Raw genomic sequence first — 229467 nt, 5'->3', positions numbered from 1 at the left:
GGCCACAGCCGTCACCGGACGCGAAGTGGAGGCCCTCATCACCGACTCGTGGGACATGCCCCGGGAGGAGCTCAACAGCCGCCTTGAAGCCTTCATCTCCGAGAAAAAAGGCCAGACCGGCGACAAGGACGCCCCGCGCATCATGGTCATCGGCGGCCCGGGCAACGGCTCCCTTATTAAAACCATCGAGGCCACCGGCGGTGTCTCCGTGGTGGAGCACATGTGCACCGGCCTCAGGGCCTTCACCGGCGAGGCGGCCCCGTCGGACGACCCGTACAAAGAGCTGGCCAGCCTCTACCTTTCCGGCACGCCCTGCCCCCGCATGCTCGGGGACAAGTCCCGGGAGGCCATCGAGGAGATCCAGCGCCTCATCACCGAATACCGGGTGGACGGGGTCCTCTACTACTCCATGAAATTCTGCGCCAACATGCAGATGCAGTGGGCCCTTTTGAAAAACGACATCCCCGTGGACGTGCCCATGAAGGTCCTCGAAGGCGACATCAGCTCCGAGATCAACGAACGTGAGGTGCAGTCATTTATCAAGAGACTCAAAAAACGACGAAAGAGAAACCGATGAACCGAGCCAGAAGGGGATGAATACAAGAAGAGAACACGGAGCAGCGAAAAGCCCAGGTACAAAACCTGCTCCGCGTCAACGGCCTGGAGATCGGCCCGGGGGGTGCCCGTTAAAAATGGCCTTTCCCAAGGCCTTTGACACCCTCTCCCCCTCGGCAAAGCGGGGGTACCTCAACACCGAGCAATTTTTCAACGCCTACAACCTCAACACCAACGGGGAGTTTGCCTACCACAACGTGGCCTGGCGAAGCCTCTTTGTGCCCACGGAGATCATGTACGCCATGGGCCTGCTCCCCTTTACCACGGAGATGGTGGCCTCCCAGCTCGCCATGACCGGGGCAGCCCGGGAGCGCATCGAGACCAGGAGGCACGAACTTTCAGGGGACCTGTGCTCCTTCATGAAAACCGTGGCAGGGGGCGTCATCGAAGACATCTTCCCCACCCCGGATGTGCTCATCACCTCCACCCACCTGTGCGACCCCTCGGCCAAGTACGCCGAACTGGCCGCCCACAAATACAAGCGCCCGGAGTTTATCCTGGACATCCCCTACGGCCTCTACGACCTGGCCGCAAGCACGGATGAAAAGGACATCAAGCGGGTGGAAGAGGGCGTGGACTACGTCTACGAGCAGCTTCTGGAGATGGTGGCCTTCGTCACCGAACACACGGGCCTCACCCTGGAAGACGAAGCCCTGCGCCAGGTCATCCGGTGGACCAACGAAGCCCGCACCTGGCTCAACGAAGGCAACGACGTGGTGCTCCAGCAGCGCACAGCGGCCAAGAAAGGGGTGCGGGAGCTGGACTACGCGGCCAACCTCATGCAGACCTGGGGCACAGAACGCATCGTGGACGTCTACAAGTCCCGCTGCAAGGAGTACAAGGGGAGCACGGCACCGGCAGACGACGACAGCCGTCCCCGCATCGCCTGGTTCCACCTGCGTCCCTACTTCAAGACGCCTCTCATGACCTACCTGGACGAGCGCATCGACATCTCCGCCTCCCAGGTCAACTACGCCTTTTGGGAGCCCCTGGACCCGGCGGACCCCATCCGGTCCATCGCCCGGCGCACGGTACTGCACCCGGCCTTCTCCTCGGTGACGGCCCGAACGGGCATCGCCATCGACGAGATCCCCGAGGACACCGAAGGCATCATCGCCTACTACCCGAAGTCGTGCCGGCACTTCCACGGTGGCTCCATCATGGAAAACGAGATGTTCAAAAAAGCGGGCATCCCCATCCTCACCATCGACGGAGACTGCATCGACGACCGCGGGGAGGATTTTCCCATCGTCAAGACCCGCGTGGACCGATTCCTGAAATCCATCAAGAAGCACCCGCGCAGCAAGCGATAGCACGGTTCAAAAACGGCCTCCGGCGACCCTGCCGGAGGCCAGCATTTCGAGTCTTCGCCGTGGTTATTCCAGTTACACTAAAATGACTCCCAAAGCCCCTTCATAGTGTTTCCAGTAAAATGAAATAGGCCTCTGCCGCAAAAACGGTTGCATAATGACGACCTCCATGCATTCGCCATAGGGTTTCAAGGTGCCCCCACCTTGCCGCCGGAGGCCAGCTTTTTCCACCAACGGTCACCATAGAAGGCGCTTTTGGCCTTTTCCCCTGTATCCTGCATCCCTTCCCTTGCTTGACATTTACGGGATCGGTCCCATCTTGTGGTGAAACCGCACGACTGCGGGTTACTTTCACGGATTCATATGGAGACTGTCCCCATGGTGTTACGTCTTTTTCTTTTGTTTACCCTGGTCCCCGTCATCGAGCTGTGGCTCCTCATTAAGATCGGCTCGTTCATGGGGGCTTTTGCCGCCCTTGCCCTGGTCATCGGCACCGGCATTGCCGGGGCATCTCTTGCCAAGATCCAGGGGCTCCAGACCGTCATCAAGATCCGGGAGTGCATGGACCAGGGGATCATGCCCACGGAAGAGCTCATTGACGCCCTGATGATCCTCATTGCAGGGATCGTCCTGGTCACCCCGGGCCTTCTCACCGATTTCGCAGGGATTCTCCTTCTGATCCCCGCCTCCAGGGCCCGTATCAAGGCCTGGGCCAGGGACGCCTTTAACCGCCGCATCGAAAGCGGAAACATCCGCATCCACCGCAACTTCTGACCCGCCGATGCCCACGCGGGCTCCCCCTGTGCCGGGGGCCCGCCACCCACGGGAGTTCAGCCATGAACCGAGCCTTAAGCACCCTGGGCCTTTTTCTGGGAACCCTCCTGTTTGCCGCCGGATGCCTGGGCACCGGCCGCGCCGCCATGGAACCGCCACGATACACCATCATTGCCCCGGACGGCACCCGAATCAGCCAGGACGCCCTTCTCTCCGAAGCCGCCCGGGCCGATGTGGTGCTGGTGGGAGAGACCCACGACAACCCCTCGGCCCATCACCTGGAATATGCCCTGTTCAAAGGACTCCTTGAAAAACGGACCGCCAAAGGGACAACGCCCGGGGCCATCCTGTCCTTTGAGATGCTGGCCCGGGACCTCCAGGGCGTCACCGACGAGTACCTCTCGGGGCTCATCACCGAGATGCACTTCATGGCCGCCTCCCGCCCCTGGGGCAATTACACCCGCGCTTACCGCCAAACCCTCAACCTGGCCAAGGAGAGGGGGGCACCGGTCATCGCCGCCAACGCCCCGAGGCGCTACGTAAACCTGGTGGCCCGCAAGGGCAGAGAGGCCCTTGAGCAACTCAGCCCCGAGGCCAAAACCTGGATCGCCCCCCTGCCCTACGAGGGGGCATCTCCGGCCTACCGCGCCAAGCTGGCGGTCCTTGAGCGACAAATCCTCCACGCCCCCCAAAACGACAATCCCCACGGCACCAAGGCCCCGGGATCACCCCCGTCCACCATTAACACCGACGCCCAGGCCCTCTGGGACGCCACCATGGCCTGGTCCATTGCCGAGGCCAGAAATCAACACCCCGGCGCCCTTGTCATGCACATCTCCGGTATCTTCCACTGCGAAGGCGGCCTGGGCATCCCCGAGCACCTTGCCCTTTACGCCCCTTCAGCATCCATGCTCATCATCACCATCCGGCCCCCGGGCTATGACGAAGCCCTCCCCGACGCCCAACCCGACCGCGCCAATACCCAATACCTTGTCCTCACAGAATAGAAAAAGCCCGCCTTCCGAACGCCTTTCGGACAGCGGGCTTTTTTTCATTTGCCTCCTCCCCTCAACGGGAAGCAGGGCGATCTATTTCCCTTTGCCCTCCCGGCCGTCAAGGTACTCCCTGGACCACGCGTTGAGGTCCTTTAAGATGGGGCTGAGCCTGCAGCCGTATCAGGTGAGGGATACTCCACCACGGGCGGAACCTCCGGGTATATTTTCCTGCTGACGAGCCCGTTTTTCTCCAAGGCCCTCAGCTGCTGGGTCAGCATCTTCTGGGTTGCAGACGGCATGATCTTCCTGAGCTCTCCAAATCGTTTGGTCCCTTCGGTTGCAAGGGTCCAGACAATCAGCGGGACCCACTTTCCCGAGAGGAGCTCAAAGGCCACCTCCACCTCATTGACATAGGAACTGCAACTCACTTTATGGGTCCTGTCTTCCGGCATGATACGCCTCCCGCCTTCCGTTTCTTCGATGTGATCCATCGTACCACATTTTCTTGTCATCATAATCATCGCCCCACCGGGCGGCAAAGGCCCCTACTGCAAAGCCATCTGCCGTGCGCAGCATCCCGTGCCATAACACGAAATTGAACCAAACCGAAAGATAGTTCCCTTTTGGGAACCACGTGTCCAAAAGCATACTGAAACACGGAAAAGTGCCTACTTTACAGGAAATCCTTAAAAAGGTTTAGTGCCTCTCGTCGGGCAAAAGAGTGCCCGTCAAGTAACCAGAGACACCCTTTCAATTAAGGAAAAAATCATGACCACTTTTATTGTCCCCAAAGATATCTTCCACGGCCTGGGTTCCCTTGAAAACCTGAAAACCATCGAAGGCACCAAAGCCGTCATCGTCATCGGAGCGTTTGTCCAGAAAAACGGCATCCTACCAAACGCACCTTTCTCACGGAAGCCGGCATTACCTCTGCCGTATTTTCCGGTGTTGAAGCCGACCCCTCCATTGCAACTGTCCTGAAGGGCGCAGCCTTCTTCACCGAGGAGCAGCCCGACATCATTGTGGGCCTGGGGCGGGTGCTCCGCCATTGATGCGGCCAAGGCCATGTGGAGTCTGTGAACCCGGACTCCAAACTGGAAGAGCTGGCGGCACCCTTCGGTGTCAAAAAAATGCGCAACAAGGCGACATTCGTCGCCATTCCCTCCACAAGCGGCACGGGCACCGAAATCACCGGCCTTTCCGTGATCACAGACACCGAGAAAGGGGTGAAGTACCCCCTCGTGTCCCACGAGCTGACCCCTGATGTGGCCATCATCGATGGTGAACTCTGCGCCAGCATGCCCAAGACCGTCACCGCAAACACCGGTCTCGATGCCCTGAGCCACGGTGTGGAAGCATACGTCTCCAACATTGCGGACCGTTACAACGACGCCCTGGCAAAGGGGTCCATCGACCTGGTGTTCAAGAACCTTCCCAAGGCCGTGGCTGAGCCCGGAGACCTGGAGACCCGCCAGGCCATGCACGACGCCTCCTGCATGGCAGGGATGGCCTTTACCAACGTATGGCTGGGTATTGTCCACGCCATGTCCCACCAGGTGGGCGGCACCTTCGGTGTCGCCCACGGCTGCGGCAATGCGATTCTTATGCCCAACGTCATCCGCTTCAACGCCAAGGTCACCGAGAAGTACGGGGACCTGGCAGCCCTGTTCGGAAAAACCACGGCCGAGGAGTTCGCCCAGGAGATCGCCGGGTTAACCGCATCCGTGGGCGTGGCCGGGTCCTTTAAGGCGTGCGGCATCGATGAGGCGGAGTGGAACGCGAAGCTTGATGCCATGACCGAACATGCCCTCAAGGATCCCTGCACTCTCTTCAACCCGAGAAAGCCCACCTTCGACGAGATCAAGGCCATCTACCAGGCTTGTTACGACGGAACGGCCATCGATTTCTAACCGGGACTGAAGCAGCTTCTGCAAGCATGTATGAAAAGGGGAGGGCTCCAGAGCCCTTCCCTTTTTTATCTTGATTCGTAACTGTTCAGCTCATGCCTCCGGCGGCCCTGCCGGGGGCTAAACGTTTAAAAAGTTGAACAAACAGGTTTTAAAAAATCTTTTTGAGTGAATTTTTACTTTAAAGGCGGATGTGATGTGACCCGAGGAACGAGGGGCAAAACACATCCGCAACCTGCTTTCAAGGTGGCACACCTTGCCGCCGGAGGCTGTTTTTTTTGAGCTGAATAGTTACCTTGATTCATCCCCAAGGCTGTGGGTGCGATACATCTGGAGTGCATTGAACACCCGAAACAAAGCTCATGTGAGAGCCACCCTACAAAGGCAGGCAGGAATAGGCATGATAATTCCTGTAATCTCTATTCCCATGGCCCATTTGTTCCATTATACTGCATCCCCTTAAATGGAAGACTCAGGGCCTACCCCGATGAAACGATACACACAGCCAATGGCAAGGTGAACGCCACCGTGAGGGTTGATTCGCCCGGCATCGTTTTGTTGGGCATGGTTTTTCATCCAGGCCCTTATGCATAAAACCAACACACATGATAAGAACCCATGAATAAAATTCTTTACAAAGAGCAGCTCTCGGAGACCGTTTTCCTGATGCGGGTTGAAGCACCGCTCATCGCTCAGGAGCACAAGGCCGGTCAGTTTATCATTCTTCAGATCGACCATGATTTCGGGGAACGGATTCCCCTCACCATTGCAGGCACGGATACCCGGGAAGGCTCCATCACCCTCATCTTCCAGGCCGTGGGGGAAACGACCTCGCGCATGGCCCGAATGAAAGCAGGCGATGACATTTCCGATCTCGTAGGCCCCCTGGGCACCCCGACCCACATTGAACACTTCGGCAGGGTCGTCTGTGTGGGTGGGGGCATCGGCATTGCCCCCCTCTACCCCATTGCCCTGGCCTTGAAACAGGCGGGAAACCATGTCACCGTCATTCTGGGTGCACGGGACAAGGACCTGCTCATCCTGGAAGAGCCCATGCGTGAGCTTGCAGACGAGGTGATTGTCTGCACCGACGATGGGTCTGCCGGGCGCAAGGCATGGGTCACGGAACCCCTCAAAGAGCTCTGCGAGCAAACGGAAAAACCCGACTTCACCATCGCCATAGGGCCGCCCATGATGATGAAGTCCTGCTGCGCCGTCACAAAGCCCTTCAACATCCGAACGGACGTCTCCCTCAATGCCATCATGATAGACGGCACCGGAATGTGCGGGGGATGCCGTGTCACGGTGGGCGGTGAGACCAAATTCGTGTGCGTGGACGGTCCGGAATTCAACGGTCACCTCGTGGACTTCGACAACCTCACCTCACGACTCGGAACATACAAAACCCAAGAGCACACATGCCGTATCGGCCGCACGGTCGGCCATCAGGATTAAGCCCATGACATATATTTCCCCCGAAACATTGCAGGAACAGGCCCTGGAAGCCCTCAAGGCACTGCCCGAAAACCTCACCCGGAAATCGCGGCTGACCCTTCCCATGCAGGAGATGCCGTCCAGGCCTCATTCTGTCCGCCGCCGCAACATGGCCGAAGTGGCCCTGGGGTACACGCCCGAGCAGGCCAAAATCGAAGCGGAGCGCTGCCTCCAGTGCAAAAACGCCCCGTGCATTCAAGGGTGCCCGGTACACATCAACATCCCCGGTTTCATCAAGTGCATTGCCGACGGGGATTACCAGGGCGCCGTTGCCACCATCAAAGAGAGCAGCCTCCTGCCCGCGGTCTGCGGTCGGGTCTGCCCCCAGGAAACCCAGTGCCAGGCCCCCTGCACCGTGGGCAAGGCCATGAAATCCACGGACAAAGCCGTCAACATCGGCCGCCTCGAACGCTTTGTGGCCGACTGGGAGCGCCAGAACAACCTCATCGAAACGCCCCCTGTAAAGCCTTCCACCGGCAAAAAAGTCGGCATCATCGGCACCGGCCCTGCCGGTCTCACCGTTGCCGCAGACGTTCGCCGCCAGGGCCATGACGTGGTCCTCTTCGAGGCGTTCCACAAACCCGGGGGAGTGATGCTTTACGGCATTCCGGAATTTCGGCTTCCCAAGGAGATCGTGCAAAAAGAGATCGAGACCCTTCTCGAGATGGGGTGCACCCTTGAAACCAACTTTGTCATCGGTCGCACCCGCAAGCTCACCGACCTCCTTGAAAAAGACGGTTTCGATGCCCTCTTCATCGGCACGGGCGCGGGCTTGCCCCGTTTCATGAACATTTCAGGGGAAAACCTCGTCGGGGTCTACTCCGCCAACGAGTACCTCACACGCACCAACCTCATGAAGGCCTACGACCGGCAGCGTGCGTCCACGCCCATTTTTGAGTCCCGCAAAGTCGCCGTACTCGGTGGCGGCAACGTCGCCATGGATGCAGCCCGTACCGCACTGCGCCTGGGAGCCGAAGAGGTTCACCTCATTTATCGCCGCACGGCAGCAGAGATGCCAGCGCGTTCGGAAGAGGTCCTCCATGCAGAGGAGGAAGGGGTCACCTTCCACTATCTCCAGAACGCCTCCCGCATCCTGCCCGACGACAACGGATGGGTCAGGGGCCTCGAGTGCCAGCGCTATGAACTGGGTGAAGCCGATGCATCAGGCCGCAGAAGCCCTGTGGTCATCCAAGGCAGCGAATTCACCATGGACATCGACACGGTCATCATCGCCGTGGGCAATGCGTCCAACCCCCTGATCCGCCAGACCACACCGGGCCTTGCCACCGATAAAAAGGGTCAGATTCTCGTTGATGACCAGGGCAAAACCTCCATCGACCGGGTTTTTGCAGGCGGAGATATTGTTCTGGGTGCCGCCACCGTCATCCTCGCCATGGGTGAGGGCAGACAGGCCGCCGCGGGGATCAATGAGATGCTCTCCACCGAGGCATAACGCGGATATTTCACGGGTTGAGTGTGTTCATCGACAAGGAGCCAAAACAACCACCAGGCGTTGAGTTTGCCGGTTTGCGTCCGCAAGGTTATATTTTTGGTATAAATGACATAAATTCGCCTTGACATTTATTGCAGTGGGTATACCTTTGGCTAACGCCCGGATGATACCCAACAACCATCAACCCGGTTGAAACGGCTGCAAAACGGCCATCCGGGCTCGATGCATTCGCCCTTCCGCAGCACGCTGCGGAGTTTGACTCCGGGAGACCCCGCAGGGCCCCCCTTGAGAGCTTGCCGCCTTTTTCGGCGCCACAACATGTGGAGATCCATCCGTTGACAACCCCGATTATTCAATCATTGCTGGACACCGACCTGTACAAACTCACCATGATGCAGGGCGTTCTTCATCAGTTTCCCTGGGCGGAGGTGGAGTATGAGTTCCGCTGCCGCAACCTGGGCATCGACTTTGCCCCCGTCATCGACGGAATAGACCGAGAGCTGGACCACCTTTGCTGTCTGCGATTTGAAAAGGACGAGCTGGACTTCCTCCAGAGCCTGCGCTTTATCAAGCGTGATTTCATCGAGTTTCTGCGCCTGTTCCAGCTCAACCGCGAATTCATCACATCGGAAATGGAAGGGGATGATTATGTGCTGAGGATCAAGGGCCCCTGGCTCCACACCATCTTATACGAGGTGCCGGTCCTTGCCATCATCAACGAGCTCTACTTCCGCCACAACCACCCCGACGCCGACCTCTCCGAGGGTCTCTCCAGACTGGAAGAAAAGATCGACCTCGTCCAGTCGGAAAACAGCAAGGGCCTGCCCCTGAAGTTCTCCGATTTCGGCACGCGTCGCCGCTACTCCCGGGACTGGCATGAAACCATCATCAAAACCCTGAAAGACGCCCTCCCGGACAACTTCATGGGCACCAGCAACGTCTATTTCGCCTGGAAGTATGACCTCACCCCCGTGGGCACCATGGCCCACGAATGGCTCATGGCCTGCCAGGCTCTGGGGCCCCGGCTTGTGGACAGCCAGAAATTTGCCCTGGAGCACTGGGCCCAGGAGTATCGCGGAGACCTGGGCATCGCCCTCTCCGACGTGGCCGGGTTCAAGGCCTTTCTCAAAGATTTCGACATGTACTTTGCCAAGCTCTTCGACGGGTGCCGCCACGACAGCGGGGACCCCATCGCCTGGGGCGAAGACCTCATCACCCACTACAAGAGCCTGCGCATCGACGCGTCCTCCAAGGTGGGTGTCTTCAGCGACGGCCTCACCTTTCCCCGGGCCATCCAGATCGCCCGCCACTTCAAGGACCGCCTCATCACCTACTTCGGCATCGGCACCAACCTCACCAACGACGTGGTGGGGGAACCCCTTCAAATCGTCATCAAGATGACCCGATGCCAGGACACCCCCGTGGCTAAGCTCTCCGACTCTCCGGGCAAACAGATGTGCGACGACAAGGGCTACCTGGCCTACATGAAGCGGGTGTTCGGCAAGAGGACGCGAGCACCAGCGGTGGGCCCTTTTAAACAAACGGCATGAGGAGAAGAGACATGAAACGTATCCTGTTGATCATCGATCCCCAGAACTCGTTTTGCGACCCCACCGGGGAGCTGTTCGTGGAAGGTGCGAGCCGGGACATGGAGCGCCTTACCGATTTTATCGAAATGAACGGCGACGCCTTCTCCCGCGTGGTGGTCACCCTGGATTCCCACAACCGCATGCACATCGCCCACCCCGCATGGTCCACGGGCCCGCTCCGGCAACCCGCCGGCCCCCTTCACCGTCATCACCGCAGACGCGGTGAAAAGCGGTGACTGGAAGGCGGCACACGATGAAGATCAGGCGTGGAGCCAAACCTACATGGAGGCCTGCGACACCCATGTGATCTGGCCTCCCCACTGCCTGTTGGGAACCTGGGGCCATGGGGTGTACCACCCACTGGACACCATCTTGAGCAGATGGGCCAACCGACACACCGACCTGGTGATGCTCCCCAAGGGCGCCTCACGATACACGGAGCACTTCTCCATCTTCCGGCCCAAGGTCGAGCGAAAAGGCGACCCTGCCTCCGTGTTCCACCGGTCGCTTTTAGATGACCTGGCCGGGTTTGATGAGATCTATGTGGCAGGGGAAGCCTCTTCCCACTGCGTGGCCGACAGCGTCCGGGACCTGGTCTCCGCCCGGCCCGACCTTGCGCCCAGAGTAGTCCTTCTCACCGACGCCATGAGCCCGGTTGCGGGCTTTGAACACCTGAGCGACACTTTTTTCACCGATATGGCTGCGGCCGGGGTTCGTACCGCCGCCACCAGCGAGGATATTGAATAAACGCATGAACCATAAGGACGATATCATCAGGCTGGGCATCGATGTCCACGGGGTGGCCGACACCTTCCCCGATTTTTTCTCCAGGCTGAGCCGGGAGCTGGTGGCCCACGGGCATGAAGTCCATATCATCACGGGAACCGAGCACACCCGGTCCCTGGAGCACTACCTGAAGGATCAGCTGGGGCTCGCCTGGACCCACCTCTTTTCCGTGACCACCCACCACAAGCAGGGGGGCACTGAGGTGACCTACATCGACGGCAACCCCTACATGGACAACCGCATCTGGAACCGGTCCAAGGCCGAATACTGCCGACGAAACGGAATCCAGCTGCACATCGACGATTCCGACGTCTACGGCAAATACTTCACCACCCCCTTTGCCCGCATGGTGGACAGCCTCTCCCACGAAGAGGACCTTGTCCCCCTTCCCGAAGGGGGCGAATGGCACGCCACCAAAGCCGGAAGCGAGCCGAGTGTCTACAGCGCCAAGACCACCTGCCCCCTGCCCACGGTCTCCGTGGAGATGGTCATTGCCGCCTTTGCCGACGGGGAGATTCAGGTCCTCCTGCCCCCCAAGCCGGGGCGCCCTGACCTCCGGGCCCTCCCCTTTCTCCCCTTTACCCCGTCGGAAGGCGGGGATTTGGAGGTGTGCGCCACGCGCATCCTCTCCACCATGACCGGCCTGAGCCAAACATGGATGGAACAGCTCAAGACCTACGACGAATCCCGTCACCTGGTCACCAGCTATTTTGCCCTGGTGCCGGAAAAGGCCGTGGCCTCCCGACACGGCGACTGGTTTCCCCTGGGAGAGGTCATCGCCCAAAGCGCGCCCCACCTGTCCCCGTTTCACCGGCAGGTCCTCTCCGATTTTCACGAGCGCCTCAAGGGCAAGATCTCTTACACTCCCATCGCCTTTGCCCTTCTGGACGAACGGTTCACCTGGACTGAGCTGCGGTGCATCTACGAAGCGATTCTGGAAAAATCCATTGACCCGGCCAACTTCCGGAAAATGATCCGCACCCACTACACCATCCGGAGCCTCAAGGAGAAAAAGGTCAAGGCCACGGCCGGAAGACCCCCGGAACTCCTCACCTACGGGGGCACCCGGGACGTTTACTGACCCTTGTGAGCGCCAAGCGCCACCCGCCTTACGCCCGGCAGCCATCCCCATGGCCTGCCGGGCGCCCTGCCTGTTCCACTTACAACCCTGCCCCCCAGGCATCCTTCACCTCGCCCAGCGGCCCTGTGCCCACACCAAAGCCAAAACGCGAAAAAACAGATGCAGGGGTATGACCTGATTGTACCTGATGGGTTCGTTATTGTTTAAAATGGATAATACGGAAGGGGATCGCCGCTAAGGGCAAGGGAGGATGACCCAATCGGCCAACAGGCAATGGTGGGACGAGGGCAGAGACGCAGACCATGGGCCCGGTGCCGCCCCGAACTCGCAAAGGTCGGAGAGTCAGCACACAACGTCATGACATATTTATCTATATAAAGTAAGACACAAGAAACAAATTTGATCAAAAAATTTCTTAGCCAAAAGTTTATTAGCATTCCCACGGGACCCACACAAGGATTGGAGATCCCATGGGATGCGACGTTTTTCATGCCTTCAACTGACCAGAATATTAATTCACTGTCTCATATTCGTAGCTGGCCTTGATTTTTTTCAGGTTTCGAAAATACTCTTTCGATCCCATCCGGAGCTTATCGCTGCTCCTGGCCCTGTACTCAGTATTGGCCTTGATGAAGCATTTCTTGCATGCCGCACGGAGTCCGTCTTTCCCACCTTTCTGCCGATAATACTCTGTAATCGGCTTCTCCTCACCACACTTTGAACACAATTTTGTTGTCACCATTTCCAACCTCTTTCCTTCTACTTTCATTCAAACAACCCTAACCAAAAACGAGATATTACTAAAACACGTCATGGCTGTACAGACTTTTTTAACTTCCGGTAAAAAAAATCGACGTAAAAATGGTCAGTATAAAGAAACACTTCAAAGAGACGAGATAGCATTCCCCCTTTCGTCAACCGTATAACTACCCAACAAAAGCCGCCACAACCCCCTGTCCTTCAAGGCTTTCCATTGTCCTGTCCCATTGCGATCCACCAGTGAACACTTGGAGCATGTCACCCTGTTCAGGCAACAAAAAACCCCCTCCACATTTCCGTGGAGAGGGTCCGTTGCATCCCGAGTGAGAGATTTAATTTTATGAAATATTTTCTATAAGAAAGAGCGGAGAAGTAATAATTCATCGCTCCATATATCGCTGTCCGGGGTCTCCAGAACCATGGGGATCTCCTCGAACCGGTGGTCGTTCATGATGTAGCGAAACACCTCAAGGCCCAGCATGCCCTTGCCCAGGGACGCATGGCGATCCACCCTCTTGCCAAGCTCGGGCTTGGAGTCGTTCAGGTGCATGCCCATGAGATGCGAAAAGCCCACAACCTCCTCAAAAAGGGCAAAGGTGTCGTCACACGCCTCGACCGTCCGGAGGTCGTACCCGGAGGTGAAGGCGTGGCAGGTGTCCAGACACACGCCCACACGGGATTTGTCCTCCACCTTGTCGATGATGTCCCGCAGGTGCTCAAAGCGATACCCCAGGTTGGTGCCCTGGCCTGCCGTGTTCTCAATGACCGCGCACACCCCGGGCACCTCTTTGTGGGCCAGGTTGATGGATTCTGCAATGCGCGCAAGGCAGTCCGCCTCGTCCATCTTCTTCAGATGGCTACCGGGATGAAAATTGAGGCGGTCCAGGCCCAGCTGATGGACCCGGGCCATCTCATCCACAAAGGCGTCCCGGGACTTGGCCAGGGCCTCGGCCTCGGGGTGCCCCAGGTTGATGAGGTAGCTGTCATGGGGCAGGATATGTTCCGGCAGGTACCCGTTGGCCTCGCAATTGGCCTTGAAGGCGGCAATGCTTTTTTCCGTAAGGGGCTTGGCCTTCCACTGCCGCTGGTTCTTGGTAAAAACGGCAAAGGCCGTGGCCCCGATGGCCACCGCATTCAACGGGGCGTTCTCCACGCCCCCCGCCGCACTCACATGGGCTCCGATTCGTTTCATAGTGTCTGCCTTTTATATGGTCTAACCTTGAAAACGGGTTCTCGCTGTGTTGTCCCCTCATTCTTCGTGGGAAACACAGCGGCGTTCAGTCATAGGGTAACCAGAGTTCCTTTTCAATAAAAATATCCGGGCTAAGCAAGCCCCTTTCATCGTGTTTCCAAAAAAATGAAATAAGCCTCTCCTGCAAAAACGGCTGCCACATGTCACCCCCCATGCGAATGCCCCGATAACGCGGGCAGAATGGCTACCACCATGCATTCGCCATAGGGTTTCCAGGTGCCCCCACCTGGCCGCCGGAGGCTTGCTTTTGCTCTCGATCTTAACCTATGGAAGGCCCGGCTTTTTTCCCCAGCTGCCCGCACCCCGCCACAAGATCACGGCCTTTTGAGGCGCGGATGCGCACGTAGGCGCCTTCGTGCACGAGAAGGTCACGGAAGCGTTCCACGGCCTCCTGGCAGGTGGAGGGAAAGGGGGCTCCGGGGCCTGCGTTGAACCCGATCAGATTGTAGCGCACGGCAAGGGGGGCAAGGAGCACTTACCCCGGGCCTTGGCGTCTTCTTCGCTGTCGTTGACCCCTTCGATGACGATGTACTCGGCAAAAAGCGCCCCTTTTCGGGCAAAGGGATACCTGGCAAGGGTCTCCACCAGGGTTTTTAAAGGGGTTTTCCGATTTACGGGCATGAGGCGGGAGCGAATCTCGTCGGTTGCCCCGTTCACGGACACGGCCAGGTTCACCGATGAAACAGGTGAGCCTGCCAGCTTTTCGATGCCTTCGGCGCTGCCCACGGTGGAGACGGTGATGCGTTTTAAGGGGATGTCAAAGCCCCGCTGATCGCTCATGACGCCGATGGCTTCGGCCACGGCATCCAGGTTGTCCAGGGGCTCTCCCATGCCCATGAAGACGATATTTTGAATGGAATAGGAGAGCACATGGCGGGCAACATAAAGCTGGTCCAAAATCTCCGTGGGCGTCAGGTCCCGCACGAACCCCATCTTGGCCGTGGTGCAGAAAAGACAGCCCCGCTTGCACCCCACCTGGGACGAGACGCACAGGGTGTAATGGTTCAGCATGGGGAGCACCACGGACTCCACCTCGTGGCCGTCGTGGAGACGGATGGTGAACTTCACCACGCCGTCTGCCTCTTTAACGGTCACCAGTTCAGGGGCGGGGAAGACCAGGGCACCATGCACGGCTTCTGCCAGGCCTTCCCGCCGAGGGAGACGCGTCAGGGCCGAGGTATCCACGGCACCCGACCGGACGGCCATGGTGTAAAGTTCGGCCGAGGCGTACCGGTCCAGCCCCAGGCGCTCAACCATGGCGTGACGAAAGGCGTCATAGGTTAACGAAAAAGGGTTCACCGGGCCCAGGCCCTTGAAGGCGTGAGGTTCCATCATAATCCTTCCAAGCCCTCCCCCCGTTTAACCAGGGCCTTCAAATCATCCACGGCGTGTTCCAGGTGCCCGCAGATGTTGGCCAGACGCTCCACAAAGGGATCGGCCTCGCCCAGTGCCTGAACCGACTCCGACAGGGAGCCGTGGAACAGGGCCTTTCTCTCCTCCACCCGTTTTAAAAGGGCCTTTCGCACGGCATGGCGCTGACGCTCGCCTTCGATGAGCTCGCCAAGCCGCTGGATGGAAAACTCCACCAGGGCATCCCGTGGAGCGCCGAACCGGCGTGAGGCCATCTCCAGGGCATCCAGGGTCCTGCGGCTGATCACAAAGGTTTTCTGTACCCGGGGCACCTCTTTCATGGCGTCGGCGGACAAGCTGTCGGCAATGGCGTTCAGGGCCTCTGCGTCTTCCACAAGGTGATCGAAGAGGGATTTCTGCTTGATGCCGAAGTGTTCTGCCACCACAGCCATGGACTCGATGGCCCGTGACGAGATGCGGAAGGTGGCCCGCACGGACTGTTTGCCCATGAGGTCCCGCAGGGACGCCCCGCCGGGATGTGCCATCCTGTTCAATGGATCGTTCTTTTTATTCATATGACCTCCTCTTCTTTCTATACCAAAGATCACGGCATTCGTCATTCTCATTACCTTTAATCTAATTACGTTTTTGGTAATGACAAAAAAATATCATATTCTTTTGTTGACACAAATCAGATCATGACTATTTTTGTTTCAAACGAAAGAAACACCAAGCAACAAAAAAGCATGACACGTACAACACACAACAATGGAGGACACATCATGGAACTTGTCAGATTCAACCCCTTTGCCACCGCACCTTCCGTCAACAGCCGCCTCAACCGTATGTTCGACGATTTTTTTAACGACTCCGGGCGCCTTCTCTCCAACACGGCCAAAAACTGGAGCCCCGAGGTGGACATCTTTGAAGAGGACGGAACCGTGGTCATCAAGGCCGACCTTCCGGGCATCGAGAAAAAGGACATCACCATCAACGTGGAAGACGGCGTCCTGACCCTGAAAGGTGAGCGCAAGACCGAAGAGGAAAGCGACGACAAAACCGTCTACCGCCGGGAACGATTCTACGGAAGCTTTGAGCGCGCGTTCCGCCTCTCCCCCAAAACCGACCCGGAGACCATTGAGGCAGAATTTAAAAACGGGGTGCTGCACATCACCATCCCCAAGGCGGTTCAGCCCGCCGGAAAACAGATCTCCATCCAGTAAACCAGGGGCTGCGGCCCACAGGTTCCTCCTCCCCGGCGAGTGCCCGAAAGGGCACTCGCCCTCCCGGCGGAACCCGAGCCTCCCCACAGGTAAAAAAATCACACGGCGCCATCCCCCACAATCCGGCGCCTCACAACACGTTCCATCGCAGAACGCAGAAAACCGGGCCTCCCACAGGGAGCACCCGGTTTTTGTTTTAAAAGCCTGCCTCCGGCGGCCAGGGGATAAATCCCCTGGACCCCAGGCTCGCAAATGCTCAGGGGCTTCGCCCCTTCACATTTGCTGACGGGCTTCGCCCGTGAGTAACAGCTTTTGTCCCACTTCGTCGGATAACCCGAATGCATAGACAGGCATTGTCACAAAGCCTCGGCCCACTCACTATTCACCACTCACCACTCACCACTCACTATCTCTTACCCAATCACCTCAAACCCCTCAAACTCCCCCCCAAAGGACGAGGTGGTCACCTTCACCCCATCGACTTTTGCCATGGGTGGCCCGATGCGACACCAGCCCATGAAAGTATCCACTGCGGCGGCTTCGCCTTCGGCCAGTGCCATCACCGTACCGTCAGAAACATTTCGGACCCAGCCGGTAACGCCCAAGCGTCTGGCCTCGGCCACGGCGTGGTAGCGAAAGGCCACGCCCTGAACCACGCCGCTGATTTTCAATGTCACGCGTTTCATTCGTACCATGGGGGCTCCATAGAAACAGGGGAAGGGGTTAATAAAGGCTAAGGGCTAAGGGCTAAGGGCTAAGGGCTAAGGGAACATAGCCTTGGACCTGGGTCTGTCAATACGCAAGGATAGCCGCAGTCATGCGAATGGCCGAGATCAGGGTATCCTCGCCGTCGGTGACACGCACGTCCCAGACGTGGTTGCGGCGCCCCAAATGAAAGGGCTTGCAGGTGCCGTACACCCAGCCATCTTTGGCGCTGCGGATATGGCTGGCGCTGATTTCGGTGCCCACCACCCCGTGGGTGTTTAAGTCGACGCACAGGGCAGAGGCAATACTGGCAAGGGATTCGCCCAGCACACAAGTGGCGCCCCCGTGGAGGAGCCCGGCGGGCTGACGTGTCCGATCATCCACGGGCATGCGGCCCTTGAGCCAGTCATCGCCCATGGCCACCAGCTCAATTCCAAGGTGGCGGAGCATGGCCACCTCCACAACGGGTTTTACCTCCTCAAGAGTCACTGCCTGATGCCAGATATGCATGGTCTCCCCCGATTTCAAATGGTAAGTGCGGCCCAAATCCTCCTTGACACCCGCCTTGCGATTGGTAATAAAGGTCTGTTGCGGTTTTCCATCATGAATCGGTTTTCCTTTTTTTTCAACTATTAATGATGGATCCTCCCCGTATCCTGCAGGCCGGTTTCCGCTCTATTTATTTCGTTTTCCGGAAATCCGGTGCACCAAGGACATCACGAGACCATGAGTCAGAGCATATGAGTCAGGACACGATTTACTCCAAAAAGCTGCCCTCCGTGCCACCCTTCGAGTTCAACGAAAACGTGGCCGGGGTCTTCAACGACATGATCCACCGGTCGGTGCCCCTTTACCGGGAGACGGTGAAACGACAGGCCCAGCTCGCCGCCCGGTTCTATAAGGAGAACACGTCGATCATCGACCTGGGTTGCTCCAACGGCAACTTCGGCATGCGCCTGCTCCACGAGATGGGCAAGCGCCCCCTGCGCATGGTGGCCGTGGATAACTCCTCCCCCATGCTGGAGATCTATCAGGAACGCCTGGACAACCATCCGGCTGGGGACCAGATCGAGCTCATCCGGGCCAACATCCAGGACCTGGATCTGGAGCCCGCTTCGGTGGTGGTGCTGAATCTCACCCTGCAGTTCCTTCCTGTTACCGAGCGGGACGCCCTCATCGCACGGATCTACGACGCCCTGACCCCCGGCGGGATTCTGCTCATCACCGAAAAGGTGATCCATGAAGAGCAGGTGCTCACGGACCTGCAACAGGAGTTCTACTACCGGTTCAAAGGGGAGAACGGCTACTCCAACCTGGAGATCAGCCAGAAGCGGGATGCCCTGGAGAATGTCCTGATCCCCGAAACCGTGGAGACCCATACGGCGCGGTTCAACGCCGCAGGATTCACCAAGGTGGACATCTGGCAGAAGTGGTTCCACTTCACCAGCTTTATCTGTATGAAAGACGAGAAAGAGACGTAAAGATGGACGCGTTGCTGCACGACCTGACACGACTGGGCCTGGAACCGGCCCGGGAGGGCCTTTCCGCCCTCATCGAAGAAAAAATGGCCCTGGTGGGCCGAGACTTCGGCAATGAGAAGAAATTCCGCGCCATTGTGGAATCCCTGCCCGACATGTTCGGAGAAGGCATCGACATCACGGGCAGACGGGTCAGCGTGATCCCCAGGGACGACCACGCCCCGGAGGAGATGGACGCCCTGCTTACCGGGCTCCGGGACTTAAGGCCCTGGCGCAAGGGTCCCTACGGCCTCTTCGGCATCGACATCGACACCGAATGGAACTCAGACGTCAAATGGGACCGGCTGGCGGATCACATCGCCCCCCTTGAAGGGCGGCGCGTGCTGGACATCGGAGCCAGCTCCGGGTACTACATGTTCCGCATGGCCGCAGGCCAGCCCGAGATGGTCCTGGGCATCGACCCCCAGATCCTCTTCTACTTCCAGTACCTGGCCCTCCAGAAATACCTCCAGATCCCGGACCTCTATTTCATCCCCGCAAAGATGGAAGAGCTGCCCCCCATGGGCCGCTACTTCGACACCATCTTCTGCATGGGGGTCATCTACCACCGCAAATCCCCGGTGGATACCCTGCGGGAGATCCGCAGCTGCCTGCGCCCCGGCGGCGAGCTGGTCATGGAGACCCTGATCATCGAGGGCGACTCAGAGACCGCCCTCTTCCCCGAGGATCGCTACGCAAAGATGCGCAACGTCTTTTTCATCCCCACGGTCCCGTGTCTGGCCAACTGGCTGAAACGTGCCGGGTTCACCAACATCCGCTGCGTCGACGTCTCCCCCACCACCCTTGCCGAGCAGCGCAAGACCGACTGGGTAACCACCGAATCGCTGGAAATGTTCCTCGATCCCGAGGACCCCACCAAAACCGTGGAAGGCTACCCCGCGCCCATCCGGGCCGTGGTCCTTGCCGACGCCGAATAAAGGAGCCCCATGTCCACAGCAGAAAAACGGGACGAAACCCTTCAAACCATGAGCGAAAACCTGGCGGCCTTTGCCGTGGAGCGGGAGGACCTCAAGCAGCTCCTGGCCACCCTGCCCGAAGACGACACCATCAAAAAGGTAACCGTGGAGTATGAACTGCAGCTCCTGAAAATCATCAGCGCGGGGTGGGCCGTCAGCGTCTACATGGACGGCAAAAAAGAGAAGGATGCCCTGGCCGAGCGGTTCTGGCTCATCATCCGCGAGTTCTCCAAGACCCTCAGCGAGACCCTGCACCTCACCACCGGGGCGGACGTGGACTACTTCGAGACCCTGAAGCAACGGTTCGACACCTACCTGGCCGCCATCAAAAAAGCAGGCAAAGGAGAGCCCACCCAGGCCGTAGGCCCCGAGTTCGCCAGCCTCTGCGACTGCCCGGACAATCCCTTTGTCACCTTGAACGGAGCCCGCATCTTCCACCTCACCGTCACCGCGGTGCAGGAGTACGTGGCCACCGTGACCATTGTCCCCGAGTCGCCCTGATCCCCCCAACCTTTAGCCTTTAGCCTTTAGCCCTTAGCCTTTGGCCCTTTAGCCCTGTTTACCCTTGACCTTTAGCCTTCAGCCCCAAACTATAGAGGTATTATGTACGCACGCGACCACGACCACCTCCTCGACCTGATGCGCGAACACCCGGACGCCACCCCTTCCACCTTCCTGGCGGACAGCTCTTACGCATCCTGGCTATACGACCACAGCGATCTCCGACGCTTGAAATCCGCCATGCAGGGGGACCCGGACCCCGAAGCCATGGACCGCTGGGACCTCTCCCCCGGTCTCTGGCGGGAACAGGTGGCCATGGCCCTGCTGGCCCTGACCCGCAAACCCTGACCCAACCACGGCGAACACATGATCCTTTTTGCCTTCGACGAGCCAGTCAGGCAGCGACACGCTTTTTTTACAGAGACGAAAGAGAGACATAATGTCGGCAGTCAGCCAAAAAATCGGTGCCTACTTCGTGGCCATGGCAGCCATGATGTGGGGATTTGACGCGGTGGTGCTCACACCCCGCATGTACAACCTGGACGTGGCCTACGTGGTCTTTATGCTCCACGCCCTTCCCTTTGCCGTGATGCAGCCCATCCTCTTCCGGGAGTATACCTGGCTGCGCAAAATGCGCCCCAGCGACCTGACCTTTCTCTTTCTCGTCTCCCTTTTCGGTGGTGCCATCGGGACCCTGGCCATTGTCAAGGCCCTGTTCCTGGTGGAATTCAAGCACCTCACCGTGGTGGCCCTGCTCCAAAAACTCCAACCGATCTTTGCCATTCTCCTGGCCCGGCTCGTGCTGAAGGAACGCTTCAGCAGGCACTTTCTTCTCTGGAGCGTCGTAGCCATCATCGGCGGGTACTTTCTCACCTTTGAGTTCCACGTTCCCAGCCTGGCCCACAACGGCAAGATGCTTCCCGCATCCCTCTTTGCGCTTTTGGCAGCCTTCTCCTTCGGCAGCGCCACGGTCTTCGGCAAGCGGATCTTAGGACTCCTCCCCTTTCAGACCGCCCTGTTTTTCCGCTACGGCCTGACCACCCTCATCATGCTGGTGATGGTCCTGTCAACGGGGGCCCTGTCCCAGCTTGCCGTCACCACCCAGACCAACTGGATCTTCTTCTGCATCATCGGCCTGACCACGGGAAGCGGGGCCATTTTGCTCTACTACTACGGCCTGCGGCACATCACCGCCGGTGTGGCTACCATCTGCGAGCTGCTCTTTCCCATCTCCAGCATCCTTTTCGACTACGTCTTCAACGGCAACGTCCTCTCCCCCGTCCAGTGGGTGAGCGCCTCGGCCATGCTCTTTGCCATCTACCGCATCGGCACAGCGCCCCCGGTCAAGGCATCACACACCGCGTCGACCTGATCCCGCGACACACGCCCGGACCACCTCTTTTTCCCGCATCAGATGATGATGACAGGCGCGGCAATAACCCGCCGCGACCTGTTCTGGTTGGACGACGGCGTCGCCCGCTGCCAAGCCCCTTCCCATCCCCGCCCCACGGCCCCGACCGGCGCCCCTGCCTTCGATGGTCAAAGTCAGCTCAAAAAGCGTATCTCGGACGCTCAGCGGCCACGCGAACGAAATCATCGCGCCCCCGCGATTTCATTTAAACTGAATATCACGCTAAAACCACAACACAGCTTACTAGCTTTCCTTACACCCGCACAAAAATCTACCGCCCGTTTCAATTTCATATTCAGCAATCCACATGCCTCGCCGATATACACCCCAATGTCTTGAAGCGCCCTGTGCCCTTGCGTTAAAAACACCTTTAAATAAGCGGATTATCGGTTGACAGATCTGTTGTTTTTTCCAAAAAAACGTGCCGTAGCCCAATGCAAGCTTCGACAGAAACTAGAACAACTCGCAAGAAAGTGCTTCGGCATATCATGTAAAGGAGAAAGGCATTCATGCTGAAAAACATCAAGCTTGGCCCCAAACTCGTTTCCGTCTTCCTGTTGGTGGGCGTCATCCCCCTTCTGCTCGTGACGTTTCTGCTTGCAGATAGAGCTGATACCGCCCTCTCCCGCCAGGCCTTTGATCAGCTCACCAGCCTGCGGTCCGTGAAAAAAAAGCAGGTGGAGGCCTACTGGACGGAAAAGCAGAATCACATGCAAACCCTCCTGGAGGTGGTGGATGCCAATTACCAGGCAGCCTTTGACAAGCTCGACAGCATCCAGGAGTTAAAGCGCTCCTGGGTCGAATCGTTTTTCAATGGCGTCCGCCAGGACATCACCGTCTTGTCCGGCGGCAGTGACGTGAATCGGGCCCTTTTCGGCTTTTTATCCTATGGCCTCAACCAGGGTGTGGAGGTAGACGGATCCTTTCCCGCGGAGACGCCTGCCTACCAGGCCATCCGAAACCGCGTATCCGGTCCCCTCACCGAGTTTGCACGTACGAGAGGGTACAGTGACCTCCTTCTCATGGACGCCCGAAGCGGCCACGTCGTGTTCTCCGTGGCAATGGAGCCGGATCTCGGAACCAACCTCCTCACGGGCCCCCATCGGGATCAGGGGCTCTCGGAGCTTTTTCGCCGGGTCGTTGCAAGCGGAAAAACCGCGGTCAGCGACTTCTCCCCATACGCCCCCAGCGGTGGGGCCCAGGCCGCCTTCATCGGTGCTCCGATCCACAACGCAGACGGTGACATAGCTGGGGTGGTGGCCCTTCAGATTCCCCACGGCCAGGTCAACGCCATCGTGCAGAAAAAAAGCGGAATGGGAAGCTCCGGTGAAACCTACCTCGTGGGTCGCAGCGGTGGCCAGACAGCTTTTCGCAGCGACATGCTCACCATGGGGGACGGTGCGTATGTAATCGGTGCCCCCATCGACACACCGTACATCCACATGGTGATGGAAGGAGAAAGCGAGCGTGGCGTCTACACCGACTCCAGGGGGAAGCTGGTCATGGTGGCGGCCGACCCCTTAAGCATCCCCGGCCTTTCCTGGGGGTGCATCACCAAGGTCGATCTGGAGGAGGCCATCACCCCGGGAGACACCGAGGGCCAGGGTGACTTTTACGCCCGATTCACCCGGGAATACGGTTACTACGACCTCTTTCTCATCCACCCCGAAGGCAGCATCTTCTACTCCGTCACCCATGAAGCCGACTTCGGCACCAACATCCTCACCGGCCCCTATGCGGACAGCGGCCTGGGCCGCCTGACCCGGAAGGCCATGGACACCAACCGGTTCGCCATGGAGGATTTTTATCCCTATGCCCCCAGCAACGGAGAACCCGCCGCCTTCATCGCCCAGCCCGTGGTGCACGGGGGAAACGTGGAGCTGGTGGTGGCCCTTCAGCTCTCCATTCACCGCATCAACACGATCATGCAGCAGAGAGAAGGCCTGGGCCAAAGCGGAGAGACCTACCTGGTGGGCTCTGACCGCCTGATGCGATCCGACTCCCGGCTGGCGCCGGAGACCCACTCGGTGAAGGCCTCCTTTGCCGACCCGGCCAGCGGCAGCGTCAACACCGAAGCCGTAAACCAAGCACTTTCCGGCAACTCGGACACCCACATCATCCACGACTACAACGGAAACCCCGTGCTCTCGGCCTGGGCCCCGGTCTCCCTGGGGGACATCACCTGGGCCATCATCGCCGAGGTGGATGAATCCGAGGCTCTGGCCGCGGTTTCCACCATGAAGCGCCTCGCCCTTCTCATGGCTGCGGTGGCAACCGGCCTGGTCATCCTGGCCGGAACCCTCTTGGCCCGTTCCATTGCAAAACCCGTTGCAGGGGCGGCCACCTATGCCGAAACCCTGTCCAAGGGTGACTTCAGCACCACCCTCGACATTCACAGAAACGACGAGGTGGGCCAGCTTATCCGGGGGCTGACATCGGTACGGCCATTCTTCGCACCATGGTGGGCCGGGTGATCAATGGGGTGGGTGTCCTTGAGAGTACGGCCACGGACCTTGCGGGGATCTCCGATGCAACCACCCGGGACGCAGCCGACACCAACGACCGCTCCTCCACAGTGGCCGGAGCAGCCGAAGAGCTCAGCACCGGGCTCTCCGGCGTGGCCGCCGCCATGGAGCAGTCCACCACCAACATCGGATCGGTTGCCACGGCCACGGAACAGCTCAACAGCACCATCACCGAAGTGGCCCGCCGGTCGGAAGAGGCCCGGTCCACCTCGGACAGCGCCTTGGAAAAGGCCAGGACCTCCTCAGCGCGCATCGGAGACCTGGCCAATGCCGCAGACAACATCGGTCAGGTCACCGACGTCATCGCCGAGATCTCCCAGCAGATCAACCTGCTGGCCCTCAACGCCACCATCGAGGCGGCCCGGGCCGGAGAGTCGGGCAAAGGCTTTGCCGTGGTGGCCAATGAGATCAAGGACCTCGCCGCCCAGACCGCAGATGCCACCCAGCAGATCAAGGAACGCATCGACGAGGTTCAGGACTCCTCGGCCTCCACCATTCAGGAGATGGAAGGAGTGACCCGGGTCATCGAGACCATCCACGACACCGTGGGCTCCATTGCCACGGCCATCGAAGAGCAGTCCATCGCCACCGGGGAGATCGCCGAAAACATCAGTCAGGCATCCCAGGGGATCGACGAGGTCAACGAAGGGATTGCAGGCTCTCCTTGCCGCAGGGGAGATTACCCGGGACATCGCAGGGGTCCATGCAGCCGCCGGAAGCATCGACGCGGCCAGCCGAAGGACGCGGGAACGTGTCTCCGAGCTGGAATCCCTCACCGCCGAGTTGACCCAGATGAGCCAGGCGTTTAAAATCAACTAATCGCCATAAAACAACACGTCAGTTGCCTCCGGCGGCGAGGGTGGTGAAACCACTATAGCGAAAACACCTCGAAAGCATATAGCCCTTGCGCTCCGCTCTCGTTCCTCGGGCCAAAGCGCAAGGGCCTTCGGCTCGGGCTTCGCCCGACACAAACGCCGATGGTTTACGCGTGTTGGTTCACAAGCTTCGAGGTAACAGGATACGTTGCTGCTACTTGTCCATTGTAGATCTACCCGCACGGCCTCCGACGGGTCGCTTTTTGAAAAAAACTCCGCAAAACGTTCCGGAAACCAAAGCGTCTATCTTCAGTCGCGGCAAGACTGAAGATAAACGTATAGCGGTGGCCGCCCCGTTGCCTCTGACCCTGCCCCGTGGTATGACACAGACACAACCACCCACCCATGCCCAAAGGGGAAAAAACATGCCCTGTGACCCGCTCAAAGACGCCGTCTTCCAGGCCGATCCGACGCCTAACAAGAGACCCTCATCGCCCTGGGGGAAACCCTTTTTACGCCCAACCGGAACTGGGATACCGGGAGCATGTTGCCACCCGTGAGGTGGCAGGCCTTTTTAAACGCCACGGCTTTGAGGTGGAAGAGAACATCGCTGTCACCGGGATGCTGGCCAAACCGAAGGTCTCCCGGCCCGGCCCGGTGATCTCGGTCCTCGGCGAGCTTGATGCCATTGTCTGTGCCGAGCATCCCCATGCCGACCCGGTTACCGGGGCTGTCCACGCCTGCGGACACCACATCCAGGTGGCCATCATGGCCGGCGTGGCCCTGGGCCTCAAGGCCGCCGGGGCCTTTGACCTCTTGGACGGATCCGTCAACTTCATGGCCGTTCCCGCCGAAGAGTTTGTGGAGATGGCCTTTCGTGCCCGCCTGAAACAGGAAGGGAAAATAACCTGGTACGGTGGCAAGCAGGAGCTGATCCACAAGGGGTATTTCGACACCACGGACATCGCCATGATGACCCACGCCCTGGACCTGGGCCCTGGTCCCTCCGCCGTCATCGGGGCCACGGGCAACGGGTTCATCGGCAAAGAGATCCGTTTATGGTAGGGTGTCCACGCGGGTGCAGCGCCCCACGATGGGGTCAACGCCCTCAACGCCGCCATGCTGGCCATGATGAACATCCACGCCCAGCGGGAAACCTTCCGGGACGAAGACCACATTCGCGTGCACCCCATCCTCACCAAGGGAGGAGATGCGGTCAATGTCGTTCCGGCGGACGTGTGCATGGAAAGCTTTGTCAGGGGCCGCACCATTCCCGGCATGCAGGATGCCTCCCGAAAAGTGGACCGCGCCATCCAGGCCGGGGCCATGGCCGTGGGCGCCGCCTCCACCATCCACAGCATGCCCGGCTACCTGCCCCTCCTCACCGTGCCCGGGCTGGACGCCCTGTTCAAGGAAAACGCCCTGCCCTTCTGCGGTTCCCGCATCATCGACGGGGCGGAATTTGCAGGTTCCTTTGACATGGGGGACCTTCAACCTATTGCCTGCACCCGTTCACCGGCGGGGTTTCCGGCAACATCCACACCCGGGAATTCCAGGTCACGGACATGGCCTCGGCTGTCCTCTTTCCAGCCAAGGCCCTTGCAGGGACCCTCATCGACCTGCTCCGGGACGGCGCAAAAAAGGGAAAAGCCATCATCGACGGCTTTTCCCCGAGACTCACCAAAACCCAATACCTCAACTACCTGAACACAACCCTTGAAACACGCCGAATGGACGGGCCCGCAAACAAAGAAAAGTAACTATTCATGGGATCTCAATACTTGAATCGCAAGCCTGTTCCCACCCCCCAGTTATAGGGCTTGTCGCCCCCGACCCCCACAAGGCCATCCAGGTACAGGGCAATCCTTTCATTGATGTGCTTGCCGAACTGCAATTCCGCATTTGCCGGGATGGCTTCATCATTTTCCCAGTCCACAGGGACCTTGGCATCCAGCTTGACCCATACCTGTTTGGGCAATGGCCTCAACACGATCACACGGAAGGCCGTGGTGTTCACGTCTTCCCCACTGTAGCTGAGATAGTGCTGGACCAGGGGAATCAACATGGTGCCGCTCTGGAAGCCCAAAGCGATGCCGGCAAAGGGACCGATCTGATCGGCCCCTGTGCCGATGCCTTTGTCCAGATCTCCCAGGTCCACGATCCAGTCAAAGCCAAAGGCAATGCGATACTTCAAATCCCCCCAGATCCCTTCCGACGGAAAAAAGATTCCCTTCACCAGGGCGGACTCGAAATCCTTCTCGCTGCTTCCGGTCACGTTGGTCTCCCAGTAGTGGAGTTCGTACTTGATCTTCACCTTCTCGTGGGCCATGAACGCGCCGTCAATGGAGAAATCATTCACGTGACCGCTGTCCAGGTCCAGGTACTGCCACCTCAGATCGGTGTTCTTGACCTTTGCAAGGGGGTTACTGGCGTTTTCCCGTTTCGCCTGCTCGGCAACCGCAACCAAGGCACTCGACAAAAGCAGCGCACACACAGAGAAAGAGACCACAAGGCATCGAACCATGCGTCTTTTCATAGGTATTCTCCCGGTCAAACGGATGTGATGGCGACATTGACCAACGTCACGCAGATGCCGCTCTGTTGTGGACCAGGGCGTTCAACGCCCCCAGCCCGGTGCCCCTTCCCATGTGCGGCAAAGGGTATGCCGAACACCGGAAGGGACGATGCAAAGGGCGATTACAGGCCGCCTTCACCCTGGTTTCCCCGCGCCTCAATTCAGGCAAGGTCAAAGCGATCCAAGTTCATGACCTTGTCCCATGCAGCCACAAAGTCGTTCAGGAACCTCTCCTGGGAGTCCACGCACCCGTACACCTCGGAGATGGCCCGAAGCTGGGAGTTGGACCCGAAGACGAGATCAACCCGGGTGCCCGTCCATTTCCGCTCTCCGGTTTCCCGGTCCACGCCGTCGAACACATCGGCGTCGTCGGAGGTGGGCTTCCACTCGGTGCCCATGTCCAGCAGGTTCACGAAGAAATCGTTGGTGAGGGCCCCAGGCCGATGGGTAAAGACGCCGTGGGAGGATTGGCCCGTGTTGGCCCCCAGAACCCTGAGACCGCCCACGAGCACCGTCATCTCCGGGGCGGTGAGGGTAAGCAGTTGGGCCCGGTCCACCAGCAGCTCTTCGGCCCGCACGGAAAATTTACCTTTAAGATAATTGCGGAACCCGTCGGCAACCGGCTCCAGCACCGAAAACGATGCCACGTCGGTCTGCTCCGGGGAAGCGTCCGTGCGTCCGGGAGAAAAGGGAACGACAATCTCATAACCGGTTTTCCTGACTGCCTGCTCGATACCGGCGCAGCCCCCCAGCACGATCACATCGGCAAGAGACACCTTTTTACCGCCGGACTGGATAAACGCCTGCCGGACCTCCTCCAGGGTGTCCAACACCCCCTTCAGCGCAATGGGCTCATTGACCGCCCAGTCCTTCTGGGGCGCAAGGCGAATCCGAGCACCGTTGGCCCCGCCGCGCTTGTCCGAGCCCCGGAACGTGGACGCAGAGGCCCAGGCCGTTGTCACAAGCTGGGAAATCGACAAACCCGAGGCCAGGATCTTGCCCTTGAGGGCCTCGATATCCCGATCGTCGATGAGCTCATGGTCTACGTCAGGCACCGGGTCCTGCCAGATAAGGGCCTCTTCCGGGACCTCAGGACCCAGATAGCGGGAGCGGGGCCCCATGTCCCGGTGGGTCAGCTTGAACCAGGCCCTGGCAAAGGCGTCGGCAAAGGCCTCCGGGTCTTTGTGGAACCGCCGGGCAATGGGCTCGTAGATAGGGTCCATGCGAAGGGAAAGGTCGGCGGTTGTCATGATGGTCGTCACCTGCTTTGACGCATCATGGGCTGACGGGGCCAAGTCCTTTTCATCGGGGTTGACCGGTACCCACTGCCAGGCACCGGCAGGGCTTTTAGTTTTTCCAGGTTCCAGTCATAGCCGAAGAGCATGTCAAAATACCCCATGTCCCACTGAGTGGGTTTCGGGGTCCACGCCCCTTCGATGCCGCTGCTGATGGTGTCGTCCCCGTGCCCGCTCTTGAACCCGCTCTTCCAGCCGAGACCCTGTTCTTGAATACCCGCGCCTTCGGGTTCCGGCCCCACATGGGTGGGGCTGCCCGCGCCGTGGCACTTGCCAAAGGTGTGGCCGCCCGCCACCAGGGCGACGGTCTCTTCATCGTTCATGGCCATGCGCGCAAAGGTCTCGCGCACATCGTGGCCGGAAGCCACGGCATTGGGCTCGCCGTTGGGCCCTTCGGGGTTGACGTAGATCAGGCCCATCTGGACGGCGGCAAGGGGGTTTTCCAGATTCCGCTCACCGCTGTAGCGGGTATCGCCGAGCCACTCGGTCTCGGTGCCCCAGTAAATATCTTCTTCCGGTTCCCACACATCCTCGCGCCCGCCGCCAAAACCAAAGGTCTTAAACCCCATGGACTCTAAGGCGCAGTTGCCTGCCAGAATCATGAGGTCCGCCCAGGAGAGCTTCCTGCCGTACTTCTGCTTGACGGGCCAGAGCAGACGACGAGCCTTGTCCAGGTTCACGTTGTCCGGCCAGCTGTTGATGGGTGCCAGGCGCTGGTTCCCGGTACCTGCCCCGCCGCGGCCGTCTCCGGTGCGGTAGGTCCCTGCGCTGTGCCAGGCCATGCGGATGAAAAGACCGCCGTAATGGCCGTAATCCGCAGGCCACCACCCCTTGGAGTCGGTCATCAACGCGTAGAGGTCTTGTTTCACTGCCGCAAGGTCCAGTGCCTTGAACTCTTCGGCGTAGTTAAACGCCTCGCCCATGGGATTGACCAGATGAGAATTCTGATGAAGCATCTTCAGATTCAGCTGATTCGGCCACCAATCCTTGTTGGATGTTCCTCTGCCCGCAGCCGGGCTGCCGGTTTTGCCCGTCACCGGGCACTTGCTGGCGTCGCTCATGATCCGTCTCCTTTAAGGCTGTTGGTTGGACACGCATGGTTATTGTTCCATGATTTGTGCATCATCATCCGTCGAAAGAAGCAAAAAAAGCGGTGGAAGGTCCCAGCAGAGAAGCCTGGGTTTATGTAGCGCGAATCCCATATGGGCAGATCAGAGGATTAAATGGACGGGAGGCCTTGCCTCCCTGAGAGGAGCTTTAGAAGCGGGAAACGTTTTTTGTATGAAACCGGTAAGAACCCGGGTGGTCGGGGTCGGTCACAGGGCGTCCCCGGACACGGCATGGCAGTGAAGAAAAGCTGACGGCCCCGGAGCCCTCCGAACGGGTTGCATATGACCTGTTACCGGACGGAAGCCGTGCAGCACTGAAGGCATAGTATCACATTGATATAGTGGGTTAAAACAGTTTAGCCCACAAAAACGCCCAAAGCACATTCGCTGACCTCACAAAAAACACGTGCCCCTCGGAACACCGAACGGCACGTGTTGGTCAGTTTTCAGAACCCATGGGGGATTTGCTGCCGGTTATTTGGCTTTTACCCGCTCCTTCTTGGGATCGTAGACGGGGAAGGCCACCACCGTACCGGTGCAGGCACCCTTTTCTCCAACGATCTCCACCCTGGTGCCAACGGCCGAACATTCGGGTTTCAGGCAGCAGAAGGCCAGGGATTTGTTCAGGTTCACGGAGTAAGCCGGCTTGCCGTTGACGCTTCCCGCCTCCTGGCCGTCCACCAGCAACGTTTCGCCGCCTTCAAGGGCTTCATCGATATCCGCTTCAATGCCACACAGAAGGAAGCGCTCTTTTCCCTTGGCTGCCAGCACGGCCTCTTTGCCACGGTAGTCGGCCTCTTTTTCAGGATGGATCACCCAGCCCAGCCCCACTTCCCAGGGGGTCTTCTCCATGAGGTCAAACCTTCGCCAGACAAGGCCCGCTTCGATGCGGAGGGTAAAAATACTGGAGAGGGAGCAGGGAATGATCCCCAGGTCCTGTCCCTTTTCGTAGAGGTTGTCCCAGATGGTGCAGATGGTGTCGGGGCGGGCAAAAATCTCATACCCGCGCTCGCCGGAGAAGCCCGTGCGGGAGATGACGCAGGGGCAGCCGAAGAGCTCGGTCTCCTGATGGTTGAAGTATTTCAGGGCGGGAAGGTCCATGGGGGTGTATTCGTTGAGAAACTCATGGGCCATGGGGCCCTGGACCGAAACCAGGTGAACGGCATCATCCACATCCACCTCGGCGTCCAAGCCCTCACAGGAGGCCTCCACCATCTTGCGGGCGCACCCGTCACCGTGCCAGACCAGATACTCATCGTTGCCCATGTTAAAGGCGATGCCGTCGTCACAAATGGTCCCGTCATCCCGGAGGAAGGGGCCGTATTTGGAGGTGCCGGGCTTCAGCCTGGTCATGTCGTGGGTCATGGCATGGTTCAGTGCTTTGACGGCGTCTTTTCCCCTGACGTAAAACTTAAGGAACGCGGTCAGATCGTACATGCCCGCCTTGGTGCGCACCGCGTTGTGCTCATCTTGGGGATCGGTGCTGTAAGACATGGGAACGGCCATGCGGATATATTCCTGGAGGCTGCCTCCCAGGTCGATATGGCGGCAGGTCAGTGCGGAAGTTCTCATGATTTTGGTCATCTTTTACTCCTTGTCTGATGGTGCGCGTTACAGGCGTCACACCGGGGTGACGCCGGTCGTTCCTTTGATTGGTAAGGTGCGGCACAACGGGCAGATGCCGGGATGCCGCAATGCCGGGTGAATCCCCGGCGGCCAGGGGAGCTCGCCGGGGATTCGTGTTCATCGGCTGCCGCTAAAGGATAGTCGGGGAAGGCTGCCGTCTGTGGTGCCCCGGGACGCCGGCCGCTTTTTGTGATGCCGGAGCCATACGGAACGTGGATTGAACGTAGGTGGCACCCCCATGGTGCCGAGTACACCGGAGATGGTCCGCGGGCAAAGAAAAGCCGCCACGCCTTAGTCGATAATGGCAGCAGCCCGTGGTCCCGGTGCGTGATACCTCAAGGTAATATGCACGGGACGTGCCACGGACCTTACCCATCATATATCGTCAAAATATCAACCCCTTACAACACCAGCCCCAACCAAGATCAAAACCACCGATGCATTTGTGCAAGCCTTGGCCCTCACTGCCTGCGTGTGCTGTGGGCACCAGACAGCTGAAAGCCCTTTCAATTTGGCAGGTTGGAGTTCACATCACCACAGCCGATCAGGCGCAGGGAACAAAAGACAGCATGCAAAAACGCATCAAACTTTCACAACCAAACGCCCTTTGAGCCAAGGGTGTTGACGATGCAAAAACCCATCGCCCCTGCAAGCCGACTGTGCCCGCCCCCCCCTTCCCTTTACCGACCAACCCAAAAAGCCTTCGCCGTCACGGGCTGCGTTCTTTATGCAGCACCCGTGCGGGCGAAGGCTTTGTATACACTTTTCTGGCTCGACGATTCGGATCAGGCCTTGATCTTGCCCGAGCGGGTCCCTTTGAGATAGTTCATGCAGAAGGTGTCGTTGCCCCTGAGCATCTCGCAGGTGGCCAGCACCGCCATGAGCTCGGTATCCAGGGGGTCCATGATGGCCGAGTCAAACCCGCGGGCCATCATCATGGCCAGAAAGTTCCGGTTGACCATGCGGCGCTGGGGCAGGCCGAAGGAGATGTTGGAGAGGCCCCCTGTGGTGTGTACCCCCTCAAGGTCGGTCATGATGGTCGCCACGGCGTCCAAGGCCATGGTGCCGTTGTTCACATCGACGCTCATGGGCTGAATCAGGGGATCGATAAAAATATCGTCCCTTGCCATACCGATGGCCTCCAGCTCGGACACGAGGGTTGTGGCCCGATCCACAATGTCGGCTACGGTGCGGGGCATGCCCGAGTCATCCATGCACAAAGCGATGATGCTGCACTCCTTGCCTCTAAGAAACGAGATCATGGGGTCGAACCGGTCCTTCTCCAGGCTGATGGAATTGATCATGGGCTTTTTCTCGGCCAGGCCGTAGGCCATCTCCAAAACCGCGGGGTCCGGGCTGTCCAGACACAGGGGAAGAGAGGTGGCCTGCTGCACCACGTCCATGAGCCAGCGCATGTCCTCCTCTTCGTGGCCGATGCGGGCCCCGGCGTTGACATCGATGCAGGTGGCCCCACAGGCCTCCTGCTGCCTCACGTCCTCTATGATGTAATCGGCGTCCCGGTCGGCAACGGCGGCCTTTACGTTTTTCAGGGTGGTGTTGATTCTCTCTCCGATGACGGTAAACATGTGAGGGCCTCCTGGTGGTATGCCATATCAAGGGTGGATGGATTTATTGAGTGGGAAACAGCCTCCGGCTGGGTCTCTTTTTGAAATAAAACGCCGTAAAAACGTTCCGGTTGCAAGGCATGTTCACGGGCAGAGCCCCGGAGCATGTGCATACCCGGGGCCCGGGAAATCACCCGGCGGCCATGACGGATTTGGCCAGCTTTGTGGCGGAGCCTGCATCCGGGGCGTACCCGTCGGCGCCGATTTCATCGGCAAACTCCTGGTTTACCGGGGCACCACCCACCAGGATCTTGACCTTATCCCGGAAGCCGGACTCTTCGAAGGTCTGAACGGTCTGGCGCATCATGGGCACTGGCGGTGACGTAGCAAAGCGGAGAGGGCCACGATGTCTGCGTTGTGTTCCTTGGCCGCTTCGACAAAGGATTCCGGGGCCACATCCACACCCATTTCAATAATATTGAACCCGGCGCTTTCCAGCATCATGTGCACCAGGTTTTTGCCGATATCGTGGAGGTCGCCCTTGACCGTGCCCAGGACAATGGTCCCGGCGGCCGTAGTGTCCTCCTCGGAGAGCAGGGGCTTCAGGATCTCCACCGCGCAGCCCATGGCCTGGGCGCTCATGATCACTTCGGGGATGAACATCTCCCCGGTCTCCATCTTGCCCCCGATCACGTCCATGCCGGCGATGAGCCCCTTGTTGAGAACCTCGTGTGCCGGCATCCCGCCATCAAGCATCTCTTTGACCAGGGCCACGAGTTTGTCCCCGTCCCCTGAGAGCATCATGTCCAGAACCGGTGTGTAATCAGTCATTGCGTACTCCTTCTCAGTGGTTGTGGTATGCCGCCTCCCGGCAGGGGCGGAAGGGCTCCACGGAGCCCTTCCGCTCGCTCCATGGGACCATGGGTTGGTTCGGTGGTGCCGGGCACCTGCCGAATCATGCGTTATCGGTTTCAAGCGCCTTGGCTTCCTTAAGAGCCGGAAGTTCGTTCTGGATCAGGTCTTTCACCAGGGCCACGATGCTCAGGACCATGATCATGAAGTAAGGCACGGAGCCAACGATGGTAGCGGTCTGCAGCCCCTTGAGGCCGCCGGAGTAGTTGAAGACCACGGTGTAGAAGCTTGAGGATCACCCCGAAGGTGACGGTGAGCCAGTACCCGGCCTTGGGATCTTCCACGTCCACGCCGCTGGTGGCAAAACGCGCGGCAACGTAGGTGGCTGAATCGCAGGAGGTGATGAGAAAGGAAAAAATCAGGATCAGGGCGACGCCGGTCATGATGTGAAAAAGCGGCAGGTGTCTCAGGGTCTCGAAAAGGGCCATGGCCAGGTCCTGGTTGATCACCTCGCTGACGTTGATGTCCTGAACAAACTGCAGGTGCAGGGTGGTGCCCCCGAGGGCCGCGGAAAAGATAAAGGAGAACAGCGGGGGCAGGATGACCACGCCCAGGATGAACTCCTTGATGGTGCGGCCGCGGGAGATCCGGGCGATGAAGGCCCCCACAAAGGGCGCCCAGGCGATCCAGAAGGCCCAGAAGAAAACGGTCCAGCCGCGGGTCCAGCCGTCGTTTCCGAAAAGGGTGGTGGCAAAGGAGAGCTTGGGCAGGTCGGTCATGTAATCGGAAAAGCCCATCCACAGGGCTTTAAAAATGTAGGCGGTGGGGCCGAAGACCACAAAAAAGGCGATGAGGACAAACATCAACACCACGTTGAGGTTGGACAGGTGCTTGATGCCCTTGGAGACCCCGGTGATGGCCGAGACCACGAAGGCAAGTGTCACCAGAAGAATGAGAACGGTGGTGGTGTTGGTTCCGCCGGGAATGCCGGTGAGGGAGCTGATGCCGCTGGCCATCTGCATGCCCCCCATGCCAAGGCCGGTGACCACCCCGAAGATGGTGGCCCAGGCGGCAAAGGCATCCACCACGCGCCCTGCCATGCCGTTGGCGTGCTTTTCACCGATCAGAGGAATCAGGGACCGGGAGATCATGGCGCCGTGGCCCCTTCGGTACTGAAAATAGGCAATGGCAAGGGCCACGATGGCGTAGATGGCCCAGGCGTGGATCCCCAGCGAAGAAAGCAGCAGCATCGAAGGCCGAGGCGGGCTGCGGCAAAGGTGTTGGCCTCGCCCGTGGGGGGTGCCGCCATGTGGACCAGGGGCTCGGAGACGGACCAGAAGATCAGGCCGATGCCCATGCCTGCGGAAAATAGCATGGAGAACCAGCTGAAGGTGGAGAACTCCGGCTTTTCATCGTCCCGGCCCAGCCGGACCTTGCCGAAAGGAGAAAAGGCGATGGCAATGCAGAAGAGGAGGATACCGGTGACACCGAGCAGGTAGGTGGATTGAAACGCTTTGAAGACGAAGCCGACGGCGGTATTGCTCACCGTGGCCAGGGCCTGGGGCCAGAAGGCCCCGAGCACCACAAAGGGCACGGTCAGGGCGATGATGATATAGAAAATTGCCGGATCGAGCTCTTTTCCGAAGTACCGTCTCAAAAATCCATCGTTTGGGTGGGGACCTACTTGATTCATGGTATCTCCTCATTGTGTGGTTGATGACACCGGATCTTTGTGCCTGGAAAAGAGACCGGCATGGAGGCAGAGCCCCGCGTGTACGGCGGCCCCGGCCATGCCTGATCGGGCAGGGTTTCTTTTCGAAGGACAAAGGTCCGTATGGATCTGGGACATCTTTGGCCCATATTTCATGAATCTTCCGTAACGCCGATGCTTGCCTTGTTCACGGCACAAGCCAGCACCGGTTCGAAAGTTGTTAAGTTATGCGGCAAACTCTCCTTTGTGTATGTACTGTCTCAAGTCATTTTCAATGGTCGGGTCGATGTCGGGCTTGACGTAGGCTTCGAGCCGTTTCTGGACCTGGTTGGAGGCATTTTCAAAAAAGGCGTCCCTGTCTCCGGCAGCCCACTTTTCATAGGAGGTGCGAACGGCGACGTCGGGAATAAAAAATTCGGTGCGGCAACGCTTGGCCGTCATGGGATCCATGATGTAGGTGCCGCCGGAGCCGATGCGGTGGATGGCGTCCAGGGCCAGGGCTTCATCGCTCAGGTCCAGAGGCGCCATGGCCCGTTTGAGCATCCCGCCGATCTCTTCGTCCATGATAAATTTCTCGTAACTCAAGGCCGTGTAGGCGTTTAAAATACCGCAGGCCTGGTGCATGTAATGGACCCCGGAGAGCAGCCCGGCCATGATGGTCATGGCAGACTCAATCCCCGCCTGGGTGTCCGGGAAATGGGCATCGCTGAGGCCGCCCCCGTACCGGCAGGGCAACCCGTAGTAGGCGGCCATCTGGGTGGCGATGCCCAGGAGTTTCAAGAGCTCGGGGCTGCCGATGCTGGCGCTGCAGAACCTGAGGTCTGCGGCGCAGGAGGTCCCACCGCAGACGCACGGGGTCCCCGGCCTCACCAGCTGCGCCAGGACAATGCCCGCAAGACTCTCGGCCATCTCCATCACCGCGGTCCCTGCAAGGGTGATGGGCCCGCTGACCCCTGCCATGACCATGCTGGAAATAAGCAGGGCCTGCCCTCCCCGCGCATAGGTGATAAGGCCGTCGGCTGCGTCGGGATCGTAGGTCAGGGGCGAGGTGGGGTTCACCGAGATAATGGTAAAGGGGGCTTCACTTGCCGCCTCCCGGCTTCCCCACACAATGGCTCCCATGTCCATGGCGATGAGGGCGTTGGCCTTGCAGCAGGGGTTGCCGGTCATGGGCATATCCGTCAGGGTAAAGGCGGCGGCGAGCTGCTCGGCAGAGGCTGTTTCCGGGGGAAGGTCCTTGGCAGGGACAATGGAACTGGCCGTCATGTCCAGAAAAGGCGAGGTTTGAACCAGCTTGGTGAGATCTGTGGAATCCTTCCAGGTGGCGTTGCGACGGGTGCCGGAGGCATCCATGATAAAGGGAGCGCCCCATCCCGGACTGAGAACGAAGTGGTCGCCGCCGATGCGAACGGACTTCTCCGGGTTCCTGGCCCGGATGGTAAACTCCGACGGAGCAGTCTCCAGGGCTTTCATGACCTGGGCCTCCGTAAAGAACACCTTGCTTCCCTCCACCTGAAAACCATGGGCCGTAAAGATCTCGAGGGCCTCCTCGGAGTTGAAGACGATGCCGGTGCGTCCCAGCACGTCCAAGGTGGCGTGGTGAAGGCGCTCGATTTCCTGATCGGTAAGGGACTGAAGTCTGTTCTGCATGGCTGAGTACACTCCTTTGCATGGTGCCACACACCGTGGCTGTTACTGATCCGGACATTGGGATGTCATTGTGAAAGAGCAACTTGTGTGCCATCAGGGGGACTTCGACGAGGAATGGAGCTATATCAAGGGCGTTGGAAGCCGTTCTCACGGGGGGGCCGCGGGCAAAGCGATGCGAAAACCCATCGTCTTTTCCCGCAGAGGTTGAAAAAACAAGTAGTTATGCAAGGCGGCATTGGCGATGGGTTTTTGCATCGGCACCGAACATGTGAAAAAACACCGTTTTGCAGAATTTTCGCGGTTTCGAAAATGTAAAAACGCATCGAAAGAAAGGCAGCCCCTCTGGAAAGACGCCCGGCCGTGGAGGCAACTCTCCACAGGTCCGCCGGAAGGAGGTCATGAGTGACCACTGTTTGTTTATGGGACCCGGGTTATTGACTTTGGGGGCTCCGGCACGCTATGTATTTGGCATCACAGTCAGGATTTCAGCTTATGGTTTGCTTTATTTTCTTCTCTATTACTCGTTTATAGGCATCGAATCCTGATGGGGAGGGCATTGGTGATGGGAAGCATTTTAAATTCCGCACCCCACGGGATCTGGGTGTGGGATGGGTTTGGCCGGGTGATCGCCGTAAACAAGACGGCGGAGAAATACGGCAGGGTTGACGAGAAGTCTCTCATTGGAAAGTGTTATCTGGAGCTGATTCGAGACGGGCTTTACGACCGATCCGTGGCCCATGACATTTTTCGGACAAAAACCCGTGCGTCTGTCAATTCACGTTCCATGCGCACCGGGCTCCTGACGCGCAACACCGGCATTCCGCACGTGGATGAGCGGGGTGAAGTCTATCGCATTGTGGTTACGGAGACCCCTGTCAACGGAGCCGGTGAGGTTCGGCCCCTGTCGGACTCCGAAGCCATTGACGCGCTGTTGAACGAATCCTTTCACGACCCCACCATGGTTCGGGTGGGAAGCTGCGAGGTCGTGGCCCGAAGTGAGGCCTACCGCAGCACCCTGAAAAAGAGTTTCAACCTCGCAGACAAAGGGGTATCCCGGATCCTGATCCTCGGGGAATCGGGTTCAGGCAAGGGGCTCCTGGCACGCGTTATCCATGAGAGAAGCGCACGAAAATCACACCCCTTTGTCCAGATCAACTGCGCTGCTGTTCCGGAAAACCTCCTTGAAGCCGAACTCTTCGGGTACGAAGGCGGTGCCTTCACCGGAGCCAGGGCCCAGGGCAAGGCAGGCCTCCTGGAGAAGGCCAACGGCGGTACCATTTTCCTTGATGAAATCGGAGAGATGCCCCTGTCACTCCAGGCAAAGCTGCTGAAGTACTTAGACGACTTCCAGGTGATGCGCCTGGGCGGGACCCAGGAGACCAAAGTGGACTGCACCCTGATCGCGGCCACCAACTGCGACCTGGCCACCCATGTGAAGAAGGGACGGTTCCGTGAAGACCTTTATTACCGAATCAACGCCTTCAGCGTCCCCATCCCGCCCCTGCGGGAACGCCCGGAAGACATTCCCGTCCTCTTCGAGCATTACCTTGCGGCCTACAATGAGCGGTACGGCTCCAAATGCAAGCTCTCCCCCCTGCTGGTGGAGAGCCTCCGGAGCTACCCCTTCCCCGGCAATGTCCGGGAACTGAAAAACATCGTCAAACGGGTGGTCGTGCTTGGGGAAACCGAGGCCCTGGATGGGCAGGTGGCCGCCTTTATCAGGCAACGGCCCTCTTCCGACACCTCACAACCCCTGAAAGCCCAGGTCGAGGCCTTTGAACGTGAGCTTTTAAAAAAAGCCATGGTCCTTCACCCCACAACCCGGGCCCTGGCCCAGCACCTGGGCATCGACCAGTCCAGCGTGGTGAGAAAACTCAAGAAGCACGGGCTCAATGCCGGGCGCCAGGGGTAGCTGCACGGTGAGCCGCCTTGAAAGCTGGCCTCAGCGAAGCTGGCTGTCCTTGCTGCCCCGCCGGTTGATGGCTGAGGCACGTGTCCGGCGTCGCTCTTCCTCCTGCTGGCACGCAACGCACAGGGTAACGCCGGGTATGGCCTTGCGCCGGGCTTCCGGGATCTCTTCCTCACACAACGCGCAATGGGTGAGACCGGGCCCCGTGGGCATCATCTCGCGGACCCGCTTTACCTCATCGCCGATACTGGCATCGATCTGATCGTTTACGGCCCCGTCACGGGCCCATCCTACAGCCATCATCCCTCCTTGCATCACACCATGGTTTCCAAGCCTTTTCCTTAAGCAATATCCCCAACAAAAACAAGCCTTGGGCCAATAAAAAAACCCCGAACCGCAAAGGGCCTCGGGGTTTTTCGTTGTCACGCTCCGGTTGCCTTCGGCAAGCCGGGGCTTACTTCATGGCGGCGTTGATCTCTGCTTCGAGGGTCTCGCTGGTGGGGATCAGGGAGACGTGCTTGATCTCACCGTTCACCAGCATGGCCGGTGCGTTGGCAAGGCCCACCCGGTTCATGAAGGCGACGTTTTCGGGGTACATGATGGAGCGCTCCACCACCTTGACCTTGTCGCCGAAGGGAGCGGCGGCGTCGTTGGCGGAGGCGGGGACCATCCCTCGCAGGCCGCGCAGGTCTTGGAGTCGATGGTGACCACTTCGATGAGGACGTGGTCGAGGCTGGCGTAGTCAGGCAGCTCGATCTCCGGAAGCTCGTCTTTTTTCACATAGGCCTCAAGGGCCTTGCGGGTGGCCTCCTTGTTGTGGACGGCCATGCCGATCCCCACGATGTTTTCCGGGGGAACGTTGAAGGGCACGTCGCATCCGGGGGCCAGGATGAAGTCCTTGGTGCCCAGGGCGTCCATAAGCTCGATGGCGGCCTTCTGGTTGTCCTGCTGGGTGCCGAAGAGCATGGTGATGGTGAGCTGGAGGTTGCCGGAGATGAGGATACCGTGCTCGTCGGTGACCTTCTTGGCTTCCAGGATGTCCACGTTTTCATCGATGGCGATGGCATCGGGCCGGGTCTCGCACATGGCGGAGATGCTCTTTGTGGCGTCGCCGCACACAAAAAAGGTGGAGGGCACGCCCTGGGTCCTGAGTTTGTCGTAAAAGGCCGTATAGGGTTCGGTCAGGAACTGCTTGAAAGAGACCGGGGAGATCTGTGAAACCAGGGGATCCACGGCACAAATTTTAGCCTCGCATCCTGCTTCAATCAGGAACCCGGCATACTCGCTGACCACCTCTTCGCAGTAGTTGATGAGCTCTTTGACCTTGTCGGCGTCGCCGTACATGTCCATGAAAATGTTGGTACCGCGCAAATGGGACGCCAGGGTCAGGGGGCCGCAAGCGGCCGTAGAGGGCGATGTCGGGCCGGGCTTCCTTGAGACGTCGGGTGGCCTCCATGATGATGGGAATGCGGCCGTCTTCTTTGGTCAGGCGCCTGGTGGGGATGGTAAAATCGTTGGCAAGGGGGTGGCTGCACACCGTGGGCGGGGTGTTGGGGTACCACTTCAGGTCGCATCCGAGGATCTCGGCCTCCACCTGCAGGTCGAACATCACGGGCAATCCGTCCGGTGCATACTGCGCCACCGCTTCCAGCAGGCACTCGACGAGCTTGTCTGCGTCCTTGAAGATTTCATCTGCGGCATAGCCTTTGAGGTTCGCGATCTGGGCACCGGTGTAGGGGACCCAGGGGGTGCGGGGGACATCGTTGTGGTTAAGGGCGTTCAGAATCAAGGACTTGCCGTCCATGGGGTACCTCCGATCAGAAAAAAACATGTATGTACGGGCCAGAAACACAATCCGGCGATGTTGCTTAAAAATACAGGGGGCCTGCCGCATCCACGCCTGTCCCAAAGGGATGGGGAGAGAGCGTGGACGCAACAGGAAAAACGTCACTATTCAGCTTATGCCTCCGGCGGGTCGCTTTTTTGAAAAAAAGCTCCGCAAAAAACTTTCCTGATACAAAATCAGGCAAAACTATTTCGGCAGGTCCGCCGGAGGCGTTTTGGCGCTGAACAGCTTCATGCGCCATTGCCTTGGAGCATTCGGATTAGTGAAGAACCAGCTGACGGGCGACTTTTCCGGCGTCTCCGGCATCGGCGGCAAAGGCGTCCGCCCCGATGCTTTCGGCGTACTCCTGGCTCAAGGGGGCGCCGCCCACGAGGACTTTCACGGAGTCACGGATACCGGCCTCTTTGACCGCTTCGATGGTTTCTTCAACGTTGCACATGGTGGTGGTCAAAAGGGTGGAAAGGCCGATGATGTCTGCGTTGTGCTCTTTGGCCGCCTCCACGAAGGCCTCCTTGGTGATATCCACGCCCAGGTCCACCACATTGAAGCCCGCGCCTTCCAGCATGATGCACACCAGGTTTTTCCCGATGTCATGCAGGTCCCCGTGGACCGAGCCGATGACAATGGTGCCGATTTTTGTGTCGGCCTCACCGGTGAGATGGGGCTTCAGGACCTCCACACCGGTTTTCATGGCCTGGGCGGACATGAGCATCTCCGGCACAAAAGTCTCCCCGGCGGAAAAGCGCTCACCGACTTCATCCATGGCCTTGATGAGTCCCTCTTGGAGGATGGTGTTTGCGTTGGTCCCTGCCTCGAGTTCTCCGTTGACTTCGCTGACGACTTTGCCGGCATCAAGGCCGATGACGGCCTGGAATATATCTTGGATAGCCATTTTTTTATTCGTACTCCTTGCAATAAAAAACAAAAAACACCGGGGCGTGTGGTTGGATGGCCCCGGTGCGTGGTGCTTGGTTATTCGCTGTGGGAGGGGGCCAGCGCGCCGCCTCTTCCTCTGCTCGTTGTTGAATCAGGTCTTTGACCAGGGTGACGATGCCCAGGATCATGACGATGAAAAAGGGCACGGACCCCAGGATGGTGGCTGTCTGGAGGCCTTTGAGGCCGCCGGAGTAGTTGAACACAACGGTCAGGAGCCCCAGGATAAGCCCGAAGGTGATGGTCAGGCGGTTGTTTGCCTTGGGATCGGAGACGTCCACGCCGCTGGTGACGAATCGGGCGGCCACGTAGGTGGCCGAGTTGCACGAGGTGATGAGGAAGAAGAAAATCAGCACCAGGGAAAGCCCTGTCATGAAATGAAAGCAAGGCAGGTGCTTCAGGGTTACGAACAGCGCCATGGCAAGGTCCTTGTTGATGGGATCACTGACGTTGAGGTGCCTGACAAACTCCAGGTGCATGGTGGTCCCGCCCAGGGCCGCCGAGAAGATAAAGGAGAAAACAGGCGGCAGGATAATCACCCCGAGGATAAACTCCTTGATGGTTCGCCCCTTGGAAATACGGGCGATGAAGGCACCCACAAAGGGGGCCCAGGCAATCCAGAAGGCCCAGAAAAAGACGGTCCAGTTGCGGGTCCAGGTGTCGTTGTCGAACAAGGTAGTGGCAAAAGAGAGCTTGGGAAGATCAAGCATGTAGTCGGAAAAGCCCATCCACAGGGTTTTGAAGATGTAACCGGTGGGTCCGAACACAGCAAAGAAGAACATCAGAACGATCATGAACACGACACAGAGGTTGGCCACGAACTTGATCCCCTTGGCCACGCCCGTTACCGCCGTGGCGATATAGGCAAAGGTCACCACAAGAATCAGGGCCGTGGTGAGGTTGGGCCCTCCGGGGATGCCGAACAGGCTGCTGATGCCGCTGGCCATCTGCATGCCGCCCATGCCCAGGCCCGTAACCACACCAAAAATGGTGGCCCAGGACGCAAACGTGTCCACGAGGCGACCCACCAGGCCGTTGGCGTGCTTCCTGCCGATGAGGGGAATCAGGCAGCTGGAAAACAGGGCGCCCTCCCCTTTTCTGAACTGAAAATAGGCCAGGGTCAGGGCCACGACGGCGTAGACCGCCCATGCGTGAAAGCCCCAGTGAAAAAAGTAAAGCTCAAGGCCCAGGCGGGCCGCTTCAAAGGTGTTGGCCTCACCCGTGGGGGGAGCGGCCATGTGCACCAGGGGCTCGGCAACGGACCAGAAGATCAGGCCAATGCCCATGCCGGCGGAAAAGAGCATGGAAAACCAGCTGAAGGTAGAAAATTCAGGTTTTTCGTCGTCCTTGCCGAGGCGCACCTTTCCATAGGGTGAAAAGGCAAGGGCCAGGCAGAAGACAAGAATCCCTGTGACTCCCAGGAGGTAGGTGGACTGAAAGACCTTAAACACATAGCCCACGGCGGTGCCGCAGACCTTGCTCAGGAGGTCCGGCCAGCCGGCGCCTAAAACAACAAAGGGCACGGTGAGGGTAATAATAAAATAAAAAATGGTGATGTCTAACTCGGCACCGAAGTACCGCTTCAGCACGCTTTGGTTTTCCTTACATCCGTCCTGTAACATACAATGTCCTGTCATAGTGGTTGGAATGCGCGGCCGCCTCTCGCTCCATACAAGAGGTGCGGCCGCAGTATGATTGGATGACCCGTAGCCCGGATATGTCATGTGCCGCCTGATTCCACGGTCACTGGCATCAATTCATCGGCGTTGCGTTTTCCCATGGGATATCCGGGTGAGCCCTCGTCTTTCACGGGTCGAGCCACCCTTATGTCTCATGAAATACCCGGGTCAGGCTGCGGTGGTGGCTGAACCAGGATTCGATATAGGCCATCAGGTCCTTTTCAATGGCAGGATCCATGTCCGGCCTGGTGTAGGCGGCCAGGCGCTCCTGAACGTGCTTCGCTGCGGTATCAAGCATCTGGGGGCTGCCCTCCTGAACCCATTTGGTGTGGTTGTTGCGATAGGCCAGGGTGGGAAGGAAAAATTCCGTGCGGCAGCGCATGGCTGTCATGGGCTCCATCAGGAAGCTGCCGCCGGCCCCTATGCGGGTAATGGCATCCAGGTTCAAGGTCTCATCGGTGAATTCCACGGGTTCAAGGGCCCTTCGAACCATTCCAGCCAACTCTTCGTCCATGACGAATTTCTCGAGGCTCATGGCGGTGTAAGCCCCCAGGATGCCGCAGGCCTGGTGCATGTAGTGGGTCCCGGCAGCAAGGCTCAGGGCGGTGGCGGGGAAGCCAGAGATCGCCGCCTGCATGTCTGAGCAGTGGGCGTCGGTGAGCCCGCCGCCGTAACGACAGGGAAGACCGTAGTACCGGGCCATCTGGTTGGAGATGTTCATCAGCTTCAGGAGCTCGGGGCTGCCGATGGTGGCGGCGCAGAGACGAAGATCGGCCCCGCAGGAGGTTCCCCCGCAGACGCAAGGGGTACCGGGGCGGGCAAGAAGCTGGGCAAGGACGATGCCTGCAAGGCTTTCGGCCATCTCAATCACGGCGGTTCCGGCCAGGGTAATGGGGCCGCTGAGGCCCGCCATCACCATGCTGGAGATGAGAAGGGCCTGGCCGCCGCGGGCAAGCTCGATGACGCTGCCGGCTGCCTCGGGGCCATAAATAAGGGGAGAGGTGGGGTTGATGGAGGTAATGGACACCGGGCTTTTGATGACCTCCTCGCGGCTTCCCCACACAATGGACGCCATCTCCAGAAGCTCCACGGAGTTCTGCCGACCGGAGGGGTTGCCGGTGAGGGGCTTGTCCGAATAGATGAAGGTGGAGGCCAAAAGTTCGGCTGAGGCGGACTTGGGATCAAGGTCCGGAGGGGCCACCATGCCGCTGGCGGTCATGTCGATATACTGCGATCCCTGCACCAGCTTGAGGAAGTTCTCCACATCGTCCATGGTGGCCGAACGACGGGTGCCGTCGGCATCCATCACAAAAGGAGCCCCCCAGCCTGGGCTCAGGGCAAAGTGATCCCCACCGATACGAACGGATTTTTCAGGGTCCCTTGCGCGGATGATGAACTCCGACGGAGTGGTCTCCAGGGCTTTTTTCACCTGCTCTTCCCGGAAGAAGACCTTGTTCCCCTCCACCTTGAAGTCGTTTGCCTTGAAGATCTCGAGGGCCTCATCGTCTTCAAAGATGACCCCCGTGGATCCCAGCACTTCCATGCAGGCGGCGTGAAGTTTCTCTTTTCCGGCGTTATCCAGTGTTTGGAACCTGTTCAGCATGTCACCACACTCCTTGTATCTATTCTGTCGACCTTGCGGTTGATTGAAATCAGAAGAATAATTTATCGAAAACTGGATAACAGCAAGACACATGCCAAATTGAAATAAAAAAATTTGATAATGATAATCAGCGGGTTTGGCGGCGGGCTATGTTACGGCAGAAGGAGCGTTGATGCAAACATGCATTTTATTTCCAGCAACCAGCCAGATTCTGGCATTTTATCTGCTTTAATATGCCGAATGCATTTTTGCATAATCTCTCAACAGGGCGTGTTTCAAAGGATTTTTCCATGGAAGGGTGGCGTGCCAATGCAGTTTTGCATTAAATATACCCCATCAGAGACCGCGGCCACGGCCTGCCGACCCAATCAAAGCCCCCTGCCCTGATACCGCGAAAACGGATCCTCCCCCTCAGAAATAAGGACCATCATCGATAATTTCGTATCCATGCATAGCCCGGATATTTCACGAGTCGAGTGCACCCATATTCAAGGCATCAGAGCTGCAGAAGTCGTGGTTTTATAAAAGCTCTGATAACGCAGAAGATGGGTGCACTCGGCTCGCCCGAAGGGTGAGTATATCCTCTACTTTGAAAGGCTCTGACCCAAACAGATACGGACCCACCGCACCCAGAGTCCACACATCAACGATACAATAAAAAACCCCGCTGCATGTAAATGCAGCGGGGTTTTTGCTGGTGCCGAGTCTTTTGCATATGAATGGGCTAAACCGAAAGCCCGCCTCAGAACCGGCAGTATCAGCGTACCCTTTCATTCACTCTAAAAAGACATTTCGTATTGACTATTTCAATTGCTCATATTAACGTCCTTGGAGCCAAAAATAAATTTCGACACCCCAAACAAATCATCCCCCCGCCACAGTGACACTGCGTAAATGCTGGGGAGTTGCCCCACACCAGGCCTTTTCCATGGGGAGGGGAGGTGGGAGTACCGTTTCCTCTGTTGCATCACCACATGCCGCCCAGCCATACCGAAAAAAGGAATTCAGACACATGCGCACCACCATTCTCCCAGCAACTGCTCTCTGTTGCCTTTTGATTTTCGGCAACGCCTTCGCCCACGACGACAACACACCCGAACCCCGGGCATTGAAAGAAGTGGTGATCACCGCCCAGAAACAAAATGAAGATCCCCAGGCTATCCCCATCAGCCTCACCCTTCTCGACGCCACTGACGTGGAGGACCGGGAAATAGGCGTCCTCCGGGACGTCAGCAATTACACCCCGTCTCTCATGATGTTTGACCTGGGCTTCTCCACCACCTCCCCCCCTTCCATCCGGGGCCTTTTTGCCGACGCCATTACCCTGGAGAGCACCATGGGTGTCTACGTGGACAGCGTCCCCATGACCATGGGCATCGGCATCAACGACCCGATCCTGGACATTGAGCGCATCGAAGTCCTCAAAGGCCCCCAGGGGACACTCTACGGCAAGAACACCGAGGCCGGTGTTCTCAACATCATCACAACGGAACTGGACAACGACCCCACCCGGAAGGCGAGCGTGCGGGGCGGCAGCGACAACCTGCGCGAGGCCTCTGCCTCCATCGGGGGGCCCCTCATTCAAGACAAACTATTCCTGGGCGTCTCACTGCGCCACTATGAAAAAGACGGGTATGTTAAAAACGTTCTCACAGGGGATGAGGTGGATGACCGGGAACACAACTATGGAAAGGTAAACCTGCGTCTTGCCCCCACCGACACCCTGGACATCACCCTGATCAAGAGCATCGTGAGCTTCGACGATGGCGCAGGAAGCCTGGGGAACGCGTTCCAGCCGGACCGGGAGGTATCATCCGACCTGGAGGGAGAGAACACCTCCAGCAACGACCTCACCAGCCTGAAGGTCCATGGGGACCTCACCCCGGATGTGGCCATCGATTCGGTGACCACCCATCGAAGGTTTCACGGCGAACAGGTCCAGGACAACGACTTCACCTCCAACCCCATGCTGGAGCGCCACCTTTTTCTGGACAACGTCTACACAAAAAGCTCCCAGGAGCTTCGCCTCAGCGGCACCTCAGGTGCCCTCAGCTGGCTCATGGGGCTGTATGGAGACATTTTTGAAAACGACATCGATGAAACCTGGACAGGCACCATGCCCATGACCGTTCTCCAGACCATTGACGGGGACTCCCTGGGCATCTTCGGCCACATCAACTACGGGCTCACGCCCCGCCTCAACATCATCGCCGGCCTCCGCTACGACGATGAAAAAAAGGAGCTCGACGACAAGACCAAAGGCCTGACCGAGAAGAACACCTATGACGAGGTCTCCCCCAAAGTGGCTGTGAACTACCATGTCACGCCGGACATCATGGGATATGTCACCATCGCAAAGGGGTACCGCTCCGGCGGATTCAACCCATACGCCGTTGCCGGCTACCCCACAACCTATGACGAAGAGACCCTCTACTCCTACGACATCGGGTTCAAATCCCGGCTCCTCCAAAAGCGGCTGACCCTTAACGCCAACCTCTACTACATGGATATATCGGATATGCAGGTCACGGCCCACATCTCCAAATCGAGCCCGACCCATACCTACACATCCAACGCGGCTGAAGCTACCTCCCAGGGCGCAGAGATCGAATTCACGGCACTTCTGGGAACAAGCTTCACCCTCTTTGGCGGCCTCGGGCTCAATGAAACCACCTTTGACTCCTTTGAAGACGCCCTGGGTAACTACAGCGGCAACGAAAACCGGTTCTCCCCCAGATACAGCTTCAATTGCGGCCTGGCCTACCGCGACGCCCGGGGCCTCTTTGCCCAGGTCGATGCCACCGGCTACGGCGACATGTACCTGGACAAAACCAACACCACAAAGCGGGATGCCTATGAACTGGTCAACGTCAAGTTGGGTTACGAAGCCCAGTCCTTCGATGTCTATCTCTACGGCCGCAATGTGTTTGACACCACATACGACACCTTAGGCTTTGCAGGGATCTACAACATCTACTCTCCCCCGGCCGAGTGGGGGGCCCGTGTAACCGTCCGATTTTAGCCCACGCCGGATTGAACAGAAAAACGGCACCTGTTTCAGCACCTGTTGCCTCCGGTAATGCTGCCGGAGGCCAAGCTGTTGAAACATTCCGGCACACTCAATAGATTCGATAATCGGGACCACAAGCGCAGACAACAAGCCAGCCCCAGCTACCATGCGCGAAAGTAGTAGAATACGTCGTGCACACCGAATTCCCGCCAATCCCACCACACATTTCTTTACCTGCCTGCGAACAAAATGCAGATTTCCTCCACAGGCAAAAAACGACCCATTCCTATTCAGATCTCAGATGACCTCATCAGGCTGAATGATGAAATAAAAAACCCCGCTACCTTTGGAGGCAGCGGGGTTTTTGCTGGTACAACATCTGTTACGATATACAAAAAAAATGGATCAGCCCTATAAATACGAAGAGTGCAAGGTCCGACCAACCACCTTTTTTCTTTTAACCTTTAGTAGAAGCCAAGACGTTTTTATTTATCAATGAAACGGCTTCATTTACCTTATCGATATCAACGGTGACGTTTTCGATAACACTGCGTTTAAAGGACAATCCCCATAAGGTGTCGCCACCGTTCTGGACATTCAGCGCCATCTCTTGCTTCAGCATATATATTGCGGTCAATACCCCGGCAATAACCAATGAGGCAATGGCCGCGGCCGCGCCAGCTTCCACAGATAAAGACACCCCACCAAACAAAACGGCAATGATAGCAAAGAACAATGCCTTAGGTTTTTGAAAGCCACCAATAACTCCGGTCATAGCAACCAATGGAATGTTGATGGTTTGCCTTCCAAAAAAGCTGGATTGAGTGACTTCAACCCTTTCGTCATTGCATTTAATTTCAGTTGTAGGGTCTATCTTCATCAAAGACAGCAAGAAGGCGACAAGACCTCCCTGCCGACCGATAACATGCAAACAGTCTTCACCGTTTTTAGCCTCTTTGTTCAGATGAAATTTCTTCAACACCAGTGCGGCCATCTTTTCCTCCTTTTAAAACAACTCATATCATCCACAACAGTAGCAACACAGGGCGCGGAACCGATTGCGTTCCGTGAGAATTCACATTCCTCACCCTGTCAAACCATACTCAACAGCGCACCATATACATAATTTTAACTTTGCATCAACAAGAATTAGGCAAAAAAACAAGCCCCACAACACTACTTATCGGGGCTCTTGCATTCTCATGAAATCTTTACTTATTTGATAGGCACCTTGCTCAAACCAAACGCCGAAATTACAATTAACGACATCTTTCCTTGATCTTGGTCAGCCCCCCAGCTTCTGGCCGGCGCATCTGGAAAAGGTCCTTATCATGCGGTTTCCTGGGTTATTCCATTGGAATTCCGGCGTTCGTCGATCTTGCAGGTCTCACCAAAGGCATTTCAGGGCGTACCTTGGCAGCAAGTACTGAACGTCCACACCAGTAAGTCCAAACGAAGATAACACACTCTTACGGCAACGCTAAAGCCTCAACGGGATCCACATCCGCCGCACCCATTAGAGGCCAAGAAACAAAACGCCATCCATAAAGTCATGAAGTCCATTAAGAAACTGAGCAGCTTACGCAACATCTACTCTACTTGCCCAGCGGTCGCAAGGCTCACTTCAAACGCAAAAAGGTTCCCTGCCACAACAACAAACCTTTTTTAAGACACTGAAACCGTACATTCAATTATGATACCCTGATCAAAAATCGAACTCGTACAGCCTTGCGACTGAGGGGTTTCAAGTTTCTAAGAAATGACACTATTAAATAGCGCACTTACGCCAAACTATAACGAAAAAAGCCTGCTAATCTCCACCCAAATGATATTTCAGTGGGCACTGAATTTACTTTTTTGGGGAGAGAACATGCCACTTCATCGATTACCAGGGAAGCAAAACAGGTTTAGGGTTCCAGGCATTACCGTCACCGAGTTGCCCATGGGTGTTCAACCCCCACGCATGGAGTGTTCCATCGGATTTAATAGCCACGGTATGATTAGGTCCGGCTGATACAGAAGACCAGTTGTTGTCGTCTTCAATTTGAGTTGGCATTCTCAAGATTTTAATAATATCATCTTGAATATAATGGCCCCAGAAGTAAAGCCCACCATTATCACTGATAGCTACATATTGGTCATCGCTTGATGAGATAGTAGCCCAGTTACTATGGATACCTACAGCGTGGGGGGTATCCCCACCAGCTCCGCCAGAAGAGAGCATATAAGACCGTCCACATTCATAAATTCTGCCATTGCTTTTAAGCGCAATAGTTGAATTAGGGCTGGCAGAAACAGCGACCCAGTCATAATCGTCGCCTACTTGCATGGGTTCAGTTCGGTCAGCTAATGTTCCATCGCCAAGTTGTCCACATTGATTGTTGCCCCATGTATAAAGAGAGCCATCAGTTTTAATGGCCACAGTGTGGTCGTCACCAGCAGAAACTGAAGCCCAGTCATTATCGTTTCCTATTTGAACGAATTTATACTTATCTACAGTTGTCCCATCTCCGAGTTGACCATACGAATTATATCCCCACGAATGGAGCGTTCCGTCCGTTTTAATCGCTACTGTATGGTTCTTTCGACAAGAGACAGAGGCCCAGTTATTATCCTCTCCTATCGGAAATGGACAGGTTGACATTGCCAGTAAACTATCACCTATCAGATAGTTTATAGCTCCCCATCCATATAGGGTTCCATCGGATTTAATAGCTATAGTTTTATATTGCCCACAAGACACAGCAACCCAATCGTTTTCACAGCCAATACGAGTGGGAACTTGCTTGTCTAAACCCAATCCGCTACCAACTCCTGAGCCCCAAGCATAAAGGGAGCCATCCGTCTTAATTGCAGCTGTGTGAGTTTCACCTGCAGCAGCAACAGCCCAATCGCTTTTTGTTCCTATTTGGACAGGCTTAGGCTTTTTAAGCGTAATTTTATCATAGAGCCATATATTTGGTTTTCTTTTTCTTCCCCAAGAGTAAAGCGTACCATCCTCTTTTAACGCGACCGTTTGGTTGGAACCGGCTGCGACTGCTGTCCAATGATTATCCTTACCAACCTTTACAGGAAATTTTTGCGCTGAATATGTTCCATTACCATGTTCGCCGTGTTCATTATCTCCCCACGCATAGAGTGTCCCATCTTTTTTCATTGCCATCGTATGGGACCATCCTGCAGAGACTGAGGCCCAGTCCTTATCATTTCCAAGGGGTGATGGGTTTTCCAACACCCTATCCTCGGGGTCACCAAATTGTCTACCCCAAGAAAAAAGTGACCCGTTTTTTTTTATTGCCACCGTGTGGATACTGCCCGTAGATATGAAATACCAATCTTTTTCGTTTCCAATTTGAACTGGCGTAAGTCTGTCTTCAAGGTCTCCTGTCCCGAGTTGACCTGTCCAATTTCTTCCCCACGCATAAAGAGAACCGTTTGTTTTGATAGCGATTGTATATTCATCGCCAGCTGAGACAATGGCCCAATCATTGTCGCTGCCAATTTGCATAGGATTTGTTTTATCATCTGTTGATCCATCGCCCAACTGTCCATAATAATTCCACCCCCAGGCATATAGTGTACCATCGGTTTTGATCGCCATAGTATGGGATCTTCCAGCTGAGACTGAAGCCCAGTTGCAATCATTTCCAATTTGAATAGGAGTGTGTTTCTCTATTGTTGTTCCATCACCAATTTGCCCAGAGGAATTAAATCCCCAAGCCCATAAGGTTCCATCATTTTTGATTGCTACCATATGATGGCCTCCGGCTGATACAGAAAACCAATCACTATCCATGCCGGTTTTTATAGGGGTGTCTTGTGGAATTGTTGTATCGTCCCCTAATTGTCCAAAGTAATTGTTTCCATGTATAAAGCGTGCCATCGGTTTTTATAGCAGTGGCACAATTATCTCCTACAGAAAGAATCGATTGTTCACTGCTAACAGCATTCTCATGGTTTATCGTATCTCCACCGTCACTTTCACATCCGGCAAATACTACCATGAAAAGAATCAAGATCTTTTTCATCATGTTCCCCATGAGTTGAGTTCGACTATTTAGCATCTTTCCAGATAGATAAACATTGTAACTACACCAAAACATCAGTACCACACAAGAAGTAACAAGTGCAAAGAAACTTCTGTACTCACGGCCATTATAGTGACCCTGCACCCCACTTCATTTCTGCAAAAAAATGCTCCACACCTGTCAAAGATGAGGTGTGGAGGAATGAAATTCTTAAGAGGTGGCGGGGCGTTGGGGGTGTGGTGGAAGGAGAGAGTGGCGGCTGGATCGCCATAGATTTGTGTTTTAGCCCAGGATGGAGTCGATGTCAGATTTTACAACGGCCACGATGATGGCCTTGGCAGCCAGCGTGCCGGCCGCTGAAGACTCGCCGGCCCCATAGATCTTCCTCTCGGCCACCCGGGCCCAGGCCGAGATATCCGACGGTACATCGTGGGCATCGCCCGGCAGCACTTCGACATCGAGCTGTCCGGCAACCCCATCATACTCAACACGGAAAAAGGCCCGGCGGAGCTGCGCTTCCTCTCCAACCAAGCCAAATCCGTCCAGAGCCATACGGGCAACGTGTACATTGACGAGTTCTTCTGGATCCAGAAGTTCAACGAGCTCTACAAAGTCGGCCTGGGCATACGCATCCCAGAAGCGATGGAGAAAAACCGTCCTTCTCAGCCCCGTTCCGCCGTCACCCATGAGGCTTACGACCTCTGGACCGGGTACCGCTCCAACAAACGGTTAGAAAAAGCGGGTGGAGTTCCCCGGCTTCAAGGAGATGCAGTCCGGCATCCTCTGTCCGGACAACGCCTGGCGCAAGCTCATCACCCTGAACGATGCCGAGGCAGGGGGCTGCGATCTGTTCGACCGCAAAGACCTGGAGCTGAATATTCCCCTCAGAGTTGGCGGAGACCTCTTCGGGGTCCGGCATCGACGACACCTTCGGGGTGTTCCGCTTTGCCGACCTGGAGGCGTGCCCCACCGATATCTCCCAATGGAAAGACCTCGACCCGACCGCCCTTAGCCCCTTCGGCAACTGCCCGGTCTGGGGCGGCTACGATCCCTCGCGCCATCGGGACGATGCCAGCTTTGTCATCGTGGCCCCGCCCTTGAAACCCGGCGGCACGTTCCGGGTGATCAAGCGGTTCAAGTAGGTCAACAAGATCCTTACCAGGCCTGTAAGTGGCAACATCAAATGGGCCGACATTGAGCGCTACCGAGGGGCTGGGGGCAAAGGTTAGCAGACCGCGAAGGCTCCACCATCGGTGTGGTGCTTTTCGGAGAGATCAGGTATTTCACAGACCGCACCCCATCGCCGAACACAAACAAAGGTGCGGTTGCTTCTCTTCGAAAATGGCTTGAACGTAACGGGATAAAACCATGAAGAACGTGATGACCATAAACGGCTATAACGCCGTGATTAAATATGACCCAGAGATCGATAGCTTCTGTGGGGAGTTTGTCGGCCTTAACGGTGGTTCCGATTTTTACGGAGCCACTACAAATGAGCTTCGCAAAGAAGGGGAAATTTCCCTTAGGGCTTTCCTTGAGATGTGTGAAGAGGAGGGGATCAACCCACGCAAGGAGTATTTCTGGAAAGTTCAACCTGAGGGCCCCACCTGAATTACATGCCGAAATCGCAACCAGAGCGGCGGCTGAAGGCCTAAGCCTGAACCAGTATTTGACAAATCTGCTCAGAGACCGGATGTAACGCCTTAGAACGTGGTGAAACGTCTGATTGCCATGAGGAAATGCGTATGAAAGATTTTAACCCGACCCACCCCGGCGAAATCCTTCTCGAAGAATTCTTAAACCCATTGGGGATAAGCCAAAGATGCCTGGCAAAGGACTTGGGCGTTCCGGCCATGCTCGTGAACAAAATCGTCCATGGAAAAAAGGGCCTCAGCGCCGACACCGCCCTGCGCCTGTCCCGGTACTTTTGTACGTCCGTAAAATTTGGTCAAACACCCAATCCCATTATGATGTTGAGATGGCAAAAATCACCCTGGGCGACACGCTGACCGAGGTAAAAATTTACGCTGAAATACCATATAAAAAAGTCCCCGCTCGATAGAGCGGGGACAGAAAAGAACCATAGTCATCCATCTGAATAGAAGAAATGGCTATGAATTATTCAGGGCTGGCAAATCTGGCAAGCCCTGTAGCCCGCTGAAACAGCTTCTTCCCTTGTTTCAAAAACAACCGTACAGTTTTTACACTTGTAATATCGGCAAGAGGACTGATGGAACACATGGGACCTTTTATTTCCGTGGTAGGGCCCCAAAGAAGCAGCCGAGAGACCGATTGTCAAAAGCATCAGGGACCCAACCAAAAAAAGTAGCCAACTCTTTTTCTTCAAAGCCGCAAATGCACCTTTCATATGACCACCAGCCTAACTTTTTATCCAACCCATCATCACCATGCCAATAACTGCCATTTCGCTAACTTTCTGGTTAGCATACATTACTTCTTCATTTTCAACACATAGGATTCTTTTCCGTTGCCTTATCCATAAATACGACCAACTCTTTTGCGTACGGCTTCATGTCATCCATAGATCGAATTTGATTCTGAATCGCCGGAATGAAGGCCTCTTCGTTCCATAAAGCCGCGAACATACCGCCTGCCGTGGCTAATTTATTCGCATAATCAGCATCTTGCCAGCCAAGAGCACTTCCAGAATTCAAGTTACCACCGGTGTACCATTCTTTTTGGAGTGCTGGGTTTGTTGCTGCCGTATTCGTGGACGTATTCGTGGACGTGGACGTGGACGTATTATCCGTAGCAGCAATCAAAACAATTAACGCCACAGCACACGTTAAAAAAACCTTCGCCTTCTTATCGAATTGCTCGCTCTTCCAAAGTCCGTAAAGCCCCACAGGAAAAAAAACAATCAAAAACAAAATCACTTTTCCCTTCTGCTCATACCATCAAAGTGCCACCCCACTGGGGCACAGACGCATTAGCCTGATCATCATTTTTTTTTCCAAATTCATCCATGTCTTCTCCTTCATACCAAGTTCAATCAAAACAACAAAGCCGGGCCGCACTCACAGCCCGGCCCCATGAAACTCATTACATAAAAATTTTTTGATTTATAAAGGCATTGACCTTCGTAACATCCACACCTTTTGTAAATTGGAGTTCGCAAATACCAAACCCTGAACCGCAGATCTTCAATTCGGCATCCAAATCTAAGGTTCCCGAGTTCTCCAGAGAAAAGGCGGAAATAGACTTCCAGGGAATGAGAAAATCCAGACTTTCTTCCCGCGTAGTCCCTGAGGGTCAACAACGATCAACCTTAAATCAGTAAAAATAAGTGCGTCTCTGATTCCTTTGAACTCCATCTGGACTGTCTCGTTCTCCATAAGGAAGTTATCATACTTGCTTTTTGACGTTCCAATTTCGACGGGGTTACCGATAAACTTTTTTTCAATAAAAGCACTTGGACCTTTAATCAAAACTTCACTCCTTAGATATAAACTCCCAAAACAAAATCACCGGACCACTCGCGCAGGACCCGGCAACACATCCCACTAGCTATTTATAACGCTCCTTTCTCGTGAACATTGTTCCCTTTCGGGGTAAAAAAAATGCACCTCCGCCTTAGAGCGATTGTGCATGGGAATCACACGGCCGTTTTTTTTTCAGGCTTTGACGGCTTATCTTTGGTCTCCGCCTCCCGCTTAGCTGTTTCCAACTCGCGATTTCGTTCTCTAAGGTAACCGATCTCTTCACGCAATGCGCTAAGCTCAGCCGTGTTCGACTCCAGCATCACCTTATAGTGCTGAAGAAGCTCTTTCAGTGCTTCAACTTCCATCTTCTTGCCAACCTTCACTTCTTTGGTGGGTACGTCTTTTGTCAGGTTGGTGTCACTGTTTTTTTTGGGGTTGCCTGAGGCTTTTTCGGCCAGCAGCTTACGTCCCAGGACGAGGAACTCATCGTATTGGTAACCGCATGCCTTGGCTATTGCCGTTTGAGCTTTAAAACCGGCGGTCTTCTTGCCATTAATAATTTCACTTAAGAAGCCTCCTGAAATATTTGCCTTATCGGCCAACGCGGTTCGTTGACGATTCCACTTTTCAGCAGCTTCCCACTTAAGTGCTGCCAAAAAATGAGTGTACTCGTCTCCAGCCAAAGAAGCCCTCCTTAGATCAAAAATAAAAATATGTTCGCAATGAGCTAAGAAAAAAGCAACATCTTTAAGTTAGACTATTGCGAATAATGCTCGACATAAATATTCGCCAAAGCCTAAGTCATGAGATATAAAACGTGGAACGCAAATAAAGATAGCCAGAAAGGCGAATTTAAGTACAGGCTTTATGAGCGAAATATTCGCTAAAAAAAGCGGCCATCATGGAAAAAAGCCAAAGAATTGGCTAATGCCACCAGCATCAACCCTATTGTTTGGATTGAAGGGACACCCGAAGAGATCCAGGCAGCCATAAAAAAAGCAGCGACTCAGCCTGACCCACTGCCTTGATGTTGCTTGATGGATTTTTTCAGAAAATAGACCACCTGCCCGGAGAGGGTGCGCTCCTGCTCTTCAGCGATCTTCGTGAGCTGCTCCTTCAGGTCCCGGGTACACCGGATGTGAATGTGTGTGGTCTTATCCATCTTATCCATGGTTCTCCCTTAACAAGGAACACACAACGGCGCAATGCAATAGGCTGGAATCAAAAAAGAAAAAAAAAAAAAAAAAAAAAACGTGGGCCACACGGAACACAAACACAACACCCTGTAGCACACGGGGTTTCCCACGGGCCACCACAGGGACCAATCCGCCCCTCACTGGCAGGTCCCGCGCCACGCTTTAATAGCGGTATCAACGTAATCCAGGGGGAAAGAACCCTCTACATAAAAAAAGGAGCAGGAATCATGGAAAACGAATCAGGAGATGTAATGAAATAACAGGCGATGGCGCTACTCGAAAGTCATAGCACCACAATTCCCAAGCGCATCGTTCCTCTTTCAGCGGTGGCCCTCACATGTGGGATCACCATGTGGAAGGACCGCTTTTGCTTTGTTGTCAGGGCCTGGGGCAAGGAGTCACCAGCTGGCTGATTGAGTATGATTTCATCTCTAACTGGGTCGAGCTGGAGGAGCTTATTTTCAATACCCGGTACCCAATCCAGAATGCATACCCTGAAACGATGGGCATCTTTCGAGCAACCTTTGACCTGGGCTGTATGTGTGGTGACGACGAGGACGGCCAGCACCGCATCGATACGGCATACGAATGGCTGAGGGAAAAGGGGCAGGGTGTGGTGTTCGGCGTCAAGGGCTCATCCAGGTCCCAGTTCCAAAAAACACAGGTCAAAGTGGTTGAGGCTCTTCACAGGAACGGCGCATTCAGACCTCAGGAAATCCGCACCGTGGACATGGACCAGCTCAAGGACCTTTTTCACTACCGCCTCACCCGCAAGGATAGCGACTTTCAAAGGCTCTACCTGAACGCAGATACCGAACCGGCATATGCCAGGATGCTCCTGGCCGAAGAAAAACGCAGACCCGACTCCAAAAAGATCCGATGGCCCCTGATCAAAGGTGGAAAACTCTTACTTCCGGGATTGCGGAAATGTTTGCGGCAGCCTGTGCAGACTCTTCGTGGGTGCCCAACCTCCGTTCTCTTGCAAAGCTGGAAGAACAGGGCATCACGAAAGACAATGAGTTGGGCCCTAGCGAAAGCCAGCGCCCTCAGGCCGATTTGAGTCAAGCCCAGAAGATAAAGTTGCTGGAGCTGGCTTGTTCATTACCTGTGCCCCTCAACGGCGACGGCTGGAAAGTCTATTAATGAGATGGTCGAGCTGGTAACCGGCGCGAGCATCCAGCCCAATGATACGAGATTACCTCGGCTTGAAAAGATACCACTGAGCGACACCTCGTTGTCCCAGGTCATGGAAATGAAAGAACGTGAACGGTCTCTCATGACATCACTTGGCCCGCTACCTCAGGCCTGATCTGATTTCTCACGACTCCAAGCCATTCGGTCGGCTCCCCTGAAGTTACCAACTCTAATAGAAGAGGGAGAAGGCCAAACCGAAAGATAAGAAGTCGAAACTCCCCTTTCCCGGGGAGTCTGCATAGGACTGGCCGCCCGGCACTGATGAGACAGGCTGAACAAGTGAGCTGATGGATGGCTGCTGTGTGAGACTCCGGCCACAACATCCAACGACAAAAAGACTGACAAAAAGGGCGTTTCCCGTCACGGGTGAAGTGCGCCCAAAATCAGGAGAGCCATGAAGCGTGAGAAATCGGGTCTTACGGCCTCGGAAAAACGAAAAACATCGGCAACCCTACTCGGTAAGCCCCACCCCATATTTAAGAAAAACGACCCTGTCCGATACCACCCCGTCATCGGCGGCCCCGACGATGGCAAGACCTACACCATCCGGGGAATCGGATGCCTGCCCGGCAATCGACATGTGGCGTGGCTGATTGGAAAGGTCGGATACGTGCAAGTGAAGGCGTTAAGCCTTGTGGAGAAAGGAAAGCTGAAAAGATGAACATCACCTGCATCGCAAACCAAAAAGGGGGCGTGGGCAAAACCACCACCGCCATCAACCTGGCCGCCGGGCTCGCCCTGGAGGGAAAACGGGTTCTCCTTGTGGACCTGGACCCCCAGGCGAACCTCACCAGCGCCGCCGGAGTGTTTGCTTCGGGCTGTGCCTACACAACAAGCCATGTGCTCCACCAGGAGGCGGGGATCCCCGAAGCGGTGGTGAAGGATGTCCTGGGCCTCACCGCGGGATCTGCTCCCGGCGGACGAGACGTTGAAGCGTGCCGAGGATCTGTTGATCCCGGAGCTGTTCTCCGAGTCCCGGCTGGCCAAGGCCCTCCAGGGACTGGACTATGACCACGTGCTCCTGGACTGCTCCCCTTCCCTGGGCCTGCTGACCGTCAACGCCCTGGTGGCGGCCACCCATGTGTTGATCCCCTGCGACTACGGGAGTTTTTCCATCGGCGGAATCGCCAACATCCATAACAAGATCGCCGAAATCGGCCTTGCCGGAAAGACCGTGCGCCTGTTTGTCACCATGTACCGCAGCACCACCACCCGCACCAATGAATGGGCGGAGGTGAATTGTCCCAATACCGGGAGATCATGCTCCGGACAAAGATCCGTAAGACGGAGCCCCTGCTCAAAATTGTCAAGGCTGGCGGGAATCGACCCCAGCGCCTTAACATGCCATTGTATACTTAATATCAAAACCATATATGACCATTGGCCTTTCATCTGTATCATGCTGCAGAAATCATCTTCCCCAAATATGAAGAAGCGCTCCACCTTACATTATTGCCTTTATCTTATTCATTCAGAAACCCTGCAGATCCCAAAACTAAACTTTTGACATTTTTTATTAAACGCAACGGCATCTGCCACTTTTTTCAAAGCACACTTTTCATTGAGCCTAATCGCTTGTAAATTTTTAAACAAAATGATAATCACAACAGGTTTTCTAAATCGCTACGATTAACCTAATTATACGATTAACCTAATTAATGGAAAAACGTAATATTCAACATGAGTATATCCCAGATAAACAACAAATTTTTTGTAATACTCAGAAAATACTTTGAGCTTCGTGCAAAATGGAATATTCGCAAAAGGCCTGAACTTTGGGGATGCTATCCGAATATCTGAATAACACAAAATCTACAGGTTGCAGTTATAGTGACTACTGGGAACTATATAAATATACCCGGAAAATAAAGCCGAATGAAGTTCTTGAATGCGGCACCTGGGTTTCAACCATTGTTATTGCGGCAGCATTGAAAAAAATAGATTGGAGGCACTTTCTCCGGGTAGAATTACTTCAATGGAAGAAATAGATGAATATTATCAACTTTCATTAAAGCTACTACCCCAATCGATCAATCCCTTTGTTGAAATCATCTGCAGCCCTCGTCAAGAATTTGCTTATTCCATATATAGAGGTATGGGTTATAGAGATTTACCCAATAGAGATTACGATTTTATCTTTATTGACGGCCCAAATTATGCTTCTCCCAAAGATGGAATGCTCACATTTGATTTTGACTTTATAAATGTCGTGTTGACGTCTAATCGTCCAGTTTATGGATTTATCGATAAGCGAGTTAGCACTTGTTACGTACTACAAAAAATACTTGGATGTAAAAAAGTCAAGTATAATGCGATCAAACATATTGGCTACATAGGGCCTTGTACTAAAAACGATTTAAAACAAATCGATCTTGAACTCCGTCCCTTTCATTCGCTAAAAGTTTCAAACTATTTGGCAACTCAGAATTAAAATTAACCCTTTAAAACACACCCCTATAAAAACTTTTTTTTTTTGGGGGGGGGGGGGATACGTCTAAAAGACACAAAGCATAAAAATCAATTTTAGTGTGCATTTTATATTACATCTCAACATAGATTGAAATAACAGGCACAAATCATCACGGCTGAAGAACCACGGGCCAAGGAATTGAGTCGGCAACTGCGATTAAAGTTTCCGGTAGATCCCTAAGCTGTGATCTGTAGATTTTCCATTCTTTTCTTTTATCTACGTCGATCGGATAATCAAGTATCATTATATAGTCGCATTCGCTTAACTTTGCGTCCCGCTGCGGCCTAACCACATTATCCAACCAGAGGACAGATCCGTTTCCCAAAAATTCATTACCTTTCCATCTCGAATTTGGTAGAGGATCTTTATCCGTCCAGGCAGAATCAGGAGTAATTCTTATCTCCGAGATGCTATGTGCTTCATTAGAAACTGTATCAAAAAAACTGACCACGGTAATCTGACTTAACAACCCATTTGTGATATTCTAAGACAGCAACCTCATTGTTGCTGATTTCAGGTGGAGACTGCAATGATTATGTTTTAGGATTATAAAGCCACCGTTCTTCCAAAGAATGTGTTTCGTTAGACCACATTAGATTTTGACGTGGGATAGAGTCTCTTTCCACAAGGTATTCGCCGGTCTCTGGATGTGCATTATAAAGAGATGCAATTAGTAAAAAATCCCCCCCATTTATATCTGTTTATAGGCCTGGATTCAGCACCTCCCGACTTAGAAGTGATGGCTGCTGAACTGTTTGTTGTTGAGCCATAGGCTGCTCCAGGCCCAGGAGAATTTGTCGCAAAAGTGTTTAATGCATGAGAATGTTCCTTAATTATCAGACAATTGTTTTGTACTAACATTATCCCCTGTTATGCCATCCCCTCTATTTGTTCGGGATCAAGCGTCAGGATCAATCTCAGCCCCGTGGTCCCAATACTTAGGAAAAAGGCCTCGGTCATCGGGCAGACTAAAATGCAATTCGTCAACTCCCCCATACATGGTTCCAATTTTGGTAAAAAGATCCGGGTATCTTAACCGCAAGATGCTCGACCCATCCCGTTCAAGCATACGCCGCCGGATTATGTCAGCATCCGTGGGAACATAGGATAAGTTGATGTCATCACCAGGTTCGTAAAATGAAACTCTCTTGCCTTTGATGCTCACATCACCCGAAATTGACACATTCCCATGCTCATCCTTCCTTACCATCTCCGGATAAGCCTTCAACTGATCCGCCACATGCGCCCTCGTCGCCAACACAACCGCCGGAGCCACCTTCAGCTACACTGCAGCAGTGTCCGTCACCTCCAGGATCATCTTCACGTAGAGATCCTTGAAGCACCCTGGGTAATCTTGGGCTTGTAGGTATGGGGATACTTACCGATGGCGATGAGGTTACCATCGGGATCTAAGATACCCACCTCCCGGGTGTCGAAGTCCCCCACACCCGATGGGTTTAACGCCTCCACCACCAGCCAGTTCGTTGGGTTCATGCACAGAAATATGGTTGATGCTGCCGCGCCACGCTTCGTTGATGAGGGTCGTTCGCTGCAGCATGGCCGCCAGATCCAGGCCCGAGTAGGATCCGTTGCCGTCTCCCACGGCCAGAGTTGAAAACGAGACCGACTTGCCCAGGACCGGGGATAGAGTCGGTGAACATCGCTTTGCCGGTGTTGGTTAAGGTTGTGAAATAAGATTCTGCCATTGGTGTTTCCTTTTTTAGGGATAGATGCAGGTGGTTTCGATCATCTGAGTTCCCAGGCCAAAGTAGACGGGCCCGGACTCTTCCAGGTTTTCGGGTTGCCAGGGGAAGACGGAGACGGTTTCGGCGTATTGTCCGGCCATGGCCATGTGGATTGTGCCCTGCCCTCTCAGGTATGTAATCACGGCATCAAGCTTGGAACGGACGTTCTTGTAGGCTTCGATGAGCTGGTCGGCCCAGGCGTAGGCCTGATCGGTGACGCCCTGGTCGGTGACTTCCACGCGTACCCGGAAGTGGTAGGGCTGGCCGTCGTAGGTCCACCACTCTTCCACGGTTCCGCCGCCGAGCACGTCGGCGATGGCGCCCTCGATGGCGGACGGGGTTCCTTTTTGTCGATGACGGGCCACGGAGTTCCTGACAAGGGCCCTCTTCTTTTCAAGGGTCAGGCTGTCGTCCCAGAAGTCCACCTTGAACTGCCAGGCCAGGTGGGTGAGAGAGGAGGGGCTCCTCTATCTCGTCTCGCCGGCTGTACATATATAAGGTGTCGATGGCCCGGTTGATCTGCTTCAGGTCGTCATCGATGGCGTGGGCGGCTGCCCGGATGCTTTCGTCTCAGGAGATAGACGCGCGGGAGGATGTCTGAAAAGGAGATGTCGGGCAAGGCCTTACTCATCTTCCCCCCCCCGCATAGTTCAGGGTTTGGGTGTCTGCCTGGGCCACCTGGGTGGTGGCCAGCTTTTGAAATGAGGGGGACCGCAGCACCACGCGTTTTGCGCCGGCACTCTTTAAGCGGAAAACCAGTTCATCGGGGTTGATGTCACGGCCCAGCTTTTCGCATTGCCAGGCTGTATAGTCGGCAATGGCCTTGCTCACCTCTGGAGACATCCGACATACGGAGGCTTTTTCGCGGAATGGGAAGAGGCCAAGCCTGCTACGTCCAAAAGCAAGAGCAAAGGCAACACAAGGACCCGGCGGAAGGCTCTCTGCCTTCCCGGGAACAGCCGGGCCACAAAAGACCCGAAGCTTGCAAAGAAGCTTCTCATGGAACAGAAATGCAAGGATTCCCTAATGGAAGTTGCCTGGGGAAATTACAAAGAGGAACTCCTTGATTACATCGAGGCGACCCGGGCCGATGGGACGTTCAAGCTGTATCAACAGGCCCTGAACAAGGCCAGCGAATGCTGGGGGTACTGTCATGATTGAGATCAACGGGCGCCATATCGACCGGCTTACCAGCAGCCTTCTTCAGGACGGGTTGTCCTCGGCCTACGTGGCCAAGGTGTATCGGCACGTCAAGGCGGCCTTAAAAAAAGCCACGGAATGGGGCTACGCCAAGCCATTGATCTTTCCAAAGGCACCGGCGGTACCCAAGACGGTGCGCGACATCCCAATCCCCCGGCTCACAGAGATCATGGAGAAGATCGAAGACCCGGAATTTTACGATTTCTGCACCCTCACGGCCTACCTGGGGCTGCGTTCCGGTGAGGCACTCCGGCTTACGCCCCAGGACATCGACAACCCCAAGGGCTTCCTGCGGATCTCAGCCAAACAATAATGCTCAAGAGTCCCGGGGTTCCAATCACAGCATGCCGTATAGGTCGGAGTGCTGCATCACCCGGATGGAAAAAGCCCCCGTACGCAAAACCCTCTGGAGATGGACGACCGTCACGTATATCGGGCAGATGTTCAAACGAGCGGCACGGGCCGCCGGATACGAAAAGTACCACTTCCACGACCTTCGCCAGTGTCATGGCCATGCAGGGCGAACCCCTCAAGGCCATCCAGGAGCTGATGCGGCACAAGTCCATCACCTCCACCATGGTTTATGCCCATCTTTCCCCGCAGCACCTGGTCGAAGCGTCGGAAAGGTTCACATTGGGGCCAATCCAGCCGCCCAAAAGCCCCGACGATGAATAGCCCACTTTACTTTAAAATATTTAAAAATATTGATGACAAATTTTTACCATGTAGCATATAATAAAATAATTTTTTAACGTATTTTTATACGTTCAGCGCAAAACATTGCAGTACTTCACAAACGACTAAATACTACAAAATCTTAGCCGCACATTTCCCGTCAGTTCCCAGCCCCCCGAAACTATACGGGAACTGTACGGAAATAGCGTAATGACAAGCATTTTGGGACCTATTCCAGAACATTTGACAAAAAAAAAGGGCCTCTCGATTTAATCGAGAGGCCCTTTATAATCCCCTGAAATTCAATGATTTTTATGGTACCCGGAACGAGAATCGAACTCGTACAGCCTTGCGGCCGAGGGATTTTAAGTCTCTAAGAGAGCACTATAAAATAGGACACTTACGCCGAACTGTACGAACTGTAACGGAAAACAGCCAATTCATGCATGTAAAGAAGGCACACTATTGATTAGTAATGAGCCTTCTTTTTGGAAATACAAGCAGGGTTGGGGTATCGAGTTGCCGATGCATCTGCCTAACGCTGAATGGATAATATTATCCTTTCACAAATCAAGCCATACATTATCAAACCCTTAAATCATACGAACCTTTTATTCTTCGCTACAAGAATATATCGCCCCGTCTTTTCCCCTTGGAGAATTTCGAAATCATTATTTTTCAAGATCTCTATGCATTCATCGATCGTTGATTCTCCTCTTCGCTCTTTCCCACAGTCAAAGGTAACATATTCCGCAATTTTGAGAGCGTTAGCAGCACCTTCTAAAACTTCAGGTTCAGCACCCTCAGCATCACACTTGATTAACTTAATTTTATTGATTCCTTTTTGCTGTATCAACCAGTCAAGTGTAACGGCTTCTTTGGTAATGGATACAGCACCTCCTAATGGCTGAATCAATGAACTATCGGCGGTGTCAATTTCGGAGAAAAATTCAATTTGCTCATTTTTATTCCATATCGCGTAGTTGTTCGTATCAATATTTTTTTGAGCAGCATTAGCTGTTAATGTTTTGAAGACATTATCATCTGCTTCAACTGAATAAACCGTTGCTCCAAGTTTACTGCAAAACATTGAGAACTCACCAATATTGGCGCCAATATCAACTACAACATCAGACTCAGAGATGCTGTAATAGTCTCCATAGCCATATGTTTTTGATAGCTTATTGACCCTTGCGCTAACACCGTTTTTATAAATGTACCACCTGTCTGGAGACACAATAAATAAATCCTCACCCATCACACTTAAGCGATAAGTCCCATTAGCACGACACAATTTCATGCGATCGGTATAATGATTACCGCTGAGAATATTACTTAAATTGTGCTCAGCGACCCGAAATCGAGCTCGCCAATATGCCGGTACTGAATCAATGACATTTTTAGGAATTATTTTGAAGCGTAACATCGTTAGTCTTTAACCTGTCCTTTCTGGCTGCGAACAGTACTGCAGCATATCATGCTATAACGGCCTTATACTTGAAACAATGAGCTTTCCGTCATGTTTATAGGGCATCTGGCTTCATCCGAATCGATTATCCTCGGAAAGCGAGGTCTGGGACAAAAAGGCAAGGAGTTCGCTACTCAAAACCGCTACATCTCTTAAGCCATTTCGACCGATTTTCGTTTACAGGCTTCGTCCTTAACCTTTGTAGAGGGATCGGCCTCCATTACAAGAATGACGGAGAACCAAACAATTTGTATATATTAAACAGAACAGCCTCGTTTATATGCCATATAATTATTAGGTAACACAACCCTTCCATAGAAAAATTGAAGTTACCCCAACATGAATCCCCATATAATACACTTGTTAGAAGTGTCACATCTATACCCATTTAGATTTATAGAAAAGCTCTATTATAGTTCACTATGATTTCGATTACCTGCGAAGCAATGCAAACTCTGCAATTCGAGAAAATCGACGAAGACCCAGTAACAACGGGCTCCCATCCCCCTGTTGCACCACCCCCTTAGTTGCAAAAAAACGCTCCAAGCCTATCGAAGGTGAGGTGTGGAGGAGTGAAATTTTTCCGGGTCTGGGATTTTTCACGGATAGCGGGGCTTTGGGTGGTTCCCGTCGGTGCTAAAAAAACGGCACAGGGATTTTGCCTGTGCCGTGGGCTGAGAAGCCCGTTGTTATTGGAGGATCACGGATTCGAGGTGTGGTGGAAGGAGTGGTACCGGCGGCTGGATCGGCCGGAGCCAGTTGCATTTGCCTGGATGGAGTCGATGTCGGATTTTGCAACGGCCACGGCGGTGGCCTTGGCTGCCACTGTGCCGGCTGCAGAAGACTGGCCCACCCCGGGGTGGGTATGGCTGGCCAGAGCGGACAGGGCATCCTTGATTGCGCCCAGGGCGCTGGTTAGGGTGGGCAGAAGGGAGACGCCACCCGGGGCCCCGATGGTGATGGCCGGGGCGGCCAGGGTCACGGCGGCGGCGTTGATGGCCTTGGGGCCGGTGACGGTTTCGGTGGAGGATCCGCCCACGGTCTCGGCATGGTTGCCGGAGACGGTGACCGTCTTTTCTCCGGACGACTCGGAGCGGGTCCCGCTTGCGGTATCGTCCACGGTCTGGGCCTGGGAGCTTTCGCAGGGCCGTGGCCACCTCCTCGATGTTCCGGGCGGCGTCCAGGATGTCCTGGTCTGTTGTCCACTCCAGTTGCCTGCGGCATCGTGGAGCTGGTGAACACCCGGGCGCTGTTGCCAGAGTCCGGAGCCATCCGGCACCCCTGGCATGGAGAGCCCCATGGGGTAGACGTGCTGGATCGCTACCGGGTGATCGGGGCGGCCCTCCACCCACCGCACGGTGACGATGGTTCCGGGCCGGGGCCAAAGAAAAAGCCCGGCATCGGGCCCTGCTGCCCGGTACGGGCAGGGGCACGGCTTCGAACCGGGGGAAATCCGGGGCGGGCTCGCCCTCGGGGGTCAGGATCTCGATGTCCGCCGCCCAGTAGGGCCGGAACCGGTCACAGGTTGCACCGGCCACGGGCGGGTCGGAGATCTTCACCAGCCCGGGCGTACCGGTCCAGGTGATAGCCTCCGGAGAGCTCCCGGGAACATCCGGAGCACTATGCGTCTAATCGCTTCGCGCATGTCACCACCATAAAGTGTTCTTTGAGTTGCAGGCTTGTGATGTACTGCCCGTTCATCTGCACACCGGGCCGCAGCCCGGGAATAGCTTGCAGGGTCTTGGTGCCGTCCAGCTGCACGTCCTGGAAGAAGGTCTCCGGCACGGTGAAGGGCTTACCCGCCCACCGGCTGTCCTCCCAGGCCCCCACGAAGACCTGGCCATCGCCCTGCTGCTGCCAGATGTAATTGGGGATGGAAAACACGGCACCCATGGAATCCAGGCCGTGGATGCCGTTGGCGATGGTCTGGAAAGCCGGGCATGGGGTGTCCGCATAGGACGCCTCCGGTACAAAGGAGAGCCCGGTTTTCCGGGTGTAGACGCCCAGCACGTCCCGCAAGGAGGCGTTCCGGATCGACACGGGCAAGGAGCCCCACAGCACCGCCGAAACTTCGCGGCAAAAAAGGCGCTGCTGCCTGGCGTCCACCGTGTGAGCTTTCGAACCACAAACCCGGTGAAAAACGCCACCGGATCCTTCCGGGCATCGCCCATGGCCATCTCCACAATACCTGAAAGGGGCTATCGCCATTACGGCGCAGTCGGCCCGGCGTGGAGATATCCAGGCTCACGTGCTCCCGGACCAGGGGCACCGGTTGCCCGGCCACCATCACTATCTTTTCCAGCTTCACGTCAAGGCCTCCGCGTTTTCCAGAACATCATCAGAATCCGCCCCGCGCCCGTTCCGCCACGATGCCTGAAGCTTCACCGGCTGGCGCACCTCCACCCGTTCCGGGTTGCTCTTGCATTCCTCCTCGAAGGGTAAGCGAGACCTTCCAATTGCAAGCTCCCTGCCTCCTCCCAGTTCACATGCTCGGAACTGCACTGGGCGCATCGCCACCATCGGCCGTGGGGTGCGTGATGGTCCAGATCTTCCGGTCTCCTTCGTTGAGGTCTCGGCGGTCGGATCAGGCCCCCCAGGTCCGTTGCCATAGTGAAAGGGATCAAGGAACACCCGAGGAATTTCTGGGCTTGGTCCCCTTCTCCACGGCATCGGTCCCCGATGTCTCCCCGGTCATATCCTCCGTCCGGAACTCCAGGTTGCCTTTTAGCGATGAGAAGTTTTCGCCTGGGACCTTAAAATCATCCAGTTGCATCATGGGGCTGTGTACCTCGTGGGTTTGGGGGGCTGTTCGGGCCATGGGACGTCCCCTTCAGGCCAGGGCCAGCCGGGCTGGTCGGGAAGATCGCACAGGGCATCGGCCCATGCGTGCCAGGCGGCGCGTTGGGTTTTGTAGTGGGCCTGGGCGTTGGGGTTGTCTTCGGAGGAATCGATCCAGCGGGTGAGCTGTTCGATGGCGGGACTGTATGAGGCTAAAAGCTTTCCGTCCCGTTCCTGGCGCTTGGCAGTGGAGGAGCATTAATACATCGACAATCCATACAGACCCATCGTGAGTCCGATGATAGGATGACGACGGTTCGGTTGTGAGACACCCTGCAGGCACATCAACAGCCAAATCCGTGATGAGATGTTTTGCTCCGTTCTTGGGTCCAGTAAGTGGTATCACGCTTCGTCGATGACCACCTCCCCATTCCCTCGAAACCACCCTTCATCGGTCAAGGCGGCGCGGACTGCGTAACCAGAATGGATATTTTGGGGGCCTGGGGATAGCTGTTTCACATCGCCCGATGGGGTTACAGTGGCTATCAGGTTTTTCAACAGATGGTAAGGCTTCTCTGCTTCGCTCATCCCATGGATATATCATTGTTCATTTCCATAGTTCCCGTGTAGCAGTACGAGCATAGCCATGTTTGTGCGGCCGGGTTCTTCGGTGCTTCTCGTGGTTGATGTATTAACTCCGGAGGAGTTATCCGTAGGGCCATAACAGGCGCCACCACCGGGGCTACTTTTGCTATAGGTATTGAATTTATGATTGTGAGCCTTGACTTATTGGTCTCAATTGCTTCCACTTTTGCCCCAGATCAACACCACGCCCGTGATCCCAACCACGCACAAACTCCCCCCGGAGATCTGGCAACAAAGTCCGCCCATTCCCCCCACCCCATGCCGTCCTGCAAGCAGTGCGTTAAGTACTGCGGAGGCCTCCGGGCACTCCCCCCCATTCGCCTCCAACCACCCAGTTGGCGGCACCTCACAATCAAAGAAATCGATTTTCCCCACCTCCTTATTAAAGGGTCTTCACTTTATTCTTCCGTGCATGCCCCCGTTTGCTCCGCAGTCACCCCGTGTGGGGGTTGGCCTTATTGCCAGCATGCTGCGCAAAGGCATCCCGAATGCCTCCATGCGCCCCCCGCATCCCCATCATGCTCCTCAGCTTCCTCGCTGGCGATCACGTGGTGTAATCAAACTGCCAGTGCTTCCGCCTACACACTCACCCCCGTCAGCGCCTGGCATCCTGGAACCGCATCATCACGTTCCGGGTGATGTTGTTCCCTGTGGTATTCGTGCCCAGGTTCGTTCGGCGTCTCCGGCGTGGTGGTCACCGTGATCACATTGCCTGTCACCGCCTCCACGGTTCCGATCCAGTTAAAGGACATACCGCCGACATCGGAGCCCAGGATCAGAACAAGAACACCCACCCGCTCCGGGTTCACGTAGCCCTTGTGGGCATCATCGATGGTGTGGAGGATGATGTGGGCCGGGTCCGGCATTTGCTGGTTCGTGGTCGACGGGTTGGGATGGGTCCAGGCCGGGGACCAGGGCAAGCACCAGCGCGTTCGATGACGAGGGTGTTTTCCTCGCCCCGTAGCTGGTTGATGCGGGTCTGGCCCAGGGCGGTGATTGCACTGCTCATGGTTCCTCCAATATGGCTGTTTCGGTCAGGTGATCATTGGAAACGTCCACCACCTGGATCTCCATGGGAATGGTGGTGATGATCTTCCATTGTAGCGGCGGCAGGTCCGCCCGTAGTGTTGAATCAATTCGGACAAAAGGCTTTCATTTTGGGCCAGCTGGTTGTCGGATAGGCGGATGGCCACCACGTCCCAATCGCGGCCCGGCATGCGTTCTTCCAGCTCCACGTAGCCCACGCCCAGGCGCTCGAAAATCTGTTCGAAGCCCTCCACGCTTCCGGCGTCCCGGGCGTTGGCGTAGGCGTGACGGACTCGCAGGCGGAAGAGGTTCAGGGGCTCGCCCTTGAACTGGGTGATGTCGCGTTGCCAGGCGATGAGCTCCAGCACGGCTTCCCGGCAGGTCATGGGGTCCAGTTGCTTCAGGGGCCAGAGGGCCCATTCGCCCAGGCGGGTGAACCAGCGGTGGGCGGCGGCTGCCAGCTTGGCCACCTGGCCCTTGTTCATCCAGACGGGCAGATCAAAGGCGGGTAGTTCCGTCATCAGGCCACCTCCGTGTTGACGGTGAGGAAGGAGAGCGTGGGGATCTCCATGGTGCTGACGATGTCCCCCAGGCTGAGCAAAACGGACTTTAAGTCCGGAAGCTGCTGGTGGAGCTCATAGGCCAGTGTGGAAAAGAAGAACCTTGAAAAGGGCATGGTCCGGGTAATTTTCGAAAAATCCTGGTTCTCGCGAAAGGCGAATCGCACCCGGTCCGACACGGCCTGATTCAGGGCGGCGATTCTCTCTCCGGAGAGAACCCCGTCGTGGTACACGGTCACCACCAGTTCCCCGGGTTTCTCCGGCATGGGGAAGCACAGCATATCGTCCCCATGGCCGCGGACCTGCCGGTCCCGGATGTAGGTGTTGATGCCGTCTACAAAGGACTGGGACGGCTTGACCCGGAGTCGATCATCACGAAGGCGTTGGCGTCTTCGGCCTCGGGGCGTCGGTGTTCGAACCAGACGGAGTTCGGCCTGGATACCTGCAAACAGGGAGATATCCGCCCGGTACGCGGGTGTCGTGGGTCACTGGCCCACGGCGGAGAACTGGTTGCGGCATCGCAGCCGGAGGGAGTCGTCGGACTCCGCATCCGCCCCGGCGATGGTGATCCACTCCGCCTCGTTGGTGACGGCGGCAATTCCGGACACTGGCTCCGGCAGCACGGTGATCTGGCCCGAGGTTGTGGGCCGTGCCGGGCACTTCGCCTCCACCGGCACCTGGGCGGAGATCACGCCGTCCGGGATGATCACCTCCTGGGTGGTGCGCACCCGGTAGATCTTCGTGTTGATGGGCAGCGTGGCAACCAGGATCCCGGCCTCCACCGTTACCTCCCCTTCGGCGGCCTCCCGGGTAAGCACGAGAACCCCCCGGGTGGTCGCGGCTTTTTTCCTCTCTAAGTCCACGGCCCAGGCCAGCAGCTCCAGCCAGGCCCCGGTGGCGTCCTTCAGGAAGAAGTCGGGAAGCACCTGGGTTGCCAGGAGCTGCACCAGCCACATGGCCGGTTTGGTGGCGATGGCCGTGATCAGCCGCCAGAAGGGGGCCCACTCCGAGTCGTTGGCGATGCCCACCTCCTCCTCGGCGTTGATGGCCCGCCACTCGGTTTCCATGGCATCCTGGGAGACGGGGATCCCCGCGTCCACCAGCATCTGCTCGTATACGTCCGTCATCACACCTCCAGCGAAAAGCCGATGGGGCCAAAGTCCATGGTCTCGGCCCTCAGATAGAATTCCCCGGGTTTCACCTCGTCGATGGCGGCGGAGCCCGGCACGATGCGCACATCGTTATCCACGGCCAGGGTGATCATCATCTTGGTGCGGTCCACCAGCCCCCGGTTCCGGTTGCCCACCAGGGGCGGAAGCCCTCCTCCCGGATCATATGAACCAGGTCCTGGGCGATGACGTCCCGATCCGTGATGGTGTCGCATGTCGTCCAGGACCAGGTCGTCGTCTTCAATCAACAGGTCAAGATACATTGCCATTTACGATGCCATCACCAGCTGCTTGGTGACCTCCTGTGCGTTGATGGGCCGGGATGTAACGATCTTCCCCACATGCACGGTTTGAGAAGAGCTTGTGCTGGTGTTGGAGACAGCCGTGGCTATGGATTGAGACACGCCCCCCGCAGGCACCGCCGCCTGCCTGGGCGCCTCCAGGGAAGGCGACGTCTTCGGCGCCTCGGCCACGGGATCGTCCCCCACCCCGGGTATCCAGGAGAATTTTCCCTTCACCCAGCTCCAGGCGTCCCCCAGCTTGGCAAAGCCCCCCATCACCCAATCGATGCCCCCACGATGGCCTTGCCCCAGGAGGAGTCCATGAAGGCGGCCTTCAGGTCGTCCCAGTAGTAAATGGCGGCGGCAATGGCCCCGGTGAGAAGCACCACGCCTCCGGCAATGAGCAGCACCGGGTTGGCCCACATGGCTGTGTTCATGAGCCACATGGCGATCTGCCCGGCGATCATCACGCCCCGAAACACGGCCATGATGCCCGACACCGCACTCACCGCCACGCCCCAGCCCATGGTGGCCATACTGGCCACGCCACCTGCCATGGCAAAGGCAGCCAACCCTGTGGCCAGGCCCGCCACCCCGATCACCGCGTATCCGATGTATTTGGTCAGGGTGGGATTGGCCGCAACCGGCATGGTCCCCGCCCCTTCGGCCATGGTCTCCACCACAGGGATTAGTGTGGGCAAGCGCCTGCCCCAGGCCGATGCGCAGGGCCTTGGTCCCCTGGTTCAACCGTTGAAAGGGGTCCACCATGGCATCGGCCATGGTCATGGCTTTTTCCATGCCCTTCACCTTGCCCAGGGCGTTCATGTCGCCTTCCAGCTTGCCCACCTTGGGCAACAGCAAATCGATCATGGCCACGGCTTCGTCGGAGCCGAAGGCCTCTTTCAGTGCGTCGGACTCGGCCACGTCCAGCGTCCCGAACTTGCCCCGGATCTTCTGCAGGATGTCCACCATCCCCAGCATGCGCCCGTTGGCGTCGGTAAAGGAGAGCCCCAGCTTCTCCTGGGCCCCGCCGATCCCGCCAAGGAAGGCTTTGTACTTGGTCCCGGCCTCGGAGCCGGACATGGTGGCCTGGAGCGATCCCAGCACCGCCATCTGCTCGGCCTGGTCGATGCCCGCCGAAGTGGCCTTGGCCCCCAGGGCGGAAAAAGATGCGGCCATCTCGGAGCCGGTGGTCTTGAACATCTGCACCGCCGTGGCCGTCTGCCCGGTGAGCTGTTCCACCCAGTCCGCCTTGCCCATGGCGTTGGCGGAGTCGGCGAAGATCCCGTACATGGTGCCCATGTAATCGGTGATGGTTGCGGCGTCGGATTTCGTCCCCTTGGCAAAGGATGTTGGAAGCGTTGGTGAAGGAGGAAAGCTCCTCTCCGGAGAGCCCGGCAATGGCCGACTGGATGTCGTAGGACGACGACACAAAGTCCTTGGCCGATTCCCCATACTTCACGGAAAAAGCGATGGCCTTGTCCGCCAGCATGTCCAGGGAGTTCTGGGCAACGTCCAGGCTTCGCACCTCGCCGATGGCCATGTTGAACTCCTGGGCCGGGGCGGTCAGGGCCGACACCGCGTAACCGGCGGCAGCCACCCCGGCAGCCCCGCCCGCCACCTTGCTGAAGGTGTCCGTCACGCCTTCCAGGGAGTTTTTGATTTTCCCCGCCGGGCCGGTCACCTTGTCCATCAGGTCGATGGTGAACATCAGTTTTTGAAGCTGGTTTGCCATGCATCACCTTCCGTTCTATCATGGCCACGCCTGCGGCAGTGGCCATGCGCTGTTTTTCCCAATAGTCCTTTTCCAGGAAAAGCGCTTCCCCCATGGCCCTGGGCGTCACCTCACGCCCCGGTACGACTTGTGGGAGAAGGCCGTCATCTGGGATAGAGCGGAGTTCTCTCATCCCGGCGGCAATCCGTTCTACTCCCCCACCGCCACCTCGATGGCGGGCACCACCTTGTTGATCAGATGGGTGCCGATGGCCATCACGTGGGTGGGGTTCTCCAGGAAGGGCTTCAGGGCCTCTTTGCTCTCCGGGGCCACACAGCGCACCAGGAAGTTATGGGTGGGCTGAACCTTGTCGGTGGGCTGCATCTCGTTGATCAGGCGCTCATGGTGGGCGGGGGTAACGTCGAAATCAATGGCGGTGCCGTCGATGGTCAGGGTGATTTTTGTGCTCATGGGTCTTTCTCCTTATTTTTTGATGAGCTGTTCGAACATGGAAAAGCGTTCGTCCAGGCGTTTGTCGAAATCGGGTTTCAAAGTAAGAACGCGCGCTGAAGTCCGCAAACGTGTGAATCTCAGCCTTGGGAATATGCCGGGCTATCTTCAGCTCCAGCTGAGACATCTTAAGCTGAGTTTTAAAAATCTCTTCTTTGGCCTCCAAGGTCTGGGTGTAGCTAAAAACGCACCAGCACACGGATGAGGGCCAGACCTGTAGCGTGCACCCAGGTCGACCAGGTCACAAAAGCAGAGGTTCATTTGTCGGGTGTGTCACAGCTCTTTCCCCTCAAAGTGGCTTGTGAGGGTTATTTAGCCAGGGCCTTTTCAGCCTCGGGCAGGTCTCGGGTGGTCAATTCCTCGGCCACGAAGGCCACCAGCTCATCATCCACGGTGTTGGTGGTCCGTTTAGCCAGCTTCTTCAGCCCCAGGATCACCGGCGGGTGAGGATCTTTTCACTGGCAACGGCCAGGGCCATGCGGCCAAGGATGTGGGAAGCGGAACTTGCAATGGCTGTCAAAAACATGGGCGTCTCCTTTTTTTAGGTGGTGGCCATGCGGATCCCCGTGGCGATCTGGTGCATCGCTGTAGGGCATCTGGCCGTTTTCGTGTTTGATGATCACCGGAATGAGCCGGGGCGGGCGCCGATCACCACCAGGGGCTCGTCCGGATCCACACCCAGCACCTGGGCCACATGGTCCACGTCAGCGGCGGTGTCGTTCTCCTTGGGAGGCGCCCACCGGGTTGATGATGCCCCGCACGGTCTTGATGCCGTGGCGGCGCTGGTAGTTGGTCAACACCCTTGCCATGGCCCGGATGCCGTACTGAGGGCGTTGAACAGGCAGAAGGCGGGGTCCGGCTGCACCTTGGCCAGGCCGTGCCCAGTTGTCGCCGTGGCGGATGTTGCCGGGGTTGTTGTTGCGAATGCCTCGTGTTGCTTCCATCACATGGTCTCCAGTTCTTCCTGACAGTCCCGACACAGGGTGCAGCCGGGCATTGCCTTCTGCGCCCTTCGGGGATCGGTTCTTCGCAGTGCGCGCAGATCGCAAGGCCCGGCCCCGTGGGAAGGGCGGCCCGGGCGCTGGCCACGGCGGCGTTGCGCTCGCGGGCTTCAAGGATCTGTGCGCGGTCGATATCAGTCGGTGAGCCCTTCCACCCTGCGCCGGATCGAGGTAGGGTATCCGGCTTCACAAAGTTGGGGCTTGTCACCTCAAAGCCGGTTGGCATTCTTGTCGCTGGTGGGGTCGTAGTCCATGATGTCCTTGAGGTTCAGAAGGCACCGAAGGCCTCCACGTTCTCCTCCTCCTTGGTCCCCTTGGCGTAGAACTGAAGGTCCACGGGCTCGATGCCCTGCCAGGAGCCCTTGGCCAGCCGCTGCTGCCGCGGATGGCCATGGCCATCAGGCGGGCGTCCAGCTCGATGTCTCCCGGAGGCGCTGCCGCCCGCCCCGGGCACCCACACCGTTGGGCACGCCCCCGTCCTGAACGGACTTCCGCCCGTCTTTCAATGGAGAGGGAGGAGGCCTCTCCGCCCCGCAGCAAATCCCCCAGGCTAAATGAAAAGCTGCTGTTGCTGATTCGCTTCATGGGTCACTCCTATGCGTTGGTGCTGAGATCCAGCATCAGGTTCACGGTGATGTCTTTGGGGCAGTTGTAGGGCCACGCCTTCGTGTCGATGCGCACGGAGTCCTTATCCACCCACTGGATGGTGATGGCGTCCCGGGCCGGGGGATGGATTTCCCCAGGGGAAGATCTCCTTGCCGATGCGCGACCCGATGGACGTTGCTCAGGGGCCACGTGAATAAGCTGGCGTTCTGGGCGATGGACTCCGGCGTGGAGTTCAGGCGGCGGTCGCCGATGCGCGCCACGGTCAGGGGATACACCTGGCGCATGGCCTTCTGAATGACGCGTAGGTTCTCCACCACCTGGAAGTCGCCCCCGGGCACGTCCAGCATGTTGCAGTCGCCCCAGTACACCCCGGGGTAATGCGGTACCGCTTCGGGGAGCGAGAACCGGTTCGCGTCCAGGGCCTTCAGGTGAGCCATGGAGAGCGTCGCCCCGTCCTTGTCCGTGGGCCTCTCGCCGAAGGTGCCGATGAGGGGACCGGTGGCCACCCGCATGGGCGTGTCCGCCACCGTGACAGCCCGGTTGCAAAGGCGCCCGGCCAAGGTGCCCTGGTCCGGTCCCCACAGGGCAGGCACCACGCACACCTGGTCGGCGGCCACGCCGTCGGTGATGGGCTTGATGGCCGCGATGTAATCGGCCCAGGCCTCTTCCACTCCGCAGCCCCGTACGCTGGCCATGAAGAAAACGGGCCGCATGTCGGTGGCCAGGATCGACTTGGCCTTGGTGAACATGGCCTCGATGTCGGTCTTTTGGGTCACGGGGTCGGTGATGACGATGGCCTCGCAGCTCGTCACCTCCATGGCGTAGTCCACGGCATCGGCCCAGGACCCGTGGGCGGCGAGGACAGCGCTGGCCCCCAATTCTGCCCGGCGTTGACCATGGCGGCCTCCACCTGGGTCTTGAGGTTGGAGGCATCCGCCCCCAGGGCTTCGTCCAGGTCCGTGGCGTTGCTCACGGAAAGCACCTTGCCCTGGTTGACGGTGCCCTCCCGATCAACAGGAAGTGACGCTCGATCTCGGGCAGGGGTCCCTGCATGAGGTTGAGCCGGTTAATCTAAATAGTTCCAAGTGACATTTTTTTTCCTAAGCTCCTTCGCTCTATGCGCGTCGCACGCATAGGCGTCTTCGGTCATTTGGGTGAGAAAGGCGTCGGCATTCTCCGGGGTGGCCTCCAGGATGGGCCGGGGTGCGGGTTTGGTGTCCCAGCTCTGCCTTTGCGGGTTTTGTCGCCGCATCAGGCGAAGGATCAGCCCGGGCCTGGCCCAGGGTCATGTTGTCCATGATCCACTTGGCAGGCACCCGCTTGAGACCCGCCCCTCCCCCCGCTTCCTGGCCACCCGGCAGCAGAGAACCCTTCCCGGTTCAGGGCCCTTGCCTGGGCCGCGGTGGCGGGCTTTTTGTAGTCGGGCGCGCCAACTGGTAGCTTGCCTTTTCCTGGGCGTCCGGACTCGGCCACGCCCCGGTGATGCCGGTCCGCCACCTTGGCCTGGCCCACGTTCTTCCAGCCCACGGTGGCCTTGCTCTTGCTCACCACCTTGGTCTGCATGCCCTTAGCCATCTTGCGCATCATCACTGGTCCGGCCATCGGCCCGGGGTGCCATCCTTTCTCCGGACACGGTCTTCTGGCCCCGCACGTTGTCCGGGATTTCTCCCGGGTCTGCCTGCCGATATCGGCCAGGAGCCTGCGGGACTGCGCCGTGCTCATGGAGAGCACGTCCAACTGATCCAGAAGCCGCAGGGTTTTCCGTTGGTCTTGCTTGACTGCCAGGTTCATCAAACCGCCTCCAGCCCGGCCAGATTCTCGGCCACGTTCACCCCGGCATCTCCACCCGCCACTGCTCGCCTTCAAAGGCAAGGGGCCCTTGCAGCGGAACGATCGCCCAGGGGCTCGTCAAACTCCACGCCGATCTCCACGTCCACGGTCTGCTCGTCGGAGAGGGACACATCCACGTCCGGGTCGGCCAGGTCGAGTTCAAAGCGCTCAACGTCGTATTTGGCCAGCCAAAGCACGATGCAGGAAAGAAGCAACTCGGCAACGGAGCCCGGGCACCTCTCGATGGAGATCACCGCGTCGTACCGGTACGGACCACCTCCAGGCCGTGGCCCAGGTCCTTGCCGATGAGGGAAAGTTTCCCCTGGTCGGCAAAGGCTTCCATCTGGTCCCGGTGATGCCGGAAGGGTCAACAGGTGGGCAGCAAGGCCGGATAACTTCTTCATCCTTAGAGGGCCTCCACATGGATGGTCATGGTGCCCTGCATATCTGCCAGGGCAGAAAGGGCTTCCCGGAACCATCGGTCCGCGGTCTCCGGCGCTTCCTTGGCGTCGGGATGGGCGTCGTTCTTCCGCAGCATGGTGGCGTAGTCCGAAAGCAGAAGCCCCTTGGCGTGGCAGCACACGGCCCGGACGTACTGCAAAACAAGGGGATGAAGGTCCCCCAGCATCTCGCCGTCGTCCACGGGCACCTCGGACAGGCTCGTCCTGCCCGCCTCGGCATGTCGCGCCCGGAACCCGGCCAGCTCCTTGTTGGCCCAGAGAATGCCTAGCCTCATCCGATCGGCCAGCAAGGCTTCCCGGTACTCACCCGGCAAGCGGTAGGCCTCCTGGAACTCGGCCAGGTCGATGTCCGGCCAGAACGCGTTGTTCTGGACCATCGTCCCCTTGGGCAATTCGTCTGCAAACCCGGTAAAACTCATGGTGTCTCCTTGGTTGAACGGACCGGCCCCCGCCTGGGTCCGAAGCGTTTCACATAACGTGGACGCACGGCCCGGCGGGATCGGCCGGTGGTGTGGGAGCTTTATTCGGTGCCTTCGGCTTCCGCCCCGGAGGCCTCAGCCGGTTCGGCGGGCTTCTCCTCGGCGGGCTTGGCGCTCTCCAGCTTCTTCCGTGCTTTGCCCAGCACGGTTTTCACTGAAGCGCCATACTCCGTGGCACGTTCAAAATGGGTTACGGCTTCGGCCCAGGACTCCAGGTCCATGGCCACCAGGCCCTTGGCTTGAACATCTTGGCGCTCACCTCGTCGGGGATGTCCCAGTCTTCGGCCAGCTCGCACACCTGGCCGAAGTAGGGCTCCACCATCTCTGCCCGGCCTCGTGCTCGCCGTCGGCCCAGGCCAGGATGGTGTCGCAGAGGAAGGTGGCAGGTCCCGGCGGAACCGCTCGGGCATGGGCACGCCGTGCTCGATGCAGTAGAGGGCCAGGGCCATGCCTGCGTGGATGTCGGCGATGTCAAAGAGCCACACCAGGATCTGCCCAAGCAGGGGGTGGTCGGAGCCGGACGCCTTCAAGGTCTCCACCACGGGCATGTACGGGCACCAGGTGCTGGGCCTTCTCCGTCTCTTTCTGCTTCTTGCTGCGGATCAGCTTGAGCTTGGCCAGGTCGTCCTCCAGCTCCTTTTCGTAGCCGGTCAACGTCTGCTGCCTGGCGATGGGCGAGGTGGCGCATGGTTCCCAGAACAGCGAAGGACTCCCCCTTCCCCGTAGCCGGATCTTCTTTTTTCTTTTCCTGAAATCGTTTCATCAACGACATGGGTTTTCTCCTTCAATGAAGTGGGGGCCAGGGCCAGGAGGAAAGCCCCGGCCCCCGGTCATACCCGGGACACGCCCGGCGGTCATGCCCAGGTGGTCCCGTCGGGCTGAAGGAGCTTCACCTTGTCGAACTCCACGGCCACGACTTTCTGGGTCTCCACCACGTAGCCCTCGTTCCGGCTGTTGAAATCTTCCACGCGGTCCTTCTCGGGCTTGTCCTTGATGTGGCGCCTCCAGGAGCCGGACTGCACATAGATGGAGAGGTTGTCATGGCTGGTGATCACAATGCCCCTGCCGGGGAAGTTGCTGGGGGTCTCCCAGGGCAGCCCGCCGAAGGTGGCCAGGGCCGCAGGGGTGAGGGTCTTTTCGGAGGCGGTCTCACCCATGGCGATGGCAAGGGCCGCCTTTTCTTTGCCGACCAGCTCCAACCCGATAAGGGCCACCAGGCCCTGGCGGAGATACGGGGGATCCCCCTCCACCAGCTCCAGCACGGCGTGGTCCAGGTTGATGAAGTCGCCATCGGGGCCGATGCGGATTTCATTCTGCGCCTTCTCTCCGGTGGTGAGGATGTTGGCGCTCATCTTCTCCCGCATGTACTGGAGCCACCCCTTGTTCACGTCTTCCATCATGGGGTTGGCGTCCAGGTCGGTGTCCGGGGCCGCGCTGGTGCCGTGCCAGCCGATGATCTCCCGGTCCGTGGCCATGCGCTGCTGCACGTAGCGCTGGTAGCGCTCGGGAAGGTCCTGGAACTTGGCCCAGGAGTCCATGGTGGCGTAGCGGATGTAGGTGTCCGTGTTGGTCTGGTAGAGCCGGTAACCGAACGCGCTCCAGGCTCAGCAGGTCTTTGGGCTTGCGCTCGTTACCGTCCACGCTGGTGTCGGTGCGACCGGAAGCCGGACCGGCAGCGCCGCCCAGGATGTTCTGGCCTTCCAGGTCGTCAACAGTAATGACGTTGATGTTGGAGGAAGGTGGACTGCTCCACGATCTTGTCCTGAAGCTTCTGCTCCAGGGTGGGTTCCACGGTGAAGGTCTCATGGACGTTTTCAACGCCGTAGGTCTTCGCCAGCCGGGCTTCCATCTGGTGGAATGCGAGGCGAGATGTTTTGTTCATGGTCGGTGCTCCTTAATACGTATGAAGTGAAGGGAAGACGATCTCAGGCCATCACAGAAGCTCGTCGTGCTCCCCTGAAGGGTTGGGGTTCTCCCGGAACTGTGTGCCGGGCACGCGCTGTTCCATGCGCTCGGTCATGGTGTTGAAGGCCTTCGCCCATGGTATCCATGCTCGCCTTCAGCTCGGTGTACTGGGCCTCGCCTGCGGGTGCCGGGCTCTCCTCTTTTTCCCGCCTTCGCCGCCCTCGCCTTTTCCGCCATCTGCCGGGGGCGTCTTCAATGTCTCCATAAAGGTCTGCATGTGGCCGGCAAGGCCTTCCACGGCCTGCTGGGTTGCCTCAAGGGTGTCCTTGACGGCTTCGAATTGCTCTTTGTTCATGGGGTCGTCTCCCGTCTCTTCGTCGTGGTTTTCGTCTGTAAAAAAGTGGGCAAGCTTTCTGAAAAAGGTGGTCATGAAGCGGTCCTCATCGCCCATGAACTCTTTGCTCAAATCCGGCACCTCCTCCCCGGCGTACCGGGCGGTGAACTCCCGGCCCTTCATCTTGTTAAACCGCATCTCATCGGTACCCAGGGACGCGGGGGAATCGGTCATGGCCAGGCCCGTCAGGTAGGTTTTGCCCGTGGCCGCAAAGTCCTCAGTCACCTCAATGGAAAAGTGGAGGTACTCCTCCCACACCTGGTTCATCTAAAGCAGGAGCGGTTCGGGGAGATCTTGGCGTAAAGCTTCAGCACGCCGTCCACCTCTTCGGTCTTCAGCTCTCGCACGAATCCGTCAGGAACCGCCGCGCATGTGGTCGATCCAGATCTTGGCGGTGTAGGTGGCGGGGCTGTAGGTCTCGGCCATGTCGATAAACCACTGGGGCTGAAGCACCCGACCGTCCACGGTGGGGCCGGAGGTGGCGACACATTTCCAATCAGTCACAAGGGAGGAAGGCATGTTTTTTCCTTCGTAGGGGCGGTTCTCATGGGTTTCAAGTCATCAACACCCCCAACATAGGTGGCGGGAAAAGGACTGTACACGAAACCAATTCCGATTTTGGCGTTATCGGAATGGAAGTAAATCGGGCTTTGGGTTCGGGCTGGTATGCTCACGGCATGAGCCTTTACACACAGGAAATAAAAGACGCGGCCAAGCGCCTCTCCTGCGCCACCACACCCCCAAGGAGATCGCCGCCATCGTCAACGTGCCCCTGCGCACGGTGTACGACTGGCGCACCAAGGGGCAGTGGGACGACCTCCTCTCCACCGAAAGCGTAGAGGAGGCCATGGGCAGGCGCCTGGCCCTCCTCTCCGAGCGGGACAAAAACCAAGCTGGAACTCACCGAAATGAACAGCCTGGTGGAAAGCCTGGTGAAGCTTCGGCACAGCCGCATGCTCATGGAAGGAAAGGGACACCCCGGGGAAGGGTCGGAAGGGAATAAAAGAAAGGGCGCCTCCGGAGGGAAGCGCAAGCGGGGCAAAAAGAAAAACGACGTCACGGGCATCAAGGAAGACGACTTCAAAGTCAAGATGCACAAGCACTACTTCAGGTATCAGATGGAGCTTCGGGAAGCCCGGCACCACCGGTTCCGCATGCTCTTAAAGTCCCGGCAGATCGGGGCCACCTGGTACTTCGCCCAGGAGGCCTTTGAAGACGCCGTGCTCACGGGCCGGAACCAGATCTTCCTGTCAGCCACCCAGGACCAGGCCGAGGTGTTCCGGCGGTACATCGTGGGCATCGCCCGCCAGCACTTCGACATCGACCTGTCCGGCAACCCCATTATCCTCAACACGGAAAAAGGCCCGGCGGAGCTGCACTTCCTCTCCAACAACTCCAAGTCCGCCCAGAGCCATACCGGCAACGTGTACATTGACGAGTTCTTCTCGATCCAGAAGTTCAACGAGCTCTACAAGGTGGCCTCGGGCATGGCCTCCCAGAAGCGATGGAGAAAAACCGTCTTCTCCACCCCGTCCGCCGTCACCCATGAGGCCTACGACCTCTGGACCGGGGACCGGTACAACAAGCGCTTCAAGAGAAAGCGGGTGGAGTTCCCCGGCTTCAAGGAGATGCAGTCCGGCATCCTCTGCCCGGACAACGCCTGGCGCAAGATCATCACCCTGGACGATGCCGAGGCAGGGGGCTGCGACCTGTTCGACCGCAAAGACCTGGAGCTGGAGTACTCCCCCTCAGAGTTCGCCAACCTCTTCGGGTGCCAGTTCATGGACGACACCTTCAGGGGGTGCTCCGCTTTGCCGACCTGGAGGCGTGCCCCACCGATATCTCCCAATGGAAAGACCTTGATCCCACCACCCTCGCCCCTTCGGCAACTGCCCGGTCTGGGGCGGCTACGATCCCTCGCGCCACCGGGACGATGCCAGCTTTGTCATCGTGGCCCCGCCCTTGAAACCCGGCGGCACATTCCGTGTGATCAAGCGGTTCGAGTGGGTCAACAAGTCGTTCACCTGGCAGGCCGCCGAGATCAAGAAGCTCTGCGCCATGTACAATTTTACCTATATGGGCATCGATGTCACCGGCCCGGGCATGGGCGTGTTCGACACGGTGAAGACCTTCTACCCCCAGGCCACGCCATCCACTACTCCGTGGGCAGCAAGACCCGCATGGTCCTGAAGGCCCAGGAGATCATCACCTCAAACCGTCTTGAATGGGACGCCCAGGAGACCACCATCGCCCACGCCTTCCTCACCATCCGGCAGACGTACACCCCAACGGCCAGGTGACCTACTCCGCCAACCGAACGGACACCACCGGCCATGCCGACGTGGCCTGGTCCATCATGCACGCCCTTGTCAACGAACCCATCAGCCACGACCAGGCGCAAGGCGCTTGCGTGGAAGTTTTATAATCCGGAGGCAACACCCATGGGAAAAAAAAGAAAACAGAAAAAGGACCACATGAACGACCAGGGCGGCACCGCCGAGGCCTTCAACTTCGGAGAACCGACCCCCATCCTGGCAAGCCAGCTCCAAGACTACGTGGGCGTCTGGCTCCTGGACAACAGCAGCTACTACAGCCCCCCCCGTCTCCCTGGCAGGCCTGGCCCGGCTTCGCGGGGCCAACGCCTACCACGGCCCCCTGCTGGAGTTCAAAACCAACATGATCATACGGGCCTTCAAGGGATCGGCCGCGGTGCCCATGCTGCAGATGCTCCCCTTTGTCACGGACTACGTCACCTTTTTGAACGCCTACTTCCAGAAGATCACCAACTGGATGGGAGAGGTCATCGCCCTGGTGCACCTGCCCGCCATCAACATGCGCAGGATGAAGGAGCCAGGCCAGTACTGCATGCTCAACGTGGACGGCAGCCGCACGGACTTCCAGCCCGGGGAGGTGATCCACGTGAAGAACTACGACGTGGCCCAGACCATCCACGGGCTGCCCTCCTACCTGGGGCCATCCAGTCCATGCTCTTGAACGAAGACGCCACCCTCTTCCGGCGGCGCTACTATCTCAACGGGGCCCACGCCGGGTACATCTTCTATTCATCCGCCGCCACCCAGGGGGACAAGGAGCAGAACGCCATCCGGGACGCCGTGAAGTCCACCAAGAAGCTGGGCAACTTCCGCAACCTCTACCTCCACGTGCCCAACGGCAGGGAGAAGGATTTTCAGATCATCCCCGTGGGCGATTTTTCCACCAAGGACGACCTGGAAAAGATCAAAAACATCTCCCGGGACGACATCATCGCCACCCACCGCATCCCCCCGGCCCTGGCCAGCATCGTCCCCGCAGAAGCCCGGGGGGCGGACATCGCGAAGGCCGATATCGTCTATGAAAAAAACGAGATCGTCCCCATCCGCAACATCATCCTCCAAATCAACGACCATTTGACCGGCAACCGGCGGATAGCCTTTGACGAACCTGAATATGCACCTAAATTAAGGCTGAAAGGAATGAAGCCATGCGAATCAAATGCAATCGATGCGGCCAGGCCGCCACCATTCAGTCCAGCACCCAGATCTCCGACGAGTTCAAGCAGCTCTACTGCTCCTGCACCAACACCCTGTGCGGACATACCTTCGTCATGGACCTGGCGTTTTCACATACGTTGTCACCCAGTGCGGTGGATATCCCACCGGAGGCGTTGGCAAAGATCCGTAAAGGGGCGTCGAGGTGTGAGCAGAGGGAGATGTTTCAGGTGTTGCAGGCGGGGTGATGGGGATTGAAAATGGTGTGGAGATGGAGGGGGCTGTACCAGGTGTCAAGGGGAGGTCCCTTTTCCATTCGATTTTTTATCGTCAGTGCCAATAATCGTTTTAGGAAAAAGATTTTTCATAACAGCCATAAATGCGGCCAATACGTTTACGGTAACCCCAGTTATGAATGAAATAAGAACCTTATTATCCAAAGCTGGATAAAACTTCATGCTATCATTGCCAATGAATCTCATATTATGAAAAACAACTATACAAATCACAATTGTTAGTACAACAAAGCTACCTACTGCAAACATAAATGATTTACCAGCATATTCGTTTCTTAACTCTATATGCTGTTTTAATTTATCAATTTCTAACTTATCAAGTTGATTTCGATAGTGTTCATCTAGAAGCTTTAAGCTGGCTTAAGGGGCTTTCTGTATCAAATTTTTCTGGATTTTCATAAGCCGCTAATTCATCTAAGTATGCTGAAATACCTTGTGAATCTTCTTCAACTTCAATTGCTTTGATTTTGTCTAAGTCAATAGTATCGCCCATGGCATAAAACAATCCAATATATCAGCTATTTAATCTTGCCTCAAAATACTCTTTAATTATTTCATTTGGGATTTCTACATAATCTTCACCTCGGAATTTCTTTACAACTTTATCCCAGGGTGAATCAGGCAGATGCGTTATTTCAGACAACTGTATTCCAGACAGATGTCCATAAACTTCCCATATCTTTTTCCATTAAACTCTTGGGATATTGGTCATTTATAAGAGGCTCTTGTAATTCACCATAGACAAGTCCTAGCAAGTCGATTTATTCTTAAATTTTTAAAATGCTTAAACTCATGATAAATAGATGGTAATACTGGTCCAAATTTCCATGCCTGAAATTTTTCTTTTAACCAAAGGTTTTTCAGCCAAAGCTAACGACCACCCATGTCCAAAATAAATTAATTTTTGGAGTTTTAGTGGTGTTATCGTAGCATGCGTACATTCTGGCAATATCTAAAACTATTAAATTTACAGGCTTAAGCTATACTGTAGAATATACCTCCTTACTACGGTGTATATCTGACAATACAGAACTTGCAATTTCATCCATAATAAAATTTATACTCGAAAAGTAATATTTAAAAATCACAAAGTAATTTTGTGATTTGTCTTTAATGAATCATAGAATACAAAACTGAAAAAAACAATTAACAGATCATAAATCATATTTCAATGAATAAGTACATTTCCCATGCAGTGCATTATATGTCAATAATTCAACTCGAAAAACAACAAACCTTTGACATATAGGAAAATTTTACTCAACACACCAACCTAAAATTTCAACAACGTATAACTCTATTCGCTGTGCGGCCCCCACGACGAATAGGCACAGAAGAACAAAAAGAAGTGACAAAAAAGATCTGTTTGTCGGATGTGTAGGCCTAACATGGTGCTCCGCATTTGGAAACATGTCTTTGTGAAAAGAGCTGTTCCATATGCCAAGACGAACCCCTTCACACTGGACTAAGCCAATCATTCTATAGCATTAAGTAAAGCCTTAACCAATTGTTCACCAGTTGTGGCTGCATCGATCATACAAATGTCCATTTTCATTAACCTGGAGGCGAGTTGTTCATCTATTTCTATACGATCCAAAAAAAACATACGAGAGTTACTATTAAGTATCTTTTTTCTGCTTTGTAACCCAACTCAACTTATCTGTTGTAAAGAGCGTAGTATTTGACAAATAAATTCTTGAAAAGACAGAGGGCGAAAAATTCTTTTTTGTCAAAAGAGACGAATGGGTCTCCAATAGAAAGCTTTTTGACCGTCTTTTCACCATAGTTCATCAAATCCTGGACAATCTCATAAATATTTGTGGGTAAAAAAACAGTAGTATCCACTCCTTTCTCAGAACATTCTTGGGCTATTTTCTTCTCGAATGCACTGCCACCCAATAAAATACTCAGACTGTGAGATTGACATATCTTTATTATTTCCTGAATTTTATTTATCTCATATTCACTTGGTTTTGTGCTGCATACAACGGTGATATCAAACTTGAAACGTTTAGTATCTACTCCATAAGAATAAAGGGTCTTTTCCGTCAACATTTTAAGCTTTTGTGGGTATTCATATGATGAAAACTCGACACTATTTATACCAAACTCAGTTAACAGGTTTAGATCCAAAACATTAGTTTTCTTTATATTCTTTGAACTTTTTGGCTCGAAAACAAGAATATGAGCCGGAGAATCATGCAAATATTTCTTAATTAGTGACTTTACGTTCTCCCATTTTAACCCACCATGCCCACAACCAAGTGCAGGAAGGGTAACGACTTTTTCAGGTTGATCTTTTAAATATGATGCAAGCCAAACAAGGCCATCTTCAACATATTTGTATTCAGAAGGATTTCTCCAATTGTCTTAGTCGGATAGTTTATAATCGTAACCCCTTTTGAAAAGAGATCTCCCTCATGCCAAACATCTGGAATCCCGGGTTTAATTTTACCAGCCTTACATTTTTTAACATAATCCTTGAACATATCAGGGTATTTTCTCTTAAATGCCAATGCAACACCAGCACCCATAACGCCGACACAATTAACCGTGTTGACCCTAATATCTGCATCGTAATCGAAAAAGTCACCTGATATAAATTCAACCATTGTCATTACCTAAATTTTCTATTACTTTTGTTCTAAGCTCATTTATAGCAGGCCTATAAATATCCGCCCAAACACTCTGAATCGATTGCATATCTGAAACACCAAGTGCTATGAGCATATTCAGTGTATCTATATTATCTACTATATCAAATAACTGTTTCTTATCTCTATCTTTTGCAACAATATCGCCCACAAGGTCATGATACGCAACAAGCTTTATGATTCTTTCAATATCATACAAATCCAATCCACCAATTTCATGAGTCAAGATTCGCTCCAACAGTGGCAAAGCTCTTGGATGGTTACTATCAACTTTCTGGCGCCCATCTTTTTTGGACTTTTTAACTTGCCTATGTCATGGAAATAAGCTGCTATTTTAACGATTTTTTTGTTATGCGAATCTAATTGCTCATATTCAGATATTGAAACAAGTATTCGAACGACAGAGCGCGTGTGACTACCTACATTTTCAGGATGTACATCATTATCAGTTTCCAACGAATCTATTTCTGCCAGCTCATCGATACAACCAAAATTGGCATCTATAGACTGAAGCGCAATTTGAAGATTTTGATATTCAGGAGTGCAACCCGATCTTTTATCAGCGATATTATCAATTGTTCTTTTTACAGCTAAACTTAAGTCAATTGGACCAGCGACAATAGATGCTCCTTTATCACGTTTAAAATCTGTAAAATAATGATAATCATCAAATTTCACAGGTGGCGGTGTAACTCCTTTATTGGCAAACTCGCGCAATACACATGATCTTACTGAACCATCCAAACATCTATATGGCTGATATCAGACAGACTGACACTTTGAGGAATTAATAGCTCAGCCATCTTTCTATGGCGTTGGTCATCATCTGTATACCCCCATGAGTTAGATTCTATGGTATTCCAATCAATTAGTGTATCTAACATACAGGCACAATCATGCTTGTAAAAATTTGGGGGATCCTCGGTATTCGCAGAAGCATCTGAAAAAAAACCTGTCCTTCTTTCAAGTATATCTAAAGAAACCGCAAAATAAATTAGCAGACATTGATCAATGTTTTTTTTGTTAATAATGGACAATTGCATTGAAGTCAGCCTTGCAAAATAAAAAGGGACAAAATCATGAACACACTTACCGCCTGATCCGGGAACAATCATTTCACTCCGTCTTCTTTGTATCCCATTTTCTGCAACATCAGTATGGTTTATCCCCCTATTTTTTTTTCATTTGTACATAAAAGGCCACTCTCAAGAATAGACGACAGGTTATCTAACACAGTAAAATGATAGGCATATTTTCCTCTTAAACTTTTCGGAATACTCATTATATCACCTCTTTGTTATAAACAAAAATCCATCCATGACAGTAGACACAATCACACTCTGAATTCAAAGAAGCATACACCTATACTCAACAATTTAGCAACAGTATTAATTTCAAAAAAGGCTCGACTATTGCCGAGCCCTAACTTTATTATATCTATTTTTCAGCATATTAACATCGGATAAACAGAGGTTTCATCACAGGCCAAAACAGTCGGCCTCATTTTTTTCGTGTTGTCACCGCAGACTATTTTGCGATCACACTTGAAGTATCGATCACTTCAATCTTTCTTTTAAAAATATCAGAGTGTTCAAAATACAAATTTGCTGCAATGTAAGAAAGGCCAAAAATAAGAATTATCCACAGCCACCATTTAGAATACTTTGAAACCTGCCTTTCAAGATAAATACGATTCTCAACAATAACCGGATCAATGCATTCATCAATTTCTGAAGCCATTAATACTTTTTGATAGTTCAATTTTAATATTTTTTTGATAGTATTTGCAGCGTTCTCAAATTGATGTAATATTCAAATCTCATCATTGCACGCCAAACAAGAGACACAATGCAAAGTATTACTACAATCCCTAAATAAATATCTGAGAACACACTTTTAGACCCGGTATCTTTTAAGCCATTAACAACAACAACTGTCAGTATAAATGTTATGAAAATAAAAACACTACTTTTAAACGAACTGAGAAGTTCATCGGCCATAGCATAAGTCTTGGAAGATGATTCGATAACAAACTCTCCAATCTTATTTTTCACATCTAAATAACTTTTAACATTATCCTTCAGATATATTTGATAGTTAACTTGACAGCTTCCCAAACTTCTTTATCAAATTTTATTTTACCTTCTGAGTCAAGATGAATAGAAAGCACATTTCTAACCAATCCAATTTTATAGAATCTTCCCCTCATAAGCCCATGCGTATATTTTATATAATAATTTATAGTTATGGTCTTCAATATTGGAAGCAGAAACATAGAGAAATCGATTTATACCCCGAAATTTTATAGTTCAGCAATAAGTATCAGTAAAAGAGGATGAATTGGAAATCAAAAATAAGAAAGAGAGTACAGATGAAATATTTTTAAAGATGGTATTTAAATCCGTATTCTCAGATTCTTTAAAACGAATCAAAAATCATTTGGCAAGAGTTTGAGTGTAAAATTTGAAGTTGTTGCATTATCAGAAAACAGTAAAGAAAAAATATTACCTCGGTTGTAGACAGCATTGTTTGCGACAATTGGGTCACATGATGTATTTGCCTGCAACAAAACGAATCGTACTGCTTCCAAAACCATCAAATTTTGAAAACACTTCAAATTTAAGCTCATAGGAAAAGATATTAGAAACATTGTTTATTGTATCAATTTGAGACTATACTATTTTAAGTACTTTGGAGAGAAAAATCAACAAAGTATATGGAAACACATTTGTTGCTAACATTTTTGTTAATTTTAAGTTCAATCTCATAATCTGAATCTTCAGGAAAAATCATCTATATGAGACTTAATTTTTCCATGACTCAAAGTTGTTCAATCAGAATTTTTCTCATCAGTACCCTCTATTTCAAGAAACATTAACATTTTTAAAAGGCTGTTTATCAGGCAGAGTTTTTAACTCGTCAAAAAATTTCGGAACAAAATAAAACAGGAATCGTAGGTTTTATGACAAGCCTTGAAGAGTCAAAAGTTTCTTCAATTGTAGCAGCATCAAATGTTTTGTTGTATTTTAAGTATTCTATCAACATAAAATTAAGTTCTCTTTTTAGCCTTGAACATCATTCATCCGGCGAGTCTACAACAACTAATTTTTTTCCATCCCTTGCTATTTAGACCAAACTTTATCTTCCAAATTTTCAATACCATCATCAATGGAGATAGTTATTTCTCGACTAAGCTTAAATTTGACTCCTCGGAAACTATGATGGGACTAAGTTAAAAGAGGAATCAAATTTTTTTTTCTCTGGTAACTGACGAAGCTTATCAAGATCTTTTTGTAATTTTTCTTTTAACGCAGATTCTGGTTCCGTCATTCCTAAAAGTATTTGTTATAAAATCATCGAACCTCAACTACTCCCCTGTTGCTTAAATGCAGAAATTGTCGCATTTCGGAGTACTGTATAGTCTGTTGGGAGAATCTTCCTTAATTATATTAAGATATTTTATCACCTCTTTTGAAGCAGTTTTTGTATTCAAAGAGTCGCTCTTATTTTGTTTAAATCCAAAAAACCTTTCCACCAATAGACTGATAGTATATTGTTCTATCATAAATATAGACATCCAGATCCATTCCAAAGGTAGTCTTGCAAGCTTTTTGTATATTTTCTTTGAAATTGCCAGTCCTATTTTTCTCTTGAAATATTTTGCTTTCGTCCAAGAAAGCTGATGCTCTGTCTTCACACCCTAGGATCTGAAATATCAGTTCCTTTATCTCTGAATAAAAACTGAAGGAAACTTCCTTTTTTTACATGCCCGTCACCTGATGACGATAAGTGGCAGAGACGATTGTTGTGGATTATAAATTTCTTCCTCTAACAACTTCTGAGCTAAACATTTTGAGGCTTTCTCACGGACAAATCCTGTTGTCATTAATTGAAATTAATGCTTGATCAACTTTTGATTGTTTTTCTCGTGTAAATTCATAGCTCGCTTTTGTTTATCGCCGCTAATCTTTTTAAGCAAATCTGACGGAATTGATTTTCTAAATCATTTTTTATCATCTGTTATATTTTTGTCTTCTAAGATGACCTTATCAACATCTCTTTGATAGAAGGACACTACTTATTATTCGGCCTTTGATCCACCTCGTCCAATTGTTTTACGGCTTCCATTTATGGTTCCTTTTTAGCTGTCAAATTAAGGAAAAAGCTTAATAGAATAAATAATCATCAATATTTGTCCCGAACAAAAACACGCAAAAGAATCTATTCATTTTACCTTATCAACATAAACCCTATTCAATTTATATATTATATTGTCATAATTCTTGAGACTCTACGATCATTTCATCAGATTTTATGGTTAATACTTAAGCATAAACTCAACAATCCATCAACAGTATTTAAGTCAAACAAAAAAAGCCCCGACCTCACCAGGGGCTTTTCATTTGGTTTCTTTGTATTTTTTTTCTTCGGGCAGATTTTTGAGAATAGTTGGTCGGTAGTCCCAGCAATTTTTCTGGTAACCTTTTGGCCTGCCATGAATCTCATATAATGTATTGTTTCAAGGGGTTGAAAAAAATCAATTTTGCTTGTTGGTGCAGTTGACAATGGCCTGGGTACTCACGTCTTAGGGTGCTGAGCCCTTTGGTTTGCCGCCTGTTCCACCCTCGGTCGAAAAAGAACATGTGGACGTTGGCTTCGTAGATTTGGCGAGCGCGTGTCTGGCTGGCGTTTGAAAAGCCGACCGGCTTCCGCAAAGCTTTTGCCTTCAGAGCACGGCGCGGGTGAGTTTGATGTTTCGGGTTTTCTGTTCTGGTTGGCCTATGGGGTCCTCCGTGGTCTGCGGTTCAGCCGTGCATGGCCGTGGGGGTGTTTGTGCCGATGGTTTTCACCATGCCCTGGATGAGGCCGCCCACGGCGGTGGGGCCGGAGATGGCCTTGACCTCGTCGCATTTGCGGTGGGCTTTGTAGGCGGCGGCCATGTTGCGGAGGAACCAGCTTCGGTCGCTGTCGGGGTGGCGCAGATGGACTTCCAGCCGAGCTGGGAGACGACCCGGTTTGTGACGGGGTCCTCGAAGACTGGGCAGGCGTAGACGCCGTGGCCGGTGGATGGCATCCCACACGAGGAGGGCCTGGACCGATGCCTTGTCGTCGGCGCTGCCCTCGATGGCCTCCACGAAGTCGGCGATGGTGGGCATGGTGGTGTACTTGCGGGTCCGCACGATCTGGAGGGCGGCGGCTTCGATCTGGCCATGGTGCAGTTGCCCAGGGCCTTAGTAGTCGAACTTCAAGAAAATGGGGCTCAAGCTGGACGCCGTAGTTCTGGCCGATGCCGATCCGTGGTTGTGGCAAAGTGTTTCCCTTCTCCGACGGGTTCAGCATGGCACCCAGGAACTCGGCAGCAACGCGGGTGTTGTGGGCCAGAAGCTCAGATCCCTGGAGCCTGCCGGTTGGGCGCATGGATTGCTTGGGCGGAGGGCATGGGTGTACTTCGTCTTCCCAGCGCTGCCCGTTGATCCAGGTGACGGCATCGGGCGGGAGACTCGCAGTATGTGTCCCGGAGCCGGATGATGTCGGCGATGATCTGATCCGGGTTGTTGCGTTTGCGGCGTTGGCTTCCACCAGGCATCGAAGGCTTTTCGCTTGTTGCCCTTCCTGCCCCTGCGGGCCGGGTACTCTGCCCAGAACGTTTCGAACGCGGGGTGGTAAGCTTTTGTGGGACGACCTGAAAACTCGGGCTTGGGTTTGGCTTGCTGGCTCGGCTCCTCTCCCGCCTCCGGCAGGAGCAAAGGTTTTTGTTTTGTGTTTGGAATGTGAAGGGAAGGGAAAGGAAAGGGGCCGGGGACTGGCTGGCCTTCGCTGGCGACCGGCTGGCGATTCGCCGGGGCCTCGCCGGAAAGCCGCTCGGGCTGGCTCAGGGCATCGTACTCTTCCCGGGAGATGGCCTTCACGCCCTGGGCTTTCAATTCGTCGTACTTGGCTCGGTTGACCTGGGCGAGCCTGGAAAAGCGGGATGCGTCTGCCCTGTCTTTCACCTTGTGGGCCCAGGGCTGATGGCGCCGGTCTGAATGATGGCGTCATCCCCTTCCGGATCTTTGGTGAGCCAGTGGGTTTCCACCAGGGCATCCACCAACACCTTGGGGTCTTCCATCCAGTTGCAGGCATCGGCAATGTCTTCCTGGTCCCATCCCTCCAGGTAGCCGGAGGGGCGATCCACCCCCGCGGCGATCGCACCCGCCAGGTCTATGGTACACCTCGGCCCCGACGCCCGAGGCAGAGAACGTTTTCTTTTCTGTGATTACTAAAGGCAATGGACAATCGAATATATTGATCCCGTCTTATCACTCCGCTCAGCGTCCAGCTTTGATTTCAAGCTCTCCACGTTCCCCTGCTTCGATCATGGCAAGATCTTGCCGCATCTCTTGAAGCAGCATCCCGGCCTCCTCTTCGATGAGTTCACCCAGACCTTTGGCCCGGCGATCTGGGTCCAGCCGCCGCAAGGTGTGATCCTGACATCCTTCATCACCTCACTTGCCAGGGGTCGGCAGCAATTTTGTGGCCCCAGCCTCAATCCGTTCTACCTGATCTATGTGTTGCCGAGCTTCATGGCCCAGGGACCGGCGGCTCCGCATAACGCCCCTCCGTTTCAAAACAGTATTGATGTGTCACTTCATCGTCCCTTTCAATGAAGGCTGCCGCCTGCTGGGCAACGATTGCATTGCCGTAACCGCCCATCGCGCCGATTATGGCGGACTCCCCATGAGCCAGCGGGAATGCTCGGGTCTAACTTCGCCAGCACATCCCATCCCTGCAGAAAAGCCAATCAACATCTCGCCAGAAGCCGTTAGTCGGGCCCGCAGGCCGGTCAAACTCTGCGGTGGCATATAGATGATCGGTTGACTGTTTCCCGGCACTGCCCCGACTGCCTGCCGCAATTGATCGCGGCCACGTCGCCAACGCCGCGATGTCCTGCAAATTCTGCTGCCGCCCTTGCGCTTTTCGTTTCATAACCAGCATCGGGTCCTTGTATCTCCCCTTGACATTCATTGTGTTTGGCCTGGGCCAAGAACTCAGGAGAACAGCATCCTCGGAATTTCTTTCAACCGCTGAATTCGGTAAGCCTTGCTTTCTGAGCCCCACAATTCATTGTCGGTCTCGGCCATGTGGATCATGTGACTTGTTGTGTCGATCAACTGTGGCTGTTCATCCCAGGCGTTTCTGTTTCGCCCCTTCGCCGTCGCTCGCTGCGGGCCTCCGCCACCCAGTAAAGTCTTTCGCTTTCATCGGCACACCGACACCACATGCCGCAAAAGAGACACGCCCGACGGCGTAGTGCTCAACTCCAATGATGCTCTCCACAATGTCGCCCCAAGCTTCTCGTTTTTTCCTGCAACCTGCTCGCCAAAGACGATTGAAGGGCGGGTGCGCTCTTTTCGATGAGCCTGTGAAACTCGGGCACCGATGCCTACCGTCCGCATACCAGTCGTGTCCGCAATCTGTGCAGCGGAATACCCCTGTTCGATAAGCATGCGGTAGAGAGTTCCAGCTACCGCACTTCGGGCAGCTCTTTTTGCCTGCGGTGCTAAATGGGGGGCATGGGCAGGATCCGGTCCAAACCGGGCGATCATCTGGCCATCCTGCTTGCCTGAGGGCGTAGCACCAAACGCCGATACCAGCGAAGAAGTGGCATTGGGCATATCCGCGAAGGTCATCTGGGTTAACATCTTCGATACTCCTCTCATCTACATCCCCGCCTGCAATGAGGCCCCGGGGTATCAAGTTCCCGCAGCCATGCCGCCGCCTTGGGGTCGACTTCATTGTAGTAAGCCGTCATGTCATTGCCTTTGGTATATGGGTGCCGATGAGGTTGTGGCTCTGGCCCCAACAACATCAGGCCCCATATTCATTTCATTGTCTGTTGATGGTTATGCGTAGATGACGTCGAACTTGGCCTGCTCGGTTTTGATCACCAAGATCAAAGGAGCCGAACGCCTGGAGGGCTTCCCAGGTTTCTTCTCGCAATCGGCCAGCTCGCCTTTGTCCAGGCGATCATCGTTGCTCAGGCCCTCGGCCAGGGCCTTGATGGCCTCGGCGGATTCTTTGGCCATGGTGGCGCAGTACTGCACCCAACTCAGGGCGTTCATTTCAACCCCGGGTTCGGGGATGGGCAGGCTGATGCGACCAAACCGGCGGTTCATCTCGTCCAGGCTGGTGAGGTTTCCGGTTTCATCCAGAAGCACCATCCAGTCCAGCACCCCAAGCTTGTTGGTCCTGCGGCCAACGGACCGGGGATCCACATCTGCGTACAGAGTCTGGGGCCTGACGCGGCGATAGGCCAAAGTCTTGACACCATGGGCTTTCACATCACGCTGAATGCCCCCTAAAAGTTCAACGAATTCACTTTTGTACATGAGTCGCTCCGCTAATTTCCGGTTATCTATTCGATTTGAAAGTGAAATACTGTTGTTACAGCAAGCCCCACTCAACTTTTTTTGCTTGCGTCACTCAACATTTATGGCAATATGGAACCACTCAACATTTGGGTGGCCAAATTTCCGAGGGTTTCTTGCCAAGGGTTTCAATAATCAAGCCCCTGACGGGTGAACTTGCTGGATGTGTCAAGCCAGACATGACATGGCTCACCATTGAGCGCGTAACCATCGCTTTTCTTGCAAGATCCACAGGGCGAACTGCCTTCGCCTTGAGGGCCTTTTTGATTTCATCTTTGGTCATGGCCTCCTCCTATGTTGATCTATCATCATTGAGTGAGCTAAACGTCTGATGGATCAGAACTGAGTGTCAACAGTCACGTTACATTTTCCAACGCTACAGATCCTCAAAAATATGATAACCTAAATCAGCTGGAATTGCAGCAGACGCCAGAGCGATAGGCGTTGCCCAGCAACATTTCACACTTACATTAAGGGCAGATCTCCATCTGTTGAGACCCTAACGGGAATGCGGGATACATTCTCAATAAATATAAACTGGCTGCTAACGGGTAAGGGGGAAGTGTTGGCGAAGGGGACAGAACTCCTGAAAATACTCAAGAAAGCCTGTCAATGGATCTTAGTGCTTTGCACCGCATCATAAAATGGGTTAAAGAAGCGAAAAACGAAGGTAAAGAGCTGGTGCAGAAAAAAAAGCCAGTTATTCCCTGCCTATGAATACTTCACCTCGCCTGAGGACGGAAAAAGTGTTGATGATAAGGGGATGAATCAACTTTTTAGGCTGGTTGTATAATTGCTATATAAGGGTTTTTTTTATGTCAAATGAGCTACTTTTATCTTTCCGGGATTATGTAAATCACGTTATTTTAACCACAGATAACTAACATTTCTTTCCACTTTAATACTATTCATGCTTAGGTCATGAATAACAAGAGCTCAAAAACTAGATGGGATTGTGGTATGATGAAAGACTTGAAAACCACAAAGAAGCTTTAAAACGTGAATATTGAAAAAAAGTATTGAAAGTTTAAAGCATGAGTTTGAATTAACAGTTGAACAATACAAGTCTGAACTTGCTTCTTTAGAGCACATAAAAAACACCAAATACAACAGAGTTGATGCAGATCGATCCGAAGCAATTAAGCAGATCAATAAAAATCTTTTTATCATTAGAAAAAAGTGCCATGGAAATGAGTAAGGAACTTAGCGATCCCCATTTACTTTACTCATAGCCCACTCCACCCAGACTCAATCATGGAAGATATTGATTCCAAAATTAGCAATTTTAAATCATCTACGGAAAGGGCAATGGACAATTTGTCACTAAATTCAATATATTTAGACAAAGAAACATCAGCTAAAATTTTTCAAATTTTAAATATATAATTAGTGAGACAAAATCGTTTATGGATCCTGTCATTGATGCTATTGCTACAGACTATGATTATACCCCTCTCAAACATCAAGGATGATTACCAAAAACTTTTTGATCAGTTTTATGCAACGCCAAAAAAAGAGCTTATGTATAAGATAGACCGATTGCTTAAACATGGAGTTTGCATTAGATCTTGACCAAAAGGCCACGAGCGATAAATAGACATCTCTTTTTAAATATATAGAGACGCGAAGCCATTGAAGCCCGGCTGCATGCCCTCGTAAACGAAGCCCCCCACCAGACAAAAGCCACCTGCAAACCTGCTCGACCCGTCACCCCACAGAAGACATACAGCAAGGCCACCATGGCCGCCCTGATCCTGGGCGGGGCCATGCTCGGCGCCCTGGCCATGGGGATCTTTCGGGGTCATTCCGTGCCCCGGACGGCCGTGCCCGAGGCGGTGGCCGTGGCGGGTGATTCCGGTGAGGCTTCCGGGATAGACACCTTCCTCTTGTACGTGGGGGTGGGCCGCCTGCGGAAATAAGACAGATCATAAAAAAACCACCCCGGATGCCGGGGTGTTTTTTTTTGTGTTGTTCCTGTCGGTATATTCGGCTACCTTGAAAATCTCTCACCCCGATAAACATCGGCCCATATCCGGTCCTTCCGGCATGGGCCTTTTGTATTGGCCCCGGAAGGCGTTATTCAAGCTTTAAGGGGAGAGATCATGACCCACACCATTTGCCACACCCAGGCCGCGGTTCGCGGCCCCAAATCCACACTGCCCCTGGAGGAGATCCAGCGCCTCCTGGACGAAGGCCACAAGCAGACAGACGTGGCCCAACTCTTCGGTACCAGCCAGCCCACCATCAGCCGCCTTTGCCGAAACACCCACTCGGCAGCGGCCAGGAAAAAACCCAAGGACGGCCCCATCTGCACCTGCTGCGGCCAGCACACCGTGGCCAAGGGAAACCGGTTTCTCTGTTCCTGGTGCTTCACCCACGCGGACACTGCCGGACCTGCGTTTTCCGAACACGCCCTGGCCGTCTGAACCGGACACCCCTTCAGATGGTCTATGGATAGATCCCCTCAATACAATGGAGTTGGTTTCATGGAGTTGACACACAGTGACATGGAGGCGATGGCGGCGGCCATCGCGGGAAAAGTGGCGGACACCCTGCGGGCGGAGCAGACCGTTCAACGGTGGCTCACCCTGGAGGAAGCGGCGGGGTATGCCAAGGCGTCCAAGAACACCCTGCGCGGCTGGATCAATGCCGGGTACATCAACGGGTTCAAGCGGACGGGAAAGCTGAGCTATCGTGGACCGGGAGTCCATCGACGCCTGGTACGCATCTGAAACAATTCAATTTTAACGCGAATAGCATCCACGGATTCAGATTGACATGGCAGTAAAGCTCTCTTACGGTGTCACCATGCCCAGGCTCTGGAGACACACCGAACACGATACCTACTACGCACTCTGGCAGGAGAACGGCAAACAGCGCCGCAAGGCCCTGTGCGTGCCGGTCGAAGCGCGCCACCAAAGACCCGAAGCTGGCCCGGAAGCTCTTCACCCAGTTCACCCGCCAGCTCATGACCGGGCAGGTGGCCGCCATGAAGACCGGCATGGCCAAAAGCTTCGGGGATTTTAAAAAGGAGTTTCTGGACTATGTGGAGACAAACCGGTCGGAGGGGACCTTCCTTGCGTACAAGCAGGGACTGAACAAGGCCTCCTCCTGCTGGGGGGATACCACGGATGTGAACCAGATCAACACCCGCCACCTGGACAAGCTGGGCAGCGACATGATCCGGGCGGGCCTGCTCGGCCACGGTGAACAAACACTACCGCCACGTGAAGGCCGCCCTGAAAAAAGCCCGGCAGTGGGAATACATCGACCACCCCATTGTTTTCCCCAAGCCCGTGAAAGAGCCCAAGAGCATCCGCTACATTCCCAAGGAGCACATGGCCCGGATCATGGCCCACATCGAGGAGCCGGGAGTTCTACGACTTCTGCACCCTCTCCTGCTACCTGGGCCTCAGAAACGGCGAGGCCCTGCGCCTGACCCTGGCCGACGTGGACAACCCGCCCGACTACCTGCGCATCGTGCCCCTGGAGCAAACCGGCAACCCGGGTGCCCATCAACGCCACGGCCCGGGAAACCCTCTCCCGATGCATGGCCCGGGCCAGGGAGAAGCGTCAAAGATCTTCTGCTGGACGTCCCGCACCCACACCGGGCACAAGTTCAAACGGGCCGTGCGGGCCGCCGGGTTCGAGAACTACCGCTTCCACGACCTCCGCCACACCTTCGCCTCCTACCTGGCCATGGGCGGCGCCAACCTCCAAGCCATCCAGGAGCTCATGCGCCACGAGTCCATGGCCTCCACCCTCATCTATTCCAAGCTCTCCCCGGATCACCTCAAGGCCGCCTCAGAACAATTTTGCCTTACCTTAGGCCCCATGCCCCTCCCCACCTGCACAGATGAATAAGAAAAGATTTTGCCCCAGGGGCGCACATGCTCCGGGGCATCGCCCCTTCCCATGTGGTGACGGACTGCGCCCGTGCGTGACTTTTTTTGGCGAGGTGCCACGGGGTGGCCATGGCAAAGGGGAAGCATTGGTTCAATGAGAGGGGGTTCGGCGGGGCGTATTCATTTTTCAACTGAGAATGAAACTGTAATGAAAATGGCCGATTTTGGCCCATTTTGTTACAGTATGAACGCAAAAAAGTTTCTTACCCATTGGCAAGAAACTTTTTACAAGATACCGAAATCGCATATGAATTTTTATGGTACCCGGAACGAGAATCGAACTCGTACAGACTTGCGTCCGAGGGATTTTAAGTCCCTTGCGTCTACCAGTTCCGCCATCCGGGCAGAGCATAAAAATGGCCCTGTTCGACGTGTGTCGAAAGGACTGTATCTCTTTACTCGATTTTTTTTTGAATGGCAACCGACAATTTGGGGCTGAAGGATTTTGTGCTCCTTCGTAGCCTGAAAGGGGAAAGAAGCGCCCCGGCCCTCTGATGGCAAGGGGATGCGGCCACGCGGCTTATTTTACGGTGCGCCTTGCAACCCGGATTTATTTCTGCTACAACCCCCGAAATGAAAGAAAATCAACATATTGATACCCAACGGCTTGTCCTTGCATCCCAGTCTCCCCGACGGAAAGATCTCCTTGAAGAAGCCGGAGTCCTTATAGATATCCTCCCCAGCTGTGCCGATGAAGTCCTGCCGGAAGGGGTGGCGCCTTCGGGCTGCGCCATGGCACTGGCCCGGCTCAAGGCGCGGGACGTCGCCGAAACCCATCCCGAACGATGGGTCCTGGGGGCCGATACCATCGTGGTGGTGGACGACACGATTCTCGGCAAGCCTGACTCAGCAGACGACGCGCGGCGCATGCTGTCCCTTTTGTCCGGGCGCAGCCATCAGGTGTGCACCGGGTTCTGCCTGACCAACAAGGCCCTTGAGCGGGAAATCTGTGACGTTGTGGTCACCGAGGTCACCTTCAAAGCGCTGTCCGAAGCCGAGATAAGCTGGTATATTGGCACGGATGAGCCCTTTGACAAGGCCGGTGCCTATGGAATCCAGGGCAAAGGAGCCTCCCTGATCAGGGAGATCAAGGGCTCGTACACCAACGTGGTGGGACTGCCCATCTGCGAAGTGGTGGAACATTTAAAGGACATCGATCTGGTGGAGTTCAGATAGCACGAGATGAAAGATCGCATTGAACGTATTGAAAAGCATATAAGAGAAGCCGCCGAAAAGGCCGGACGCAACCCCGACGAGATCCGACTCGTTGCCGTCAGCAAAATCAAACCCGCGGATATGGTCAGAGAAGCCAGGGACGCCGGTCAGACAATCTTCGGCGAGAACTACATCCAGGAAGCCGTAGCCAAAATCGAGGAGGTCGGAGACGACAGCATCGAATGGCACTTCATCGGCCACCTCCAGAGCAAAAAGTCGAAGTACGCGGCCGGGGTATTTACCCTGATCCACTCGGTGGACAGCCTGAAGTTAGCCAAAGAGATCAACAAACAGGCGGCCAAAAAAGAAGTGGTTCAGCCCATCCTGATCCAGGTCAACACCAGCGGCGAAGAGAGCAAGTCCGGCACCACGGCCGAGGAGGTCATTGAGCTGGTGCGAGAGGTGGCCAGCCTGGAGAATGTTGCCGTCAAAGGCCTCATGACCATGCCCGCCTTTTTTGACGACCCGGAAGGGGCCCGGCCCTATTTCCGCCAGTTAAGGCTCATCAAAGACCGTATTGAGGCCCTGGGCATTCCCGGCGTGGAGATGAAGGAACTCTCCATGGGCATGAGCGGGGACTTTGAGGTAGCCATCGAAGAGGGCGCCACCCTGGTGCGTGTGGGCACGGCCATCTTCGGCGCACGGGACTATTCTGCCAAGTAAGACCATGTCGCCTCCGGTGGCCCCCGCCGGAGGCCAAACTTTTCAAAAGTTTGACAAGCAGATTTATAGGGCTATTTCGGTTTTTTCGAAAAGAGTTGGTTTTCCGATGGCCTTGTTTTGGTCCTCCGCCCCGTTGGAGCTCAGGACCAAAAGGGAATGTAACCGAAGAATTTTTGCGGCACGCTACGCCGCAGGCTTTTGCACAGATGGGAGCTTTATTTAAAAAAGCGCCCGTAGGAGGCACTGAGCGACCATGAAAATTTTGATGCACACATGCTGCGGCCCCTGCGCCATCTACCCGACACGGGTGCTTCGCGAAGCTGGCCACACCTTGATGGGCTTTTTTTACCGCCACAACATCCACCCCTTCACCGAGTGCATGAAGCGTGAAGAGGCCATGCAGCAGTTTGCCGAATCCTGTGATTTAAGGATGATCTACCAGGAGGGATACGAGCTGGAGGCCTTTCTCCGGGGCGCCGCCTTCCGGGAACAAGACCGATGCCGGGTCTGCTATCACGACCGGCTCCGGGCCACGGCCCTTCTTGCCAAACGCGGGAAATTCGAAGCCTTCACCTCCACCCTTCTCTACAGCCGCCACCAGAACCACGAGCTCATTCGAAGCATCGGCGAGTCACTGGGCAGGCAGGTGGGCGTAAAATTCTACTATGAAGATTTTCGCCCGGGCTGGAAGGAGGGCATCGACACCTCCAAAGAGATGGGCCTGTACCGGCAGCAGTATTGCGGATGCATCTACAGCGAAAAAGACCGGTATGCGAAAGAGATAAAAAAGGTAAAACAGGTGATAGGTGATAGGTGATAGGTGATAGGTGATAGGGCTTTGCCCTCGCCCCGCGATACAATAAAAAAGGGCGACCCCACGGTCGCCCTTTACTGTTTCAGTATCCTTCCCTACCTAATTACCTATCCCCTTTTTTTTCCGAGTAACCGCCACCCCTCTTACACACCTTCCTCACCTGCAACAGATCACAATACCCCTGGAAAATCTTGGCAATGCCGTCCTGCTTCAAACTGGTCATCCCGTCACGGACGGCCTGGTCCCGCAGCTCCTCCATGCGGGCGCTGGTCTGGATCAGCTTGCGCATCTCATCGGTGCCTTCCAGGAGTTCATGGATGCCCATACGGCCCCGGTAGCCCGTGTTGCTGCACTTGTCGCAGCCTTTGGGGCGGTGCAGCATCAGGTCATCCGTAGGGAATTCTTGAAACTCATCGAACTCCTCCTGGCTGCCGAACTCCCACCAGTTCATCGTACTCGTCACGGCTGGGGTGGTACTCCTCCTTGCAATCCTTGCACAGGGTCCGCACCAGGCGCTGGGCCAAAATGCAGAGGATGGCGTCGGCAAAGTTAAAAGGGTCCATGCCCATGTCGAGGAGACGGGTGATACTTTCGGGCGCGCTGTTGGTGTGAAGGGTTGAGAAAACAAGGTGGCCTGTAAGGGAGGCCTCGATGCCGATATGGGTGGTCTCCCGGTCACGCATCTCCCCCACCATGATGACATCGGGGTCGGCCCGGAGAAAGGCCCGCATGGCCGCAGCAAAGTCGAAACCGATCTTCTGCTGCACCTGGACCTGCCTGAGGCCTTTCTGAGTGATCTCCACCGGGTCCTCGGCCGTCCAGATCTTGCGTTCCTCGTCGTTGATCTTGGCCAGGGCGGAGTGGAGGGTGGTGGTCTTGCCGGAGCCCGTGGGGCCGCAGACAAAGATGATGCCGTAAGGCTTGTTGATCATCTCCACGAATTTATCAAAGTTCCGGTCGGAAAAGCGCATGTCCTCCAAGGGAATGGGCTCTCCGGCCGCCAGGATCCTCAGCACCACATCTTCCATACCGCCCTGGGTGGGCACGGTGGCCACACGAAGCTCCACGTCAAGGCCGCCGTAACGCTTGAACTTAATCTTGCCGTCCTGGGGCTTGCGGCGCTCGGCAATGTCCAGGTCACACATGATCTTGAGGCGCGATACAATGGCATTCCGGTACTGGTAGGGAATGGTCTGGTAGACCGCGCAGGCACCGTCAGTACGAAAGCGAACCTTGGTGTTCTCCTTGCCCGGATAGGGCTCGATATGGATATCCGAAACCCCTCGGTTGTAAGCATCGATAATGATCTTGTTCACCAGCTGGACCACCACGCTGCTCTCTTCGCTCAGACTGCTTTCGGCCTCTTCGATCTCATCTTCTTCATCGGCCAGCTGAGAGATGATGTCGTCAATGGAGGATTGCTGTTTTTCGTCCTGGGTAAACAGGGTGATGTAGTTAAGGATATCCTCTCGAAAGGAGATAAAAAGCTCCAGCTCCCTGCCCGGGAAAAGCACGCGAATCTGCCCCATCTTCTGGGCATCGTGGGGGTCGTCCACGATGATAACCACCTTATCCCCATCGGACCTCAGGGGCACCCAGTGGTTGTTGCGCATAAAGGGTACCTTCAGGTCCTCTAAAAGCTCTCCGGGGATGGGCATGCTGCTGTTGTACTCCACAAAGGGGGCCTTGTAGTAGCGGCTCAGGGCCTCGCCCACGTCACCTTTGGGAATGTTAAACCGGGAGAGGAGCACCTGCTCCACCGTCTCGCCGGTCTCCCTGGCCATCCGTTCGGCCTGGGACAGCTCCTTCTGGGTCATGATGTGATTTTCTAGGAGGTAGTCGAACTTGCTCTTCTTGTTTCGCGCCGCACGCTTCTGGTTGTACAGGGCGATCCCGATGATCTTGGCGATCTCCTGGAGGTTCTCTTCGTCCTGTGCGGTAAAGACATCCCCCTGCTTGCGGTTCATGAGCTGAACAGCGCCGAGGAGGTAAGTTTTGTAGAGGATGGGAACCACCAGCATCTGCCGGGTCACAAAGCCTGTCCTGCGGTCCCAGCTGGAATCAAAGGTGATGCTCGGGTCGATGGCGGCCAGCTCCTGGTTGTCGTGGACATCCTTGATGTTCAGGAGGCTCTTTTTAAGGACACTGTAGCCGGCGATGCTGGAGGTGGTTATGGACAGGCGGATCTCGTCGATCTCCGTGCCGGTCTTGAACCGGGAGACGATCTCCCGTTTGACCCCGTCCACGTAGTAGATGGTGATGCGTTCGGCTTCAAAGAGGGACTTGATCTCATCTTTGAGATGAATGATGATGTCGTCCAGGTTCACCGCAGCGTAAATTTTGTTGCAGATGTCCTGAAGACGGGTACGGTAGGTCACTTCCTGCTGAAGGTTTTCGACTTCGCTCACCCCGTTGGTCGCTCCGCTCACAGCCCACTCCTTTGCTAATCACCGCATGGGCGACCCTGTAAGGGCCCTCGCAACGGAAAAGGGGACGGCACTTGGGGGGGGGTCGCCATCGACATGAAAATCTATGATTTGGTGGATGAAGGTTCGTACCGCTTCTTTATGGGGATCGATCCGGTGTCTTAGGTGTCCCTGATCCCGGGTGCAGGGTATCGGCGGGATGGTATCGCCCTCATGTCACATGTTTTTTTCATGTGACGCCGGTACGAACAACTCGTTTAAGGTTAATGCAAACCTCGGAAGATAAACCTTTTTTATTTTTCGTGCATCCTTACCCTTCACTGGACCGGGTCAGGAATCTTCTCCTGTATTTCCCTTGAGCTTCTGGATGCCGCCGCCCATAAGAAGGATACTGATGAGATAAAAACAGAATTTCATCAGCAGGACCGTCCCGCCGGATAGCTCCCGGATTTCCTGAATTTGCCGCGCTTTGGACGGAATGGTAAAAAACATGGCCAGCCCCATCAGCAGCAGCATGGCACCCCAGACTTTTTTCATCGCCTCTCCCCCTTATCGTCTCCACTCAGATACCCGCCGGACGGCCCTTTCCGGCCCTACGCGGACGCATTGGCAAAGCCCCCTGTCACGCAGCCCCCGCAATCTCTTGCCGCACCAGCTTACACAGCGCCGCCGAGTTCTTCAAGCTCCGCGTTGAACGATGCCTCCAAACGGTCCAGCTCATCGGACAGGGTTTCAAGGACCTCAAACCCCTCGTCGATGACGGCATTGTGATGGTGCAACTCCTTGGACAAAGAGGTAATCAGGGCCGAATCACCGCCCTGGGTGGCTTCAAGCAGAGCCTCATTGATCCGGTCGATCTCTTTTTCACTGGTATCGATGGCCTCCTCGGCAGCGGTCATCTTCTTTCGCAGGGGGGCCGTCTCTTTGTTCCGCCGTGAGATGATGGCGGAACGCAACTTGCGGCTCTCTTTTTTTCCCACGGATTTCTTAGGGGCCGGCGCCTCCGCCTCATCCATGGCAAGGGTTTCCGATACGGCGCCTTCGGGCTCATCGCCCCAGCCCACTTTGTTGAGGAACTCGGCGTAGGTACCGTCAAACACCTCCACCCCGCCGTTGCGGAACACCACCAGGCGGGTGGCCACCGCGTGGAGAAACATCTCGTTATGGGTGACCATCACCACCGTGCCGTCAAAGTTGTCCACGGCGGCCATGAGGGAATCGCAGGACTCCATGTCCAGGTGGTTGGTGGGTTCGTCCAGAAACAGAAGGTTCAAAGGCGTCACCAGCAGTTTGCCGCACGTCGCCCGAGTCTTTCTTCTCCCCACCGGAGAGCACCGAGCACTTTTTCAGGGCCTTGTCCCCTTCAAACATCATGGCCCCGCAGATGTTTCTCGCCTGTTGGCGTTCCACATCGGGGTGGGCGTAGAGGATCTCTTCTTCCACGGTACGCATGGGGTTGATGCTGCTGACGTTGGTCTGCTCGTAAAACCCGGGGGCTGCCGAGGGGTGATGGGTGATGGTACCGGTTTTGGGCGCCAGCTCCCCTGCCAGGAGCTTCAACAGAGTGGTCTTGCCCCGACCGTTCTGCCCCACCACGCAGATGCGATCCCTTGCCCCCAGGGTGAGGGAAAAGTCGCGGATCAGCTCCGGCCCACCGTCGTAGCCGAAGGAGAGATTCTCGGCCGTGTAGAGCTGCTTGCCCTTGATGGGGCAACTTCGAAAACTGAACCCCAGGGTATCCAGGGAAGCCAGCTTGTCTTTTTTCTCCATTTTGTTCAGGGTCTTCACGCGGGACTGCACCATGTTGGCAAGGCGCGCCTTGGCCCGGAATCTGGAGATGAAAAGCTCCATCTCTTTTCGCTTTTTCTCGTCGTTGAGACGGGTCTTCTCGTAGATCTCCTCTTCCTGGGCGATCTGGGTATAGCAGGCCTCGGTGTTGCCCGTGACCTTTCTGGCACGTCCCCTGTGGATCCCCACGGTATGGCTCACCACACGGTCCATGAATCCCCGGTCGTGGGTGATGAGCAGCAGCTCACGGGGCCAGGCCTTCAGAAAGCCCTCAATCCAGCGAATAGAGGTGATGTCCAGGTAGTTGGTGGGTTCGTCCAGAAGCGAGGCGGCCCGGATCTGTTCGACCAGCACGCGTGCCAGGTTCAGGCGCACCTGGAACCCTCCGGAAAAAGATCCGGGATGTTTTCCCATGGCTTCCTGGGAGAACCCCAGGCCCGCCAGGATCTTCTCCACCTTCCAGAGCTGATCCGCCTCATGCTCGGGCAGCCCGAGGGCGGCTTCCGCAAGGACCGTCTCTTCGGTAAAGCGGATGTGCTGCGTTACGTAACCGAGGCGATAGTTTTTCGGAATGGTCACCTGGCCCGAATCGGGCTCTTCCTCCCCGGTAATCAGTCGAAAAAGGGTGGTTTTTCCATGGCCGTTACGGCCCACCAGCCCCACACGTTCCCGTGTGTTGATCTTGAAGCTGACGTCATCAAAGAGTTGCTGCCCACCATAACTTTTGGTGATATTTTCGAGGTCACCATGGGTCTCCCAGAATTACCTTGGTCCGGTTGATTCCAACGCTTCCGCAGAAAATATGCGGGTTATATCGGAGGGCTGTCCCCTTGTCAACGCCGGGGCAGGTTCCCGGAGTTCCGTCAAACGTCCCGGCCACGCAAAAAAGCCCCCGGTTCCCCTGTGTTAAGGCTTGGGGTAACGGGGGCTCTCATGGACACCGGCCTGTGGCGGTGATCCGTCAGGAGGCCTTTGCCGCTCTTTTTTTCATGGGACTCATCAGGGCGGTCCCCGTGATCACCACGGTGCCGTCCTGATTGGTGCAGACCGTCTCAAGGATCACGCGATTCTTTTCGGCCATCACCTCCACCACCTCGGCCCGCGCCGTGATGGTATCGCCGATATACACCGGCGCCGTAAACTTGAGTTCCTGGCTCAGGTAGACGGCCCCCGGCCCCGGCAGGTGCGTTCCCAGCACATTGGAGATAAGGCCGGCCGACAGCATGCCGTGGGCGATGCGCCGCTTGAAAAACGTCCCGCTGGCATAATGCTCGTTCACGTGGGCCGGGTTGAAATCCCCCGTCACCCCGGCAAAGGTGTAGACATCCGATTCAGAGATGGTCTTGGCCACCTCGGCGTGATCTCCCACGGCTATGTCATCGATGCTTTTCCCGTTCATGCCCTCTCCTTGTTTGCCTTACCGGTTCACCGCAGGCAAGGCTCTCCACAAGAGAGCAGCCTTGCCTGGGCTCTTCTGGCCCTGACGTGTCAAGTTGCAGACGTCCAGGCCGACAGGCCTCGTCCGGTCTCCCGGTCGGCCAGCCACTGGATAATCTCCGGCGCAAACTCCTTCTGGGACCTGGAGCTCACGTAGATGCCGATGTGCCCGGTGTCGATGCAGAGATCCCGGGCATCCCGGCTTCCCACGGCACTGATCAACCGGTTGCAGGCCTCCGGTGGCACGAGGTGGTCCTTCTTTCCGTAGATGTTGAGAAGGGGCATGGTGATGTTTCTTAGATCCACTGTCTTGCCCCCCAGGACCATCTTGTTCTGGATCAGCAGATTTTTCTGATAACAGTCCGTGATAAACTGGCGGAAGGTGGCCCCGGGGACATCAGGGCTGTCGAAAATCCATTTTTCCATCCGCACGAAGTTCTCGACAAAATCCCTGTCCCCCATGTTCCTGGCAAAGTTGTTGTACTTATCCAGCATGAGACGGGCCGGGTTCAGCAGGAGAAACCCCAGGTTCATGACATCGGCCGGCATGTTCCCCCAGGCGCCGATGAGCTTGTCCACGTCCAGTTCCCTCATCCAGCTGTGGAGAAACCCGGCATCGGTGTCGAAATTTGTGGGGGTGACGGTGGTGATGAGGCTGTTGACTTTTTCAGGGTGAAGCGCCGCATACATGGTGCTGAAGGTCCCCCCCATGCAGATCCCCATCAGGTTCAGGGCGGAGAGTTCCTCCCTTTCCAGCACCACGTCAACGATCTTGTCCATGTACCCGTTCACATGATCGTCGATGGTGAGGTGCTGGTCTTTACGGGTGGGGTATCCCCAGTCCACCATGTACACGTCCAGGCCGCTCTCAAGGAAGATCTCCAGCACACTGCGTCCCGGCTGAAGATCCAGCATGGTCTCCCGGTTGATCAAGGCATACACCACCAGCAGGGGCCGCTGAAAAGCCTTCCGCTTGGTCTGTGCACGGTAGTGTTTCAGCTTCACGCGGTCGATCTCAAACACCACCTCAAAGGGCGTATCGGCAATGGTCGTGTCGAGCTCCGACTCAAAGACCTCCATCCCCCGGCGTGCTCTGTCCAGGCTGTCGGTACCGTACGCCATCAACGAGGTGAACGCATCCACCACAGGGTTTGCCATACCTTCCATGGAAGCGACCTCCTATGGGGTTTTCCCGGCCGGTTTCGCCGTTGGTTTTGTCGGTTTTGAAGCCTTGTCCGGACTTTTCGCCGTCACAGGCGCAGACGGTTTCCCGGCGGGAGTCGCAGTGCGGGGCGTCTCGCTGGGCTTGGCCTGGGCCGACGGCGCCTTGGCCGTCTTTGCAGCCTCTTTTGGCTTCACAGCCGCTTTCGGTGCAGTCTTGGCTGCCTTGGGGGCGGCCTTGGGCTTTGCCGCTTTTTTTGGGGCGGGTTGCTGGGCTTGCGCAGCCTGGGTCAGTGCCTCCACAGAATTCTCAAGGGATGAAAGCGTCTTTTTGATGCTGTAAAGGTCCCTGTAAAGGTCGTCCAGGTCGTTTTCCGACGGGACGCCCATCAGTTTTAAAAAATCGCTGATGAAATTCTGACGAGCCATGTTGAACTCTCCCATGGCCGAAACCAGGCGTTTCAGGAGCCCCAGGTACTCCTCGGAACCGTACAGAGTGAAGTAGCCCTGCTCCAGCTCCTTGAGCCATGTTTCGTACACGGACTCAGGGGTCAGGGTACGACGCTGCTCGTCGGTGAGCCCCTCAATGGTGACCTGCACCATGCGCATGGACTGCTCCAAAGGGGAGAACATGAGGAACATGTACTCGCCCAGGGTCAACAGGAACTGGTTTCCCTTCTCCACCACCTCAACAACCTTCTCCTGGTAATTTCGCGAAAGCCCCAGGGGAGGAATGGAGATGAACCGGTTCATCTCACCGGACATCAGCTTGAACACCTCTTTAAAGGTGCCTTTTCCGCTGAACATATCCGGAACGCCCATGCCGAAGGCCTGCTGTCCCCATCCCATGGAGGGGCTGAAGCCATCGCCCATGGAGACAAAATTCTCCCAGCCACTCTTGGCCATTTTCTCAAACTGTTTGAATCCCTCTTCCCTTACCTTTTCAAACTGACCGGCAAAGGTCTCCGGCGTACACGATTCCTGAAACTGTTTCCATGCGTCCATGGCAGGTTCCCAGGGCTCCCAGGGGTTGTACTCACCGGATCCCGTACCGCCTGCGCCAGACTCCTGGCCGGGCCAGGTAAAGCCCGCCATGCCCTCCCAAAATCGCGTTGAATTCCTGACCACCGCATCCATAAACTGAGAGGGATCCATTCCTTTTGAATCTTTACGGGTCATGTCCTTTTCCTTCTTTCATTATGCAATCAGGTTAACGTGCTGAGACCAAAGCAAAGGAAACAGCCCAGCCGAACAGAAAGGCTCGGGCTTTCCTGTGTTCATCGTTGGGCGTGGCAATGACGGATTGTGTGGCTGAAAATCGTAAAACGCCTGCCGGTGAAGGCCAGGAGGTTGCCGGGGTCAAGAATGGGAAAAGAAGGAAGGCGAGCAACTATGGGTTCGAATCGGCGAAGCATCCCCGGGAACCTGTGCACCGTTTATACCACTAAAAGCAGGAGCCCTGTCCATAAGGCCCACATCTCAATTTTTCGTGGAGATCTCCCAGGCGAACGAAATCACAGGACAATCCCCCGAAAATAGCGGGATAATCCTCCGGGAAATCACCACAGCCCGCTACCGGTCGCTGCGAAGGCCCTTGTCCGACGCAGGGTGACAGGTGCGAAGCGTCTCTTCAAGAAAGTGAAGCTCTTCAGACGTAAACACTTGTTTGGTTCGACAATATTCTGACTGGCGGGTGGCCCCGGGGCGGGGAGAGGGATCGGCGGCGAGTTTTTCGACCTGCTTCAAGGCATCGTCAATCACCTTGATCAACGCTTGCTGCCGTCTCTCGTCGAGGGGATTGGAAGCATGGACGGTGTAGGCTTTACGGCCCCCTGACAAGCGGGCCGACCTCTCCCCGTCGTTTTCGGAGCACGGCGGATCCAATTCGTTGATGAGACGCTGGCACGTGTCCATCAACGTATGAAACCGACGGGAGAGAAGGGTTGTATCATCCATGTTGTGCGGCTTGTCCATCAGTCCCTGGCCTTGGTTATGGGGTCAACCGGCTGTTGGTATGGAACGGAAAAAATGACAACTGCAATTCTAATGAAACCGGGTACAGGCGAAGAGGCGTTTGATTTTATATCGTATTATTTGACCCGTAATCGTTGACCGACATAGATACGGGTTTTGTCTTTCAGGCCGTTCATGTGGATCAGTTCTCGCTCGGAGATGTGATATCTCTTGCTGATCCTGTATAACGTCTCGCCTTTTTTTACGACGTGATAAGAAGAACGCGATGAAACCACGGGCCTGACGGGCAAGGCCCTTTTTTCTACTTTTACTACGTTATCTTTCGTTTTGACGGGATTGTCAACACTTTTTTCATGGCGTTCCAAACGCTTAGCAACCCCCACCACAAGGGATTGGAGTCCGTGCATCTGCTGCTTCAGGGTAGCGATCTCCCCCGGGTCACCCTGCCCCCCTTCAGCCAGGAGGCTTTCAAGCTTGAGAAGCCGGGCATCCAGCTCCCTGACCTGTGCAGCCAGCGCCTCCGAGGCGCCACCCGCCGCCACGGGGCCTGCCCCCTCCCCGCCTCCGCGGGATACCAGAAAAATCGAGCCCATAAGACAAAAAAGGCCGACACATACCAGGCCCACTGTTTTCAACGAAATAGACTTAACCATCACTTCCCCGATCGATCTGAACATTCTTCGCCCTTCAACAAGCATCAATCCATTGCCGCACATCATCATTATTTTGGGCACCATGCCTCTTTGGGCTGGTATTTTGGCAAGGCCCCCGGTTATGATAAATATGTAGCACAGCACCGGCTTCAAACCCAATTGAAAAGGGAACAGGGAGCCGAACCGCCGGCCCGGATAGACACGCCCATAATTATTTCGGCCTCTCCGGCCCCCGGGTAACAAGACATGAAAAATCAGACAACCCATCAGGAGTAACGGCTTCACCATGAGCAAGCATACTTACCGTTTTGTTGAAGAATACACCGGAATCGCAATGTATGGATGGGATCTCGAAGGAGATCTCGACACCCTTAAATACTACCTTCAGAAGTTTTCCGACGACTCCTTCCTTGATCTGATCATGAAAAAGCTGGACCAGGAAGACCGCGACGCCATCTACAGCCTCCTGACGTCCCTTCTGAAAAAACATCTCACTGAACCGGAGTACCACCGACACTTCCTCAAAGACGGCACCCATTGACACCGGTCGGCCGCCACCGACAAGCCCATCAATCACACTGTGGAGGTACCCCTCCCGGCCGGGAGATAATCCCGATCCGACGGGGATTCCACGGGGTTGACAGGCGGTTTTCCCCAACACCCTGAAAAAACCGACGGGAGAAAGACAATGCACCCTGCCCCCACCCCATCAACGGGCACCTACACACCGGGTCTCGACCCGGACACCGATGCATGGTTCACCACCTTTGTTCTTGAAAATCACCTGGACTACTTTGCCTATCCCGGAGAGGTCGCCACCCCGGAGCAGGTGAAGTTCATGGTGTTCCTCGATGAAAAGGAACGTTACTTTCCCTGTTCGGAGGCCACGTTCCGGGAGGTGATGAGCCGCGATCCTTCTCCCTACCTCCAGCAACGATATCTCACCGCCTTGAACCACATCCTCGACCTCATCGACGCCACCATCGAGGACCCCAAGGAGAGGGCCTACCTGACGACCCTCATCAAAACCAAATACGCCCACGAGACCCGTGATGAAATCATGATCCCCTCCCGGGTAGAAAAACGGCTCCTGCGCATCTTTCTCAACCGCACCCACATTGCCGATCCGTTTCAGGAAACCAAGATCAAGCGCAATGAAACAGCCGCAACATTCCTGGCTTCGCCCCTCTTCCGGGAGGCGTTCCAGCACATCGGGGATGCGGACATGACCCCGGCCCGGGCCATGACCCAGGTGCGGACCCGCCTCGACCACATGGCTGTCAGGCGATTTTTGAGCCTGCTCACCGCCCCTGAGATCTGGACGGGCAACCAGCCCTGCCCGCACACCGAAGAGGCTATTCAGGCCCTGTTCCAAAAGCCTGTTTCGGGCAATGCAGCCGACACGTTCTTCGACTTTCTCGGCATCCCCGCTTCCGGGGAACGCCACCAGGGCACAGAACGGCGCACCCTTTTGTGGCTTGCCGACGAATCCGGCGAGGTCATGGTGGACCTGGCCCTGATCCGCTACCTGGTCAACCTGGGCCACAAGGTGGCCGTTGCTTTCAAGGCAGGCCCCCTCTTTTCCAAGGCCGAAATCCTGGGTACACAGGAAGACCCCACTCTCATGGAGGCTCTGGACGGCTCGTTTTTCATCCGCAGCGACTCCCTGACCAAAAACCAGCTCGTGGATATCCTGCGCCAGGAAAGCGACCTGCTGGTCCTCTCGGACGGGACCCACGAAAAACTCAACCTGCTTCTCACCTCCACCACCTTTGCCCGGCTGTTCAAAGAGGTGGACTGCATCGTGGCCCGCGGGCCGGAACAGAAAAACCGCCTCTTCGATACCCCCTTCCACTTCACCCAGGATGTCTTCAGCATCTGTGCCGACACCCGGGGGGTGACCATCGACTTCAACCCCAAGTCCCCCCAGGCCATTAAATTTTCCCACAAGGACCTGGAACGCAAAGCTCAGACCATCATCAGCGACATGAAAGCGGCCAAGAAGAAGGGCATGGCGGTCTCCTTCTACAGCGGCATCATCGGATCCATCCCGGGCAAAATCGATGTGGCCAAAAAAATCATGACCGTCTTTATCGCCCACCTTGAAGAGCAGTTCTCCCAGACCCACATCATCAACCCGTCCCTCTACTATGAACCGGGAATGGACGCAGACGACCTGATGTTCATGTGGGAAATCGTGCAGCGGAGCGGGTGCATCGACATTTGGCGTTTCCAGACCTACCAGGACATCGTCACCGCCTTTCAGCTCATGGGCCAGAAGGTCCCCCCCGAGTGGGTGGGCAAGGACGCCACCTACAGCACGGGGTGCACCAAGGAGATGAAAATCGCCATGGAGGTCCAGCAGGTGCACCCTGAGATGCAGATCATCGGCCCGGCCACGGAGAAATTCATGCGGCGCCGGGACTACGGCATCGGAAAGATGTACGACCAGCGCCTGGGACACGTGTCCCACGAATAAGGCGCCCCCAAATAAAAAACGGCGCGTTCGATGGACTCGAACGCGCCGTTGCATGTCTGTTTCGCTCTCCCCGACGTTGGGGGCTCTACTCCTTCCAGAGCTCCACGTCAATCAGGCCAAGCCGGGCGGATAACGCACCAGCTCCATGGTGGAATGGATGCCCAGCTTCTTCATGATGTTGGCCCGGTGATTCTCCACGGTCTTGGGGCTGATGCACAGCTTGTCGGCGATCTCCTTGGGGGTGGACCCTTCGGCCAGAAGGCGCATCACCTCCTGCTCCCGGGGTGTGAGGGAACCGTAATCCGCATCGGTGATCTTGGCGTCCTTCACCGGAAACTTCATGAGCTTCTCCACCACCTGGTGGGACACGGAGCTGTCCAGAAAATATTCGCCCTTCAGCACGGACTCAATGCCCTGAATCAACCGATCCGAAGCCGAATCTTTGGCCACTTACCCCGTGGCCCCGGCCTGAAAGGCCTCGGCAATGTAATCGATTTTGGAGTGCATGCTCACGATCATGATCTTGGTCTCCGGCAGGTAGGAGCGCATCTCCGTCGCCACCTGGACCCCGTTGATGTCCGGCAGCGATATATCCACCACCGACAGGTCCGGCTTGAGCTGGCGGGCCATCTTCAGGCCCTGTCGACCATTTCCGGCCTCTCCCACCACTTTAAAACGCTTGTCCCGTTCCACAATGGTCTTCAGCCCCTCCCTGAACAACGGATGGTCATCAATTATCAAAATATGTTTTGTCTGACTCACGGACGCATCTCCTCTGACTGTTCGGACATGTTGGCCCTTGCAAGATGGGGAAGTCGGTGGGGTCTTCCGTCAATTCGCATATTGCGAACGTTTGATCTTCTGAAAAAAACTTGTTTAGTAATAAAAAAGAGGGGGGCAACTGTCAATAGAATAAATCGGGAGTCGGAGCCCTGCATTGTGATACCAGGCACCGCAGGGCAACCCATGCGCCTTTGTGGTCGGAATTAATTGACCGTATGGGATCTGACGGAAAACCCCATTTCGCTTTCGAAGAGCCCCACCATCATGTCGAAGGTGGTCTCATCCAGGACCGAGGGCGGCCACCCGCGGCCCTCCATCGCCTTGTTGACGATGGCCACGGTAAAGCTCCCGCCGTCCCGGATCACCTGGAACACATCCTTGACCATCCGATGAATCTCATCCGGAGAGTGCCCTTTTTCAGCAAGGTGCCACAAAAGAGAGGTACACAGACGGGCCCCGTCCTTGGCTTGCCCCCCCTTTCCCACAGGAATCTGCCCCATACCCGCTCCTTTCATACCGGTTGCGAAAACGTGTACAACCCGCCCCGCTTCGCCGGTATCCGAACGTATCGTCCGTGATTGACCTGAGTCCTTCGGTGCCACAGGCGTCAAAGCACAACAGCACCATTCCGTATCGGCGAAATAACAAAACCGCCTCCACGATAAAAAGGTACCAATGCGACAACAATCTCCATTTTCCCGAAGTACCGTGATGTCAAAAGAAAATTTTGAGGTGATCGGCGTCGTGCAGCAAGAGGTTGGGGCGCGGCCCCGGAGAAGGGATCAATGGGCGAAATTCGCAGCAGAGATTGACGCTCACGATCATACGATTGAATGATGACGTTTATCCATGAGACAACCCCATCAATTCAATGGGGGCTTCTCCCGAAACTGCTGGTAATATCCCGCTTTACATTATAATCTAAAGGATATATATCTGGGGTCCATAAGACACAGGTGAATTGAAGATTGTTCTCCCCAATTCAACAGACGAACCAGAAACGCCCGGTTCTCCCGCTATTCGCAACAACACTCCTCCGGCGTCAACGGTATAAGCAACATCAATCGATTCATCCCGATTTACAATCGATTCATCGTCCGCCCGGGCTTTTCCCGGCCTGTGGTGGGACGACGGTACACACCGACATGGAGGTACACATGAGTGAATTCCTGAAAACCGTAAGAAACACACAGGGACGTTATCCCGGTAAGCGCGGCGGGAACTATACCGCCGGAAGCGGATACTATAACCAGGACCGCCGGGGCAACGAAAGACGCGGACAATCCCCACGGGGACGAGACCAGGACAACCGGGGATACAATCGTCAGGACGACCTCCTGACCCCCATACGCCAGCTCCTTGAGCAGGTCACGGAAAACCAGAGGATCCAGGAAGGATTTCTCGAGCGACAGACCATCGCATCCGAAGAGGTCGCCGCAGCATTCATCGACATCGTCAAAATCCTGGAACGACTCACCGAAGGGGCCCCCATGCCGGCCCCCCAGGAGACGGCGGCCCCGGCAGCACCGGTGAGCCTGACCCAGCTCACCGACGACCAGCTGCTCTCCCCTGCCGACGAACGCAGAGAAGCCATCAAGATCATGAAGAAGCTGAGGAAAAAAGGGGCAACCTACAAGGAGATCGCCCACTTCCTCAACGAAAAAGAGATCCCCACCTTCTCAAACAAGGGTCACTGGCACGCCCAGACCATTCACAGGCTCTGCAACCAGTAGGGCCTGGAAACAGGAAACCATCCAACCCCAGGGAAACGGCCGCCCCGGCCAATGCCCTGAGGTTGCGGTTTCCCCACCCCGGATATCGGTCTGGTTGGGCCTTTGTTTCATCGGAATCTGCCCACCCTGGGGCACCGCGCCCGGGGTTCTTACCCTCCAGCCTGAAGAACGCCCCCTTAGGATTCGCACCCCATTCCCGTCACAAGCGATGCTGCCACCTGGGCCAGTTGCCGGTAGCGCAGCCTGTCTTCGCAGGTCACGGACTGAATCACCAGCCCGTCGAGCACGGCCACCAGGAGCCGGGCCAGACCGTCGGGAAAGGGGCGACCGCCCGCCATGCGCAGATACCCGTCTTCCACAAGCTGAAACCACTGCATGTACGTGGATTCCAGGCGTTCCCTTAAAGCGGGGTTACCGGACAGGGATTCGTTGATGAGGTAGAGGTGGAGCCGGCTTCGGGTCTTGGAGCCCAAAAGCCCTTCAAACAGAATCCCCAGGACGTCTTCCCACACGGGATGCTCGTCCCCGGTCTCCATCATGGCAAACACCTTTTCCGTGATCTGAGCCATGTGGATGCCCGCGATATCAAAAACAAGATCGTTTTTCGTGGGGTAATAATAATAGAGGGTGCCCTTGCTGATGCCGGCTCTGCGCGCAACCTCAGACAAGGTGGTCTTATCTACGGATTTTTCACTGAAGCACTGCTGTGCCGACGCGATGATCCGATCTTTGCTGTCGCCTTCCTTCAGGCCCTGTTTCACATTCACCTGCCACCGAAATACCCTGCACCCCGAATGGAAGACACGGAAAACCTTGTAGGAATTACAGGCTGTTGATATAAGATTTCAATTTGTCCAGTTCCATGGTGTTTTCACACATAAAGCGAACGGCAAATCCATTGTTTCCTTTTCTTACAACATCACCGGAGAGCTTGACAAGGTCCACACCGGAATAGTCGGAAAAGAGCATCTGGACCCTCTCGCCCGTGGCCGGCCCGTTATCCGATTCGATAAAGACCCCGCCCACGCTGATATCCCGGATGGGATCTGAATAGACCCCTTCGGAGAGGGCATAATCCACATCGGTAAAAAAACAAAGTTTACGGTCATAGGCCCGTTTGGCAACCCTGCCGTCTCTGTCTTGTGTTGTCATCGGAACACCCCGCTTTGTCGTGGTAAACGGTTATGATGCGATGCCCCGCAAGGAGAATCGCTGCGCCCCGTGCCCTGAGGCACCGGAGCGATGACTTCAGTTGCCGTTGACGACCGCATCAACAGTCAGGCGCATCGCCGGGAAACGCCATGGGCCGATCTGCGCGACATCGCCGCGGTGTCGAAAGGCGTCCGTTGCCAAACCGGCCCGATGGCACCTTATGCATAAAAGTATATAGAATTCAAATTGTTGTGTCCACTCTCAATTCAGAGAATCAGACACCGGCCTCATCCTCAGCCTTGAGTTCCTCAAGGGCTTCCCAGCGGCTGTACAGGGACTCCACCTCTTTCTGGGCCTCGCCCAGGGCCCCGCAGGCCTCCTGCAGTGCCGCCGGATCCGAGGCAATGGCAGGATCGTTCACCCGGGCTTCGAGATCCGCGGCCAAAGCCTCGGCCTCACCGATCTTCTCCTCGATCTGCTCCAGCTCATACTTGTGCTTGTAGGTGAACTTTTTCTTTGCCTTGGGCTCCTGCCGCACCTTTTTCTCCGGTGCCGCCTTTTTCTGCACCGGCTTCGGACTGTTTTCCCGCCCCCATTGCTCCACCCCGCTGCAGGCAAAAGCGCCCCCCTTGTCCAGGAATCCCAGCATGGACGATGTGACGGTCTCCATGAGGTACCGATCGTGGGAGGCCAGAACCACGGCCCCCTGGAATTCACGGAGGCTCTCCTCCAGCATCTCAAGGGACGGGATGTCCAGATCGTTGGTGGGTTCGTCCAGAAGCAGGACGTCGGCGGGCTGGCGCATGAGGCGCGCCAGAAGCACCCGGGCCTTCTCTCCGCCGGAGAGGCGCCCCAGGGGCAGGTCAAGCTGGTCGGGGGTGAAGAGGAATTTCTTGGCCCAGGTCACCACATGCAGGGGGCGGCCCCGGTAGATCACCGAGTCGCTGTCCGGGGAGAGCGCCTTTCTCAGGGGCATCTCAAGGTCCAGGGAGTCCCGCTCCTGCTCAAAATGGACGATACGGAGTCCCTCGGCCTCGCGCACAAGCCCCTTGTCCGGGGCCTCCTTGCCGCAAAGCTGACGCATAAGGGTCGACTTGCCCGTGCCGTTGTTCCCCACCAGCCCCAGGCAGGTGCCGGGGGAGAGCACAAAGGAGAGCTCCTCAAAAAGGGTCCGGTCTTCAAGATGGCGTGCAAGGCCCTTGGCCACCACCAGCTGCCGGGTCTTGCGCTGGGTGGAGGTAAAATCCAGGTCCATCTCCCGGTTGCTGCGGTTTCGGGTCCTGACGTCGGCCAGCTCTTCTTCCATGCGCTTTGCATTGTCGATACGGAACTGGGCCTTGGTGGTTCGCGCCTTGGGACTCCGGGCAAGCCACTCCTTCTCCCTGCGCATCACCGATGCCAGGGCGCTCTCCTGCTTTGCCTGGCTGGACAGCAACTCGTCCCGGCGACGCAGAAACTCCTTGTAGTTGCCCTCAATCTTTAAATACCCACCGGGGTACTGTTCACCGAGTTCCACGGTGATTCCCGTGACATTGGAGAGAAGGGCCCGGTCGTGGGTAATCATCACATAGGCAAAGTCGGCGCGTTTCAATAGCGCCTCAAGCCAGAGAATGCCTGAGAGATCCAGGTGGTTGGTGGGTTCATCCAGAAAAAGGAGATCCGGCATCTTGATCAGGGCCAGCACCACGGCAAGACGTTTTTTCCATCCCCCCGACAGGGTCTCCACCGGTGCGGACAGGTCCGGAAATTCCACCTGCCCGATGAGGTGCCAGGCTTTGCCGTAGGCCTCCGTATCCTCGGCGCAAAAGGCGTCCAGGGTCCCGTCGATGAGGGCTGAAACGGTTTTCCCCTCCTCAAAGTGGCTCTCCTGGGGAAGGTAAACCGCCCGGAAGCCCTTTTTGATGGAGACCTCTCCGGCATCCGGGGATATCACCTCGGCAAACACCTTGAGCAGGGTTGATTTTCCGGCGCCGTTGACGCCGATGAGGCCGATGCGGTCGCCCTCGTGGATATTCATAGATATGTCGGAAAAAAGGGTCCGGGCCCCGTAGGATTTGCCCAGCCCCCTGTATTGTGCGATGAGGGACATATGTCTTTTGCGTCTCTCTTTGTCCTTCGGCCTCCCCGGCACCTGAGATAAACCACCGATACGTGGGAAGCCCTAAAAAAAAGAAATCCCGTCTCCCCATGCAGTTCCCCAGTGGTCAACCACTGCCGCATGAAGGAAGACAGGCCGGTCCGTGTCCAGATGCCTGAAAAATGCCTTTTGTTTTTCTTAAAAGAGTACTACTGTTTTTGCTTTCACCATTTGGTTTTGTCGCTTCCATAGGGGGGACGCGGTGTCGATACGCATCCCACAGCCTGCCACGAGCCCGCTGACTTTACGGGCACTTGGTTCGGACCCGCCCCCCACGGCGACATCAGCGGGGACCCGACAGCAGAAGGCAGACCGGAATGGACAAGAGTAGCAGATATATCGACATGTGCAAAGGGGCCAGGGAGATTCAGGAAACCTGGCAACACAAAACCGGGGACATCTTTGCCACCGAGGAAGGAGAGGTGCTTTTCTGGGTGCCGGGAAAGTATGGCGCCCCTGAGATCAAGAACGGCTTCGGCGTCACGCGCACCGATAAAGTCGTCACCCTTGCCCGCTACACCTGGCTGCCCCGATACAGCCAGCTCATTGAAATTGCCCAGGAGGGCTCCGCAAACAGCTTCCGGGACGTCACCTTCCACTTCTACACCTGGCTGGACACCCCTTATGGCCCTGAGGCCGCACAACAGCCCAAAGAACTCTTTGCAACCAACGAGCAGGTATGGCTTGCCTATATAATGGAGAAACGCCACCACAAAGTGTGGGAAGAGGCGGGATGGGTGGAAGCGGGGCTAAGGGCTAAGGGCTAAGGGCTAAGGGCTAAGGGCTAAGGGCTAAGGGCTAAGGGCTAAGGGCTAAGGGCTAAGGGAAAAAACAGGAAAGAAGGTCCTTTGTCAAGGAAATACGTGAGCCCCGGTTCATCTGCCCTCTGCCAGGCAGAGCGTGTTTGACGCCCGACCAATCGGCAACCGCCATGCCGATTTACCCGGGGTACAAAAGGTAAATCGACATGGCAATCTTCGTTTCCGTAAGGTAATGGACAGCCCGTTTATCAGGCCACGTCACGGGGGGCCAGGGTCACGGCGTCGGCGGGGCAGTCCTCCACGCAGAGGCCGCAGCCCAGGCAGGCGGAGAGGTCTCCCATCTCAGGATAGCCGTTGGGGTCCTTACCCTGGGGCGCTCCCAGGGCAAGGCAGCCCGTGGGACAGGCATCCAGACAGATCACGCAGGCCATGCAGCTTTTCCGGTCAAAGACCGGGGCGAACCACTGGCTCTTTTTTACACGAAGGGCCGGAATCCCGAAGGGATCGGCCACGGCTCCGGCCGGGCAAACCCGTCCGCAGCTGCCGCAGTCAATGCAGAGATCCGCCTTGATCTCGTGCGTCTCTTTCTTTTCTCCGGTAATGGCACCGGTGGGGCAGATTCGGCTGCAGGAGCCGCACCCCGTACAGTTGTCGGTAATGGTATACGCCATCTCTTCTCCCCCTTACATCGCCGCTTCGAGTTCCCGGATGGTTTCATCCAGGGGTTTTCCGGTTTCGGGGTCCCATCCGAACTGTGTCCAGTAGTCCCGCATCATCTCCTCAATGGCCACGGTGCGTCCCTTATTGGCCCCTTGCGACTGCACCGGCCGCCCCAGGGCCCGGTCCGAAATCTTGAAACTCTTCGGTTCGATGCCGTGGCGCACATTAAAGGCCTGGCGCAGGGTCTGCACGTTGGCCCCCACCTCCATGTACTCGTTGGGGGTCAGGGTCCAGCCCGTGGCCGCGTTGAGCCAGTCGAACAGCCGCACGCGACGGGCCCCCAGAAAGGTGCCGAACAGGCAGGCCCCGGAGCCGTTGACCACGTTCATGAACCGGCTGTTGGCCGCCCCGATGACGGCCTTCTCCTCATCGGCTTTGTACTTGCTTCCCTTCATGTACAGAGGGGTGACCTTGGGCAAACCGTCCACCACCTGCCAGAGCTTGAACATTTCATAGTAGAGTCCCGATCCCACGGTGTGCTTGCCCGGCGAAGGCTCCACGCTGTAGTGCAGGGCAAAACCGGGGTCGTTCCGGGAGTCGTGCGAGTTGGCGGACCTGCCCCCCTGCGTGGACGGCAAAGGCCTCGGAGCCCTTGCCGATGCGGTGGGCCGCCTGTTTGACCCCGTCTGCCAGGATGTGGCCGATGCCTTCACGGGCCACCATTTTTTCGATGAGGGTCACGATGGTCTCGCTGTCCCCCCAGCTGAGGGCCAGGCCACCGGTGTCTTTTTTGGTGAAGACCCCTTCCTCATAACACTCAATGGCAAAGGCCACGGCGTGCCCCGCGCTGATGGAGTCCATGCCCGCACGGTTGAGCAGCTCGTTGAGGTAAAAGATGGAGTCCATGTCCTTGTTGAGGAGCAGCCCCCCCAACGAGAGCACGGTCTCGTACTCCGGCTTGTGGGTCTCTTTGTACTTGCCGTCGGTGCTGCAGATGCCTCCGCATCCCAGGGGACAGGAGTAGCAGTGGTACTTTACCTGTTCGCACTTGGTAAAGGCCGACGGGCTGGAGCTGCGGCTCTTGAACATACCCCAGTCCTTACTCGACCCCTTCCAGTTCTTGATGGGGGAGTCCCCCATCTCCACGGACATCTGGTTCATGGCCACGGTGCCCCATTTCTTGAGCATGATCTTGTACAGGATCCCGTCCTGGGCCATGACGCTGGGAAGCCACCGCATAAGGGCCCCGGTCCCCGCCATCATGGGAGCGGACATAAACGGAGGCTGAAACTGAACCCACTTGTTGCAGATGGCGCTTAAACGCTTCATCTCCTTGCGGTTGTGGGGGACGATGCGTTTGTTCCCCGCCAGCACAAGGGCCTTGAGGCGCTTGGCACCCATCACGGCCCCCAGGCCCGAGCGAGCCGCCATGCGCCCGTAATCCGTTGCCACCCCGGAGATGAGGGAGACGCTCTCCCCTGCCGGGCCGATGCAGGCCACACCGATCCTGCGGCCCTTTCTCCCCTGCCGGAAATGGGTCTCCGTCTCCACGGTGTCCTTGCCCCACACCTCGGAGGCGTCACGCAGCTCGGCCCCGTGATCGTCGATGTAGAGGTAAACCGGGGTCTCGCTGATGCCGCGCACAAAAATCCCGTCGTAGCCGCAGCGCTTGATGGCAGGGGAAAAGGTGCCGCCGCAGTTGGCGTCCCCCCAGGCCCCGGTAAGGGGCGATTTGCCCACCAGGGTCCAGCGGCCGGTAAACAGGCTCCCCGTGCCGGTGAGGAGCCCGGAGACAAAGCCGATCATGTTGTCCGGTCCCAGGGGGTCGGCCCCTGCCGGAATGTGCTTGTAGAGCATGTAAGCTCCCAGGCCCATGCCCGAGAGGTACTGCCGGTAAACCCGGTCCGGGATCTCTTCTTCCCGGACGCTTCTCTCCCCAAGATCCACGATGAGGACCTTGCCCATGTATCCGTTACCCATAATGTCTCCCTAAAAAGGCTACGAAAAACAGCCGATAGCGGCCCTGCCGGGGGCCAAACTTTTGAAAAGTTTGACAAACAGGTCTTAAACCGTCATTTCGAGGCTCCGCAAAAACAGTCCACACACGTTCTCATCAGGAACATTTTTTGCGGAGCTTTTTTTCAATAAAACGACCCGCCGGAGGCAAGCTTTTCCATGCACGTTAAGCATAGATGGCATTTTTCCGACAGGAATCTGCCCTAAGCCGTCTTCACACGGCTCAGGTCCAGGGGGTCTCCTGCCCAGGACGCCTCCATCACCATGAGGGCGTCGTCGTAGTCCACCTCCTCTGGGTTGTAAAAGATGGAGCCGTCCCCCAGGGCTGTCCGGGCGATGGCGGGCAGGTGCTCCCGAGTCACCGCCGGGTTGCCGTTCTGGTCCGTCACCTCTTTAAAAAAGCGGCTGTGGCGACCGTCGGTTGCCTCGTACAGGGCCTGATTAAACTCACGGATGCACGCCACGGTCTTTTCCGCCCGCTTGTCAGGGGCGGTGGCCGCGTAAACAGCCTCCCCTGCGATGGGGTAAGAGAGCTCTCCCGTCCACCGGCCGTTTTTGTGCATGTTGTACTCCAGGCCGTAGGGAAGCAGGATGGACATGCAGGTCCCGTGGGCCACATGGCAGACGCCCCCCACGGAGTGGCCCAGGGTATGCACCATGCCCACCATGGAGTTGGAAAAAGCGATACCGGCCAGGTTGGCAGCCGTGGCAAGGGCCAGGCGTCCTTCCTGATCCTCGGGCCGCTTTACCACGTCCATGAGGTTCCTGGAGATCAGGGAGATGGCTTCCACGGCAAAGGCATCGCTGATGGGATTCTTGGACAGGCAGGTATAGGCCTCCACGGCATGGGTCATGGCGTCCATGGCCGTTGCCGCCGTCAGGTGAGGCGGCAGGGTCAGGGTCATGCGAGGGTCCAGGACCGCGATATCCGGCAAGAGAAAATGAGAGGAAAACAAAAGCTTCCGGTTCACCGACGGATCGTTGATTACCGCCACCAGGGTCACCTCGGAGCCTGTCCCTGCGGTGGTGGGTACGGCCACCAGGGGCTTCAGGGGACGCTTGAGTACCCCGGCCCCGGAAAAATCGAGGAGGCTCTCCGCCTCTTCGGAGACCACGATGTTAACCCCCTTGGCCGTGTCCATCACCGACCCCCCGCCCACGGCGATAAGGGCGTCGCACCCGGCTTCACGGTACACTGAGGCGATGCGGTGCACGGTGCCCACATCGGAGTCCACGGGGACATCGTCCTCCACGGCAACGGCGGGCATGCCCGAGGCCAGGGCCTCTTCCACGATGGAGACAAGGCCTGCGGCCGCCACGCCCTTATCCGTGACGATCATGGGCTTTGAAGCCCCCAGGCCCTCAAGCAGGGCAGGGATGCGCTCCAGCGCCTCATGGCCTGCCACGGTCTTTACGCCGCAAAAAAACTCATAATATCCTGGGTTGTACATTAGGACACCTCCTGTGTGGCTCGGATGGGCTGGTTGTTCGGGTCGGGACGGGTCCCGTCCCAGGCGGAAAGGAGAAGACTCTCCACCTCCTGGCGCTGCCACCCCTCGGCCATGGCCGCGGCCTGCTCGCACAGCCCCTGCAGGGTCTCCTTCTCCAGGCCTGCTTCGGCAAGGCTCCGCGGAAGCCGGGCTTCGGAAAAGATCCAGAGGCGGTTGATGGTCTCCCGCACCATGGCAAGGGCGGCCTCGGCCCTCTGGTTCACGGGTGTGGCGCACAGCAGGTCCAGATCCGCCAGGGCGGAGAGCAGGCCGGAAAGATCCTGCCCCCTTACCCGGCTAATGTACTCCAGAACCGTGGGCAGCAATACGGCGGCAAGCACCTCACGGGAGGTCCCGGCCGCAGGGGAGAGCACGTCCGCCAATACAAAGGTCAGGCTTTTCCGTGCTTCGGGAAGCAACCCGCCGGAAACCGCCATGGCCGTCACAAAGGCCACCTCCTCCTCACGGGGCCCACCGGTGCCGAACAAACGTGAAAGGCGTCCCCGGGGCGCTTCCGCACGGGTCAGAAGAGGCATCAGCCCTGCCACCACCTGCCGGGCAGTAAGGCGTGCATAGGGCAAGGCCAGGGGATTCGCCTCCACCGGTTCATAGAGGCAAAGGGCCGCGGCCAGGGCACCCAGGCCTGCCTCGACCAGTCCGGCCCCGGCCTGTCCTTGAAGCATCCGCGGGTCCACGGCGATGAGATTGGGGCACAAAGACGTTCCCCGGATCACCTGATTCCCCAGGGCAGCTTCCGGAGCAGCTTCCCGGCCCGTCAACTCCAGGGTGGGAACCCAGGCAAAGGGAGCCGTCGCCGAAGCCGTCCCCCCACCTGCCAGGAGCTCTCTCAGGGCCTCGGGCCCTCCCTGGGCAGCCACGGCAAGGCACTTGCCCACATCCGTCACCGCGCCGCCCCCCACGGCAATGACGGCATCAAAGCCTCCTTCGTTGTAATGTCCCCAGACCTCGCGGACGGTCTCAAGGGTGGGCATATCCTCCACGGCATACACCCCGTAGGTAAGCCCTGACCCTTTGAACGCAGATTCCAGGGGCTTGAGCCCGCCTTTGCTGTCCAAGGCCTCGGCACACACCACCATGGGGCGGTATACAGAACCCGCCCAGGTCAAAGGGCAGGTGTTCCAGGGCCCGTGATCCGGCCCCGATCTTCGACGGAAATATAAAATCCCTCACACCCGTATCCATAACGTGCCTTCCTCCCTCCAGGTTTATAACCCGGTCACGGTTCTCAGATAGACCTTGCTCCGCCCCAGAAGATGTCGGGACCAGGGCCAGGCGGGGTAGCGCTTGACGGCCAGTTTTGCGATAAACTTCGGCAGCAGGTAGACCTGAACGATATCCAGGACCCTGACCACGGCGCAGGCCTCGGGCACGCCGCCGTCCACGTAAAGCCGCGCCCTGGCATTGGCCGTGGGGGTGCTCTCCTGAAACGAAAAGATCATGAAAAAGGCCTGCATGTGCTTGATGGTCATGTCCAGATCAATGGACTCGCCCTTGCCCTGCCCGAGGTAACGCACCTTACCCCCTGCCTCCTTGCGCACCACCATGCGGGGGCCGTCGGGCAACACCCCCAGGGAGAACGTCAGCCCGTCCGGCAGCGACTCGAACTCCCGTTTCACGTCCTCATCCACCTTGGAGGCCGCCACGATGGCTCGGCCTACGAACCAGAGCATCAGCGTGATATAGAGTCTCTGAAACACCCTGCGCCCCGCCCTAACCTCTCTGAATTGTCCCATACCTGCTCCTTGAATTCTGTGGTCTGCCTGAACCGGCTTACACCCTGACGAACTTACCGAGCCGAGAACAATGTTCGCTTTTTAGCTAAAAAAATTTACTCTCCGGCCCTCTCCACACCTCTCGGCCAGCTGGCCGACTCCATGAACATATAGCAAAGCAACGAGTACTGTCAAGGAAGCCCGGTATGCCCCAAAAACAAAAAAGCCGACCATCCGCCCTTATTCGGGCGGCATGGCCGGCTTTGCTTCATACAAAAAGCACGTGGTGAATCACCTGCCGAGGCCAGGGCCTCGGCATAACTCTCCACCTGAGACGGGACATCAGATGGATTCCAGGGACGCCCCTTCGCGCATGATGAGGAGAGCCAGCTTGTGCATGTACTCGCGACGCTCGGACTCGTTTCGGCCCGGATAGTTGCGAAAGGTCATGACAATGCCTGCAAGGGAGGCGAAGAAGGCCTGGCTGTGGAAGCGCAGGGGGGTCTCGCCGTCGGACTTTTTGACCACCTCGTCGAACATCTTGGTGAAGTAGAGGAGTACCGCGTTGAACTTCTTCAGGGCGCGGGGGTTTTCCTCTCCGCGCATGAGGAAATGGCACATCATCTGAAAGGTCGCTTCGTTGTCGATCATGTAATCCACAACGGCCACGGCAAGGGATTCAATGGTTCCGCCTGCCTTGAGACGGGTCTCCAGGAGCTGCTCGATCTTGTTGATGTCCCGGATCAGGGCCTCCACAAACAGGTCGTCGCGGCTGGGGAAATAGCGGTAAATGGATGCCGCGGAAACACCGGCTTCGCTGGCAATGTCCCTCATGCCGATCTCGTGGAAATTCTTGGTTTCGAACAGCTTCATGGCGGCTGAAATGATCAGCCCCTTTCGCACTTCTCGTTCGTTCTCTCTGAGACGCATGAACGTGGACTTGTCTGTCATTTTATATACCCTCCAAACTTCTCGGTACCGCCCGCTGGGCCGGGTACTCGTATTTTTTTAAGCAATGGCATGCCGCATCAGAAACATCGTTTTACTTCACAGGATATGACCGCCTTCCCGGAGGGGCCGTTTTCACCGATGTGCATCCCAAAGGTGGCGCAACCTTTGAGACTCCTTGAGGTAACTTGATCTGGACGACACAAAACAAAATTTACTTTAACAAATTTCGATATATACTACTGTTCATTTGGCATTGCAACACCTTCTCCCTTTTTTTATACGATCGGTATACTTCCTGGAGTAAAGGGAAGAACCTCCTTTTTCCATCCCGCTGTTTTTCAGGTGTGTTTTCATCATGTTGCCACATCAAGACCGGCTCATCACGGAAGAGGAGAAAAACCCGTCAAACGGATTTTCCCTTAAGGGGAAGGGTCGGTGCCTGGCAAAAACAGCACTGTGCAGGCCTTTCGCACCGCCAGCAAGGGACTCACAACACAATGCCCGCACAAGGACCGCTGGCATCAGCCACAAGCCGCCGGGATGGCACAGCTACTTGTAAAGGAAACGCCAACGGTCATGAAAAGTGTATCAGATCACGGGCCCGCCATCAAACATTCAACCGGAAACCCGTTCATCGAGATACACTTATCACACACAAAACATCGTTCAATACCAAAAATAAAAAAAAGGAAACTATTCAACTGAAAAAGCCTCCGGCGGCCCTGCCCCGCGCTTCAGGGCACGGGGTAGGCAACGTCGGCCATAAACCGGTTGATAACCTCCCGCAAGGCGTTGATGGAGATGGGCTTGGAGATGTAATCGTTCATGCCCGCCTCCAGGCACCTGTCGCTGTCCTCTTTCATGGCGTGGGCTGTCATGGCCACCACAGGTACCCGGGGGTTGCTGACCCCGGTTGCCGGATCCCGGATCAGGCGTGTTGCGGCAAGGCCGTCCATTTCAGGCATCTGCACGTCCATGAGCACCAGCTCGTAGCTTTTAACCTTCAGCAGTTCCACGGCATCGGCCCCGTTTTCCGCCACATCGGCTTTGAGCCCGAGCTTGGAGAGAAACTTCTGGGCCACGAGGCGGTTGGTGGGGTTGTCTTCCACCACGAGAATGGGGTTGTCCGGAGCCTGTCCGTCCTCTGCATCTGCGGCCCCTTCGCCCCCAGGGCCCTGCCCGGCTTTTCCCGGGGATGCCGACTCCATGGCCACGGCAAGGCCGTCCAAGAGACCCTTGACCTTCACCGGCTTGGCCACCATGGCGTGATAACCGTCGCCATCGGTCCCGTCGGTCTCCGGCGCCTTGCCCCTCTGGGTCAGAAGCAGCAGGGGAATGGCGTCTCCGCAACGCTCTTTCACCCGGCGGGCCAATTCCCCGGGCTTCATGATGGAAAGCTCGCAATCGATAATGACCAGGCTCACCGCCCGCACGGCACCGCCTGCCCGTAAAATTTCCAGGGCATGGTAGCCGTTGAGGGCCTCTTCACACCGAAGCTCCGCCGACTCCAGCAGGTTGCGAACCGACTTGCGGGTGGGGAGGCTCTCGGCCACCACAAGGTATTTGCCCTGCCGAACCCTCTCGGGCACGGCATGGGGCCGGGCTCCTGCCTGGCCACGGGAAAACACGGCGGTGAACCAGAAAAGGGCGCCCCCGCCTTCGCGCCTTTTGGCGCCGATCTCCCCGCCCATCATCTCCACGATCTGCTTGCAGATGGAGAGCCCGAGGCCCGTGCCCCCGTACTTGCGCGTGACGGAGACATCCTGCTGGGCAAAGGGGGTGAACAGCTCTTCCACCTCCTCTTCGCAGATCCCGATGCCGGTATCCGACACCTCGAATTTCAGCACCACCTGGTCCGCGCCTAAGCTCACCGGTGAAATGGAAAGCCCCACCTCCCCTTTCCCCGTAAACTTCACGGCATTGTCCATGAGGTTGGTCAGGACCTGCTTCAGACGAACCGGGTCACCGGCCAAAAGCGAGGGAACCTCCTCGCCCACAGACCCGTGGAGCGCTACATGCTTTTTGGCGGCCCGCACGGTGATGAGGTCCATCACGTCCTCCACCGCGCTTCGCAGGTCAAAGGAGATCTTCTCCAGATCGAGCTTGCCCGCCTCCACCTTGGAGTAATCCAGAATGGCATTGATGATGGTGACAAGGGAGGTGGCGCTGCTGCGGATGATGTTGACGTACTCCAGCTGCTCGGCCCCGAGGCGGGTTCCCAGAAGCAGCTCGGTCATGCCCACCACCCCGTTCATGGGAGTGCGGATCTCATGGCTCATGTTGGCGAGGAAGGCGCTCTTGGCCCGGTTGGCCGACTCAGCCCGTTCGGCAAAAAACTTCAGCCGCTCCACGGCCTGGCGCAGTTCCAGGGTACGTTCCCGGACCTTTTCGTCCACCTCTTCGCACAGGGCCCGGTTTTCGCTGTCGAGAAAACCCATACAGAGGGCCTCTTCCATCCAGATCCCCAAGGACTCGGAGGCGTCATCTCCCGAGCACGCCACCGAACGGACAAAGGGGCCCTTCGGGGCACTGCCGCCGGGGTCGTCCAGCAGGTAAAACAGGTGCACCGCGGCATGGGAGGGCACGTTTCGAAGGCATGCAGCCACCTCCTCGCTCCCCGGGGCCCCCTGCCGGGCCACCATGGCCACCAGGTTTCCACAGGTGGAGGATGCCGCTTCGGCCTCTTTGGGCGTGGTGCACCGATACAAGGTGGTGATCCGATCCTCGAGCCCGCGGCCCCTCAGGGCATTTGTCACAAACGCCTCGGCCTCGGCATCAAGGTCGTAGAGCAGCAGGCTGCCCCTGCCCTCAACCGGAATCAGGGATGTGGATGGATCATTGGATTCACAGGCGCCGGATGACATGGAGGTGCTTCCCATAGAACCGCCTTTTGAAATTTGTTTCATATGCCGCCGAATTTAACCCGCATATCAGGGCCGCGGCCACAGTAAGAACCAATCGGTTTATGAATGGATTGTCGATTCATAACAGGTGCCGGACACACGTGTCAACAAGCCGAAATCACACAACTCAAGAGACCCGGAGGCCCTATGCGGCAGAAGGTCTCTGACTGAGAAACACCCCGGCAATCACCATGGCGCCTGCGCCGAACTGAATCGGCTTGAACACCTCCCCGAGCATCAGCCACCCGAAAAAAAGGGTCAGCACCGGGATCAGGTTGATAAACGCCGTGGCCTGGCCCGCAGGCATCCGGCCCATGGCAAAGCTGAAGCAGAAGTAGGCCCCGAAGGTCACGAACACCCCGAGGTAGACAATGGTCCATACCGCCTCCATGGGAATAAAATCGGGGATGGGCACCTTGAGCCCCCAGATGAGCAGGGCAAAAAAGAGGGCCCCCACAACGGACTGGACAAAGGTGAGGAACAGCGCGGTGTAACGGCAGGAGAGCCGCTTGAGAATCAGGGTATACCCGGTGGCCGTTACCATGGCCGGAGCAAAAGTTACGGGCGGGATTGGGCGCAGATTCCGTGGCCTCTCCGGTGAAGGTCAGCAGGCAAACCCCTGACAGGGCGACCACAAAGCCCGACGCGGTCCGCCACGTCATGGTTTCGTTGAAGATCATCCACGCCCCCACGGCCACCATCACCGGGAGCAGGGCCGTGACCATCCCCGCCTGGGAGGCGGAGGTGAGCATCAGGGCCTTGGCTTCAAAGACAAAGTAAAGGCAAGGCTCGAAAAGCCCCAGGGCCAGAAGGTACACCCAGTCCCCTTTCCGATAGTCGGCGCGCCGGATCTGTCGGAAAAACAGCAGGGCACAGCAGGTGGCAACCGCCATGCGACCGAAAATAACCAGATAGGGATCGCAACTCCTGAACGCAATCTTCAAGGCCACAAACGACCCGGCCCAGAGCACGATGGCCCCGAGAAGCGTTGCCACGGCAAGCCCTCTTTCACCCTTCATAACCGTTCACCTTTCACCCCCATTGCAAGTCATCCCGGGGATGCGGGATATCCATCACGTCAATCTCTGCGGGGAGGGCCGGGCAGTCCGTCTATCCACGGCATCGTCTCCCAGGGGCACCCCGTGCTGCATCGGGTGCGCATGGAGCTTTATCATCTTTTTATACAATTTGGAAACCACAAGGGATCCGCCCCCGCCTGCGCCACCGGTTTTCACGTGCCCGCCCCCCCTGATAATGGTATAGTAGACCCAACGATAAAGGCCTGAACTCGGCTTCCTTCCACGGGGCTCCCGCCCCTCACGGCAGCCGGTGCGGCCTTTGTGCGGACCCCGGGCCATGCATGGGGCCAGTTTTTTTTTAATAAGGTGCGCTTTTTTGCCGCCACCCGAGGAGTTATTGTTATGCCGTGGGACCAACCGTCCAATACAGCGCCCCTTCCCATCAAATCCTGGTGCACCGACCTTGAAGAGGGCGCCCTGACCCAGGCCAGAAACCTGCAACGCCACCCCGCACTGGTGGGACATATCGCCCTCATGCCCGACTGCCACCAGGGCTACGGCATGCCCATTGGCGGTGTTGTGGCGGCTGAAAATGCCATTATCCCCAATGCCGTGGGGGTGGACATCGGCTGCGGCATGGTGGCCATGCAAACGGACCTGGCCTGGGATACCCTCTCCCGGAACGAACTTCGCCAGCTCCTCACCCGGGTCAAGGAGAGGGTCCCCTTGGGGTTCTCCCGCCACAAAAAAGAACAGCCCTGGGAAGGTTTTGCGCGGCATCGGCCCCGGTTCATCAAGGACGGAGCCTGGAAAACCGCACGGGAGAGCCTGGGTACCCTGGGGGGAGGCAACCACTTTATTGAGGTCCAGAAAGGGGACGACGGCAGCCTCTGGCTCATGGTTCACACGGGCTCCCGCAACCTGGGAAAAACCATTGCAGACCACCATCACAGGCGTGCCCTTGCCTGGTGCAAGGAAAGCGGCATCCTCCTCCCCGACGACGACCTGGCCTTTTTTCCCACGGAGACCCCGGAGGGCCTTACGTATATCGAAGACATGGGCTTGGCCCTGGCCTATGCCATGGAAAACCGGAAACGCATCATGACGGCCCTGGCCCACGCCCTGGAGACCCAGTTCCCCTTCAGCGAAAAACGGCTGGTGAACATCCACCACAACTACGCCTCCCCGGAAACCCACCAGGGCAAAAAGGTGTGGGTCCACCGAAAAGGCGCCACCTCCGCGGGCAAAGGGGAAGCAGGCATCATCCCCGGGTCCATGGGCACCGCTTCGTACATCGTGGAAGGCCTCGGCAACCCGGCAAGCTTCCGCTCCTGCTCCCATGGCGCCGGACGAGTCATGGGCCGCAACCAGGCGTCCCGCATCCTCGATGCCGAACGCTGCAATGCCGCCATGGGGGACGTGGTGTTCGACCGCTGGCACACCATCCGCCGCGGCAAGCTCAAAGGGCGCCCCGACCTCGGGGAAGCGCCCCAGGCCTACAAGGCCATCGACTCTGTCATGGCCGCCCAGGCAGACCTGACACGGCCCGTGGTCCGTCTCTTTCCCCTGGGCGTCGTCAAGGGATAGAACCCAACTCACCGCCTCCAGCCCTGTCGCCGGGGACACCCCGGCATCCGCCACCTGAAACGCCTCACCGCACACAAACCCGCGGTTGGTTTTTTCACGCAGACGCGTTGCAGCCCCTTCCGGTTTAAAAGGCCCTCAACCTCCACCGGGTTCCCGCCGATAAAAAATATCGGCGCTCGGGGTTGACAAACGGTATACGCCCTTTTAATTTGCGCCTTTCCAGACAGATACACCAGAATCAGGCATACACACCGACCGGAGCGACGGCGCACCGGCCGGATAAACATCACCCGCAAACAGGCACGGTCCCCTTTGCTTATCGGTACTTATCCAAAGGGCACCCGGGACAGCGATCATGGAAAAAAAACGAGAAACCCCCTTTTCCGCAGGCGACCACAACAGGGCCCCCTGGGCCGGATTAACGTTTCTGGTGGCCCTTGCAGCCCTTTTTGTCGTCTTTTATCCCGAGCACATGGAGCCGAAAACGCCCCCTGTCCAGCCCCTGCCCCGAATCACGCCCCCGGTGGCACACACGGCCCCGGCCCTGCCCGATTTCGGTGCCATCCCCGTTGTGGCTGAAAAAAAAGAGGCTTTCTTCTCCTACATGCGGCCCATCGTCATTGCGGAGAACAACGCCATCCTCACCCTGCGCCGCCAGCTCATCCTTCTCCACGAAGCCGAGGTCCTGGGGCCTGAGGAGAGCACCTGGCTCAGCGAGCTGGCCACCCTCTACAGGCTCTCTCCCTTTTCGGCCCAAACCCCCGAGGACCGGGAGTCCCTGCTCACCCGCGTGGACATCATCCCCCTCTCCCTGGCCCTGGCCCAGGCCGCCAACGAGTCTGCCTGGGGCACCTCCCGTTTTGCCCGTGAAGGCAACAACCTCTTCGGCCAGTGGGTCTTCGGCAAAGGCAAAGGCATGGTCCCCAAAAACCGGACCGAGGGCGCCAGCCACGAGGTGGCCCGATTCGATACCGTGGCCGAGTCCGTACGAAGCTACCTCCACAACCTCAACACCCTCTGGGCCTACAAACCCTTACGTGATATCCGCAGGGAGCAAAGGTCCATGGGGGTGGAACCGGACGGAGAGTCCCTTGCGGCGGGCCTTGTACGCTATTCCAGCCGGGGTGAGGCGTACATCCGGGAGATACAGCAACTTATACGCACAAACAACTCTCTCTTGAGCAAAAGGTAGACACACGAAGAAGATTTACCGTTGAAACCTTTGTTCAACCTCCAGACATTTCATTTCATTCATCAATCACGCGACACAGGCCACTTTTGCGTCAAAATGTTTATTTCAGTTATTGTGGCAAACTGTGTTTTATACTATGAGATAAATCAACCACCCAGATCAGGAGCATGATCATGAAGTTCCATACCCCATCTGTCATGGCAAAGGGGTTTCGCTGCGCCAGCATGAACTGCGGAATCAAGGAAGAGGGAAAGGACCTCTCCCTGTTTCTTTCCGACGTCACCGCCAACGCCGCAGGCGTCTTTACCCGCAACCTCTTTCCCGGGGCCCCCGTTGTGCTGGGCCGTGAGATCATCCGCAACGGAAAGCTCCGTGCCGTGGTGGTCAACAGCAGGGTCAGCAATGTCGGCACCGGCGAGGAAGGCATCGAAAACGCCCGCCGCATGGCCCGTGCCACAGCACACGCCTTTGATATCCCCGAGCAGGAAGTGATCATGAGCTCCACCGGCGTCATCGGGCGCCAGCTCCCCATCGAAAAAATCGAAGCAGGCCTCACCAAAATCGGAGAGGGCCTGACCACCGACCCCCTGGTGGGGGCCGAAGGGATCATGACCACGGATACCTATGCCAAGGCCATCTCCCTTGAGGTGGAGGGCGCCACCCTCACCATCATCGCCAAGGGTTCCGGCATGATCGAGCCCAACATGGCCACCATGCTGGTGTACATTCTCACCGATGCGGAGATCCCGGTCCCTGCCCTGGACCGCATGCTCCGCGAGGCCGTCAAAGACTCCTTCAACATGCTCTCGGTGGACTCGGACACCAGCACCTCGGACACCTGCCTGGCCCTGGCCAACGGACTGGCCGGGCCCGTGGACCACACCCTGTTTGCAGAGGCCCTGAAGGCCGCCTGCGTCGAAATGACCAAACTCCTGGCCCGGGACGGCGAAGGGGCCACCAAGCTCCTCACCGCAACCGTCACCGGGGCCGTCAACGATACCGAAGCCCGGTTCATTGCCAAAGCCCTGATCAACTCCCCCCTGATCAAAACCATGGCCTACGGCGCCGACCCCAACATCGGCCGTATCCTCATGGCTGTGGGCAAGTGCACCCACTGCACGGTTGCACCGGAAAAGCTCTCCATCACCATCAACGGCACCCTGGTCTACGCGGACCAGGCCCGCGTGGACTTCGACGAAGCCAAGGTCCGCAGCCTTCTTTCGGGCGAGCATGTCGCCATCGTTGTCTCCCTTTCCACGGGAGATGCTTCGGCCACCGCCTACGGCTGCGACCTCACCGAAAAGTATATTGAAGAGAATGCAGCCTACTATTCATCATGACAAGGGGAGACGTGAAGCGATGCATGAAATCAGAGTGGATCTCGAGAAAAACCGGCTCTATTTCACCCTGGGACGGATCAATCAGGCGGATGAACTTGCCGAGATTGTCCACAAAATGCAACGGGCGGTACACCAATTGTCCCGGGGATTTACCTGCATCACAGACCTTCGGCACTACATGCTGGCAGACGGTCTCTCCGAGAACTTCATGCGCCACTGCCAGGAGGCCCTCTGGGACTCGGCCATCGGCCGGGTGGTTCGCGTCAAGGCCGCGGAGCGGACAACGCCCCACTTCCCCCATGAGCACCAGAGCCTGGTCTGGCCCGCTTACAGTGTGACCTCGGCCTTAAGCCTGGAAGAGGCCGAGACCATGCTGGACCACTCCGTCTGATTTTTTCCAAAAGCACGTCGCCCTGCCTCCGGCAGGGCCCCCGTCACACCCCGGCAGGCTCCGTTAGGCCTGCCGGGACCGCCCCCTCCTTTTTGCCCCCCTTTCCCTTCCTGTTCCATCCTGTCATTGTGCTGATGCCTGTGATAAGGTAGCTCTCTTTTTCGCCTTGATTAATAAGGCACGGCACCACAACACACGCGACCCAAGCCAAGGGCTTCGGTCTGAGAACAAGACGAAGGATGGACCCCATGAACACACCCCACCGTTTTTTACCCGCCACCCGCAAGGAGATGGACGACCTGGGCTGGGAACGACCCGATGTCATCCTGGTGACCGGAGACAGCTACGTCGACGCACCGGCCATCGGTGCGGCCGTGGTGGGCAGGGTCCTGGAACGGGCCGGATTCAAGGTGGCCATCATCGCCCAGCCGGACATCCAGAGCGACCGGGACATCACCCGCCTGGGAGAACCGGCCCTCTTCTGGGGGTGCCACCAAACATGGCCTGGACTCCATGGTGGCCAACTACACAGCTTCGGGCAAAAAACGCAAGCGCTGCGACTACACCCCGGGGGGTGATAACATCCGCAGGCCCGACCGTGCCGTCATCGCCTACACCAACCTCATCCGCCGCCATCACAAGGGGAGCCCGGTTCCCATTGTCTTAGGGGGCATTGAGGCAAGCCTTCGAAGGGTCCCCCACTACGACGCCTGGCAGAACCGCATCCGCGGCTCCATCCTCTTTGATTCCAAGGCAGACTACCTGCTCTACGGCATAGCGGCGTGGTGAAAGCTGCCAAGGCCCTGGCCTCCGGGGACTCCCCCGATGACATTGCCGGCCTCTGCCGAAAATCCGACACCCCCGTGCCCGGTTACCTGGAGCTCCCCCCTCTTGAAGAGGTCAAAAAGGACAAAGAGGCCTTTTCCCGCATGTTCACGGCCTTCAAGGCCAACGCCGATGCCATCACGGCCCGGGGCCTCATCCAGAAACACGACACCCGCTACCTGGTGCAGAACCCGCCCCAGCCTCCCCTTTCCCAAGGGGAGTTGGACGACGTCAACGAGCTTCCCTTCACCCGGGAACTCCACCCCCTGTGCAGCAGCATGGGCGAGGTGCGGGCCATGGAGACCATCCGGTTTTCCATCGCCACCCACAGGGGTTGCTACGGGGATTGTAACTTCTGCGCCATTGCCCTCCACCAGGGCCGCACGGTCTCCAGCCGAAGCGAGGACTCCATCCTGAGGGAAACCAAAACCCTCACCACCCTGCCCGGCTTCAAGGGGTATATCCTCGATGCAGGGGGCCCCACGGGCAACATGTACGGGTTTGAATGCGAGAAAAAGCTGAAAAAAGGGGCGTGCAGCGACCGGCGGTGCCTCTACCCGTCCGTCTGCCCCGCCCTGAAGCCGGATCACTCCCGGCTCATCTCCCTGCTTAAGAAGATGCAGCGGGTGCCCGGCATCAAGAAGGTCTTCTCCGCCTCGGGGATCCGGCCGGACCTGGTTCTGGCCGACAAGAAGAAGGGGGACCTCTACCTCAAAGAGGTGGTGGCCCACCACACCTCGGGCCAGCTGAAGATCGCACCGGAGCACACCAGCGACAAGGTCCTCTCCCTCATGGGCAAGCCCCAGACCGAGCTGATCCGGTTCCGGAACCGATTCCTGGAACTCACCGAACAGGCGGGCATGCCCCAGTTTCTCACCTACTACTTCATGGCGGCCCACCCGGGCTGCGCTCAGAAAGAGATGGAGGAGCTGGCCCGGTTCTGCCGCACCGAGTTGCACACGCGCCCCGAACAGGCCCAGATCTTCACCCCCACCCCGTCCACCCTCTCCACCCTCATGTACGTGACGGAAAAGGATCCTGAGACCGGAAAACCTGTTTTTGTGGAAAAGCAAAAGGAGGCCAAGGAGCGACAGAAAGCCGCTCTCAAAGGCACAGGACAGGGACACGGACGGGACAAAAGCAGAAAACCGGCAGGGGACAGAAAAAAACACGCCACGGGCCCCGGACGAAAGCCCGGCAGGCACAAGGGCGCGCCACGGAAAAGAAACCGTTAAAGCGGAACGATTCGACTCAAACAAGCCTCCGGCGACCTTGCCGGAGGCTTTCTTTTTGGACCGGTGTTGGCCATAGAAGGCCAGCTTCAGGAAGTGACCCGGTCGAGGACCTCGGCCAGCTCTTTCAGGGTAAAGGGCTTGAGCAGGATCTCGGCCCCCTCCACATGACCCAGGGAGCTCCGTGTCGTGGACTCGGGCCGCCCGGAGGTCACCACCAGGGGCATCTCCGGGGCGTGGCTCCGCACGGAGCGTACCATGTCCACACCGCCCACGCCTGCCGTGAACAGATCCATTACCACGGCCTCGTATTTCTCAGGAGACCCTGCAAACACCTCCAGGGCCTTCTGCCCGTCTGTAAAGGCTTCCACCTCATAGCCCAGCCTGCCCAGCACCTCCCGGGCCAGATCAATGAGAATCTCCTCCTCATCCAGCAACAGCACCGTGCCCTTGGCCTCATCCGTGGCCCGAGCCCCTTTTGCTCCGTCGGCCCCAAGGGGTGTGATGGGAAGGTAGACATGGAAGGTGGCCCCTTTTCCCCGCTCGCTCTCCAGGCTCACGGCACCGCCGTGATTCAGGACAATCCCGTGCACCACGGCCAGCCCCATGCCCGTTCCCTTGCCCACCTCCTTGGTGGTGTAGTAGGGCTCGAAAATCCGCGAGGCGATCTCCGGGTCCACCCCATGGCCCGTGTCCGAAACACTTAAGCGAACATAGGGCCCTTCCGGCAGGTGCAGGGCCAGCGAGAGGCTCTCCTCCACCGTCACCTCCTCGGCGTGGACCCAGATGGTGCCTCCCCCTTCGCCGATGGCGTGAAAGGCGTTGGTGGCAAGGTTAATGATGATCTGATGGATCTGCACGGCGTCGGCCACCACCCGCAGCTTGCCCTCCCCTGCCGTGAACCGGACGTCGATGGTGGAGGGTAGCGAAGCGCTGAGAAAGCCCACCGTCTCTTTAAGGTGCTCCCGAAGGTAGCAGGGCTCCCGTTTCTGTTTGTTCCTCCGGCTGAAGGCAAGGATCTGGGCCACCAGGTCCCGGGCCCTCTGGCCCGCCTTCTCGATCTGCATGATCTTTTCCCGGGCCTTGACGTTCTCTTCGGAGATGTACATGAGTGCCAGGCGTGTGTAGCCCATCACCGCCATGAGGATGCTGTTGAAATCGTGGGCGATGCCCCCTGCCAGCACCCCGATGGACTCCATCTTCTGGGCCTGCCGCAGCTTGCGCTGAAGGGCTTCGCGCTCCCGCTCCAGGTGACGGCGCTCCGTGATGTCCCGGGAGACCAGCAAGATCTCACGGGCCTTGCCCTCCCCGTCCCGGAGAAAACGGGCCGACAGCTCGCTCCACACAGGGGAGCCGTCCTTTCTGGTGAGCTCGGTTTCAAAAATAAATGCATTGCGGGAATGGCCGCCCCGCACAGAAATGGCATGGCTCAGGACCGAGCGAATCTCCCGCTCCGACTCGTCGGAGAGCACCACATCCACCCCCTGCCCGATGAGCTCTTCCCCTTCATACCCCAGGTGCTTGACCACCGAAGGGCTCAGGTAGGTAAACTCCAGGGGATCGATGCTCAGGATGCCGATGGTCTCCATGACGTTGTCCGCCAGGAGCCGGGAGCGTTTCTCGCTCTGCTCCGCCTCCTCCTGGGTCCGTTTTCTCTCGGCGGCCTCCTCCACCAGGGCCCCTGTATGCCGGGAAAGCTCCTCCTGGAGGCGGCTCAGGTTCTGGTAGACCGTGGAGTTGTACAGGGCGATGGAGACAAACTCCTTGATGCGGCTGACAAAACGCTCCTCCCCGAGGGTCAGGCCCAGCCGCGCCGATTTCTGGGGAAAGAGAACGAGCCCCAGAAGCTCCCCGTACCGAGAAAGAGAAACGATGTACCCGCACCCACACTGGTAGGAAAGGCCAGGTTGCCGGCGGCCTGGGCTTCCGGCGCGCCGCTCCACCTCCCGCCGGTCCAGCGGGACCTGCAGCAGCGAAAGCCAGCGATGGGTGGCCTCGGACAGCTCCAGGGCCCTGCCCGTATCCTCCTCCAGGAACCCCTCTCCTTTCCGGGTAAAAAAGACCATGCCCCGGATGCGCAGGGTCTCCCCCACTGTCCGGCGGAACTCGTTGATCATCTCGTCGGTGCGACGTAACAGAAGGATGTTCTCGGAGAAATGGGACTCCACCTTTTTCAGGTCAAACCGTGACCCCTGGATCCCGTCGAGATACGGCAACATCACCAAAAGGGCCCGGTAGTTGAGATAAAACCAGCAGAGGAGAAAGAAGAAAAGGCTCAAGGGATCGATGGAAGAGAAGTAGGGGTGGATCAGGTAAAGCAAGCCCAGGTTCGGGGCCAGGAGCACCACCGCAGCCACGCCGCCTGCCAGCAGAAACCGGACCACGGCGCAAAGATTCGGCAGACGATCCCGAAACACGGCGCAGGCAAGGGTCGCCATGGGGAAAAAGAGCCAGTTCCCGGGGGCGTAAAGCGAAAACCCGGACAAGGGGACCAGGTTCAGGACAAAAAGCACCACCGCGCACACCACGGAGCCCACGGCAAGCCGGAGATTCCGTCGCTCCTCCACGGAGTACACCCACCCCATGCGGCCGCTGCTGAGCCGGATCAGGTACCCGGCGGTCAAGCCGCACACCAGCAGGTGAAGGCAAAAAAGCGGTCCGGTATCCGCCACCACCCCCCAGGGATACCGATGCACCCCCTGGACATACCAGGGGGTCAGGCTCGCCCCCGACACCACCAGGGTCAGCGTGAGGCCGATGCGCTCCATCCTCTCGTTCCTGAGGTCGAGCCAATTGTAGAAAAAATAGAGATGGGCCAGGGAGACCCAGGCCAGGAGCAGGTAGTGCAACCGCTCCGCCACCACGGACAAGGTCACCGATACCAAGGGCTGGACAATAAAAAACAGCGCATCCAGGGACCAGAGCAGACAGATAAAGGGAAAAAACGGGTTTTCCACCCGGAACCGTCCCTTGAACCTGGAGGCAACCGCCAGGAAAAGGCCGCAAAACACCGTCAAGACTGCCGGTACATAAAAAATCAATTGCGCATCTCTCATCATCGTCCTGTCTGTTGCAATGCCGACTCCGGCACCGTTCCTGCCTGAAAATACTCAGACGACTCCCTGTCCGTGGGCGCCCGCCCTGCTGCCTGCTGGCCGGCGCGGACCGCGTGGATGGCCTCTGCCAGCTCCTTCATGGGCACCGGCTTGAACAGCACCGCCGACACCCCCATCTCCTCGTGGCGCCTGCCCACCAACTCGTTGCTGAACCCGGTGCAGAGAATCACCGGCACACCGGCATTAAGAGCCCGCACGCTTTCGGCCAGTTTCAGCCCGGACATCCGGGGCATGGTCATGTCCGTTACCACCACGTCGAATCCCATGGGATCCTCGGTAAAACGGTCCAGGGCCTCCACCGGGTCCTCCAGGGCCACCACGTCAAAGCCCATGCGGACCAGGGCTTCATCGGCCAGGGCCACCAGCATGGACTCATCGTCCACAAACAGCACTCGTCCCCTGCACACATCCCCCGGGTCCCCGCTGAGGAGGGCAACATCGGTCCCCCCTTCGGCCCTGGGCAGGTAGACATCAACCGTGGTCCCGCGTCCTTTGCCGGAGTCCACCACCACGGCCCCGTTGTGGCTCAGGATGATGCCCTGGACGACAGCCAGCCCCATGCCTGTGCCCTTGTCCGGCTCCTTGGTGGTGAAATAGGGTTCGAAAATCCGGGCCCGCACTTCGTCATCCATGCCGCCCCCGGGGTCCGAGACACGCAGAAGCACGAAGGCTCCGGGTTCCAACCCGTAACGCCGCGCCTCCCCCGCATCCAGGGAGGTCTGGCTCACCGACACGCGGATCGCCCCGGCTGCCTCTTCCATGGCGTGGGAGGCATTGGTAAACAGGTTGACCACGATCTGGTGGATCTGTACGGGGTCGGCCACCACCATCATGGACGTGTCCGGGAAATCGGCTTCGATGGAGACCCCTTCGGGAACCACGGGCCGCATAAGGGAAAGGGACTCCCGGGTGATCTCCACCAGGTCCACGGCCTTGCGGGCCTGTTCGTCCTGACGGCTGAAGGCCAGGATCTGGGAGACCAGCTCCTTGGCCCGAACCCCCGCTGTTTCGATCTGTGCCACCACCTCCGGGGCCTTTCCGTCTGCTTCCCCCAGGTACATGCCCCCAAGCTGGGCGTACCCCAAAATGGCCATGAGGATGTTGTTGAAGTCGTGGGCAATGCCCCCGGCCAGCACCCCGATGGACTCCATCTTCTGGGCCTGCCGGAGCTTCTGGCTGAGTTCCTCTTTCTCCATCTCCGCCACCCGGCGCTCGGAGATGTCCCGGGCCAGGCCCACCACCTCCATACGCCCGTTTCCGGCGGCGATAAAGTGGCCTGAGACCTCCAGCCAGGCAAGCTCCCCGTCCTTTCGACGGTGCTCCAGCTCCACCAGAAAAGCCTCACCCTCCTCCGGGGGAGGAAGCACCCGGGCCAGCTCCCGGCCGGAACTTTTGGTCAGAAAATCCCTGAAACGCGCCCCCACGATCTCTTTGGGGGTATACCCGCTGATTTTAAGACAGGAGGGGCTGGCGTACTGAATGGTTTCCCGCTCCACCTCCACCACCACCAGGGTGTCGAGAATGTTGTCGGACAAGAGCCTGTAGTGCTTCTCGCTTCGGCGAAGGCTCTCCTCGGCTCTACGGCGCTCAAGGATCTCCCGGGACAGCTCCCGGCGCCTGAGCTCCAGCTGGTCCTTCACCGAGGTGACGGCCTGGTATACCCGGGAGTTGTACAGGGCAATGGAGAGGTACCGGCTCACCTTCTCCAGGAACTCGATCTCCACCGGGGTCACGGGCACGCCCCCCTGCTTGTCGGAAAACACCACCAGCCCGATGAGCTGATCGTACTGGACCAGGGGCACCGTGCACATCCCGTTGCAGGCCTGGAACAACGCCTCCACATCGGCGCGCACCCCTTCGTCGGACATAAGAATCTCGTTGTTCAGGAAGTAGTGGTCGATGAGGCAGTCCTCGGCCACAAGAAAGGCCGTGGTGGCCTCATCCAGAAAGATCTCCTCCCCGTCCATGTCCATGAGCCGCCCCGGATCTTCCACGGGGGCAAAGAAAAAGCGGATGGACCGGAACCGAAGGGTGGACCGCACCAGCTCCCCGAACTCATCCACCAGGCTCCGGGTATCACGCAGTATCAGGAGGTCACGGGCAAATTTACTCTCCACGGTCTTCAGGTGATGCCTGTAGCGATTGAACCGCCGACTCACCTTGGGGTGCAGCCTTGTAACCGCCAGATGGTTGGCCGCATACCAGCCGAGCAACAGTGGGGCCAGGGGAACCATTTCACCGCCGTACAGCAACGGTTTGATCAACGAAAAAATGAATAGGTTGGGAAGGAGAAACACCAGAGCATAGGCCATCCTGTACAAAAGGAACCGGGCCACGCTGAAGATATCCTGGATGCGATGGCGAAGCACCCCGTATGCCATCACCCCCATGGGCACAAACATGAAATTGGAGGCGGGGTACGTGGGGCTGCCGGTAAAGGAGAAGGCGGTCACCAGGATCAGGCTCGGTCCCCCCACAAGGGCGGCAAACAGGTAGTGCTGCTTTCGGCGCGTATCAAGATCCTGCCGTCCCTTCATCACCGACACGATGCAAAAGAGGGTGTACCCGAAGGAGATCACGCCATAGGCCACATACACAGGGAACAGGGGGCCGGCCTTGCCGATGACGCCCCAGGGATGGGTATGAAGCCCGGAAAGAAACCACGGCCCGAGGCAGGCTCCGGCCATGAGAAGGCTGAGCGCACACACCCCGTACTCCAGCCGGGGTTTGCGCACCTTGAGAATGCGATGGAAAAAAAGGACCCCCACATAGGGCATGAGGGCATAGGCCATGAGGACACACCTCTCCATAAAGAGCAGCATCCCGGTGTCCGAAACGACGTGCTGGAGGAGATATTGAATCGGCCTTACAGACGCCAGCAGAAACAAAATGGTAAAAAGAACGGTCTCCTTCTTTAACCGGCTCCTGAACAGTGAAAACAAAGAGAGACACACCCCAAAATAGACAGACAACAGGGGCGGTATCAGCCTCACATCAAACTGATCCATCTGCATCCCTCCTTCTGCGGCATGACCGACGCGGACCTGACCGTCGGTGCCCCTTCCACCATGTAATCACTCGTTTGACTCGTTCCTGGCGTTCATATATACTACCTTCATCGGCAAAACCGACGACCGATTTAATATTTAAAGAACAAAAAGCCCCCGGCAGGCGTCTTTTCGCCCGCCGACGGCTGTTTCACGATGATTTGAGATAATACACTTTCGAGTGGCTATCAACCATTCTTACGCTTTCAACTCAGAGGTTCCCGGGCGGATACCCCTGCAGTTTACCGTTGATGGAAATTGGAAACATTCCCCTCTCCTGATCCGAAGACTGTACCCCGACCCCGCCACGGCCCTGGCCGATCCGGACATTATGGACACAATCAACGCCATCTTCAGCAGACATCCGGCCCTCCTGAGCCTCTTTGTCATCACCCCCGACGAAACCGTGGACCACTCCCGGTCCAACGGCACGAATCAGGCACCGTCCTGCCCCCTGCCCCGCCTCAACAAATTGTACCATGAGGCTGTGCGGCTTCTCCCCGAAGGCCATGAAGTGCATCTTTCCCTGGGGGACACCGGCCTGACCCTGCGACAGCTGCCCCTCTCCTGGGTTCTGGCCGTACACCACCAGCCCGACTGCGGAACAGCCCCCATCGACGCCCTTGAAGAGGCAACCCGCAGCCTGCCCAAAAGCCCAGAGGCGCTCCAGGAAGAAACACTGTCCATCATCACCCCCGAAGCCCTTATCGCAGGCCCCATGAGCCCCTGGCTCCTCCCCCTGATGAAGCTCCTGGAGCAGGTGACCGGCGCTCCGCCCCAGGCCCCCTTCCACGAGGCCCTCAACTCATGGATCGACCGGGAGGACCCGGACCTTAAGGGATTGCCCCGCTTTGCAGCCATCCTGGCCAAGGCCATCACCGATCCGGGCCAGCGGCGGGTTTTTGCCGAAAAAGCTAAAGAGATCTTCACTTCCGGCGAAAAACCGGCTAAAGGAAACCGGACACCATGACCACCATACTGGACTTTATCAAAATCGCCCGCATACAGGGTGTGGACTCCTATTGCCTGGTCTCCGCCAACGGTCGCCGCATGGCGGGCAACACCGCCCATAGCGACGCCTTCTGTCAGGAGCTGGCCCGGTTTGCCGAGGAGAGTGCGCGGGCTACCGAGAACACGGCCTTTGCCCCTCCGGCAAGCGTCTCCATCCGAGGGCCGGAGACCTCGCTTATTATCATTCCCGTGGGCGGATACGCCCTGGGCATCACCACCGCGGCAAAGACCCCGGAGGGCCCCCTCATCGACGATGTCATGGCCTTTCTCCGGCGCATCCGTCACCAACATACCGTCAGCCAGAAGAGTTAGTCTTGCCATGCCCCGATTGATCCTGCCGCTTATCGCCGTGTTCCTGCTGGTCACCCCCTGCTTCGCCGCCGAGCTGCCCGATGTCAGCTCCCGGGTCCTGCCCGACCTCACCGAAGCCCTGGCGCGATACCGGGACCTGAGCCGCGCCCTTGACGAGACACGCCGGACCCGGCTCCAGGAGATTGAGCGCGCCTATTACCTGAAGCTCAACAGCCTCAGGCTGGAGAGCCCGGAGCCCCCAAAACCCAGGGGCATGTTCGAGACCACCGAAGAATATAAGGAGCGCCTGGCCAGCTACCGCAAGGAGCTCGACAGGGTACGCACCGCCAACCATGACACCCTGGCCGACATAGAAAAGCGGGGCGTTCTGCGCATCCAGGTGGCCGAGGTGGAGGTCGACTGGCTCGAATCCCAGCTCATTCGCCTGGCCCCCCTGGCCGAAACCATCGACCTGCTTCAGGAGAAAGGGTGCATTGTCTCCCGGGACTCCGCCACCATCACGGTGCAACGCCCCGACGCCGACACCTTCCGCTTTCCCGTCACCATCAATCACAACGAAACCCTCTACCGGGATACCTGGACGTACCCGGACCGTGACCGCGCCGAAACCATCTGGCGCCTCCGCCACGATCTCAAGGTGTTTCCCTACTACACCCCCGTTCCCGCAGAAAACGACGGCATTGAGTTGAACCTCACCGCCTTTATCGTCACCGGACCGGACAACGCCCCCCTGATGCGCTTTCCCGTGGGCACCTCAGAACCCTTTGAGGAGGTGAGGCGCCTTGCCCGCATCCGATCGGACGAGCTCCCTGCGGCCCGGGTGCTCCTGGCCCTGAGCAACGCGGTGGAAGGCCCCCTGCCCGGCATGCGGTTTGTCTTTATCTCCCCGCGCTCCTTTACCATGGGCAGCCCCAAGGACACCCCGGGCCGCCTCCCGGACGAACGACTCCACAAGGTCCGGCTCACCCGCCCCTTTTACATGCAGACCACCGAGGTCACCCAGGCCCAGTGGGAGACCGTGATGGGCGAGAATCCCTCAGCCTTTCCCTACTGCGGCGGGGACTGCCCGGTGGAGAACATCTACTGGCAGGATGTCCAGCGCTTTATTACCCGGCTCAACGCCCGGTACAAAGGCAAGGGCCGCTTCCGCCTTCCCACGGAAGCCGAATGGGAGTACACCGCCCGCACCGGCTCCTCAGACCCCTGGGACCAGCCGGGCGGTGACGCAGGGGCCTACGCCTGGTTTCGCTCCAACTCAGGGGACGCCCCCCACAAAGTGGCCACCAGGCGATCCAACCTGTGGAACATCTACGACATGAACGGCAACGTCTCGGAGTGGTGCAGCGACTGGTACGGCCCCTACCCCGAGCTTCCCATGGCCCGCAACCCCAAGGGCCCCGTGCGGGGTGACTTCCGCGTCAGCCGGGGCGGCAGCTGGTTCCACGGCATCGACAGCATCCGGGGCGCTCACAGAAACAGCGACAACGCAGGGGACAAAAGCGGGTACATCGGTTTCCGCCTGGTTCTGGAGATCCCCACCGAGGCCCTGAACCACAACCCGTGATCATCCCCCGATCGACCCGGGAAACCGATCTGAAAATCGGGAATCTCCCCTATAGACATCCCGACCACCCCAGACATACAATCCATCCATGCACTGAGTTTCTCCCGTGTCTTCAGATGAACAAGACGGATCTCCCGCGCCTCAGTCGCACCACAGGGCCTTTCAGGCCCTTTTGGCGCGGGATCACCCTTTGACGTTTTCGGAGGCCCCATGATCAGCAAAGCAGCCATCGCCTCATTCAAGCTCCCGCCCCACACCATCCGATCCTGCCGGGATCTTTATGAAGAACTCTCCCGGCACCCCAAACGCTACCAGTCCCTCAAGGAGACCCTCGCCCACTTTGAGTCCGATCCCCAGGCCCTCAACAAGCTCTGGTGGGTCCTGAACTACCATTCGGAAAACTTCGACAAAACCCGCAAGCTCCGGGCCTGGGTGGAGGCCCGCCTGGAAGAGCTGGCCGCCGACCGAAAGCGCAGTCATCCCCTCCAGGCCTGAGGCTTCGGCCCCACGGCCCGACGGAGCCCCAAGACACCACCCGTCAAACGGAATATCCCCTTTCCCCGCACTTTTTGCTTCCTTTTCCCTTCGGCAACGACTACCTTAATAAAACAATGATCACCCGAACGGTGGCGAAACGGACGTCACCGTTCGGCAACCGCCCCCGCCCCCTGCGGTGTCGGCTGGCTGCCCTTCCCTTTCCAGTGAGACACGTTGCCCATGGTACGAGACTACTCCACAGTGCTTCAAGAGATGATCGTGACCCCGGAAGTGGCCTTAGAAGAGCTCGAACCCGGGATGAGTATCTTTATCGGCACCGGTGCGGCCGAACCCCGCACCATGGTCCGGGCCCTCCTGGCCTCTGCCGCGCCCAACATCCAGGACCTGGAGCTGATCCAGATCATCAGCTTCGGCGATGCCGTCAACTCCAAGAATTTTTCGGCCGACCGCTTTCGCCTGAAGACCTTCTTCTCCGGATGGGTGGCCGACGACGCCATCTCCAAGGGCCATGTGGACTACATCCCCAGCCGCTACTCTGAAATCCCCAACCTCTTTGCCTCGGACCACATCGACGTCCACGTGGCCATGATCCAGGTCTCCCCGCCCAACGACTCGGGTTATTGCAGCCTGGGCACCGCCGTGGACGTGGCCCGGCAGGCCATCGACAAGGCCACGGTGGTCATTGGCGAGATCAATGAAAACGTCCCCCGCACCTTTGGGGACACCTTTGTGCCCATCTCGGATTTCGACTGCTTTGTCCTCTCCGACGACCCGCCCTTCACCTTTGACCGCTGGCCCGTGGACAAGGTCTTTGACGTGGTGGCCCAGAAGGTGGCCTCGGTCATCGAGGACGGCAGCTGCATCTCCTACTCCATCGGCCCCCTCTTCGAGGCCCTTCCCCGCCACCTGCGGGGCAAAAAGAACCTGGGCATCCACAGCCCCTTTGTCACCGACGCCCTCATGGACCTCATCAACAGCGGGGCCGTAACCAACCGGAACAAAAAAATCTACCAGGGGAAATCCCTGACCTCCTACGCCCTGGGGTCCAAAGAGCTTTTAAAGTGGCTCGACGGCAACCCCATGGTGGAGTTCCAGGCCATCAACCGGGTCTTCAGCCCCATGCAGATCGGCAAGAACCCCTCGGTGGTCACCATCGTCCACGCCCGGAAGGTGGACTTAAAAGGCCGCTTTGCCCTGCACACCGGCAAAGGCAACGTGGCCACCGGGCCTTCGGAGGTCATCGATTTTTTCAACGGTGCCGAAATCTCCCGGGGCGGGTGCACAATCTTCGCCCTGTCCAGCAGAAACCTGGAAAGCAAGCCCAACGTCATCTGCAGCGTGGACAACTACCCCAACCAGTTCTCCCTCCATGAATCCGTGGACCTGGTCATCACCGAATACGGGGTGGCCAGCCTCAAAGGGCGCACCGTGCGGGAACGGGCCCAGGCCCTCATCGAAATCGCCCACCCCGACGACCGCGCCGCCCTGGTGGCCGCCGCCCGGGAGAGCCACATCCTCTACCCGGACCAGATCTTTCTGGAAGACTCCGCCCACTCTTACCCTTCGGAGATCCACCGCACCCGGACCTTCAAGGGGGGCAAGGTGATCCACTTCCGCCCCATCCGCCCCTCCGACGAAGAGGGCATGAGAAAGCTCTTCTACCGGTTCTCGGACACCGCCGTCTACTACCGTTACTTCACCCCGGTAACGGCCATGCCCCACGCCAGGATGCAGGAGTACGTCAACATCGACTACACCGACACCATGGCCATTGTGGGCGTTACGGGCCGGGCCGACAAGGAGCGCCTGGTGGCCGAAGGCCGGTTCGTCAAGGGAAGAAAGGAGGGGTACGCCGAGGTGGCCTTTGTTGTGGACGAAGCCTTCCAGAACATGGGCATTGCCACCGGCATGCTGGACATGCTCACGGACATCGCAAAAAAAAGGGGACTTAAAGGCTTTACCGCCGATGTCCTCAGCTCCAACCGACAGATGCTCGCCGTCTTTAAAAAACTCGGGGAGAGCTGCAAGGTGACCATGAGCGACGGGGTGTATGAAATTGCCGTGACGTTTTGAATTTACGAGGATAATACCCGCCATGCCCGACGCAGCCCCGCGCTGCCGGGCAGGCGGCGCCCCAGTATGTTCCCTGTCCGTTCCGGCGTCTCTTGCCGTGACGTTCCGTTGACAAGCCGTTCATAAACAATCCTGCCTCAGCCGCCCATCCCTTTGATCTTGCAATGTTCCTGATAACCCCATAAAGTGACAAACCATGTGTCGCAGCACCGGGAACACACCCACGTGATAACGCCCGGCAGCACCTGCCCATCTGCCCGGTCTGTGCCACCACGCCGATTTTTTCTGTCACACACGTTTGTGTCGGCCTCCGTAACTCACACACTTGCACTGCATGCGCACGGTGCACCCCATGCCCATCATTCCGGCGCGCATGTTTAACGTCTGCTATTTCGGTGTCCCATGTATTTCCTGCTCTTAGCCATCCTCGCGATCTGCGTGTTTACACGGCTCAATAACGTCAACAAGCAGCTCTCCAGGCGTATCGATGCCCTTGAAACAGCCCTGAAGGACTTGTCTGCCGCAGAAGCGGCCCATGAAGTAAGGACGCCCCGGGCGACCGCCGCCCCACAGGCGCCTTCCCATGACGAGATTCTTGACGAGATGCTCCTCGACCTTCCACCGGAGCCCCAAAGGGCGCCATCGGAAAAGAAACCGGCCCGCCCGCGCTTTCAAAGGGGCCGCATCCTGCTTGCGCCGCCCGCCCTCTTCATCAGGGAGCCCAAGGCAACACCTGCCGCGCCCAAGCCCGCCCCTGCCCCCAGCCCCACCCTGCGCAGCACCTGGGCCGCCCAATGGCAGCGGTTCAAGGAAAACGTGGACTGGGAACTCTTTGCAGGCGCCCGGCTCTTTGCCTGGCTCGGGGGGCTGGCCCTCTTCATTGCCGCCGGGTTCTTCGTCAAGTACTCCATCGACAACAACCTCATCCCGGCCCAGCTTCGTCTGGCCATCGGCGCGGCCACGGGCACTGCCCTGCTCATCGCCTCGGGACGGGTCAAAAGCCTGCGGTTTGATATCCTCAGGCAGACCCTGGCGTCAGGGGGCATCGGGGTTCTGTACAGTGTGGTCTTTGCAGCCACCCTCTATTATCACTACATCCCCAATCCCATGGGCTTCGGGATCCTCTCCCTTATCTCGGCAGCGGCCTTTGCCCTCTCCGCTTTTTACCGGCGCATCTCCATCGCCATTCTGGGAGCCTTGGGCGCCTATGTCACCCCCCTGCTCCTGGGCAGCGGCCAGGGGAGCCTCATCCTGCTCTTTGCCTACCTGGCCGTGGTGGGTGTGGGACTTCAGAGGGTCTCGGCGTTCCTTGCCGCGCCCTCCCTTCTCTTTGTGGCCGCAACAGGCACCCTCACATCTCCACCGCAGGCTGCGCCACCTTTGCCACCCTTGGTTCAAGCCCTGCCTTTCCCATGGCCGTGATGTGGGGCGCCATTCCTGGGCTGTTCGCCTTTTTTCTCGCACCGAAACAGCTCAACCCCGAAACAAACCAGTCCGTCAGGTGGGCGGGGTTCCTCTCCTTTTTGCCGCCCATTGCCGTGGCCCTGCTCCTCACCTTTGCCAAACCGGGCTGGGAGCCCCTTTTCATCCTCACCGCCACCTCGGCTGCCGCCCTGGCCCTGGGATTTTTCAACAACGCATGGCACCACCGGGTTGTCCCCTGCATTGCCATCACCTTTCTTCCGGTGCTGGCCTGGGTCGCCATGCGGTTTGGTGCCGAGACCGCCCCGGCAGGAACCCTTCTCCTGCTTGTCTACGGTGTGACCGGAGGCATAGGGCCCGTGGCCCTCATCCTGCGCCACGGCCACTCCGACATGATGCTCCGCTGGCTCAAGCTCTTTCCCACGGCTGTTGTGGCGGCCACGGTCCTGGCCCTTGCGGGAACGCCCTTTGCCGGCCCCCTCTTCTGGCCCGTGCTGCTGATCCTTCAGATCGCGGGTATTGCCATAAGCCTTCTTGTCGGCGCCTTTCTCCAGGTGCTGCTCCTCCTGGGGCTTTTTGTCGGTGGCGGTCTCTACTGGCTCTTTGCCGTCCCCACCTCCTTCATCGGCTTCGGGTTCTTCGCCTTTGCCCTCATGGCGGGCGCCCTCCTCATGGCCGCCATGATCCTTTTGATCAGGTCCATGCCCGCCCTTCTGGCCCGGCTGGACCTTCCCCCTGCCAAGGGCTTTGCCACCCCCTTCTTCAAGCTGGAGGAGTGGCTCACCGCAGCACCGTCCGTGGGGCTCTTTCTCCTCATGGGAGCCGCCTTTGCCGTGCGCCATCCCCACTATCCCCACGCAGGCATGGTGACCCTTACGGCCTTTCTGGGGCTCTGCCTGTTCATGTGCAGACGGACGGGCTTTCAGCCCACCGGGGCCATCGCCCTTGTGGCCACGGCCGCGGCCCAGTCTGTATGGGTCTTCAGCCAGTGGGGCGCCCCCCTTCTCTTTTCCGCCGTTACCTGGTCCTCGGTGCTCTTTGTTGCCGCCCTGGCCCTTCCCTTTCTCCTGTTCTCTCAGCAGAAGAAATGGCCCGTGGTCTGGCACGCCGCCGCCCTCTTTGAGCTGGCCCAAATGCTCTTTGCCCTGTATGCCGCAAAGCTCCTCTGGCCCGGAGACCTCTCGGGCTGGCTACCCCTGGTCCCTGCCCTTCTTAAAATTGGGCCCGTTGCCATCCTGTTAAAACGGCTGGAGGCAAGCCCCCACCGCAACAGCATTCTCGCGTTTCACGGCGGGGTCCTTCTCTTTTACATCTCCGCCCTGCCCGTGCTCCTGCTTCCCCACGGATGGCTCGGGGTGGCCCTTGTCTTTGAGTCTGCCCTGCTGCTCTGGCTCAACAGGCGCATCGAACACCCGGGCCTCAGATGGGTCTCCCTGGGCCTGGCCCCGTCCGGGCTCCTGGTCCTCTACACAGCCCTGCCACAGATGAGCGCAGAGGGTGTCCTGCCCTTGCTCAACCCGGCCTTTTTCTCCGTGGCTGCCTGTACCGCGGCCCTGGGAGCCGCCGTCAAACTCAGCCCCTGGCCCGGGCGTAAGCTGGGCCGCATGGACCTGCCCAACGTCTTCCTCTGGATGAGCCTTGTCACGGGATTCTACCTGGCCAACCTGGCCGTGGCCGACCTCTTCTCCGGGTCCGGTTCCTCCCACAGCCTCATTCCCGACAACTCCTATGCCCACTGGGCAGCCTGTGCCCTGGCCTGGGCCGGGTTCGGTGCCGCCACCTGGCGCGTGCCGCGGCTTCACATCGCCATGCGCCTTGCAGGGCTCCTGCTCTTTGTCTCCGGCAGTACCGGCCTGGTCCTGTTGCCTATTTTCATGCCCAAGGCCATCGCCACCATGGGCCCCTGGGCCAACCCGGCCATCTTTGCGTGCCTGGCCCTTGTGGCCATGGCCTGGTTCACCTTTAAAAAGGAGTCCCCGGACGCCTTCAACGGCTATTCCCGCAGCCTGCTCCTGGCCGTGCTGCTCGTGGCAGGGTTTGCCCTGCCCGCCCTGGCCTTAAGCACCGGTCTGGCCACGGGACGGCCCTTCACCCTCTTTTTCAGCCAGACACCTTACCGAGCCGTGGCCTCGGCCGCTCTGTGGATCCTCTACGGCACGGCCATGCTCCACTGGCCCAAAGCCCTGGATCGCCCCTTCCGTCTTGCGGGTCTCGTCCTGGCCATCATTGGCCTGGCCAAGGCCCTTCTCTTTCCCCTGCGGTTCAGCGAGGCCTTCGGTCTCATGACGCCACTGGCCAACACCCCCACCCTCCTTTACATCGGAGCCCTGGGCCTGTTGACCTTTCTCACCGTAAAGCCCCGCCCCACCCCCTGGCCCCTTCCCAAGCCCGAGGCGAGGGACTTCTGGGGTGTAGCCCTTGCCGTCACGGCCTTTGCCATCCTCAACATCGAGATCGCAAGCGTGTTCGGAGGACCGGATGAACCCTTCAGCTTCCTCACCCACGGAAGCCTTCCCAAACAGCTGGCCTACAGCATCGGATGGATGCTCTTTGCCATTGGCCTTCTGGCCGTGGGCGTCAGAACCAGAAACAACCAGACCCGATGGGCCGCCATCGCCCTTCTGGGCGTTACGTCCCTCAAAATATTCACCCGGGACCTCTGGTCCCTCGGCCACCTCTACCGCGTGGGCTCCTTTGCAGGCCTGGCCGTGGTCATGATCCTCGTCTCCGTCATCTACCAGAAGTTCCTGGCCGGTGAGGACAAAGGGGATGGGTAAATAAGGAAAAAAAGCCTCCGGCGGCAAGGTGTGCCACCTTGAAAGCAGGTAGCGGATGCGTTTTGCCCCTCGTTCCTCGGGGCAAATCACACCCGCCTTAAAACGACATTCATTCAAACGATTTTTTATAATCTGGTTGTTAAACTTTTTTAGAAGCTTAGCCCCCGGCAGGGCCGCCGGAGGCATAAACTAAATAGATTTTTCTCGTTCTCAGGAGTTGATATGAAACCGATTCATGCCCTTATCCTCTGCGTTGCCCTTCTTGGGACGCCCCTGTCCCTCCATGCTGCCGACACATGGGAGAACCGGGCGTCGGTCCTTGTGCCCGAGCCGGGTATTGCCGAAGCCGTCCTGCCGCCGGAATTAATGGAAAAAACCGGCCCCAACGCCGTGGACCTTGCCCTGGAAGGCCCGGACGGCAAACGCCGCGCCTTTGAGTTGTACTGGCGGGAGCCGGACACCACGAATCGATACGACTTAAGGGCCTACAGCAAAAAATTCAACGACAGGGGGGAGTTTATCTGGCGGTGCAATGCCCCGGACCATGAGGTGAGCGCCCTTCATGTGACGTTGGACAATCCGAGGATAATGGGCAAGGTGGAGGTCAGGGCACGGGTTAACGACATCTGGATCGTCCTGGTCAAAGACGCAGCCCTTGTAAGGTCCGGCAGGCAGACCCGGAGCGAGATCCCCATCAAGCCCGACACGTACCAGGAGTTCGGCCTGATCTTCAAAGGCTTTGACCGTGACTTTGAAAAAAAAGTGATCTCTGTGGAGCGCGTCACAGCCCTTTCAGTCACCGAAGGCACGGACTACGCAAAGCAGAACGTCACACCGAAATTCCAGGTGTCCGAGTCCGGCGACATCACCGAGCTTCGTGTCCTGTTGCCCGGCTCCGGCCTTTATATCGACACCCTGCGCCTCAACACCGAAACCCAGTTTCTGGGCGACTGGCTGGTCGGCAGGGAAGAGATCTGCAACGGTCAGCGCACCTTCGTGCCCATGGCTGAAGGCTCGGTAAGGCACGTCTCCGACAAGATCCACGAGCTCACCCTGCCCATCAGAGACAGGTGGAAAGGCAAGTCCCTGGTCATCAAACTGGATCCCAAGGGCCGCTACCTGGGCAGCCCCTCCGCCCTCTCCGTGGAACTTTTTCTCCCCCGGATCGTCTTCTCTGCTGACAAAATGGGTTCCTACACCGCCCTTTCCGGCACCGGCTCCGAAGCCCAGATCCTCACCAGCCTCGGATACAGGAACCGGGCACCCTATCAGGTCGTCTCCTTTTCAGGGGCCAAAGCAAACCCGGATCTCACAAAACAGGCCCTCACCGACACTTACAAGCTCAAAGGCGGCCCCTTTACCAACGAGGGTTTTACCTGGGCTGCCTCCGTTGCCGTAAATGCCCCCGGCTACTACCGGCTCCCCTTTCCCATGGAAGCAAGCCTTTCCCCCAACCGTGCAGGAATCCGCCTGGCAAAAGGTGAGACCCAGGTGCCCTTTTTCATGGACCGCACCGAAAACGTGCCGACCCCCCTGCCCCTTTCCCCGGACTATGACAAAGCCCAGAACAGGACCACCTGGGACCTCACCCTGCCCCAGCCTTCTCCCTGGTGGGTGGCCCTCAACCTGTCGGCCGAGGGCATCTTCAGGCGCACCGTGACCATCCAGCTTCCCAAACCCGGGCAGGTGGGCTGGGAAACCTGGAAGACCGTCACCTGGAGAAACACCCTCGACAGCGAGACCACCCTCAGGATCCCCCTGGCCCGCCTCCCCGAAGGCCAGAACAAAATCCGCATCCTCATGGACCACAACGACAACGAGCCCCTGGTCATCACAACAGCCGAGGCCGTCTATACCGCGCCATCCATCTGCTTTCTTGCCTATGAGCCCGGACCCCTCACCCTCCACGGCGGGCACCCGACCCTCCCCGCCCCGGACTACGACCTCTCACTGGTCCGCACAAAGCTCATGGAAACCCTGCCCACCCAGGTTACGGCCCAGCCCGTGGCCCCCAAGGCAACAACCTGGTCCGGCAACTGGATCAAACACTTCCAGGCCAACGGCTGGGGCCTCTACGCCGCCCTGGGCCTCGTGGCCCTGGTGCTCCTCGGTATCATCGCAAAGATCCTTCCGGCAGCTGAGGCAGGGAAGGAAACCGAATAAAAAAAGCCTCCGGTAGCCAAGGGCTGAGCCCTTGGCTACAAGGTTCGCACATGCTCCGGAGCTTCGCCCCTTCGCATGTGCTGACGGGCTGCGCCCGTCATATAGATCGGGGGCAAGAGGCAACAAAACGTATCAGGCTATCTTTCGTTCCCAGGCTCTGCCTGGGAACGATTCACGGAGTTTTACCGCCACACGGCACAACGGGCGAAGCATCTCACCCCTCAGACGCTCGAAAGCCATGACCACCCCGAACTCTGCCCCCCCGCCCTTTCATCCTCTCCTGCTCTTCTTTGTAAATGGCCGCCATGCGGTCGATCTTGGCATACTGCCGGGCCAGCAGATCTTCAGTGATGGTCCGAATCCCCCACCGCTTGAAATCCAGTTGCAGGCCGTTGCCGCCAGGATCTTCGGCCCCCTCCAGCTCCGCAATAAAGTCACCCACAGATTGCAGCAACCGATGTATATCCTTGATGGAATCACACAACTCTGAAATCTCCGACCCGGAAAACATGCCGGGGGAGTGGCTGTTTGATGAGGTCATGGTGGAAACCTTTTTTAGTCAGTAGTGATTGGGGAGTAGTGAATAGAATGTGAAGCAACCGTTTCATCCATCGACAAATAACAACAAGCCACCGGACCTGAAGAGAAATAGTGAAAGAAGTCACCCCGATGGTACTCAGCGCTCCAATACCCCTCAGCCCGTAGGGTGCACTCCGTGCATCAGAAGAACCCACAAATGTCGATCCTTCAAAATCACGCCATGCAGCACGAAGCCTCCGTGTCATCTATAAGCTGATCAATACCTATTCACGGATCCTGATTCCCCGCATAGATATCTTCATAAGATTTTGTGGAAAAAAATCGCCCTGCCCAAAAACAAAAGGCCCTGCTCAGACATCAGGAAAAGGAAAACGCACCGTCGGCAAAACGTAGGAGGAAACCAGACGCAACACCGCCATTACCCATGCTGTTTGAACGCACGCAGAAATCCGAAGGGGCGTTTTCCCGCCCGTCAGTCAGAACCACCTGTGTTCATGGGCCATTTAAAACGGCTGTACCGCCTATTGAGGAAGCGCAAGGTTGCGCGTGGTGAGGAAAATACGACTTGAAAAGGGGGTGAGTGTGGTGTAAAAAACCGTGTAGCCATGACGACCTCCAGTGAAGGTTGTTTTTGGTCAGGCCTGGCAGGATGGTAGGACATCCTGTCGGGTTGACTACCATGAATTCCATGATTTCCGTAATAACTAGTTATTACGTTCAACCCTAATTCCATCTCTTTCATGTGTCAACACTTTTTTTACTGACAAATCCCATGGTTATTCATTTCGAAATAAGCAGAAGTATCGTTCATACGCCCTTATGATAATGGCCACAATTGCATAAAATATTGGCTTCTCCATCTCGGCCACAACACGACAAAACATTCCATTCATTTCATGAAAATTATCCAAAGTTCTCTCTCAAGGAATGACAAGTTTTTTAAATTGAAAAATCAAGATGCCAGGGGTATGACGTAAAAACGTTTGTCTGGAATGCCGGTGCCAGAATCACAGGGGCAAGCCCCGTGGACAGGAACAGTTCGCGCGCCCTCGATACACTAGATTGTACGCGAAGACTTCTGTAACTATAGAATTGTAGTGCTTTGGCACATTCAAAACAAGTTCTGGCACAGCAGACGAATGGGCACCATTAAACTAATTTTTTCTGCAATATCATACGCTTAAAGTGTTAAAGTGGCTTATTTTAAATAACCGGGCCAAGATTGGACTACAATGCAAACTATTTGCAATGGCTCACAACATAGGGAATTCGGCTCGCTATGCTTGGTGTAGAACGTGATGGGTCTGGTCGAAAAGCTCCAGACAGTCACATCGATAACAACAAAAGGGAATATAGCCTGGAAAACCAGGCTATATATAGATCAGATATGGTGAAAGTTGTGGCATTTGCCTGAAGGATTTCTTTAAAATCAGCCGAAGAGGCATTTATGGAAATGGCGTTATTTTAGAGACTTCTTAGGATTCCAAAAATCGAAATATCCATAATAGAGCTTTTTCAAGCCTAATATCAAAAAGCTCATCGTAATAATTGATTTTCGTTTTAGCGTTCACAGTAAAGGAGTAATTAATGAGTGATTTTGATGTACAAGAAGAACAAAAAACCATGTCAATATTTTCAGCATTAGGAATATATACAGCACTATTAATAGTTACATTTTCCAACTTAGATTCTTCATTCTTCTTATTGCTTTATTTGGCCTCTGGTTTTGTTATGAATCGAATTGTTTTACGAAGGCTTATTGATTGGCATCCCGTCTACAACACATTAGAAAATGTATCTCGAGGAAAGCTTAGCATGTTTCTATTCTGGCCACTTTCCTATATTGTACTTTTTGCCAGAATTGCTATAGTTAAAATCCTGTAGTTCCAAGAAGGGAGAGTCCTCCGAACTGGACAAACATATACCGGACGAGTCATTTTGCGCCTCAATGAGGTGCTCATAAAACTCGTGGTAAGGGTAAAACTCCAAGCCTCAGGATACGACAGCTCGCCTTGCAATAAAGGACAAGCCGAATTTCGCTGCCTTGACAGCAGGGCTCCCTGTCGTTTGAGGTAGCTGCGAGTAAGCCCCAAAAAGGAGGTTTTTCCCACCTTAACTTTTCCGTTTCGTGGTCAGGATGAAGGGGCAAGTCAAGCCTACACCTTTGACATTTTTGATTCTGAAATAGATTTGATCTGATAAAATACAGCTCCTGCGGCAACAGCTGCATGAAAACCATACTGAAGTTTTCTTTAATTGAATCGGTTTCCCAGATGGGATAGACCGATGTAAAGGGGTCCGGGCTCGAAAAAGTGACCCAATCAATATTTCACTAAGTACAGACGGTCAGTGGGAAAAAATGCGAAGTATAAAAAACTTATTTGTTATCTTTATTTGTTCAGCTTTGTCTGCTTGTGCTACATCTCAAAACATTAAGTGGGATCATACAGATAATTCATACAAAGACATAAAGAACAATGCCTCTTTCAGGGCTCCAGAAGGTTACAAACTTTACACCCCCTACAATGCACCAGGTGGTTTAAAAGATTTGGCCCAAGCACAGAGTGAAGACCACGCAATAGTCCTTTACAATAAAAATACCAGAATCAGTATTATTGCTGAGATAAACATACAAAAAGATGTATCCTACAGCAATCAACTCACTTCTTTTATTGACAATTATGACCAGCATCAAAACCCGACCAAAGTTTTTAATGAATTTTATTGGGAGCATGAACAAAAGGATTGGATTACAACTGTTAGCATAACACCTATGCAAGTTGAACCATTCAACTTAATTGCAGGTATCGTCCAAGCCATGTCTTTTGAGTCATTTTTTAGTTTAGGATATGCGTCTTTTATTGATCACAACAAAAACGACAAATACATATCTTATGTTTTGATTTTATCACCACTTACATGCTATGAGACAGCTTTGAAAGATCTAAATTATTTCCTATCCAGCATAACTCTCAGATCAAACCAGTAAATACGACAGAAACAAACGAAGCCTCTGAACCTATACATCTGATATTTTGTTTCTTTTAGTAGCTCTTTATGTCCACGGAATATGCCAATAAGTCGAATGATTCAGCTCTCAGAAACACCAAAAAGCAGGTTTTGGTACAGCAGGCGTCTATACACCACAGAACCGGTCTTCGGTAACATCAGGAGCCCCCTCAAATTGAATCGATTTACCCAGATTTAGGAGAGGTCAGGTTGATACGCAGTGGATGCTCTTTGCAATTACCAACAAAATAGGAAACTTGAGGCACTATGCCTGATAAGTCTGATCGAAAAGCTCGCGGCGGTCGTATCGATGACCAAAATGTGGCGTGAATATTTTCGTTGACTGAATTGTGATGAATGCGAAAAAACTTTCTTTGAAATAAGCTTGGAAAGATATTCTGAAAAAAGAATTAATCTCCAAGGCTCGTTAGGCCACAAGATGGATATAAACAAAGCACTTGATAACTTTAGAAATGCCATTGATTCTATATGGGACAATCTAAGGGTCGCCAATATATCATCTGGAGATGATGAATGGGATGATATTACAGAAACTCTATTTGCCAATTTGGTTTGCATCCCACTCGATAAAGACTTTGGTCGGTATGCCTTTTACAACGAGGAGACCAAAAGTAAGATCATTTTGGTAATTCCTCATGATGTAAAAGTTCTTATTGGTACAGACGATAAGTCAGATAATGGATTATCAAACATGATAGTATGGAAAACAGATAAGTTTAATGATGATAATGAGTTTGTCTTCCGGGAATTTGCAAACCCAAGTGAGCCACATTCGAAAACCAGTTTATCATTTGTCACTGGTCAATGCCTTAAAACAGGATTAATAATTTCCGCCCCTTATAGAGACGTATCTTTCAAAATTACAGAGACCTAACAAACGCATAGTAAGGGACCGCTGGCGCTCCGCGCCAGTGCCCTCGATTTGTTCAGCGGCAACACATGCGCTGCGTTCAGGCACATACAATGAATTCAATTCGAAAAAACATTAAAGAAATTCTTGATTTGATTTCTTCAAAAGAAGAACAGATTAAATATGAAAAAGAGGTACCTATTGCAAATGTACCTGCCGAATTGATTTGCACGTGGTTTGATGACCTTTATCATCCACAGTCAAAGTTACATCAAGAGGCTTTTTCAGATGATGAACAACAGATTTTAGATTCTTTCAACACTTTTTATGAATCTCGTGTTGATGAACTCCCCGAAACACTGCCTGAAATGCATATCAATCTTCAGTGGGAAGAAATCATTAAAGAAGCCCAGCGTGTTCTAAGAAGCATAACATGGTGATACAGAAACGTTTTCTCGCCAACCGGGTTCAAGCAGAAAAGGGGCGAACCTACATATTTGACATTCTTGCCATCCGATCAGCGTTTTCTGCTGAGAAAATTGATACCAATCCTAATTGTGTTTGTGAGGCTGGCATTGAACCGCCTCTACACAAACCATGCATCAGCATTGCAAGCTTATAAAGCACATAAATTCAGAACTTTACAACACCCCAAGACAAGATTATATTCTGAAATAGCAGACGTATGTCACCATGGAAACGGTCTTGGGCAACACCGACGGCACTCTCAGCCTGATCTACGAGGGTTCAATCAACCAAAACCACGCCCAGGTGTACGTCAAGCATCAGACACCAACTGAACCGGACGATGATTTTCATGTTACGTAGTGCCTGTAGTGGTCCGGATGGTTGCAACCCTAAGCCACCGACTACAGTCGGTGGGGTATCCACAAAGGCATAAAATGCATTTTTTTATTATTATAAACGTGTTTTTTGTAATTATACTCACAATTATAGTAAATAAAAATATTACTACAGGATTTGATGAAAAGATTCTTACATGGTTTGATTCTATAGAGAGTTTGACTCTAAACTTGTTTTTTATTCTTATTACTTGGCTTGGATCACTTTGGATTTTGTTGCCCACATTGGCTGGCATAACAATAGGGTTGATATTTTATGGTTATCGCATGGCTGCCATTGTGTTCAATATAGGCTTTATAGGCGCAGTATCCACGACTTATATCATGAAGTCCCTCATAGAGCGGCCAAGGCCTGAACTATTTGAAAACATGACGACTATGCCTTATGATTCTTCATATCCAAGTGCGCATACGACACAGGCTTTTGCCTTTGCATTGATGTTGTCACTATTAGTTTACTCACTGGACACCTCTTTTAAAACGTCTTTCGCATCACTGTTTTTAAGCTTTGCTGTCATGGTTGGGATCTCCAGGATGTATCTTCAAGTTCATTTCCCCAGTGATGTGATAGCAGGCGTATTGGTAGCATCAATATGGACTGGCATCGTTATATATCTCATAAACTTGGGGGTTCTCAGATGAAAAATAAGCTGTTAGGCACAGGGGAGGAGGGATATAATCCTCTTCGTAAGTTCAAGGTGATTATGCAAGGTTTGCGTTATTCTGCATCTGATTTTTCTGTTTTGCACAAGTTTATGATTTCGTTTGTTATTTTAATACCTGTTGTGATTTACAATGGTGCCTTAGATGCGTCTATTATTGTATTGGCTACGGTATTTATGTTGAGTGCTGAGATGTTCAATACCAGCATAGAAGCCATTTGTGATTTCATCCATCCCGAGTATCATGACAAAATCGGGATCATCAAAGATATCGCAGCAGCAGCTACAGGCTTGGCTATTTTTGCCTGGCTACTTGTATTGGTCGTTGAAATTGTTGAGGTTGTTGGGCATATATAGGGTCTTCTGAAACAGTCAGCGATTACCTCGGGGTGTCTCACGGCTCGTTTCCAAACGGAACTCCGTCCATGAATCGGTCCTACACCTACCATGGCCTCTGCTGACTCCTGCTCGAACACTGACTGTGTTGCCACATCCTGCGCTGCCATCTGACCGCAAAGTCGAACAGGCCTTCCCGAGCTCTTTTGAGTGCCCCTTGAGGGGTATAAGAACGCGATCTTTCTTTCCACAACCGCAGCATTTACCATATTTCTTCGAATCCTGGACTTCGTCATGTTGTGCTGACTCATCCAGAGCCTTGCACTTGTAAGCTGGTGATTCAGAACGCCCTGCTTCCCACCCTTCGAGCCCGAATCAATACGCCCCTTGCTCCTGTCGGTTTGTCTGTTCGTCGGCTCATAAATTTGCCATAGAGTGACCACTCCCTCCGGTCATTCTCGCTGATGCTCGTGATTCCGCTCTGCTTCATCTCCTCCAGACGGAACCACACGACGCCTCCCTTGCCTTAGACTAGTGCTTATGCTAAACCGTTGTTTGATCAGAATGATTCACACACAGAGGACTTCCCGGTTAAACTTCCGGGTCACCGCATAAAATTGCCCCCATACCGGGCGTACACAAGTCATTGCACCGGACGGGAACAGCTGAGCGTTTCCAAGCGCTTCCGGCTCTCAAATAGGTTAACTTATTCACCGTTGCCGGTCCTCGTCGCACACCCGGTGAATGATAGTGTTATCAGCTAACCATCATGAACATGACGAACTTCAAAAAGATTATTTACAGCATTGCCCAAGCGCAGGGCATGACTGTTGGCACATTCCATAAGGCCAGCATCACCCCCAACTTCCACGCGTGTCAACTAAGTCATCCACATGGCCTTACACTATTTGTGTTGTGCTCAATCAATGATGATTGGGCATTTGCTAAGACGTTCCACCCCATGACATGGGGGCTCGAATTCACGGATCATTCTGGCCTGGCAAGCAGTCTCCGTGAAAGCTATGGTATCGAGGTATTGGTAAAAAAGGAACTTGATGGTCCATTCTCAAGCAGGCCATATCTGCATAACTACGATATCAAACACTGGAAGCCGAAAACCCTGGGTGAGGGATTATTCAATTGGTGGGATAAAGGGGAAGAGGGGGTCGCGTTGGAAGCAGTTGGTTTTTGTAGCCATACCGGGTGAGTTGCTGTATTTGAAATATGCTTACTCACTCTTTGTATTATGTTTTTTATAGCAATAATTTTTTTCACTGAAAGCCATTTGATGAATTGAAAACTTATTGTTATGAAGTACTGTATCTCAACAGGCATATCCGAATTCAGCATTCCCCTATTGCCCTTACCGAAACACTTTTTTTAAAAAAGCCCCTTGCACATGGACCAGGCTACGTTTCGTAGTTTTGAGGTTTATCGTTATTCGCACCTACACCTAATACGAGGGCAAACCGTGACATTTCAAGCACTTGCCATCGAGCAACTATGTACGCTTAAAGAATTAATATCGAGACTGCTAAGATTAGGCCTACAATGACTATACGTAAAGCAACCCCAGATGATTCGAATGAGTTAACCGACATTTCATTTATGTCAAAAAAACACTGGAATTACCCTGACCATTATTTTGATATATGGAACGCAGAGCTAACGATTACACCTAGTACGTACAAAAAAATCATGTCTTCGTTATTGAAGACTCTGGTATCAGGGGATTCTATTCTGTTTATCAAGCTTCAGACTGAAATCACTCTTTCAGAGTTCACCATGCGACCTGGAACATGGCTGGATCATGTTTTTATTAGACCTGAATACATTGGCATGGGCTACGGAAGGTCACTGATGGGTCATCTTGCAGGACAGTCCCAGACACAAAAGTGGGCACAAATTCAAATTCTTGCAGATCCCAATTCAAGAAATTTCTATAAAAAAATGGGCGCTTCTTACATCAAAGAAGTCCCCTCAAATATTGAAAGCAGGACCGTTTCGTATTTCATTTGGAACCAACCGATTTCATTACCTGAAGCCCACAGGCAATGAAAAGAGCCCTTAACAGATACTGGTACCAAACCATTCTGCTGGCAGGTTAACCGCTCGATTATATATAAGGTTTCTTGAACAAAAGGCGACATATGGTACAAATAATTTCAGGGCTATTTATTGTATCTTTTTGGCCTTCTTGGCTTTTCCGTAGAAATTGAAAATTTCCTGATAACCGGTTTTTTAGACCCATTTGGGGTCGCATTCTCATTTGTTATCCTGATGACAGGATCCTGCCTGGTTTATTTCAAATATTCCACACGAAAAAAGACAAATAACGTACTAAATGAGGCCCTTTCAATGTACCGCCACAATATCGAAATAAACACGATGGTTATTAGCAATCATCATCAGCGAAATAGATGTCAGGAGAATCATTAAAAAAGCACAAGACAGTTATTCCCTAAGTATGCTGATATGGCGTAGTTGTTATGATAATACTGCTTAATTATGGGCGCCCATACATTATAAAAGAAAAAAGTACCCAACTGGCGTTTTTTCATTGCACATGGAACAAATGCAATCGAATCCGATTAGGGGCTGTCTATCGTACTCATTCTCCCTGGGTTATGCACGGCATTTGCCATGAGCCATGTGGTTAACACCACTTTCTATAAATTGAGCAGACCCGACCTACCTCATGCTGACCCATTTTGTCGTCCTTAACAGTGTATAATAGGACTACGCCTCCCTCGCTTGCGTCTCTGTAGCCTACCAGTCAACGTGAAAAGTGGTCGCTTTGCTGTTCGGCGGGGGTATTGACCATTACCGCTTTGATGTATGTATATCTCGACCAAAATGGAATACTCTACAAGGGTAGATACATCCCCTGCCTCTCAAGTATTTCCACAGAAGACCAAATCAAAAATATGACGACAAAATATTTGCGCGCAAAGGAGCACTTGTATCAAGCGCAACAACTATGCCTAGTATGCAATTTAAACAGCAATAGCTAAGATCATTAAATCAAACGTGAATGACAATTTTGATCTTTTGCTTCAAAACTCATAAATAGTTCTTAGAGATACAAATCAGTTGGCACCGCGCACTATACGTCCAAAAAAGATTCAGTGATTTTTCTCAAGGTTCATACCTGAAAAGGAGAGCAATTTTTGAATAGGACCAGAAACGCTTTGACCCAGTAATTGGTTCCAAGTCTCAAAATGACATTAACGGATATAAACTTTATAAAATATCCGGAATAGGAATCGCTATCTGTCTCGGGTCTCCCATTGCCGAGCCTTCAATGTCACAAAACTACAAAAAATTAGGGAAAAGATCCGAAGCTCGGAAAGCGCTGCTCTATATAACAATAGCGTGGGTTCTATTTCCAATAGCCGCGGCTCTCATTACCGAGGAATTGAACATTTCAGCGTCTTCCATATTAGTACCGTTGGCGATAGGTACATTTCTATACGCAAAACAAAACCAGCTTGAAGATATAGAAGCGCACGCCATGCGTGGCGGTAAGTTTGCATCAAACTGGAAAGCCCTGGGAATATCTCTCTTGTTCTCGACAGCCATCCTCACGGTTGTACTGTAGGCCATTATTTCGCTGAAGTAGGTTGGCAGCGCACATTTCATGTAAGGATTCAATAAAATGCCTTTAGTAAAAATCAGCATCCTAAAGGGGAGATCTGATTCTGAAAAAAAATATTGCTGAATACCATTCACTCATCTTTGGTTGAAGCATTCAAAATTCCAGATAAGAACAAGAGTACAAAGAATTATCGAGTATGATACCGGTTCTTTTTGAAATTCCAAGTGACAGAACAAATAAATTCACAATTATCGAAATTACAATTCTACCCGGCAGGTCGGCTGCTGCGATGAAATCATTATACAGGCTAATATTCAGTGGGTTAAAGGATCTCGGTTATCAAGACAATGATGCCGTCGTTGTCCTTTATGAACCTGAACTGGGTAATTGGGGCGTCCGTGGTGGTGTTCCTGCAAGTGAAATTGATTTGGGGTTTGATCTAAACGTGTGAGAGATCACGCGATAACTGGAAGAGAGTCGCATAGCAGCATCTTTCTTACAATGTCAAAAGCCAAGGAGCGGCGCCTTCGCCCCTCCGGCATGTGGCCCCACAACACGATCGAGAATACAACGTTTTATGTAATATCACAGGGCATTGCAACGCCATACGGTGCGCACGGCGCACCCTACCATCAAAAACCCGAGTTCACCCATTTCTCGAATTCTCAAAGATTTAAAACATGCAAAATTTTCTTTTAGGACTATCCTTCATCATCCTCGGGACAATTTACTATTTCGATGAGTGGGATTACAAATATGGGTTTATGGTCCCAAAAGAAACTGGCTATTGTCTCATTATGCTGGGGTCCTTCATTCTAATTTTTGCCTTCATTTATGGATGCATCAAAGAATACAACTCGGAAAAAAGTTGCAACATACAGGAATGGCGTGTGTGTGAGGGTTGCTTGGATGTATTTCCCAAAGGCCAAGTCACCTTAAAAAAATGCCCGACCTGCGGTGGTGCCATCTTGGATTTGGCATATTTCGTAAGAAACCGCCCGGATCAATGCCATGAGATCAGACAACAAATTATCTCCTGGCCGGATGAATAATCTTTGAACATCCCAATCCGTTCGGTCCCGATATCGCTCCATGCATTCAAGACTGGCCTTCCTGGATTCCTGATAGTTGGAGTGATGGTAGGGATAGATAATATCTCTGAAGTACCAACATAATCCACACAAGACACTACAAAACATGATGAAAAAACTCATTCTCACTCTGATCTTTGTCTTGAACGTTCACACCGTTTTTGCTGAACCGGACCTTGAGACGTTCCTGTTACTCAACATGCCCCCAAGTGACATCGCCCAAGCAGATGCCAGAAAAATGGATTCAAGGGTTCAGATATACGCAAAAAACCAGATATCTGAAGATGTGGTGGTCTTACTGTATGCGGCAACCCAGCCCGACCCCCATTCTGGGGACAAGGGCCATACCGTCTACCTGTCCACCGTAAACATCTGCAACGACCTGCGTTCTGTCTTCCATGGACATCACCGATCGTCTCTGACATCGTATACTGAGTATCCCGGCCACTTTTCCGAGATGGACGGCGTCATGGAATCATTTGAGATACCGGCTGGGGATCCATGTCAACCTGTGGTCTGTGCTGGCAGGGTCCGGCCACCTGAGCTCATCCTCAGACCTGTTTGTGTCGATTCAGCCGGACTTCTCCTTTCAGCCCGTTCTGTCATTGCCTGGCTCAAGTACCTTCTCCAAGGAAGGATTTAAACTCTTTTCGTCAGGCATAACGTATCTGTTTTATGGAGACATCGACGCAGACAGCGGTAATGAAATCCTTGCCTTGGACACACAGTATCGTTCAGAGGTATCCCATGAGGCGTATATCACGTTGAATCCCACCATGCGGGTCTTTAAATTCAATGGTCAGGGATATGTCCCTGCCGGATCCATAAACATGTTCGAAGAAGCGAAAATCGACGTGAAGCCATTTCACTTTTCGAAGAAAATCATGTACTCCAACGTGCCTGCGGCCCTGAACTCTTTGTTTGACTGCCAAGGCAGCTAAGGTAAAGAGCTTATAGAGCCTGTCCCCATATGGTTTTATTGCACGAGGTGCTGTGGTAAAGAGGTGGAGCAACGGGCTGGCACATGGCCCGGAAAGGATCAGCCACCACCCATGAAACTGTCACAGCGGATGCTCAAGGCTGGATGGAACATCGTCCCTGGACGGGATGGTACCTACACGGTGCATGCATCTCATGCCAGGCAATGCACCTTTTCATCGGCAACGGGCCACTGGTCTGTCCCCCTTGAGCGCATAGAAAAGGCCCTGGCAGCAGACCTTGCAAACATGGCCTCCCATACCCACGCCCCCATGGTCACCGCTTCCAGGCTCACGGCCCTCGACCATTCCAGGCGATCATCCCAACCCCTTCGATACCTATGCGACCAGGGCCTTGTGAAGGGCCGCACGGTATTGCACCTGGGAACCGGTCGGGAATGCATGGCCCGCAAGGACCTGCTGGCTGCAGGAGCCCGTGACGTGGCGGACTATGATCCCAACTTTTACCCGAACAGGGACGTTCTGAAACGGACGTACGATGTCATCATCGCCAGTTATGTTCTCAATGTCCTGCCCCCTGAAGACCGCGCCGAAGCCTACCGATGCATCGAATATCACACCGTCGGAACCGCGTACCTCACGGTCCAGGGAGTGTGGCCAGTGGAGCACAAATACAAGATCATCGGCAGGCACGAAGATGGTTACCTCATCCAAACCGGGCACAACACCACCTTTCGGAAAGGGTATGCCCCGGCCATGTTTGTTGATGAACTGCGCAGAACCCTTGGAGGAACCCCCAAGGTCCTCAGGATGTTTTACAGCAACACCCTTGCTTCCTGGACAAAGGATGACCGCTAAAAGGATACCAGGTCCTGATGCACTTGGTTTGCCTGACCCGCTTGCCTACGGCCACTAATACTCACTTGCAATTATAGAGATCAAAAGGTAAGGATTCATCCAGGCTATCCAATGGCGTCCATGTAGCCTGCAGGCCCGCCAACCCTTTGACGTGATGCGTTCAGGGACATTGTCATCAGGATCAACGTGCATAAAAAGCAGAAAGACAAGCCTCACTATGTTTGGTAGCAAAGATAACACCCAGGACATTACCGCTGAGATCATTGAAAAAGTGAGACAAACAGATCAGCAGCAGAAACTGGAAAATGAGCGAAAAGAGTCCATCGACAGTGTCATTGATGTGTTGGAAGACATGGTTGACATGCCAAGGGAACAGATTGAAAGCCTGGCTCGTGAGGTAGCCGAAAAGCATGAAAACGGCCCGGAGACCCATCCAGACAGCATCGACAGCGGCACCAATTGGTATGATCATAACTGGAAAGTGGTTCTGCTTTTGATTTTTTTCTTTCCACTTGGGCTCTATGGGCTGTGGAAAAGCCCTCACTTCAAAAAGCCGATAAAAATCATTATTTTCATCACGTACTTCATTGGTCTTGTGGGCTCCTTGTTGAGTAACCCCACCTGAGAAAATCAAGACCTATTCTTGTTTTTTTCCAAATCTGGCCAACGGAAAACCCCAGAGGGTCTCACCTCCCTGCCGGTCACCGGCACGGGCTTATCCCTTGGCCAGAGCCATGTTTCACACCCCTTCCCTGCCCGTCATTCCTTGAGACCTCCTGCCTGCATTTCTAACCAGGCGTCTGCCTTGTTATTTTTATCATTGTTTTTTACTCTTGATTGTGCTCAATTGTCGCGCTGGAATTGACTATTGGTGATTATTTGCGTCGCTGTGAAGGCTGACGCCAACAACATATCAACACAAGGACACCATGAATTTTAAGATAAAAACACACCACTATATCCTGGCGGCATTGATTGTATGCGGAACCCTGTTCCTTTTGGGCGTTTTTCCCGAGGAGGCCATGGCAAGGGCCGGAGGTGGCGGCGGGTTCGGTGGGTTCAGCAGCTCCAGGGGCGGTGGTGGAGGAAGATTTAGCATCTGGGGCATTCTTTTGGCGCCATTTTTCATGATGTACTCCGGCATCACGACCACCATGCTCGTCAAGAAGAACAAGCAATGCAAGGGCCTCATCGAGCAGCTCGCCGCCCATGATGCCTCCTGGGACATGTCCAACATCAAATCACGGGTAGAGGTTGCCTTTTTCAAGGTTCAACAAGCGTGGATGGAGCGCGATCAGGAGGTAGCCCGGGACTACATCAGCGAACGGCTCTACCTGAAGCACAAAACACAGACCGACATGATGATTTCCCAGAACAGGCAGAACATCCTCGAAGGGATCAACCTTGAAGAGGCCAAAATCGTCGAAGTTGCAGACTACAAAGACGATTCACGGGACAGGTTCTGGGCCCATATCAAGGGCCGCATGGTCGACTACACCATCGACACCACCAGCGGGGAGCTGATTTCGGGCAAAAAAGAAACGCCCGAAGGGTTTGTCGAGTTGTGGAAATTCATCAGGGGCCCCGAAGGCTGGGTGCTGGACGAGATCGACCAGACGGTCACCATGTCCGACATGAAAGGGTTTCATTCCTTCAGCGAAGAACTGAAATAACATACTTGGGTAGTCCCCTCAGCCCATAGCCCACTTAAAGCAGGGCTGTTTTTGCAGCAATGCACCTTAAGCACGACCAGTGAAGGACGATTTAGAGCATAAAAGGATACCGCATGTTAAGCAGCGATTTATATGACAAACTCACACTTCCAGAGGACGCCAAGAGCTACATTGACGGCCTGGATGACTATGATGATCCCTACTTCATCTGCATCAAGGTGAACAAAGACGAAAAACCAGCGACCACACCTATTAAAAGGAAGCCCTGAGCAGCAAAAAAGAGGCGTTTTACAGTGTCGCCGCCTTTGCCATCGGTGATAGGTTGTTCCTCCTGTCCATCGACGCTGAAAAAGAGGACATTTCAGGCTTTGCAAACGGAATGAAAATCACCTGTACCGACCATGGGCTCGTTGCCCACATCTCCGTGTTTCGCCACAACTGCCTTGGAGAAGCCATGGAAACATTCAAATGGTGCACTCAGTTGCTGGAAGAGGTGATGAAAGACTCCCCGGATGCGTCCGCCATTGGGGTGAATGACTTTACGGACAGAGGCAACTGGCCGGGTATCGCTGCATACCAGGGTCAACAGGCCTGATAACAGCTCGTGGAAGATGCCCCATGGGCCTTCAAGCCCGGTGGGCCTGGACATCATATACACCCAGGCCTGCCGGTAACTGGAAGTCCGCCACACTTAACAGTGATATAAACCTCAAATATCATGCTCCTCAAAGCATGAGAAATCTCTGCAGCCAACCGTCAATACACCGTAAATTTGACGATTTCTTCCAAATATAAAGAACCCACAAAGCCGCAGTAAAATTTTAACGGCGCCCCTGTTAACCTCGGCTCACATCGCCCCATGCAGTGTCAGAAAAAGGGTTGACGGCTTTTCATATATACTTTATTTTTAGATACATATTTGCAGATTTCCCGTTTTCACATTGTTCCACCATTCCTTTCGCGAGATACATCCAACCATCCTCCCGGCCCTACCCTACATGGGAACCTCTGCAGTGTAAGACCAAACCCAAAAGCCTCCTTTCAATTCACTACCATAAAAACAACGCAATCAAAGGCGACTTCCTTCGTTCAACCGCGGTCAGGAATGATGGATAAATGGACTGTCGCTGCCGAGCCTCAACAACATCAAACGGCGATTGCAGTCCCCCCCCCGAATGGCACTGCGTCAAACGCCATTTATGATCATGAGCGCACCATTTTCAGGAAACAGGCCTACTTTTCCAGGCAATAATGTACCGGAAAGATGTTTCCACAGTGATAGCAAAGTCTCCCACGACTTCTGATACATGCAACATCCCTGCCCCTTACGACTTTATACGGGACGTAAACTCTTACAATTACATCATCAAGGAGTTTGCTTATGTACTGCCAAGATAAAAGGCCATTCCAGCTACTGATTATTTGCTTCTTTGCACTTCTGGTTTTTCCATATTTCACCCATGCAGAACAAAAGCAGCCCAATATTCTGATCATTTTAACGGATGACATGGGCTGGGCTGATATAGGCTCCTTTGGAAGTGAGATTCAAACCCCCAATATCGATAAACTGGCCATGGGAGGGGTACGTTTTACCAATTTTTATACAAACCCAATGTGCACCCCGACCCGGGCTACCTTGATGACCGGTGTGGACCACCACGTCGCAGGCGCGGGGACAATGAACCTTTTTACAGCCCCAAACCAGGTGGGAAGACGCGGCTATGAGGGATGGTTGCGGGAAGAGTACAAGACACTGGGAGATGTGATGCGGCAAGCAGGATATGCCACTTACGTGACCGGTAAATGGGACCTGGGCAGATTCCCTGAGCTCATACCCAGAGCGCGCGGGTTTGACAGGGACTTCGTCATGCTTGACAGCCATGGCAGCCATTATGACATGACAAACCTCTATACCGACAACCCCAAGTTAATGTTCACGGAAGACGGCAAGTACCTGAAAAAGCTTCCCCGCGGTTATTATTCCAGCAAGACCTATACAGATAAAATGATCTCCTTTATTGAGGATGGCCGCAAAACAGGAAAGCCGTTCTTTGCCTATCTGGCGTATCAAGCCCCCCATGACCCTCATCACGTCGACGAGCCATGGCGAAGTATGTATCAGGAAGTCTACGACAAGGGCTGGACACACTTTCACAGAGAGCGCTTTAAAGCCCAGCACGAATTGGGGTTGCTGCCAGAGGGAGTGGAGTTGGCGGAACGCTATTGGTTCCTGCCGGATTCAGAAGTCCTGGCACCCATAACAAAAGCCATGCTTGGAAGGCATATGGAGCTGTACGCCGGCATGATGACCAATGTGGATCATCACATCGGCCGAGTCATTCAATACCTGAAAGACATCGGAGAGTATGAGAACACAGTGGTCATTTTTTTCGGAGACAACGGCCCCGAAGGCAACAATACCTTTGAAGCTATCACCGCACCTGGCCTCAGTAACAATATTTTCAGGGCACGAAACTGGTCCCAGGAGCACCACATCAACGTGCTGGGCACGCCTCGGTCCTACCCGGAATACGGTCCCGGCTGGGCCCAAATTTCGACAACGCCCTTCTATGGACATAAGTCCTTTCCCTCTGAAGGAGGGATTCGAAATGCCCTCATTGTAAAAATGCCCGACAGCAAGCATGAAGCAGGCAGCATCCGCAATGACTTCATGCACGTCAGCGATATCATGCTGACACTGACAGAGCTGACCGGCCAGGTTTACCCCAACGGAGATACATCCGGGCGGAGCTGGCTCGGTATGCTCAAAGATCCCGCGAAAACAGTCAGGGGCCCCGATGACTGGGTTGGCTGGGAGATCATGGGTGCCATGGGGCTTCGAAAGGGAAATTGGAAGATTCTCAATAACTGGCGGCCATACGGCACAAGGGAATGGCAGTTGTTCGACCTCAGCTCCGATTGGGCAGAGCGCCATGACCTTGCAAAGGATAAGCCGAATGTGCTGAAGGAATTGGTAGCCCTTTATGAAAATGAGTATATGCCCAAAAACAATATTATCTTGCCCAATAGAGCCTTGTCAGAAAGCCTCTGGTGGAACAAGCCCCTGAGGTTTCCCATGTACGACGAGTACCCCCCGGGATTGTATCGAAAACAATACATACCGCCAACGGATATGCTTGCTGACCCCAAGGATTAGACTCAAGGACGGTGACTATGAACGTATACAAAAAAACAAGAGCTTCCCACTTGGTCGTTACATGCGTACTGCTGACAGTCCTTTTGGCTTTTTCCGTGACCGCCGCTGCGGTCTCGCTGCCGCCACGGTTTTACCATAAGACGTTAATCGGTACGAATTTCACGCCGATCCTGGGTCTTAATGTGGATGGCAATGTCAATCCCCTGGATCCCAGCTATACGATTAACGCAGATGCCAATATCGATGCAAACATTGTGTTTGCCGGATATGCACGAAATTTTGCCCTGTTTGGCCGTTCTGCCCAATTTGCCTACCTTCAACCCATGGGAGATATTTCCCTCAGGAGTACATACGGCTCCGCAAATCAGGTTGATTCTTCGGCCAACGGATTTGGAGATCCGTTTTTTGAATTCAACATAAACCTCATCGGGCCTGGCCCGCAACGAAATCTACCTGATGCACTCAGGTACAACCCCGGGTTTTCGGTTGATTTCCTGGCGGATTTAAGCGTTCCACTGGGAGAATACAACAAGGGGGAAGCCATCAACATGGGGATGAATCGTTTTTGGGGGCGTATCGGCCTGCCAATGATTTACCAGATAGGGGATGTCTGGGGGCCTGGCCATCGAACGTCCCTTGAAATAATTCCTGCCGTTATCCTGTATGGCGATAACGACGATTACGGCCCCACCGGAAACCTGACCCAGAGCACGGACCCGGGTTTCAGCATAGCCGCCCACTTAACACACGACCTGAGTGACAACCTCTGGGCGTCTCTTGATTACACGTATTTACAGCTGGGTGACTCGGAAGTAGGCCCCATCGAGACAGATGGAGAGAATTTTTCAAGTGTCGGTGCAACCATTGGAACGCAGCTCACTCGGAATCTGGTTCTGGATTTGGGTTATCAAACCACCATCAACGACTCTGATCCAGGGGATATTCGAATGAGTACCTTTAGTTTCTCACTTACCTTTTTCTGGGCACCACTTCTCGACGGCCTGCACCGCATAGGGTCTGACATGGAATAGATCAGAACGTGCCGCCAAGGTTTACGTTCAATCGCTATAACCTTTAAGCATGGAAAGGCTTTCCCTATTTAGGAGATAAATAATGAATGACCATTTGAAAACGCAGCCACTGACGACAATTTCCACAATGGACCGTATAAATGCATCAGCCCTCATGATGGTAACCCCGGAGTCCCCACACCTCAGGCGCTTGAGAGCCGCATCTGGCTATCAACCGTCCAAACCGACGTTTCCCACCCTGTACCCGCTTCCGCTGAAATCCGTCAAATTAAACGGAACCACAGTGCGTTACGCCCACTCACCGGCTGAAGGAAAGCCGACCCTCGTGCTTCTCTGTCCCCTTCCCCAAAGCATACAGGCCTACGCTCCCATATGGGAAGGGCTTGCCGAGCACACAAACCTCTTCGCTTACGACCTCCCTGGGTTCGGGCATAGTGAAGGGGGCACAGAGTACATGAACTTCAAAGCTCAAGGGGAATTTCTGGGTGCCTTTTTAGAACACTTCGAGATTAAGGATGCCCACCTTTTGGGCCCGGATATCGGCATGCCGACCATCCTCTACCATGTGGGGGCAGGCAATGGAAACACAGCTAAGGTAAAAAGCATTCTGGTGGGAGACGGCCCGGCAATCGAGCCGTCGTCCAATGGAAGCATCATCGACAAAATGGTGTACTCCGCGTTTTGGCGCCGTATCATGACCATTGCCGGTGGCGGTGCCCTGGTTGAGGCAGGCAACCGGGTCGGGTACGTAAATTACGTACCGAATACAGAAGAAATCTCCGATTATAAAAACGCCTACGCAAAACGGATGGACATCATCTTGAAGTGGTTCGAAGGGTACCCCCAAAGCTTGGCACAAGTGGACCCTCTCCTTGAAGGCATTCAGGTTCCCACCCTGATTTTCTGGGGAGAAAACGATGAACTGCTCAAACTCGACAATGGAGAACGCCTCCACAAAAGACTTCCAAACAGCACGCTTCATGTATTCAGCAACTGCGGCCATTTTTCGTATCAGGATGCTCACGAGGAGTTTCAGAAAATGGTCCTTGCCTGGATCAAAGAGCACCCCTGATCCATCAGGGATGGTGTGTCGGTATCGTGCGCTGAGTTCATAAAATATATTCGCCTCATTATGGCTGATATTCACTCGCAAGTGGCCACCCCAGAGGAGGTAACATGAAATATCCGGCAGCAATCACCTGGCTTGTCGTACTTCTCTTTGGTGTGACACCTTCGGTTTTTATCGGGTGTCAATCCGACAGCGAGCCCCAAACCCGATTCAGTGGTGTTGACAAGTACAGCCAGGCCATTGGTGAAAAAATCCCTGAAAAAGAGATTGTCCTGATGATTGATCATGCCCGCCTTGCAGAAGAACAAGGGGTTGACATGCCTGCATCCCAGGTCACCATCTACAATGACCCAAAGGTAAATACCCCCTTACTCAAACACTCCCCCCTTATCGGGTTGGACCTTCCATTTCGCATTCTTGTATACAGCGACGAGATGCAGGGACAGACAGCAAACGTTCTTTATGCTTCCGCTGATTTTTTAAGGAAAAGACATGGGCTGGAAGCCTCGGTGAGTTTGGATGAGTATACACACGCGTTCACAACTCCTTTGAAAAAGCTGCCGCCGGACGTTGTCTCCGTGGTTGACGGAAAGGGTGTTACCCTTGAATACGGGATCAATTATCTATCCTCCCCGTTTCTTCTCGAAGAGACCATTGAACGGCTGAAAAACAGTATCATGGCCGAAGGGGACACCCTGTGGTTTTCCACGATCAATTATGATGAAGACGCAAAAAGCATCGGTGACGAACTACCCAAAATGAAGCTCCTCCTTTTCGGCGGCCCCGCTGCGGGTGGTGCGGCAATGGCGAAATTTCCAAAGCTGGGTCTTGATGCTTTTTGCCAGAAAATTCTTGTGTATGAAACGGAAAAAAACGGAGTCAAGGTGGCGTACAACGACATTGTCCTTTTGGCGGAGTTACATTACGGTAAAAGTATCAACCCCCATCACGTTATAAATAAAAGGCTTTCAACAACATTTAAACAGGCCCTTGAGTTGGCTGATAAGTAACAGAGTATCAGACACGACCATTTCCCAGAGGCGTCCAACCCTCTGGTGCCGCGTGGATGGGCAGCCTTTGGGAAACATCTCGTCTGCCCACCCACTCAAAGTCCCCCTATCACAAACCCCTTCCGCACCCCACACCGGCCATACCTGCCAGCTATCCCCAAAAATAGTGGCATTTTCCTGTAGACATAACCCCATAGACCGTTTTACCGTCATGTACGCACCGCCTTTGGGTAACAAAATAGCCCATCGTCCCAGGCGGATATCAAGCACAGTGACGCCTCAACGGGAGGGGTACAAGTGAACGATCTCAGTTGGAAAACATACTGCCACAAGACAAACGACATACCTCCCAGGCCAACGCTTGTAAAAGCGCTGGCCTTTTTTGACCATGAACCCTTCCATGGCGCAGAAAAAATCGCTGTGGACCTTGGGTGTGGTGCCGGGGGTGATTGCCTGAGCCTTCTGACTGCGGGATGGTCCGTCTTTGCAGTCGACAAGGAACCGGAAGCCATACGCGCGGTTGAGGAAAAAGCCGCTCCCCATGCGAACCACCTGAAAACCCGCGTGTCGCTGTTTGAGGAAATTCAGTCTTTGCCAACCGCTTTGCTGGTAAACGCCAGCTTATCCCTCCCATTTTGCAGACCGGAGGCATTCCATACCCTCTGGAAGATTGTTGCCAGTTCCATCCAGCCTGGTGGTCGGTTTGCCGGGACCCTTTTCGGTGACCGCGATGAATGGTCGGCCAACACAGCCATGACCTTCCTGAGCGTGGATCAGGTCTACGGCATGTTTTCCGGCTTTAAGATGGAGTATTTCCATGAACGCGACGAAATGGGCCCAACAGCCACGGCAGGCGATAAGCACTGGCATTCCTATTCTGTTGTCGCAAAGAAAATACACCCCGCACAAAAATAACTTAAATCAAATTCCCATTGTGGCAATTTACCGATCTATACATCTGAAAGTATGTGTACCCCGCCTCTGTACTCGCGAAAAAGCAATCACAGATACACACCTCATTTTTTTATTTACTTTTCTTTTAAAAAGTATAAATATCTCAAAAAGTGATTCGTCATACACATAGAAATGACCACCCAGCGAACGTCTCAATTCAACCCCATGGGCATAGCCCCAACACTGTTCACAGCTAAGCGCTTCAGCATTATCCAGCAAGCATTCAGAAAACCATTTCAATGTTATGGAGGTAACCGCAGTGGATGTATCGTGGAAAGTAGCAATTAAAGTCTGGTTCAGCTTCCTTTGGAGAACCATTGCCTTCTCTGTTCTCATCGGAATCATAGTAGGCCTTTTCTTCGCCCTCATTGATGTCGGTGGAGCCATCATGTTACACGAACGTTCCATTACGGCAAAATTTCGCCCATTTATCATTTGGGCCTCCATGATTCCTGTTCAAATTATAGCGATAAAAGGAGCCCTCAAGGCAGAGTACAGCGACTTCCACATCAGCCTCGTAGATATCAAACAGGGTTTTTCAAAAAAAGTACTCATTAAAAGCCCATCCTGATTCCATCGTAGACATCGGGCACAGCGCATTGGCTTCAGCAGCCTGCCGTGCCCGATTCCGAAAACAACTGCGATACGTCCAGCACACCCACCCATTGCCCTTCCGAAAACCAGTCGCTCCATCCCCTTCCGGACGACCTTGTCCCACACCTACCAGACAGTCACAATTTTTAGAAACAAATTGACTAAATATATTGGGCTATAGTAGTACCCTTCGATTCTGGGTTGACATTGTGTTGTTCCTTATTGCATCGAATCCGAGGGGGTCGTATGAGATTTTGTTTTACCAAAAAGTGCGCCATTTCTGTATTTTCCTGTTTTTTCATTTGTATCCTGATGACATCCTGTGCATCCAAGCTGAAAGTGCCGCGCCTGAAGCCCGCAGAGATCAATCTTTCATCGTACAAGAATGTCACGGTCTTTCCCTTTAAGGGGACCCATGGCCGCGAAATCAGCGACACCCTGACGCAACAGCTCTTCGAGAGCGACCGGTTCCATGTTCTGGACCGGACGAACCTGAACCGCATCTTAAAAGAACAAAACCTCTCCATGTCCGATATTGCCAACCCCAACAACTCCGTCAGGTTAGGTAAAGTCATGGGCAGCAGTGCGTTGATCTTCGGGCAGGTGTACAAACGGAAATACACCCAGAAGCGAAGCTCTTCCAAGGCAACCTGCCGTGAGGACGGGAAAAAATATTCATGCCGCCGCTACAAGGTAAAGGGCAACTGGCATCTCAAGGTGGGCTTTAAAATGGTGGACACCTCCACCGGTGAGATCATCGCAACCAAAGTAATTGACGAGACCAAGTCCAAATCCAAGTCGCGACGGGAAGAAAGGCCGGAGGTCACCTGGGACAAAGAGAAGGTGTTCAGCTCTTTGCAGGATAAATTGATCGGCAAGTTCATGAGAATGATCGCGCCTTACACCGTTTACAACAGCGTGAAACTCTATGACGACGATGACCTGCCCTGGCTTGAGACCGGCATTAAATTCGCCAAAACAGGGGACTGGGCAACGGCCATCGAGATGTTTGAAACCGCGGTTGCCGAAGCCGAGAGAAACCCCGACATCGATGAAAAACTTCGGGCACGGGCCCATTATGACCTGGGCGTGGCCTACGGCTACAGCGGCCACTACACCAAAGCCCTGGAACAGCTGAAGCGGGCCTGCACCCTCAGCCCCGACGATGTATTTTTCAAGGAGCTCGAAAAAATCAAACAGTTCAGGCTGGACGACAGGCTGCTGAAAGAACAGGGCGTCACATCGTCGCGCCGTTGCAACACGGCACATCTCACTGTTGTGACCATGGCGTCCTGATACGCTGCTGACTGGTATTCTGGGCTTCCGGGTCAGCAAGGGCGCTTGCACCCTGCCTCGGAAGCCCACCACCCATTTCGGAGATCATCATGTCCATGAAAAAACTGATCCCTGTTGTCCTTCTCATCCTTGCGGCAGGCTGCAGCGCAAGGCAGCCCGCCTGGGTGACAAACAGCACACACCCCGGGTACGCACCGGACCAATTCCTTGTGGGGGTGGGCCTCTCCTCCCGATCACGGGACCCGCAGGCAGATGTGCAGAAAGCGGATGCCAACGCACGCCTGGAGGTGGCCAAGCAGCTGAGGGTCAATATCCAGAGCAGCCTCAGCTCACGTAAAAAGCAGAAAACCAGAGCGTCTTTGCCCCAGACCTACACCTCGGAGACAGCCATCGACTCAACGGAAAACGTCGACATCCTGCTCCAGGGAATCACCATCGCCGATCGCTATTACAGCAAAAAGGACCAGCTCCATTACGCCATTGCCGTGCTGAACAAACCGGAAACTGCCCACCGGCTGGCATCGGAGATGACTCGTCACAGCTCCCGTGTTTCTGAATTATCCCGCCAATGCAAAGAGCTGTTGGAAAAAGGGGACACCATCGGCGCCCTGCACAAGGGAATCAAAGCCCTGGACCATTACCGCAGGTACATGGACAACAGGCAGATGATCGCCGTCCTGGACCCCATGGCACCGGCGGGCAAGAAGACGCCTCCCCGCGACCCGTACGATGAGGTGGCTAAGATCAAAGGCAGCCTGAGCCTCATGGGCCTGGGCGGAGACATGCAAACCGCCAAAAAGGGCAGCGGCCTTGCCGAGCCATTGCGCGTTAAGGCCATGGTCCATGGCACCACGCCCCTGGCCAACCTGCCGGTAAAAGCAACCTTTTCACCGGGATCCACGAGTAAAGCCCAGGCCGTTGTCACAGGCCCGGGGGGCAAGGCTGCCGTCCGTATCCTGGAGGTGGCCGCAACCCAAACACCCCTCAACCCGGTTGAAGTAACCGTGGACTGGAACCGCATCATCAAAGACGCGTTGGGTGAAAAGCCCGGCCCCTCGTGGGAGGGGGTTTTGTCCGGGCCTTCGGTACGGTTTACCTATGCGTTGAGAACGCCCGAAACATCCTGTGTGCAGCTCAAGATCCACACCCGTCAGAACGACGCCGGTGTCGATGCAACCTCCATACTCTCTCCGGTGAGCGCCGACCTTTTCAGAAAAAAGGGGTTTCAGGTGCAAAGCCGTGGCCAGCATAGTGACAGGCACACAAACGGTTCAGGGTCCAGCTAACGATTTTTTGTCCGTTGAAAAAGTCGACGTGCAGTATTCCGGCAGGCGCGGCCGAGGCGTTGTCTACCGCGCACGCATTTCGGTGACCGCCTACGACACGGCCAGCCGCAGCACCATCGCTTCAGCCCACGGGACGGCCCTTGGCGGCGCGAGCAGCAGAAAGGCTGCCGCCGAAAGGGCCATCAAGGACGTAGCAAACGATCTGCTCCCACAGCTTGCTGCCCGCATGGCCGACAGCCTGTAGCGAGTGGAATAACAAAAATCAAAAGCGATGCCTCCGGCGGCGAGGTGTGCCACCTCGAAAGCAGGTTGCGAATGCGCTTTCCCCTTCGTTCCTCAGGGAAAATCACATTCGCTATTGATTCAGATTAAGCCGAATCTGTTTTTAAAACCTGTTTATTAAACTTTTTAAAAGTTTAGCTCCCGGCAGGGCCGCCGGAGGCATCTTTAACCTGGCTGCCTCCGGCGACGAGGTAAGCCACCTAAAAAGCGGGTTGCCGCTGCACTTTTCAGCACCGCGCATATTCAGGAGTACCCATGAATAACGAGAATCAATGGGAGGCCATTGCCCTCCGCTACCCGGAAGGGCAGAAAGTCCGAGGCCGTGTCACCCAACTGCAGCCATACGGATGCCTTGTGGAATTAGAAGACGGTGTGAAAGGATTGCTCCACGCCACGGACCTGCACTGGACCGACAAGACCCTCCGCCCAGCCGACATGCTCAGCCAGGGGGACCTTGTGGACGTGATGGTCCTGCCCGTTAACACAGAGAGCGGCGCCATCGCCCTCGGTCTCAAACAATGCGGGGAGAACCCGTGGGAGGACCTTGCCGCACGCTGCCCGGAAGGAAGCCGTGTCTGTGGTCGCGTCACCCGGATCGTGGACTACGGGTGTTTTGTTGAAATCGAAGACCGCTTCGAGGGCATTGTCTATGTCTCCGAGATGGACTGGACCAACACGAACATTCACCCCAGCAACGTCGTTCAGGTGGGTGACATCATCGAGGTCATGGTTCTGGACGTCAACGCGCATAAGGGTTCCTTCTCTTTGAGCCTTAAGCAGTGCCACCCCAACCCGTGGGAAAAGTTTGCCGAGGCCCATAAGAAAGGCGACAGGGTCCGGGGCACCCTCTCATCTGTGAGCAACATCGGCCTTTTTGTGACCTTGGAAGGAGGGGTTACCGGCCTGACATTCTACTCAGACAGCCCGTACGAAAATGGTGAAGAAGCCATCTCCCACCTCACCGAAGGGGATGATATCGATGCCGTTGTGCTGAGCATTGATGCCGAGCGGGAACGCATCTGCCTGGAGATCTCTCTGCCGTGCAACGATGATAACAGCTAATACCGTCTTGCGCTCCGGGAGAGCGGCATGCGCCCTTTTCGAGAACTCGCGGTGCTCCATCCGCCCTCTCCCTTAGCGTTTTTTGTTTTAAGACAATTCCCTTCTCAGGGGCGAACGCATTTGAACAATTTGGCCTCCGGCGGCCCTGCCGGGGGCCAAACGTTTGAAGAAGTTTGACAAACAGGTTTTATTTTTTAAAGATTCGTCCCTGCAGGGCATAGCCCATCTTCTTTTTCTATTTATTACCGGAAAGGTTTTGCGGAGCTTTTTTCAAAAAGCACCCCGCCGGAGGCAACTGCATTTTTAAATGCGTTGGCCCTGAAATCCCCTTTGCCTCACCTTGTTGCCTGTGGTACCCATCGAATACGTCATTTTACGATGCCCAGCGCTGAGCCCTCGGCCTGTTTCGCGCATCTTCGAAAAAACGCATACCATGGGAAATCCGACGCATATGATGATCAGCCAGGAAGCCATCAGAAAAAAATTCGGCGACGCCTACACTGCAAACGAGCGCACCTTCATCATGGGAATCGATGAACGCTTCACATCACACTTTGCGAAGCGGTTCTCCGGCCGCTGTGTCTTAGAGACATGCAGCGGTGCGGGGTTCACGACCATCTCCCTTGCCAGGACAGCGGCCCGGGTGACAACTGTTGAAATCCATGGGCCCACCCGGGAAAAAGCCATCCAAAACGTCCATCGGGCAGGACTCTCTGAGCGGGTGTCCTTTGTCTCCGGGGAACATCATGAACCCTGAGATCATAGAGACCCTTCCCATGATCGACGCGGTGTTCATGGACCCGGATTGGGCTGTCACCGGCCCCGAGCATGTGTATCGGTTTTTAGGCTCCAATACACAGCCGCCTGCGGACGCTCTTCTGGATAAGATGCTAGCCATCACCCAAAACGTGGCCATGGTACTGCCGCCCTTTATCGACACACGGGAATTCGAGGGCCTTCCTCCCCATGAGCGTGAACGCCTCTTCCTGGGGGACAGCCATGAGCTTTTCTGCCTCTACTTCGGCGACCTGGCACAAACCATCGGCACCACCGAATTTCGCGTAAAAGAGACCTCGGCGTTGCCGTGAGAAGGGATCAGTCGCCAATGGGAATATTGTCAATCACGACTGCCGCCTGCTTCCTGCTCGGCATCTTGATGGCCGCCTGGCTAGGAGAAGTGTCAGTGACCATAGCAGCCGTCTATCTTGGCGGAAGTATCGCGGCCTTCCTTGCCTATGCGCTGGACAAGTCCGCTGCCAAGGGAAGCAGGTGGCGAACCCGGGAGAGAACGCTTCACCTTCTTGCCCTTGCCGGTGGCTGGCCCGGAGCCATCATCGCCCAGGAATCCCTTCGCCACAAAACCAGGAAAAAATCGTTCCGCGCCCTTTTTTGGGTAACCGTCACCCTGAACGGCTGCGGCCTGTTTTTATACCTCAGGCCGGACACCGTTCAACGGGCGATGCTGAGCTTTGAAAGGTACCTGACACGTTAGCCCGGTTCGCCCAAAGGGTGAAAAACGCGATAAGAAAACGGTGAAATACATTTTGTATTTTTAAAATATCGTAACTATTCAGTTGCCTCCGGCGGGTCGCTTTTTGAAAAAAGCTCCGCAAAAACGTTCCGGTTGCCTCGCCTTCAGCCGTCCAGCCCCGTTGGGGCCGGACGGCTGAAGGCGAGGCATATCGGTTATGTTTAGAAGAGTCGGCTTGTGGATAACTTAAGGTCGTCCCAAGTCGCTCGTAAGACCTGTTTGTCAAACTTTTTAAAAGTTTGGCCCCCGGCAGGGCCGCCGGAGGCGCTTTTGAACTGAATAGTTACACCGCCCGAACAACAACCTGTAATAACAGCCCATTTATCCAGTCTGATCGTTTCCCCATGAAATATCCGGGTTAGCAGCACACACAATCCCTCCCTATTGAGATACGACCCTGTTACCCGGCGTTGAAACGCACCGACACATAGGAGAACAGCAACATACCAAACACGGTACCAAAGAGGTACGGCTCAGCTCAACCGCCCGAATCGTTGCCCGAATTTTCAACCCACGCTCATAATCCTACCGAATATTTTTTCAGAATTATAAAACATCCAAATCTTTTCACACGAGACATCAAAATGTTTGACTGGCGAAATAGATCCCTATACGGTCAACTTTACTCTCGCGAAATACCCGGCCCAACCTGAAGGGCCCTGGATTTGGAACAGCCTGCCTTATCCACTCTCATTATTACGAATATTTATCGCCGATTTATCGCAATCAATATCGCGCTTCATTTACCAGTCGCCTGTGATCCGGCCTGTGGCCTGATCCACCGATCTTTTTATCGTTTCCCGGATATATCCCTGAGAGGAGTACTCCTTTTTCAGGGTTCACTCAAAGCCCTCGTTTATCAACAGTCGAGGGGCTCACCCACAACTGAAGCAAAGGAGAATGTCATGACAAAACGATTGGGCATGGTTGCCGCGGTCATCATCACGTATGTCCTTTCCGCTGTGGCTGTCCAGGCGGGAGACGGATTTGACGTATCCCTTCTCCGATCCACCCCCCAGGAGATCGCCCTGGAGTTCACCCTGGGGGATTACACCCTCAACTCCGTAGATAAAAATGGCACCATCTACACCGAGATCCTCTTTCCGGGCAAGGTCACGACCAAGAAAAAGGGGTATGCGGAGTTGCCCTTTATCCACGCATCCGTGGCCCTTCCGGCAAGCGGGGATCTGCGCATCTCCGTAGAACCAGGGAACGTCACGGAGATCCCCCTTGCCTACCCCATGCTCCCCTCCCGCGGGGTGATCTACCGTAACCAGAACCCTGCCGACATCCCGTACGAAACCGCGCCGTCGGCACGCACGGGCCGCTGGTACCCAGACAAGGTTGCCACGGCCTCCGAGCCCTACATCCTTCGAGATGTCCGGGGGACGGACATCCACGTCTATCCCTTCAGGGCCCATGGGACAAAAAACATCCTGAAAGTTTACCACTCGGTGATTGTCACCCTCTCCACGGGAAGCGGTGAAGGAACCAACGCGTTGACCGCCCCGGTGCGCTCTGTGGCACCGGAAATGGAGGCCATCTATCGCGACATGTTCATCAACTATGCCCCGACAACCCGGTCCATCGGAGAGGCAGGGGAACTCCTCGTAATCCACACGGCACGCGATGCATCCGTCATCCTCCCATACGTCACATGGAAACGGCAAAAAGGAACCACCGTCCACACCCTGGAGGTGGCCACGGGCACCTCTGTCAAAAACAGCATTTCCCAATTCTACGCATCCCACCCGTCCTTGCTCTACGTGCAGCTGGTGGGGGATTGGGCAGACATCAAATCCGAGCTGGGGACCTCGGCCAACGCCCCCACAGACCCCATGCTGGGCTGCGTGGCCGGCAGCGACTATTACCCGGACCTGATCATCGGTCGATTTTCCGCCAACAATACCTCCCAAGTCACGGTACAGATAGATAAAGCCGTTGATTACGAGAAGACGCCCCAACTCTCCGCCAACTGGTATACCACGGCCCTGGGCATCGGTTCCGGTGAGGGAAGCGGCAGCGGTGACGACGGCGAAGCCGACTACGAGCACGTGGACGTCATCAAGGATTACAAGCTGCTGCCCACCACCTACACCACCGTAAACGAGGTGTACCAGAGTGGTTCTGCCTCCTCTGTCAGCGGGTATGTCAACGGCGGTCTCTCCCTCATCAACTACACCGGCCATGGTTCCCATACATCGTGGGGCACCTCTGGCTTCAACAACGACGATATCAATGCCCTGACAAACGGCTCCCAGCTCCCCATCATCATCTCCGTGGCCTGCGTCAACGGAGAATTCCATAACGGTGGCCAATGTTTTGCCGAAACATGGCTGAGAAAAAGCGGAGGCGGGGCGGTTGCCACGGTGATGGCCACCATCAATCAGCCCTGGACGCCCCCCATGCGCGGTCAGGACTACATGAACGACCTGCTGGTGGGCGGCTACGACTACACCACCAACCCGGGAAGCGGCACCTCCACCACCGAGGGTCGTTCCACCTTCGGGTCCCTTGTGTTCAACGGTCTCATCCTCATGTACGCCGAGTCCTCTACCTCTTCGGATCTGGACACCCTGAAAACCTGGACCATCTTCGGCGACTCCTCCCTCCAGGTACGCACGGCATCCCCCCAGCCCTTAGCCCTCTCTGCCACAGAAGCCCAGGCAAACACCCCCTTTGACTGCGTGGTCACCTCAGGCGGCAGCCCTGTCCAAGGGGCCACGGTCTCCCTATACCAGGGAGGCACCTCTGCCAAAGCCGTGACTGACGCCAACGGCGCGGTCTCCATTGCCCACACAATCACCGCCGGAGAGTACACCCTGACGGTCACCGGGCAAAACCTGGAGACCAAGTTCTACACCCGTAACATGGGAGGCTCGGCCAACCAGCCCCCTGATGCCTCGTTCTCCACGGCTGTCAGCAACCTGACCGCCACCTTCACCGACACCAGCCAGGACAGCGACGGAACCATCGCATCCCGCCAGTGGGACTTCGGCGACGGAACTTCCTCCACCGCCACCAACCCGGCCCACACCTACGCAGCAGCCGGATCCTACATCGTCACCCTCACCGTCACCGACGACGACGGTGCCACGGACCAGGCCACTGCATCGGTAACGGTCACGAACCCCGACACCGTTCCCGTTCTCCAAAACGGCGTTGCCGTCACCAACCTTTCGGCAGCACAGGGCGACTGGCTCTACTACAAAATCCTGGTCCCGTCCGGCGTATCGAGCCTGGTCATGGAGATCAGCGGTGGCAGCGGAGACGGCGACCTCTACACCCGCTTCGGGGAAAAACCGGACACCTATACCTACGACTGCCGCCCCTACCTCTGGGGCAACAACGAAACCTGCACCGTCAGCACCCCGGCGGCAGGCACCTACTACATGGGGATTCGCGGATACAACGCTTTTTCAGGCATGAGCCTGACCGCTTCGTTTAATTAACCTTTACGTTTTGTAGAGAATTTCTTAAGTAAAGAGTCGATATGGCCCCCGGCAGACTTGCCGGGGGCCAGCATATCTGAGCATACAAAGTTACCCCCTCCATGATCACAAAAAGCTAACCCGGAAATACGCTACGCGAGGAACCTGAATGAAAAAACGCTCCGTCACCCTCTCTGTTCTTGCCGCAGCCATGCTTTTTTTCACAGCCTGCGCCTCACACCAACCCGCAGCGTTGCAGCCCGCCTCCCCCTTCAACGGCGACATCGTGGATTTAACTCAGCCCCTGACGCCGGACATTCCCATCTGGCCGGGAGATCCCGCCTTTGAGATTGCGCCATGGGCCACCTATGAGAAAGACCAGTACTTCATCAATCGCATTGCCATAGGAGAGCACAGCGGCACGCACTGGGGCACCCCGAACACCTTTATCAAGGGCGCACGAAGCGCAGAAATGTTTGAAGCACGGGAGCTGGTGGTGCCCGCTGTTGTCATCGATATCCGGGAGATTGCCAAAGCAGATCCGGATCATCGCTTTTCCATCGACGAACTGAAGGCCTGGGAGAAAGCACAAGGCCAACACGTACCGCCGGGGAGCCTGGTGATCCTTTTCACCGGCTGGCAGGACAAATGGCACGACCCTGAGGCTTTCCTCGGAACAGACAAGGAAAAGACCCTGCACTGGCCCGGCTTCGGCGCCGACACCGCCGAATTCCTCGTCAACGAACGCGGAGTGGTGGGGCTGGGGACAGACACCCACGGTGCAGACCCTGGCAACGATACGGAGTTCGGTGCCAGCTTTGCCATGTACGACGCCGACGGCATGATCCTGGAATGCCTCACCGGCCTGCACCGCCTGCCTCCCTTCGGCACCGTGCTGGTGATCGGCGGCTGGCCCGTCAGGGGCGGCTCCGGCAGCCCGGCAAGGGTCTTGGCCTTTGTGCCCTCCCCCAAGGATTCCGTGGCCTTTAGGAGTCAGCATGACGTGTACCGTTGAAAATCTCTGCATCATCACGGATGCAGGATCGTTTCATGCAAAAAAATGGACGCCACAAAACCCATCGTCATCCGTCCCCATGGTGCTGCTCCATGACTCCCTGGGATGCGTGGACCTGTGGCGCCATTTTCCCCTTACACTTGCCGAGCGTTTATCTCTGTGTGTCATCGCCTACGACCGGTTGGGTTTCGGTCGATCCACTCCGCGAAATGAGCTGCCCTCCATCCATTTCATCGAAGAGGAAGCCACCGATTACTTTCCGTGGGTTAAAAGGCTCCTCAACTTAGAGGACTATATCCTCTTCGGCCACAGCGTGGGAGGCGCAATGGCCGTCAACATCGCTGCCCGGGACAAAGGATGTGTGGCGGTGATAACCGAAGCATCGCAAGCTTTTGTGGAGGATCGAACGGTGGCAGGCATTAAAGCAGCACAGAAAGCGTTCCAAGAGCCGGGCCAGATGGACCGCCTGAAAAAATGGCACGGAACCAAAGGGGAGTGGGTGTTCAGGGCCTGGACCGACATCTGGCTCTCCAGCGCGTTTTCCGGCTGGAGCCTGGACGCCTGCATGGGCGAGGTGACATGCCCTGTCCTTGCGATCCACGGCGACAACGACGAATACGGCTCCACCGCGTTTCCTGAATTCATCGCACACAAGGCAGGAGGCATTTCAGAAATGGCCATCCTGAGCAACTGCGGACACATCCCCCACAAGGAAAAGCCGGAAGAGGTCGTCAACACGGTAGAATTATTTTTAAACAAGAATGCAGTAACCTGATCCCCTGATCACCCCGCCCCCCCCCTGCGCAAGGCATTTTCTCTCCTTCTGTCCTCACCTTTCCATTGCACTGTAAGAACAATCTGGTATAAGCCAATTCAGGTATTCGCTTAGGAATACTACATACCTTATTTCAGGAATTTTCCAGCGGTCGGTTCTTCGGCAAGGCCTGGAAGCCATGGAGCAGCAATGAAATCATTCAGCATCGTTCCCATCATCATGGGTATCTTTTTAGTGATCGGGTGCCTGGGCCTCAGGGAGTCACACCAAAACTACCAGGACTACCGGTCCGTGGAAGCGTTCAAAGCCAGGGCGATCTCCACAAGGGCCGAAATCATGAGCCACATCACCAACAGCTCCAGAGAAGAAGGGGTATCCGGTTTAGAGCGTGCGCGGGCAAGGCACCTGACGGCAAGCTCATCCACACCGAAACCGTACGGCTGCCCACCAGGCCCCAGGGAGAAACCGGAGAGCTCATTGAGATCCTCTATGATCCCCAGCACCCCGATGAACCACGCCTCCCCTCCGTCGGCATTCCCTTGAAAAAAACCCTGGTGCCGGGGGCCGTCGGTACCGGCTTTATCGGTATGGTCTTTCTCTACGCCATGGCCGCCCTCATGAAGGCAGCACGCACCGCACGACATGCCACGGCCAAATACCAAGGCCAATCCGCCCGGGCACTCAACACCTCGTCCTCCAGGGACAAGCTCGTCGCAAAGTACCAGAAAAGCCACGGACGATTCAGTAAATCGTAACGGCAAACCAAGCCACTCGAGCAAACTCAAATTGCGGTTAAAACCTGTTTATGAACCTTTTCAAAAAGTTCAGGTAACTATTCAGCTTATGCCTCCGGCGGCCCTGCCGGGGGCTAAACGTTTAAAAAGTTTAACAAACAGGTCATAAAAAAAAGTTACATGAATGCCGTTTTAAATGCAGATGTGATTTGACCCGAGGAACGAGGGGCAAATTACATCTGCTATCTGCTTTCAAGGTGGCACACCTTGCCGCCGGAGGCTGGAGCTGAATAGTTACAGGTTCAGAAAGGAACGAGCCCTGCCACAAAGGCCATCACCACCATAAGGGGTGCCGGAACCTTTCCGGTGGCAAGAATAACCACGGTGGCGGCGGTCATGGTTAGGTTGGCAAAGCCCACGCCGTTGGCCTGTATCAGGATAATCGCCGCAGCCGTGATCATGCCACCTGCCACGGCGTTGACCCCATGAAGGGAGATCTTGATGGCTTTCACCTCTTTGATGCGCTCCCACACGGGACAGATAAAATAGATAAGCAGAAGGCCCGGCAGGAAGATCCCGATGCCACCGGCAAGGGCTCCCATGACTTGTTGAAGAGTGGAGCCGTGGCGTGAAGCCATGCCGCCCGCATAGGCTGCAAAGCTGAACATGGGGCCGGGCAAGCCCTGCACCAGCCCGTAGCCGGTGAGAAACTCCCCGTTGGTCATGTACTGGTTCACCTCCACCAGCTCGCTGTGCATAACCGGCACAACGACCTGCCCCCCTCCGAACACCAGGTACCCGTACCGGTAAAAACTCTCCAACAGTTTGAAATACCGTATGTCCGTTGCAAGGGAAAGCACGAGGGAACCAGCCGTGCAGAGAAGGAACAGGGCCAGGTAGCCCCAGGGCGGATTGATGCGGGGTTTGTTCCAGATCGCCTTTTCCCGGGAGGCAAGGATACTTGCCGCTCCCCCCGCCACGAGAACCAGGGGAAAGATCCAGGGGGTCCTGACAAGGTATGTACTCACCGCGCCAAAAACCATCAAAAGGCATGTCAGCTTGTCGGTAACGACTTTTTTGCCGATGCGCCAGGCCGCCAGAAGGATGAAGCCCACGGCCATGGGACCGATAAAGCGAAGGATCTCCGGCGACACGTGGGCCGTCGCCAAAAGGGCATAAAGAAACGACAGGGCCGTCATGATCAGCAGCACAGGCGCGGCCCAGACCAGCATGGTAAGAAAGGCAAGCAAGGGGCCGCCTTCTTATTACCCACGGCCACGATGATTGATATTGTGGGCCCCGGAAGAATGCTGCAAAGCGCCAGCAATTCGACCAGCTCCTCTTCCGTCACGTGGTTGCGCCTGGCCACCAGCTGGTCCAGAAACACCCCCATGTGGGCTTCGGGGCCGCCGTAGGCTCCCAGGGAACAGACGAGGACGTCCTTGAGAAAGGAGGCCCTGGGCGAAATTGCCGTTTCAACGGTTGCGTCGTCAGTCATTTGCTCTTTCCTTTCTGTGAACCGTTGCCAAGCCAAACCACGGGTAAAGATTTATTCCCCATGACGGCCCGGCCCTTGTCAAACACCCCAATCCCCCCTACACTTCACATCAACATCACTACACAAAGCAAAGGACACCCCATGCATACTCGAAAAGCCCTGGCTGTGGCAGTTTTGCTCCTGCTCTCCGTCAGTCCTGCCCTGGCCTTGAACAAAGCCCGTGTCATCTATGGTCCCCCTTCCGGGAAACATGAAGCAGCCATCCAACAAGAGGTGAAGGCGTCCGGTGCGGCAGAGGATGTGGCGTCATTCATCAACGAGCAGTTCAGCCTCAGTGTGCCCCTCAGCCTTGTTTTCGGCAGGGAGGACGGACCGTTGTATGACCCGCAAACCCATGAAATCGTCGTTCCCTATGCCTTCCTTCAAGAGGTGAAAGAACGGTTTGTCGACGCAAGGTATCCTGAAACCGGTGTAAGCGTAAGCGAGGCAACGATGGATGTGCTTATGCACACACTGTTTCATGAACTTGCCCACGCCCTGATATTTACCTGTGAGCTGCCGGTGGTCGGCAAAGAAGAGGACGCCGCAGACGGCCTGGCAAGCGTGTTGCTCATCGAGTTTTACCAGCATGGTGCGGAGATGGCCCTCAGCGCCGCCGACCTGTTTGACCTTGAAAGTGAAGACATCGAAACCTTTGCCGACGAAGATTTCCAGGACGACCACAGCCTGGATATCCAGCGGTTCTACACAACGCTCTGCCATGTCTACGGAAGCGATCCCGAAACCTACACCGACCTGAAAACCGACGCAGGCTTTTCCGAAGACCGGGCCCAAGGGTGTATCGAAGAGTATGAGCGCCTGGCAAAAAGCTGGTTTGCCCTGCTGGAGCCCCATCGCAAGCAAGGCGCTAAAGCCCGGTGATTCGCAGTATCACCGGGTTCACACGGCATTCGCAATGACATGCCGCCCTTCCCCAGCCGTGTCGTCCCTACCTGTTGTCCTGATGGTTCAAAAACTCGTCGAATTCAATGCTATAGATGTAGAGCAGCACCATGGCCAGCCCGAAAATAATGGGTCCGTACAGAAGACCGATGAGGCCGAAGTAGTTGATGCCGCCCAGGATGGCAAAAAAGATCAGAAGGGTGCTCATGTCGGCGGAGCCCTGCATGAACAGGGGGCGCACGATGTTATCGATCATGCCCACCACCACCACGGACCAGACCGTCATGAAGACGGCGTATCCCCAGTGCCCGGAGATCAGCAGAAAGATGGCCGCGGGGATCCAGATCAGGGCGGTGCCCACCAGGGGAACCAGGGACGCAAAGGCCATGGCAATACCCCAGAACAGGGCCGGGAGCCCGGTAATCCAGAAGGCGATGCCACCGGCCAGCCCCTGGGCAAGAGCCGTCACAAAGGTCCCCAGAAGGGCGGATTTGGAGACGGTCTTGATTTTGTCGATGATGCGGGATTCCTGGCTGGAGCTTAAGGGGATGAGATGAAGAAGGCTGTCGAAGATCACCTCTTCGTCCCGAACGAAAAAGAAAAAGGCAAAGAGCATCAAAAAGAACTTGCCCACAAAGGAGGTCAGGCCTCCGGCCAGGTTGCCCCCCTGATTCAACAGGGCCTTGCCGATGGTGCGGGTGACGTTGAGGATGGCTTCTCGTCAAAGCGGAGGGCCTGCAAATTAAAATCCGGGAAAAAACGTTCAATGTCCGGGAGCACGCCCTTGCCCCATTCAGCAAACCGCATCACCAGGGGATGGTTTGACAAGGCCTGGTACTTGCCGGTTTCCACCCAGGTGTAGATGGCGTCAAAGGAGTCGATGCCCTGCTGGATAATGGCCAGGAGCATAAAGAGCACCGGCAGGACCACCACCAGGGTCAGCAAAAGGCACGAAAGCGCCGCCGCTGTGTTCTTGCGGCCCTTGAGCCACCCCTCCAGCTTTTTGTTTACCGGGGTAAAGAGCACGGCCAGGATCATGGCCAGGATGATGGTGTGCAGGTAAGGCCTGATGATGTTGTAGCACCCCACGAGCACGACGATGATCAGGACAAACAGAAAATAGTGGGCATTCATAAACGCCCGGCCCGCTTCAGAGGCAGGTTCCGATGTTTTTTTCACCTCGGGGGCTGCGGCCTGGGGGCTCTTTTTTTTCTGTTCTTTACCGGTGGATTTCGCCTTTGCGGCTTTTCGCTTTTTTGCCATAGGGGGACCCTTATCTGTGGTTTTGCCTGCTGGATAGTTTTTCTGGAAGGGTTCGGGGACATTGGCCCGCGCCGCAGATCCTATTTCGGCAACACACGGCCTTTGACACGTTATACATGGCCCCCGGCCGATGAGAACCCCTAAAATGATCATGGCGACAGGGCACCGATGGTTCCCACGGCTGCCAACCGTTTCAAGCAAGGGCTAAGGCGCGATCATAGATCATCATCCTACCTTCAAGTGCGGCGCTCCAAAAACGACCCCATGCCTGTGCGGCATCCGCATGGCAAAGCGGATGTTGGCGGGCCATGCCTTCGGCATAGAAGAATCAATGCAGGAAGCGCCTTGATTACCGGAACGTTTTTGCGGAGCTTTTTCAAAAAGCGACCCGCCGGAGGCAACTGACTTGTTGCATGGCCCTTACCGGTCCCTTCGTTGACAGCGCCTCAGTGCTAAAAACACCGTCCCAGGCACTTTGCCTTTTTACCCATTTCAACGACGTTGCGACGCATCCTTATGAAGACAGATCTTGAGCTACTTGCACCCGGTGGAGATATCGACGCCATCAAAGCCGCCATTGCCGCCGGTGCGGACGCGGTGTACTGCGGGCTGAACAAATTCAACGCCCGGGACCGGGCCACCAACCTCTCCGCCGAGGACCTTCCCGGCATCGTCAGCCTTGCCCACAAGCACGGTTGCAGCGTGTTTGTGACCCTTAACATCATCGTCGTCGAAAGCGAGATCCCGGCCCTTATCCGCCTTTTAAATACCCTCGTCAACACCCGCATCGATGCGGTCATTGTCCAGGATTTCGGTCTCTTCTATCTTTTGAGCAAACACTTCCCGAGCCTGGTCATCCATGCCTCCACCCAGCTCACCACCCACAACGAGGGGCAGATCCGGTTCCTCAGTGCACTCAACGCCACCCGGGTCAACCTCTGCCGGGAGCTGAACCTGGAAGAGATCAGAGCCCTCACCGACGCCAGCCGCAAGCAGGGCATGGACACCGAGGTCTTTGTCCACGGTTCCTACTGTGTTTCGTTTTCCGGGCTCTGTTACTTAAGCTCGGTGCTCGGAGGCAAATCGGGAAACAGGGGCCGGTGCAGCCAGCCCTGCAGGGACCGGTTTGAAACCACCCCCGCAGGCAGGGAGTATCCCCTGAACCTCAAGGACAACTCGGCCTACGGCAACCTGAAAGAGCTTGCCGAGGCAGGGGTGTACTCCCTGAAGATCGAAGGACGCATCAAAAAGTTCGACTACGTCCACACCGTGGTCTCCTGCTGGAGAAACCAGATTCAAAGCCTCAGCGAACAAGACCGCCTGCTCACCGACACCGGTGACCTTGCCAAGGTCTTCAACCGCGACTTTTCCAACGGATTCCTGGCCGGAGAGATCACCTCGGACATGTTCATCGACAACCCCCGGGACCACTCCATCCGGCAGGTGTCCAAAGAAAACCCCGCCTGCCCCCAGGGCACCAGGGAACGCTTTTACGAGGACAAGGCCGCCCTGTCCGCCAGGGCCCGCCTCGCCGTGGGCCAGCTCCGCATCGAAAAGACGGCCCTCACATTTCGCATCCATGGAGAGCCGGGTGCGCCCCTGGGTGTATCGGTCTCCAGCCCTGAGGCCTCCTTTTCCGTGGCGTCTGACTCTCCCCTTGCCCCCAGGCGGGACACAAGCGCCCCCGGGGGCCTCAGCCGTGCCGTACTCCTTGAAAAATTCAAGCGTTTTGACAATTCCGAATACCGCGTCGATACCGTGGACACTGAAAACCTGGCCCCCGGGCTCTACCTCCCCTTCAAGGAGCTCACCGCCCTGATCCGGCGCGTTGCCTTTCTCTTGAACGGCTCCCGGGAACCCGTGGCCCCGGTGACGGTCCCCTCCCCGGGAAAACCAAAGCCTGTGGAGACCCCGCCCGTCCTCTCCGTGGTGATCTCCTCACCCGGGGATATCCCCCTTTGCGAGGCCACCCCGGCAGAGATTTTTTTCCGGCTACCCGAGGCCCTTGAAAACCGGAAAGACGAATTTATCGCGCTGTTCAACCAATTCCCGGAGCTCACCCCCTGGTTCCCGCCCGTGCTCATCGGAGAGGACTACACCGCGGCCCGGGCGATTCTGGAAACCGTCAAGCCGGCCCGCATCGTAACGGACAACTCAGGCATCGCCTTTGACGCCTTCAGGCAAGACATTGCCTGGATAGCGGGGAGCTGTTTCAACCTCGTCAACTCCTTCGGCCTGCGCTGCCTCAAGGAGCAGTTCGGCTGCTCCGGTGCCATTGTGTCCCGGGAGATCAAAAAAGAGCAGCTCAAACGCCTTGTGCCACCGGAAGGCATGGAGCTGTGCATGGGCATCTACCACCCCGTCACCCTGATGACCAGCCGCCAGTGCCTGCACCAGGGAGTCATCGGGTGCTCCAGAAAACAGTTCGACAAATCGTGCCTTGAAGGGTGCGACAAATCGTCATCCATCACGCACGCAAACGGGGCTACCCTTCACATTCACAAGTCCGGGGGCAACCACCACCGCCTCTACCATGAGACCCATTGCCTCAACACCGAGGTGGTCGCGGACCTGCCCCACACCTTTTCCCGTTTTTTCATCGACCTGCGGGACATTGCCACCCGCACAAAAACCGACACGGACAAAGCCGGGCTCATCGCCCTGTTCCATGACCTCCTCACGGGCGTTCCCGGAGCCGAAGCCGCGCTTCACCGGGCGGTCCGCAACACCACCAACGTCCAGTACGTCAGGAACGAACCCTTTTCCCCAACGCCCCCAAAAACGAAAAAACCGGCCCCTGCAAGGGGCCGGTTGCGTCATCCCACGGGGCCGTGATCACCCCGCAAGGCTCATGGCCACGTCTGCACGGGGCGCCAGCGCCCCTCTCCAGATATTCATCTTTTCCGCCTCCCGCATGAGGCCCTCCCGGAAATCGGGGTGGGCGATGCCGATGAGGGCTTCGGCCCGCTGCCAGGTGCTTTTTCCCTTGAGGCTGACCACGCCGTACTCGGTCACCACGTACTGCACGGCAGACCGGGGAAGGGTGACAATGGTGCCGTGATCCACAAAGGGCCGGATCCTTGAGGTGACGGCGCCGTCCCTGTCGGTCTTGGTGGATGCCAGGCAGATAAAGGCCTTCCCGCCCTTGGAATGGTAGCTTCCGTAGGCAAAATCAAACTGCCCACCGGTTCCGGAGATCTGCCTGAACCCCGATGACTCGGAGCAGACCTGCCCGTAAAGGTCCACCTCCACGGCGTTGTTGATGGAGACGGCACGTGGGTTTGCCGCGATGCGGTGAAGGTCATTCTGATTCCCACGGGATAGCTGGCGCATGCCGGATTCCGATGGATAAATTCGTAAAGCTTTTCACTGCCCAGGGCAAAGGTGTAGACCATCTTCCCAGGGTTGTCGGCCTTCTCCATGTTGGAGATCCTGCCCGCCCGGTACATAGGCGTCCACCAGCATCTCCGTATGGACCCCGAGGTCCTTTAAATCCGAATCGGCGATCATCTTGCCGATGACATTGGGAAGGCTCCCGATGCCGAGCTGCAGGCAGGAGCCGTCTTCAATCTGTTCCACCACATGCCGGGCGATGGCCCGGTCCACATCGGATATGGGGGTGCGGGGCAGGGAGACCAGCTCCGTGTTGGTCCCCTGGACCACATAGTCTACCTCGGAGATATGCACGGCCTCGCCATACCCGCCGTAGCAAACCGGCATGTTATCATTCACCTCAACAATCACCGTCTTTGCCTTGCGGAGCTGGCTGTACTGACAGGAGTTGGCGATGCCGAAGTTGAAAAAACCGGCGTCGTCCATGGGCGCCACCTGAACTATGAACACATCGGTGGTCAGGTCCCCGTCATCGTAGATCTGGTTGCCCTCGTGGTAGAGAACCGGGATGTAGCTGCAGCCGCCCCTGTCGTGGAGGTACCGCTCACCACCGCTGAAATGAAAGCTGTTGTAGTTGAAGCTTCTGCCCGAAGGATCGGCCAGGGCCACCTTGGGAACCCCCGGGTACCCCACCCCGCGCACCTTCACCGCCTCAAGCTCCCCGGCGCGATGGGCAAGGGCCTCATCCAGGTCCACGGGGCTGCAGAGAAAATTGCCGTAATCCACCCAGTCACCGGACTTGACCAGTTTTACCGCTGTGGCCGCATCCACGCATTTTCGCCCGTACTCACGTCTGTACATGCCCACCTCCCAGTTCCGTTAAAGGTTATCTTTCCGGCATGTTACTTGAGCAAAGGGCGTGCCACAGGCATCATCACAAGATCTAACCAACTGGTTTTACCTGCTTTCACAACAAAACAGACAAGACATGGGCGGGCAAGGAAATGCGACAGGCATGTCGCATAGCAGAGCCATAAAACGCCAGGCAGCTCTACATCAGGGGCTTTTCAACCATGCGACACCAACGCCGCACTTTGCGACACATCATTCGCATGACCGGAGTCGGTGCAGTGCCATCTTCCGCTCAAGGGTCCGTCGGTTAATGCCCAGGCGGTGTGCGGTCTTGCCCCGGTGCCACTGCATCTCCTCCAGGGTTTTGAGGATGTGCGCCCTCTCGGTTTCGGCCAGCAGGGACTTCAGGTCCCTTCCGTGATCGGACACGCTGCGGTACCTTTTGTCCACCGAGGGCATGGCCCCATCTGCTGAAAAGATTTCCGTAAAGTCCAGTTTTTTCAGGGTCACATAGCGATGCAGCACATTTTGCAGCTCCCGGACGTTCCCCGGCCATCGATACCTCTGAAACGCATCCAGAATCGCCGGGGTAATGGGGGGAACCTCCGTTGCACCGGGGTACTGTTTCAAAAAATGATCGATGAGAAGGGGAATGTCCGATGGCCGCTTTCGAAGCGGGGGAAGGTGGATGGGAATGATATGGATGCGGTAAAAAAAGTCCTCCCGCATAAGGCCTTTGGTGATGAGGTTGGTCAGGTCCCTGTTGGTTGCGGCGATGATCCTCAGGTTCGGCTTTCGGACTGTCTTTCCCCCCAGGGCAGTGTACCCGTTGCCCTCAATGGCCCGCAACAGCTTGGCCTGCATCCCCAGGGCGATCTCCCCGAGCTCATCGAGAAACAGGGTGCCGCCGTCGGCCAGGTCCAAAACCTTGAATCCTGAACCGCTCCGGTGAAGGCCCCTTTTTTGTACCCGAAAAACTCGCTCTCCATGAGAGATTCGGGGATGGCTCCGCAGTTGACGGGAATAAAGCCATGGTCCATGCGATCGCTCAACCGGTGGATTTCCCGGGAGACCAGCTCCTTGCCCGTCCCCGACTCTCCGTAGATAATGATGTTGGCATTGGAGGCGGCGGCATTCAGTATCACCTCGTAGACCGCCTGCATTTCCGGGCTCTTCCCGATGAGATCCCCGAATCGGGAGCGTGCGGTCATGGTGGATTTCAGGCGCCTGTTCTCTTTGCGCAGGCTGTCGGCACTGTCACGCAGGCGCTTCTCCTTGAGTTTCCGATCGGTGATATCCGTAAGCAGGGTCTGCTGTTTCCGCACGCTGCCGTCCATGGCACAAATGGGGGTTGAGACCGCCGCATACCATCGGTGGTCCCGGGGGTTTAAAAACTCGGATCGCACGGTTTCCCCCTTGAAAACATCTGCCGCTCCACACCACGGGCAAGGCGTTGTCCGGTCATAAATGGCGGAATAGCAGGGGTCCCCCACGGCCTCCCGGACAACCTGTGCCCTAAGGTGGCCATTCATAAATTCAAGGGTGTAATCCTTGTAAGAGGTGTAGAGATGACCCGGAAAGTTCTCAACGATACCCCGCAACTCATCTTCCCTGAGTTTCAGCTTTTTTTCCGCCTCTTTTCGAGAGGTCACATTCACCAGGGTGGCCACGCTGGTTGAGCCCTGGACCATGTTCAGCTTGATCAGGATATCATAGACGTCCCCGTCCCGGTCCATCAGGCGACACTCATACTCCTCCGGGGCCCATGAAGGGTCCTGACGCCGCCTGTGGTGGAAGTGCGTCATCCGCTCCAGGTCCTCTGGCACCACAAACCGCGTCCATTTCATTTTGCCTTCAAGCTCCGCCCGTGAATACCCCACAAGCTCTTCGAGCTTCTCATTCATCATGGAGATCGTCAGGTCCTCTTCGAGAATAACCGAAGGGGCGGTGGATTTTTCAAAAACCCGGCGAAACAACTGAGCCCGGCCGTTCGAAGTCTCATCTCCGGCAAGGCTCTCACCCGCTGGTTTGTCCCTGTTCCCGCACACCTTGAGTTCTGTCATCGTCCGCCCCCTGCCATGGTAAATGAACCCTGCCTGCCCCGCCGATCCCGCTGATATGACACGGGACCAAAAATACTCGTGTGGTATCTATCCAGGGGTTTGCAGGACGTCTCCCCCCGTTTGCGTTACACAAACAGTGGTTGCCAAAAAACAAAACGATCCATTGCTAAACATGGTTATTTTGTGCCCGAGCCATTGCCTTCTTGCAAGTATAAACTGGTTTCAGGATCACACGTTTGGTTGCGAGGAATGGCTTTAGCATGTATATATCTCGCAGCGGCTTAAGATAACGTATCATCACGTAAAAGCCTCAACCAACGCCGCTGCCTCCGCAAACCGGAACAAACCGCAGCCCCAAAACTCCGCAGGTTCGGCTCCCGCTCCGCAGACAGCACGTTCACATGCATGCACCGGAATCTGCCCGCAAAAGAGGGTGGCAATGGGGAACTCACAGCGACAGACAAAACGGAAGGTTGTAGCCTCCGGGATCGGGATGGTTGCCGTTCTGATGCTTCTGGCAGCGGTGGCCGGGCGCTTCTGGCTCACCTCGGACCACGGCCGCCATTTTATTCAGAATCGCATCAACAGGGCCATTCCAGGAAGCCTCCACTGGGACAATCTGAGCCTTTCACTGTTTGCAGGACGCATGGAGGTTACCAATCTTCGGCTCCACGATCCGGAGTCTGCCCCCCTTGTCTCTCTGGACCGGCTTGTTGTGAACCTTGCATGGGCTCCCCTTTTGGGAAGCACCCTTGCCCTTGAAAACGTCATCTTAGAATCGCCCAAGGTCCTTCTGGCCACGGACGCATCCGGCACATTCAATATCCTCACAGCCTTTCCTGCCCGGGAGCCCGACGCCCCGACACAAGACAACGACTCGGGGGAATTCCCCTTCAACATCCGAATCGACGCCCTCTCCCTCACAGACGGCTTTTTCCAATACGAACACCGAAATGCCCCTGAGCCCCAGGGACGGATTGTCGCGGGCACCGTCGACCTCTCGCTGGAAGATGCAGACCTCCGGGAAAAAACCATTCGGGCCTCCCTTCGCCTCGGGGGCGGGGAAATCAACATGGCGGGCATCACAACAGGGGTCGATGCCTTGCGGATCGACGGCCATCTCAACGGCGACCGCCTGAAGTCCCTCGCCCTGGCCCTGGAATCTGACCTGGTGGCCCTGGAGGCCAAGGGCCAGGCCGAAGACCTGTTCGAGAGCCCCCTCTTTGATATGGACCTCACGGCCACCACGGCCCTCACCACCGTGAAAGAGACCTTTCATCTCCCTGCCGCGCTCTCGGGCCCGGTCACCCTCAACCTGACGGCCCGCGGAACCACCGACAACCCCAGCGCGCACCTGACCCTCTCCTATTCCGGGGGCGAGATCGCAGGTATCCAGGTGGACCGGGCCGGCCTGGCCTGTGACCTTGAAGAGAAACAGCTGGCCCTCAAAAAGCTCAACATCGATGCCCCCCTGGGCCAGGTCAAGGGTACCGGGAGCCTCGACCTCCGGGAAGCCTTCCCCCAGGGGTTCACCGCCCAGCAAAGAAACCTCGACGCCATGGCCTGGCACCTGGAACTGAGCCAGACCGGCACCGCCTTAGAGGCCTTTTCCCGCAATGTACCGGGCCTGGCCGGTGCGCTGCGGTCGGAGCTCACCATCGACGGTACCGGGGCCTCACCTTCTCTCATGTCCGCGGAGGCTCGGCTGGACGCCTCAATCCAAACGCTTACCCTGGCCCAGCTCCCCGACCCCGTGGACCTCGACCTGAAAACCCGTCTCACCCTGGACGACAACCGCCTGGCCCTTCGCAACCTGAGCATCAAAGCCGGAGAGGCCTCCGTTAACGGGACCGGAAGCTTTGACCTTGCGTCCTCAAACATTGAAACCGAACTCTCTCTTGCCATCCCAAATCTTGCCGACCTTCGCCTAGCCCCTGAAGCTGCCGGACTTACCGGCCGACTGACCCTGGACGTCGGGATAACCGGAACCACTGCCCACCCGGTGGCCGAGGCCAGCCTCCAGGGAGACGCATTAGAGCTCGGGGGTCATGCCCTCGGCACCCTTCGCATGGCAGCCGGCCTGGACCGATCCGGTCAGCTCACCATCCACGAGCTGACCCTTGAGGAAGAAGACTCCCGGCTCCGTGCCCAGGGTTCCATCCATCTCCTGAAAAGCAGGTTGGAATCCGGCTCACCGGCCCAGCTCTCCCCCACCCTCCCCGTGGACCTTGACCTGGCCTTTGAACACATCGACACCGAGGCCTTCCTGGCAAGCGCCTGTGTCTCGGGAATTCTGGACGGGACCCTCTCCTGCAAAGGTCCCCTCAGGTCTCCCTCGGCCCGCCTTGCCCTCACCGGCCGCTCCCTGGCCGTTACGGACTATCGAATCGGAGACCTCGAAGTCCTTGCCCTGCTCAAGGACGGCATGCTCTCCATGGACACAGCCCGGTTGACAAATGGCCAATCCCAACTGGAACTCTCGGGAACGGCACGCCTTCTCGAACCTGAAACCGGGGCCGTGGTGGCCCACCCCGCCTTTGATGTCACCCTCAAGGCCGAAGCCTTCAACTTAAACGATGTCACCCCCCGGATGTCGGGACAGGTCTCCATCGACGCACGCCTCTCCGGAAACACGGCTGCCCCCCGGGGCAGCCTCTTTCTTGGGGCGGAAAAACTCAACCTTGGCGTTCAGACACTCCACGAGGTCACCCTGGCCTCCCGCATGGACGACAACCGGGTGACCATTGAGGAGCTCACCGTGGTCCTGACCCCGGGAGAGGAGCTGAGAGCAGACGGCTGGTTTTCCCCTGCCGAAAAGACCTACGCCCTGCAGCTCGAGGCCCGGGACCTGGACATTGAGGAGATCGAATTCATCGGTGAAAAAAACGCGGCCAAAGGCCAGCTCAGCCTGGATATCACCGGGGAGGGGAACCTGGACAATCCCCGGCTCAAAGGAAACATGGCCGTCACCGACCTGTTCCTGAACAACGAGCCCTTTGACGACGGCAGCCTCGAATTGACCCTCAGGGATCAGGAACTCCGGGTCCGGGGAGACCTCGTGGCGGAGCTGTCCGGCAGTTACAATCTCGTCACCCACCTCTTCTCCGCCAGCGCGCGCCTGGAGCAAACCCGGCTGGAGCCTTTTTTCAAAATGGCGGGCCGCAGGACCCTCACAGGGACCGTCACCGGCCTCATCGAAGCCCGGGGAGACGCCACCTCACCCAAGACCCTCACCGCCGATGCAACCGTGACAGAGCTCACCGCCTCCCACGACGGAACGGCCCTCATCACCAAAGGGGCCTGCAACGCCTCCTTTGACAACGGCACCCTGCGGGTGGAGGCCCTGAATCTCTCCCTCTTCGACCAGGGACACCTTGACATCAACGGCACGGGATCACCGGACGGCACCCTGGATTTTTCCCTGGACGGTGCCGTTCCCATGGAGGTGCTCCACCTCTTCACCGAAAGCCTCGGGGACATCACCGGAGACATCACCCTTTCTGCCCGCCTCACCGGCACACCCAAGGAGCCGGACTTTAACGGGGACCTCGTCCTTAAGGAGATCGGCTTCACCGTGCCGGTCCTGGGCCAGAAACTCCAGAACCTCAATGGTCGCATGGCGATCACGCCCAAAGCCCTCACCGTTAAGACCATCACCGGCAATCTCGACAAGGGGCAGTTTGACTTTTCCGGCACCCTGGGGCTGGACCATGTGACCCCAAAGGCCATCAAGGCAAGGCTCAGGGCACAGGCCCTTCCCCTGACTCTGCCGGGCACCATGGAGCTTTGGGTCAACGGCGACCTGACCTATGAAGGCACACCGGAGCACGCCCTCATCTCAGGGGAGATTATCCTGGTGGAGGGGCGCTACTTTAAAAACGTCCGGCTGGGGCTCATCGACAACCTCGGCCAGCGACGCCGGGAGCAGTCCCCTGTCACCCGAAGGCGCGACACCCCTATTTTGAACAACACGGAGCTCAACATTTCCATCCGGCACCGCTCCCCCTTTGTGGTGGACAACAACATTGCGCTGATGGACCTGAAGCCCACCCTCACCGTCTCCGGCCCGTTGAGCCGGGTCCTTGTCAATGGACGGGCCGAGGTGGAATCCGGCACCATCTCCTACCTGGGCAAAGAGTTTGAAATCAAAAAAGGGGTGGTGGACTTTATCAACCCCTACAAAGTCGAGGCAACCATTGACGTGGACAGCGAGATCGTCATCAGGCAATGGACCATCACCCTGAAGGTTTCGGGGGTGGAGGACAACCTCAAATTCGAGATGAGTTCGGTGCCCGAGGAAAGCGACTCGGACATCCTCTCCCTCATCGTCTTCAACAAAACGCACAACGAAATGGTCAGCGGAGAGGGCGGATCCAGCCAGTCCACCAAGCAGATCCTTGCCGACATGGTGACCCGCACCCTTGAAGGGAGCCTCAAGGAGGCCACGGGCCTGGACACCATAGAAATGACCTACACGGAACGCACGGACCAGGATGATGCCGACGATGTCAACATCACCGTGGGCAAGGAGCTCTCCAAACGCATGACCCTCAAATACGGGGTGGGAACCAAAAACGGGGTCACGGTCCAGAGCGCCATCACCGAGTACAAGTTCTACGAAAGCCTCCTGATGAACGCCTTCCGGGACACGGACGGGGACTTCGGCGGCGAGCTGGTCTTCCGGCTGGAGATGAGGTGACCATGATCGCATCGCCGCCCACATGCGCCCGACGAAACGGCCCCCGCGCTGCCCGGCACTGGATGTGCCTTGCCCTTGTGCTCTCAGCCGTCCTGATGCCTCGGCCCACCGTGGCCGAGCCCAGCGCCCCCGTCATCACGGAGATCAACGTGGAAATCGTGGGGACCGTCACAAAACCTGCGCACCTTGCCGCCTTTGCCCGCCGTATCATCCTCCTGGAAGAGGGAGAGCCTTTTTCCGCCGAAGCCCTTGAGAAAAGCCTGGAACTGCTCAAGAGCACCCGGCTGTTCCAGGCCATCGACGTACCCGACCCGCCCGAGAATGAAAGAGAGATGGCCCTGACGCTCCGACTGACCCCGTTCCGGAGGATCAAGGATATCCACATCAACGGGGCGTTTCCCCTCCTGGAAAAGGAGGTGCTCAATGCCATGACCATCTATACCGGTGACGCCTTTGTTTCCGAAAAGCTTCAAAAACAGGAAGCACTCATCAAAAAAACGTTCAAAGACGAAGGGTACCCGGACGCCACGATCCGGGTCACGTCGGAGGAGGACCCGAAAGACGGCCATTTCGAGGTGACCGTTTCCATCCACAAGGGGGACTTCGACCGAATCCACCGCGTGGAGCTCATCGGAAACAACGGTTTTTCCGACGCACGCCTCAAGCTGAGACTCGACACCTGGAAGGTCTCCCTCTTCGCCGGAGAGATCCCCCGGTTCATCCAGAAAAAGCTCGATGAAGATGTGGACAACCTCCGAAAATTCTACCGCGCCAAGGGGTATGGAGACGTGGAGATCACCCCGGAGGTGGAGCACCTCGCCGATCCCCACGATATGGTCATCCGGTTCAGGATAGACGAAGGGAAAAAATACGTGGCCCTCTTTGAAGGGAACACCGAGTTCTGGGGACTGACCCTGAAAAAAGAGCTGGCCTACCTGAAAGAGGGAAACCGAAGCGAACTGGGCCTGAAAAAGAGCCTCAGAAACATCCGGACACGCTATCACAAAGCCGGTTATCTGGATGTGCAGGTGAGCATGGAGGAGTCCGACGTCACCGTCGAGGGTATCAGGGAGCGAGAGCTGCTCTTTTCCATTGACGAGGGACCCCGTTACATCGTCCAGGCCTTGGACATCCAGGGCAACACCCTCTTCGACCGGAAGCGCATCGAAAAGCAGATGCTCACCCGCCTGCCCGGCACCTTCAGCGCCGGAGAGTTCGTCCCCGATGTCCTGGACGAGGATATCAGCGCCATCCAGTCCCTCTACCTGACCAAGGGCTACCTGGAGACCACCGTGGACCATAAGGTGACCTTCATAGAGGACCCCGAAACCCACCGAAAACTCGCCGATATCTCCCTTTCCATTTCCAAGAGGGTATGCAGACCCAGGTGACATCCGTTGCCTTCAACGGCCTGCAGGCCCTCACACCCGATGAGGCGCTGGACGCCATTGCCCTGAAGGAGGGAGAGCCCTTTCGGGAGTACATGATCGAAAGCGATGAAAACACCCTCTCCGGTGCCATCTCTGAAAAGGGCTACCCCCATATCACCGTCACGGGGCAGGCCCGGGTCGAGACCGATGACGAGGGGGCGGGCCGGGCCGAGATGGCCTACGACATCACCGAAGGGCCCAACGTAACAACCGGCGAGGTCTTCTACACAGGCAACTTCCGCACCCGCGAGCGCATCCTCAGGCGGGAGGTCGAGCTCACCCCGGGGGAACCCTTCTCCCTGACCCAGGCCCTGGAGACCCAGCGCAACATCCGGAACATCGCCGCCCTCTCCGCAGCGCACTTCCGGACCATCGGGCTTAAAGAAGAGGAACCCGAGGTGAATCTGTTAGTGGAGGTGGAAGAGAGAAAGCCCTACTACTATGAGCTCGGTCTCGGATACGACACCCGGCGGGAAAAATATGCACACACCCGCCTTGGGGACCGCAACCTCTTCGGCCAGAACAAAGACGGCTGGATCGCAGCCGAGGTCAGCGACATCGGATACCGCACCGAGCTGGGCATCACCGAGCCCCGTTTTCTGGGTACCCGGATCAACGCCACCTTCAGCATGTTCGGAGAAAAACTCGAAGAGTTCAACCAGGATTTCGGCACACGCACCTACGGTTCCTCCCTGACCTTCAACCGACGGTTCCTCGAAAATTTCAACGCATCCCTCAACAACCGCTACGAATACAGGGAGCAGTACAGGCTGAACGACACGCCCATTCCCCCGGGGGATGAAGAGCAATACGAGCAGCGAAACATTGTGGTGGTCACCCCGTCCCTCACCTACAACTCCACCGACTCCTTTGTGCGCCCCCGAAAAGGCATGATCGCCTTCGGGGCCCTGGACATCTCCGCAGGCGTCGGAAATTCACTGGATGACTTTTTCAAATACCGCTACGAGTTGCGGTTCTATAAAACCCCCGTCAACCGCCTCACCTTTGCCCTGAGGGGCAGGGTCCACCACATCGATCCATACGGAAGCAACAACAATATCCCCGAAGACCAGCTCCTCTTCCTGGGTGGAACCACCGACATCCGGGGCTACAGCGAGAACAAGTTCCTTGTTAACGACAGCGGCGAAGCCGTGGGCGGGCGCACCACCCTGCTGGGAAGCGTGGAGGCCCGCATCGACCTGGGCTTGAATGTGGAACTCACCACGTTTTTCGATACAGCAAGCCTCCGCAATGCCTCCCAGCCCGATCTCTCCGAGTCCTTTCGTTCCAGTGCCGGAGCAGGCCTGCGCTATATCACCCCCATCGGCCCCGTGGGATTTCTCTACGGCTGGAAGCTGGACAAACAGCCCGGAGAAAGCTCCGGTAATTTTCATTTTTCCATCGGATACACCTTCTGAATCCCCCACTTAAAACAAGCAGCAGCCCCTGATCCGGTTATCTCTCGAATCGGGTGGACACGCCCCTGGTTAATTTTTCCTCCTCATCAAAAGTCTTTTTTTTGCGTTGTTACCTACAAAAACCTTGCGTCCGATTCAAACATCGTTTAAAACCCTTTTTTATCGATGTTTCAAACAGCGTTTAAAATATTTGTTTCCCACACAACGGACCCCTTAAATGGATACCAAAACCAAAATACTCGATGCCGCCGAACGGCTCATCGTCGAACTGGGCGCAGACAAAGCGTCCATGCGAAAAATCACAGAGGAGGCCGGAGTCAACGTGGCGGCCATCAACTACCACTTCGGCTCCAAGGACAACCTCATCTCAGCCATTGTCACCCGGTTTCTCACCCCCCTTGAAGAGGAGCAGACCCAGCGCCTGGAGGTGGTGATGGACCGTGCAGGAGACAAGGCCCCGGTTCTGGAGGACCTGCTGCGAAGCCAGCTGGCGCCCCTTCATGAGTTCACCGTCACCCACCCGGACTGGATGAACGTTTTCCACCAGTTTGCCGCGGCCTACGAAAACGAGGATTTCTTCAAACAGAACCTGAAAAACATCCTGGAGAAAAAACTCATCTACCTGGTCGACTGCATGGCAAAGGCCCTGCCCCAGATCCCGAGGATGACCCTGCTGCGCCGCATTGCCTTCTTCCGGATCGGCCTTCAATTTACGGAGGGGGAGTGCATCATGGAGGAATCCATTGCCATCCTGGGTATCGACCGGGATCCCGATGCCATGCTGGAAGAGTTGATTCACTACATCTCAGCGGGCCTCCGGCAAATGCCTGCATATCCGCCCTACAGCCGGGCCTGAAAGTCACTTCCACTGGCAGGAAATCAGGTGGTGTTGCGTTTATATCTAAATACCGGTTCAGAAGAATAAGAAAACGGGCCCTTCACCTTACGGTGGGCCCAAATGAAGACAATCCGACCTTTCGGGGTCCAAACCGCAATCTCCGACGGGACGGCCGCGCGTTAACTGCGCAACTCCTTAGGCCACCGCTTTTACCGACCATTTTTTTCGAGTAGCGAGGTACATCAATGAAAGCTATGAAATGGATAACCGTCATCACCCTGCTTGCCCTGCCGGTCCTCTCGTACGCCGAAGGGCCTCGTCAGCTCCGGTGCTCGGCGCGACCAGCCAGATTCACCAGAAAACAATCGCCAAGACCCTGGATGTGGTGGGAACCCTCCAGTTCGACCGCGTCTCCGCCCTCTCTCCCGAGGTGAGCGGCCAGGTGGAGGCCGTACTGGTCAAAGAGGGTGACCAGGTCACCAAGGGAGCGCCCCTCTTCCGCCTGAACCTCGATTTTGTGAACAACGAGATCGGCACGGTCAGGAAAAAAATCGCCCAGGTGGAGATCCGGCTGGCCCAGGCCAAAAAGGACCTGACCCGCTACGAGACCCTCTTCAAGCAGCAGGCGGCCAGTGAGCAGGAGTATGACAACATGCGCCTCTCCATGGAGGACCTTGCCATGCAGAAGGCCACCCTCCAGGAAAACCTGGCCCTGGCCCTCCTGAAAAAGGAGAAGAGCGTCATCCGTGCCCCCTTTGCCGGCGTGGTGCTGGAGAAAAACGCCGATGAGGGCAACTGGGTGGTACCGGGGAATCCCGTGTGCCTTTTGGGCTCCATGGACGACCTCTACGTGAAGGTGCCCATGCCCGAAGACCTCCTGGTCTTTGCCAGGACCGGCGAGGAGCTGGACGTCTCCATCACCGCCCTGGGCCTCACCACCCGCGGCAGGATCACCGGGTACATCCCCGTGGCGGACACGGCCACCAAGAACATCTTCGTCAAGGTGATGCTCCCCAGGCCTACGTGCCCGAACATGAGCGCCACCGTGGCCATGCCCGCCAGCGACAAGCAGGAGATGACCCTGGTCCCCAGGGATGCCCTGGTCACCTTCAACGGCCAGACCCTGGTCTACACCATCAATGAAGGGGCGGCAGCGCCCCTGCCGGTAACGGTCCTTGCCTACGTGGAGGGCGCAGCCGGCATCGCCGAAGGGCCCGTGGCCCCCGGCATGGACGTGATCATCGACGGCAACGACCGGCTCCAGCCCGGCCAGCCCGTGACGGTCATCGAAGCAAGGAAGTAAACCGGATCTGAAGCACAGCCGTGCCCCACTCCCCCCGCAAGGCGCCCGTCGCCTTGTGGCCGCACGAGAAATGCCGAGGGCGTCGGGCCTTTTCTGACATGATGAAACCAGGGATACCAAGCCACCCATGGATTTGATTAAATTTTCCATCCAACGACCCGTCACCGCTGCGGTGATGGTGATCATGATCGTCCTGTTCGGCATGATCGGGCTCTCCAAGCTCCCCGTGCAGCTGGCCCCCGACACCGAGCTGCCGGAAATCGAGGTGATGACCTCCTGGCCGGGTGCCAGCCCCAGCGAGCAGGTGATCGAAGAAGCAGGAGGACAACCTCAAGAGCCTCCAGAACCTCCAGAAGATGGAGAGCTCCAGCTACAACGATTACGCCACCATCACCCTCACCTTTGACCTGGAGACCGACGTGGACACGGCCCTTCTCCGGGTCTCCAACAAGCTCAACGAGGTATCGGACTACCCGGACAACGTCTACGAGCCGGTGATCTCCAGCTCCGGGGGTTCCGCCAACCCCATCATCTGGATGCAGATGCGCGCCCTTGAAGGAAGCAACACCGACATCCGAACTCAGCGCACCTTCTTCGACAACGAGGTCAAGCAGTACATCGAGCGTGTCGACGGCGTGGCCTCCCTCTTGGTCTTCGGAGGCACCAAGGACCAGCTTGAGATCGTGCTGGATCCTGAAAAAATGGCCCGGCGGGGCATCACCATCAACCAGGTGATCGCCCGGGTTACGGCCGCCAACAACGACATCTCCGCTGGGGTGCTGGGCATTGACCGGCGAAACTACCGCATCCGCACCACAGCCAAGTTCCAGAAGGTCACCGACCCTCTGGACGTGGTGATCATGGATGACGGCATCACCCGCATCCTCCTTCGGGACATCGCCACCAGCCGCATCGGCTACGAACCCCAGTTTGTCTCGGTCATGGAAAACGGCGCCGAAGGCATCGTCATCGGGGTGAAAAAGCAGAAAGGGGGCAACGTCCTGGAGATCGTGAACCGGGTCCACGCCGAAGTGGACCGCCTCAACGAAGGCATTCTGGCCAAAAGGGGCCTGTACATCAACTGGTCCTACGACGAGGCGCCCTACATCATGCGGGCCATCTCCATCATGAAAAAGAACGTGCTCATCGGGGCGGCCCTGGCCATCCTGGTTCTGGTGACCTTCCTGCGCAGCGCACGGTCCACGGGCACCATCGGCCTGGCCATTCCCATTTCGGCCATCGGCACCTTCACCTCCCTGTGGCTCATGGGCCGCAACCTCAACGTGGTAAGCCTTGCGGGCATCTCCTTTGCCGTGGGCATGCTGGTGGACAACTCCATCGTGGTGCTGGAAAACATCGACCGGCACCTGAAACTAGGCAAAAAGACCTTTGACGCGGTCTACGAAGGGGCCACCGAGGTGTACGGTGCGGTCATCGCCTCCACCCTGACCACGGTGGCGGTTTTTCTCCCCGTCATCTTCATGAAACAGGAGGCAGGACAGCTCTTCCGGGACATCGCCATCGCCATCACCACGGCCATCCTCCTGAGCCTCTTTGTCTCCATCACGGTGATCCCCTCCTTCATGCACCTGATCTACAGGAAAAAGGGCCCGGCCCAGAAAGAGGGGGGCGCTTTGGGCAAGGCCGGGGATCTTTTTATCTCCAGCATCATGGGCGTGGCCAATGCCTGCCTGAAAAACACGGTCACCCGGGTGGCCTGCGTGGTGTCTTTCACCGCCTTTTCCCTGCTCATCGCCTGGGCCCTCATGCCCAAGGCCGAGTACCTGCCCCAGGGCAACCAGAACTTCATCATGAGCATCCTGGTGCCGCCCCCCGGGTACTCCGCCGAAAAACGGCACGAGGTGGGCGAATACATTTTTGAGAAGACAGACACCTACCGAAAAGACACGGGCGAGGGCCTGCCCAAGATCAAGAACGTCTTTTACGTCTCTGCGGACATGATCAGCATGTTCGGGGTGGTCTGCACGGACGAGGACGAGACCCGGGCCGGTGAGCTGATTCCCTCCCTGACCCAGATCATCTACTCCATGCCCGGCATGTTCGGCATCAGCCTCCAGCCCGGTATCTTCGAAACCGGCCTGGGCAAGGGGCGCACCATCGACCTGAACATCTCCGGCGAAGAGATGGGCTCCATCGTGCAGGCAGGCTTCACCCTCATGGGTGCCGTGGGCCAGGCCGTTCCCAACTCCCAGATCCGGCCGGTGCCCTCCCTTGAGATTGCCTACCCCGAGGGGCGCATCATCCCGGACAAGCAGAAAATGGCGGCCAGCGGCCTCACCGAGCAGGAGCTGGGGATCTACGTGGATGTGCTCATGGACGGCCGGAAGGTGGCGGACTACAGCCCCGACGGCAAGGACCGCATCGACCTGGTGGTTCGCAGCGAGGAGGCGGACTTCAAGACTCCCGAGGCCATCCTGGAAGCCCCCATGGTCAACAACCACGGGAAGCTGGTGCGCGTTGGCGACGTGGCCTCCCTCTCCTACGAGCACGGCATGACCCAGATCGACCGCCTGGAAAAACGCCGCAACATCCGCCTGGAGATCACGCCCCCCATTGACGTGCCCCTTCAGGAAGCCATGGAGACCATCCGCGCCAAGGTGGACGGCCTCATGGAAGCCGGTCAGCTCTCCGGGGTAAACGTGAAGCTGGGAGGCAACGCCGACAAACTCATGGAGACCTTCCATGCCCTGAAGTGGAACCTGGCCCTGGCCATCCTCATCACCTATCTGTTGATGGCCGCCCTTTTCGAGAACTTTCTCTACCCCTTCATCATCCTCTTCTCCGTGCCCCTGGCAGCCGCCGGCGGGTTCATCGGGCTGAGGCTGGTGGACCTTCTCGTGGCCAGGCAGCCGTTGGACGTTCTCACCATGCTGGGATTCATCATCCTCGTGGGCACGGTGGTCAACAACGCCATCCTCATCGTGCATCAGTCCCTGAACAACGTGCGACTGGAGAACATGTTGGGGATGGACGCCATCAAGGACGCCATCCGAACCCGTATCCGGCCCATCTTCATGAGTGTCTGCACCAGTATCTCCGGCTTTCTGCCCCTGGTGCTGGCCACGGACTCCGGGTCCGAGCTCTACAGGGGAATCGGCAGCGTGCTGCTGGGTGGCATGGCATTGTCCACCCTCTTCACCCTCTTTGTGATCCCCGCGCTCCTCTCCTTCTTCATCGGTTTCGAAGAAAAAGGCCGGCAGGCCTCGTCGCCAAACGAGCCCCTGGAGCGCTACTCAGCCTAACACACACCATGGGGGCCGGGATGTCCGGCCCCCATGTCGAGCAGTGAGGTATACGACATCATGAAACGACTTCTCGTTCTGGCAGCCCTTTGCCTGGTTGCCACCCCCTTACACGCCCTGACCCTGTCCGAGCTGCAGCAGGAGGCCCTGGCCGAACGCCACGCTGTCAAGGCCAGTGAGGCCACAGCCGCCATCGCCGAAAAAAAGGTCCAGGAGGCCAGGAGCCCCTTTCTCCCCAGCGTGGACGTGGGCTACGAAGCCAACCGCTACAACCACGACACCATCACCGAAATCCGGGAAAAAAATGACGGGTTCACCGGCAGCATTGCCTTAAACGTCTTTGCCGGATTCAAGGACGCCTACTCCCTGAAAGCCGCACGCTTTGGTGCCGAAGCCGGGCAACTCGACCTGGCCTCCACGCGCCAGGACGTCAGCCAGAACGTGGCCCTGGCTTTTCTGGGGGTCTATCGCAGCAGGCAGAACCTCACCGTGGCCCAGGACTCCGTCAGCCTCTACAAAGACCGGTACCGGGAGATGGAGCTGAAATACAATGTGGGGGTTCTTAAAAAGCGGGACCTTCTCACCGTCAAGGTGGAGCTGGACAACGCCGTGCAGACCGAGCGCCGCACCCTGGCCAACATCACCGCCTCCCTCAACACCCTGGCCCTTGCCGTGCTGCCCCACAAGCTGAAGCGGACGCCCGCGACTTTTCCGTGTTCACGGAGCTCCCCACGGTCATGGACGCGGCCGAAGGCAAGTCCGTCCTTCTGGCCGAAAACAGCCGGATCCTCTCCCTCAAGGAGACCCTCTCCGGCGCGGGAATGGAGAGGAAGGCTGCCCGGGCCGCCTACATGCCGCGCCTGGACCTGTCGGCCACCTACACCAGCCGGTACCTGGACGACTACAGCTTCGGCTCCTCCGAGGTCAACGGCGACGATGTCCGCCTCACCGCCTCGGTGACCATGAACCTGTTCGACGGCCTCAAAAAAGAGTCGACCTTAAGCCAGGCCTCCCTCAACGAAGCCGCCCTTCGCCATCAGCTCAGGGAGCTTGAGAACAGCCTCTCCACGGACTTTGACAACGCCGTTCTCGACCGGGACGTGGCCATCGACAACCTGGCCGTGGCCCGCTCAGGCCTTGCCGAGGCCGAGGAGAACCTCCGGGTCACGGACCTGGCCTTCGAGCAGGGGGTCGCCACCTCCACCGAGGTACTGGACGCCATCTTCAGCCTCTCCCGCGCCCGGTTCAACAACATCTCGGCCCTTACCGACGTGTTTGCCACACACTATACCCTGCTGAGACTGACGGAAGGGTTTGAGACAGGTAAATCAGGAAATAGGTCATAGGTAATCAGGTAATAGGGCAAGATGGCAGGGAACAGGCCTCTCCTGCCGCCTTCGTGTTTCAAGCGCAGCGACACCCTGCGCCGGTTGGATCGCACGCGCGACTGCGATCCGGCCGGTGTGCGGGGAAAAAAGCAGGTGATAGGTGATAGGTGATAGGTGATAGGTGATAGGTGATAGGTGATAGGTGATAGGTGATAGGTGATAGGTGATAGGTGATAGGTGATAGGTGATAGGTGATAGGAAGAATAGAAACAGATCACTCACCGAAGTCAATCATTAAAAAGAAGGAAAACGGCTTATTGACGGTGCGCACGGCGCACCCTACGAGGTATCGGCCTTTTGCCGACATGACATAAAAACGATACCCGCCCCCCCAACCATGCCCGACCCGCGAAGCGTAGGGTGCGGCCCCCGCACCGTTTTCGCCACAGCCCACCGCAATGCCCATCAGACAAAAAAAGACCATCCCCACAGAAGCGTCCCGCCCCGTGAACGATGGCCTTTCCCTATTTCCTACTCCCTACTCCCTATTCCCTGTTTTTCCCCCTCTCCACCTCGACTCCCCCAATTCAAATACCCGCGAAGCAACTGAATGGCCCCGTCCAGGCAAAAGCCCAAAACGCCGATGGCAAGGACCGTGGCCATGAGCAGGTCGTACTCCATGGTATCCCGGGCGTCGTTGATGATGTAGCCGAGGCCGCTTGAGACCCCCAAAAATTCAGCGGGAACAAGAACGATCCACGCCACGCCCAGGGCCAGGCGCAGGCTGGTGAGGATGTAGGGAACCGAGGCAGGGATGATGATGCGGGTGAGGAGCTGACGATCTGTTGCGCCCTGGTTTCTGGCCATCATGATCCAGCCGGGGTTTACCCGCACCACGCCCAGGGAGGTGTTGAGGATAATGGGCCACACCGTGGCCATGGTGATGATAAAGCAGATGGCTGTCTCAAAGCTGGAGAAGATGAGAAGAGCGATGGGCATCCAGGAGAGGGGGCTGACCATGCGGAGGAACTGCATGGGCGGGTAGGTGAGGACCCTGACGGTTCGGTAGAACCCCAGGAGCAGGCCCACGGGAAACCCCACCACAAAGGCGATGAGAATCCCCAGGCAGACCCGGGAGAGGCTTGCCCCGGCAGAGGCCCAGAAGTGAGCGCTGCCCACCAGGCGCACCAGCCCCTTCAAGGTGGGGCCTGGCAGAAAGCCCTGGAACTGGGCCAGGTCCGTGCGGCTGAAGAGAAGGGTCCCTCCTGCCGCCCAGAGGGCGATGAAAAAAAGGAACCCGGCAAGCCCCATGAAGAGGCCGCTGTTCATCATTTTTTCCGCATAGGGTTGCCTTGCGTATACAGACTGCTTTTTCAAATATCTCTCAATCACATTCATAGGGTTTGGGTTCTCGGCAACGCAAGGTGGGCCAAAGGGCCAATGCTGGCGGCAGGAAACGTTAGTGGCCCTGACGCGGGTTGATCCGGTTACACGGAGATGATCTCCTCCCGGTGGAAGGGATCATCCAGGCGGCCGTACGAAAATTTTCCCGGCCCGCCCACGGCTTCGATGGCCCGGGTGACATAGCGGTCGTCCACAAGCTCGGCCGCAGCCACTTCAGGATCCAGGGAGCGGAGGAAAGCGGCGTCCCCCTCCACAACGGTTCGCCCCAGCTCGCCCACAAGCAGCCGGGTGGCCGACGGATAAGGCCAGGGCTGGAAGCCGATGCGCTCCAGCTGCCACTCGGGATGATGGATGGCACCGGTGCCTCCCATCTCGCCGTAAACCGCGGGATCGTAGCCGGTAAAGGCCCTTAGCAAAATTTCTTCGTCCACGGGGAGATAGTTCCCTCCCTGGCGGCTCAGGATGCGGGCGGCATCCCTGCGGTTCTCCGTGATCCAGAGCTGAGCACGGACAATGGCGTTCATCACCTTCTGGGAAAACACCGGCTGCCGGGCCACCAGCCCTTCGTTCATCACCACCACGCAGCAGGGATGGTTCTTCCAGATATCCCCGGTAAACCGCATGATACGGGCCCCGGTCTTCACCTCGCTGATGGCGTTGATGGGGTCGGCCACAATATAGCCGTCAATTTTCCGTCCGGCAAGGGCGGCGGGCATCTCCGGAGGAGAGAGCACAAAAAGGTTCACCTCGTCCGGGGCAAGGGGAGCGGTCTGGCGCTGGATCACCGGCTTGAGACCGAATTTTCTCAGGCCCATCTGGAGGATCACGTTGTGGGTAGAGTACCAGTAAGGCACGGCAATCTGGTGGCCGCCCAGATCGGCAAACGATTGAATATCCGAATCCCCGCGCACGGTAATGGCGCTGCCGTTGGTGTGGTTCCAGGCCAGGACCTTCACCGGCACCCGGTGCTTGAACCGCATCCACACCGGCATGGGAAGCAGCATATGGGTCAGGTTGAACTTGCCGGAGAGAAAGGACTCCATGAGGGTGGACCAGCTTCGCACCCGCACCGGTTTTTTAAGGCGCAGCCCCTCTTCCTGAAAATACCCCAGGGCATGGGCGATGAGGAGCGGTGCCGAGTCGGTGATGGGCAGGTAGCCCACCCGAAGCTCGGGTTCGCCTGTGGCCCGGGCCAGGGCAGGAATCCCAGCCACGCCCAGGGCGCTGCCTGCGGCGGCCAGCCCGGCCTGTTTCATAAACTCCCTGCGGGTCACGATACGGCTCACAGGCCCTCCTCCTGAAATCGGTCCATAATGGCGCCCTTCATGTCCCGAAGGACCGGATCGGCCGGGTCCCGGGGGTACGCCCTGTCCAAAGCATACTCCTCCATGATGTGACCGGGCTCGCCACCCAGAAGCACCACGCGGCTTCCCAGGGCCAGGGCCTCGTCCAGGTCGTGGGTCACGAACACCACGGTGATGTCGGTTTCCAGGCGGATGCGCACCATCTCTTCATGGAGCCGGGAGCGGGTAAAGGTGTCCAGGGCCCCGAAGGGCTCGTCCATCAACAAAAGATCAGGGTGGCCCATGAGGGCCCGCGCCAGGCAGACACGCTGCTGCATGCCCAGGGAGAGTTCTCCGGGAAGATAGCTCTCGTGGCCTGCCATGTGCACCCTCTCCAGCCAGCGATTGGCCCTTGAAAGGAGATGATCGGTCTCCCCCCTGAGCTTGCACCCGAAGGCCACGTTCTCCAGCACGGTGAGCCAGGGCAGAAGCATGGGCTGCTGGGTCAGGAGAATGCGCGAGGGATCGGGATGCTCCACCGCAGCGCCGTCCACGGTCACCTCCCCGGACGTGGGGGGCACCATGCCGGCCACGATGTTGAGCAGGGTGGATTTGCCGCACCCCGACCTGCCGAGGACCACCACGAAGTCCCCTTCGGAGACCGAGAGGCGCACCCCACCCAGGGCCGCCTTGCGCTTGCGCCCGGAGAGCTTGAATACTTTTGAGATGTCGCTGAGTCGAATCTTTTCGGTCATCTTGCCTGCCTGGTTCCGCCGTTGCCGCAAAGGGCCGATGCCCTTTTCCGGAATGAGATCCCCCTACACTGTGTTTTTCGGTTGTTCCCCCCAAAGAGTTAAAGAGAAAAACAAATGACAATCGGCGTTTTCCGGGCATACCTCTTATATTATGTCTATTTCGGCACTCAGAATTTCCACAGCTCGCGTTTCCAGGATGCCGAGTGCCGCTGTCATTCATGACACCGTTCCCCCGGTTGTCACGCTGGTTGTCGCGCCCGTTGTCACCCCTTGTATTATCTACGAAATACGATACAATATCGGCTTATTAATCCCTGAACGAGGTGTGCCATGCCCTTTCCTCAGTACGATGCCGTTCATGTTATCTCCGACATCCATTTGGGGGGCTCCCCCGGCTTCCAGATCTTCAACCAGCAAAAAGCCCTGGCCTGGCTCATCAACCACCTGGCCGCCGAGCCCAGCCACCGAAAAACAGCCCTTGTCCTCAATGGCGACATCGTGGATTTTCTCGCCGAACCCGCACCGCCCAATGAAAAAGCTTGTTATTTCCGCCCCAACCATGCAGCAAAAGACCTCACCCGCATCATGAACGACCCCGAATTTACGGAGGTCTTTCAGGCCCTTTCCACCTACACCCGGTCTGAAAACCGCACCCTGGTCATCGTCCTGGGCAACCACGACGTGGAACTGGCCCTTCCCGACGTCAGGGCCCTTCTGGCCGAAAGACTCTGCGGAGGATCCGATGCGGCACGGGGCCGCCTCATCTTTGCCATGGACGGCACCGGCTTTGCCTGCCGGGTGGGGGAGAAAAACGTGCTGTGCATCCACGGCAACGAAACCGATGCCTGGAACCCCGTGGACTACAGGGCCCTGAACCGCATCCGGGCCGAGAAGAAACGCCGTACCCCCCTGACCCCGTGGACGCCCAACGCTGGCACCAAGATGGTCATCGACGTCATGAACGGGCTCAAAAAAAAATACCGGTGGGTCGACCTGCTCAAGCCCGAGACCGAGACCATCCCCGCCCTGCTCATGGCCATGGACGACCATGCCGTCACCTGGTCGCGGCTCAAGAGCCTCTTTGGTGTCGCCGCGGACTTCATGCGAGACAAACACCGGGACCCGGACAGCTTCCTCGGACTCCAGGGGGAACTCCCCGGCCAGGAGGCGTCCGAGGACACCGCCTTCCAGCGGGTCATGGCCTCCAGCTACCCGAGCCTGGTCAATACCCCGGCCACCGGCACAACAGACATGGACAGCCTCCTCCACGAGATGGACGCCCACCTGGCAAGGGGAACCTCTCCGGCCTCACTGGCCTCGTCCCCGGAGCAGGCCGACTTCTTAGGTGCCTGGGGCGCGGTGTGGGACAAGATACGGGGCCGCTCCCCGGAGGAGAACATGCGCGAAGCCCTCCAGGGCTGGCTCAAGGACGATCCAACCTTCAACCCAAAGACCGAAGACGACACCTGCCGGAGTGTCCGGGAGCTTGTGGGCCCGGAGGTGGATGTGGTGGTGGCCGGCCACACCCACCTGCACAAAGCCATCAACTCGGGCACAGGCCCCGCTTACTTTAACTCCGGCTCCTGGATCCGACTCATGCAGCTCACCCCGGACCTGTTGGAAAAGGAGCCATTCAAGAAAGTGTGGGCCATCCTTGAAAAGGGCGACATGAAGAGCCTGGACAATGCCACGGTCAACGGCAGGCCCCTCATCCGTCACGTCCGCTCCGTGGTCTCCATTGAAAAAGAGGACGGCGGAGAGGTCTCAGGAGCCCTTGCCACCGTGGAAGAGACAGGCGGCGCCTACAGCCTCTGCCCGGTGCCCGACGGGCGACTTGTCTGCTGACCGCCGGAATGTTTTTTACCCGGCTTTTTTCCTAACGATACCCATGGATCTCACACAGGAGCCCCCATGCCACACATTCGATCCGTGAAACTGGAGTTGTTGCGCCATGGCCCGCCCCACAACCAGCTTATCTCTCCGTTGACGCGCTACATGGGCCTCAGCGGTCGCCACGAGCCCGTCACCGTCACCCTGCCCTACGAGCAGCAGGATGTGCTCACCCTGCTCAGGGCCCTGCGTTACGGGGAAAAAGACACCCCCACACGAAGGGCGCAAATCCGGGAGATCTCGGGGGCCATGGGGCAGATCATGGAAAAGGTCCCCGGCCTCATCGCCGACCTCTCCCTGGAGGGAGACGAAACATTCGTCCAGCTGCGCCTTGTCTTCTCCGCATCGGAGCTGGCCCTGCTCCCCTTTGAGATGGCCGACGCAGCCCGCGGCTTTCCCGGAGAGGGCTCCCCCCTGGCCCTTCAGCAGGAGGTGCCGGTGGTGATGACCCGGGAGATCCGGGGAGCCGACGGACGGGTCCAGCCCTGGGACACAACGCCCCGGATCCTCTTTGCCGCCGCAGCGCCCCCGGGGGTGGGAACCATCCCCTTCAAGGCTCACCTCCTCGCCCTTCGGGAGGCTGTGGGGCCCTGGCTTCCAAGGGCCTCGGCCCACGAATCGCCCACGGAGCGACTCTCCCCCTTTCTCACCATTCTTCCGTCGGCCACCCTGGCCCAGATCCAGGAAGCCTGCGCCGAAGGCTCTTACACCCATGTGCACATCCTCGCCCACGGGGTGCCGCACCCGGACGCGTCGGAAGTCCGATACGGGCTGGCCCTGTGCGACGATACCAATCCCTCGTCCATGGACGTGGTGGATGGAAAGAGACTCTCCGCGGCCCTGCGGGTCAAGGCCCGGGGCGAGGGCTTTTCTTCCCCCCTGGTGGTGACCGTCGCCAGCTGCGACAGCGGCCAGCAGGGCTCGGTGGTACTCCCCGGCTCCAGCCTGGTCCATGCCGTGCACAACGCAGGGGTGCCCCTGGTCATCGGCTCCCAATACCCCTTGACCAAGACCGGCTCCGTCACCATGGTCCGGACCCTCTACGGGGGCCTCCTCTGGGGCAAAGACCCCCGCGCCTGCCTTTACGAGCTGCGCCAGCAGCTCCGGCGGCAGGACCGTACCACCCATGACTGGGGCAGCCTCATCGCCTACGCGTCTCTGCCCGACGACATGGAGTCCCAGCTCGGTGAGTTCAGGACCATCCAGGCCCACAGGGCCCTCACCGCCTCCATGAACCGCGCACACAACCTCACCGAGCGGGGGATCAAAGGCGTTGACGGCGACTTCACCGAGGTCATCGACGACATCCGCCACGCCATCTCGGTGATGCCCGACTGCGATCCAAAACCCGACGCGCCTTTCCTCGCTGCCCAGGAGAACCGCATCGCCAAGCTCTGCATCCTCGGGTCAGCGGAAAAGCGTCAGGCCCAGGCCCTTTACCTTCAGCACAACGAAAACAAGCCCCCCGAGGCCCCTCGTCTCTCCGACGACGCCCTCCTGAGCCTGGAACGGGCCCTTGCCTTTTACCGACGCGCAGCAGCCATCAACGCCCACGCCCACTGGCCCGGCACTCAGCTGCTGAGCCTCTCCATGTTCCTTAAATATTACAAGACAAAGAAAATGGAGCTGGAGATTCCCTTGTGGGCCTTTCTGGACGCCTCGGCCCGCTTTGACCTTCACCACCCCGATTCATCCCAGAGGCTCTGGGCCTGCGCCAACCTGGCCGAGCTCCACTTTCTGGCCCTGGTGGCAGGACCGGTTCGACCCGGGGACCCGAGGCCGTCACCCGAGCACTTCATCGCCCGGCTTCTGGAAGAGGCCCCCACCAATGCGGTCCAGGTCATCGCCCTGCGCTGGCAGCTGCATCGCTACACCCACATCCTGCGCTTCGACGACACCTCGGCCAGCCATGCCGAACGGCTCACCAATATGCTCACGGGCCTTTCGGAGGAGAACACCACGTGCGAACCGATCAGCCAAGCAGGACAGCCCGCAAAATCGCGTTGAACATCGTGAGCCTGGGCGCCACACCGGACGCTGCCGACGCCCTGCCGGCGGGCATGGCCGATGCCACGGCCCGCCTCCTCGTGGCCTCCGGGGCCGCAGGCCCGGCCCTGGTCCGGTGGTCCCGCTCCTGGCAGATGGTCAGCCTCTGTCACCTGTTTGACCCGCTCATGCCCGGGGAGTTCGAAGGGATCGGGCGCCGAAAAGTGTTCTGCGAGGAGCAGGTACGGGACGCCGTTGAAAAAAGATACACCCAGGTTCTCGTCCTCGGGGCGGGGTACGACACCCTGGCGTGGCGCCTGGCCCACGAGTTCCCCGGCGTCCGCTTTTTCGAGATCGACCATCCGGCCACATCCCGCCTCAAGCGAAAAGGCATCGCGGCCATGGGAAGGCCGGGCAACCTGCACCTCATGGCAGAGGACCTGGCCCACACCCCGCTGGCCGAGGCTATGGAGGCCGAGCCGTTGTGGGCCCCAAACACCCAGACGGTGATCCTGGCCGAGGGCCTGCTCATGTATCTGCCCGAAAAGGCGGTAAAGGACCTGTTTTCGCAATGCCATGACATCACGGGCCCCGGAAGCCGCATGGTCTTTACCTACATCGGCACCGGTGCAGGGGGCAGGCCGGATGTGGGGTGGCTCTCCGGACTCCTGCTCTGGACCATGGCCCTGGCCGGAGAACCCTGGCTCTGGAGCCTCCGCCCCGAACAGATCGAAGCCTTTCTGGCCGACACGGGCTGGGAAGCGTCACCGTGCACCCCGGAACCACCTTCAGGCCACGGGGTGGAGTTTTACGCGGTGGCAGACAAACAGAAGATAAAACAATAAATATCACTATTCAGCGCCCGTTTGCCTCCGGCTGCAAGGTGAGCCACCTTGAAAGCAGATAGCAGATGTGTTTTGCCCCTCGTTCCTCGGGTCAAATCACATCCGCCTTTAAAGTAAAAATTCACTCAAAGAACCGAAGGTTTGAAGCATGAGCGCCCGGATGACCAGGATCCCCCTGGCCTCCGGCACAACCGACATCACACCAGATACGGAGATCGCCATGATGAAGCCCCAGGAATCGTTTCTCGCAAAATTTTTCAAAATGGAATCCGCTGGCGGCATTGTCCTGATGCTGGCCGCCACCCTGGCGGTGGTGCTTGCCAACACGCCGTTGCGGACGTATTACGCTCTTTTCATCGACACCCCGGTGGAGATCCGGGTGGGGGCCATCCACATTGCCAAGCCCCTTTTGCTGTGGATCAACGACGGGCTCATGGCGATCTTCTTTTTCCTTGTGGGCCTGGAGTTGAAGCGGGAGCTTCTGGAAGGCGAGCTGGCGGACAAGCGCAATATCATCCTGCCCGGGGTGGGAGCCATCGGCGGCATGGCAGTCCCCGCGCTGATCTACGTCTATTTCAACATAAACGATTCCGCGGCCATGAAAGGGTGGGCCATTCCGGCGGCCACGGACATCGCCTTTGCCCTGGGGGTGCTCTCCCTTTTGGGATCGCGTGTTCCCATCAGCATCAAGGTGTTTTTAACCTCCCTGGCCATTTTCGACGACATCGGGGCCATCGTCATCATCGCCGTCTTCTATACGGAAAACATCTCACCGGTGGCCCTTGCTGTGGTGGGATCCTGCATCCCGGTCCTGGCCCTTCTCAACTGGAGGCATGTTGAGGCCAAGAGCCTCTACATCGCAGTGGGGGCCGTCATGTGGGTGGCCATGCTGAAATCAGGGGTGCACGCCACCCTGGCGGGGGTCTTGCTGGCCATGTTCATTCCCATGACCTCCAGGGAAGAACCCGGGACCTCGCCCCTCAAGAGCCTGGAACACGATCTGCATGCGGTGGTGGCCTTTGTGGTGTTGCCGGTCTTTGCCTTTGCCAACGCCGGACTCAACCTGGCGGGCATGGGCATGGAGCAGATCTTCGACTGAGTCCCCCTGGGGCATTGCCTGGGGCTCTTTGTTGGAAAGCAGGTGGGGATCTTCAGCTGCTGCTGGGCCGCCGTGGCCCTGAAGCTCACGGACCTGCCCAAAGGGGTGTCCTGGGGAGCCCTCTACGGAGCCGCGGCCCTCTGCGGTGTGGGCTTTACCATGAGCCTGTTCATCGGCTCCCTGGCCTTTGAACAGACCTCCGTTAACCTCCTGTTCGACGAACGGTTAGGCATCATCCTTGGCTCCCTGGCCTCAGGTGCCGTGGGCTACCTGGTCCTTAAAGTGACCCTGCCTGCAAGCATCACCGAAGACGCGGTCGAACCGGCCTGACCTTCCGCCTGTCATGGGCCGCACCAACCCCGCAACATCACCAGGCCGTTTGCCCAGAAACGCAAAAGCTCCGAACCCTCGTTACTCGGGCTCGGAGCTTTTTTGCAATAAGTGACCCGCCGGAGGCAACGGAACTGTTTCTCAGGCCCCCTCAACAAACTTCAGGCATTCGCCCTGAGTCCCCCATTGCGACGGGTTCGGCGATCTGGTATCATCTTAAAAAATCACGTATTTTCTTACAGCTCCGGGCCAGAGAGCAGCGCCGCTTTTTACGACCCCGCCCTGACAGCGGCCATTGACCGATGTTCCATCCCTTCCTCCGGCCCCACCGCACCCCCGCTGGTTCGCGTGTCAGCACCTCCGATCCTCACCCCGTCCCACCCAAAAAGGAGAACACCATGGATTCAAGCACGTACAAAATCATCGAAGTTGTCGGCTTGTCGGAAAAATCCTGGGAAGATGCGGCCAAAGTCGCCATTCAGACCGTGGACAAGACCCTGCGGGATATCCGCGTGGCCGAGGTCGTGAACATGGACATGCGACTCGAAGACAACCGCATTGTCGCGTACCGCACCCGACTGAAGGTGTCGTTCAAGTTCGACCAGTAGAGCGTGACACCTTCCCTTCACACAGAGCCGGGGAGCCAGCGACTCAGGGCTGTGCAGCCCGCTCCCCGGCCCCGTCGCCAAGGGTCGACGCCATGCGCCTCAGGAAGAGGGAGTTGAGCACCACGGTAATGGATGAGAACCACATGGCGATGCAGGCCATCTCCGGCTTCAGGGTCAGGTTGAAGGGAGCATAGAGAATGCCTGCGGCAACGGGAATCATGAGCATGTTGTAGAAAAACGCCCAGAAAAAGTTCTGCTTGATGGTGGCAAGGGTCTTTCGCCAGGGTGACGGCCCCTTCAACGTCCAGCAGGCTGTTGTTGACCAGAATGACGTCCCCGGTCTCCCTGGCGATGTCGGTGCCCGAGCCTATCGCCAGGCCGATATCGGCCTGGGCCAGAGCCGGTGCATCGTTGATGCCGTCCCCTGCCATGCCCACCTTGAAGCCCTTTTCCTGCCACTTTTTCACGATCCGACTTTTTTCTTCCGGAAGCACCTCGGCCTCCACCTCAACAATCCCCACCTGATCGGCCACGCTGCGGGCCGCGCGCTCATTGTCCCCGGAAATCATGGCGGTCTTCACGCCCAGGGCCCGAAGCCGCTTTATGGCCTCGGCGGAGTCGTCCTTCACCTGATCGGCAAGGGCGATAACCCCCATGACCTCGGTGCCATGCCAGACATAAACCGTGGTCTCCCCGGCGTCGGAGAGCTTTCGCCCCAACGCTTCGGCCTCGGGGTTTCCTTTGAGGTCCGCGTCCACAAACAGGGCCCTGCCCACACCGGCGGGCTTGCCGTCCAGCTCGGCCGAGAGCCCTTTGCCGCTGACTTCCGTGGCCTGGTCGGTCTTGCGGAGTTCCAGCCCCTCGGCCTTGGCCCGCGCAACGATGGCATGGGCCAGGGGATGAGACGAGTTGGCCTCCACGCTGGCAGCCACGGTCAAAAGCGCTTCTTCGGAAACGCCCCCCACAGGGTGGACCCCGGAGACCTCGGGCATGCCCCGGGTGATGGTGCCGGTCTTGTCAAAAAGGATCACATCGAGCTTGGAGATGGACTCCAGAACCGAGGCCCGTTTAAAGAGGATCCCCCGGCTCAGCCCCACCCCGCTGCCCACCATGATGGCTGTGGGCGTTGCCAGCCCCAGGGCGCAGGGGCAGGCCACCACCAGCACCGCGATCATGAGCTGAAAGGAGAAGAGAAAACGCGTGGTCCCAGGGGGAAGGGCCGTGTCCACCAGCCCGTACCAGACGGTAAAGGTCACCACGGCGGCCATCACCACCATGGGAACAAAGTAGTTGGAGACCGTGTCGGCCAGGCGCTGGATGGGGGCCTTGTCGGCCTGGGCGTCTTCCACCATCCTGACAATCCTGGAGAGCATGGTGGCGCTGCCCACATGCTCCGCCCGAAAGGTCATGACACCGGTGAGATTGATGGTGGCACCGGTCACCTTCTCGCCCCTGCCCTTTTCCGCGGGGATGGGTTCACCGGTGATCATGGACTCGTCGATGCTCGTCTGGCCCTCGAGGATCTCACCGTCCACGGGGATCACCTCCCCCGGGAGCACGCGGATAATGTCGCCCACCTTGACCATGGCGGCGCTCACCGTCTTCTCCGTCTCCCCTTCCACAACCCGCGCTTTGTCCGCCTGAAGGGAGGCGAGTTTTTCCAGGGCCTGGCCTGTTTTCCCCTTGGCCCGGGCTTCGATGGTTTTCCCGATGAGGATAAAGGTGATGATCATGGCGGCGCTGTCAAAAAAGGTGTGGGCGGCCGGATCCAGGAAAAAGAGGGAAAACACGCTGTAAAAATAGGCGGCGGAGATCCCCAGAGTGACCAGGACATCCATGTTGGTGGACCGGTTTTTCAGGGAGTGCCACGCCCCTTCAAAAAAGGTGCGCCCCGACACAAAAAAGACCAGGGTGGCCAGGGCGAACATCACATAGTTGGTGGTCACGTGGCCGAAGGGCATGGTGTACATCAACACCACCAGAGGCACAGTCAGGGAAAGGGCAAAGAAAAAGCGGAACCTCTCTTTGGCCGCCAGGGGAGAGGCCTCGGCCTCAACGGATTCGGGAATCCCCCGGTACCCTGCGGCCTCGACGACCCCGAGCACGCCCTCTTCATCGATCTGCGTCCTATCAAAGGTCACGAAGCCTTTTTCCATGGAAAAGTTCACCGAAACCCCGGTGACCCCCGGGGCCTTTTTCAAGGCCTTTTCAACGGCTGCCACGCAGTTGGCACACGACATCCCCTCAATCCTGAAGGTGGTCTCCCCTGTCGGCGTGTCATCGTGGACACGGGCCTCAAACCCGGCTGAAGCCACCTTCTCCTGAATTGCCTCGGGGGTTACCGCGGCCTCATGCTCCACGGCCAGGCGCTCCACGGCAAAATTCACCGACGCCCGATGCACCCCGGGGTATCCGACAAAGGCCTTCTCCAGCCCTGCTGCGCAGTTGGCGCAGCTCATCCCCGTCACATCGAAATGCGTGGTGATCACCTGGGGCACACCTGCCATAAGGGAGATACCCCCTTCCGGCCCAGGGACCGAAAGGCCCGGCTCCGGGGCGACAAGGCTGAAGCCCTTGCCCGTGATGACGCGCTGGAGCCCTTCAAGGTCGGCCCGGGTGTCGTCAAAGGTTACCGTGGCCGAGGCCCCCTCAAGGGAAACATCGGCGCGCTCAACACCCTCTGTCTCTTCTAAGGCCTCGGTGACCGCTGCCACACACCTGTGACAGGACATGCCGTAGACAGGTATTTTCTCAACACAGACCATGGAATCCTCCGTTTATTTCTTGGAATACCGGTAGACCGTATCAATCAACTCGTTGATCTTCTCCTGGCCCTCGCCCTTTAAAATAGCCTCTTTCACGCAGCTCTCCACGTGGCGTTTCATGACGATACGAGCCACCATGTTCAGGGCTTTTTCAGCGGCAGTGACCTGATTGATGATGTCGATACAATACTCTGCCACCTTCACCTCATCTGGCGATGCCGCGCACCTGCCCTTCGACTTTTTTCAGCCGGAGCAGGGCGTCTTTTTTCACCTCTTCGTTGATCATCGATGCCTCCTCATGTGTTATGTACCCTACCCCCGTAGGGTATGCATCAGGCAAACCGATGTCAATGCATTTTTTAGGCATGCCGTACTTTTTATGCACCAACAACACCGCGTATCGACGCCGCATATTGCCGACCAACCAAACGGCGGAAACGCTGTGCCACCCTGACCCGAATACGCCATCAGGGATGGCGGGACCGACAATGCATAAAGAAAAGGGTGGTGTAACTCTTCAGCCCACAAACAGCCTTCGATGGTTAAAGTGCATGGAAAAACCTGCCTCCGGCGGCGAGGTGAGCCACCTCGAAAGCTTATTGCCATTGCGCTTTGCCCTTCGTTCCTCAGGGCAAAGCGCAATGGCCTTCGGCTCGGGCTGCGCCCGACATGAACGCTGATGGTTTATGCGGACTGGATCGCAAGCTTCGACGTTACAGGATACGTTGTCACCACTTGCCCTGTGTTGATTTAACCGCACGGCCTCCGGCTGCAAGGTGGGGGCACCTTGAAACCCTGAGGCGAATGCATGGAGGCCGTCATTCTACCTGCGTTATCGGGGCATTCGCGTGATGTGTGACATCTGGTAACCGTCTTTGCAGGAGAGGCCCATTTCATTCTTCTAAAAACACAATGAAGAACTTTTGGGATTCGTTTGACTTTAACCGGAATAACTCCGGCGGCCAAAGGTTTAACAAACAGGTTTAACGAATGACGAGGCCTGCTGCCGATAGCTTTTTCGGAGTTTTTTTCAAAAAGCGACCCGCCGGAGGCATGCTTTTCCTGCCAGCTTAACCATATAAGGCAACCGAAGCATTACAACGTGGTCAGGTTCAAAACCGTCACGACCCGTGTGCCGCGGCACCTTGGCGCTTCATCCCCCTTTTCTTCACCTCGCCCTGATCCCGGCACATCACGTCGTAGATTTCCCTGGGAGTGGTGTGATTTGCCTTTGCCACCTCAAGGAGACTCTGCTTTCCGTCGGTCACTGTCATTCCGCTATCCGTAAGATTCCGAACGCTGATCATCGGGTCCAGCCCCATTCTCCGGGAAAGCACCTCAACGGACGACAGCTCGGCATGGCCGTAAGGAGGCGTGCCGTATTTTTGTTCGCCGCGATCCTTCAGGGTGTCGCTCAGCTCCAGGGTCAGGGTAAAGGGAGGGAGCATCAGGATCGTCCCCACCACCACGGCAAGGGTAATACCAAGGGCCCCGGCGCACTCTCCGGACATTGGCCGTCTTACCCCCCTGGCTTTTTTGCGGACATAGGCAAGGACCAGGGACCAGTTCAACACCACGTGCAGACAGGCCGCAGCCAAAAACAAGATGCCGCTGTTGATGTGGACGTTGTCCCAATCCGCCTTGGCAAGCCCCCAGTAATGCCAGTCCGCCCAGAACGCCACCCGGCCGTGGGGCATGACATACAGCACAATGGACGACACCGTCAGGACGACAAAGGGACACAGGGGTCAACGAGAAGTAATTCTTTAAGGATATCTTCCGTACAGACGGCTCCATGGGCAGCCGGGTGATGTCATGTTCATGTTACCGCACCAACGTGAGAATCACCCTGTAGGCAGGGCTTCACCAGATTGTTCTGATGAATGTAACTATTCAGCTCAAAATTGCCTCCGGCGGCCCTGCCGGGGGCCAAACTTTTAAAAAGTTTGACAAACAGGTCTTAAGTAAGCCTTCCAGGCTACGCCGAAACAATTTCGACATTTTCGCACCCGCGCTAGAAAAGTTTTTTGCGGAGCTTTTTTTTAAAAAAACGACCCGCCGGAGGCATAGCTGAATAGTTACTGATGAATCGTTTTCTCATGAAATATCCGAACCAGGAGCACCGCTCCTCTTCGGGGCAGCAAAATCCACCACAAACCGGTAGTCCTTTCCGCAGC

At 56.2% G+C, this 229467-nt stretch carries 225 protein-coding genes, 1 tRNA gene, 1 other RNA gene and 15 pseudogenes (2 of these 242 cut by a window edge); 117 read left to right on the top strand and 125 right to left on the bottom strand.

Features of this window, described 5'->3' with window-relative positions:
• The 4 genes from ACOYW1_RS05735 to ACOYW1_RS05720 form a co-directional block, all read left to right on the top strand.
• Positions 1–577 carry the 3' portion of a 2-hydroxyacyl-CoA dehydratase subunit D gene (locus ACOYW1_RS05735; RefSeq protein WP_482422017.1) on the top strand. Its footprint begins 467 nt before the window's first position, so only the last 577 of its 1044 coding nucleotides appear in the window; its start codon lies off the left edge, out of view; its stop codon occupies positions 575–577.
• 115 nt (positions 578–692) lie between these two features.
• Complete coding sequence (locus ACOYW1_RS05730) at positions 693–1928, top strand: 2-hydroxyacyl-CoA dehydratase (RefSeq protein ID WP_482422016.1); 1236 nt, start codon at positions 693–695, stop codon at positions 1926–1928.
• 375 nt (positions 1929–2303) lie between these two features.
• On the top strand, positions 2304–2699 hold the full coding sequence (locus tag ACOYW1_RS05725; RefSeq protein ID WP_482417132.1) for an FxsA family protein: 396 nt from the start codon (positions 2304–2306) through the stop codon (positions 2697–2699).
• A 62-nt stretch (positions 2700–2761) separates the two neighbouring features.
• Positions 2762–3706 (top strand): ChaN family lipoprotein, encoded by a 945-nt coding sequence (locus ACOYW1_RS05720; RefSeq protein ID WP_482422015.1) that lies wholly within the window; start codon positions 2762–2764, stop codon positions 3704–3706.
• 140 nt (positions 3707–3846) lie between these two features.
• Here ACOYW1_RS05720 and ACOYW1_RS05715 read toward each other — a convergent pair whose 3' ends face one another.
• The gene (locus ACOYW1_RS05715; RefSeq protein WP_482422014.1) at positions 3847–4146 is read right to left on the bottom strand and encodes a winged helix-turn-helix transcriptional regulator; all 300 of its coding nucleotides are present in this window, start codon (positions 4144–4146) and stop codon (positions 3847–3849) included.
• Positions 4147–4462: 316 nt separating this feature from the next.
• On the opposite strand from ACOYW1_RS05715, the gene ACOYW1_RS05710 reads away from it, so the two are divergent.
• From ACOYW1_RS05710 to ACOYW1_RS05670, 9 genes and pseudogenes are all read left to right on the top strand, one after another.
• Positions 4463–4675, top strand: a complete 213-nt coding sequence (locus ACOYW1_RS05710; RefSeq protein WP_482422013.1) for a hypothetical protein — start codon at positions 4463–4465, stop codon at positions 4673–4675.
• Positions 4618–4914, top strand: a pseudogene (locus tag ACOYW1_RS05705) (iron-containing alcohol dehydrogenase); the annotation flags it as partial. The gene ACOYW1_RS05710 and the pseudogene ACOYW1_RS05705, both read left to right, overlap by 58 nt.
• Positions 4915–4992: 78 nt before the next feature.
• Complete coding sequence (locus tag ACOYW1_RS05700) at positions 4993–5604, top strand: dehydroquinate synthase/iron-containing alcohol dehydrogenase family protein (protein ID WP_482423668.1); 612 nt, start codon at positions 4993–4995, stop codon at positions 5602–5604.
• Positions 5605–6219: 615 nt separating this feature from the next.
• Complete coding sequence (locus ACOYW1_RS05695) at positions 6220–7056, top strand: sulfide/dihydroorotate dehydrogenase-like FAD/NAD-binding protein (RefSeq protein ID WP_482422012.1); 837 nt, start codon at positions 6220–6222, stop codon at positions 7054–7056.
• A 4-nt stretch (positions 7057–7060) separates the two neighbouring features.
• Positions 7061–8548: an NADPH-dependent glutamate synthase gene (gltA, locus tag ACOYW1_RS05690; protein WP_482422011.1), complete on the top strand. Its 1488-nt coding sequence runs from the start codon at positions 7061–7063 to the stop codon at positions 8546–8548.
• Between the two features lie 335 nt (positions 8549–8883).
• Positions 8884–10098: a nicotinate phosphoribosyltransferase gene (gene pncB, locus ACOYW1_RS05685; RefSeq protein WP_482422010.1), complete on the top strand. Its 1215-nt coding sequence runs from the start codon at positions 8884–8886 to the stop codon at positions 10096–10098.
• An 11-nt stretch (positions 10099–10109) separates the two neighbouring features.
• Positions 10110–10373 carry a hypothetical protein gene (locus tag ACOYW1_RS05680; RefSeq protein WP_482422009.1) on the top strand — a complete coding sequence of 88 codons (264 nt, stop codon included), beginning with the start codon at positions 10110–10112 and terminating at the stop codon, positions 10371–10373.
• Positions 10360–10884 (top strand): cysteine hydrolase family protein, encoded by a 525-nt coding sequence (locus ACOYW1_RS05675; RefSeq protein WP_482422008.1) that lies wholly within the window; start codon positions 10360–10362, stop codon positions 10882–10884. Before ACOYW1_RS05680 ends, ACOYW1_RS05675 begins: the two co-directional genes overlap by 14 nt.
• Positions 10885–10888: 4 nt before the next feature.
• The gene (locus ACOYW1_RS05670; RefSeq protein ID WP_482422007.1) at positions 10889–12004 is read left to right on the top strand and encodes an NUDIX hydrolase; all 1116 of its coding nucleotides are present in this window, start codon (positions 10889–10891) and stop codon (positions 12002–12004) included.
• A gap of 511 nt (positions 12005–12515) precedes the next feature.
• Here the strand turns inward: ACOYW1_RS05670 and ACOYW1_RS05665 are convergent.
• From ACOYW1_RS05665 to ACOYW1_RS05645, 5 genes are all read right to left on the bottom strand, one after another.
• Positions 12516–12773: a hypothetical protein gene (locus tag ACOYW1_RS05665; RefSeq protein ID WP_180145791.1), complete on the bottom strand. Its 258-nt coding sequence runs from the start codon at positions 12771–12773 to the stop codon at positions 12516–12518.
• A gap of 342 nt (positions 12774–13115) precedes the next feature.
• Positions 13116–13955, bottom strand: coding sequence for a deoxyribonuclease IV (nfo, locus tag ACOYW1_RS05660; protein WP_482422006.1), 840 nt, complete (start codon positions 13953–13955; stop codon positions 13116–13118).
• Positions 13956–14274: 319 nt separating this feature from the next.
• The gene (locus tag ACOYW1_RS05655; protein WP_482422005.1) at positions 14275–14490 is read right to left on the bottom strand and encodes a hypothetical protein; all 216 of its coding nucleotides are present in this window, start codon (positions 14488–14490) and stop codon (positions 14275–14277) included.
• Positions 14454–15350: a radical SAM protein gene (locus ACOYW1_RS05650; protein ID WP_482422004.1), complete on the bottom strand. Its 897-nt coding sequence runs from the start codon at positions 15348–15350 to the stop codon at positions 14454–14456. Before ACOYW1_RS05650 ends, ACOYW1_RS05655 begins: the two co-directional genes overlap by 37 nt.
• Positions 15347–15940, bottom strand: a complete 594-nt coding sequence (locus tag ACOYW1_RS05645; RefSeq protein WP_482417143.1) for a hypothetical protein — start codon at positions 15938–15940, stop codon at positions 15347–15349. The genes ACOYW1_RS05650 and ACOYW1_RS05645 overlap by 4 nt, the downstream gene beginning before the upstream one ends.
• A gap of 207 nt (positions 15941–16147) precedes the next feature.
• Here ACOYW1_RS05645 and ACOYW1_RS05640 point away from each other — a divergent pair, with 207 nt between their 5' ends.
• The gene (locus tag ACOYW1_RS05640) at positions 16148–16588 is read left to right on the top strand and encodes an Hsp20/alpha crystallin family protein (RefSeq protein ID WP_482422003.1); all 441 of its coding nucleotides are present in this window, start codon (positions 16148–16150) and stop codon (positions 16586–16588) included.
• A 413-nt stretch (positions 16589–17001) separates the two neighbouring features.
• Here the strand turns inward: ACOYW1_RS05640 and ACOYW1_RS05635 are convergent, their stop codons facing one another.
• Both ACOYW1_RS05635 and ACOYW1_RS05630 read right to left on the bottom strand, forming a co-directional pair.
• Positions 17002–17283 (bottom strand): acylphosphatase, encoded by a 282-nt coding sequence (locus ACOYW1_RS05635; RefSeq protein ID WP_482417145.1) that lies wholly within the window; start codon positions 17281–17283, stop codon positions 17002–17004.
• 97 nt (positions 17284–17380) lie between these two features.
• Positions 17381–17803 (bottom strand): hotdog fold thioesterase, encoded by a 423-nt coding sequence (locus ACOYW1_RS05630; RefSeq protein WP_482422002.1) that lies wholly within the window; start codon positions 17801–17803, stop codon positions 17381–17383.
• 230 nt (positions 17804–18033) lie between these two features.
• Here ACOYW1_RS05630 and cmoA point away from each other — a divergent pair, with 230 nt between their 5' ends.
• The 9 genes and pseudogenes from cmoA to ACOYW1_RS05585 all read left to right on the top strand — a co-directional run.
• Positions 18034–18774, top strand: a complete 741-nt coding sequence (gene cmoA, locus ACOYW1_RS05625) for a carboxy-S-adenosyl-L-methionine synthase CmoA (RefSeq protein WP_482422001.1) — start codon at positions 18034–18036, stop codon at positions 18772–18774.
• A gap of 2 nt (positions 18775–18776) precedes the next feature.
• Positions 18777–19748, top strand: coding sequence for a tRNA 5-methoxyuridine(34)/uridine 5-oxyacetic acid(34) synthase CmoB (cmoB, locus tag ACOYW1_RS05620; protein ID WP_482422000.1), 972 nt, complete (start codon positions 18777–18779; stop codon positions 19746–19748).
• Positions 19749–19757: 9 nt separating this feature from the next.
• Positions 19758–20288 (top strand): hypothetical protein, encoded by a 531-nt coding sequence (locus ACOYW1_RS05615; RefSeq protein WP_482421999.1) that lies wholly within the window; start codon positions 19758–19760, stop codon positions 20286–20288.
• A gap of 102 nt (positions 20289–20390) precedes the next feature.
• Positions 20391–20636, top strand: a complete 246-nt coding sequence (locus ACOYW1_RS05610) for a hypothetical protein (RefSeq protein WP_482421998.1) — start codon at positions 20391–20393, stop codon at positions 20634–20636.
• A 91-nt stretch (positions 20637–20727) separates the two neighbouring features.
• Positions 20728–21660 carry a DMT family transporter gene (locus ACOYW1_RS05605; protein ID WP_482421997.1) on the top strand — a complete coding sequence of 311 codons (933 nt, stop codon included), beginning with the start codon at positions 20728–20730 and terminating at the stop codon, positions 21658–21660.
• 548 nt (positions 21661–22208) lie between these two features.
• Positions 22209–24173 carry a cache domain-containing protein gene (locus tag ACOYW1_RS05600; RefSeq protein ID WP_482421996.1) on the top strand — a complete coding sequence of 655 codons (1965 nt, stop codon included), beginning with the start codon at positions 22209–22211 and terminating at the stop codon, positions 24171–24173.
• Complete coding sequence (locus ACOYW1_RS05595; RefSeq protein ID WP_482421995.1) at positions 24170–25033, top strand: methyl-accepting chemotaxis protein; 864 nt, start codon at positions 24170–24172, stop codon at positions 25031–25033. Before ACOYW1_RS05600 ends, ACOYW1_RS05595 begins: the two co-directional genes overlap by 4 nt.
• Before the next feature lie 567 nt (positions 25034–25600).
• Positions 25601–26104 carry a zinc-binding metallopeptidase family protein gene (locus ACOYW1_RS05590; protein ID WP_482421994.1) on the top strand — a complete coding sequence of 168 codons (504 nt, stop codon included), beginning with the start codon at positions 25601–25603 and terminating at the stop codon, positions 26102–26104.
• Positions 26105–26119: 15 nt separating this feature from the next.
• Positions 26120–26746: pseudogene (locus ACOYW1_RS05585) on the top strand (hypothetical protein); the annotation flags it as partial.
• A gap of 67 nt (positions 26747–26813) precedes the next feature.
• On the opposite strand, the gene ACOYW1_RS05580 reads toward ACOYW1_RS05585, so the two are convergent.
• The 9 genes and pseudogenes from ACOYW1_RS05580 to ACOYW1_RS05540 all read right to left on the bottom strand — a co-directional run bounded on the left by ACOYW1_RS05580 (position 26814) and on the right by ACOYW1_RS05540 (position 37422).
• Positions 26814–27575 (bottom strand): hypothetical protein, encoded by a 762-nt coding sequence (locus ACOYW1_RS05580; RefSeq protein WP_482421993.1) that lies wholly within the window; start codon positions 27573–27575, stop codon positions 26814–26816.
• 200 nt (positions 27576–27775) lie between these two features.
• Positions 27776–28864 carry a peroxidase family protein gene (locus ACOYW1_RS05575; RefSeq protein ID WP_482421992.1) on the bottom strand — a complete coding sequence of 363 codons (1089 nt, stop codon included), beginning with the start codon at positions 28862–28864 and terminating at the stop codon, positions 27776–27778.
• 8 nt (positions 28865–28872) lie between these two features.
• A complete protein-coding gene (locus ACOYW1_RS05570) occupies positions 28873–29970 on the bottom strand; it encodes a peroxidase family protein (RefSeq protein WP_482421991.1) in 1098 nt (365 codons plus the stop codon).
• Positions 29971–30492: 522 nt separating this feature from the next.
• The gene (locus tag ACOYW1_RS05565) at positions 30493–31602 is read right to left on the bottom strand and encodes an aminomethyl transferase family protein (protein ID WP_482421990.1); all 1110 of its coding nucleotides are present in this window, start codon (positions 31600–31602) and stop codon (positions 30493–30495) included.
• Positions 31603–32429: 827 nt separating this feature from the next.
• Positions 32430–33230 (bottom strand): dihydropteroate synthase, encoded by an 801-nt coding sequence (locus ACOYW1_RS05560; RefSeq protein WP_482421989.1) that lies wholly within the window; start codon positions 33228–33230, stop codon positions 32430–32432.
• Positions 33231–33399: 169 nt separating this feature from the next.
• The gene (locus ACOYW1_RS05555; protein WP_482421988.1) at positions 33400–33576 is read right to left on the bottom strand and encodes a cobalamin B12-binding domain-containing protein; all 177 of its coding nucleotides are present in this window, start codon (positions 33574–33576) and stop codon (positions 33400–33402) included.
• Positions 33573–34040 carry a B12-binding domain-containing protein gene (locus ACOYW1_RS05550; RefSeq protein WP_482421987.1) on the bottom strand — a complete coding sequence of 156 codons (468 nt, stop codon included), beginning with the start codon at positions 34038–34040 and terminating at the stop codon, positions 33573–33575. The genes ACOYW1_RS05555 and ACOYW1_RS05550 overlap by 4 nt, the downstream gene beginning before the upstream one ends.
• Positions 34041–34198: 158 nt before the next feature.
• Positions 34199–35754 (bottom strand): annotated as a pseudogene (locus ACOYW1_RS05545) (BCCT family transporter).
• Positions 35755–35997: 243 nt separating this feature from the next.
• Complete coding sequence (locus ACOYW1_RS05540) at positions 35998–37422, bottom strand: trimethylamine methyltransferase family protein (protein ID WP_482421986.1); 1425 nt, start codon at positions 37420–37422, stop codon at positions 35998–36000.
• Between the two features lie 562 nt (positions 37423–37984).
• On the opposite strand from ACOYW1_RS05540, the gene ACOYW1_RS05535 reads away from it, so the two are divergent.
• A complete protein-coding gene (locus ACOYW1_RS05535; protein WP_482421985.1) occupies positions 37985–39334 on the top strand; it encodes a sigma-54 interaction domain-containing protein in 1350 nt (449 codons plus the stop codon).
• Positions 39335–39364: 30 nt separating this feature from the next.
• Here ACOYW1_RS05535 and ACOYW1_RS05530 read toward each other — a convergent pair whose 3' ends face one another.
• The 7 genes from ACOYW1_RS05530 to ACOYW1_RS05500 all read right to left on the bottom strand — a co-directional run bounded on the left by ACOYW1_RS05530 (position 39365) and on the right by ACOYW1_RS05500 (position 45485).
• Complete coding sequence (locus ACOYW1_RS05530) at positions 39365–39631, bottom strand: DksA/TraR family C4-type zinc finger protein (protein ID WP_482421984.1); 267 nt, start codon at positions 39629–39631, stop codon at positions 39365–39367.
• Positions 39632–39785: 154 nt separating this feature from the next.
• Positions 39786–39929 (bottom strand): hypothetical protein, encoded by a 144-nt coding sequence (locus tag ACOYW1_RS05525; RefSeq protein WP_482421983.1) that lies wholly within the window; start codon positions 39927–39929, stop codon positions 39786–39788.
• On the bottom strand, positions 39902–40702 hold the full coding sequence (locus ACOYW1_RS05520; RefSeq protein WP_482421982.1) for a uroporphyrinogen decarboxylase family protein: 801 nt from the start codon (positions 40700–40702) through the stop codon (positions 39902–39904). The genes ACOYW1_RS05525 and ACOYW1_RS05520 overlap by 28 nt, the downstream gene beginning before the upstream one ends.
• Positions 40593–41135, bottom strand: coding sequence for a uroporphyrinogen decarboxylase family protein (locus tag ACOYW1_RS05515; protein ID WP_482421981.1), 543 nt, complete (start codon positions 41133–41135; stop codon positions 40593–40595). The genes ACOYW1_RS05520 and ACOYW1_RS05515 overlap by 110 nt, the downstream gene beginning before the upstream one ends.
• 301 nt (positions 41136–41436) lie before the next feature.
• Positions 41437–42069 (bottom strand): corrinoid protein, encoded by a 633-nt coding sequence (locus ACOYW1_RS05510; RefSeq protein ID WP_482421980.1) that lies wholly within the window; start codon positions 42067–42069, stop codon positions 41437–41439.
• Positions 42070–42073: 4 nt separating this feature from the next.
• Positions 42074–43732: a BCCT family transporter gene (locus ACOYW1_RS05505; RefSeq protein WP_482421979.1), complete on the bottom strand. Its 1659-nt coding sequence runs from the start codon at positions 43730–43732 to the stop codon at positions 42074–42076.
• Between the two features lie 202 nt (positions 43733–43934).
• Entirely contained in the window at positions 43935–45485 is a 1551-nt protein-coding gene (locus tag ACOYW1_RS05500) for a trimethylamine methyltransferase family protein (RefSeq protein ID WP_482421978.1), read from the bottom strand.
• A gap of 919 nt (positions 45486–46404) precedes the next feature.
• On the opposite strand from ACOYW1_RS05500, the gene ACOYW1_RS05495 reads away from it, so the two are divergent.
• Positions 46405–48414, top strand: a complete 2010-nt coding sequence (locus tag ACOYW1_RS05495) for a TonB-dependent receptor (protein ID WP_482421977.1) — start codon at positions 46405–46407, stop codon at positions 48412–48414.
• A gap of 445 nt (positions 48415–48859) precedes the next feature.
• Here the strand turns inward: ACOYW1_RS05495 and ACOYW1_RS05490 are convergent, their stop codons facing one another.
• From ACOYW1_RS05490 to ACOYW1_RS05480, 3 genes are all read right to left on the bottom strand, one after another.
• Entirely contained in the window at positions 48860–49396 is a 537-nt protein-coding gene (locus tag ACOYW1_RS05490) for a hypothetical protein (protein ID WP_482421976.1), read from the bottom strand.
• An 891-nt stretch (positions 49397–50287) separates the two neighbouring features.
• The gene (locus ACOYW1_RS05485) at positions 50288–52285 is read right to left on the bottom strand and encodes an RCC1-like domain-containing protein (protein WP_482421975.1); all 1998 of its coding nucleotides are present in this window, start codon (positions 52283–52285) and stop codon (positions 50288–50290) included.
• 427 nt (positions 52286–52712) lie between these two features.
• Positions 52713–52880 carry a hypothetical protein gene (locus ACOYW1_RS05480; protein ID WP_482421974.1) on the bottom strand — a complete coding sequence of 56 codons (168 nt, stop codon included), beginning with the start codon at positions 52878–52880 and terminating at the stop codon, positions 52713–52715.
• Between ACOYW1_RS05480 and ACOYW1_RS05475 the strand changes: the two are divergent.
• The 5 genes and pseudogenes from ACOYW1_RS05475 to ACOYW1_RS05455 form a co-directional block, all read left to right on the top strand.
• Positions 52860–53099 (top strand): annotated as a pseudogene (locus ACOYW1_RS05475) (terminase large subunit domain-containing protein); the annotation flags it as partial. The gene ACOYW1_RS05480 and the pseudogene ACOYW1_RS05475 sit on opposite strands and share 21 nt — an antisense overlap.
• 221 nt (positions 53100–53320) lie before the next feature.
• A complete protein-coding gene (locus ACOYW1_RS05470) occupies positions 53321–53572 on the top strand; it encodes a hypothetical protein (protein WP_482423892.1) in 252 nt (83 codons plus the stop codon).
• A 226-nt stretch (positions 53573–53798) separates the two neighbouring features.
• A complete protein-coding gene (locus ACOYW1_RS05465; RefSeq protein WP_482423891.1) occupies positions 53799–54041 on the top strand; it encodes a hypothetical protein in 243 nt (80 codons plus the stop codon).
• Complete coding sequence (locus tag ACOYW1_RS05460; protein WP_482423667.1) at positions 53974–54129, top strand: toxin-antitoxin system HicB family antitoxin; 156 nt, start codon at positions 53974–53976, stop codon at positions 54127–54129. The genes ACOYW1_RS05465 and ACOYW1_RS05460 overlap by 68 nt, the downstream gene beginning before the upstream one ends.
• Before the next feature lie 46 nt (positions 54130–54175).
• Positions 54176–54439, top strand: a complete 264-nt coding sequence (locus ACOYW1_RS05455; RefSeq protein WP_482421973.1) for a HigA family addiction module antitoxin — start codon at positions 54176–54178, stop codon at positions 54437–54439.
• 113 nt (positions 54440–54552) lie between these two features.
• Here ACOYW1_RS05455 and ACOYW1_RS05450 read toward each other — a convergent pair whose 3' ends face one another.
• The 5 genes and pseudogenes from ACOYW1_RS05450 to ACOYW1_RS05430 all read right to left on the bottom strand — a co-directional run bounded on the left by ACOYW1_RS05450 (position 54553) and on the right by ACOYW1_RS05430 (position 57044).
• Positions 54553–54735 carry an Ada metal-binding domain-containing protein gene (locus ACOYW1_RS05450; RefSeq protein WP_482423666.1) on the bottom strand — a complete coding sequence of 61 codons (183 nt, stop codon included), beginning with the start codon at positions 54733–54735 and terminating at the stop codon, positions 54553–54555.
• 160 nt (positions 54736–54895) lie between these two features.
• A complete protein-coding gene (locus ACOYW1_RS05445) occupies positions 54896–55327 on the bottom strand; it encodes a hypothetical protein (protein ID WP_482421972.1) in 432 nt (143 codons plus the stop codon).
• A gap of 166 nt (positions 55328–55493) precedes the next feature.
• Positions 55494–55879: pseudogene (locus ACOYW1_RS05440) on the bottom strand (PH domain-containing protein).
• Positions 55880–56046: 167 nt separating this feature from the next.
• Entirely contained in the window at positions 56047–56556 is a 510-nt protein-coding gene (locus ACOYW1_RS05435; protein WP_482421971.1) for a hypothetical protein, read from the bottom strand.
• 323 nt (positions 56557–56879) lie between these two features.
• Positions 56880–57044 carry a ribbon-helix-helix domain-containing protein gene (locus ACOYW1_RS05430; RefSeq protein ID WP_482421970.1) on the bottom strand — a complete coding sequence of 55 codons (165 nt, stop codon included), beginning with the start codon at positions 57042–57044 and terminating at the stop codon, positions 56880–56882.
• A gap of 291 nt (positions 57045–57335) precedes the next feature.
• Between ACOYW1_RS05430 and ACOYW1_RS05425 the strand changes: the two are divergent.
• The 6 genes and pseudogenes from ACOYW1_RS05425 (at position 57336) to ACOYW1_RS05400 (ending at position 60694) form a co-directional block, all read left to right on the top strand.
• Positions 57336–58129, top strand: a pseudogene (locus tag ACOYW1_RS05425) (terminase gpA endonuclease subunit).
• Between the two features lie 341 nt (positions 58130–58470).
• Positions 58471–58539, top strand: an RNA gene (locus ACOYW1_RS05420) — hammerhead ribozyme type II.
• 118 nt (positions 58540–58657) lie between these two features.
• The gene (locus ACOYW1_RS05415) at positions 58658–58924 is read left to right on the top strand and encodes a hypothetical protein (RefSeq protein ID WP_482421969.1); all 267 of its coding nucleotides are present in this window, start codon (positions 58658–58660) and stop codon (positions 58922–58924) included.
• A complete protein-coding gene (locus ACOYW1_RS05410) occupies positions 58921–59274 on the top strand; it encodes a ParA family protein (RefSeq protein ID WP_482421968.1) in 354 nt (117 codons plus the stop codon). The genes ACOYW1_RS05415 and ACOYW1_RS05410 overlap by 4 nt, the downstream gene beginning before the upstream one ends.
• On the top strand, positions 59192–59770 hold the full coding sequence (locus tag ACOYW1_RS05405) for a ParA family protein (protein WP_482421967.1): 579 nt from the start codon (positions 59192–59194) through the stop codon (positions 59768–59770). Before ACOYW1_RS05410 ends, ACOYW1_RS05405 begins: the two co-directional genes overlap by 83 nt.
• Before the next feature lie 468 nt (positions 59771–60238).
• Positions 60239–60694 carry a hypothetical protein gene (locus tag ACOYW1_RS05400; protein WP_482421966.1) on the top strand — a complete coding sequence of 152 codons (456 nt, stop codon included), beginning with the start codon at positions 60239–60241 and terminating at the stop codon, positions 60692–60694.
• 148 nt (positions 60695–60842) lie between these two features.
• Here the strand turns inward: ACOYW1_RS05400 and ACOYW1_RS05395 are convergent, their stop codons facing one another.
• The 6 genes and pseudogenes from ACOYW1_RS05395 to ACOYW1_RS05370 all read right to left on the bottom strand — a co-directional run bounded on the left by ACOYW1_RS05395 (position 60843) and on the right by ACOYW1_RS05370 (position 63309).
• Positions 60843–61025 (bottom strand): phage tail assembly chaperone, encoded by a 183-nt coding sequence (locus ACOYW1_RS05395; protein ID WP_482423665.1) that lies wholly within the window; start codon positions 61023–61025, stop codon positions 60843–60845.
• A gap of 606 nt (positions 61026–61631) precedes the next feature.
• Positions 61632–61802 (bottom strand): phage tail protein, encoded by a 171-nt coding sequence (locus ACOYW1_RS05390; protein ID WP_482423664.1) that lies wholly within the window; start codon positions 61800–61802, stop codon positions 61632–61634.
• Between the two features lie 251 nt (positions 61803–62053).
• Complete coding sequence (locus ACOYW1_RS05385) at positions 62054–62227, bottom strand: phage tail-collar fiber domain-containing protein (protein ID WP_482421965.1); 174 nt, start codon at positions 62225–62227, stop codon at positions 62054–62056.
• Positions 62228–62285: 58 nt separating this feature from the next.
• Positions 62286–62336, bottom strand: a pseudogene (locus ACOYW1_RS05380) (hypothetical protein); the annotation flags it as partial.
• Between the two features lie 117 nt (positions 62337–62453).
• A pseudogene (locus ACOYW1_RS05375) lies at positions 62454–62924 on the bottom strand (phage tail protein I); the annotation flags it as partial.
• 181 nt (positions 62925–63105) lie between these two features.
• Positions 63106–63309 carry a hypothetical protein gene (locus tag ACOYW1_RS05370; RefSeq protein ID WP_482421964.1) on the bottom strand — a complete coding sequence of 68 codons (204 nt, stop codon included), beginning with the start codon at positions 63307–63309 and terminating at the stop codon, positions 63106–63108.
• Between the two features lie 195 nt (positions 63310–63504).
• Here ACOYW1_RS05370 and ACOYW1_RS05365 point away from each other — a divergent pair, with 195 nt between their 5' ends.
• Together ACOYW1_RS05365 and ACOYW1_RS05360 are read left to right on the top strand one after the other, a co-directional pair.
• Positions 63505–63639: a hypothetical protein gene (locus tag ACOYW1_RS05365; RefSeq protein WP_482421963.1), complete on the top strand. Its 135-nt coding sequence runs from the start codon at positions 63505–63507 to the stop codon at positions 63637–63639.
• On the top strand, positions 63632–63991 hold the full coding sequence (locus tag ACOYW1_RS05360) for a hypothetical protein (protein ID WP_482421962.1): 360 nt from the start codon (positions 63632–63634) through the stop codon (positions 63989–63991). The genes ACOYW1_RS05365 and ACOYW1_RS05360 overlap by 8 nt, the downstream gene beginning before the upstream one ends.
• 960 nt (positions 63992–64951) lie before the next feature.
• On the opposite strand, the gene ACOYW1_RS05355 is transcribed toward ACOYW1_RS05360, so the two are convergent.
• The 27 genes and pseudogenes from ACOYW1_RS05355 to ACOYW1_RS05225 all read right to left on the bottom strand — a co-directional run bounded on the left by ACOYW1_RS05355 (position 64952) and on the right by ACOYW1_RS05225 (position 81699).
• The gene (locus tag ACOYW1_RS05355; protein ID WP_482421961.1) at positions 64952–65779 is read right to left on the bottom strand and encodes an FkbM family methyltransferase; all 828 of its coding nucleotides are present in this window, start codon (positions 65777–65779) and stop codon (positions 64952–64954) included.
• 742 nt (positions 65780–66521) lie between these two features.
• Positions 66522–67178 carry a hypothetical protein gene (locus tag ACOYW1_RS05350; RefSeq protein WP_482421960.1) on the bottom strand — a complete coding sequence of 219 codons (657 nt, stop codon included), beginning with the start codon at positions 67176–67178 and terminating at the stop codon, positions 66522–66524.
• 263 nt (positions 67179–67441) lie between these two features.
• Positions 67442–67867, bottom strand: coding sequence for a hypothetical protein (locus ACOYW1_RS05345; protein WP_482421959.1), 426 nt, complete (start codon positions 67865–67867; stop codon positions 67442–67444).
• 574 nt (positions 67868–68441) lie between these two features.
• Complete coding sequence (locus ACOYW1_RS05340) at positions 68442–68639, bottom strand: hypothetical protein (protein WP_482421958.1); 198 nt, start codon at positions 68637–68639, stop codon at positions 68442–68444.
• Positions 68640–69822: 1183 nt separating this feature from the next.
• Positions 69823–70110 (bottom strand): hypothetical protein, encoded by a 288-nt coding sequence (locus ACOYW1_RS05335; RefSeq protein ID WP_482421957.1) that lies wholly within the window; start codon positions 70108–70110, stop codon positions 69823–69825.
• Positions 70111–70278: 168 nt separating this feature from the next.
• Complete coding sequence (locus ACOYW1_RS05330; RefSeq protein WP_482421956.1) at positions 70279–70791, bottom strand: phage tail protein; 513 nt, start codon at positions 70789–70791, stop codon at positions 70279–70281.
• Positions 70791–71111, bottom strand: coding sequence for a hypothetical protein (locus tag ACOYW1_RS05325; protein WP_482421955.1), 321 nt, complete (start codon positions 71109–71111; stop codon positions 70791–70793). The genes ACOYW1_RS05330 and ACOYW1_RS05325 overlap by 1 nt, the downstream gene beginning before the upstream one ends.
• Before the next feature lie 204 nt (positions 71112–71315).
• Complete coding sequence (locus ACOYW1_RS05320) at positions 71316–71957, bottom strand: baseplate J/gp47 family protein (protein WP_482421954.1); 642 nt, start codon at positions 71955–71957, stop codon at positions 71316–71318.
• Positions 71957–72268, bottom strand: a complete 312-nt coding sequence (locus ACOYW1_RS05315; protein ID WP_482421953.1) for a DUF2590 family protein — start codon at positions 72266–72268, stop codon at positions 71957–71959. The genes ACOYW1_RS05320 and ACOYW1_RS05315 overlap by 1 nt, the downstream gene beginning before the upstream one ends.
• Entirely contained in the window at positions 72269–73681 is a 1413-nt protein-coding gene (locus ACOYW1_RS05310) for a phage tail tape measure protein (RefSeq protein WP_482421952.1), read from the bottom strand.
• 368 nt (positions 73682–74049) lie between these two features.
• Positions 74050–74187, bottom strand: a pseudogene (locus tag ACOYW1_RS05305) (DUF6890 family protein); the annotation flags it as partial.
• Between the two features lie 17 nt (positions 74188–74204).
• A complete protein-coding gene (locus tag ACOYW1_RS05300) occupies positions 74205–74465 on the bottom strand; it encodes a putative phage tail assembly chaperone (protein ID WP_180136644.1) in 261 nt (86 codons plus the stop codon).
• Positions 74466–74812: 347 nt separating this feature from the next.
• The gene (locus tag ACOYW1_RS05295; RefSeq protein WP_482421951.1) at positions 74813–74941 is read right to left on the bottom strand and encodes a hypothetical protein; all 129 of its coding nucleotides are present in this window, start codon (positions 74939–74941) and stop codon (positions 74813–74815) included.
• A gap of 267 nt (positions 74942–75208) precedes the next feature.
• Positions 75209–75448 (bottom strand): hypothetical protein, encoded by a 240-nt coding sequence (locus ACOYW1_RS05290; protein ID WP_482421950.1) that lies wholly within the window; start codon positions 75446–75448, stop codon positions 75209–75211.
• A gap of 325 nt (positions 75449–75773) precedes the next feature.
• Complete coding sequence (locus tag ACOYW1_RS05285; RefSeq protein WP_482421949.1) at positions 75774–75965, bottom strand: phage protein; 192 nt, start codon at positions 75963–75965, stop codon at positions 75774–75776.
• A gap of 134 nt (positions 75966–76099) precedes the next feature.
• The gene (locus tag ACOYW1_RS05280; protein ID WP_482421948.1) at positions 76100–76201 is read right to left on the bottom strand and encodes a hypothetical protein; all 102 of its coding nucleotides are present in this window, start codon (positions 76199–76201) and stop codon (positions 76100–76102) included.
• A 143-nt stretch (positions 76202–76344) separates the two neighbouring features.
• Positions 76345–76929 (bottom strand): annotated as a pseudogene (locus tag ACOYW1_RS05275) (DUF2586 domain-containing protein); the annotation flags it as partial.
• Positions 76920–77138 (bottom strand): annotated as a pseudogene (locus ACOYW1_RS05270) (DUF2586 family protein); the annotation flags it as partial. The pseudogenes ACOYW1_RS05275 and ACOYW1_RS05270, both read right to left, overlap by 10 nt.
• Positions 77139–77374: 236 nt before the next feature.
• Positions 77375–77902, bottom strand: coding sequence for a hypothetical protein (locus ACOYW1_RS05265; RefSeq protein WP_482421947.1), 528 nt, complete (start codon positions 77900–77902; stop codon positions 77375–77377).
• Positions 77903–77973: 71 nt separating this feature from the next.
• A complete protein-coding gene (locus tag ACOYW1_RS05260; RefSeq protein WP_482421946.1) occupies positions 77974–78345 on the bottom strand; it encodes a phage tail protein in 372 nt (123 codons plus the stop codon).
• Between the two features lie 2 nt (positions 78346–78347).
• The gene (locus ACOYW1_RS05255; protein WP_482421945.1) at positions 78348–78821 is read right to left on the bottom strand and encodes a head completion/stabilization protein; all 474 of its coding nucleotides are present in this window, start codon (positions 78819–78821) and stop codon (positions 78348–78350) included.
• Positions 78822–78922: 101 nt separating this feature from the next.
• Complete coding sequence (gpM, locus tag ACOYW1_RS05250) at positions 78923–79429, bottom strand: phage terminase small subunit (protein WP_482421944.1); 507 nt, start codon at positions 79427–79429, stop codon at positions 78923–78925.
• Positions 79353–79535 carry a hypothetical protein gene (locus tag ACOYW1_RS05245; protein WP_482421943.1) on the bottom strand — a complete coding sequence of 61 codons (183 nt, stop codon included), beginning with the start codon at positions 79533–79535 and terminating at the stop codon, positions 79353–79355. Before ACOYW1_RS05245 ends, gpM begins: the two co-directional genes overlap by 77 nt.
• Before the next feature lie 200 nt (positions 79536–79735).
• Positions 79736–80461 (bottom strand): annotated as a pseudogene (locus tag ACOYW1_RS05240) (P2 family phage major capsid protein); the annotation flags it as partial.
• Between the two features lie 128 nt (positions 80462–80589).
• Positions 80590–80763: a P2 family phage major capsid protein gene (locus ACOYW1_RS05235; protein WP_482421942.1), complete on the bottom strand. Its 174-nt coding sequence runs from the start codon at positions 80761–80763 to the stop codon at positions 80590–80592.
• 177 nt (positions 80764–80940) lie between these two features.
• Positions 80941–81447: a GPO family capsid scaffolding protein gene (locus tag ACOYW1_RS05230; RefSeq protein WP_482421941.1), complete on the bottom strand. Its 507-nt coding sequence runs from the start codon at positions 81445–81447 to the stop codon at positions 80941–80943.
• 87 nt (positions 81448–81534) lie between these two features.
• On the bottom strand, positions 81535–81699 hold the full coding sequence (locus ACOYW1_RS05225) for a GPO family capsid scaffolding protein (RefSeq protein WP_482421940.1): 165 nt from the start codon (positions 81697–81699) through the stop codon (positions 81535–81537).
• Between the two features lie 142 nt (positions 81700–81841).
• Here ACOYW1_RS05225 and ACOYW1_RS05220 point away from each other — a divergent pair, with 142 nt between their 5' ends.
• The 4 genes from ACOYW1_RS05220 (at position 81842) to ACOYW1_RS05205 (ending at position 84926) form a co-directional block, all read left to right on the top strand.
• Positions 81842–82183: a terminase gpP N-terminus-related DNA-binding protein gene (locus tag ACOYW1_RS05220; protein WP_482423663.1), complete on the top strand. Its 342-nt coding sequence runs from the start codon at positions 81842–81844 to the stop codon at positions 82181–82183.
• Positions 82089–83480, top strand: coding sequence for a terminase large subunit domain-containing protein (locus ACOYW1_RS05215; protein ID WP_482421939.1), 1392 nt, complete (start codon positions 82089–82091; stop codon positions 83478–83480). The genes ACOYW1_RS05220 and ACOYW1_RS05215 overlap by 95 nt, the downstream gene beginning before the upstream one ends.
• Positions 83481–83856: 376 nt before the next feature.
• Positions 83857–84174: a hypothetical protein gene (locus ACOYW1_RS05210; protein ID WP_482421938.1), complete on the top strand. Its 318-nt coding sequence runs from the start codon at positions 83857–83859 to the stop codon at positions 84172–84174.
• Positions 84165–84926: a hypothetical protein gene (locus tag ACOYW1_RS05205; protein WP_482421937.1), complete on the top strand. Its 762-nt coding sequence runs from the start codon at positions 84165–84167 to the stop codon at positions 84924–84926. The genes ACOYW1_RS05210 and ACOYW1_RS05205 overlap by 10 nt, the downstream gene beginning before the upstream one ends.
• 35 nt (positions 84927–84961) lie before the next feature.
• Here the strand turns inward: ACOYW1_RS05205 and ACOYW1_RS05200 are convergent, their stop codons facing one another.
• From ACOYW1_RS05200 to ACOYW1_RS05135, 14 genes are all read right to left on the bottom strand, one after another.
• Complete coding sequence (locus ACOYW1_RS05200; RefSeq protein WP_482421936.1) at positions 84962–85213, bottom strand: hypothetical protein; 252 nt, start codon at positions 85211–85213, stop codon at positions 84962–84964.
• 88 nt (positions 85214–85301) lie between these two features.
• Positions 85302–85457, bottom strand: a complete 156-nt coding sequence (locus tag ACOYW1_RS05195; RefSeq protein ID WP_482421935.1) for a hypothetical protein — start codon at positions 85455–85457, stop codon at positions 85302–85304.
• A 239-nt stretch (positions 85458–85696) separates the two neighbouring features.
• Positions 85697–85828 (bottom strand): type II toxin-antitoxin system antitoxin SocA domain-containing protein, encoded by a 132-nt coding sequence (locus ACOYW1_RS05190; protein ID WP_482423662.1) that lies wholly within the window; start codon positions 85826–85828, stop codon positions 85697–85699.
• A gap of 792 nt (positions 85829–86620) precedes the next feature.
• Positions 86621–87169, bottom strand: a complete 549-nt coding sequence (locus tag ACOYW1_RS05185; RefSeq protein ID WP_482421934.1) for a hypothetical protein — start codon at positions 87167–87169, stop codon at positions 86621–86623.
• Positions 87170–87264: 95 nt separating this feature from the next.
• A complete protein-coding gene (locus ACOYW1_RS05180; RefSeq protein ID WP_482421933.1) occupies positions 87265–87576 on the bottom strand; it encodes a macro domain-containing protein in 312 nt (103 codons plus the stop codon).
• Positions 87569–87844 carry a hypothetical protein gene (locus tag ACOYW1_RS05175; RefSeq protein WP_482421932.1) on the bottom strand — a complete coding sequence of 92 codons (276 nt, stop codon included), beginning with the start codon at positions 87842–87844 and terminating at the stop codon, positions 87569–87571. Before ACOYW1_RS05175 ends, ACOYW1_RS05180 begins: the two co-directional genes overlap by 8 nt.
• A complete protein-coding gene (locus ACOYW1_RS05170) occupies positions 87841–88296 on the bottom strand; it encodes an HD domain-containing protein (RefSeq protein WP_482421931.1) in 456 nt (151 codons plus the stop codon). Before ACOYW1_RS05170 ends, ACOYW1_RS05175 begins: the two co-directional genes overlap by 4 nt.
• Positions 88297–88346: 50 nt before the next feature.
• A complete protein-coding gene (locus ACOYW1_RS05165; protein WP_482423661.1) occupies positions 88347–88784 on the bottom strand; it encodes a DarT ssDNA thymidine ADP-ribosyltransferase family protein in 438 nt (145 codons plus the stop codon).
• 3639 nt (positions 88785–92423) lie between these two features.
• Entirely contained in the window at positions 92424–92798 is a 375-nt protein-coding gene (locus tag ACOYW1_RS05160; protein ID WP_482421930.1) for a hypothetical protein, read from the bottom strand.
• An 809-nt stretch (positions 92799–93607) separates the two neighbouring features.
• A complete protein-coding gene (locus ACOYW1_RS05155) occupies positions 93608–93793 on the bottom strand; it encodes a hypothetical protein (RefSeq protein ID WP_482421929.1) in 186 nt (61 codons plus the stop codon).
• Between the two features lie 133 nt (positions 93794–93926).
• Positions 93927–94076, bottom strand: coding sequence for a hypothetical protein (locus tag ACOYW1_RS05150; protein WP_482421928.1), 150 nt, complete (start codon positions 94074–94076; stop codon positions 93927–93929).
• Positions 94077–94856: 780 nt separating this feature from the next.
• Complete coding sequence (locus tag ACOYW1_RS05145) at positions 94857–95300, bottom strand: hypothetical protein (RefSeq protein WP_482421927.1); 444 nt, start codon at positions 95298–95300, stop codon at positions 94857–94859.
• 201 nt (positions 95301–95501) lie between these two features.
• Complete coding sequence (locus tag ACOYW1_RS05140; RefSeq protein WP_482421926.1) at positions 95502–95987, bottom strand: phage regulatory CII family protein; 486 nt, start codon at positions 95985–95987, stop codon at positions 95502–95504.
• A 121-nt stretch (positions 95988–96108) separates the two neighbouring features.
• A complete protein-coding gene (locus ACOYW1_RS05135) occupies positions 96109–96309 on the bottom strand; it encodes a hypothetical protein (protein ID WP_482421925.1) in 201 nt (66 codons plus the stop codon).
• A 1456-nt stretch (positions 96310–97765) separates the two neighbouring features.
• Between ACOYW1_RS05135 and ACOYW1_RS05130 the strand changes: the two genes are divergently transcribed.
• The 5 genes from ACOYW1_RS05130 to ACOYW1_RS05110 all read left to right on the top strand — a co-directional run bounded on the left by ACOYW1_RS05130 (position 97766) and on the right by ACOYW1_RS05110 (position 99890).
• A complete protein-coding gene (locus ACOYW1_RS05130; RefSeq protein WP_482421924.1) occupies positions 97766–97945 on the top strand; it encodes a hypothetical protein in 180 nt (59 codons plus the stop codon).
• A gap of 183 nt (positions 97946–98128) precedes the next feature.
• Positions 98129–98452, top strand: coding sequence for a hypothetical protein (locus ACOYW1_RS05125; protein ID WP_482417229.1), 324 nt, complete (start codon positions 98129–98131; stop codon positions 98450–98452).
• A 60-nt stretch (positions 98453–98512) separates the two neighbouring features.
• A complete protein-coding gene (locus tag ACOYW1_RS05120; protein WP_482421923.1) occupies positions 98513–98758 on the top strand; it encodes a helix-turn-helix domain-containing protein in 246 nt (81 codons plus the stop codon).
• A 257-nt stretch (positions 98759–99015) separates the two neighbouring features.
• Entirely contained in the window at positions 99016–99465 is a 450-nt protein-coding gene (locus tag ACOYW1_RS05115) for a hypothetical protein (protein ID WP_482421922.1), read from the top strand.
• A gap of 11 nt (positions 99466–99476) precedes the next feature.
• A complete protein-coding gene (locus ACOYW1_RS05110) occupies positions 99477–99890 on the top strand; it encodes a tyrosine-type recombinase/integrase (protein WP_482421921.1) in 414 nt (137 codons plus the stop codon).
• Positions 99891–100189: 299 nt separating this feature from the next.
• Here the strand turns inward: ACOYW1_RS05110 and ACOYW1_RS05105 are convergent.
• Positions 100190–100276: transfer RNA gene (locus ACOYW1_RS05105), tRNA-Leu, on the bottom strand.
• Between the two features lie 228 nt (positions 100277–100504).
• Here ACOYW1_RS05105 and ACOYW1_RS05100 point away from each other — a divergent pair.
• From ACOYW1_RS05100 to ACOYW1_RS05090, 3 genes are all read left to right on the top strand, one after another.
• Complete coding sequence (locus ACOYW1_RS05100; protein ID WP_482421920.1) at positions 100505–101107, top strand: Maf family protein; 603 nt, start codon at positions 100505–100507, stop codon at positions 101105–101107.
• Positions 101108–101113: 6 nt separating this feature from the next.
• Positions 101114–101809: a YggS family pyridoxal phosphate-dependent enzyme gene (locus ACOYW1_RS05095; RefSeq protein ID WP_482421919.1), complete on the top strand. Its 696-nt coding sequence runs from the start codon at positions 101114–101116 to the stop codon at positions 101807–101809.
• A gap of 253 nt (positions 101810–102062) precedes the next feature.
• On the top strand, positions 102063–102626 hold the full coding sequence (locus tag ACOYW1_RS05090) for an epoxyqueuosine reductase QueH (RefSeq protein ID WP_482421918.1): 564 nt from the start codon (positions 102063–102065) through the stop codon (positions 102624–102626).
• Between the two features lie 100 nt (positions 102627–102726).
• Here the strand turns inward: ACOYW1_RS05090 and ACOYW1_RS05085 are convergent, their stop codons facing one another.
• The 10 genes from ACOYW1_RS05085 to ACOYW1_RS05040 form a co-directional block, all read right to left on the bottom strand.
• On the bottom strand, positions 102727–103086 hold the full coding sequence (locus tag ACOYW1_RS05085) for an ATPase, T2SS/T4P/T4SS family (protein ID WP_482421917.1): 360 nt from the start codon (positions 103084–103086) through the stop codon (positions 102727–102729).
• Positions 103034–105052 (bottom strand): GspE/PulE family protein, encoded by a 2019-nt coding sequence (locus tag ACOYW1_RS05080; protein WP_482421916.1) that lies wholly within the window; start codon positions 105050–105052, stop codon positions 103034–103036. Before ACOYW1_RS05080 ends, ACOYW1_RS05085 begins: the two co-directional genes overlap by 53 nt.
• 327 nt (positions 105053–105379) lie before the next feature.
• Positions 105380–105586 (bottom strand): hypothetical protein, encoded by a 207-nt coding sequence (locus ACOYW1_RS05075; RefSeq protein WP_482421915.1) that lies wholly within the window; start codon positions 105584–105586, stop codon positions 105380–105382.
• Between the two features lie 119 nt (positions 105587–105705).
• Positions 105706–106323, bottom strand: coding sequence for a hypothetical protein (locus ACOYW1_RS05070; RefSeq protein ID WP_482421914.1), 618 nt, complete (start codon positions 106321–106323; stop codon positions 105706–105708).
• Complete coding sequence (locus tag ACOYW1_RS05065; protein WP_482421913.1) at positions 106238–107500, bottom strand: ABC-F family ATP-binding cassette domain-containing protein; 1263 nt, start codon at positions 107498–107500, stop codon at positions 106238–106240. Before ACOYW1_RS05065 ends, ACOYW1_RS05070 begins: the two co-directional genes overlap by 86 nt.
• 298 nt (positions 107501–107798) lie before the next feature.
• The gene (locus ACOYW1_RS05060) at positions 107799–108236 is read right to left on the bottom strand and encodes a MaoC family dehydratase (protein WP_180147028.1); all 438 of its coding nucleotides are present in this window, start codon (positions 108234–108236) and stop codon (positions 107799–107801) included.
• A gap of 89 nt (positions 108237–108325) precedes the next feature.
• On the bottom strand, positions 108326–109441 hold the full coding sequence (gene phaC, locus ACOYW1_RS05055; protein ID WP_482417237.1) for a class III poly(R)-hydroxyalkanoic acid synthase subunit PhaC: 1116 nt from the start codon (positions 109439–109441) through the stop codon (positions 108326–108328).
• Positions 109442–109453: 12 nt separating this feature from the next.
• Complete coding sequence (locus ACOYW1_RS05050; protein WP_482421912.1) at positions 109454–110614, bottom strand: poly(R)-hydroxyalkanoic acid synthase subunit PhaE; 1161 nt, start codon at positions 110612–110614, stop codon at positions 109454–109456.
• Positions 110615–111007: 393 nt separating this feature from the next.
• Positions 111008–111391, bottom strand: coding sequence for a hypothetical protein (locus ACOYW1_RS05045; protein ID WP_482417239.1), 384 nt, complete (start codon positions 111389–111391; stop codon positions 111008–111010).
• A 134-nt stretch (positions 111392–111525) separates the two neighbouring features.
• Positions 111526–112356: a LysM peptidoglycan-binding domain-containing protein gene (locus tag ACOYW1_RS05040; RefSeq protein ID WP_482421911.1), complete on the bottom strand. Its 831-nt coding sequence runs from the start codon at positions 112354–112356 to the stop codon at positions 111526–111528.
• A gap of 40 nt (positions 112357–112396) precedes the next feature.
• On the opposite strand from ACOYW1_RS05040, the gene ACOYW1_RS05035 reads away from it, so the two are divergent.
• Together ACOYW1_RS05035 and ACOYW1_RS05030 are read left to right on the top strand one after the other, a co-directional pair.
• Complete coding sequence (locus tag ACOYW1_RS05035; RefSeq protein WP_482417241.1) at positions 112397–112603, top strand: cytoplasmic protein; 207 nt, start codon at positions 112397–112399, stop codon at positions 112601–112603.
• 147 nt (positions 112604–112750) lie between these two features.
• Positions 112751–114541, top strand: a complete 1791-nt coding sequence (locus tag ACOYW1_RS05030; protein ID WP_482421910.1) for an ARMT1-like domain-containing protein — start codon at positions 112751–112753, stop codon at positions 114539–114541.
• Positions 114542–114652: 111 nt separating this feature from the next.
• Here ACOYW1_RS05030 and ACOYW1_RS05025 read toward each other — a convergent pair whose 3' ends face one another.
• The 3 genes from ACOYW1_RS05025 to ACOYW1_RS05015 form a co-directional block, all read right to left on the bottom strand.
• Positions 114653–114991 carry a response regulator transcription factor gene (locus ACOYW1_RS05025; RefSeq protein ID WP_482421909.1) on the bottom strand — a complete coding sequence of 113 codons (339 nt, stop codon included), beginning with the start codon at positions 114989–114991 and terminating at the stop codon, positions 114653–114655.
• Positions 114992–115303, bottom strand: a complete 312-nt coding sequence (locus ACOYW1_RS05020) for a response regulator (protein WP_482421908.1) — start codon at positions 115301–115303, stop codon at positions 114992–114994.
• 224 nt (positions 115304–115527) lie between these two features.
• On the bottom strand, positions 115528–115824 hold the full coding sequence (locus ACOYW1_RS05015) for a hypothetical protein (RefSeq protein WP_180147007.1): 297 nt from the start codon (positions 115822–115824) through the stop codon (positions 115528–115530).
• 657 nt (positions 115825–116481) lie between these two features.
• Between ACOYW1_RS05015 and ACOYW1_RS05010 the strand changes: the two genes are divergently transcribed.
• On the top strand, positions 116482–117057 hold the full coding sequence (locus ACOYW1_RS05010; protein ID WP_482417244.1) for a hypothetical protein: 576 nt from the start codon (positions 116482–116484) through the stop codon (positions 117055–117057).
• A 176-nt stretch (positions 117058–117233) separates the two neighbouring features.
• Here the strand turns inward: ACOYW1_RS05010 and ACOYW1_RS05005 are convergent, their stop codons facing one another.
• From ACOYW1_RS05005 to ACOYW1_RS04995, 3 genes are all read right to left on the bottom strand, one after another.
• Positions 117234–117818, bottom strand: coding sequence for a TetR/AcrR family transcriptional regulator (locus tag ACOYW1_RS05005; RefSeq protein ID WP_482421907.1), 585 nt, complete (start codon positions 117816–117818; stop codon positions 117234–117236).
• 61 nt (positions 117819–117879) lie between these two features.
• The gene (locus tag ACOYW1_RS05000; protein WP_482417246.1) at positions 117880–118209 is read right to left on the bottom strand and encodes a PilZ domain-containing protein; all 330 of its coding nucleotides are present in this window, start codon (positions 118207–118209) and stop codon (positions 117880–117882) included.
• 274 nt (positions 118210–118483) lie between these two features.
• Positions 118484–120298, bottom strand: a complete 1815-nt coding sequence (locus ACOYW1_RS04995; RefSeq protein ID WP_482421906.1) for an ABC-F family ATP-binding cassette domain-containing protein — start codon at positions 120296–120298, stop codon at positions 118484–118486.
• 365 nt (positions 120299–120663) lie between these two features.
• Between ACOYW1_RS04995 and ACOYW1_RS04990 the strand changes: the two genes are divergently transcribed.
• On the top strand, positions 120664–121113 hold the full coding sequence (locus tag ACOYW1_RS04990; RefSeq protein WP_482421905.1) for a hypothetical protein: 450 nt from the start codon (positions 120664–120666) through the stop codon (positions 121111–121113).
• A gap of 242 nt (positions 121114–121355) precedes the next feature.
• Here the strand turns inward: ACOYW1_RS04990 and ACOYW1_RS04985 are convergent, their stop codons facing one another.
• The 10 genes and pseudogenes from ACOYW1_RS04985 to ACOYW1_RS04940 all read right to left on the bottom strand — a co-directional run.
• The gene (locus ACOYW1_RS04985; protein WP_482421904.1) at positions 121356–121778 is read right to left on the bottom strand and encodes a 4Fe-4S binding protein; all 423 of its coding nucleotides are present in this window, start codon (positions 121776–121778) and stop codon (positions 121356–121358) included.
• 12 nt (positions 121779–121790) lie between these two features.
• Positions 121791–122327: an aldehyde ferredoxin oxidoreductase C-terminal domain-containing protein gene (locus ACOYW1_RS04980; RefSeq protein ID WP_482421903.1), complete on the bottom strand. Its 537-nt coding sequence runs from the start codon at positions 122325–122327 to the stop codon at positions 121791–121793.
• Positions 122278–123747, bottom strand: a complete 1470-nt coding sequence (locus ACOYW1_RS04975) for an aldehyde ferredoxin oxidoreductase family protein (RefSeq protein WP_482421902.1) — start codon at positions 123745–123747, stop codon at positions 122278–122280. The genes ACOYW1_RS04980 and ACOYW1_RS04975 overlap by 50 nt, the downstream gene beginning before the upstream one ends.
• A gap of 239 nt (positions 123748–123986) precedes the next feature.
• Positions 123987–125234 (bottom strand): iron-containing alcohol dehydrogenase, encoded by a 1248-nt coding sequence (locus tag ACOYW1_RS04970; RefSeq protein WP_482421901.1) that lies wholly within the window; start codon positions 125232–125234, stop codon positions 123987–123989.
• Positions 125234–126400: an iron-containing alcohol dehydrogenase gene (locus ACOYW1_RS04965; RefSeq protein WP_482421900.1), complete on the bottom strand. Its 1167-nt coding sequence runs from the start codon at positions 126398–126400 to the stop codon at positions 125234–125236. The genes ACOYW1_RS04970 and ACOYW1_RS04965 overlap by 1 nt, the downstream gene beginning before the upstream one ends.
• Positions 126401–126499: 99 nt before the next feature.
• Positions 126500–127027, bottom strand: a complete 528-nt coding sequence (locus ACOYW1_RS04960) for a hypothetical protein (protein WP_482421899.1) — start codon at positions 127025–127027, stop codon at positions 126500–126502.
• A 321-nt stretch (positions 127028–127348) separates the two neighbouring features.
• Positions 127349–127957: a TetR/AcrR family transcriptional regulator gene (locus tag ACOYW1_RS04955; protein WP_180146976.1), complete on the bottom strand. Its 609-nt coding sequence runs from the start codon at positions 127955–127957 to the stop codon at positions 127349–127351.
• A gap of 734 nt (positions 127958–128691) precedes the next feature.
• Positions 128692–130836, bottom strand: coding sequence for a response regulator (locus tag ACOYW1_RS04950; RefSeq protein WP_482421898.1), 2145 nt, complete (start codon positions 130834–130836; stop codon positions 128692–128694).
• 169 nt (positions 130837–131005) lie between these two features.
• Positions 131006–131404 carry a DMT family transporter gene (locus tag ACOYW1_RS04945; RefSeq protein WP_482421897.1) on the bottom strand — a complete coding sequence of 133 codons (399 nt, stop codon included), beginning with the start codon at positions 131402–131404 and terminating at the stop codon, positions 131006–131008.
• A 118-nt stretch (positions 131405–131522) separates the two neighbouring features.
• A pseudogene (locus tag ACOYW1_RS04940) lies at positions 131523–131879 on the bottom strand (DMT family transporter); the annotation flags it as partial.
• A 402-nt stretch (positions 131880–132281) separates the two neighbouring features.
• On the opposite strand from ACOYW1_RS04940, the gene ACOYW1_RS04935 reads away from it, so the two are divergent.
• The 7 genes from ACOYW1_RS04935 to ACOYW1_RS04905 all read left to right on the top strand — a co-directional run bounded on the left by ACOYW1_RS04935 (position 132282) and on the right by ACOYW1_RS04905 (position 138449).
• On the top strand, positions 132282–133466 hold the full coding sequence (locus ACOYW1_RS04935) for an RtcB family protein (protein WP_482421896.1): 1185 nt from the start codon (positions 132282–132284) through the stop codon (positions 133464–133466).
• A gap of 355 nt (positions 133467–133821) precedes the next feature.
• Complete coding sequence (locus ACOYW1_RS04930; RefSeq protein ID WP_482417257.1) at positions 133822–134658, top strand: glucosaminidase domain-containing protein; 837 nt, start codon at positions 133822–133824, stop codon at positions 134656–134658.
• A gap of 173 nt (positions 134659–134831) precedes the next feature.
• On the top strand, positions 134832–135998 hold the full coding sequence (gene argJ / locus ACOYW1_RS04925; protein ID WP_482421895.1) for a bifunctional glutamate N-acetyltransferase/amino-acid acetyltransferase ArgJ: 1167 nt from the start codon (positions 134832–134834) through the stop codon (positions 135996–135998).
• A 19-nt stretch (positions 135999–136017) separates the two neighbouring features.
• Positions 136018–136389, top strand: coding sequence for a hypothetical protein (locus ACOYW1_RS04920; RefSeq protein ID WP_180146961.1), 372 nt, complete (start codon positions 136018–136020; stop codon positions 136387–136389).
• Between the two features lie 248 nt (positions 136390–136637).
• Entirely contained in the window at positions 136638–136967 is a 330-nt protein-coding gene (locus ACOYW1_RS04915) for a hypothetical protein (protein WP_482421894.1), read from the top strand.
• Positions 136903–137178, top strand: coding sequence for a hypothetical protein (locus tag ACOYW1_RS04910; RefSeq protein ID WP_482421893.1), 276 nt, complete (start codon positions 136903–136905; stop codon positions 137176–137178). Before ACOYW1_RS04915 ends, ACOYW1_RS04910 begins: the two co-directional genes overlap by 65 nt.
• Positions 137172–138449 carry a radical SAM protein gene (locus tag ACOYW1_RS04905; protein WP_482421892.1) on the top strand — a complete coding sequence of 426 codons (1278 nt, stop codon included), beginning with the start codon at positions 137172–137174 and terminating at the stop codon, positions 138447–138449. The genes ACOYW1_RS04910 and ACOYW1_RS04905 overlap by 7 nt, the downstream gene beginning before the upstream one ends.
• An 86-nt stretch (positions 138450–138535) precedes the next feature.
• Here the strand turns inward: ACOYW1_RS04905 and ACOYW1_RS04900 are convergent, their stop codons facing one another.
• Both ACOYW1_RS04900 and ACOYW1_RS04895 read right to left on the bottom strand, forming a co-directional pair.
• On the bottom strand, positions 138536–141403 hold the full coding sequence (locus ACOYW1_RS04900) for an ATP-binding protein (protein ID WP_482421891.1): 2868 nt from the start codon (positions 141401–141403) through the stop codon (positions 138536–138538).
• Between the two features lie 98 nt (positions 141404–141501).
• On the bottom strand, positions 141502–144570 hold the full coding sequence (locus ACOYW1_RS04895) for an ATP-binding protein (protein WP_482421890.1): 3069 nt from the start codon (positions 144568–144570) through the stop codon (positions 141502–141504).
• A gap of 370 nt (positions 144571–144940) precedes the next feature.
• Here ACOYW1_RS04895 and ACOYW1_RS04890 point away from each other — a divergent pair, with 370 nt between their 5' ends.
• The 8 genes from ACOYW1_RS04890 (at position 144941) to ACOYW1_RS04855 (ending at position 156429) form a co-directional block, all read left to right on the top strand.
• Positions 144941–145579: a hypothetical protein gene (locus ACOYW1_RS04890; protein ID WP_482421889.1), complete on the top strand. Its 639-nt coding sequence runs from the start codon at positions 144941–144943 to the stop codon at positions 145577–145579.
• Positions 145576–145932, top strand: a complete 357-nt coding sequence (locus ACOYW1_RS04885; RefSeq protein WP_482417263.1) for a hypothetical protein — start codon at positions 145576–145578, stop codon at positions 145930–145932. The genes ACOYW1_RS04890 and ACOYW1_RS04885 overlap by 4 nt, the downstream gene beginning before the upstream one ends.
• 7 nt (positions 145933–145939) lie before the next feature.
• A complete protein-coding gene (locus ACOYW1_RS04880; protein ID WP_482421888.1) occupies positions 145940–147496 on the top strand; it encodes a formylglycine-generating enzyme family protein in 1557 nt (518 codons plus the stop codon).
• Between the two features lie 210 nt (positions 147497–147706).
• Positions 147707–147991, top strand: coding sequence for a hypothetical protein (locus ACOYW1_RS04875; RefSeq protein ID WP_482417265.1), 285 nt, complete (start codon positions 147707–147709; stop codon positions 147989–147991).
• A gap of 222 nt (positions 147992–148213) precedes the next feature.
• Positions 148214–150067 carry a GNAT family N-acetyltransferase gene (locus ACOYW1_RS04870; RefSeq protein WP_482421887.1) on the top strand — a complete coding sequence of 618 codons (1854 nt, stop codon included), beginning with the start codon at positions 148214–148216 and terminating at the stop codon, positions 150065–150067.
• A 402-nt stretch (positions 150068–150469) separates the two neighbouring features.
• Positions 150470–151489, top strand: a complete 1020-nt coding sequence (locus ACOYW1_RS04865) for a DUF2339 domain-containing protein (RefSeq protein ID WP_482421886.1) — start codon at positions 150470–150472, stop codon at positions 151487–151489.
• Positions 151480–154266 (top strand): DUF2339 domain-containing protein, encoded by a 2787-nt coding sequence (locus tag ACOYW1_RS04860; RefSeq protein ID WP_482421885.1) that lies wholly within the window; start codon positions 151480–151482, stop codon positions 154264–154266. Before ACOYW1_RS04865 ends, ACOYW1_RS04860 begins: the two co-directional genes overlap by 10 nt.
• Before the next feature lie 222 nt (positions 154267–154488).
• Positions 154489–156429: a hypothetical protein gene (locus ACOYW1_RS04855; RefSeq protein WP_482421884.1), complete on the top strand. Its 1941-nt coding sequence runs from the start codon at positions 154489–154491 to the stop codon at positions 156427–156429.
• A gap of 214 nt (positions 156430–156643) precedes the next feature.
• On the opposite strand, the gene ACOYW1_RS04850 is transcribed toward ACOYW1_RS04855, so the two are convergent.
• Positions 156644–156970, bottom strand: coding sequence for a hypothetical protein (locus ACOYW1_RS04850; RefSeq protein ID WP_482421883.1), 327 nt, complete (start codon positions 156968–156970; stop codon positions 156644–156646).
• 1586 nt (positions 156971–158556) lie between these two features.
• Here ACOYW1_RS04850 and ACOYW1_RS04845 point away from each other — a divergent pair.
• From ACOYW1_RS04845 to ACOYW1_RS04695, 31 genes are all read left to right on the top strand, one after another.
• Positions 158557–158853, top strand: a complete 297-nt coding sequence (locus ACOYW1_RS04845) for a hypothetical protein (RefSeq protein ID WP_482421882.1) — start codon at positions 158557–158559, stop codon at positions 158851–158853.
• A 475-nt stretch (positions 158854–159328) separates the two neighbouring features.
• A complete protein-coding gene (locus ACOYW1_RS04840) occupies positions 159329–159958 on the top strand; it encodes a hypothetical protein (protein WP_482421881.1) in 630 nt (209 codons plus the stop codon).
• A 459-nt stretch (positions 159959–160417) separates the two neighbouring features.
• Positions 160418–160873, top strand: a complete 456-nt coding sequence (locus tag ACOYW1_RS04835) for a hypothetical protein (RefSeq protein ID WP_482421880.1) — start codon at positions 160418–160420, stop codon at positions 160871–160873.
• A gap of 89 nt (positions 160874–160962) precedes the next feature.
• Positions 160963–161289, top strand: a complete 327-nt coding sequence (locus ACOYW1_RS04830) for a hypothetical protein (RefSeq protein WP_482421879.1) — start codon at positions 160963–160965, stop codon at positions 161287–161289.
• A gap of 690 nt (positions 161290–161979) precedes the next feature.
• Positions 161980–162354 (top strand): phosphatase PAP2 family protein, encoded by a 375-nt coding sequence (locus tag ACOYW1_RS04825; protein WP_482421878.1) that lies wholly within the window; start codon positions 161980–161982, stop codon positions 162352–162354.
• Complete coding sequence (locus ACOYW1_RS04820) at positions 162351–162731, top strand: diacylglycerol kinase (protein WP_482421877.1); 381 nt, start codon at positions 162351–162353, stop codon at positions 162729–162731. Before ACOYW1_RS04825 ends, ACOYW1_RS04820 begins: the two co-directional genes overlap by 4 nt.
• A gap of 748 nt (positions 162732–163479) precedes the next feature.
• A complete protein-coding gene (locus tag ACOYW1_RS04815) occupies positions 163480–163917 on the top strand; it encodes a hypothetical protein (protein ID WP_482421876.1) in 438 nt (145 codons plus the stop codon).
• Between the two features lie 344 nt (positions 163918–164261).
• Positions 164262–164768 (top strand): GNAT family N-acetyltransferase, encoded by a 507-nt coding sequence (locus ACOYW1_RS04810; protein ID WP_482421875.1) that lies wholly within the window; start codon positions 164262–164264, stop codon positions 164766–164768.
• A gap of 1736 nt (positions 164769–166504) precedes the next feature.
• Positions 166505–166759 carry a tautomerase family protein gene (locus ACOYW1_RS04805; protein WP_482421874.1) on the top strand — a complete coding sequence of 85 codons (255 nt, stop codon included), beginning with the start codon at positions 166505–166507 and terminating at the stop codon, positions 166757–166759.
• A gap of 746 nt (positions 166760–167505) precedes the next feature.
• Positions 167506–168042 (top strand): hypothetical protein, encoded by a 537-nt coding sequence (locus tag ACOYW1_RS04800; RefSeq protein ID WP_482421873.1) that lies wholly within the window; start codon positions 167506–167508, stop codon positions 168040–168042.
• 409 nt (positions 168043–168451) lie between these two features.
• Positions 168452–169195 carry a hypothetical protein gene (locus ACOYW1_RS04795; protein ID WP_482421872.1) on the top strand — a complete coding sequence of 248 codons (744 nt, stop codon included), beginning with the start codon at positions 168452–168454 and terminating at the stop codon, positions 169193–169195.
• Positions 169196–169412: 217 nt separating this feature from the next.
• Positions 169413–169820, top strand: a complete 408-nt coding sequence (locus ACOYW1_RS04790; protein ID WP_482421871.1) for a hypothetical protein — start codon at positions 169413–169415, stop codon at positions 169818–169820.
• A 304-nt stretch (positions 169821–170124) separates the two neighbouring features.
• Entirely contained in the window at positions 170125–170868 is a 744-nt protein-coding gene (locus tag ACOYW1_RS04785) for a Tim44 domain-containing protein (protein ID WP_482421870.1), read from the top strand.
• Between the two features lie 113 nt (positions 170869–170981).
• On the top strand, positions 170982–171137 hold the full coding sequence (locus tag ACOYW1_RS04780; protein ID WP_482421869.1) for a hypothetical protein: 156 nt from the start codon (positions 170982–170984) through the stop codon (positions 171135–171137).
• A 53-nt stretch (positions 171138–171190) separates the two neighbouring features.
• Complete coding sequence (locus ACOYW1_RS04775) at positions 171191–171463, top strand: hypothetical protein (protein WP_482421868.1); 273 nt, start codon at positions 171191–171193, stop codon at positions 171461–171463.
• A 786-nt stretch (positions 171464–172249) separates the two neighbouring features.
• Positions 172250–174025 (top strand): arylsulfatase, encoded by a 1776-nt coding sequence (locus ACOYW1_RS04770; protein WP_482421867.1) that lies wholly within the window; start codon positions 172250–172252, stop codon positions 174023–174025.
• Between the two features lie 17 nt (positions 174026–174042).
• Entirely contained in the window at positions 174043–175056 is a 1014-nt protein-coding gene (locus ACOYW1_RS04765; RefSeq protein WP_482421866.1) for a transporter, read from the top strand.
• 325 nt (positions 175057–175381) lie between these two features.
• A complete protein-coding gene (locus tag ACOYW1_RS04760) occupies positions 175382–176128 on the top strand; it encodes an alpha/beta fold hydrolase (protein ID WP_482421865.1) in 747 nt (248 codons plus the stop codon).
• Between the two features lie 104 nt (positions 176129–176232).
• Positions 176233–177135: a DUF302 domain-containing protein gene (locus tag ACOYW1_RS04755; protein WP_482421864.1), complete on the top strand. Its 903-nt coding sequence runs from the start codon at positions 176233–176235 to the stop codon at positions 177133–177135.
• Positions 177136–177432: 297 nt separating this feature from the next.
• Positions 177433–178050 carry a class I SAM-dependent methyltransferase gene (locus tag ACOYW1_RS04750; RefSeq protein WP_482421863.1) on the top strand — a complete coding sequence of 206 codons (618 nt, stop codon included), beginning with the start codon at positions 177433–177435 and terminating at the stop codon, positions 178048–178050.
• A gap of 298 nt (positions 178051–178348) precedes the next feature.
• Positions 178349–178660, top strand: a complete 312-nt coding sequence (locus tag ACOYW1_RS04745; RefSeq protein ID WP_482417288.1) for a hypothetical protein — start codon at positions 178349–178351, stop codon at positions 178658–178660.
• A 335-nt stretch (positions 178661–178995) separates the two neighbouring features.
• Positions 178996–179979, top strand: a complete 984-nt coding sequence (locus ACOYW1_RS04740) for a CsgG/HfaB family protein (protein WP_482421862.1) — start codon at positions 178996–178998, stop codon at positions 179977–179979.
• Between the two features lie 95 nt (positions 179980–180074).
• Positions 180075–181265 carry a hypothetical protein gene (locus ACOYW1_RS04735; RefSeq protein WP_482421861.1) on the top strand — a complete coding sequence of 397 codons (1191 nt, stop codon included), beginning with the start codon at positions 180075–180077 and terminating at the stop codon, positions 181263–181265.
• Between the two features lie 28 nt (positions 181266–181293).
• A complete protein-coding gene (locus tag ACOYW1_RS04730) occupies positions 181294–181509 on the top strand; it encodes a hypothetical protein (RefSeq protein WP_482421860.1) in 216 nt (71 codons plus the stop codon).
• 293 nt (positions 181510–181802) lie between these two features.
• Positions 181803–182609 (top strand): S1 RNA-binding domain-containing protein, encoded by an 807-nt coding sequence (locus tag ACOYW1_RS04725; RefSeq protein WP_482421859.1) that lies wholly within the window; start codon positions 181803–181805, stop codon positions 182607–182609.
• Between the two features lie 451 nt (positions 182610–183060).
• Positions 183061–183366 carry a hypothetical protein gene (locus tag ACOYW1_RS04720; RefSeq protein ID WP_482421858.1) on the top strand — a complete coding sequence of 102 codons (306 nt, stop codon included), beginning with the start codon at positions 183061–183063 and terminating at the stop codon, positions 183364–183366.
• Positions 183356–183697 carry a hypothetical protein gene (locus tag ACOYW1_RS04715; protein WP_482421857.1) on the top strand — a complete coding sequence of 114 codons (342 nt, stop codon included), beginning with the start codon at positions 183356–183358 and terminating at the stop codon, positions 183695–183697. The genes ACOYW1_RS04720 and ACOYW1_RS04715 overlap by 11 nt, the downstream gene beginning before the upstream one ends.
• A gap of 95 nt (positions 183698–183792) precedes the next feature.
• Positions 183793–184101, top strand: coding sequence for a DUF1294 domain-containing protein (locus ACOYW1_RS04710; protein ID WP_482421856.1), 309 nt, complete (start codon positions 183793–183795; stop codon positions 184099–184101).
• Between the two features lie 944 nt (positions 184102–185045).
• Positions 185046–187592: a C25 family cysteine peptidase gene (locus ACOYW1_RS04705; RefSeq protein WP_482421855.1), complete on the top strand. Its 2547-nt coding sequence runs from the start codon at positions 185046–185048 to the stop codon at positions 187590–187592.
• 148 nt (positions 187593–187740) lie between these two features.
• Positions 187741–188586, top strand: a complete 846-nt coding sequence (locus tag ACOYW1_RS04700; protein ID WP_482421854.1) for a cyclase family protein — start codon at positions 187741–187743, stop codon at positions 188584–188586.
• Positions 188570–189361, top strand: a complete 792-nt coding sequence (locus tag ACOYW1_RS04695) for an alpha/beta fold hydrolase (protein ID WP_482421853.1) — start codon at positions 188570–188572, stop codon at positions 189359–189361. The genes ACOYW1_RS04700 and ACOYW1_RS04695 overlap by 17 nt, the downstream gene beginning before the upstream one ends.
• 281 nt (positions 189362–189642) lie before the next feature.
• On the opposite strand, the gene ACOYW1_RS04690 is transcribed toward ACOYW1_RS04695, so the two are convergent.
• Complete coding sequence (locus ACOYW1_RS04690; protein ID WP_482421852.1) at positions 189643–189864, bottom strand: hypothetical protein; 222 nt, start codon at positions 189862–189864, stop codon at positions 189643–189645.
• Positions 189865–189900: 36 nt separating this feature from the next.
• Here ACOYW1_RS04690 and ACOYW1_RS04685 point away from each other — a divergent pair, with 36 nt between their 5' ends.
• Positions 189901–190116 carry a hypothetical protein gene (locus ACOYW1_RS04685; protein ID WP_482421851.1) on the top strand — a complete coding sequence of 72 codons (216 nt, stop codon included), beginning with the start codon at positions 189901–189903 and terminating at the stop codon, positions 190114–190116.
• Between the two features lie 281 nt (positions 190117–190397).
• On the opposite strand, the gene ACOYW1_RS04680 is transcribed toward ACOYW1_RS04685, so the two are convergent.
• Together ACOYW1_RS04680 and ACOYW1_RS04675 are read right to left on the bottom strand one after the other, a co-directional pair.
• Positions 190398–191345 (bottom strand): chromate transporter, encoded by a 948-nt coding sequence (locus ACOYW1_RS04680; RefSeq protein WP_482421850.1) that lies wholly within the window; start codon positions 191343–191345, stop codon positions 190398–190400.
• Positions 191297–191593, bottom strand: coding sequence for a chromate transporter (locus tag ACOYW1_RS04675; RefSeq protein WP_482421849.1), 297 nt, complete (start codon positions 191591–191593; stop codon positions 191297–191299). The genes ACOYW1_RS04680 and ACOYW1_RS04675 overlap by 49 nt, the downstream gene beginning before the upstream one ends.
• Positions 191594–191734: 141 nt before the next feature.
• On the opposite strand from ACOYW1_RS04675, the gene ACOYW1_RS04670 reads away from it, so the two are divergent.
• Positions 191735–192514 carry a DUF4344 domain-containing metallopeptidase gene (locus tag ACOYW1_RS04670; RefSeq protein ID WP_482421848.1) on the top strand — a complete coding sequence of 260 codons (780 nt, stop codon included), beginning with the start codon at positions 191735–191737 and terminating at the stop codon, positions 192512–192514.
• A gap of 67 nt (positions 192515–192581) precedes the next feature.
• On the opposite strand, the gene ACOYW1_RS04665 is transcribed toward ACOYW1_RS04670, so the two are convergent.
• Complete coding sequence (locus tag ACOYW1_RS04665) at positions 192582–193211, bottom strand: AI-2E family transporter (RefSeq protein ID WP_482421847.1); 630 nt, start codon at positions 193209–193211, stop codon at positions 192582–192584.
• Positions 193208–193798 carry a hypothetical protein gene (locus ACOYW1_RS04660; protein ID WP_482421846.1) on the bottom strand — a complete coding sequence of 197 codons (591 nt, stop codon included), beginning with the start codon at positions 193796–193798 and terminating at the stop codon, positions 193208–193210. The genes ACOYW1_RS04665 and ACOYW1_RS04660 overlap by 4 nt, the downstream gene beginning before the upstream one ends.
• A gap of 516 nt (positions 193799–194314) precedes the next feature.
• On the opposite strand from ACOYW1_RS04660, the gene ACOYW1_RS04655 reads away from it, so the two are divergent.
• Entirely contained in the window at positions 194315–196633 is a 2319-nt protein-coding gene (locus ACOYW1_RS04655; protein WP_482421845.1) for a peptidase U32 family protein, read from the top strand.
• On the opposite strand, the gene ACOYW1_RS04650 is transcribed toward ACOYW1_RS04655, so the two are convergent.
• The 4 genes from ACOYW1_RS04650 to ACOYW1_RS04635 all read right to left on the bottom strand — a co-directional run bounded on the left by ACOYW1_RS04650 (position 196634) and on the right by ACOYW1_RS04635 (position 200046).
• Positions 196634–197131 (bottom strand): acetyl-CoA hydrolase/transferase C-terminal domain-containing protein, encoded by a 498-nt coding sequence (locus ACOYW1_RS04650; protein WP_482421844.1) that lies wholly within the window; start codon positions 197129–197131, stop codon positions 196634–196636.
• 33 nt (positions 197132–197164) lie between these two features.
• Positions 197165–197992, bottom strand: a complete 828-nt coding sequence (locus ACOYW1_RS04645) for a hypothetical protein (protein WP_482421843.1) — start codon at positions 197990–197992, stop codon at positions 197165–197167.
• 243 nt (positions 197993–198235) lie between these two features.
• On the bottom strand, positions 198236–198847 hold the full coding sequence (locus ACOYW1_RS04640) for an AAA-type ATPase lid domain-containing protein (RefSeq protein ID WP_482423660.1): 612 nt from the start codon (positions 198845–198847) through the stop codon (positions 198236–198238).
• Positions 198766–200046 carry a sigma 54-interacting transcriptional regulator gene (locus ACOYW1_RS04635; RefSeq protein ID WP_482421842.1) on the bottom strand — a complete coding sequence of 427 codons (1281 nt, stop codon included), beginning with the start codon at positions 200044–200046 and terminating at the stop codon, positions 198766–198768. The genes ACOYW1_RS04640 and ACOYW1_RS04635 overlap by 82 nt, the downstream gene beginning before the upstream one ends.
• A gap of 439 nt (positions 200047–200485) precedes the next feature.
• Between ACOYW1_RS04635 and ACOYW1_RS04630 the strand changes: the two genes are divergently transcribed.
• The 9 genes and pseudogenes from ACOYW1_RS04630 to ACOYW1_RS04590 all read left to right on the top strand — a co-directional run bounded on the left by ACOYW1_RS04630 (position 200486) and on the right by ACOYW1_RS04590 (position 214343).
• Complete coding sequence (locus tag ACOYW1_RS04630; RefSeq protein ID WP_482421841.1) at positions 200486–204745, top strand: translocation/assembly module TamB domain-containing protein; 4260 nt, start codon at positions 200486–200488, stop codon at positions 204743–204745.
• Positions 204746–204747: 2 nt separating this feature from the next.
• Positions 204748–206136 (top strand): POTRA domain-containing protein, encoded by a 1389-nt coding sequence (locus ACOYW1_RS04625; RefSeq protein ID WP_482423659.1) that lies wholly within the window; start codon positions 204748–204750, stop codon positions 206134–206136.
• On the top strand, positions 206121–207593 hold the full coding sequence (locus ACOYW1_RS04620) for a BamA/OMP85 family outer membrane protein (RefSeq protein WP_482421840.1): 1473 nt from the start codon (positions 206121–206123) through the stop codon (positions 207591–207593). Before ACOYW1_RS04625 ends, ACOYW1_RS04620 begins: the two co-directional genes overlap by 16 nt.
• 217 nt (positions 207594–207810) lie before the next feature.
• Positions 207811–208449 (top strand): TetR/AcrR family transcriptional regulator, encoded by a 639-nt coding sequence (locus ACOYW1_RS04615; RefSeq protein ID WP_482421839.1) that lies wholly within the window; start codon positions 207811–207813, stop codon positions 208447–208449.
• A gap of 310 nt (positions 208450–208759) precedes the next feature.
• Positions 208760–209734, top strand: coding sequence for an efflux RND transporter periplasmic adaptor subunit (locus ACOYW1_RS04610; RefSeq protein WP_482421838.1), 975 nt, complete (start codon positions 208760–208762; stop codon positions 209732–209734).
• A gap of 127 nt (positions 209735–209861) precedes the next feature.
• Positions 209862–210140: an efflux RND transporter permease subunit gene (locus tag ACOYW1_RS04605; protein ID WP_482421837.1), complete on the top strand. Its 279-nt coding sequence runs from the start codon at positions 209862–209864 to the stop codon at positions 210138–210140.
• The gene (locus ACOYW1_RS04600) at positions 210091–212997 is read left to right on the top strand and encodes an efflux RND transporter permease subunit (protein ID WP_482421836.1); all 2907 of its coding nucleotides are present in this window, start codon (positions 210091–210093) and stop codon (positions 212995–212997) included. Before ACOYW1_RS04605 ends, ACOYW1_RS04600 begins: the two co-directional genes overlap by 50 nt.
• 33 nt (positions 212998–213030) lie before the next feature.
• Positions 213031–213657, top strand: a pseudogene (locus ACOYW1_RS04595) (TolC family protein); the annotation flags it as partial.
• Positions 213658–213734: 77 nt separating this feature from the next.
• On the top strand, positions 213735–214343 hold the full coding sequence (locus tag ACOYW1_RS04590; RefSeq protein ID WP_482421835.1) for a TolC family protein: 609 nt from the start codon (positions 213735–213737) through the stop codon (positions 214341–214343).
• A 513-nt stretch (positions 214344–214856) separates the two neighbouring features.
• On the opposite strand, the gene ACOYW1_RS04585 is transcribed toward ACOYW1_RS04590, so the two are convergent.
• The 3 genes from ACOYW1_RS04585 to ACOYW1_RS04575 form a co-directional block, all read right to left on the bottom strand.
• Positions 214857–215702, bottom strand: coding sequence for an ABC transporter permease (locus tag ACOYW1_RS04585; protein ID WP_482421834.1), 846 nt, complete (start codon positions 215700–215702; stop codon positions 214857–214859).
• A gap of 110 nt (positions 215703–215812) precedes the next feature.
• Complete coding sequence (locus ACOYW1_RS04580; protein WP_482421833.1) at positions 215813–217015, bottom strand: ABC transporter substrate-binding protein; 1203 nt, start codon at positions 217013–217015, stop codon at positions 215813–215815.
• Positions 217012–217767, bottom strand: coding sequence for an ABC transporter ATP-binding protein (locus tag ACOYW1_RS04575; RefSeq protein ID WP_482421832.1), 756 nt, complete (start codon positions 217765–217767; stop codon positions 217012–217014). Before ACOYW1_RS04575 ends, ACOYW1_RS04580 begins: the two co-directional genes overlap by 4 nt.
• Before the next feature lie 330 nt (positions 217768–218097).
• On the opposite strand from ACOYW1_RS04575, the gene ACOYW1_RS04570 reads away from it, so the two are divergent.
• The 5 genes and pseudogenes from ACOYW1_RS04570 (at position 218098) to ACOYW1_RS04550 (ending at position 224525) form a co-directional block, all read left to right on the top strand.
• A complete protein-coding gene (locus ACOYW1_RS04570) occupies positions 218098–219612 on the top strand; it encodes a metallophosphoesterase (protein ID WP_482421831.1) in 1515 nt (504 codons plus the stop codon).
• A gap of 66 nt (positions 219613–219678) precedes the next feature.
• Positions 219679–221664, top strand: a complete 1986-nt coding sequence (locus ACOYW1_RS04565; RefSeq protein ID WP_482421830.1) for a CHAT domain-containing protein — start codon at positions 219679–219681, stop codon at positions 221662–221664.
• The gene (locus ACOYW1_RS04560; protein WP_482421829.1) at positions 221619–222488 is read left to right on the top strand and encodes a class I SAM-dependent methyltransferase; all 870 of its coding nucleotides are present in this window, start codon (positions 221619–221621) and stop codon (positions 222486–222488) included. Before ACOYW1_RS04565 ends, ACOYW1_RS04560 begins: the two co-directional genes overlap by 46 nt.
• 148 nt (positions 222489–222636) lie before the next feature.
• A pseudogene (nhaA, locus tag ACOYW1_RS04555) lies at positions 222637–223917 on the top strand (Na+/H+ antiporter NhaA).
• A 398-nt stretch (positions 223918–224315) separates the two neighbouring features.
• Positions 224316–224525: a dodecin family protein gene (locus ACOYW1_RS04550; protein ID WP_482417321.1), complete on the top strand. Its 210-nt coding sequence runs from the start codon at positions 224316–224318 to the stop codon at positions 224523–224525.
• A gap of 17 nt (positions 224526–224542) precedes the next feature.
• On the opposite strand, the gene ACOYW1_RS04545 is transcribed toward ACOYW1_RS04550, so the two are convergent.
• The 4 genes from ACOYW1_RS04545 to ACOYW1_RS04530 form a co-directional block, all read right to left on the bottom strand.
• Positions 224543–227290 (bottom strand): heavy metal translocating P-type ATPase, encoded by a 2748-nt coding sequence (locus tag ACOYW1_RS04545; RefSeq protein ID WP_482421828.1) that lies wholly within the window; start codon positions 227288–227290, stop codon positions 224543–224545.
• A gap of 12 nt (positions 227291–227302) precedes the next feature.
• Positions 227303–227488 (bottom strand): metal-sensitive transcriptional regulator, encoded by a 186-nt coding sequence (locus ACOYW1_RS04540; RefSeq protein ID WP_482421827.1) that lies wholly within the window; start codon positions 227486–227488, stop codon positions 227303–227305.
• Between the two features lie 923 nt (positions 227489–228411).
• Positions 228412–229017 (bottom strand): DUF4405 domain-containing protein, encoded by a 606-nt coding sequence (locus tag ACOYW1_RS04535; protein WP_482423658.1) that lies wholly within the window; start codon positions 229015–229017, stop codon positions 228412–228414.
• 370 nt (positions 229018–229387) lie between these two features.
• Positions 229388–229467 carry the 3' portion of a hypothetical protein gene (locus ACOYW1_RS04530; RefSeq protein ID WP_482421826.1) on the bottom strand. It continues 136 nt past the right edge of the window, so 80 of the gene's 216 nt are visible here — the last part of the coding sequence; the start codon falls outside the window, past its right edge — the gene reads right to left on this strand; it ends in the stop codon at positions 229388–229390.

It is taken from the genome of Desulfoluna sp. CYM3A (assembly GCF_056829965.1).
The sequence above is the reverse complement of the archived record's forward strand: the minus strand, read 5'-3'. Positions and strand labels throughout refer to the sequence as shown.

What these genes read in the sequence shown, in the direction of transcription:
- ACOYW1_RS04720 (WP_482421858.1), top strand. Translation starts at nt 183,061, where the DNA reads ATGATGATCAGCCAGGAAGCCATCAGAAAAAAATTCGGCGACGCCTAC.
- gltA (WP_482422011.1), top strand. Translation starts at nt 7,061, where the DNA reads ATGACATATATTTCCCCCGAAACATTGCAGGAACAGGCCCTGGAAGCC.
- ACOYW1_RS05035 (WP_482417241.1), top strand. Translation starts at nt 112,397, where the DNA reads ATGTATGGATGGGATCTCGAAGGAGATCTCGACACCCTTAAATACTAC.
- ACOYW1_RS04630 (WP_482421841.1), top strand. Translation starts at nt 200,486, where the DNA reads ATGGGGAACTCACAGCGACAGACAAAACGGAAGGTTGTAGCCTCCGGG.
- ACOYW1_RS05450 (WP_482423666.1), bottom strand. Translation starts at nt 54,735, where the DNA reads ATGCTTTTGACAATCGGTCTCTCGGCTGCTTCTTTGGGGCCCTACCAC.
- ACOYW1_RS04735 (WP_482421861.1), top strand. Translation starts at nt 180,075, where the DNA reads ATGAAAAAACTGATCCCTGTTGTCCTTCTCATCCTTGCGGCAGGCTGC.
- ACOYW1_RS04800 (WP_482421873.1), top strand. Translation starts at nt 167,506, where the DNA reads ATGATGAAAAAACTCATTCTCACTCTGATCTTTGTCTTGAACGTTCAC.
- ACOYW1_RS05120 (WP_482421923.1), top strand. Translation starts at nt 98,513, where the DNA reads ATGGAGTTGACACACAGTGACATGGAGGCGATGGCGGCGGCCATCGCG.
- ACOYW1_RS05195 (WP_482421935.1), bottom strand. Translation starts at nt 85,457, where the DNA reads ATGGGCGATACTATTGACTTAGACAAAATCAAAGCAATTGAAGTTGAA.
- ACOYW1_RS04600 (WP_482421836.1), top strand. Translation starts at nt 210,091, where the DNA reads ATGGAGAGCTCCAGCTACAACGATTACGCCACCATCACCCTCACCTTT.
- ACOYW1_RS05515 (WP_482421981.1), bottom strand. Translation starts at nt 41,135, where the DNA reads ATGGACGGCAAGTCCTTGATTCTGAACGCCCTTAACCACAACGATGTC.
- ACOYW1_RS05260 (WP_482421946.1), bottom strand. Translation starts at nt 78,345, where the DNA reads ATGAAGAAGTTATCCGGCCTTGCTGCCCACCTGTTGACCCTTCCGGCA.
- ACOYW1_RS04975 (WP_482421902.1), bottom strand. Translation starts at nt 123,747, where the DNA reads ATGGGTAACGGATACATGGGCAAGGTCCTCATCGTGGATCTTGGGGAG.
- ACOYW1_RS04845 (WP_482421882.1), top strand. Translation starts at nt 158,557, where the DNA reads ATGAGTGATTTTGATGTACAAGAAGAACAAAAAACCATGTCAATATTT.
- ACOYW1_RS05665 (WP_180145791.1), bottom strand. Translation starts at nt 12,773, where the DNA reads ATGAAAGTAGAAGGAAAGAGGTTGGAAATGGTGACAACAAAATTGTGT.
- ACOYW1_RS04770 (WP_482421867.1), top strand. Translation starts at nt 172,250, where the DNA reads ATGTACTGCCAAGATAAAAGGCCATTCCAGCTACTGATTATTTGCTTC.
- ACOYW1_RS04930 (WP_482417257.1), top strand. Translation starts at nt 133,822, where the DNA reads ATGGAAAAAAAACGAGAAACCCCCTTTTCCGCAGGCGACCACAACAGG.
- ACOYW1_RS05510 (WP_482421980.1), bottom strand. Translation starts at nt 42,069, where the DNA reads ATGGCTATCCAAGATATATTCCAGGCCGTCATCGGCCTTGATGCCGGC.
- ACOYW1_RS04545 (WP_482421828.1), bottom strand. Translation starts at nt 227,290, where the DNA reads ATGGTCTGTGTTGAGAAAATACCTGTCTACGGCATGTCCTGTCACAGG.
- ACOYW1_RS05400 (WP_482421966.1), top strand. Translation starts at nt 60,239, where the DNA reads ATGGAAGAAATAGATGAATATTATCAACTTTCATTAAAGCTACTACCC.
- ACOYW1_RS04985 (WP_482421904.1), bottom strand. Translation starts at nt 121,778, where the DNA reads ATGGCGTATACCATTACCGACAACTGTACGGGGTGCGGCTCCTGCAGC.
- ACOYW1_RS05235 (WP_482421942.1), bottom strand. Translation starts at nt 80,763, where the DNA reads ATGAACAAAACATCTCGCCTCGCATTCCACCAGATGGAAGCCCGGCTG.
- ACOYW1_RS05680 (WP_482422009.1), top strand. Translation starts at nt 10,110, where the DNA reads ATGAAACGTATCCTGTTGATCATCGATCCCCAGAACTCGTTTTGCGAC.
- ACOYW1_RS05290 (WP_482421950.1), bottom strand. Translation starts at nt 75,448, where the DNA reads ATGGAAGCAACACGAGGCATTCGCAACAACAACCCCGGCAACATCCGC.
- ACOYW1_RS04790 (WP_482421871.1), top strand. Translation starts at nt 169,413, where the DNA reads ATGTTTGGTAGCAAAGATAACACCCAGGACATTACCGCTGAGATCATT.
- ACOYW1_RS04895 (WP_482421890.1), bottom strand. Translation starts at nt 144,570, where the DNA reads ATGGATCAGTTTGATGTGAGGCTGATACCGCCCCTGTTGTCTGTCTAT.
- ACOYW1_RS04635 (WP_482421842.1), bottom strand. Translation starts at nt 200,046, where the DNA reads ATGACAGAACTCAAGGTGTGCGGGAACAGGGACAAACCAGCGGGTGAG.
- ACOYW1_RS05540 (WP_482421986.1), bottom strand. Translation starts at nt 37,422, where the DNA reads ATGCAGAACAGACTTCAGTCCCTTACCGATCAGGAAATCGAGCGCCTT.
- ACOYW1_RS05255 (WP_482421945.1), bottom strand. Translation starts at nt 78,821, where the DNA reads ATGAGTTTTACCGGGTTTGCAGACGAATTGCCCAAGGGGACGATGGTC.
- ACOYW1_RS04840 (WP_482421881.1), top strand. Translation starts at nt 159,329, where the DNA reads ATGCGAAGTATAAAAAACTTATTTGTTATCTTTATTTGTTCAGCTTTG.
- ACOYW1_RS04675 (WP_482421849.1), bottom strand. Translation starts at nt 191,593, where the DNA reads ATGACTGACGACGCAACCGTTGAAACGGCAATTTCGCCCAGGGCCTCC.
- ACOYW1_RS05575 (WP_482421992.1), bottom strand. Translation starts at nt 28,864, where the DNA reads ATGACAACCGCCGACCTTTCCCTTCGCATGGACCCTATCTACGAGCCC.
- ACOYW1_RS05715 (WP_482422014.1), bottom strand. Translation starts at nt 4,146, where the DNA reads ATGCCGGAAGACAGGACCCATAAAGTGAGTTGCAGTTCCTATGTCAAT.
- ACOYW1_RS04695 (WP_482421853.1), top strand. Translation starts at nt 188,570, where the DNA reads ATGACGTGTACCGTTGAAAATCTCTGCATCATCACGGATGCAGGATCG.
- ACOYW1_RS04910 (WP_482421893.1), top strand. Translation starts at nt 136,903, where the DNA reads ATGGTGGCCAACTACACAGCTTCGGGCAAAAAACGCAAGCGCTGCGAC.
- ACOYW1_RS04740 (WP_482421862.1), top strand. Translation starts at nt 178,996, where the DNA reads ATGACATCCTGTGCATCCAAGCTGAAAGTGCCGCGCCTGAAGCCCGCA.
- ACOYW1_RS05045 (WP_482417239.1), bottom strand. Translation starts at nt 111,391, where the DNA reads ATGGATGATACAACCCTTCTCTCCCGTCGGTTTCATACGTTGATGGAC.
- ACOYW1_RS04780 (WP_482421869.1), top strand. Translation starts at nt 170,982, where the DNA reads ATGTTAAGCAGCGATTTATATGACAAACTCACACTTCCAGAGGACGCC.
- ACOYW1_RS04670 (WP_482421848.1), top strand. Translation starts at nt 191,735, where the DNA reads ATGCATACTCGAAAAGCCCTGGCTGTGGCAGTTTTGCTCCTGCTCTCC.
- ACOYW1_RS04550 (WP_482417321.1), top strand. Translation starts at nt 224,316, where the DNA reads ATGGATTCAAGCACGTACAAAATCATCGAAGTTGTCGGCTTGTCGGAA.
- ACOYW1_RS04570 (WP_482421831.1), top strand. Translation starts at nt 218,098, where the DNA reads ATGCCCTTTCCTCAGTACGATGCCGTTCATGTTATCTCCGACATCCAT.
- ACOYW1_RS05430 (WP_482421970.1), bottom strand. Translation starts at nt 57,044, where the DNA reads ATGGATAAGATGGATAAGACCACACACATTCACATCCGGTGTACCCGG.
- ACOYW1_RS04605 (WP_482421837.1), top strand. Translation starts at nt 209,862, where the DNA reads ATGGATTTGATTAAATTTTCCATCCAACGACCCGTCACCGCTGCGGTG.
- ACOYW1_RS04950 (WP_482421898.1), bottom strand. Translation starts at nt 130,836, where the DNA reads ATGGGAAGCACCTCCATGTCATCCGGCGCCTGTGAATCCAATGATCCA.
- ACOYW1_RS04715 (WP_482421857.1), top strand. Translation starts at nt 183,356, where the DNA reads ATGAACCCTGAGATCATAGAGACCCTTCCCATGATCGACGCGGTGTTC.
- ACOYW1_RS04875 (WP_482417265.1), top strand. Translation starts at nt 147,707, where the DNA reads ATGATCAGCAAAGCAGCCATCGCCTCATTCAAGCTCCCGCCCCACACC.
- ACOYW1_RS05315 (WP_482421953.1), bottom strand. Translation starts at nt 72,268, where the DNA reads ATGGCAATGTATCTTGACCTGTTGATTGAAGACGACGACCTGGTCCTG.
- ACOYW1_RS05720 (WP_482422015.1), top strand. Translation starts at nt 2,762, where the DNA reads ATGAACCGAGCCTTAAGCACCCTGGGCCTTTTTCTGGGAACCCTCCTG.
- ACOYW1_RS04795 (WP_482421872.1), top strand. Translation starts at nt 168,452, where the DNA reads ATGAAACTGTCACAGCGGATGCTCAAGGCTGGATGGAACATCGTCCCT.
- ACOYW1_RS05695 (WP_482422012.1), top strand. Translation starts at nt 6,220, where the DNA reads ATGAATAAAATTCTTTACAAAGAGCAGCTCTCGGAGACCGTTTTCCTG.
- ACOYW1_RS05095 (WP_482421919.1), top strand. Translation starts at nt 101,114, where the DNA reads ATGAAAGATCGCATTGAACGTATTGAAAAGCATATAAGAGAAGCCGCC.
- ACOYW1_RS04810 (WP_482421875.1), top strand. Translation starts at nt 164,262, where the DNA reads ATGACTATACGTAAAGCAACCCCAGATGATTCGAATGAGTTAACCGAC.
- ACOYW1_RS05135 (WP_482421925.1), bottom strand. Translation starts at nt 96,309, where the DNA reads ATGACCAAAGATGAAATCAAAAAGGCCCTCAAGGCGAAGGCAGTTCGC.
- ACOYW1_RS05485 (WP_482421975.1), bottom strand. Translation starts at nt 52,285, where the DNA reads ATGGCACGCTTTATACATGGAAACAATTACTTTGGACAATTAGGGGAC.
- ACOYW1_RS05050 (WP_482421912.1), bottom strand. Translation starts at nt 110,614, where the DNA reads ATGACCCGTAAAGATTCAAAAGGAATGGATCCCTCTCAGTTTATGGAT.
- ACOYW1_RS05495 (WP_482421977.1), top strand. Translation starts at nt 46,405, where the DNA reads ATGCGCACCACCATTCTCCCAGCAACTGCTCTCTGTTGCCTTTTGATT.
- ACOYW1_RS04655 (WP_482421845.1), top strand. Translation starts at nt 194,315, where the DNA reads ATGAAGACAGATCTTGAGCTACTTGCACCCGGTGGAGATATCGACGCC.
- ACOYW1_RS05230 (WP_482421941.1), bottom strand. Translation starts at nt 81,447, where the DNA reads ATGAACCAGGTGTGGGAGGAGTACCTCCACTTTTCCATTGAGGTGACT.
- ACOYW1_RS05410 (WP_482421968.1), top strand. Translation starts at nt 58,921, where the DNA reads ATGAACATCACCTGCATCGCAAACCAAAAAGGGGGCGTGGGCAAAACC.
- ACOYW1_RS05730 (WP_482422016.1), top strand. Translation starts at nt 693, where the DNA reads ATGGCCTTTCCCAAGGCCTTTGACACCCTCTCCCCCTCGGCAAAGCGG.
- ACOYW1_RS04880 (WP_482421888.1), top strand. Translation starts at nt 145,940, where the DNA reads ATGCCCCGATTGATCCTGCCGCTTATCGCCGTGTTCCTGCTGGTCACC.
- ACOYW1_RS05415 (WP_482421969.1), top strand. Translation starts at nt 58,658, where the DNA reads ATGAAGCGTGAGAAATCGGGTCTTACGGCCTCGGAAAAACGAAAAACA.
- ACOYW1_RS05365 (WP_482421963.1), top strand. Translation starts at nt 63,505, where the DNA reads ATGGAAGTTGCCTGGGGAAATTACAAAGAGGAACTCCTTGATTACATC.
- ACOYW1_RS05010 (WP_482417244.1), top strand. Translation starts at nt 116,482, where the DNA reads ATGAGTGAATTCCTGAAAACCGTAAGAAACACACAGGGACGTTATCCC.
- ACOYW1_RS04705 (WP_482421855.1), top strand. Translation starts at nt 185,046, where the DNA reads ATGACAAAACGATTGGGCATGGTTGCCGCGGTCATCATCACGTATGTC.
- ACOYW1_RS05385 (WP_482421965.1), bottom strand. Translation starts at nt 62,227, where the DNA reads ATGAACCCAACGAACTGGCTGGTGGTGGAGGCGTTAAACCCATCGGGT.
- ACOYW1_RS04785 (WP_482421870.1), top strand. Translation starts at nt 170,125, where the DNA reads ATGAATTTTAAGATAAAAACACACCACTATATCCTGGCGGCATTGATT.
- ACOYW1_RS05015 (WP_180147007.1), bottom strand. Translation starts at nt 115,824, where the DNA reads ATGGGGCAGATTCCTGTGGGAAAGGGGGGGCAAGCCAAGGACGGGGCC.
- ACOYW1_RS05550 (WP_482421987.1), bottom strand. Translation starts at nt 34,040, where the DNA reads ATGACTGATTACACACCGGTTCTGGACATGATGCTCTCAGGGGACGGG.
- ACOYW1_RS05145 (WP_482421927.1), bottom strand. Translation starts at nt 95,300, where the DNA reads ATGTTAACCCAGATGACCTTCGCGGATATGCCCAATGCCACTTCTTCG.
- cmoA (WP_482422001.1), top strand. Translation starts at nt 18,034, where the DNA reads ATGAGTCAGGACACGATTTACTCCAAAAAGCTGCCCTCCGTGCCACCC.
- ACOYW1_RS05330 (WP_482421956.1), bottom strand. Translation starts at nt 70,791, where the DNA reads ATGACGGAACTACCCGCCTTTGATCTGCCCGTCTGGATGAACAAGGGC.
- ACOYW1_RS05570 (WP_482421991.1), bottom strand. Translation starts at nt 29,970, where the DNA reads ATGAGCGACGCCAGCAAGTGCCCGGTGACGGGCAAAACCGGCAGCCCG.
- ACOYW1_RS05325 (WP_482421955.1), bottom strand. Translation starts at nt 71,111, where the DNA reads ATGCTGTGCTTCCCCATGCCGGAGAAACCCGGGGAACTGGTGGTGACC.
- ACOYW1_RS04575 (WP_482421832.1), bottom strand. Translation starts at nt 217,767, where the DNA reads ATGACCGAAAAGATTCGACTCAGCGACATCTCAAAAGTATTCAAGCTC.
- ACOYW1_RS05335 (WP_482421957.1), bottom strand. Translation starts at nt 70,110, where the DNA reads ATGCCGGACCCGGCCCACATCATCCTCCACACCATCGATGATGCCCAC.
- ACOYW1_RS04615 (WP_482421839.1), top strand. Translation starts at nt 207,811, where the DNA reads ATGGATACCAAAACCAAAATACTCGATGCCGCCGAACGGCTCATCGTC.
- ACOYW1_RS05125 (WP_482417229.1), top strand. Translation starts at nt 98,129, where the DNA reads ATGACCCACACCATTTGCCACACCCAGGCCGCGGTTCGCGGCCCCAAA.
- ACOYW1_RS05600 (WP_482421996.1), top strand. Translation starts at nt 22,209, where the DNA reads ATGCTGAAAAACATCAAGCTTGGCCCCAAACTCGTTTCCGTCTTCCTG.
- ACOYW1_RS04830 (WP_482421879.1), top strand. Translation starts at nt 160,963, where the DNA reads ATGAATTCAATTCGAAAAAACATTAAAGAAATTCTTGATTTGATTTCT.
- ACOYW1_RS05200 (WP_482421936.1), bottom strand. Translation starts at nt 85,213, where the DNA reads ATGTTTGCAGTAGGTAGCTTTGTTGTACTAACAATTGTGATTTGTATA.
- ACOYW1_RS05455 (WP_482421973.1), top strand. Translation starts at nt 54,176, where the DNA reads ATGAAAGATTTTAACCCGACCCACCCCGGCGAAATCCTTCTCGAAGAA.
- ACOYW1_RS04645 (WP_482421843.1), bottom strand. Translation starts at nt 197,992, where the DNA reads ATGTACAGACGTGAGTACGGGCGAAAATGCGTGGATGCGGCCACAGCG.
- ACOYW1_RS05030 (WP_482421910.1), top strand. Translation starts at nt 112,751, where the DNA reads ATGCACCCTGCCCCCACCCCATCAACGGGCACCTACACACCGGGTCTC.
- ACOYW1_RS04825 (WP_482421878.1), top strand. Translation starts at nt 161,980, where the DNA reads ATGGCTGCCATTGTGTTCAATATAGGCTTTATAGGCGCAGTATCCACG.
- ACOYW1_RS05115 (WP_482421922.1), top strand. Translation starts at nt 99,016, where the DNA reads ATGAAGACCGGCATGGCCAAAAGCTTCGGGGATTTTAAAAAGGAGTTT.
- ACOYW1_RS04700 (WP_482421854.1), top strand. Translation starts at nt 187,741, where the DNA reads ATGAAAAAACGCTCCGTCACCCTCTCTGTTCTTGCCGCAGCCATGCTT.
- ACOYW1_RS05725 (WP_482417132.1), top strand. Translation starts at nt 2,304, where the DNA reads ATGGTGTTACGTCTTTTTCTTTTGTTTACCCTGGTCCCCGTCATCGAG.
- ACOYW1_RS05640 (WP_482422003.1), top strand. Translation starts at nt 16,148, where the DNA reads ATGGAACTTGTCAGATTCAACCCCTTTGCCACCGCACCTTCCGTCAAC.
- ACOYW1_RS05075 (WP_482421915.1), bottom strand. Translation starts at nt 105,586, where the DNA reads ATGAAAAAAGTCTGGGGTGCCATGCTGCTGCTGATGGGGCTGGCCATG.
- ACOYW1_RS05090 (WP_482421918.1), top strand. Translation starts at nt 102,063, where the DNA reads ATGAAAATTTTGATGCACACATGCTGCGGCCCCTGCGCCATCTACCCG.
- ACOYW1_RS04620 (WP_482421840.1), top strand. Translation starts at nt 206,121, where the DNA reads ATGCAGACCCAGGTGACATCCGTTGCCTTCAACGGCCTGCAGGCCCTC.
- ACOYW1_RS04915 (WP_482421894.1), top strand. Translation starts at nt 136,638, where the DNA reads ATGAACACACCCCACCGTTTTTTACCCGCCACCCGCAAGGAGATGGAC.
- ACOYW1_RS04990 (WP_482421905.1), top strand. Translation starts at nt 120,664, where the DNA reads ATGGACAAGAGTAGCAGATATATCGACATGTGCAAAGGGGCCAGGGAG.
- ACOYW1_RS05605 (WP_482421997.1), top strand. Translation starts at nt 20,728, where the DNA reads ATGTCGGCAGTCAGCCAAAAAATCGGTGCCTACTTCGTGGCCATGGCA.
- ACOYW1_RS04765 (WP_482421866.1), top strand. Translation starts at nt 174,043, where the DNA reads ATGAACGTATACAAAAAAACAAGAGCTTCCCACTTGGTCGTTACATGC.
- ACOYW1_RS04865 (WP_482421886.1), top strand. Translation starts at nt 150,470, where the DNA reads ATGTATTTCCTGCTCTTAGCCATCCTCGCGATCTGCGTGTTTACACGG.
- ACOYW1_RS05490 (WP_482421976.1), bottom strand. Translation starts at nt 49,396, where the DNA reads ATGGCCGCACTGGTGTTGAAGAAATTTCATCTGAACAAAGAGGCTAAA.
- ACOYW1_RS05355 (WP_482421961.1), bottom strand. Translation starts at nt 65,779, where the DNA reads ATGTTACGCTTCAAAATAATTCCTAAAAATGTCATTGATTCAGTACCG.
- ACOYW1_RS05360 (WP_482421962.1), top strand. Translation starts at nt 63,632, where the DNA reads ATGATTGAGATCAACGGGCGCCATATCGACCGGCTTACCAGCAGCCTT.
- ACOYW1_RS05390 (WP_482423664.1), bottom strand. Translation starts at nt 61,802, where the DNA reads ATGCTTGAACGGGATGGGTCGAGCATCTTGCGGTTAAGATACCCGGAT.
- ACOYW1_RS05130 (WP_482421924.1), top strand. Translation starts at nt 97,766, where the DNA reads ATGGCCGCCCTGATCCTGGGCGGGGCCATGCTCGGCGCCCTGGCCATG.
- ACOYW1_RS05650 (WP_482422004.1), bottom strand. Translation starts at nt 15,350, where the DNA reads ATGATGGAACCTCACGCCTTCAAGGGCCTGGGCCCGGTGAACCCTTTT.
- ACOYW1_RS04650 (WP_482421844.1), bottom strand. Translation starts at nt 197,131, where the DNA reads ATGCGCCAGCTATCCCGTGGGAATCAGAATGACCTTCACCGCATCGCG.
- ACOYW1_RS04890 (WP_482421889.1), top strand. Translation starts at nt 144,941, where the DNA reads ATGGACACAATCAACGCCATCTTCAGCAGACATCCGGCCCTCCTGAGC.
- ACOYW1_RS05140 (WP_482421926.1), bottom strand. Translation starts at nt 95,987, where the DNA reads ATGTACAAAAGTGAATTCGTTGAACTTTTAGGGGGCATTCAGCGTGAT.
- nfo (WP_482422006.1), bottom strand. Translation starts at nt 13,955, where the DNA reads ATGAAACGAATCGGAGCCCATGTGAGTGCGGCGGGGGGCGTGGAGAAC.
- ACOYW1_RS05580 (WP_482421993.1), bottom strand. Translation starts at nt 27,575, where the DNA reads ATGAAAAGACGCATGGTTCGATGCCTTGTGGTCTCTTTCTCTGTGTGT.
- ACOYW1_RS04850 (WP_482421883.1), bottom strand. Translation starts at nt 156,970, where the DNA reads ATGACCTCATCAAACAGCCACTCCCCCGGCATGTTTTCCGGGTCGGAG.
- phaC (WP_482417237.1), bottom strand. Translation starts at nt 109,441, where the DNA reads ATGGAAGGTATGGCAAACCCTGTGGTGGATGCGTTCACCTCGTTGATG.
- ACOYW1_RS05610 (WP_482421998.1), top strand. Translation starts at nt 20,391, where the DNA reads ATGTACGCACGCGACCACGACCACCTCCTCGACCTGATGCGCGAACAC.
- ACOYW1_RS05100 (WP_482421920.1), top strand. Translation starts at nt 100,505, where the DNA reads ATGAAAGAAAATCAACATATTGATACCCAACGGCTTGTCCTTGCATCC.
- ACOYW1_RS05225 (WP_482421940.1), bottom strand. Translation starts at nt 81,699, where the DNA reads ATGCCTTCCTCCCTTGTGACTGATTGGAAATGTGTCGCCACCTCCGGC.
- ACOYW1_RS04640 (WP_482423660.1), bottom strand. Translation starts at nt 198,847, where the DNA reads ATGCAGGCCAAGCTGTTGCGGGCCATTGAGGGCAACGGGTACACTGCC.
- ACOYW1_RS04885 (WP_482417263.1), top strand. Translation starts at nt 145,576, where the DNA reads ATGACCACCATACTGGACTTTATCAAAATCGCCCGCATACAGGGTGTG.
- ACOYW1_RS05700 (WP_482423668.1), top strand. Translation starts at nt 4,993, where the DNA reads ATGCCCAAGACCGTCACCGCAAACACCGGTCTCGATGCCCTGAGCCAC.
- ACOYW1_RS05500 (WP_482421978.1), bottom strand. Translation starts at nt 45,485, where the DNA reads ATGTGTCTTGCTGTTATCCAGTTTTCGATAAATTATTCTTCTGATTTC.
- ACOYW1_RS04960 (WP_482421899.1), bottom strand. Translation starts at nt 127,027, where the DNA reads ATGGGACAATTCAGAGAGGTTAGGGCGGGGCGCAGGGTGTTTCAGAGA.
- ACOYW1_RS05205 (WP_482421937.1), top strand. Translation starts at nt 84,165, where the DNA reads ATGCTCTTGAACGAAGACGCCACCCTCTTCCGGCGGCGCTACTATCTC.
- ACOYW1_RS05505 (WP_482421979.1), bottom strand. Translation starts at nt 43,732, where the DNA reads ATGTTACAGGACGGATGTAAGGAAAACCAAAGCGTGCTGAAGCGGTAC.
- ACOYW1_RS04855 (WP_482421884.1), top strand. Translation starts at nt 154,489, where the DNA reads ATGAAACCGATTCATGCCCTTATCCTCTGCGTTGCCCTTCTTGGGACG.
- ACOYW1_RS04755 (WP_482421864.1), top strand. Translation starts at nt 176,233, where the DNA reads ATGAAATATCCGGCAGCAATCACCTGGCTTGTCGTACTTCTCTTTGGT.
- ACOYW1_RS04835 (WP_482421880.1), top strand. Translation starts at nt 160,418, where the DNA reads ATGGATATAAACAAAGCACTTGATAACTTTAGAAATGCCATTGATTCT.
- ACOYW1_RS05555 (WP_482421988.1), bottom strand. Translation starts at nt 33,576, where the DNA reads ATGATGCGCCAGACCGTTCAGACCTTCGAAGAGTCCGGCTTCCGGGAT.
- ACOYW1_RS05670 (WP_482422007.1), top strand. Translation starts at nt 10,889, where the DNA reads ATGAACCATAAGGACGATATCATCAGGCTGGGCATCGATGTCCACGGG.
- ACOYW1_RS04935 (WP_482421896.1), top strand. Translation starts at nt 132,282, where the DNA reads ATGCCGTGGGACCAACCGTCCAATACAGCGCCCCTTCCCATCAAATCC.
- gpM (WP_482421944.1), bottom strand. Translation starts at nt 79,429, where the DNA reads ATGCCCGTGGTGGAGACCTTGAAGGCGTCCGGCTCCGACCACCCCCTG.
- ACOYW1_RS04945 (WP_482421897.1), bottom strand. Translation starts at nt 131,404, where the DNA reads ATGGTAACGGCCACCGGGTATACCCTGATTCTCAAGCGGCTCTCCTGC.
- ACOYW1_RS04820 (WP_482421877.1), top strand. Translation starts at nt 162,351, where the DNA reads ATGAAAAATAAGCTGTTAGGCACAGGGGAGGAGGGATATAATCCTCTT.
- ACOYW1_RS04970 (WP_482421901.1), bottom strand. Translation starts at nt 125,234, where the DNA reads ATGTACAACCCAGGATATTATGAGTTTTTTTGCGGCGTAAAGACCGTG.
- ACOYW1_RS05645 (WP_482417143.1), bottom strand. Translation starts at nt 15,940, where the DNA reads ATGAATAAAAAGAACGATCCATTGAACAGGATGGCACATCCCGGCGGG.
- ACOYW1_RS05560 (WP_482421989.1), bottom strand. Translation starts at nt 33,230, where the DNA reads ATGTTTACCGTCATCGGAGAGAGAATCAACACCACCCTGAAAAACGTA.
- ACOYW1_RS04860 (WP_482421885.1), top strand. Translation starts at nt 151,480, where the DNA reads ATGGCCGTGATGTGGGGCGCCATTCCTGGGCTGTTCGCCTTTTTTCTC.
- ACOYW1_RS05060 (WP_180147028.1), bottom strand. Translation starts at nt 108,236, where the DNA reads ATGAACGGGAAAAGCATCGATGACATAGCCGTGGGAGATCACGCCGAG.
- ACOYW1_RS05180 (WP_482421933.1), bottom strand. Translation starts at nt 87,576, where the DNA reads ATGGTTGAATTTATATCAGGTGACTTTTTCGATTACGATGCAGATATT.
- ACOYW1_RS04805 (WP_482421874.1), top strand. Translation starts at nt 166,505, where the DNA reads ATGATACCGGTTCTTTTTGAAATTCCAAGTGACAGAACAAATAAATTC.
- ACOYW1_RS04870 (WP_482421887.1), top strand. Translation starts at nt 148,214, where the DNA reads ATGGTACGAGACTACTCCACAGTGCTTCAAGAGATGATCGTGACCCCG.
- ACOYW1_RS05300 (WP_180136644.1), bottom strand. Translation starts at nt 74,465, where the DNA reads ATGAGCACAAAAATCACCCTGACCATCGACGGCACCGCCATTGATTTC.
- ACOYW1_RS04920 (WP_180146961.1), top strand. Translation starts at nt 136,018, where the DNA reads ATGCATGAAATCAGAGTGGATCTCGAGAAAAACCGGCTCTATTTCACC.
- ACOYW1_RS04565 (WP_482421830.1), top strand. Translation starts at nt 219,679, where the DNA reads ATGCCACACATTCGATCCGTGAAACTGGAGTTGTTGCGCCATGGCCCG.
- ACOYW1_RS05525 (WP_482421983.1), bottom strand. Translation starts at nt 39,929, where the DNA reads ATGTACCCCGAAAACGTCGCCTTCATGAACCGGGTGGGCCTTGCCAAC.
- ACOYW1_RS04660 (WP_482421846.1), bottom strand. Translation starts at nt 193,798, where the DNA reads ATGGCAAAAAAGCGAAAAGCCGCAAAGGCGAAATCCACCGGTAAAGAA.
- ACOYW1_RS05340 (WP_482421958.1), bottom strand. Translation starts at nt 68,639, where the DNA reads ATGGCCCGAACAGCCCCCCAAACCCACGAGGTACACAGCCCCATGATG.
- ACOYW1_RS05465 (WP_482423891.1), top strand. Translation starts at nt 53,799, where the DNA reads ATGAAGAACGTGATGACCATAAACGGCTATAACGCCGTGATTAAATAT.
- ACOYW1_RS04625 (WP_482423659.1), top strand. Translation starts at nt 204,748, where the DNA reads ATGATCGCATCGCCGCCCACATGCGCCCGACGAAACGGCCCCCGCGCT.
- ACOYW1_RS05530 (WP_482421984.1), bottom strand. Translation starts at nt 39,631, where the DNA reads ATGGCTGTAGGATGGGCCCGTGACGGGGCCGTAAACGATCAGATCGAT.
- ACOYW1_RS05630 (WP_482422002.1), bottom strand. Translation starts at nt 17,803, where the DNA reads ATGCATATCTGGCATCAGGCAGTGACTCTTGAGGAGGTAAAACCCGTT.
- ACOYW1_RS04995 (WP_482421906.1), bottom strand. Translation starts at nt 120,298, where the DNA reads ATGTCCCTCATCGCACAATACAGGGGGCTGGGCAAATCCTACGGGGCC.
- ACOYW1_RS05535 (WP_482421985.1), top strand. Translation starts at nt 37,985, where the DNA reads ATGGGAAGCATTTTAAATTCCGCACCCCACGGGATCTGGGTGTGGGAT.
- cmoB (WP_482422000.1), top strand. Translation starts at nt 18,777, where the DNA reads ATGGACGCGTTGCTGCACGACCTGACACGACTGGGCCTGGAACCGGCC.
- ACOYW1_RS04590 (WP_482421835.1), top strand. Translation starts at nt 213,735, where the DNA reads ATGGACGCGGCCGAAGGCAAGTCCGTCCTTCTGGCCGAAAACAGCCGG.
- ACOYW1_RS05265 (WP_482421947.1), bottom strand. Translation starts at nt 77,902, where the DNA reads ATGAACCTGGCAGTCAAGCAAGACCAACGGAAAACCCTGCGGCTTCTG.
- ACOYW1_RS05615 (WP_482421999.1), top strand. Translation starts at nt 19,758, where the DNA reads ATGTCCACAGCAGAAAAACGGGACGAAACCCTTCAAACCATGAGCGAA.
- ACOYW1_RS05320 (WP_482421954.1), bottom strand. Translation starts at nt 71,957, where the DNA reads ATGACGGACGTATACGAGCAGATGCTGGTGGACGCGGGGATCCCCGTC.
- ACOYW1_RS05635 (WP_482417145.1), bottom strand. Translation starts at nt 17,283, where the DNA reads ATGGTACGAATGAAACGCGTGACATTGAAAATCAGCGGCGTGGTTCAG.
- ACOYW1_RS05215 (WP_482421939.1), top strand. Translation starts at nt 82,089, where the DNA reads ATGAACAGCCTGGTGGAAAGCCTGGTGAAGCTTCGGCACAGCCGCATG.
- ACOYW1_RS04955 (WP_180146976.1), bottom strand. Translation starts at nt 127,957, where the DNA reads ATGACAGACAAGTCCACGTTCATGCGTCTCAGAGAGAACGAACGAGAA.
- ACOYW1_RS04725 (WP_482421859.1), top strand. Translation starts at nt 181,803, where the DNA reads ATGAATAACGAGAATCAATGGGAGGCCATTGCCCTCCGCTACCCGGAA.
- ACOYW1_RS04815 (WP_482421876.1), top strand. Translation starts at nt 163,480, where the DNA reads ATGAACATGACGAACTTCAAAAAGATTATTTACAGCATTGCCCAAGCG.
- ACOYW1_RS05000 (WP_482417246.1), bottom strand. Translation starts at nt 118,209, where the DNA reads ATGACAACACAAGACAGAGACGGCAGGGTTGCCAAACGGGCCTATGAC.
- ACOYW1_RS05710 (WP_482422013.1), top strand. Translation starts at nt 4,463, where the DNA reads ATGACCACTTTTATTGTCCCCAAAGATATCTTCCACGGCCTGGGTTCC.
- ACOYW1_RS05565 (WP_482421990.1), bottom strand. Translation starts at nt 31,602, where the DNA reads ATGACCAAAATCATGAGAACTTCCGCACTGACCTGCCGCCATATCGAC.
- ACOYW1_RS05210 (WP_482421938.1), top strand. Translation starts at nt 83,857, where the DNA reads ATGATCATACGGGCCTTCAAGGGATCGGCCGCGGTGCCCATGCTGCAG.
- argJ (WP_482421895.1), top strand. Translation starts at nt 134,832, where the DNA reads ATGAAGTTCCATACCCCATCTGTCATGGCAAAGGGGTTTCGCTGCGCC.